Consider the following 225,101-nt stretch of genomic DNA (forward strand, 5'->3'; position numbering starts at 1 on the left):
CATAGCGGTGACGGTGACGCTCGACGATCACGTCCTTGCCGTAGCAGGCATGCGCCTTGGAACCCGGCTCCAGCGAGCACTCCTGAGCACCCAGGCGCATGGTGCCGCCCAGATCGGACGCTTCGGTGCGCAGCTCGGTTTCACCGGACGCGTCCTGCCATTCGGTGATCAGACCGACAACCGGGTGACCGGAAGTCTTGTCGAACTCGGTGGAGTTGGCATCGCTCCAGCCCAGCACATTGCGGGCGTATTCGATGACCGCCACCTGCATACCCAGACAGATGCCCAGGTAGGGAATCTTGTTCTCGCGGGCGTAACGCACCGCGGCAATCTTGCCTTCGACACCCCGGGAGCCGAAGCCGCCCGGCACCAGCACGGCGTCTACGCCATCCAGCAGCGAGAGGCCCTGCTGCTCGATGTCCTCGGAGTCGATATAACGCACGTTAACCTTGGTACGCGCCTGAATACCGGCGTGGCTGAGTGCTTCGATCAGCGACTTGTAGGCATCCAGCAGCTCCATGTACTTGCCGACCATGGCGATGGTGACTTCGTGCTCGGGGTTGAGCTTGGCGTCGACCACGCGCTCCCACTCGGCCAGATCGGCAGAACCGCACTCCAGGCCAAAGCGCTCGACGACGAAGTCGTCCAGGCCCTGGGCGTGCAGTACGGAGGGGATGCGATAGATAGTATCAACGTCTTCCAGACCGATGACCGCACGCTCTTCCACGTTGGTGAACAACGCGATCTTGCGGCGCGAGGACAGGTCGATCGGGTGGTCGGAGCGGCAGATCAGCACGTCGGGCTGCAGGCCGATGGAGCGCAGCTCCTTGACCGAGTGCTGGGTCGGCTTGGTCTTGGTCTCGCCAGCCGTGGCGATGTACGGCACCAGCGTCAGGTGCATGAGCATCGCACGCTTGGCACCGACTTCGACACGCAGTTGGCGAATCGCTTCCAGGAACGGCTGGGACTCGATGTCACCCACGGTACCGCCGATCTCGACCAGCGCCACGTCGGCATCGCCGGCACCCTTGATGATGCGGCTCTTGATCTCATCGGTAATATGCGGAATCACCTGGATGGTGGCACCCAGGTAGTCACCACGGCGCTCCTTGCGCAGCACATCGGCATACACACGGCCGGTGGTGAAGTTGTTGTTCTGGCTCATGGTGGCGTTGACGAAACGCTCATAATGGCCCAGATCAAGGTCAGTCTCGGCGCCATCGTGGGTTACGAAGACTTCGCCATGCTGGAAGGGACTCATGGTCCCCGGATCCACGTTGATATAAGGATCCAGCTTGAGCATGGTGACCTTCAGACCGCGCGCCTCAAGGATCGCCGCGAGGGACGCCGAGGCAATGCCCTTGCCCAAAGAAGAAACAACACCACCCGTGACGAAGATGTAGCGCGTCATGAAAAACCCATAGATTGAACAGTTAAGCGGCTTGCACCGCGAGGAATTCGAAGGGAGTCAGAGGCAGCCTGAACGGCCAGCCAAAGTCTCGACAAGATGGGAAGTCAGGATACCAGACAGCCCCCGCTTGCTCAATCCGAAACAGGCTTCCAACTGACCGTAAAACCGCTGTCTGTACCCTCAACCAAAGCCCGCTCCGCGTTCCAGCGTCCAGCCACCGACACCAGCTCGCCGCCAGAGTATAGCAACGGTACCGACGAGCGCAGCCAGGCAGGAATCTGAGCTTCTTGCAATAGCTGTTTGACCGACTGGGTCGGACGCGTCGCCAGCTTGATCTGCTCGCCGCCCTGGCGATAACGCACCTGCCAGCCGCCCGCACCTGGATCGCGCAACCCTCCCGCCATCGGCCGACAGTCCAGCGTGCCGTTACCCGCCAGTAGCAACTCCCCGTGCAGTGGCAGCAATGACTGCTCGCTGCGCGCTGGCAGCCACTGCGCCGGAACCAGCCACAGACGATCTGACGAACGGTACAGAGCGCAGCCGTCCAGCTGCAGCTGCGGCTGCGCATCCGGGCCGGCAGCCAATTGCTGCTGCAACTCAAGCAACCGACGCCGGTCCGGCATACGCACCGCCTGCTGACGCAGCCAGCAGCGCAGCAGATTACGTTGCCGGGCGGCCGACAAACCTAGCAGCGGAGCCAGCAACAGGCTCGGCCAGCGGGCCAGCCACGGATCAGCTCTGGGCTCTGCCACCCGCTGCAGATCATCCTGTGCCAGCTCATCCAGCAAGGCACTGGCCTCGCTGGCATGTTCAGCCAGGCGCAGCAGGCTGCGATCCAGCTGCGGCCACTCATGACGCAATCCCGGCAACACCCGGTGACGCAGGGCCGTGCGGGCAAAACGCTCATCGGCATTGGCCGGATCTTCAATCCAGTCCAGCCCCTGTTGCCGCGCCCAGCTCTCCAGCTCGCTGCGTCGCCAATCGAGCAGAGGACGCGACAGCCAGCCAGCCCCCAGCGCACGGCGCGCAGGCATGCCGATCAACCCGCGCACACCGGTACCGCGCATCAGTCGAAACATCAGGGTTTCCAACTGGTCATCGCGGTGATGCGCCAGCAACAGTTCTGCGCCGGGCGCCAGCACCTCGGCAAAGGCCGCGTAGCGGGCATCACGCGCCGCCTCCTCAATACTCGCGCCCTGCCCGACCTGCACACGCACGATCGTCAGCGGCACGCCGCGCGCGTCACAAGCACGCTGGCAGTGCGCCGCCCAGGCGTCAGCCTCGGCATGCAATCCGTGATGAACATGAATGGCGTGAAGCGGGGGGATATCTGAGAGTTGGCGGGCCTGACTCAACAGCTCAAGCAGAACCATTGAGTCCAGGCCTCCGGACAACCCCAGCCACCAGGCCGGGGCGTCCATGCAGCGGGTGAGCTGCGTCAGCAGCCCCTGCGGGCTCACTGAATACCGAAGGACATCAGGCGCTGGTAACGCGCTTCCAGCAGCTCGTCGCTGGAATGGGCACTCAGTTTATCCAGCTGGGTAATCAACTGCTGCTTGATACGCGCAGCGGTCTCCTGAGGTGAGCGTTGCGCGCCGCCCAGCGGCTCGGGGATCAGGGTGTCGACCAGGCCCAGCTCCTTCAAACGCTCGGCGGTAATACCCATGGCCGCCGCCGCGTCTGCGGCCTTTTCGGCGCTCTTCCACAAAATGGAGGCACAGCCTTCGGGCGAGATCACCGAATAGGTGGAGTACTGCAGCATCATCAGGTGATCGCAGACACCAATCGCCAGCGCGCCGCCGGAGCCACCCTCACCGATAACGGTGGCGATGATCGGGGTCTTCAGGCGCGACATGACCTGCAGGTTCCAGGCAATGGCTTCGCTCTGACCGCGCTCTTCAGCGTCGATACCGGGGTAGGCACCGGGGGTATCGATAAAGGTGACGACCGGCATTTTGAAGCGCTCGGCCATTTCCATCAGGCGGCAGGCCTTGCGGTAGCCTTCAGGCTTGGGCATGCCGAAGTTGCGGCGTACCTTTTCCTTTACATCACGGCCTTTCTGGTGACCGATGACCATGACTGCACGGCCGTCCAGCCGAGCGATACCGCCCACAATCGCAGCATCGTCAGCAAAGTGACGATCACCGTGCAGTTCCTCGAAATCCGTGAAGATGTGGCGAATGTAGTCCAGCGTATAGGGACGCTGCGGGTGGCGCGACATCTGCGCGACCTGCCAGCTGCTCAGGTTGCCGAAGATGCTCTCGGTCAGGGACTTGCTCTTCTCCTGCAACCGGGTGATCTCTTCGGTGATGTTCAGCGAGTTATCGCTGCCGACCAGACGCAATTCTTCGATTTTGGCCTGCAGGTCGGCGATCGGCTGTTCAAACTCCAAGTATTTCTGGCTGTTGCTCATAGGCATCCATCATCCGCTTGCGCCCAACGCGGGCATCCAAAAAAGTATCGCAAATAACCTTACGGGATTGCCGGGCGCCCGTCGAGCATCCGGCTTTGCGCTATCTATAGTGCAAGGAGACGCTGTCTTTGCCCAGCTGGTCACGCAGCCCCTGCAACAGATCGTCAGCCGGCTCCACCCGCCATTCGTCCCCCAGGCGCAGCAAGGCCGCCGCATCAGTGCGCTGGTACTCTACCGTCACCGGACAGCCGCCACGGTACTGCTTGAGCAGCCCGGCCATGCGGTTGAGGGCATCCTCACCGTGTCGAGCCCCGTCGATATTGATACGCACACTGTCCAGCAGGCCGGTACGCGCATCCTCCAGACTCATCACGCGCTTGGCACGCACCCGCATACCACCGGAGAAGTCGTCGACAGCCACCTCGCCCTCAACCACCAGCAAGGCGTCTTTCTGCAGCAACGCCTGCGCCGCCAGATAGGCTTCGGAGAACAACGACACCTCGATGCGCGCCGAGCGGTCATCAAGAGTGACAAAGCCCACCTTGTCGCCCCGCTTGTTCTTCATGACGCGCAGATCAAACACCAGACCGGCAATGGTCTGACTATCGCGTGAGGGCTTCAGATCGAGAATGCGCTGACGGGCAAAGCGGCGGATTTCACGCTCGTACTCGTCGATCGGGTGACCGGTCAGATACAGCCCCAGAGTGTCTTTCTCACCGCGCAGCCGCTCCTTGAAGCTCCACTCGCGCACCTTGCGGTAGGGTTCGTAGACATCCCGTTCGGCTGATGGCCCGAGCAGATCACCAAACAGGTCATCATGCCCGGAATCGGCGCTGCGTGCGGTCTGCTCGGCGGAGGCAATCGCCTCTTCCATCGCCGCCATCAGGGCTGCGCGGTTGCGGTCTACCTGCTTCTGGTAGGCCTGCAGTTCTTCGGCGAAGAAGGGACCAAGACGATCCAGGGCGCCACTGCGAATCAGCGCTTCCATCACGCGCTTGTTGATACGCTTGAGGTCGACCCGCGCGCAAAAGTCGAACAGGTCATTGAAGCGGCCACCGGCCTTGCGGGTTTCGACGATGGTTTCCACCGGGCCTTCACCCACGCCCTTGATCGCACCCAGGCCATACACCACGTCACCGGCATCATCCACGGTGAACTTGTATTCGGAGACGTTGACGTCCGGCACCTTGATCCGCAGTTTCATGCTGCGGCATTCCTCGATCAGCGTCACCACCTTGTCGGTGTTGTGCATATCCGCCGAGAGTACTGCCGCCATAAAGGGCGCTGGGTAATGGGCCTTCAGCCAGGCGGTCTGGTAGGAGACCAGACCATAGGCGGCCGAGTGCGACTTGTTGAAACCGTAACCGGCGAACTTTTCTACCAGGTCGAAAATGTTACCCGCCAGATCGGCATCAATACCGTTATTGGCGCAGCCTTCGATAAAGCCGCCACGCTGCTTGGCCATCTCTTCGGGCTTTTTCTTACCCATCGCCCGACGCAGCATGTCCGCGCCACCGAGCGTATAACCCGCCATCACCTGGGCGATCTGCATGACCTGTTCCTGATACAGGATGATGCCGTAGGTGGGTTTAAGCACCGGCTCCAGACCGGGGTACTGATAGTTGGGGTGCGGGTAGGAAACTTCTTCGCGACCGTGCTTACGGTTGATGAAGTCGTCCACCATGCCTGACTGCAGCGGGCCCGGGCGGAACAGGGCCACCAGTGCGATCATGTCTTCCAGGCAGTCGGGCTTGAGCTTCTTGATCAGCTCTTTCATACCACGCGATTCAAGCTGGAAAACGGCTGTGGTTTCCGCCTTCTGCAACATGCTGTAGGTCGGTGCATCGTCCAGCGGGATCAGGTCGATGTTGACCAGCTCCTCGTCTGTAGCCCCTTCTTCGCGCTGCTTGCGATGGATAGTCTCCATCGCCCACTTGATGATCGTCAGGGTCCGCAGACCGAGGAAGTCAAACTTCACCAGGCCTGCCGCTTCCACGTCGTCCTTGTCGAACTGGGTAACCAGACCGCCACCAGACTCATCGCAATACAGCGGCGCAAAGTCGGTCAGCTTGGTCGGGGCGATTACCACGCCCCCGGCGTGCTTACCGACGTTGCGGGTAATACCCTCCAATTTGAGGGCCATGTCCCAGATTTCCTGACCTTCCTCGTCGTTGGCGAGAAAGTCGCGCAGCATCTCTTCCTGCTCATAGGCCTTGGTCAACGTCATGCCGACCTCGAAGGGAATCATCTTCGAGAGCTTGTCAGCCAGACCGTATGACTTGCCCTGCACCCGCGCCACATCGCGCACCACCGCCTTGGCCGCCATGGTGCCGAAGGTGATGATCTGCGATACCGCGTTACGGCCGTAGGCGTCGGCGACGTAGTCGATCACGCGGTCGCGCCCTTCCATGCAGAAGTCGACGTCAAAGTCGGGCATGGAAACACGCTCAGGGTTAAGGAAGCGCTCAAACAGCAGATCGTAGGCCAGCGGATCAAGGTCGGTAATCAGCAGTGAATAAGCCACCAGCGAGCCCGCCCCGGAGCCCCGGCCAGGTCCGACCGGCACGCCATTGCCCTTGGCCCACTTGATAAAGTCCATCACGATCAGGAAGTAGCCGGGGAAGCCCATCTGATTGATGATGTCGAGTTCGAAGTTCAGGCGGTCGATATAAACCTGACGCTTGGCCTCGTAGTCCGGCGTGTCGGGCGGCAGAATGACCTTGAGGCGCTCTTCCAGCCCCTCGAAGGAGACCTTCTTGAAGAACTCCGCCTCGGTCATCCCCTCGGGTACCGGAAAGTCCGGCAGGAAGTACTTACCCAGCTGCACATCGATGTTGCAGCGCTTGGCAATCTCGACGCTGTTTTCCAGCGCTTCGGGGATGTCAGAGAACAGCTCTGCCATCTCGTCCGGGGTTTTCAGATACTGCTCTTCGCTGTACTGCCGGACCCGACGCGGATCATCCAGCGCGCGCCCTTCGCCGATACAGACGCGTGTCTCATGGGCCTCAAAATCGCTGCGCTTGAGAAAGCGCACGTCATTGGTCGCCACCACCGGACAACCGCTGCGAGCCGCCAGCGCGACCGCCGCGTGCACATGCTCTTCATCATTGACGCGGCTGGTGCGCTGCAGCTCCAGATAGAAACGCCCGGGGAACACGCCCATCCAGTAGGCCAGCAGATCATCAGCCCGTTCGGGGCTGGAGGACAGCAGCGCCAGACCGACTTCGCCCTCCTTCGCAGCCGACAGCGCAATCACGCCTTCACTGGCCTCGGCCACCCACTCACGGCGGACCGTCACCAGGCCATTGCGCTGCCCCTCGGTAAAGCCACGGGAGACCAGCTCGGTCAGGTTGCGGTAGCCCTTCGGGTCCATCGCCAGCAGGCTGATACGGGTCAGCACGCTGTCGTCTTCGGCGTCGGTCAGCCAAAGGTCAACACCCGAGATCGGTTTGATGCCGGCGCCGGTCGCCGTCTTGTAGAACTTGACCAGACTGCACATGTTGTTCTGGTCGGTGATCGCCACCGCCGGCATGCCCGCCTCGCCGACGGCCTTGATCAAGGGCTTGACCTTGACCAGTCCGTCGACCAGGGAATATTCACTGTGGACACGCAGGTGAATGAAGGAAGGTGACATGGAAATCCTGTTTCAGATGGCGGAACGTCAGGCAGCAAATTGTAGCGACGGGGAACTGCTGCGGCCAGTCGCAGCAGGCAGAACTGTGTGAGCGTTTTAGCGTATTACTGTTCCAGCGCCTTGCGCACCGGGCCGAATGAACGGCGATGAATAGGAGTAGCACCCAGCTCGCGCAGCGCGGCCAAGTGTACTGGTGTGGGGTAACCCTTGTGGCCGGCAATGCCATAGCCGGGGTATTGCTGGTCCAGTTCGAGCATTTCCCGGTCACGGGCAACCTTGGCAAGAATGGAGGCAGCGGCGATGGCCGGCACACGGCTGTCGCCCTTGACCACCGGCTCACTGCGCATCGGCAATAGCGGGCAGCGGTTACCGTCCACCAGCACCAGCGTCGGCTGCGTGCTCAAACCGGCCACTGCGCGCTGCATGGCCAACATGGTGGCGTGCAGAATATTCAAGCGGTCGATTTCCTCGACCTCGGCGCGGGCGATGCACCAGGCCAGCGCGCGCTCCTGAATCAACGGAAACAGCGCCTCGCGGCGTGCTTCGGTCAGTTTCTTGGAGTCATTCAGGCCTTCAATTGGGCGGGCCGGGTCGAGGATTACCGCGGCGGTAACCACGGCACCGCACAGCGGGCCACGCCCCACCTCGTCGACCCCGGCCACCAGCTCGTCGTCAGCGGGCGCGGCCCAGTCCATGAGCAGCTGGCTCACACCTTGCCCCGCGCGTCCAACAGCTCGGCAACGGCCTCGGCGGCACTCTGATCGGCGTCACGACGCAGCATCTGGTGCAGCTCCATAAAGGTCTGCTCGGTTTCCACCCGCTCCGCCGTTGGCAGCAAGCGTTCCAGCAGCGCGGGGCCCATGGCTTCAGGCGTCGCCGCATCCTGCAGGAACTCGGGCGCCACCTCACGGCCGGCCAGCAGGTTGGGCAGCGACACATGCCCGACCTTGACCAGGCGCTTGAGAATACGGAAGGTGAGCCCGGCCATGCGGTAGGCCACTACCATTGGGCGTTTGAACAGCATGGCCTCCAGGGTCGCGGTACCGGAGGCGATCAGCACGGCATCGCAGGCGGCCAGCACCTCATGGGCCTGGCCATCATAGAGTCTCAGCGGCAGCTCAAGGCCGGTCTCGGCCAGGATTGCTTCCATCTGCTGGCGGCGCTCCGGACTGGCGCACGGCATGATGAATTGCAGCTCAGGCTGGCGCTCCAGGCACCAGGCGGCGGTCTCAAGAAAGACGCGCCCCAGCTTGCGCAGCTCGCCGTTGCGGCTGCCGGGCAACAACGCCAGGATACGGGCATCCTGCTCGACGCCGAGCACCCGGCGCGCAGCGGCGCGGTCGGGTTCCAGCGCAATACGGTCAGCCAGCGTGTGCCCGACGCAGCGCACAGCCACACCATGACGGTGATACACCTCTTCCTCGAAGGGGAACAGGGTCAGCATCAGATCGGTAGATTGGGCGATCCCCAGCACGCGCTTCTCGCGCCAGGCCCAGACCGACGGACTGACGTAATGCACGGTAGGAATGCCGACATCGCGCAGACGTTGCTCCACCCCCAAGGTGAAATCCGGCGCATCGATGCCGATGAACACGTCCGGCTGCTCCTGCTTGAGGTAATCAACCAGTTCCCGACGAATCCGCAGCAGCTCGCGCAGGCGTCCGAGCACCTCAATCAGCCCCATGACCGACAGCCGCTCCATCGGTACGCGCGTCTGCATGCCTTCAGCCAGCATACGCGGGCCACCGATACCGATAAAACGGGCGTTGGGGAAGCGTTGTCTCAGCGCCGCGATGAGGCCGGCACCCAGGGTATCGCCCGACGCCTCGCCGGCAACCAGCGCAATGCATAGGGGTTTGTCCGAGCGAACCGCTGCAATGCCAGACATGTCAGCGGGTAATGCCGCGGGTCGACTCGCTGATTGACGTGCAATACAGCGCCACTTCAGGGAACTGCTCGGCTGTCTCGGCCAGCTCGGCCATTGCCTGGGCTGTGGTCAGACCCTGACGGTAGACCACCTTGTAGGCCCGACGCAGTGCACTGATCAGCTCCGCCGAGTAACCGCGCCGGCGCATGCCCTCGAAGTTCATGCCGTGGGCGCTGGCCGGGTTGCCGCCCACCATGACAAAGGCGGGGATATCCTTGAATACCGCGCTATTGGCGGCGCTCATGGCAAAGGAGCCGATGTGGCAGAACTGATGCACCGTGGTGTAGCCACCCAGGATGGCGCCATCACCGATATGCACATGGCCGGCAATCGTCGCGTTGTTGGCCATGATGATGTTGTCGCCGACGACACAGTCGTGCGCCACATGGACATAGGCCATTAGCAGGTTGTTGCTGCCGATACGAGTAACGCCTGCGTCCTGCACGGTGCCGCGATGCAGGGTGCAGCCTTCACGGATGACGTTGTTGTCGCCGATCACCAGCCGGGTAGGCTCGCCGGCATACTTTTTGTCCTGACACTCCTCACCCACCGAAGCAAACTGGAAAATCCGGTTATTGCGTCCGATGGTGGTCGGCCCCTTGATCACCACATGTGAAGCCACGCGGGTGCCGGCGCCGATCTCGACGTCCGGGCCAATCAAACTCCAGGGACCTACCTCGACGTCATCGGCCAACCGCGCAGCGGGGTCAACAATCGCCAGAGGGTGAATACGACTCATATCTTGCGTTCCGCACAAATGATCTCGGCCGAGCAGGCTTCCTTACCATCCACAGTAGCACGGCAGGCAAATTTCCAGATGCCACGTCTGTCGCTCAGGTAGGTCGCTTCCAGCTGCAGTTGATCACCCGGGACCACCGGTTGACGGAAGCGCAGCTTGTCGGAGCCGACGAAATAATAAAGGGTGCCATCCGCCGGTTTCACGCCCATCATCTTGAAGCCCAGCAGGCCTGCAGCCTGAGCCATCGCTTCGATGATCAGCACACCCGGCATGATCGGGTGCTGGGGAAAGTGACCGTTGAAGAAGGGTTCGTTGACCGAGACGTTCTTGTAGGCACGAATCTGCTTGTTCTCAAGATCCAGCTCCAGCACCCGGTCCACCAGCAGGAAGGGGTAACGGTGGGGCAGGTACTCTTTGATTTCGTTGATATCCATGGATTGCTGGCCTTGCTGAAAATAATAAAGGCGCCCCATGCCGGGGCGCCGGTCAGGCGTTTGATGAGTCAGAAGACGCCTGAGTCACCTGTTCGAGTTGTTTCTCCAACTGCTGGAGACGTTTGGCCATGCCATCGAGCTGGCGAATACGTGCCGCGCTCTTCTTCCAGTCTCCGGCGGGCTGCATGGCCGTACCGGACGAATAGGCACCCGGCTCGGTAATGGAGCGCGTCACCATGGTCATGCCGCTGACGAACACATTGTCGCAGACCTCGATATGCCCGACCATGCCGACACCGCCGGCGATCATGCAGTGACGACCGATACGAGTGCTGCCGGAAATACCAACGCACGCCGCCATGGCCGTGTGATCGCCGATCTGTACGTTGTGCGCGATCTGAATCTGGTTGTCCAGCTTGACCCCATTTCCGATCAGCGTGTCCGCGAGCGCGCCGCGGTCAATGGTGGTATTGGCACCGATCTCAACATCGTCCCCGATGCGCACGCCACCAATCTGCGCAATTTTCTGCCAGGTACCGCCCTGATTGGCAAAACCGAACCCTTCCGAGCCGATTACCGCGCCGGATTGAATCACTACGCGCTCGCCAATACTGACATCGTGATACAGGGTTACCCGCGGCGCCAGCCAGCCGCCCGCGCCGATCCGCGAGCGGGCGCCGACAAAACACTGTGCACCGACGCTCACCCCGGCTTCGATGACCGCGCCCTCCTCGACCACCACCCCAGGACCGATATTGGCACTGACGTCGACCTGCGCGCTCGCTGCGACAACGGCGCTGGGGTGAATACCAGCGGCGGCGCGCGGCTTGCGATCAAACCGATGCGACAGGCGTGCGTAGGTGAGGTAAGGGTCAGCAACAATCAGCGCGTTACCGGCAAAACCCTCGGCATCCTGCGCCGTGAGCAGCACGGCACTGGCCCGACTATCGGCCAGGTATTTGCGGTACTGGGCGTTGGCCAGAAACGCCAGCTCGCCTGGACCGGCATCCTGCAGGGTAGCCAGACCGGTAATCTCGGTTTGCGGGTCCCCAACGAGTTGCGCGCCGAGCTCTTCAGCCAGGCGCGCAAGGGACAGAAATTGATCAGCACTCATCAGCGGCTGCTGTTCAGACGCTCGATAACCTGGCGGGTGATATCGAACTGCGGCTTGACGTCAACAACACCGCCGCGATCCAGCACCAGATCGTAACCGCCTGCGCTCAGCACCGCTTCTACCGCCGAATCCAGCTTGGGCTTGAGGGCTTCAAGCATTTGACGATCAGACTGAGCCTTGGCTTCGTTCAGCTCGCGCGAGGCAACCTGGAACTCACGAGCCTTTTGGCGGAACTCGAGATCCAGCTTCTCCGCCTCACTTTGGCTCAGTTGCTCGCCATCGCGCTGCAGGCGCTCTTGCAGACGTTTGGCTTCGGCTTCCAGATTCTTCACACGTTGCAGCTGCGAGCCAAACTGCTGCTCGGCATCAACGGAGTACTTCTTGGCCGCGTCGGATTCCAGCAACGCCATTTGATAGTCGAGAACAGCGATCTTCATCTCGGCGGACACCTGGAAGCTGGCCATGGCCAGCAGTGACATCACTGCCACACGCGTAAACTTACCCACTCTGATACTCCTGATTACGATTGCTCGATAGTGTTTGGATTGCGTCAGAAACTCTGACCAAGGGTGAACTGGAACACCTGGGTGTCGTCAGCCGAGTCGCTGTTCAGCGGCATGGCCAGACTGAAGCCCAGCGGGCCCAGTGCGGTCAACCAGGACAGGCCCACGCCGACACTGTAGCGCAGCTCGCCAAGGTCGACTTCACCACAACCCGGGTTCTTGTCGCCCTCAACGGTCGTCTTCCGCGTGCACTGGGTATCGTATACGTTACCCACATCGAAGAACAGAGCGGTACGCAGCGAACGCTGATCCTTCACGAAGGGCGCAGGGAATACCACTTCAGCGCCACCGGTGATCTTGATGTTACCGCCGAAGGGCAGCGAATCCTGGTCCGGGTCGGCTGCATTGGGCGTACTCTTCGGCCCGAGGGTGCCGTCTTCGAAGCCACGTACTGAGCCGATACCGCCAGCGTAGTAATGCTCATAGAACGGCATCTGGTCGGTGCCGCCCAGCCCGCGACCAAAGCCCAGGTCGGTGTGCAGACGCAGGGTCAGATCTTCGCTCATCGGGAAGAAGCGCTGTGCCTTGTAGTCCAGGGTGTAGAACTCAAGATCGCTGCCCGGGACAGTCACATGCCAGGAGACGTTCTGCGAGTAACCACGGTCCGGGAAGACACCACGGTTGAGCGTGCTCTGCGACCAGGATGTGTCGAAGAACAGGTTGGTGAAGTTATCACCTTCGTTGTTCAGGAAGTCCAGGATCTCCTGCACGGTGTAGACACCGCTCTTGATCTTGTCGTGCTGCGCGCTCATACCGAAAGAGATGCGCGAGGTGTCACTGATCGGGTAGCCGAAATTGAAGCCTGCACCGTAGGAGTCTACGGCGTAACTGGTGACGTCAACGTCCAGCTCGTCGTAGTCGGTGGTGCGGTAGAAGGCGTTGTAGCCAAAGCTCAAACCGTCGACGGTGAAATAGGGGTCCATGAAGCCGAAGGACAGCGAGGTCTGGTAGTCGGAGCGGTTGGCGCCGATGCTTACACGGTTACCGGTCCCGAAGAAGTTGTTCTGGCTGATCGAGCCGCCGAGGATGATACCCGAGCTCTGGGAGAAACCAAGGCTGGCAGTCACGGAACCGGAAGGCTGCTCTTCTACCGCATAGTTGACGTCGATCAGGTCGTCCGCGCCAGGCACCGGCACGGTCTCGACGTTGACTTCCTTGAAGAAGCCCAGACGCTCAAGACGTGTCTTGGACTGGTCGATCAGATAGGTTGACGCCCAGCCCCCTTCCATCTGGCGCATCTCGCGACGCAGCACCTGGTCTTCGGTCTTGGTGTTGCCACGGAAGTTGATGCGGTTGACATAGGCGCGCTTGCCCGGATCAACGTAGAAGGTAACCGAGACGGTCTTGTCGTCTTCGTGAATTTCCGGAATGCCGTTGACGCTGGCGAAGGTGTAGCCCTCGTTACCCAGGCGGCGGCTGATCAGATCAGACGTGGAGGTCATCACCTGACGAGAAAAAATCTGGCCCGGCTCGACCAGCATCAGACGGCGTACTTCAGATTCATCGACGATCAGGTCACCCGACAGACTGACATCTCGAATGCTGTAACGCTCGCCTTCGTTGATGTTGACGGTCACATAGACGTGCTTCTTGTCGGGGGTAATGGCTACCTGAGTGGAGGCGACATCCATGTTGATGTAGCCACGGTCCAGGTAATAGGAGCGCAGACGCTCAAGGTCGCCAGACAGCTTCTCGCGCGAGTACTTGTCGTCATTGCGCAGGAAGGACAGCCAACCACTGGTTTTCAGCTCGAACAGGTCTACCAGGTCTTCGGTTGGGAAGACGGTGTTGCCCACAACGTTGATGTGGGAAATCGCGGCAACAGAGCCCTCATCAATGACAATTTTCAGCGCGACACGGTTGCGCGGTTCAGGAATCACCTGGGCTTCGATGTCGGCAGAGTAACGCCCCTGCGACACATACTGACGCAGCAGTTCGTTGCGCACCCCTTCCAGCGTGGCGCGCTGGAAGATCTCACCTTCGGCCAGGCCGGCAGCGCTCAGACCGGTCAACAGATCTTCGCTCTTGATCGCCTTGTTGCCTTCGAGCTCGATGGACGAAATAGACGGGCGCTCAACCACGTTGATAACCAGCACGTTACCGTCACGGCCCAGCTGGATGTCCTGGAAAAAGCCGGTGCGGAACAGCGAGCGCGTCGCCTCCACCAGCTCCTGGTCATCCACTTCATCACCAATATTCAGCGGCAGGGAGGTAAACACGCTACCGGCAGACACCCTCTGCAGGCCGTTGACGCGGATATCGGAAATCTGGAAGGCATCTGCAAAGGCGCCCTGCGCCATAAACATCGAGAACAGCGCAGGCAATAGGTAACGTTTCATGAAATCCGTTCTGATTCAGCTGATTGTAATCTTAATCTGCACGCTGGCAGCTCGTATTCAGGCAGTGCACGCGTCAGCCACCAAGGCGACTGATATCGTTATAAATGGCAAACAGCATGACGCCAACAATCAGGCTTAACCCGATCTGCAGCCCCCATGTCTGAATTCGCTCGGAAAGAGGCTTGCCCCTGATCCACTCGGCCACGTAGTAAACCAGGTGGCCGCCATCCAGAACCGGTATCGGCAAAAGGTTCAACACCCCGAGACTGATACTCAAGTACGCGATAAAACTGAGAAAACTTTCCAGCCCCGACTTGGCCGAGGCGCCCGCCACTTTAGCAATGGTTATCGGGCCACTCAAGTTTTTTGCCGAGACCAGCCCGGTCAGCATTTTCTTCAGCGAGTCCAGCGTCAACGCCGTCATTTCCCAGGTCTTGGTCACCGCTACCGGTATCGCCACCAAGGGGTTGTAGCTGATCTGACGCTGCATGTGTGCCGGCATTTCCACCCCTTCGACACCAGCACCCACATAACCGACGACAACGTCATTGGCCGGCTTGGGGCGCGGCGTCAACGCCAGCTCCACCTGTTCACCGTCGCGTTCGACCAGAATAGTGAGGGTTTGTTGCGCGCTCGCCTGAATCGTCGGTACCACCTCGGTCAGCCAGTCACTAACCGGCTCACCGTCGATCGCCAGAATCAGATCTCCCGGCTGCAGGCCAGCCTCGGCGGCAGCCCCGTCACTGGCGACTTGCCCAAGACGCGGCGGGATCTGCGGCTGCCAACTGGTCAAGCCCAGCGCCGCCATCGGGTCCGGTTCCTCAACGCCTTTGAGCCAGTCGTCCAGCCGCAGTTGGTAGCGGGTCTCGGCGCCGCTTTCAAAGGGCTTGGCTGTCACTTCCAGCGTGCCGCTTTCACCAAGCCGGCGAATCAACTGCAGGTTGACGTCCTGCCAGCTGCGGATCTGCGTGCCATCAACGCCGGTCAACTCCAGGCCGGAGCGCAAACCCGCCTCGGCGGCCGGGGTACCTGCAGGCACAGGGCCAAGCACAGGAGCAACGGTACTAAAACCCACCACAGCGACAATCCAGAAAGCCACGATAGCGAGCAGAAAATTGGCAATAGGACCGGCGGCTACTACCGCGATACGCTGCTTGACGGTCTTGCGATTGAAGGCCTGATCCAGCTCATGCTCGGCGACCGGGGCCTCGCGCTCATCCAGCATTTTGACGTAGCCGCCCAGTGGGATGGCGGCGATGGCATATTCAGTGCCCTTGCGGTCGTGCCAACGCAGCAGCGCCGGCCCAAACCCGATGGAGAAACGCAGCACCTTGATACCGCAGCGGCGGGCCACCCAAAAATGGCCGTATTCATGAATGGTCACCAGCAGCCCCAGGGCAACCACCGTGGCCAGCAACGTAGACAGCAGATCCATTCAGTACCTCACAAGGTGATCGACAGGCTCCGCGCGCGCACCCAGCGCTGCGCGTGAGCCCGAGCCAGCCGATCGGCTGACAGAATGTGCTCCAGATGACTTACCGACTCGCCTGGCAACTGCGTCAGAGCGTCCTCGATAATAACAGGGATATCGGTAAAGCCCACTCGACCCTCGAGAAACGCCTGCACCGCCACTTCATTGGCGGCATTGAGCACCGCACAACTGGTCCCCCCGGCCGCCGCGGCCTCGCGCGCCAGGCGCAGACACGGGAAGCGGACCGGGTCCGGCGCCTCAAAATCCAGACGAGCGGTCAACAACAGATCCAGCGCACTGACCCCCGAATCGATGCGTTCTGGCCAGGCCAGGGCATGGGCGATGGGAGTGCGCATATCCGGATTACCCAGCTGCGCCAGCACCGAGCCGTCGACGTAGTCGACCAGCGAGTGCACCACGCTCTGCGGATGAACAACCACCTCAACCTGATCCGGGCGCGCATCAAACAGCCAGCAGGCCTCAATCAGCTCCAGCCCCTTGTTCATCATGCTGGCCGAGTCGACTGAAATCTTCTGCCCCATCGACCAGTTCGGATGGGCACAGGCCTGAGCTGGCGTCACGTGAGCCAGCTCAGCCTGCGAAAAATTACGGAAAGGACCGCCGGAGGCAGTCAACAGAATACGGCGTACACCGACATGCGCGAGCCCGTCGGCATAGTTGCCCGGCATGCACTGGAAGATCGCGTTGTGTTCGCTGTCGATGGGCAGCAACTGGGCGCCGGAGGCGTGTACGGCCCGCATGAATAGGGCGCCAGACATGACCAGCGCCTCCTTGTTGGCGAGCAATACCCGCTTGCCCGCCTGGGCGGCTGCCAGCGTGGGCCGCAGACCCGCTGCTCCGACAATGGCAGCCATAACCACATCGACACCGTCGACGGAGGCCACATCGGCCAGCGCATCCTCGCCCCAGCTCACCTCAGTAGGCAGGCCTGCCTCGCGCAAGACCTGCTGCAGCGCCACTGCCTGCTCGCTCGTAGCGACAACGGCGCGGTCCGGGCGGTGCTGACGACATTGATCAGCCAGCTCCGCCATGCGGCTATGGCCAGTCAGTGCGTAAACCCGATAACGCTCGGGATGACGGGCAATCACATCCAGTGTGCTGACCCCAATAGAGCCGGTTGCCCCCAGCACGGTAACCGACAGGGTCACGCCAGACGACTCCCAAGCAGCAGCCAGACTGCCACATACATGGGAATAGCCGCCGCCAGACTGTCGATACGATCCAGCACGCCGCCATGCCCGGGCAGCAGATTACTACTGTCCTTCAAACCTTCTTCACGCTTGAACAGGCTTTCGGTCAGATCACCCACAACCGAGATCAACACCACTAGCGCAGCGCCGACCAGGCCCAGCAGGATCGACGGAAAACCCCAACCCAGATACAGCATGGCTGCCAGTGCCAATGACAAACTGACCACCAGCCCACCCAAAAGGCCCTCACGGGTCTTGCCCGGACTGACGTTGGGCAGCAACTTGTTACGACCAAAACGTTTGCCGCTGAAGTAGGCACCGATATCGGCACCGAACACCAGCACGGCCAGCCCCAGCAACATCCACAACCCCTGCTCCTGAGCGCGCAGCCAGACGATACCAGCCCAGGCCGGCAGCAGAATCAGCAGACCGAACAGCTGGCGCACAAAGCTGCCACGCCACAGGCCGCTGCCGTTGGGGTAGCGCAGAATCATCACCGTGGCCATGCACCACCAGACCAGTGCCGGACCAACAAAGAAAATGATCGGCCAGGCATCACGGTACAACCCCACCATGAACACCCCCAGGGTCGCCGCGTAGACAATGCGACCACCCTGCCGAGTCTCACCGCACAGCCGCGCCCACTCCCAGGCCGCGAGCGCCACGATGGCACCAACGAACAAGGCAAACCATGCACCTTGCAGAGATACAAACCCGGCGATTGCCACAATCGCCAGGATAACGCCGGTAATAACCCGTTGCTTGAGCATCAGGCCCCCGTTGCAATCTGTTCGCTGGTTTTGCCAAAGCGGCGTTGACGACCGGCAAAGTCGGCCATCGCCTCACGCAGGGCCGCCTGCTTGAAGTCGGGCCAGTAAAGGTCGGAGAAATACAGCTCGGCATAGGCCAGCTGCCATAACAGGAAGTTGCTGATGCGTTTCTCGCCGCCAGTGCGAATGCACAAATCTGGCAGCGGCAGGTTGGCGGTGCTGAGGCGGGCCTCCAGCGCCTCTTCCGTCAGTGACTCAACGGAGCGCTCACCGCGAACAGCCTCTGCTGCCAGCGAGCGGGCTGCCTGGGCAATATCCCACTGCCCACCGTAGTTGGCTGCAACCACCAGGGTCAGACGACTGTTCTGTGCAGTGGTCTGTTCAGCCTGCTCCATTGCGGCTTGCAACTCGGGGGCAAACCGACTGCGATCACCAATAATCTGAAGTCGCACGCCGTTTTCCCGGAGCTTGCGCACCTCACGACGCAACGCGCCGAGAAACAGCTCCATCAGCGCACCCACTTCGTCCTCGGGACGGCGCCAGTTTTCACTGGAGAAGGCAAACAAAGTCAGCACTTCTACACCGTCTTCCAGGCAGACCTCGATCATCGCCTTGACCGCGTCGACGCCAGCCTTGTGGCCGGCAACACCAGGCATCAACCGCTTGCGCGCCCAGCGGTTGTTACCATCCATGATGATCGCAACGTGACGGGGCGTATTGGTATCCTTGCCAGCGGGACTTGTGATGTTCATTCGGTACTCTTGCAGCTGATGGCCTTAGATGGCCATCAGGTCCTTTTCTTTTACTTCCAGTACTTTCTCAATCTCGGCAACAAACTTGTCGGTGAGCTTCTGGATGTCATCAGCTGCGCGGCGCTCTTCGTCCTCGCTGATTTCCTTTTCTTTCTGCAGATCCTTGAGCTGGCTCAGGGCATCGCGACGAATATTACGTACGGCGATACGACCATTCTCGGCCTCGGCGCGGGCCTGCTTGGTGTAGCCCTTGCGCGTTTCCTCGGTCAGCGCCGGCATGGGTACGCGGATCGTGGTGCCGGAGGTGGCCGGGTTCAGACCCAGATCGGACATCATGATGGCCTTCTCGACCGCCTGGATCATGCCCTTGTCAAACACGCTCAGGGCCAGGGTACGGGAGTCTTCAACGTTAACGTTGGCCACCTGACGCAGCGGAGTATCCGCGCCGTAGTAGGACACGATGATGCTGTCCAGCAGGGCCGGGTGTGCGCGACCGGTACGAATCTTGGCGAAGGCATGCTCCAGCGCTTCGACGGACTTCTTCATGCGCTCCTGCGCGTCTTGCTTGATTTCGTTGATCATTGACTCAACCCTCGATCAGTGTTCCTTCGGCGCTACCGACTACTGCATTGAGCAACGCACCTGGCTTGTTCATATTAAACACCCGCAGGGGCATATTGTGGTCACGGATCAGGCAGATCGCCGTCAGGTCCATGACTTCCAGCTTGAGGTCCAGCACCTGGTCGTAGGTCAGACTCTCAAAGCGCTCGGCATCGGGGTCCTTCATCGGATCGGCGTTGTAAACACCATCAACCTTGGTTGCCTTAAGCACCAGGTCGGCATCGACCTCGATGCCACGCAGGCAGGCTGCGGTATCCGTGGTGAAGAAGGGGTTGCCCGTACCGGCGGAGAATATTACCACGTCGCCACCGGCCAGGTAGCGCATTGCCTTGCGGCGATCATAATGCTCGGTCACGCCTTCCATGGTGATGGCCGACATGACACGTGTCTGAATATTGGAGCGTTCCAGCGAATCACGCATCGCCAGCGCGTTCATGACCGTTGCCAGCATCCCCATGTGATCACCGGTCACCCGATCCATACCCGCCGCGCTCAGCGCAGCGCCGCGGAACAGGTTACCGCCACCAATCACCAGCCCGACCTGCACCCCGATACCGATCAGCTGCCCGACTTCCAGCGCCATGCGATCAAGCACCTTGGGGTCGATACCGAAATCCTCGGTCCCCATCAGGGCTTCACCGCTAAGTTTGAGAAGGATGCGCTTGTACTTGGGTTGGCGGCTACTGGGCACCTGGGCCATGCTTGACTCTCCTGTTCGGGGATGGAGAAACACTCAACGAGTTGCACCAGACAACAACGGCGCGAACTTGTTCAGTGTTTCTTGAAAAAGAGGCTTCACGCCTGCGCGGGAAGCCTCTCATATCAACCTTGTCGCCCCCGCATAATTGCGAAAGCGGTGCACCGGTCAGCGTGCACTATAGCGTATTACTGCTTGGCAGCAGCCAGCTGAGCGGCAACTTCGGCAGCAAAGTCAGCTTCGGCACGCTCGATGCCCTCACCCACTTCAAAACGCACGAAAGAAACAACTTCAGCACCGGCTTTCTTGGCCAGCTCACCCACCTTCAGGTCGGGATCCTTGACGAAAGGCTGCTCGATCAGGCTGCCTTCGGAAACGAACTTGTTGATACGGCCCTTGACCATGTTTTCAACAATGTTTTCCGGCTTGCCAGCGATTTTGTCAGCGTTCAGCGCCAGGAAGATTTCCTTCTCTTTAGCGATCGCTTCTTCGGATACCTGAGAGGCATCCAGGAATTGCGGGTTGCTGGCAGCAACGTGCATGGCGATATCGCGAGCCAGCTCTTCGTTACCACCGTTCAGGGTAACAACAACACCGATACGGTGACCGTGCAGGTAGGCACCAACAACATCACCCTCAACGCGAGTCAGGCGACGGATGTTGACGTTCTCGCCCGTCTTGGCAACCAGCGCCTCACGGGCCGACTCCTGATCAGCGATCAGCGGGGCAGCTTCGGTGTAACCCGCTTCAAATGCCTTGTCCAGGCTGGCGGCAACGAACGCCTTGAAGTCTTCCTGCAGAGCCAGGAAGTCAGTCTGGGAGTTGACCTCAATAATCACGGCGGACTTGTTGTCGGCAGCAACCTTGACGGCGATGGAGCCTTCAGCGGCGATGTTGCCGGCTTTCTTGGCAGCCTTGATGGCGCCGGAAGCGCGCATGTCGTCAATGGCTTTCTCGATGTCGCCTTCGGCGGCAACCAGTGCCTTCTTGCATTCCATCATGCCCTGACCAGTGCGCTCACGCAGTTCTTTGACCAGTGCTGCAGTAATTTCTGCCATGGACTCTTCCTCACATAACTGGATTAGTTCCTGCTTCCGTTTGACAGCAGGAAGCAACGAATCATCTTGCGGTAAACATATTGCAAAAAGGGGGCAAGGCCCCCTTTTTGCTACGGCATTGCATCAGCCGTATGCACCTCAGCCTTCAGAAGCTTCCGGAGCAGCTTCTTCAACGAACTCGTCAGCGGCGCCAGAGTTGCTCTTGCCACGCAGAACAGCGTCAGCAACAGCAGCTGCGTACAGCTTGATGGCACGGATGGCGTCGTCGTTACCGGGGATGACGTAGTCAACGCCTTCCGGGCTGCTGTTGGTATCAACGATGCCGATAACCGGAATACCCAGTTTGTTGGCTTCGGTGATAGCGATACGCTCGTGCTCAACGTCGATGACGAACAGGGCATCAGGCAGACCGCCCATGTCCTTGATACCACCCAGGCTGCGATCCAGTTTTTCCAGATCACGGGAGCGCATCAGCGCTTCCTTCTTGGTCAGTTTGGCGAAGGTGCCGTCCTGGGACTGAACTTCCAGGTCGCGAAGACGCTTGATGGACTGACGGATGGTTTTGTAGTTGGTCAGCATGCCGCCGAGCCAGCGGTGATCAACATAGGGCTGACCAGCACGAGCCGCTTCATCAGCAATGATCTTGCTGGCAGCGCGCTTGGTGCCGACGAACAGGATCTTGTTCTTGCCGGCAGCCAGTTTTTCCACAAAGCTCAGCGCTTCGTGGAACATCGGCATGGTCTTTTCCAGGTTGATGATGTGAATCTTGTTGCGAGCGCCGAAAATGAACTTGCCCATTTTCGGGTTCCAGTAGCGGGTCTGGTGGCCGAAGTGCGCACCGGCCTTCAGCATGTCGCGCATAGAGACTTGGGTCATGATAACTCCAGTAAGTCGGGTTGGGCCTCCACGCATCCCAGCATCCAACCCCAAAGGGCACCCAGGATACCGTGTCGATACGTGTGCGGATTTAGTTTGATTTGCTGGCCGAGCCTACAGCTCTGCATTCAGCGGGGCGCTTTATACCATATCAACCCCGACGAAGAAAGCATCGACTGCGCGGCGCAGACAAGCGGCCAGTTCAACAGCAGGCCGCAGGTCTGATAGAATCCGGGGTTTTTCCACCAACGCCAGCCGGCGCCCAATCGAGAGAGTCCAGCCATGACCGTCACCATCAAGACCGCCGAAGACATTGCCGGCATGCGGGTCGCCGGCCGCCTGGCAGCCGAGGTTCTGGAAATGATCGGCGAGCACGTCAAGCCTGGCGTCACCACCGACGAGCTGGATCGCATCTGCCATGACTATATCGTCAACGTTCAGCAAGCGATCCCCGCCCCCCTCAACTACGGCGGCGCCCCCGGCCGCATGCCCTTTCCCAAGTCCATCTGCACCTCGCTCAACCATGTGGTCTGTCACGGCATTCCGAATGACAAACCGCTGAAGAGCGGCGACTCGCTGAATATCGACGTTACCGTCATCAAGGACGGCTATCACGGCGACACCAGCAAGATGTTCATGGTCGGCGAGGTGCCGGAGTGGGCCGAACGCCTGGCCCGCATCACGCAGGAATGCATGTACAAGGGTATTTCCGTCGTGCGCCCGGGCGCGCGTCTGGGTGACATCGGTGCCATCATTCAGGAACACGCCCACGCCAATCGCTACAGCGTGGTGCGCGAGTACTGCGGACACGGCATCGGCAAGGTATTCCACGAAGACCCGCAGATCCTGCACTACGGTCGCGCCGGTACCGGTATGGAGATGCAGGAAGGCATGATCTTCACCATCGAACCAATGATCAACCAGGGCCGCCCGGAAACCCGTCTGCTGGGAGATAATTGGACTGCGATCACCAAGGATCGCAAATTGTCCGCGCAGTGGGAGCACACCATTCTGGTCACCGCCGACGGCTACGAGGTACTGACCCTGCGCAGCGAAGAGACCTTCCGCTAACAGGCAACTGATTCGCTGTCCGGCCACACCGACCTGCCGAGGAACTGAAATGATGGATGACGCGCTTTTCGATCCCGGCCAGTTTCAGGCCGAACTGGCTCTCAAGAGCAGCCCGATCGCGGCCTTCAAAAAGGCCATACGTCAGGCTGACACCGTGCTGTCCCAGCGTTTTGCCGAGGGCCGCGACATTCATCAACTGATCCACGAACGTGCCTGGGTTACCGATCAGATTCTGCAACAGGCCTGGGCGCGTCTGCCCTGCGCTGGCGACGCCGGCATCTCTTTGCTGGCGGTCGGCGGCTACGGTCGCGGCGAGCTGCACCCGCACTCTGACATCGACCTGCTGATCCTGCTGCGGGGCGATGTCGAACCCTACCGCGACGCCATCGAAGCCTTTTTGCTGCTGCTTTGGGATATCGGCCTGGAAGTCGGACAGAGTGTGCGCAGCATTGAAGAGTGCCAGCAGGAGGCGGCGGCCGACATCACTGTCATCACCAACCTGATGGAATCGCGCACGCTGGCGGGCGACGAGGCACTGCGTCAGGACATGATGCAGGCGATCGACACCAGCCACATGTGGACCGACGCCGAGTTTTTCCGCGCCAAACGTGCCGAGCAGCAGGCACGCCATGCCAAGTTCAACGATACCGAATACAACCTCGAACCCAACGTCAAAAGCTCTCCGGGCGGCCTGCGTGACATCCAGACCATCGCCTGGGTCGCCTTGCGCCACTTTGGCACCAACGACCTGCGTGAGCTGGTGCAGCAAGGTTTTCTGAACGAGCCGGAATACACCATTCTCGCGGCCGGTCGCGCCTTCCTGTGGAAGGTTCGCTTCGCCCTGCACACCCTCGCCGGGCGCGCTGAAGACCGCCTGCTGTTCGATCACCAGCGGGCGCTGGCCAAGTTACTGGGCTACGAGGGCACCGACAGCAAACTGGCGGTCGAGCGTTTCATGCAGAAGTACTACCGGGTGGTAATGTCGCTATCGGAGTTGAACGACCTGCTGATGCAGCATTTTGAAGAGATCCTGCTGCGTGACGCCGAAGCCGCGGACATCCGCCCGCTCAACAGCCGCTTTCAGGTACGCAACCACTACATCGAAGTCACCAACCCGAACGTCTTCCAGCGCACGCCCTTTGCCATTCTGGAGATTTTCCTGCTGATGGCGCAAAACCCGGATATCCGCGGCGTGCGCGCCGACAGCATTCGCCTGCTGCGTGATCACCGTCACCTGATTGACGACGCTTTCCGCAGCGACATCCGCAACACCAGCCTGTTTATCGAGCTGTTCCGCTGCAAGGAAGGCATTCACCGCAACCTGCGCCGCATGAACCGCTACGGCATTCTCGGCCGCTACCTGCCCGAGTTCGGCAAGATCGTCGGCCAGATGCAGCACGACCTGTTCCATATCTATACGGTCGATGCGCACACGCTGAATCTGATCAAGCACCTGCGCAAGTTAAGCTGGCCCGAATACCAGGATCGCTACCCGCTGGCCTGGCGTATCTTCTGCCGCCTGCCCAAACCGGACCTGCTATATATGGCCGGGCTGTATCACGACATCGCCAAAGGGCGCGGCGGCGACCATTCGGAGCTGGGCGCGGTCGACGCCGAGCTGTTCTGCCAACGCCATCACCTGCCGGCCTGGGACACCCACCTGGTCAGCTGGCTGGTCGAAAACCATCTGCTGATGTCCACCACCGCCCAGCGCAAGGACATTTCCGACCCGCTGGAAATTCACGACTTTGCCACCAAGGTCGGCAATCAGGTCCGACTCGACTACCTCTATGTGCTAACCATCGCCGACATCAACGCCACCAACCCGACGCTGTGGAACTCCTGGCGCGCATCGCTGCTGCGCCAGCTCTACACCGAGACCAAGCGCGCCCTGCGTCGTGGCCTGGACAACCCGCCGGATCGCGAAGAGCACATTCGCCAGACGCAGCAGGCCGCACTCGACATCCTGGTTCGCAACGGCGTGGACGAAGACGACGCCGAAGCCCTCTGGGACGAGCTGGGTGACGACTATTTTCTGCGCCACACCGCCAGCGACGTAGCCTGGCACACCGAGGCCATTGCCCAGCACGGCCAGCGCCAAAGCCCACTGGTACTGATCAAGGAAACGGCCCAGCGCGAGTTTGAGGGCGCAACTCAGATCTTCATTTACACCCCGGAGCAGAACGACCTCTTCGCGGCCACCGTGTCGGCGATGGATCAGCTCAATCTGAGCATTCAGGACGCTCGCATCATCACCTCGACCAGCCAGTTCAGCCTGGACACCTACATCGTGCTCGACTCCGACGGCGGCTCCATCGGCGACAACCCGGAGCGCATCCGCCAGATCAAGCACGACCTGGTCGACGCCCTCTCCGATCCGGACGCCTTCCCGACCATCATCCAGCGCCGCGTACCGCGCCAGCTCAAGCACTTTGCCTTTGCCCCCGAGGTCACCATCTCCAACGACCCGAGCGGGCAGCACACCATCCTTGAGCTGAGCGCACCCGACCGTCCCGGCCTGCTGGCCCGCATGGGCCGCATTCTGCTGGACTTCGATATCAGCGTGCAGAACGCCAAGATTGTCACCCTGGGCGAGCGCGTCGACGACGTGTTCGTCATTACCGACGCCAACAATCAGGCGCTGTCAGACCCGCAACTGTGCGAGCGTCTGCAGCAAACCATTATCGACACACTCAGCAGTACCCAGCCGACCGCGCAGGAGTACAGCAGCCCCATTGCCATCGGCCCCTGAGGACACAGAATGAATCACGACCTGCAGCGCCTGCAGCCCTACCCCTTTGAAAAGCTGCGCGCGCTGATCGCCGACGTCACGCCCAACCCGGCGCTGCGCCCGATCTCGCTGTCAATCGGCGAGCCCAAGCACCCGTCACCGCCCTTCGTGCTGCAGGCGCTGGCCGACAACCTCAACCAGGCGGCGGTCTACCCGACCACCCAGGGCAAGCCCGAGCTGCGCCAAAGCATCGCCGACTGGCTGACCAAACGCTTTGCGCTAAGCGCCGGCAGCCTGGATATCAACGGCAATGTCATTCCGGTCAACGGCACCCGTGAAGCGCTGTTTTCCTTTACCCAGGCACTGATCGCCCGTGACCCGCAGGGCTTGGTGGTCAGCCCCAACCCCTTCTACCAAATCTACGAAGGGGCGGCATTTCTGGCTGGCGTTGAGCCGCACTACCTGGCCTGCGACGGCAGCAACGGTTTTATCCCGGATTTCAGCGCCGTTCCGGCTGACGTCTGGCAGCGCTGCCAGTTGCTATTTATCTGCACGCCCGGCAACCCGACCGGCGCGGTCATTCCACTGGACACCCTGCAACAGTTGATCAAGCTGGCCGACCAGTACGACTTCGTCATCGCCTCGGACGAGTGCTACAGCGAAATCTACGCCCCGGACGGCCCCGCGCCGGTCGGTCTGCTGCAGGCCTGCGCCGGCATGGACCGTGACGACTACGCCCGCTGCGTGGTGTTCCACAGCCTGTCCAAGCGCTCCAACCTGCCGGGGCTGCGCTCGGGCTTCGTCGCCGGCGACGCCAGTCTGCTCAAGCCGTATCTCACCTACCGCACCTACCACGGCTGCGCTATGCCGATCCACAGCCAGATCGCCAGCATCGCCGCCTGGAATGACGAGGCCCACGTAGCCGACAACCGCGCCCAGTATCAGGCCAAGTTCGACGCTGTTCTTGCCATTCTCCGCGACGTGATGGAAGTGGAACGGCCCGACGCCGGTTTCTACCTGTGGCCCAAGACACCCATCGACGACGAGACCTTCACTACCCGCCTGCTGGCCGAGCAGAATGTCGCCGTGGTGCCCGGACGTTACCTGTCACGGGAAATTGATGGTTATAATCCCGGCGCCGGACGGGTCCGCATGGCGCTGGTCGCCCCGCTGGACGAGTGTATTGAAGCGGCCGAACGCATCCGCGACTTCATCAGGAGCCTGTAAGCCATGATTACCCTGTACGGCATAAAGGCCTGAGACGCACAAGAGAACGCCAATTCCCCTTTTGAATCATCAGGTTAGGCGCAAATCGACTGTAAAAATAAACAGCGGTTTGCGCGCTAATCCACTCCTTTAAAATCAAAGACTTGCGTTCTGTTTTGGGGAAGATTTTCCCTGGAATTTAACGCCGTAGCGAGGGATTCGAACCCTCGGAGAATGAACCCAGCACCCGCGCAGACCCCGCTGCGCCTGAGTTCGCATTGACTCCTAGGGCGCTCGAGGGCGTGTAAAGGTGTGCGTAGTGCCCTAAATTTGTCCTAAGCCCTCATCCCATCTTCACAACCCATAGGCACGTCAATAAACTGTACGAATATACAGCTTATTGGTGTAGCCATGATTTTCTACGTGACGCGCATGCGGGTGAAGGGGCGCCCCCTCAAGCCCGAACAGATCAGCCGAGGCGAGCGGCTGCAGTGCAATATCCGAATTGAGCATGAAAGCTGCGTGCAAGGGCGCTCTTCTGTTGTTGCCAGAACTGCTGGCAGCGCTGGGCCGCAGGAGCCTGGGCCGTTACCCGACCTGATGGACTGCCAGCTGCATTCGATGCAAGCAAATGGCATGGTGCTGTCAGGGATCGAGGAAATTAACGGGGTGATGTATGCGCAGTCGTGGCTGTGCAGGCCTGCCCCTTAATCGGCGCCCTGCCGCTCCCGCTCCAGCTGCTGGAAATACCGCAGCTTCGCCTGGTCCTCAATCATTCCGGCTCGGATATCCCAAACAGCTGATCCAGCTTCTGGACTGAGTTCGAGGGCGGCGACATCGCCCAGGCCGCTGCCGCCTGTGGTTTCGGACACGACAGCGTCGGCGCGAGCAATTCTGACTTGGATACGCAGCTCGCGCCGCTCAGCGTCAGCACCAGCATACATACCCCGCAGCCTTTCATTATCAGCCTTTTCATCTTGCAACTCCCCGTAGTATTTCTGATCCAGCGCCTGCATTCGCTCGCGCTCGGCCACCAGCAGCTCCTGCTGTTTCTGCAGCTGTCGCTGCCCTGCCCTTGCAATCTCCCCCAGCGTGTTCGCGTGCGCAGTATTGGCCCGGTCCAGCGCCGCCTCACCGTTTGCGCCCTGCCAGCTCCACCCCACCCCAAACCCCAGCAACACCATGGCGGCCACTGCCGCCAGAGCGCCGCCGATCTGGGCGAGTAGCTTGTATTTACTCAGCATGCTGCACCTCTTCAATGGCCTGCGCGTACAGCGGCGCCCACGTTTTTGGGTGCGGCTTACCGGGGCGCCAATTGCGGATGTAGTAGTCCCACGCGGCCTGCACCTCGCCGATGGCAGGCAGCGGGCGGGGGTCTGTCCAGAGCAGCAGCCGAGCGAAGCCAGCGGCGAGTATGTCGTCGTGCTCGAGCGCGGCGAATGCAGCAGACGAGGACGGAGCTACGCCGCGGGCAACGCACAGCCCCTTGGCCAGATCGCGACTGGCCGGGTGCGTTAGCACGCCGCGCACACCGCCGCCCAGCTCGAACTGCCACCAGCCGTGCGCCGGCCCGCCGATCTGGTGCCGGTGCTCGAACCGGGATTCCTGTAGCCCGATAGCCAGTATCTGCACCTCAGCCGCCGGCGAGGTCATGCGATCGGGCAGCAGTGATAGCGCAGACGCAATCGGGCCGCGCCGGATTTGATCCAAGGTCATGTTTTCTCCAGGCACAAAAAAACCGCCACATGGCGGCATCGACAGACAGCTGCTAACTACGGGTTTATTTCTGATCTGAATACGGCAACAGGAATAACCCCTTCGATATTTCGTTTTGTCGTGCTCTTAACAATCAGGCGCAGCCCGTTTCGCGCAAACCTGGCCTCAAGTAGAGCACTGAAATACGGCGTTACTGATTCATTATCCGCAGTATTCCACGCTAATGGATGGAACGTAGTGTCCGGAACGTAAACATCGCCAGGCAGATCCGCCCCCGCTAAAATATCGTAAGTGCCGGAGGGCACGGCTGTTGTCGAGTTATCAACTGTGTTGTTGTACAGATATAGCCTGACATATAGCACATCCCCCACGCGCTTCATTGCGCTAATACGAAGTGGGCTTGTGAACGTATTGCGCATATCTCCCGGCAACTTCAGAGGCATCCACCAATCGTAGTAATCGAGCGCCTGCCGCTTACTATTCACAGACAGCCGCAACTTCTTCGCAACTGTTTCACCGATCAGCTTGTGACCGAGGATATTTGGGTGAGCGGAGTCATCGAACAACCGTATCGAATCCGTAAGCCACGAACTATCGACGAGACTGCCGTCTGTTTTCAGGTAGTCGCCGAATTTGATGTAGGAGCTGCCGGCGATTGAGTCGGCGCAGCGTTTCAGCTCTATCGGCAGAGCGCGGTCAATACCGCGCTGCCACAGGAAGTCGAGGACAAGGACGCGGACGCCGTAGGTATTGGCCTCCTCGATAATCCAGTCAATTCGCTGTTTTACGGCGGCTAGATATGCTGGATCAGACTCCGCTGTAGCATTGTCGTTATACCCAAGCGCCAGTATAAACGTAGTGCTCCCGCGCACCGTTTTCTGAATAACCTCTTGCGAGATGTAACGCAGTCGACGCCCGCTCTGCGAGAAGTTGCTGAGCTGGAAATCGTATTCTGCGTTCTCGTAACTAATGCCAATTAAGCGGACAGCACCCGACACAACCCGCAACGTGATTACGCACGAACCCTGCCCGTTATCCTCAACATCCAGCCTACCGCCGTTCAGGCCGCTGGTGCGAGTGGAACCGGCAGAGCCGTCGGTATCAACGGTCATTTTGACAGCGCCATTGACAAGAATCTCGAACGTGCCGCCACCGCTAAATTCGTGATACCACACTCCGAAATAATTCTGGAATGAAGGCACCGTAACAGTCAGCGTGTTCGCAGGGGTGGACGATTCAAGGGCGAAACCGCTGATACTCCACTCAGCATTCTCCGCTGTTAATTCTGTCCAAGTTCCTGAGCGTACAACAGAGTGAATCTCGTAAGATGCGGTAGAGCCACTGCCAAGAGTGGGTAATAGGGACACAAACCCATAACTGGACGCGTTGAACTCGGCATTCACGCAGCGCTTGAGAATGTTAGTCCAGTTGTTGCGGTACGCATCACGACTGAATGCCATCTGACTTATAGAATCTCCAAAAACTGCAACTCCACGCCCACCCCACGGATATATCCAATTACGGTTAAAGTTAATGCGGTCGAGCAGGATATCCTTGTTGTCCTGCACTGCGTCTGCCTTGCCTGCCAGTGCAGTGGCCTGCGCAGTGCTGACCGGTTTGTCCGCATCGGCGGTATTGTCCACCGCACTCAGGCCCACGTCAGCCTTGGTTATCGCCACGCCACCGGTGCGGCCCTGCACACTCTGCACAGGCGCTGCCGCCGCTGCCTGCGCTGCGGTCGTGTACTGCGGGTGCGGGTCAGGTGTCGCTTCGTGCGCGCCCACCGCGCCGCTGGCTGTGCCGGCCGCATCGTATCGCCCATCAGATTCAGTCTTGGTGTATCGGTCACCCAGCGCATTGTCGGTTGCGACCACAAATGCGCTGTATGTATCCTGATTGACCTTGAGCCCAAGCCGCTGCATCAGGTCCAGCTGCTGCGTGATGTCGCCTTGGATCGTGCCCCAGGGCCGGTCGATCACACCGGCGTCAATCTCGGTGCCGTCCTGCAGGGTGAGGATCAAGTGGCCATTCTCGGCCACGGTCGCCGCAGCAACTCCCTGGCCAGCCGGGCCAGCCGGGCCTCGATCGCCACCAACAACGGCAAAGCCGTGACACACCTGCCCCGCAGTCGCACCGGCCACTTCCACATTGATGGTGCCGGTGTAGGCTCGCAGCACGTCGCCGTTCGGCAGGGTCACGTCCAGCACGTACTCACGGCTACGCCAGGCCAGAGCTGCGGTTTCGGCTGCGGACAGCTCCAGATCGACCCAGCCGCCGGCGTTAACGGTGACCGGCAGCGTGCCGACCTCTGCCCCCTTCTCATACAGACGCAGCTCTGCGGTGGCGTCGGTCAGGTCCAGCGGTGGGCGGTACACCAGCTGGCCACCTTCTGGCCGGGTGCCGGTGGCGTTGATGCCGGGCAGGTCAAGCTCTGTGGCGGTGACCACCTGGGCCATGTGCGGCAGCTGCCGCAATGGGGCGCGGTTGGCCTCGGGCAGTTGGCGGACATGCTCAACCCACACAGGCCAGTCGCCGGGCAGGCCGTGCTCTACGGTGAGCCGCACCGGGCCGGTGGCGGCAATACCGGTGATGGGTTTGTAGACGGGGTTGGGTTGCATCAGGCGCAGCAGCGCACGAAAGGTCGCGCCCTGGTCGATGCGCAGGGCTAGGTTTGCGGGTGTCATGTGAGGAGTTCTCTGATGGCGAGTTTCAGGAAAGCTGCGCGTATGAGGCCAGGTCGACGATATCTACAGCCAGCTGAAGACGGATAACCCCGCCGGCGTACTCTCCAGCCCGCACGGCGATAGTGAGCCTGACACGGGCAGTGGCCGAGGCTGTGAGTTCGAGGTAGGCGTTGCTAGGCCCCAGAGAGGCCGATATGTCAGCGTGTGGCTGTATCAGCGCCTCAATGATGTCTCTGCCATTGCCGGCGATACGTACGCGCCCGCCAGCGGACAGCGTTGCCTCGACTGTGTTTTCTAGCCGCTTGCTACCCGGCATGTCTGCTGGTGCGCTAAAGGTCACCAGACCGGCGCCGGGCGCGGTAGCCCAATACGGCATTGCCGGGTCGAGCGTTACGTCACTACCGGTAGGCGCGGCATAGACCTGCTGCAACCCGGCGCCTTCCAGATTGGTAACACGGCTATCCAGCGCCTCCTGCCCCAAGAAAATCTGAGCCAGAATTGCGCTGTTCACGGAGCAGTAAATAACACTGCCGGCGCCCCACTCCTGGGCACTCTCGCGCAGCAGCATGGCTTGGCCTGATTCGACCATGGCGGCAAGGATCTCCCAGCGCGTGGCCGCTGTCTCGCTGTCCGCAACCGTCAGGATGTACTGGCCGTCAGGCAAATCCAGCTCGGCCTCAACCTGGGCTACCGTGAGCTGAAGCGGTCGCAGCCAGTTATCAACAAAGTTGAGCATTTCATGTCCTCAGGTAAATCTGACGGGGTGCCGTTGAGCCATCAGCACTTGCCCCGTGACCGGCTGGTAAGCGCCGTACTTGTTTGTTACCGGGTGAACACCCGCCGCGCCCTTCTCGCCGCTTGGGGTGAGCACCCGTGAAACGCCAATCTCGGTGGTGCTGACCCTGCACGCCACACCAAAGGCCATGTCGCACCACCTGATCAGCGTGGGGAAGCTGTCCAGGGTGCACTCATATGCAGCGGCTGCTGACTCGCCAGCAGTTTCGGGCAACCCGGCAGGCGCGCTGACGGAGCCCAGCTGCTGCGTAGTCGGCCCTTGCTGCGTCTGGCCTGCGGGGCTTTCTGCCACAACGGTGTAGGTCACAATCGCCGCGTCGGGCGCTGCTGGCGGCGGGAAGTACCCGCCCTGCGCCTGGTAGTGCCAGTCGTACCGGATCGTCCTTGTGTGTCGGCACTCTTCATTGAGTGTTTGCCCGTTCCAGGTCACAGCAATCTGATCAATGTTGGTCTCGGTGATAACCCTGCTGGCTTCGCCCTCGGCGCTACCCGCGTAGGTTGTTGCGCCCTCGCTGTCGATCACCATCACCAAGCTGTCATCCAGAATTTGCTCGGTGTAGGTGCTGGCCCGTTGGCGCGTGGCGATGCGATTGACGACCACCGGCGCCGGGGTGCCCTTGGCATCAAACCAATACCCCACCACTTTGCCGAGCAGCATCCGTGTCTCCTGGCCGACCTCCTCCGTGACCGAGAATGACCTAGAGACAAGCGGCAGCGGCGTGTTGGAGGGCTGCGGGTACGGCCCTGGGGGCGCATCGATCCTGAAGCCCTGCAGGTCATTGGGCGTATACACGTTGGTTGTGACCGAGCCAGTGGGCATCGGCGTGTGGCTGACGCTGCCAAGGCATTCGCTGCGGGTGGCGAGCTCGGTTGCCTGCACACTAAAGTTGACCCCTCCGGCAAAAGGGGTGCCGCTCACCTCGATCAGCCAGAACCCCAGCGCCGTGACATCGTTGACCGAGAATGATGCTGCGTTCTCTCGCAGCGAGTTGTTGCCGGCGTTGTACACCCCAACGATGATTTTGCTGCCGTCCGGTACCGCGCCAACAACGCAGTAGCGAAACCCGCCGTTCGACCACCCAGCCCGGGAGAACTCCGCCGTTTGCTGTACATTTAGCCGCGTTGTTTTCTGCAGGCCAGCCCAAGGCTTGAGCACAAATCCGGACGGGTCTGCGCTAACCGTCAAGTCAACAGCGTCAAAGTCCCAGGCGTTTGCAGGGCTGACTCGCTGCACCGACAAATTGAGTTTCCACGGCCAACCCATATCGGCATCCCAGTAGAACCAAGCCCTGGTGCCAAGATGCTTGCCATGTACCTCGCCCCGAAAACCACCAGCAACGAGCGCATAGTCACGCCATACCATCCCCTGCGCAGCTTGCTCTGCAGGGGTTTCCGGGAGCTTGGCGGCACCAGGCAGGCGCTGCATGAACACCGTGCCGTGGTGGGCGATGTTGGCCTGATCAATATCCGAACTCGGCGGCCACGGCATTTCCGCACCACCGGGCAGCGTCAGGGTTTGCTGAGCCGAGAGATACTGATCACCACCAACGCCCGGTGGTGGCGTGACAAACTCACGACGCACGACGCCGTGCCATGGGCAACCCCACAGCGGAGCATTTGTTTCTGTGCTCATGGTGTTGGCGCCGATGTGCCCGCAAGATAGATTTCAACCGGCGCGCCGTCCGCATCCTCAAGCAGCAGCCGGCTCAGCAGCGGATAAACAAACAGGCCGTCAGTGCTGGGTATGCCGTTCGTGTGGTACAGCCGGCTGCCGTAGTTCACCTCTTCCAGGGGGCTGGCGATGCCGCCGCCACTGCCGGGGTTGCGCTCTGGCTCGTAGTTGCGCTCTACCCGGCCCCGCCCTGCCGCAATCGCCCCGCGAGGCTCTTCACGCCGCAGCGTGGGAGGCGGCTTACGCTCGGTTAGGTTGTCGGCCAGGGTTTGCACCAGGCGGTCAGCCATGGATTGCTGACGGGCGGTCAAATTGTTTTGAATCCCAGACCTGCGACCCTCCAGGTTGCCCTGCAGTCGCCGGCGGCGATCATCTGTAGCGCTCATGGTTACAGCTCCAACTGGTCAATCGGCGGGGCAAGGCGATAGGTCACTGCCTGCTCTGCAGTGATTTCGTCTCGCCAGCTGGCAGGGATCTCTGGCGTATCGACGATAAAGCGGCGCGGGTAGCGCTCCAGCGTGTTCTCGTTGGCGTCCGGTACCGAGTAGTTGCCAGCAAAGCCGGGCAGCTCTTCGTCATACTCCGGCGCAGTGCTGCGAAACCCCAGCTGCGTGGGCAGCGCGCCCGGCGACGGCACCATCGGTTCATCTACAAACTCGGGCGGCACCGGTATAGCCAGGGCATCGCTGATCGCATCCGCAGCGCCGCGGCTGGTGCTGATCTCGATTGTGCGAATGGCCGCGCCCGTCTCCAGATTCAGCTCGTCAATCACTTGTTCAGCCGCACCGGTAACAACGGCATTGCGATTTATCAGCCGCAGGCCTTGGCCAGCGTCCACACCCAGCGCGTGCGCCAAAGGGATATCCCAGCTCACAAGGTTGCCGCGCTGGGCCTTGATTACCGAGGCAGCAGCGCGGGCAATGCCAACCTGCAGGGCGGCATCTAACCGCGCCTGATCTCGCACAGGCAGCGACTCAAGCGGGTCGCCGTTGTTCAGGATCGGGCTGGTTGGGCGCGAACCCTCCCAGTTCCTGTCATTGTCGGAGTCGGTGTCCAGCACAATGCGATCGCGCTCAACTACCGGCCCAACGCCGTCGACAGCCGCCTCAACCACAAAGGTTAGGCGATACTGCTCGACGGCCCGCTGTGTCCAGCGGATAGCCGCCGACCAGTCGGCGCCCAGCAGCAGATCCGTGTGGATGTTGTACCAGGGCGGGTTCAGCTCTGTGTTGGTGGGCGGCAACCGGGTGTAGTTGGCGCTGCGCACAAACCAGCCTGCAGCCTCGGTGGCCTGCACAATCATGTCCACGTCTGGCAGCTCGGTGGTGTCCGTTCTCCAGGCCGTGAACGGGGCGTCCGGATGCTCCCAGCTGTAGTTGCGGTTGCGCTGGCGGTACCGGGTATACCGGTAGTCCAGCTCCAGCTCATAGGTGTTGATGGTATCGGTCAGCACTGCCAGCGAGACCTCTACCGAGCCGTACATCACTGAGCCGTCAGCAAACTCATAGCTGATGCTCGCTGGCTGCCAAGGGGTGATGCGTGGCGTGCCGTGCCGGTCCACGCCAAGGCCGGCTTGCCGCGTGCTAATTCGCTCTTGGGCGTACTCCCAGCGCGAGCGGCCGGCAACCTCCTCAAACACATCCGGAGACCAGTAGCCACCAACCTGCAGGTCTATCTGGTCAAGCTCCATGCTCTCGAAAGTATCCGCCAGGCGTGTTGTAGCCTCGCAGGCGAGCTGGCGGGTGAAGACGTCAAACACGGGCTGCACAAGGTAGCCAGTGAACAGCCGCGCAGTGACAACCGGGTCACCCATGACGTGAAAATCCACGGTGACCGCCTGCCCAGCCAGAGCTCCAACATCGATAGGCGCGTCATCCATCCACAGGGTGAAGCTAGCAACGGTGTCGCCATCGCGCGGGCACGCCACGCGAATACTGGTCTGTAGCTTGTCGCTTACGTCCGCGCCACCCAGGGTGACGGTCACAGTCCAGGCGAAGCTGCTGCCAGGCTCGATGACAGTGGCCGCAGGCGCGCCGCTCGGCGCCAGGCCGTTGAGCGGCACAGCATTGAGGGGGTAGGCATTGAGCATGCATCAAATCTCGTTGGCAACGATCTGCCAGGCAACATCACCCGCCGACAGGTCCTCATCCGGCGGCACACACAGCACCTGCTGGAAGCGCGGAAACCAAACAACGCTGTACATTTGCGCACCGACAACCGGCGTGATGGTGGCGTCTCTACCAGCCATGGCCACAGGCGTTGGCACCCAGTCACGCCCGACCAGCGCGTGAGCCTCTACCGGCACATCAGGCCGCGCATCGGTTTGAATGCGCACCTCCGTGCTGGTAGTGGTGACGCGCTTTGGCTTTGGGCACCAGAGGTCCTGGTACTCATCCCAGTCGAGCACATCCAGGCCGGTGGCCATCCAGCCGGTGCCAGAGATAGTGACCTGCCACTTTTTCCAGTGCCGCATGCGCACAAGTTTGCCGCCAGACAGGCGCGCATCCTCTGCGCCACCCGCAGCGGAGTAGGCAACGCGCGGAGCTCCGGCATGCAGGGGGACTTCAATGCCCCCCAGTTTCAAGCGTGGTGCAGCCATGCCCTACCCCTTTTTGAGTCCGTAACGCTTGCCTGCTTTAAGCAGTGCTTCGATGGTGCCGCTGTCGCCCTGCAGCGCGTATTGCTGGCCGTCCAGCATGAGGTTGAGGGTTGCCGTTCCTAGGCTGCCAGCGCCAGCAGTGGCAGGCATCGGCGGGATATAGGGCACAGTTCGCGGCATGGACACCAGCCCGCCATCGGCGTAGCCGTTGCGCAGAATGGACATGCCGTGGCGGCGGAACGCTTCCATGAAAGCCAGAGCGCCGGGTTCGCGCATGCGGTATTTGGGTTGCACGTACTCGTCGGCGTGCACGACGCCGGCAACCTTGTACTTGCTGCCAGGGCCAGTCCAGCCGCCACCGGAGAAACCGCCCAAGTTCTCGCCCGCAGTGAATCGGTTGTAGAGGTCGGTGACATCCACCGAGCCATCTGAATAAACCGTGCGCACCGGAATGACCAGCTCGGTGCCGTTGACGCTCTTGGCGAACTCGGCAAGCTGGTTGCGCGCCTCTGCCAGGCTGGCGTCATCCAGCTTGACGCTGACATCCATGTCCTTCAGCTGCGCGGCTTGAGCTTTCAAGGCCTCAATCTCGCCTTGGATGCGCTGAAGCTCCTCGGCTGCCTTGTTCTCCTGCAGCTTGTTGGCCGCCAGGTCGATCTGCTCAAGGTCGCTTATGAATCCAGCAAAGCCGTAGGTGTTCTCCCCAGCCTCAGACAGCTCGACGAGCATGTCGCGCGCGGCACGGGCTTGGCGTTGCGCTTCTTCAAAGTCGCCCCGCTGCAATGCCTGCCTGGCATTGACCTTGAGCTGCTGCGCAGCGCCATAGGAAGGCTCGCCAGCGCCAGCACCGTTGACCTTGTCCAGCGCCTCGCTGTAGCTCTTCTCAATGTCGAGCCGAGCTTTGCGGACCTTCTCCAGCTCGCCGTTGGCCTTTTTCTCTTCATCGACCAGCGATTTGAGTGTTGCCTTGGCCTTCTCCAGCTCTTGGTCGCGAGCCTGACCGATGCCGTCAACGTAGGCCCGGTAGGCAGCAGCGGCCCTATTGTTTGCCAACTCCCGAGTTCCAGCTGCGACATCAGCGAGAAAAGCCTGCTCCTCGTTCATCCCTGTTATCTCCTCCAGGGCGGCAGCGCGGGCGGCCTGCAAGGTTTGCAGCTTATTGCGCAGATCTTCTTCCGAAAAGAACAGGTCCGTCAGAATGTCGCCAGGGCTCCAGCTGCCGTCAAGCGATTGCTCGATAGCGCGGATCTCGTTGTTGATCCTATCCAGCTCTGCGAGGTTTCCGGCAAGTGACGCAGGCAGCGCGGCGAGCAGGTCACCAAAATCGCCAAAGTCAGCGAGAGCACCGGTGGCAATACCCCCAAGGGTAACCATAGCCCCGGACAGCCTGGACAGTCCTTCCGCCGTTGCCGGATCGCCAACACGCTCTTTCAGCGAATCCAGCGAGCTAATCAGGGGGGTTGTGTCCGCCTTCGATACCGCCTCATTCCAGGCGTTTGACAGGCGAGTCATTGCGCCGCCAACCGTCTCGGGCAGCTGGGCCGCTTCCGCTTTGATGGCCTCTGACTGGCTCAGTAACGCCTCGGTAACCCGGCTGGCAGTCAGCTCGCCCTCGGCAGCCAGATCCCGCAGACGCCCGATTGGCACGCCTAAGCCGTCCGCTAGCGCCTGCATTAATCGCGGAGCTTGCTCAGCTACGGAGTTGAATTCGTCACCCCGGAGAGCACCAGCCCCCAGGGCCTGAGCAAACTGAATAACCCCATTAGTCGCCTCTTCAGCAGTGGCGCCCGATATCCGGAAAGTGGCGGAAACAACCTCCGTTACTCCGAGGATTTCGCGCTGGGATCTGCCCGCCTCCCGAAGAGCGGGCGCAATGCGAGCGTACAACGTGACAAGGGATGAAAACGGGGCTTGATTCTGGTCTGCAATGCGGCGCAGCTCTTCCTGCGCTTCATTGAATTCTTCCTGAGAGTCCGTCACCAGCCGCAGGCGAGCATCCATGTTGGCGTACTCGTCTGAGATCCTCGCAATACCGCGTATGGCGTTAAAGGAGCCGTAAGCTGCCGACGCACCACCGATCAGGCTGAGACTTCCCACCGCTAAGCCAGCGCCGCCTGATGCTAGTCGCCCCCTGGCCTGCTCCGCGTGCATGCCTCGCAGAGCCAGCTCCGTCTCGCGCACGCGCTGCGTCATGGTCCGCTGAGCCACAGCCAATTCGTTGGTGGTGAGCATGCCGCTTCTTCTCAGCAACTCATACTGCTCTCGAGTGGTTCTGAGTTCGGCTTTGAGGGCCCGATAACGCACCACGCCAAGATCGCCACGGGCAGCCTCAATTGCTGTCTGCCTCGCCGCCTGCGCTGTTTGCAGGTAGGCGGCACGGGCCTGGCGCTGCTCCAGCACCAAGGCTTCTGCTGCCTGCTCGGCAGTGAGCGCGGTGCTTCGGGTCGCATCGCGCAGCGTGCGAAGCTGCTGGAGCGTTTCGCGCACCTCGCGGCGATAGTTCGTTTCAGCCTCAGCACGCTCAGTGGCCGACAGGCTCCCATCACGTGACACCAACTGGTACTGGCGGCGCAGCTCAACAAGGCTGCGCTGGGCATCCTCAATGGCGCCAACCCCGAGCGCCTTGCGGGCGTTGACGTTAGCAAGGTCTGCATTGCCCTGCTGAACGGCAGAGGTAAGCGCGGTAGCCAGGCGCGTCTGCTCGTTGGCCAGATTGCGGGTATCAATACCAGCGGCCTGCAGCTCGGAGCGACGGCGACCAAGCTGGACCGTCAGCAGCCCCTCTGCCCGCTCCAGCTTGGACAGCTCGGAGACGGCTTCGCGGTACTCAGCCTGCATAGCCCGTGTCGGGTTGGCTGTGCCGGCCAGCGCTTGCGCCAGCTCACGAACGCGATCACGCGCCTGGCGCATCTGGCGCTGCGTTCCTTCAAGGTCGTTTTCCAGCGAGCGGAATGCGTTCACCTGCCGCAGCGGGCGCTCGACCTCGCGCACCAGGTCCACATACTCCTTGCGGAATTTGCCTACATCGCGGGTGGCCTTATCTACATCAGCAGAAAGCCGAAGCTCAACATCAGTGCTCACAGGTCACCCCTTTGCAGGCTTGAGGGTACGGAGAAATAACGACCACGGGTAGCTGAGCACGTCTCGGTGCCCAATCGGGATCAGTTGGCAGATGAGGCTGTCCAACTGCGCTACTGCTTCGGCAGGGGTTGTTTGACCCTGTACAGCATTGCGAAAAAAAGCGGGTTCGCCTCCTTGCAACCGCGCACCACCTCGGCGAGCTGGCTCTGGGTTAGCCCTTCAATGTCTTCAGCCTTCAAATTGGTGAACGTCGGCAGATCCGTCAGGCGGATATCCTCGCTAAGCGCGTTATCAATCAAGTCCCCAGATGGCTGAGACGCCATGAGCGCCCTGACCTCACCTACAGTCAATTCGCGGCACACAACTTCACTACCCTTCTCGCCAACAACGACGGTCATCGATGCATTACCCATGTTTCCTCCAGGCATAAAAAAACCCGCCGAAGCGGGTTTGTGGAATCAGTACCTTTATCGCAGGATCATCCCAATCACCGAGACGATTGAGGCGAAGCCGTATACAAGCAGCGTCACGATGATCGCCGCAGGGATCGTCGCGAAGACGAACTTCACCAAGAAGCGCACCAAGTCCCAAAATGGCACGTCAAAATTAACAACCGAGACATGCGTTGGCTTGGAGCGTGAGTCAGCAAGCTCCCTCTCTTGCTCTGCCCGCTTTGCGCGCGCCTGCCTCATGCCGGCCTTGGCGCCTGCCAAGCCTCCAGTGCGACCGCTTTCACTCAGAGCAGCCTCTTTGAGTGCCGCCTGTTTGGCCAGGAACTTCTCAAAGTAAATGCCGCACTTGGGGCAGCTGTCCGGATTGTCGACCTGCTCTTGCATGGTCAGTTCGTAACTGCACGACGGGCATTGCTGCATAACCATTCCTCCCTGATAGACATTGGGGAATGTAACAACCGCTGTCGAAATGTCCAGCCGTCACGCGAATGCCTTGGCAGGCTATACGCCGATTCAGCCATTAAACCCACCCTGAACCGTTCTGACGCAGCCGTTTTCGGTGTAGAAGTAAGACGACCCGCCGCGAGCCCAGTGATAAGCATGCTGAGATCCGTTGACGCGTGTTGGCGCGCCCCAAGCTCTCAAAGCATCAGCTTTCTCCATGCCAACAACCACCTGATGCTTTATGACCAGGCGTCGGAGCTGAGTACTCGAAAAAGTTCGGCACGGTGCTTGGTTTATGGCTTCTCTGGCGTTGCGGTACTGCTGCTGAATTTGCCGGCGATCACGCTCAGCGTCTCTCTGCCGCTGCAGCTGTCGGTATTCATCTGACGGTGCAAGGCTTCCGCCAATGCTTTGCGCTTCAACGTTCAGCTGCTGGCTTTGACCCGAGCTGCATTCTCGATCTGAGAATGCAACACTGCCGTCCGGCATGTCGCACCTGAAAACTGTTGCCGCGCCGAGCTGCATTGAAGCAGCGGCAAGCACAGCGAAGAAAAATGTTCTCAGCACAATGATCCTCCCTGATTCGCACAGGGAGGATCATAGACCAGTCAAGTCAGAGGGTCACGGCGCAGCCGGCACGTTCTTCTGCTTGTTGATCTTCATGTAGGCGCTGCGGCCAGCGCCGCGGCCAGTGTCTGCCAGCACTTCAGCAGTCACCGTTTGCCCCATGAAGTCATCAACGCTGATGAAGTCCATGCTCTCGGCCAGACCGAAACGCACGCGCCAGTAGTGGGCGTTGATCTTGCCCTTCTGGCCAACGGCGTTGGCGCCCTCGAACATCAGCTCCCACTCTTCGCCAGAGTTGGTGATGGCTTCGATCTCGTCGTAGTCGGCGCTGGTGTAGCTCACGTCGACGCTGAACGGGGTTTCACCGGCACCAGCGATGGCAGTGGCCAGGGCGCCACCCTCCAGCACTTCGAAACCGGCGCCAGTCAGCTGGTAATCCACGTCTTCAACGTAGGTGATGGCACCCGTGTCGGTGTCGACAATCTCGTCGATGGAGAGCGGCATCTTGGCCAGCATGCAGGTACCGCCAACCTGTACCACGTGAGACTCTTCGGTGACCGTAGTGCTGGGCACGTCGTAGACGGTGCCATACAACTGGATGCCAAGGTTACGCGCGAAGATCTCGCGCATGTTCAGCTGGATACCCATGCGGGTGATTTTTTCCAGCTTGTCGTAGGTGCCGCCCAAGGGGTTGGTGGCATCGTTCAGCGTGAGGTCGTTGGTTTCGTGGGTCTGTTGCACGGTAGAGCACAGGCCAACGGGGGTGAACGGCAGGCCGGAGCCAACCTTGCGCATTTTGACGAGGCCGCCAATGACGGCTGTTTCTTTCTTCCAGGCCATGGTTTAACCCTCCGGCTGTGCCGGGGCGTTGCCCTCGGCCTTGGTGGTGCCTGCCAGCTTGTCCTTGATGAACTCGGCTTGGCTGGCGGTGAGTTCCACCTCGGCACCCGGCTGCAGGTCTTCGCCGCGGTGGGTGTGAGGCTTGGCGAGCGTGTACTTCTTGCGCTCAACCTTCTTCGCTTCTTTGCTCATGCTGGTGTCCTCAGTCGCGGTGCGACTCGATGAATTGGTGCAGGTAGATCGGGATGACGATGGTGGCGGCTTTTAGCCCGTCGCCGGGCGGCACCGGCTCGCTGATGCCGAGGGTTACGTGGGGGATGCCTTCCGGCGTCCATTCACATGGCACGCCCTCGATAGGCATCAGGCACTGGAGCAGGTCCAGTTCAAGGTCATCGAGTGCGTCCTCGTAGTCATCAAGACCAGCCTCGACGCCAGCAACCACGGCGTAGCCATGCAGCTTGCGCATGCCGTGGCCGGCAAACCTCGGCGCCTGATCCTTGGCGCGCTGAACAACGACCATCGGGAATGACGCATCGGCAGCCGCCACCCGTTCGCTGAACCAGCCAGATCTGACGTTGTTACCAGCGTCAGTCCGATAGCCGTTTGCTTGGGTGATGGTTTCGAGCCGTGCGATCAGAGCCTTGCGCCCCAGCGTGATGAGGTTCGACACGGGCTATTCCTCCATGCACGCGGCGGTGACAAAACCGCCGTCATCGGAGAGCTTGCGCTCAACTGTGAGCCTCAGCCCCCCGATGACGAACACGCCACCGCGCTCGACCGAGGTCAGCGCTTCCTTGCGCCAGGTAACAAACCGGACGCCGGCGCCAAAGGCTTCGGCAGCGCCAACATCGCCCCACTCCCGGTCGACCTGCAAAGACAGGCCGGTGGCGAGCACCAAGCTGTCTTGCTCGTAACAGCCGATGGAGTCGGACAGGCGCGCCTCAGCCACGCGGTCTACGCGCGCCTGCAGCCTGCCGAACCGATCCGTCACGGTCAGTTACTGATGCGGCAGGGAGCTACGCCGTCCGCTTCAGCAGCGGTCAGCTTGCCGAAAGGCACGGAGCTCGCGGTGCCATCGGCAACCAGCTCGCCATCCAGGAGGCTGACAGCAGCGCCCTCGGTCAGGCCAGAGGCGCACGGCAGGTTGAAGACGCCAGTCGCCTTGGCGGTGAAGGGCTCGCCCGCTGCGGCGGTTACCAGGGCGACGCACGCAATGGCGCCGATGGTGTAAGGGTTGCCAGACACAACACCGCCGGCTGGCGCGGTCAAGGTGAGGGCGTCGCCGTCCTGAACATAGTTTTTAGCCATGGTGATTCTCCTGTGGCTTTGAAAGTCAGAAACAATCAGCCCCGCTCAAGGGGGGGCTGATTGATGTGGTGGCGATTACGCGCCGTTGGCTTTTTGCAGGCCGCGGAAGTCGAGCGGCGCCACACCTGCGTCAATACGGACCTTGGTAGCCACGCCGTCCACGGTGAAGCCTTGCTGCTGCTCCATGTAGGGGGTGTCTACGCCGTTGAGGTAGGCAACCTCGATGGTGTCGCTGCCCTGAGCGGCCGCCAGATACCAGGCAGTGGCCGATGCATCGTCGAGACGCGGCTCGGCAATGACCTTGGCCATACCCTGAATCGGGTTGGCAACGCCCTGGTTTACCTGGGCAGTGGGCACGGAGGTGGAGTTGATCAGCTGCAGCGCTTTGGACTCCAGCGCAACCGGGGTCAGCACGTAGGCCGGGCGGATGTTCAGAGGGCGTTCCTTGCCGGAGTCTGCACTGGTTTTCTGGGTGCGCATCTTAGTGCGAGAGGCATCCAGCGCCTCAACGCTCAGCGCGGAACCGGCCCCAGTGGACAGGTTTTTGTGGGTGTTGTGGAACAGCGCCACGCCGTCCGACAGGTTCGGGTTCCCGGTCAGGATGCCGTAGACCAGATCACCGATGGTGCCCTTGGCTGCCATGCCCATCTTGCGGGGAATGTCGGTCAGCATGTTCATGTCGTCGTTGATGATGCACTGACGAGTGATGCTGAAGATTTCGCCGTAGGTGGCCAGAGCAATCTGCTGGCTGTTCTCACCGATGGTGATGTACTTGTACTCGGCACCCTCACGCACCTGGCGCAGCGACGGGAACTCACCCAGACCAACGCGGTGAGAGACCTTGAAGTCGCTCAGCTGGCCTTTCTTGGTCCACAGCTGGAAGGTTTCCTCGGCCAGCTCCCAGCCTGCCAGCATGGACTTGTTAGCAACATCCATGAGGATGACGCCAAAGTCGCTGGTGGTGTGGGTGAAGGCCATACCCACCATCTGCATGGGGTTGAGCGCGGAAACTCCAATGCCGCGATCCGCCAGGGAGGCGCGGGCCAGCTCGCGCAGGCTCATGAAGTTGTAGCGGTTGTCCGCCTGGACTTCACCATGACCGGCGCGGGCCATGATCGAGGCGCGCACAGAGTCGCCCACCAGATTGCCGTTGCCCGCGTAAACGTGGGCATTGGCACCAGCATTGGCGCCGGGGCCGGCGCTGGGCTCGGTACCGGACGCCAGCGCGGCCAGCAGCTTGGCTTGCGCCTGCTCAACGGTCACCGTGCTATCCAGCAGCACCTCGTTGAGCATTTCGCCGTGGCTGGACGCGAACGGCTGGAACACGGCGCGGATGCCGGTGCGACGGGTGTTCTCTGCAGCCTGTGCGCGAGCGAGTACCGCAGCTTCGTCGGCGGCAGGTGCAGCAGGCGCGGCGGCAACCGGCGCGGCCGGTGCGGGTTCTTGGGTGGCAGCCGGTGCAGCTGGCTGGGCGGTGGCTGCGGCCTGCGGGCTGGTAGACGCGCGGGGCTGCAGCAGGGTTTTCAGTGCTTCAGGCATGCTGGCAAACTCCTTCATGCGGTTCGACGAGAGTTGAGCTGCTGCAGCGAGCGGCTCAGTGAGTTGGTCGGCAAAGCCGGCCTCGACGGCCTCACGGCCAGTCATCCAGGTCTCTTCTTTGAGAAGGGACTTAATTTCGGTTTCGGACTTCCCGGTCTTGCTGGCGTAAGCCATGACCATGGTGTCCTCGATCTTGTCCAGCAGCTCGACGTAGCGGCGCATGTCGTCCGCGTCGCCGCCGGTAATGCCCCACGGTTTGTGCACCATCATCAGCCCGTTCTCGGGGATGTGGACCACGTCGCAAGCCATGAGAATGACCGTCGCCATGGACGCGGCCAGACCATCGACGTAGCCCTCTACTCTGGCCGGGTGATGCTTGAGCAGGTTGTAAATGGCGGTGCCTTCGAACACGTCGCCGCCCGGTGAGTGGACCCGGAGGTCAATGCGCTGCAGGTCGCCAAGCGCTTTGAGGTCGCGGGCAAACTGCTGTGCAGTGATGCCCCAGGCGCCAATCTCGTCGTAAAGCAGCACCTCAGCAGTGCCACGGCTTAGCGCCTTGATGCTGTACCAAGAGCCTTTCGGCTTGTTCTCTTCGCTCAGCACCGGCTCAGCACCTGCAAGCGCGGCGGCCATCGCCACCGGCAGCAGCACGCTACTCAGTTTCTTCTGGCTGCCCATTGGCGCCTCCTTGTTGGTTGGTTGCTTCTGGTTTGTTTGCAGCAGGTACGCTGTGAGCAGCGTCTGAGCTGAAGATCAGGCCAAGCTCGCGGTTCAGCGCGATCTCAGCAGCGCGTGACTTCTTCAGCTCCTGCGGGTTGCGCCCGCGCGCGCGGGCCACTTCGGCTTCATCCGCAAAGCCGCCTTTAACCAGCGACTCCCACGCATTGGCCTCATGAACCGGGTTGATCCACGGCATCACAGGGCCTTGGTAGACCGCCGACATCAAGCTGCGCGGGTCGACCGTGGCAGGCACCTGAATAACGCCGGAGGCGATGGCCATGGTCAGCCAGGCGCGATACACCGGGCGGCACCAGTAGTCGATGAACTCATGCTGCAGCAGGTCGTAGCCCTCTTGAGCCTCGACCAACTCCTGGCGCTGAGCGGAGTAGGTGCCGTCGTATGATCGCGCGACGGTTGAATAAGCACTGCGGCCAGCGGCTGCGACAGCCCGCAACATGCCGTTGCGGTAGCCCTCCAGCATGGGGTTGGGGCGGTTGCTCTCAAACATGCCCATGTCTTCACCCGGCTGCAGGCCATCGAAGATCATGCCGGGTGCAATGGGGAAGGTTGAGCGGCCACCCTCTGGTTCGTTCTTCGGGTCGTACTCCTGCGGCTCGCCCTTCTTGATGTAGAAGGCCATGGCGGCGGAGATACGCGCGGCGATGCGCTCGCTCTCTTCGTAGTCCTTCAGGTCTGCCAGGCGAATCAGCGCGGCATGCAGCAGCGGCACGCCGCGGTTCTGGCCAATCCGCTTGCGGTTGGCAACATGGATAACCCGATCTGCCTCTACCCGCTTGGTTTGCTGGAAGATGCCGTGACCCAGGTCGCCCGGGTGAGCCTTGAGCAGGTGGTATGCCCGCACCCTGCGCCATGCATCGCGCTCGATGCCCTGCAGAATGCCTTTGGCAAGGTCGCTGTAGTCGAACGGCAGGTAATCCGGCTCCAGCAGCTCCAGCGCAAAGGGTACGGCGGTCAGGTGCTTGTAGTTCGGCACCGTGCCCATGACCTTCTGGGCAAGAGCCTCACCGTCGCGCAGCCAGGTGCGAGCGACCAGTCTTTCCATCTGCGGGCGTGATAGCTCGCCGGCTGTTTCTGGCCGCAGGGACCATTCAGCCCAAGCATTTTTGATGGTGGCGCAGAAGTCGGTATCTACCGTGCCGTCCAAACCCAGCACCAGCGGCTCAACGCCGATACCCGCACCGCCAACCACGCGCTCTTCAAGCCGATCAAACAGGCCGGTGACGATATCGTGGTTTTCATCCAGCCAGCGGCACTGCTCGCGCAGAGAGCGGCCGGCAACCTGAATGGCGGCGTTCGCTGATAGCGGCTCACCTCTTGCCTTGTGGGTGCGCGTGGGGCGCGCGGCCTCATAGGCCATGATCATGTGCTGGTTGCGCAAACGCTTGGCAACCACGCCCGGTGCGATTGGTGCGAGCAGTCGATCAATCAGGTTCATCAGTCAAAGCTCGCCAGTTTGTATGGGCGCCCGCCGCTGGCGGCGCGCTTCAGGGACGCGATCTTGCGCTCCCACTCTTTGCGGCCAGCGCGGATCTCGGACAGGTCGACCATGGTCAGCGTGCGCCCCCCGAAGGAGACAGTGCGACCTTCCAGCACTTCCTGCTCAGCCGTGATGTAGCGCTCCAGAATCTGCTGGGCCTGGTTGATCGTTACAGCCATGGGCTATCACCTGTTGTGCTCAGAAAGTCATTGGTTACTTGCTGGGCCGGTTTTTGGGGTGCCTCGCGCTGGAGCACTTCGGCTTCTACCTCTTTGGCCGCTGCCACTCGCGCCTCTTCCAGCGCGTCCAGGTCAAAGCCAAAGCGGGTCTGGCTGATCCGCAGCGCTGCCAGGGCATACACAAAGCAGTCCAGGGCCTCGTTGCGTCGCCCGCCTGCGTCCCAGCGCATTTCGCGCTTACCCTTCACCATCACGGGCTTCTTGCGCTCGGCGGTGATCTGCTTGAGCTCGTCTTCGTCGCACCAGTCCGCCAGCGGGAAGTGCACAGCACCCGGGGTTGGCTGCCATGGCTGCGTAACGCCTGCCTTCATGCGGGCGTAGATCAGCTCCTTGGCGTTGTCTGTGCCAACCTCGGTCTTGTAAATCTTGTTCTTGCGGCGCCGCGGGAAGTTGGCGATCGGCTTGCCGTAGGTGCTTGCCCCAAAGATCGGGACAACCCAGCGCACGCCGTGCTTGATACTTTCCTCGGCCACCTCGTCGGCGTAGTGGCCGCCTGCGTCCCAGCAGATGCGCTCAATACGCATGGGCGTGCCGTCCGGCCGCTTGAACTCCCGCTTGATTTCGAGCGATACCTTGCGGCGCAGCTCTACGCTGGCAGGGTCACCAGTCAGGATGAACCGCCGGACCAGCCAGGCCTCTTCACCAGAGCCGAACGCCCAAACCCTGCCCTCGTAACGGTCGTCCTGCGTATCAATACCGCAGAACAAGCCAAGGGCCTGCTCTGGTACGCAGTCAGTGCACGGGAACACTTCGCGGCGGCCGTACAGTGTCTCCCACTCCAGCCGCTCACCTTGGTCCTCCTCCCAGACCTCGCCGCGAGTGGTGTTGATGAAGGTGATCAGCTTCTCGCGGTCGCCCTTCACCTTCAGCCAGGTGTCGACCAGCGACAACCACGTAGCCCAGGTGCTGTAAATGGCCCAGCAGTAGAACGACACAGAGCGCGGCGTGGTGATGGGCTCGCCATCAGCGTCAAACCAGTCGTAGGCGTCGCGAGTCCATATCCCGGTTACTTCGCAGACCCAGCGGCCTTGCTCGGATGCGGCAACCATGTCCTGGTGAAAGAAAATCGAGCTGCAGTGCTCGCAGCAGTACCAGGCCTTTATCGCCTCGCCGAGTTCGTTCTTCTCCCACTTGAGGCCGTATGCGCAGTCCTTGCCGCCGAACTTCAGCACCTGCTCTTGATGGCAATGCGGACACGCGACCTGAAAGCGCAGCCGGTATGGCGACTCGGATGCGGCCTTGGTGATCTGGCACTGGCCTTCACGGCCCGGTGTTGAGCCCCTGATTGACTTGGGGTAGACCGCGCCATCCAGGCGCTTATCGCCGAGCGTTACCGGGTCACCCTCGCCCTCTACGTCCGCGTCGAACTTCGAGAGTTCGTCGTAGATGACCTCGTCTGCCGACTTCTCGCGGTAGTTGCGAGCCGCCTTGCCACCCCTGATCCAGAGGTTGCGACGGTTAGCAAAAACCTTGTTGTCCAGCGTGTTGTCGCTGTGCTTGCGACCAAACCACGGAGCCAGCGCAAGCAGCACCGGCACGTCACGAATCAGGCCGTTGACGTGGCTCTTGCTGATATCCTCGGCGTCAGGGTCGGTCGGCGACCACATCATCACGTTGCGGCGCTTGTGCTGCACCTTGTAGCCGATGTTTGCCATTAGCAGCTTGGTGTAGCCAATCCGCGCCGACTTAACGAAGTTCACGACCCTGATCAGGTCGTTGCCCATCGCATTCAGGATCGCCACCTGAAACGGCGCTGTCTTCCAACTGCCCTCGTTGTATGAGGACTCGGCCGACATGTAGAAATGCTTGTCCGCCCACTCTACCGCCGTCATCGGCGGCTCTTTGTACAGCCCCTGCAACCCTAGCCTGACCGCAACTCCAAGATCACGTGTCCAGGGTTGAGAGGTAGTCATCGAGGATTTCCGGTATCTGATCGCCAAAGTCCGTCGCGGTGTTTCGGGCCAGCGCGATCTCGCGCTCGAAGGACTCAAGCACCCGGGCATCAACCTCTGGATGACGGCGGCTTACTGTCTTGCACACCGTCTCCAGCCTAGAGCCGATCTTTGCGGAGATCTGGGCCAGCGCGAACGTGGCAAACGCGACCGGTACCAGCTGCTTGTCGGCGATCTGGTTCTTCTTCTCCTGGGCGTCAGCCTGGGCCTTGGTCAGCCTCAAACGCTCTTGCGTCAGCTTGGCTTCAGCCAGCGGATCAACGCCGTCAATGTCGGAGTAGTCAGGTTGGTGTTTCTTCAGCGTGTTATCGATGCGGTTCTGCACCACATCCTGCACCCTGAAAAATGACTCTCGCCCGATCTTGGCAATGGGCTCAACGCCCCATTTATCAAAGGCTTGCGAAGAAATGCCGAGGCTCTTCGCCATGTCTGATTTGTTTAACCAGCCCGGCTGCTTGGTTGTTTCGTTTTTGGCCATGACTAAACAACAACCAACCTCCGAAAAAAGCTCATACATAGTTTGAGCGCGGGGCCCGAATTACCCTCCATGCCACCCCCTCCCGGGAGGACCCGAAACGCACCATCGTGGTGCATCACCTCCGCCGGGTGGCGATGGCCTGGGCCAGCGCTTTCTCGAACTCGATTGGTAGCGCGTCGTTGGCCACGCTGTTGGCAACCTCGAAGAAGTCGAGGCGCTTGGTGTACTGAGGCGAGCGGCCAAAGACCAGCACCATCTGGACAGCATTGCGACTGCCCTGCCCGTAGCGCTTGCGCTCGGCCACGCCGATAGCCTCGCGGCCTCGACGCATAACGAAGTAGCGCTCGCCACGCTTGGCCCGACTGCGCTTGCTGTCTGTTCGGTTGGCCGTGAAGCCCTCTTCTCCCCAGAGCTTTGCCCCCGAGAGAATCCTGGTCAGTTGCCCTCGCTTGATGTTGCCGTACTGATCCAGCGGCGCACCCTCGCCAGGCATCACGAACTGGCCCGGACCAATGACGCCACGACGCTGCAGCACACGCTCAATGCCCTTGTGGTTACGGCCGCCACCGTAGATCTGCGGCTCAAGCCAGCGAATAGCTGCTCGCCCTTCGCCCCACTTGCTTACCACCCCACCCGTCAGACGTGCCTGCTGTTGGCGGTACTCGCTGACGCGACCGTCATTGATCCAGACCTTCGCCGTCAGCTTGTCCTTGGTGGCTGGCTCAATGAATGGGCTGTTAAGCGAGGCACGCGTTGGCCTGTCGAATGACACTGCGATCTCATCGCGCAGCGCGCCGGCTACTGCCTGCGCTGTGCGGGTTAGTGCCAGAGCTGCAGCAAATGGCAGCTGCTCGCGCTCCAACCGGTCAAGCGTCATCAGCCTGTCGCGCAGGCCGGTGAACTCAACCTTGATCACGACCTCAGCCCTCTGCCTTCCTCAGCACGGCGGCCACGTTACCCCGAGCCCGCCAGACCATGACCGCCAAGATCACGAACACGATCAGAAGGAAAGGACTTACCGGTGCCACTTGACCACCAGTCAGCGTGGCGAGGGCAACAGTCAGCGAGTAACCACCTGTGCCGACAGCTAACAGGTAGGCGCACAGGCTCATGCCAAGCCGGTAGCGCGCGCCCTTGCGACGAAAAGTAGCCACGCGCCAACAGATAGCACCACAGAGCATTGAAGCGATCAGGGTCGACAGGTCGATCATCATTTCTTACCGAAGCCGGGGATAATGGATAACCAGGCCGGCGCCTTCCCTGTCTGTACAAACTCCAAAATGCTGACGCACACGGCCACGATGAACAGCCCGCCAAGCATGGCAGGCAGCGCCGAAGTGGTGGACCACTCTCGGGCCACGGACTCAGCGGCAAAGAAGTAGCCGCCAACCCATGACAGCAGGAAGTTGCCGGCGCGCGCCCTCCAGCTCAGGTCCTTCGACATCACCATGAAGAACAGCGCCCCGGCGAAAGCACCGATCAGTGCCTCCAGATCGATGCCAGGGACAAGGCTTGCGGCTGACACTCCGACGAGTCCGGCCGCCGCGATGCTGCCGCTGCTGATGTCGGTCATACTGGGTCTCCATGAGGCGAGGCCACACGCATGAGGCCAAAACGAAAAAGCCCGCTCAGTGGCGGGCTGGAAATTCAGGCACAAAAAAACCCGGCGCGTGGCCGGGCTTCTGTGTTTGGAGCGATAAAACCGCAATATGGGCATAATGTAGTGAGTCTGTGTTAACACGTCAACAACATATAGGGAGATAAATCATGGCGAACCGCTACATAGTCGAAGAACACATACTGCCCGGCGTTGGTAGCTACAACGGAGACACGCACTACGTACCAGTCAACGAGAAGTGCTGGCGCGTCGTGGACGCTCGCACCGGCGACCGCCTTGACGGCATCCACGAAACGCAAAAGGAAGCAGACGATCGAGCAGCAGAGTTAAACGATCGCTTGGGATGAAACCTCAGGCCGCACGCTGGAGGTCTAAGCAGGCCTCCACGTATGCCCGCCCCGCAATCAACAGCTCCCGTACCTTGAGGCGAGACAACTTCAGCACCACGCCAACCCCGTGCATCGTCCTTCCCGTGCAATAGTAAATCCGCAGGCAATCCGCCATCTGCTCATCCCGGCGCCACATGCGAGCGATTATAGAGTCGATCAACATCGCCTCGTCATCGGTGATCACAGGGGCAGGGACTGAATCCTGCGCAACGTTATCCCGCATTAAAGCGAGCATCGGGCTGGTGTAGCGCGGCACACCAGCTTGGTGCCATACCCAGCGGCCCCAGTTGGTCAGCAGCTCTTCCGCGTCACGCTTCTGCATGATCAATCCCCCGTGTAGTGGCCGCGCACGCCATCGCGCCGGCTGTCTTGATAATCACGCTCTGCACCCTGCCCACTTGCCGCGGCAGCCCTCAGCACGTTTGCTGTCGCAATCTGTCGGGTCAGGTAGCGCCCGAGCTGCTGGGTCAGGTCCTGCCCTGCCATCGGCAGCCAGCCCACGCCATCACACGGCACGCAGTCCAGCTCATGAAACACGCCAAGCGTCGTACCCTTGCCGTTGCACGCCTTGCACACTTCCGGCTCTACGTTGTCACGCCGCCCTGTCACGCTTGCTCCTTACGGTGTATTTCCACGCACCGGTCCAACTGATCAGGGTCTGGGCTGGTGAACAGCAGCGCACCGCCTGGCCCACTGACCACAAACACCCGCTCGCCTCGCATTACCTCAACCGTGCGACGGTATCCGTCGCAGGTCTCCCATAGATCAAGCCCTGGCTCGACCCGCTCCCACTCGACGCGATCACTCAAGCCGTAACCTCCCCGCCAATCCACACCAACACCGCGCCACCCGGGCGTGGCTCGCCCATCCGGATGGTGGTCTCAAACCGGCTGTCATCAATACCAAGCGCATCCGCGATGCCGTCCCGGCCGCTCTTCATGCTTGCGAGGCAGTTGTCATCGTCTCGGCGGCGGCGATCTGGCGGGCAGAACGTCAGCACCAGTTGCACCTTGCCCTCCGGGGCAACAATGCGGGCCTGTTTGGTCATGATGTGGCAGGTGGTGCGATACGACTTGGCGGCCTTGGCCTTCTTGCGCCAGTGCGCCCTGGTGTTAGGGCTCAGGTCCTTTGGCGGCCACGGCAGCGTCAGCAGGTGTTCAGCGAATTGCATTGGCACCCACCTCCTTAAATCCGATTGCCGATGCAAGCGCGGTCAGGCGTGGCTTGGCGATATGGCAGCTCGCTTCGCCGCAGCGATTGAGGCTCCCCAGCAGGTCGATCCTGCCCACCAGACCGACCGCTACGAACGCAAAGCCCTCATCCATGACGAAGAGCTGGATGGGGCCCTGGAACACCCGTTTTTGCATATCTTCATCCTCTCCGTGTAGAAACGCAGGATTCGGCGCAATCGCCCGCCTGCTCTGGGGTTGCGCCATTTGGCAGAAATGCAGGAACAGCCACTTTTGCGCCGTGCGCCTCGGCAAATCCCAACTCATCAAGCCGGTTATGCCACCGCTCCAACGCCTCCCGCCGACGCTCCATGGCATCGCGGGTCAGGTAGGTTTCAGCAGTCACGCCAAGGGTGTGATTGATCAGCAGCTCGCCCACCATGTGGTCAACGCCAATGTCGGCCAGGCTGGAGCGCATCAGCTTGCGCAGATCGTGGCTTGTCCACCTCCGGCCGCTCACCTGACGCATCAGGGCATGGGCGCTGGTGTCTGCCATCCGCTCACCACCGCGCACCGGGAACAGCCATGCCGCCTTGAGGCGTGGGTCTGGCAGTGCCTCCCGGTACCGCTGCAGCAGCGCCAGCACCTGCGGGGTCAGTGGCAACACATGCTCGCGCCGGCTCTTGGTGTTCGATTCAGGAATCACCCACACCCGCTCATCCAGCGACACGTGCGACCACCGGGCCTGCAGCGTCTCGGATATCCGGGTGCCATGCGCCAGCATCATCAGCGGCAACATTCCCTTCGCCGGGTCAGCCCGAAACGCCGCCACCAGGTGCGGCACCAGCTCCTGCAGGTCAACGCGCGACAGCGCCGCAGGCTTCGGTCTCAGCTTGCCCTTGTAGAAGTCCCGGAACGTGACCCCGGCCAGCGGGTTTGAGGCGATGCGCCCCTGCCCCTCGGCCATGCGGAACGCCTGCCCCAGCGCCTGAAGGGCCTTCTGCACCGAGCGCGGCGCCAGCTCCTGGTGCATCGGGAACACCAGCTTGTCATCCAACAGCACCCGGTCGATCTTCCGCAGCGGCACCTTGCCCACGCGCGGCAGCACGTGTTTACGCATCAGGCTGCCCATGCTGCGGCGGTACTTCTCCGACCGCGCCTTGTCGCCCTCGATGCGCGATAACCACCAGCAAACAACATCCCCAACCGCCCTCATTCCCTTCGCTTCAGCCAAAGGTCACCTCCGCCAGCCGATGCGCACCGAAACGGTCGACGCAGTCTGATTGGACCTGCTCCAGGCTGACGGGCTCGGGATAGATCGTGCTGCCAGCAGTGCCATCTGCCAGCCGAAAGCGGAACAGGCGGCTCACGACAGCAGCTCCGAAGGCACGCTCACGGTATCGCCCAGCTTTGCAGCTACGAAGGCGCGGCACGCGGCAATCTGCGGGGTCTCGCCATCAGCGGTGACGAAACTACAATTCGCCTCAGCTTTATCAGTAATCATCAAGGCGCCCCAGCACCCACCGCCATCAGACTGCCATCCGTCGCCAGGCGATAGCTCAATGGCGCAGGCATGGATCATTGGCCCGCAAACCGCCCAATCAGTGGATGGCGACCAGTGGTTTCGCGACCCATAGGCGCCCTGATATGTCAGAGTTACTGAGCGCGGGAAAAGGATCGGAGTTGCTCCCTCCCTTGCCTGGTATTCCCGTGCGTCTTGGACGCAAATAGTGGGCTGAATTCCAGGGTATCGAGCGCAGAAAACCGCCCAGTCCAGAGCCACTCCATGAAGCTCAGACGTTTTGATATCTATCGTGCTCATGCCCGCACCCCGCCCAACGATGACCGCAACCCGGCCAGCGCGGCGCGACCAACCTCCGGGGTGCATACACTCACTGACGGCGGCAGCGCCTTTGGCACCTCGCGCAGCGGCTTGCAATCCAACACCATCTGCACCACAGCGCCATATACCCGCTCAAACAGCTTGTAGCTCTTCTGTTCAGGCAGATTTGCCAGTTCCCAGAAGCCGACCTCGGTGGCTGCGTGGTACACCGCAGCATGAACACCATCCGCCGACGCGGTCGGGTGAGCGATTCGACAGGCCTCACGATATGCATCGCGAGTCGCGGGCAAACCAAGCTGCTCCGGTGTGGGCGCGCACCACTCGATGAAGCGGCCAACGCTCGGGGCGAAGTCGCTACCGCTCAGGCGGCACTGCGCCAGCCCGAAGCGGATCTGCTCGATACGGTCGATGCGGGATGCAACAAAGGCCCTCACCCAACTGCGCTTTGCCGCCGCCAGGGACTTGTCGTCAGGCCAAGCGCGGCGCCAAGCCGGGAAGATCGCCTGCAGCTCGATGAACAGGTCGTTGACCACATCGACAGTCGCCGGGTCCAGCTTGCGCGCAGCCTTGGGGGCAGGCTGAGCTGGGGCGCTCATCGCACTGGTTATCAGATCTTTGGTCTCTCGCATCACAGGTCCCCCATGTCGTCTGCCCAAGTTTTATCGTCAAAGTCAGGTCCAGAGCCCGCGCCGGGAGCACTGCGCCCCCCTACCCTCTGCAGGCGATTAACTACCCAGTCGCACTTGAACCCGCGCCAGCCAGCCTCCTGCGCTTCGCCAAGCGCCTCGTCAGCAGTGATCCCAACAGCCGCGCACCGCTCCAGCTCAGCATTCACCCTGCCCCACACCGTGCTGGTCACAGGTGCCCGCATCCGCTGTCGGCAGGTCAGCCAGTCGGACAGCACCTGCTCCGAAGCACCGTGGGGGTTATCAGCCAACAGCTGCGTCAAGCCAAACCGAGAGGCTGTCGAACGTGAGTTTTTGTCGGGCTGCGCAGAGAGTGACGGTTCCTTTACGGTTCCCTTACGGTTCTGGGGGCACGTCGTGCCGGGGTGTCCGGCATCTGGCGCCGGGGTGGGGGGCACGTCGTGCCGGGGTGCATCTGGTGCAGGGGGGCATGAGGTGCCGGGGTTGAATCCTTCAGGAAGGACCGTGTACCAGGTCGATCTTCCAGACCGCTGATGGCTCGCCAGCAGCCGCATATCCTCCAGCTTGCGCAGAGACGCCCTAACGGCGCGCTCAGACAGGCAAGTACGCTCTGAAATGCTCGCAATAGACGGCCAGCAGACGCCCTCGTCGTTCGCATTGTCCGCCAAGCTGATCAGCACCGCCTTCTGGGTCGCGCTGAGCCCTTGGATAGGCCAGCACTGGCTCATGATCATCGTGCTCATCGGGGAGCACCGCCCAGCTTTTGCGCCAGCACCGTCAAACCCTTCGGCGTGACACGCACCTGTGACGCCAAGCGGTCCTGCTGCTCATCATCCAGGCCAATCACCGTTACCTTGTGTTCAAGCAGCCCGGAAGACAGCCGCGGCGCATACGCCAGCCAGCGCGCCGAACCTTCGCGTCGATAGATCCAGCGGTTATCGCGCATCCAGCCGAGCAGCCACTTTCTCTGCACATTGAGGTGCTTGGCGGCATCGGTCAGGCACAGCGTGCCGCTGCTCTCAGCGATGCGCCCCAGCGCCTCTATTTTCGGGCGCTGCTCCGCAACCACAGCCCGCAGCGCGCCATTCTGCTCTGCCAGGTCAGCAGCCAGTCGCAGTGCTTCCGGTAGTGATTGGGGGATTGCAGGGCGGGCGGCCTGCTGGTCTTCCAGTTCCTGCCAGCGGTCAACCAGGCGCGCCGTGAACTCCGGCGACATCTGCGCCACCACCACATAACTGTCACGCTTGCTCACGTGGTACAGCAACCCAGGGCGGCCGCCTGTGGCGGGCTTTTCCTCCGCTGGAGGTAAAGGGATAACCTTCTTCAGCGCCAGCCGCTGGATAGTCCGGCGCACATTGTCGTGGCGCGCGCCCAGTAGCTCGGCAATCTCGGCACTACTCATCGTCAGCGCCGCACCGGTATTGCTCAACATCACGTCTGTAGCCATAATGTCCTCTCTCTCGAAGCCCCGGCAGGGTCCCCACCCATCAATGCCGGGGTTTTTTATTGCCTGTATGAAAAACCAGCACTTTCAGTGCGCTTAACGCACCCGTCCGCATGCGGCACCATGTAGTCGTGGTCAGGTCGTCATCGCCGCACGGAAGATGTCAGGCCGAAGGTCTTGGGCGGAAACGGCTCCAGAGCAAGCCGCGACAATCGAATGAACGCGATGCGCAGGAACGCCCCGCCTCTTCCACTGCGTGATTGCCATCGAGGTAACGCCGATACGCTCGGCCAGCGCTCGCGCAGAACCAACGGCGTAAATAGCCTCTTCAAGCGGAGTCTTTTTCATAAAACTTCCGTTTACTGGTGATAAACATGGATCAACAATACGTTTATTTAACGGGCGCGGCAAGCCCCGTAAACTCCTTGTTTATGGACTTACACAAGCATTCCGGGGAGCGCCTCAGGGCGTACCTGCAAAAGAACGGCTGGAAATTCACCGACTTCGCATCGGTGATGGGTGTCGCCCCGCAGAACGTGAACAACTGGCTCGATCGCGGAGTGCCGGCGAACAGGCATAGGGAAGTCTGTAAAAAACTTGGCTTGAATATGGAATGGCTGCTGGACGGTCACGGGCCTGAGGAGATAGCTCAGCAGCGGCACGAATCCCATGCTCAAGCAGAGCTGGCTGGTGTGGTAGAAGAGTGGGACGACGAAACACCGCTAGATGCGGATACCGTCTCTCTGCCATTTCTCAAGGAGGTGGAATTGGCCGCAGGAACAGGTCGAACAGCAGTCGAGCCAAGCAGCGATAGAAAGCTAAGGTTTGGGAAAATGTCGCTGAAGAAGAAAGGTGTTCAGGCTGAACACGCCGTTGCCGTAACAATACGGGGCAACAGCATGGAGCCGGTGCTACTGGACGGAGCTACGGTCGCGGTTAACACCGTCGACAAGTCCGTGGTTGACGGCAAGATTTACGCGCTCAGCCATGCCGGACAGCTGAGAGTAAAGCTGCTCTACCGATTGCCGGGCGGAGGGCTCAGGGTGCGAAGCTATAATCGAGACGAGCACGCTGACGAAGAGTATTCCCTGGAGCAGTTGCAAGAGCACGAAATTCACATTATTGGCCGCGTCTTCTGGGGTGCTGCGTTCTTCTAGGCGCACACCTGATACATGCGCGTGGAGGCTAATGCGGCAATGGGCAATCAGCGAATCCTCAATCAACTCAGTCGGAACCGCCCCGCGATGACCGTCGCAGCAAACAGCAATGCGACCACATGCAGTGCCGTTATTCCGAAGCGCGAAGCCTTCTGATGTTTGGCTTCCGCTTCTGGCAGGCCCTGTTTGAGGGTAGACGCTGGGCACGGCGCCAGCTGCTAGAAGGCCTGTTGCTGGTGGTAGTGGTGCTGCTGTTGGCTTCGATCGTGAAATCGTATGCGTGACGAGTGAGAGTTGGAAGACATTGCGAGATGGCAGGCCATCAATCTATTAGAGGCCACCAATATTACATTAAATATCAAGGAGTTAGATATGAATACGTCGGGCGCGGCTGCCACCCCTAAACAGATAGCCCTAGATCTTGGCGTTGAGGTTCAGCGCGACGTTAACGGTATTGAAATGGGCGTTCTCGAGAACGGTATTCCTTTTCTTACCCAGCGCGGACTCGCTCTAGCGGCAGGAGCGCCACGTAGCGCCATTCAGGACTTAAGCCAGGAATGGATAGATCACTTTAATGATGGCGTTCTCACCAAGGATAGGATCTCTTTCATACGGAACTACCTTTTCGAGCGCGGTTACACCGAGCCTTCCCTCTACATAGAAACCGTTCGGGACGGAACCTCGCACTACGCTTATCCAGACGTTGTTTGCACTGCGATTATCGAATACTACGCTTTTGAAAGTCGATCCCCCAGCCAACAAGCCATTGAGACGTACCGCAGGTTTGCCAGCTACGGCTTGCAACGGTTTATCTATGACTCCCTCAATTACACCCCTGCGGATAAATGGCGGTACCACAACGATCGCGTATCCATGCTCAAAGACAGCGCACCGGACGGTTATTTCACTATTTTTCGTGAAATCACCGGCATGGTTGTAGACCTTATAAATGCCGACCTCACGGTTAATCACAAAACCGTACCGGACATCAGCGTTGGTCAGCACTGGGCGCGATTTTGGAAAGACAACGGACTGGCTGAACAATTCGGGGACCGCCGAGAATACGAGCACAACTACCCGGACTACTATCCCCAAGCGATGAGCAACCCGCAGCGCCCCTATGCGTATCCTGATGCAGCCCTACCGACTTTCCGGGCATGGTTCAAAAGCACTTACTTGCCGACCAAGTTCCCGGCCTACATTCTGAAAAAGAGCAACTTGCTGGCTGGCGGACGAAACGAAGCGCAGATGATCGCGGGCATGTTCAACCCTCCTCAGTTGCCCCGCAGCTAGCAATAGCTCGCCACCCCAAGCCCGCCCCGAGCGGGCTTTTTTGTGCCCTCCCCCAGCCCGCTTCGGCGGGTTTTCTTTTGCCTGAAAGAAACCACCCCCCAAAAAATAAACAAAATAAACATTTTGTGTTGACCGGAAAATAAACACGGTGTTTAATGACTCCCAAGCCAGCACCAACGGCCAGGGCCAGACCCGCCGCTCTTTAACAGATCAGGATCTGCGCAAGGTGATCCCCGCAAGGGTACAGAGCGCAATAGAAACTTCACCTTCCACGCCAGCTCTGGAACTGGCCTGTCTCCCACATGCGAGGCAGCGAAGTCATTCAAGCCAGCCGCGAAGAACCCAGCAGGTGACGCGGCCAGAGATACGAATCCGGCGACGCGAGTGATGGAGAGCAGATTTCCTCGATGGCCTTGGCAACAGGGCCATCCGGGAAACACCAACAGGAGAATGGCAATGCCCAACCACGTAACTACACGCATCAAGGCGCCAGAGCATGTCATTCAGGCTCTGGTTAGCGACAACCGTATCGACTTCGAAACGCTGATCCCGTATCCGGGCAAGTTCGATTGGAATGGGGTAAGCGGTTCGGCTGAAAACCTTGCCGAGAAGGTAGTTGGCGCCCCGGTCAGCGAGAACCCGCTCCTTGCATCACTACAGCTCGCCGCGCGCGATCGCGCTGACATCAAAGCCCTCAGCAACGACGAGTTTGAGCAGTTCGTTCAGATGCTGCGCAATCACCGCTCAACTGGCTTCTTCCACCAGATGGACTTTGCTCGCGAGAAGTGGGGCACCAAGTGGAACGCATACCAGAGCGTCGTTGACGCAGCTGCAGGGATAGCAAGTTTCGATACCGCCTGGTCGTTCCCGGAACCTGTAATCATGGCGCTCTCTGAGAGATTCCCTGACTACGACATCGCAGTCGAGTATGCAGACGAAGACATTGGGTCGAACTGCGGAAAGCTGCTTTTCCGAGCTGGTAAGGTTGTTGAGCGAGACATTGCTGGTAGCTGGAGCGAAAGCAGCGAAGACGAGCGCAAGCGCTGGTCTGACTTCGCCTACGCAGTGAAGGGCTGGGAACCAGATGACGATTGAGCACGACGACCCCAGCCGGCGGAGGGGCATATATCACCGGCAGTCAGGGCGCGGAGTCCTACGCTTGAACATCCTCCCGCGTGACCTGGTACCGGCCCCAGCAGCGGTATATCTGCTGGGCATCGGAGTGCGTGCTGAGTAGTTGCTGAGGCCGAGTGCACAAATTGCCGGGTGGCACCGGTAGCCGCAAACAGACACCTGCAGCAATAGCCAGTCCGCACCCCGATGCTACTCGCATCATGACGTTCCTACATGGCTATTAACCCCGCTCCGGCGGGGTTCTTTTTCCCCTTCTTCCAGTGCCCAGAAGCATGCCAGCGCATGCCTGTGGGCATTCATCGCACGGAGCGCACCACATGCACACACTCACCAGCGAACACTGGCAGGGCTGCACCGGCCTGCTCAGCAAGCGCGAACTGGAGTTCACCCTGCGCGTTGCCGAGGGCAAGACCGACAAAGAGATCGCCCGGGAGGCCGGCCTGGCACCGGACAGCGTGCGCAAGCGAATCATGAGCGCCATGTTCAAGCTGGGCGCCCACCGCCGCGCCCAGCTGGTGGCCGAGGCCATGCGCCGCGCCATCATCGCCCCGCTCGCCATCTTCCTGGCTATCTGCTGCGTGGTGGTCAACAGCTCCCCCGACAACCACCAGGAGCGCGCACCCCGCAACCCGCGCGGCGGCCTGGCGCGCATCAAAGGCGGCGCCCGCCGTGATGACCCGTTCTTCAACCCCTTCGACTACGTGTAAGGAGACACCCCATGATCACCAAGGACCAAGGCCTCAAGTTCATGAAGTTCCGGCTGATGATGATCCTGACCGCGCCAACGCTGGCAGCGCTCGACACGCTGCAGGGGCTGGCCTCCAAGGACACCGAGTACCTGCGCCAGCACCGCATCATGGCGCCCTTCGAGGTCCAGGGCGTAGAGCGCCAGGTGGCTGCTGCCGTGCGCACCCGCAAGCGTGAGCTCAAACGCGAACAGGCGGCCGCCATCGTGATGACCGCAGCCATGGCCAACATGATGCAGGGCAGCCACGCCAGCGCCAGCTGATGCGCAGCCGTGCCGCAGACGCGGCCCACTTCATCGCTTTCTGGGCGCTGGTGATAGCAGCACAGGCCCTTGTCTCTCACCCCCTTCCATAGGTACCAACATGTCACACCAGAAAATGCCGGTGGCCTACGTGGCCGGGCCGTACCGCGGCAGAACGCGCGCGGCCGTTGAGCTGAACATTCAGAGCGCCAGACAGGTTGGCCTGCAGGTCGCCCGCAAGGGCTGGTCACCGCTGGTACCGCACGCCAATACCGGTCACCTCGACCTGGCAGACCCGCAGCTTGGCGATCAATTCTGGCTGGGCGCCACCATGGAGCTGATGCGCCGCTGTGACGCCGTAGTGCTGGCCCCCGGCTGGGAGCACTCAGACGGTACCGCGGCAGAGATTCACGAAGCCCGCCGCCTTGGCCTGCCGGTGTTCGAAACCGTCCACGCCCTCCCCTGTGCCGACACCTGGCGCCAGCAGGAGGAAATCCAGCTGCAGCCGGCTGAGTGACTCATGGCCAAGTCAGCCACAGAGCGCAAGCGGGAGCAACGCGAGCGGGACAAGCTCAAGGCAGAAGAGCGCCGCGCCCGCCTGCTGGCCTACAGCCTCAAGGTCGACGTGTACCAGGGCACCGCCGACCACGTCGAGCGCATCAAGCAGGTGACCGGCATCGACGAGGTGCACGACCTGCTGACCCGCGCAATCCACAACATCAGCCGCCTCGATGACGACGCGCTGCTGGCCTTCCTGGCCGAGCCTTAGCGTCACGGCGGTATGTCACGGAGATTGAAAAATGGAATGCAAAACCCGTTATCAGTGCAGCCATTGCGACGAAATCCACAAAGACGAAGATGATGCCCGCGAATGCTGCCAGCCCGAGGTATGGGAGGTGTACGAGTGCGGCGAGTGTGGGAAGCTCCACGGCTCCAGTGAGGTGGCTGCCAAGTCCTGCTGCGAGCAGCTCGTCAAGTGCCCGGCCTGCTCCCGAGACTATGGGCAGTACAACATCGCCAGCCACTCGATTGAGGTGGCGGGTCACTGCCCGGCCTGCAACCCCCTGTTCACCGTTGATGAGCAGTTCAAGATCGAAGACCTGCACTACATCAATACCGGTACAAACGTCAGCATTCTGCAAGGGGGCTGGTGATGCACCGTCAAGCCATCAATAGCAGCCGCTCCGACGACCTTGCCGCCAAGGTGGCAGCCTTTACCGCCGCTGGAGGGAAAGTCACCCAGGGGCCAGCGTTCAAGCCGGTGCCGCGCCGCCAGCGCAGCGACCCGCAGGTTTCGCCGCTCATCAAACGGCTACGCGCTCTTGCCAATCAGGGCTGCTCAACGCGCTACGCAACCATGATCGTCAATGACGAGGGGCTGGCTGACCGAGTTCTGACTCCCGGCATGGTCGCGCACATGGCGCGCATGAGCGGGTTCCGCTTCCGCTCAATTGCAGGCCGGCCCGGAGGCTGACATGGCGAAACCACGCAAAAAGAACGACAGCCAGCGCCGGCTTCTGCGCGCAACCGAGGCACTGCTACGGCAGAACCACGTCGCCATCGTTGACCTACTGCCCCAGGACAAACAGGGCCTGATCAACTGGCGCAACTGCAGGTCTGTGCGATCAAGTCGGCAACTGATCGACGCCGTGTGCGACCTGCCCCACCGGTGGACCATCTACCTCGCCGTGTTCTGCCGCTCGCCGCTGGGTGAGCGGTACATCAAGGGCGAAGAGATCGTGCCTACTGGCCAATACCGGTCAGAGCAGATCAACCCGGCCATCACCCACTACCACGAAGAGCTGCTTGCCAGCTGCAACCAATCCCACGTCATCGGAACAGGCTGGATCGCCAGCCCGGTCGGCGAGTCGCTGACCGAGGACGAGGCCGCCAGAGTGTTCGAGGCGGTTGGATGTTGGGAGAGCAGCGAACCGGCTTGAGTGCCACGCCTGTTCCAGAGGTAACCAACCATGCCTGCACCCTGGCAGCAAGTTGCCCTACCCGTAACCCTGACGGACATGCTGAGCGGCAGGAACAAAGCCATTGAGCTGCACCAGCAGGCACGCAGAATTGGCGGCCTGGTAAATGAAACGCTCAAACCGTTCGGGGATTACATGATGCCGAACGGTATGCAGTTCGGTGAATGCGAAGAGCGCGCCATTTGGGAGCTGGATACCAAGCTATGGCGCCGCGCATTTGATCTGACCGGCTTCAAGCAGCTGATGGATGCCGAGGCGGTAGCGGAGTTTGAACGCAGCCTGTCGCCGCACCCGCCAGAGTTTACCGAGGCGAACATCCGCAGCACGTTCGTTGATCTGCAGCTGAAGGCCGGCCACATGTTCCGCCGCGGCATCGTCAACGTGTTCCGCAGGCTTGCGGACAAGTACAAAACCAACGCTGCCGATCCGTTCAAGGTCGGGCGCAAGGTGGTCATGAGCTACATGGTCGATTCTGGCTTTCAGAAGGGTCTACGGATCCGCATCAGCTACGGCTCCGAACACCTCAACGACATTGACCGCGTGATCAAGACGCTGGACGGCAAAGAGTTCAAGCCTCGATCCCTTGAGTCGGACATGAATGCCGCGTTCACCAACACGGATCCGTTCGAGGACGACTACTACAGGGCCCGCGCATTCAAGAACGGCAACCTGCATCTTGAGTTCAAGCGGCTGGACCTGCTCGAAAAACTGAATGAGCAGATCGCAGAGTTCTACAGCGAGGGCGCATTGGCCGGGAGGCGTACATGACCACCCTCGAAGAGATCAGCCGCTGCCCGGTTGCCAATCGGGAGTTCTGGTCAGTGCAGGCCAGATCAAGCCTAGCGTTTTACCGCTACGCCAAGCAGCACGGTACATGGCAGGACGCAGCGCTCGAACGCAAGGCCTTCCGCAAGAACATGCAGCACCGCCGGGCGCAGACCTGGCTGAACAAAACGACTGAGCACCAGCTGGTGTTCCCGTTCGCTACCGCTTAACCGCCCTTCCCCGAGGTAAACCACATGACCATCGACTACGGATCGGTGTGCAGCGGCATCGAGTCGGTGTCGGTTGCAGTGCATCCGCTCGGCTGGACGCCTGCATGGTTCTCTGAGATTGAGCCGTTCCCCTCTGCTGTGCTGGCACACCGGTTCCCCGAGGTGCCGAACCACGGCGACATGACTTTGCTGCCGGCCAAGGTACTGACCGGTGCAATCCAGGCCCCAAGCCTGCTTGTCGGCGGCACACCCTGCCAGGCGTTCTCCGTTGCCGGCATGCGCGCCGGCCTCGAAGACCCTCGCGGCAAACTCACTATCAAGTTCGTGGAGCTCGCAGATGCAATTGACCATGTTCGAACAGCCCGAGGCGACGACGAGTGCGTCGTCTGGTGGGAAAACGTCCCCGGCGTCCTCAGCGACAAAGGCAATGCGTTCGGCTGCTTTCTCGGTGCCCTGGTGGGCGAATCCTCAGCGCTACAGCCGTCAGGGGGAAGATGGACGGACGCTGGTTGTGTGTATGGACCCGAAAGAACAGCGGCATGGCGGGTGCTGGATGCCCAATATTTCGGCTTGGCCCAACGACGCCGCCGTGTGTTCGTTGTCGCAAGTGCTCGAAGAGGGTTCGATCCCGCAGCGGTACTTTTTGAGTCCGAAGGCCTGCGCCGGGATACTCCGCCGCGCCGAGGCGAGGGGCAAGACATTGCCGGATCAGTTACTGCGAGCCTTGGTCGCCGTGGCGGAACGCCAGACTGCGGAAGCACGCCCGGCCAGCTCCAGCCAGTCACCTGCATGGCACACGGACAGGGGGGCAGAGATAGCCGAGGGCAGAAGCCCGACGCTGACCTGCAACCATGAGGCTCCGATAGTTGTTCACGGCACCCAAGACCCAGACGTACGCAGAGATCAGGCGCATACGTTAGGAAGAAACAACGGCGCAGAGAATGCCGTCTTGGCGTTCGCGGAGAACAGCCGCAGCGAGGTGCGAATCGAGGCAGGTGACGGGCAGATTGTCGGAACCCTGTCTACCGGCGGTGGCAAGCCTGGGCAGGGCCGGCCATGCGTGGCCGTATGCGTCACCGGCGACATTACCCACACCCTGAAAGCAGATGGCTTCGATGGCAGCGAGGATGGGACTGGGCGCGGGCAGCCGATTGTCACGCACGCAATCCAAGCAGGCGCACTTCGGATCAACCCCGCAAGCGGCCCGGACGGGGTCGGCGTGCAAGCGGATCACGCCTACACCCTAGAGGCTCGCTCCGAAGTGCAGGCAGTCCAGAGCGCAAGCGCCGTGCGCCGCCTGACACCCAGGGAGTGCGAGCGCCTGCAGGGATTCCCTGACGACTGGACGCTAATCCCCTACCGCAAAAAGCCTGCAGAGCAATGCCCCGACGGCCCGCGCTACAAGGCGATCGGCAACAGCAAAGCCGTTTTCTGCGTTCGCTGGATCGCACGGCGTATCGACAACCACATTCAGAGGCTGAATCCATGACCACCCAACTCACAGCCCGGCACATAGCCGGGCGCAACGGCCAGCCTGTTGCCGTAGTAAACGGCCTGCCGGGGCTTGATGCCCAGATGACGCCAACTCAGCTGCGCCAACTGGCGCGGCAGGCAAATCAGATCGCTATCGACAGCGAGTCAGGCGTTCGCGGCATGCGGCGCTATCCAGAAGATGAGGAGCAGAGCTATGAAAACTGAGCAGCAGCATGATGAGGTCGTCCCGCAAACTGAGCAGCAGCGCATTGAAGGCGCCATTGATACCGCGCTGCTGAATGCCGATCTGCTGCGGGAGCAGGCAGCAGAGCTGGAAGCGGCACTGCTGGCAGAGACTCAGGCCAAGCATGAGGCGGTTGAGGTGTTGCGCGAGGTGCTGATGGGTAAGCCGTCGCAGCAGATCATTGAGCGCGGACTGGGGATCGTTGACAAGCATGAGGTGGCGGCATGACTGAGAACAGAGCCCCGCTGCCCCGCACTGGCGACGACATGGATCTGCCGCCCGGCAAGACCTGTGCCGACTGCGCGCACTGTAATCGCTGCACCGCCATGTTCGGACACATTCCAGAAGACGAGTCATGCGACTGGAGCCCTTCGCGCTTCACACCAAAGATGTACCAGGGGGAGATATGACCGAGCAAGTAGAAGAACTGACCAGGGGCGATGCGCTGGCCAAGGTGGCGGCGCTGGAGGCTGAGAACGCAGAGCTACGCAAGCGGGTATGTGTGCCGGATGGGTGGATGGTAGTGCCCTCGCAATGCACCTCCCAGATGGAGGATGCCTACGACCAGCAGTGTGCAGACGACAATGCATACGGGTGCTCCATGCACTTGCCAGCGTACGAGGCCATGCTCACCGCCGTACCTGCGCCTGTTGAGCGGCTTGCTACTGACGGCGGGCGCAATCAGCGCTTTGAGGGGCTATTTGAAGGCGAGACGCCGGATCAGCGTGACGCTCGCCTTGCGTCTGCTGCGTCTGTTGAGCGGGTGGAGCGGGTGGAGCGGGAGGCGCAGTCCAAGGTCGCCCGTTGCATCGGCATGCGCCCCGGAATGGGCGAGGTGACGGTAAAGGTCGAAGACGGGATTGTTTCCGGGTGGCTTGACCCAGGATGCACCGTTTATATCTACCCAACCACACAACCGGCAGCGCCTGCCCAGCACTCCGACGATGTTGCGGTAGATCGGTTTGCTGCAGCCATGAAAGCGAAGCTGGCAGCGGCTCGCGCAAAAGGCCGCAGCGGCTGGGACGATCCATCCGCGTGCAGCATTGAGTATCTGGCCCAGCTGCTGCACGCGCACCTCCGCAAGCGCAACGCCGGAACGTTCGAAGACGTCGCCAACTTCTGCATGATGCTGCATCAGCGCGGAGCTGACCCTGCTGCTCTATCCGAAGCGCCTGCCCCGGACGTGGCGGGGCTTGAGTTCACGCTCGCGCATCCGGATGGCGAGAAGCGCACCGTTATGATGACCAAGGATGAGGTGCAGCAGTACATGGTCGATGAAATCTACGAGAAGCTTGGCGCACTCGTATGCAGTTGCGAGCCGGTCGGTGAAACGAACGTATGCGACTGCAACTGCATTGACCGCATTGAGCAGTTCGAGATCGCCGCCCACCAGCAGCGGGGGGGGGAGACATGCTCGCACTGTTAATTTCATGGCTATTGATCGGCGCAGTGTTTTTCGCAGGTGCATGCGCTGAAATACTGCCGAAACATCGTCGCAGACGAAGCGACCTTTGGCAGATGCCAGCCGGAGCATTGTTTTTCATGGTGCTTGGCCCTGCCATCTGCGTCACTTGGCAGCTTGGTACTTGGAGAAACGAACGCCGCAATCAGGAGCAGCCCCATGAGTAAGCATTTATCAGAACTGGCCAGCAAATGCCAAGGTGTCGCCCGCTGTCTTACCTTCAACGATGACACGCCTCAATCGGATGCGAAAAAGACGCTGCTGGCGGCTTCACACGCGCTCGATGGAGAGTCTATCCGTGTCCACAAAAAGCGTGACGGGCTGCTGATCACCAACGCACGTGGCAAGTGCCGGTTCCTCACCTTACGCGAGCGGCTTGCCGTCTGGTTGCTGCGCGGCAAAACCGAGGTGCGGCCATGAGTAAGCCGGAGATTGTCGGGTATCTCAATTTCGGAGCGCTGACCGGCAAACCTGTCGTCAGCGCGGATTGCTGGAGTGAGCTTGCGTCAGAGCCGCTAATCCGCCTCGCCGACCACGAAGCCGCCATGCGCGAATTCCGACAGGCAATGCACGCGATGGCAAAAAGCGTTGGCGCCAAGCTGGCAGCAGATCACGAATCCTCCCGCGCAGCCGACAAGGCGCGGATTGCGGAGCTGGAGAAAGAGCGCGACGAGTGGCATCGGCTTTTCGACAGCGCTGGACAGCTCTCAAAGAATGCCTGTGACGACCTCAATTCAGCAAAATCGCGGATAGCGGAGCTGGTGCTATCGCTGCGCACGGTTGTCGGGATGCTGCACCACAGAGCAACAACGCCGCTTGAGCGCCAGGCGATACGCATCGCAGAGACAGCCCTAGCCCAGCAGGGCAAGGAGGGTGAGGCGTGAGCGAACGGACACCGCAGCAGCGTATAGACGAGGCGCTTGATCGAGTCCTTCGAGCGTCCGGCAGCAGGCTGGAAAACTACACGATGCCATCAACGCTCAAGGCAATGCGCGATGAAATGCGGGCGATCATGGGCGAGTCGTACATAGCCGGATCGAATGCATGTCATAGGGCGATTAAAGGCAAAAAGCCATGAAAGCCCTACCCCTCAACATAGCCCGCTGCGCCGGACGCTTTGATCTGATGCCAGACGGCCAGTGGTGCCCGGAGCGCAACACCTGCAAGCGCTACCTGGCATTCACGCAGTGGGATCGCGGCGTAGTGCAAGATTACCAGGGCATCCGCGTGAACATGGGCGTGCCGGACTGCCGGCACAAGATCGAAGCCGAGCAGCAATAACCCAACCCAACTTTGGCACCACCCTACACGCCGGGAGGCATAGATATGTCAGCAACCACAGCATTAAAATTGTTCGAAGACACTCAAAGCACCATGATCCTAATGATGCTCTACCCGCTCGCAACTACCACTGAAGAGTCGCATGACGAAGTGGCCCGCAAGGTGCGCGGCGAGAGAACGGCTATTAAGCGCTTCCCAGATCAAGGCACGCTGATAGGAGCAAAGCCTGTAAGCCCATCAAGCGCGTACACTTTCGACGCGACCGACAGGGATCGAATGTACGCAACAGGCCCTGAATACTTGCTGCGCCACCCAGCCGAAATTCTGGGTGATCGCGCAGAACTTATGATGATGTGCGAGGACGGCACGATTAAATGGACGTGCTTCATCAGGAAAGAAAAGCCGAAGAAAGTGATCTGCGCCGAGAAAATACATTCTTTCTATGAGTTCCACTGCATGACTGGCGGACCCAAGGGATGGTACGACTACGGCATTCGCGCAATAGCATTTAACAAGAACGGGCGTCCGCTAATGATGAAAATAGCCGGGATGCACGGGCATACCGGACAGGATGCCTTTAACGCATTTATCGCGGCAAGCGTTATAGAGGACGCGCATCGAGCAGGATCTGTGCTGTGCACTCTTGAGGCCGAGTCCAAAATTACATTCCCGGTTTCGATTGACGAGTATAAGCAATTCCTGGCGGATCGAGACGGGCACAGAAACACGCCGACCGGAAGGCGCAATACGATCCTTCATTTCTGCGGCGAACATGCGAGACGACGTGGCGGAAAGCTAACTGAAGTTCGGGCGCACGCAAGGGGTGCAAGAGTATTCGAGACAGGCGGAATGACGCTCACGATTACGCCGCCGCCAGAGTGGGAAGAACTGAGCCGGGAGGCATAGCAGATGAAACTCATCACGCTTGAGGCGTGGGCCGAACGGCTGGCCCCGCCGCCCACCATCAACACCCTGCGGGCATGGGCCCGTAGCGGCAAGTTCGACCCACCTGCCCAGAAGATGGGTCGCACCTACTACGTTGACGAGAATGCCGAGTATTGCGACTCTGACCCGCTACCCGACATTCCAGACGCCCCATTGATCAACCGAATCGAGCGCGCACGCCATGGCACCCAGACCCCGCACGGCAGGCTCCAAGGATCTGCCGCCTAACCTGTACCGCAAGACCGACAAGCGCAACGGCGTGACGTACTACACCTACCGCGACCCGATGACAGGGCGGTCGTTCGGCCTTGGTACGGACAAGGCGGCCGCCATCCGTGAGGCTCATGCGGCCAACGCACATTTCAGCCCGGCCAGTCTGGCCCAGCGCATGCAGGGCGGGCAGCCGTTCCGGGCGTGGTGCGACGAATACCGCCGCATCATCGACGAGCGAGACATCGCAGCATCAACCCGGCGCAACCTGGGCATGCGAATCAACCGGCTGACAGAGCTGTTCGGGGAGCGGGATATTCGGGACATCAGCACCAGGGAGGTGGCCGAGTATCTGGGCGGGCTGGCGAAGGAAGGCAAGGCGCAAATGAGCCGGGCAATGCGGTCGCTGCTGAGCGATATGTTTGCCGAGGCCATAGCGGCAGGCTGGACTGATGCCAACCCCGTGCAGGTAACCAAGGCCGCCCGGGTGAAGATTCAGCGAGCGCGCCTTTCGCTTGAGCTGTGGCAGGCCATCTACGACCGGGCGAAACAGCCGTGGCTGCAGCGCGCCATGGAGATCGCCCTGTTGACCGGGCAGCGCCGGGACGACATTGCAGGCATGCTGTTCAAGGATGTTGTTGATGACCACCTGCAGGTCATCCAGTCAAAGACCGGGCAGCGCCTGCGCATCAGCACAGCCGTGCGGCTGGACTGCATTGGACTTGATCTCGGCACGGTCGTTCAGCGGTGCCGCGACAACGTGCTGAGCAAGCACCTGGTTCACCACGCCCGCCGCGTTAGCCGGGCAATGCCTGGCCAGCCGATCATGCTGGACACGCTGAGCAAGGCGTTCGCTGATGCGCGTGACGCTGCAATGGCCGACCTTGGGCTGTCGTACCCGATGCCGCCGAGCTTCCACGAAATGCGCTCTCTGGCCGCCCGCCTGCACTCTGCCGAGGGGCGGGACGCGCAGGCTCTGCTGGGCCACAAGTCCAGCAAGATGACCGACCTCTATCGTGACTCCCGTGGTACAGAGTGGATCGAGGTGGCATAATTCCGCATCGAGTTTTGACGGTATTTTGGGGAGGATTGGGGAGACTGTTTCACCCCTTTATAAATCAATGACTTGCACTCTCTACGGCATCAAGGCCTGCGACACCATGAAAAAGGCCCGCACCTGGCTCGACGAGCACGGTGTCGACTACCAGTTTCACGATTACAAGACGCAAGGCATCGACGCCGAACGGCTGCATGCCTGGTGTGCCGAACACGGCTGGGAAGTCATCCTCAACCGCAAGGGCACTACCTTCCGCAAGCTTGACGACGCGGACAAGGAAAACATCGATACAGACAAGGCGGTTGCGCTGATGCAAGCCAACCCCTCAATGATAAAAAGACCGGTACTGGATATCGGCTCGCAGCGCCTGGTCGGCTTCAAGCCGGAGTGGTACACCAGCGCGTTTGAATCCAATGCATAGCACTAGCATCAAAGGAACCGCCCCATGAGTGAATGTTTCAGTCTGGCCTTTGGCATCGGCACCCAGAACAGCGCAGGTGAGTGGCTGGAGGTGTTCTATCCGCAGCCCCTGCTCAACCCCGGCAACGCCCTGATCGACGTGATCAAGGCCGAGCTTGGTTATGCCGAAGGCAACCAGGCAATCGGTTTCGCCGCCAGCCAATGCGGCGCACTGAGCCAGGCACTGAATGCGGCCGGTTTCAGCGAGCAGGCCGCCCTGGTCGCGCAGATGGCCGACAGCAGCCGTCCGCTGGTCGCGACCGTACTGGCCAGCGATGAGGCTCCCAGCTCGACCCCGGAAGCCTACCTCAAGCTGCACCTGCTCTCGCACCGTCTGGTCAAGCCGCACGGCGTGGTACTGGCCGGCATCTTCCCGCTGCTGCCGAACGTTGCCTGGACCACCCAGGGCGCGATCGATATCAGCGAACTGCCGCAGCGTCAGATGGCTGCCCGCATGAAGGGTGAGTCGCTGGTCGTGCACAGCATCGACAAGTTCCCGTCGATGACCGACTACGTGGTTCCGGCCGGCATCCGCATCGCCGACACCGCGCGCGTGCGCTTGGGCGCCTACGTGGGCGAAGGCACCACCGTGATGCACGAAGGCTTTATCAACTTCAACGCCGGTACCGCAGGCACCAGCATGGTTGAAGGCCGCATCTCCGCCGGCGTATTCGTTGGCAAGGGTTCCGACCTTGGCGGCGGCTGCTCCACCATGGGCACCCTGTCCGGTGGCGGCAACATCGTCATCTCTGTGGGCGAAGGCTGCCTGATCGGCGCCAACGCCGGTATCGGTATCCCGCTGGGCGATCGCTGCACCGTTGAAGCCGGCCTGTACATCACCGCCGGCATCAAGGTGGCGCTGCTGGACGATGCCGACAACCTGGTCGAAATCGTCAAGGCCCGCGACCTGGCCAACCAGTCCGACCTGCTGTTCCGCCGCAACTCGCAGACTGGCGCCATCGAGTGCAAGACCAACAAGAGCGCGATCCAGCTGAACGATATGCTGCACGCCCACAACTAATCGCGTTGTGGGAGCTGCAAGCGGCAAGCTATAAGCTGCAAGCAGTCCGCGAAGAGGCCCGTACCGGTTATCGGTTCGGGCCTTTTTTAGAGCTACAAGTCTCAAGCGGCAAGCTACAAGCAGTTCGAGTGACGGGAATTATCAGCGCGATAACCTCCAAGCGCGGCGAGGTAAGCCTGAAACCACAAAGGCTTTTTGCTTTTGCTTTCGGCTTGTAGCTTGCGGCTTGTAGCTTGCGGCTTGCTGCTCGCTTGCTGCTCGCTTGCTGCGCTAGCGTAGCAAGCGCCCAACAGCCTGCGCCGCGGCTACCATGCCGAAGGTGGCGGTAACCATGGTGACCGCGCCGAAACCGCCGGAGCAGTCCAGACGTACGCCTTCCCCAACAAAGGACTTCTGGGTGCAGACGCTGCCGTCGGGTTTGGGATAGCGCAGCTGTTCTTTGGAGTAAACGCAGGGTACGCCGAAACTGCGCTTGCTGTCGGCGCGGGGGAAGTTGTGGTCACGACGCAGCAACGAGCGGGCCTTGGCGGCCAGCGGGTCGTTGACGGTTTTGGACAAGTCCGCGACGGTAATCTGCGTCGGGTCGATCTGCCCGCCTGCGCCACCGGTGGTGATCACCGGGATCTTGCGGCGGCGGCACCAGGCAATCAGCGCCACCTTGGCGTTGACGCTGTCGATGCAATCCACCACACAGTCGATGTCGTCAGTGATCAGGTCGGCCAGATTGCTGGGCGTGACAAAATCCATCACCGCGCGCACCTCGCACTCCGGACTGATCGCCCGCAGACGCTCGGCCATCACCTCGACCTTGGGCTTACCCACCTGACCGTCCAGCGCATGCAACTGCCGGTTGACATTGCTGACACAGACCTCGTCCATATCGATCAGACTGATACGACCAATACCGCTACGCGCCAGCGCCTCGGCCACCCAGCTGCCGACCCCGCCGATCCCGACCACCACCACATGGCTGGTCGCCAGACGCGCAAGCGCCTCCATGCCATACAAACGGCCAATTCCAGCAAAACGGGGGTCTTCGGTGATCATGGGCATCCTCCTGCGGCGGCACAGTATACCAGCGCCCTCTTGCGCTGCATTGCGCAAAAAACAGCCAGTTTTGCGCAGCCACCAGCCCTACTGGCATTGGCATGGATATCCTGCAGTTATCCACAGCTTCATCCCCAACTTCTGTGAACAACGGATGACAAGGCGGCATCGGCGTGGGATGCTCCCCCTCCACCTCAGGAGTCAACATGTCGCGCCCCCCATCCAAGCCACCAGCACTGCATCCACGCAACCGTTATCAGGGCCGTTACGACTTTCCCCTGCTGGCCCGCAAGTGCCCGCCACTAAAGGCTTTTATCCGCCAGGGCAAGGATGGGCAGACGACCATCGACTTTGCTGATCCGGCTGCCCTGCGCTGCCTTAACGGTGCCCTGCTGACGCACTGGTACGACATCACTGGCTGGCAGATCCCGCCGGCCGCGCTGTGCCCACCCATCCCCGGGCGCGCTGACCTTATCCACCATCTGGCAGACCTGCTTGCCAGCAGCCACGACGGGGTTATCCCCAAGGGAGAGCGGCTGCGTGGCCTGGACGTCGGTACCGGCGCTAATCTGATTTACCCCCTGATCGGCAATGCCGAATACGGCTGGCAATTCGTCGGCAGCGACATTGATGCAGAGGCGCTGCGCAACGGCGAGCAGATCCTCGCGGCCAACCCGACCCTGCAGTCCCGGATCGAACTGCGTCGGCAGGCCGACCCTGCGTGCATTTTCGCTGGCATCATTGGCGCAGATGAGCAATTCGACTTCACGCTCTGCAATCCGCCGTTCTATGCCAGCGCTGGCGAGGCGCAGAAAGCCAATGAGCGCAAGTGGCACGGGCTGGGCAAAGCGGCCGCCGGGCGCAACTTCGGCGGCCGCCCCAATGAGCTGTATTGCGCCGATGGCGAAGCGGGCTTTCTGCAACGCATGGCCGAGCAGAGCAAGCGCTACGCACAGCAGGTGTTCTGGTTTTCCACTCTGGTCGCCAATGCCGCCAGTCTCAAAGTGCTGCCCGAGCAACTGCGCGCCCTCGGCGCTACCGACGTGCGGGTTGTCGACATGGGCCAGGGACATAAACGCAGTCGGCTGCTGGCCTGGACCTTCCTCGACAAGAAGCAGCGGCGAGCCTGGCGGCGGGCGCGCTGGCCCGGCACGCGAATCTGAACAACCGGCTCTGGTCTTGGTCACCGACCGGAGCCGAACGGTGGTCACTGAGGCATGCTGCGCCCCGATCCGGCGGGAAGCGCACCGCATGACTCTGGTATGATGGCGCCTTTCTCTGCCCAGACGAACCGGAACCATGACCGAGCTATCTCCTACCCTGCAGCTGGCCTGCGAGCTGATCTCCCGCAACTCCACCACGCCAGAGGACGCTGGCTGTCAGCAACTGATGGGCGAACGACTGGCAGCGGTCGGCTTTGCGCTGGAGCCGCTGCGTTTTGGCGAGGTCGAGAACCTGTGGGCAAAACGCGGCAGCGAAGGTCCTGTGCTGTGTTTTGCCGGTCACACCGATGTGGTGCCAACCGGCCCGGTCGAGCAGTGGCAGACCAACCCCTTTATCCCGCAGATCGTTGACGGCATGCTGCACGGGCGCGGCGCAGCCGATATGAAAGGCAGCCTGGCGGCGATGCTTGTCGCGGTTGAGCGCTTTGTTGCCGCCCATCCCGAACACAAGGGTTCCATCGCCTTTCTGATCACCAGTGATGAGGAAGGCCCGGCCACCGAGGGCACCGTCAAGGTGGTGGAGACGCTGGTTGAGCGCGGCGAAAAGGTCGACTGGTGCATCGTCGGCGAGCCCTCCAGCACCGAGCTGGTAGGCGATATCGTCAAGAACGGGCGCCGTGGCTCACTCAACGCCCGCCTGGTCATTCGCGGCAAACAGGGTCACGTGGCCTACCCGCATCTGGCGCGCAACCCGATCCATTTGGCTGCTCCGGCGCTGGCTGCACTGGCCAGTGAGGTCTGGGACGAAGGCAACGCCTTCTTCCCGCCGACCAGCTTCCAGATCTCCAACGTTCACTCCGGCACCGGTGCCACCAATGTCGTGCCGGGCGAGCTGGAAGCGCTGATCAACTTCCGCTTCTCGACCGAGTCCACCGTCGAGGGCCTGCAACAGCGTGTGCGTGATCTGCTGGACAGCCATGGATTGGAGTACGAGCTGCACTGGACGGTGTCCGGCCTGCCGTTTCTGACCGAACCAGGCGCTCTGCTCGACGGTGTCTCAGCCGCGATCAAGCAAGTCACCGGCCGTGACACCCAGCCTTCGACCTCCGGTGGCACCTCGGACGGTCGCTTTATTGCCACCATGGGCACGCAAGTAGTCGAGCTAGGCCCGGTCAACGCGACCATTCACCAAGTCAACGAGTGCATCAAGGCCGATGACCTCGACCTGCTGACCGATATCTATCAGGTCACGCTGGAACGGTTGCTGACCTGATGCTGCAGCTGATCTGCCCCCACTGTCACGCCCTGCTCAGCAACACTGAGCGCCAATGGCGCTGCGCGGCCGGGCACAGTTATGACCAGGCCCGTCAGGGCTACCTGAATCTCCTACTGGTGCAGCACAAGAACAGCAAGCAGCCGGGTGACACGCCGCAGATGCTGGCCTGCCGTCAGGCGTTTCTCGATGCGGGCCACTACCAGCCGGTCAGCGACGCGATCAACCAGCTGTTCGCCGCGCTGGCGCCAAAGACCCTGCTCGACATGGGCTGCGGTGAAGGCTACTACACCGAACGGCTGGCCCGCGCCCTGCCGGATACCGCCATCGGCGGATTCGACATCAGCAAAGACGCCATCCTCAAGGCCTGCCGACGCAGCCGCAGCATCCGCTGGATGGTTGCTTCCAGCGCAAGACTGCCAGTGGCCGACCAGAGTCTGGACGCCGCGCTTAGCGTGTTCAGCCCCTGGTCGGCGGACGAGTGCCTGCGCACCGTCAAACCCGGCGGCCGGGTGCTGATCGTTGGGCCCCACGGGGATCACCTGCTGGCACTGCGTGAACGCCTGTACGACCAGATTCACCCGACACCGGCGCTGATCAAGGCACTGCCGGACGGGCTGCGCATCGCCTCGGAGCAGACCCTGCGCTATCCTCTGCAACTGACGGGTGAAGATCTGGGTAACCTGATCGGCATGACACCGCACGGTGTGCGCAGCCGCCCCGAGCGCCAGCAGGCCATCGCAGAGCAAGGTATCGACGGGCTCGATGTGGCCATGCAAATGATCATGCTGGAACGTTGCTGAGACCACGAACACGCCAAGGAGTAGCCGTGCGCCAACCCGATATCGAGATCTACCTGCGCGATGACCACGTTAACGACCTGCTGGACTGGCTGCACAGGGTCATGGGGCCACTGACACTGGACGAGCCCAAGGGCCTGACCCAGCACGGCGCACTACACGCAGATCAAACCATCCCGCTGATGGTGGTACGTAAAGCGGCAGGCAAGTGGGCCAGCATCTGGTTTGACAGCGATGCCACCCCCTGGCAAAGCGACCGCGACTGCGCCCGCGCCGTGCATGCAGCGCTCGGCCACGAGGTGCGCTGCTCGGTGGGCGGCTGGGAAGAAGCCGATGGCGAGGCTGACGCCGACCGCTGGCTGAAGGTAAACGCCGAGGGCGAAGCCGAGTTCAACTGGGCGCACTGAAACGCATGCTGCCTGACATAGATAGCTTCCATTGGATTACCGTCGGCGTCAGCTGCCTGATCGTCGCCATCGCGGTGGTATTGCATTACGAGGTTCTGTCGCGCCTGCACCGCTTCCTCGATACCACGCACATGGGTGAGCGCCCACGTATTCTCACCCTGATTTTTGTGCTGCTGTTTACGCATATTGCAGAGATCTGGCTGTTCGGCCTGGGCGCCCTCTACCTGCTGCAGACACCGGAGCTGGGTGGCATAGCCAACCTGCAGCACGTCACCCTGTTCGATACCGTCTATCTGTCAGCGACCACCTACACCACCCTGGGCTACGGCGATCTGACGCCCACCGGCAATCTTCGCTTTTTGTACGGCATGGAATCGCTAACCGGCCTGGTGCTGGTGACCTGGTCAGCCTCGCTGACCTTTATCGAGCTGCAACGCCAGTGGCAAGGCATGCGGCGCAAGCCCTGAAACCTCTGACGAGATCCTGCTATGCTGATTTGCTGCCCACACTGCCTGCGCAAAAATCGACTGGAGGCCACCCGTCTGACGGCCAATCCGGTCTGCGGCGCCTGCAAGCAGCCGCTGTTCACCGGTCAGCCAAGCGCAGTCGATGCTGCCGGGTTTGACCGCCATGCCAGTGCAGATTTGCCACTGGTCATCGACTTCTGGGCCAGTTGGTGCGGCCCCTGCCAGCAGTTTGCGCCCACCTTCAGCCAGAGCTGCGCCGCTACCGAACCACGGGCGCGCTTTTTAAAAGTGGATACAGAAGCAGCCCCGGAGCTGGCTGCCCGCTTCGCCATCCGCAGCATCCCGACACTGATCATCATCCAGCAGGGCAAGGAACTGGCGCGCCTCAACGGTGCCCTGCCACCGGGCGAGTTCGCCCGCTGGCTGCAACAGCAGCTGCCGGGTTGATGGTCGGCTCGGAGCAAGCACAGCGCCAAGCCAACAGGCCCGACGTGAACAGTCGGCCAGCGTACTGAAAAAGAAACGCAAGCAAGCCACCGGCCAGCGCGCAGGCTAGCCGGGCAGGACACGGAGCTGACGCAGCAGTCGTGTCTAAAGCTTGGTCACGTCCTCAGCTTGCAGGCCCTTCTGGCCCTGGGTCACGGTAAATTCAACCTTTTGACCCTCTAACAACGTGCGGTGCCCGTCACCGCGAATGGCGCGAAAGTGCACAAACACATCCGGCCCGGATTCGCGCTGGATAAAACCAAAGCCCTTGGCATCATTGAACCACTTAACGGACCCCTGCTCACGCTCAGCCATTACTACATTCCTCACAACACCGATCTGATCCGTTGCCGTCGCGCGGCAACACGTACGTACCCCGCCTGCTGACAGGGTATTGTTGGAGTCTAGTAGAAGATACAGGTGCCGCAAGCGGCCACCGGATGGTGGCCGCGGCAACGGCGAGTTACTGCTGGGCGGGGGGCTCTGTGGCCTGCAGGTCTGCCTGACGCAACGCCATGCGGTCGTGCTGAGCGACGCCGAGCTGGAAGGCCCAGCGCGCGTCATCATAGACCTTAAGCGGCTGCTCCTCGCTCTGGGTCAGCGCATCAATGGTCAGCCAGTAGGCGCCATCGACTTCATACATCGACGCCTTGAGCTGGGCACCAGACCAGCTGACCAACTGCATCTGCAGCGTAGGCGCAGGCAACGCAAGACTGCTGCGCAGCGCCACGTTCTGCGCCCGCAGGTCAGCCAATGCGAGCACCATGGAGTTCAACTCCCGCTCGTGGCCGCCAGCGTCACCCTCAGTCAACTTGAAGTTATAGTCACCCTCACTGGTCTTATCCAGCTGCAGGGATTCGCCATCAGCGTACTGCCACTGGGCGCGAGCCACCTGTTCCAGCGGGATCTGACTGACCTGCAGATCCAGCCAGTCCTGCGCATTGACCGACATGTTCAGGGCGCGGTTGATCAACCAGACCTGATCCTCGCCGTCCATACGCACCAGCTGATCGCTGCCAACAGGGTTGCCAAACAGCACACCGTATCGGCTTTGATCGGACGCTACGCTCACACGCAGGGCGGCATCGCTGGCCAGCCCCAGACGGGCGTGATACTCGGGATTGCTGGTCTTGGCCTCCAATACGCGAGCCTCACGCAGCGCCAGCAGCAGCGCCGCCAGGCGCTCGCGCTGCAGCGGGTACTGATCACGGTTGGCAACGGTCCAGTCGCTGCCGTCGCGTTGCAGCACGACCTCCTGCTCGCCGCGTGCCAGGGTGAGCTGCTCTACGTCGGCCAGAGCGGCCTGCTGAGCCTCATCCAAAAGCGGGCGACTCTCAAGGTCCGCGACCCGGTCGCTGTCACGCACCTGCAGCGCCACCGCCACCAGGGCGATGGCGACCAGCAGCAGAGCGATAAAAATGATCTTGCGCATGACTATCTCCTCACCCCTTGCGACGCGCGCGGCCCAGCAACCACCAGAGCAGCACGGCCAGCGTCAGCAGCAGCGGCATGAGCATGGTGTTGAGCAGCTTGAGCTGGGTACTCAGGGCGTCGATGTCGGCATTCAGCTGGAAACGCACATCGCGTAGCTGCTTGCGAATCGCCACCTTCTCATCCAGGAACGACTGAATGGTCTCACGCTGCTCGGCGGTCAGCTCGCTCAGCTGGGTCGGGTCCTGCCCCTGCTGCAGCTGGGCGAGCTTCTGGTCGGTTTCGGCCAGACGTTCCTGCAGGCGCTGTTCACTGGCGCGGAAGCGGCTTTCCGCCTTGCGCTGCAGCTCTTCCACCACAGTAAAGGGACGGCTGAAATCACCGCGCGAACGCACGCTGATCAGGGCGTCGGAGCCGGACAGGTTGTCCAGCGCGTTCACCAGCAATCCACCGTTGTCTGCCCAGGGTTGGGAGATGCGCTGACCAAACAGATCCTGCACCTGCACCCACATGCGATCACTCAGCATGTCAGTGTCGGCCACCACCACCACGTTGATGTTGTCAGCCTCTTGCAAGCCCGCCTCACGCCCTTCCAGACCATCCGAGAAGGCAGTCGCAGCCGGACCACTCAGACGCGCGGCCAGGGTATAGGTCTCGGCGTCCGGGGCAAAGCCCTGCAGCAGCTCTTCCGGGTCCTGCAGCTTGGTAAAGCGTTCGCTGGGTACCAGTGCACTGTCAGCGGTGCTTTGCAGCAGCGGGGTGAACTCGGTCTGGCTACCCTCGACCGGCACCAGCGCGCCACCGGTGGCCACGGTCAGCAGCTGCAGCGGTGCGGTGATGGTGTCCTCACGATTGATCTGCGCGGGCTCAACCTCGAGCCAGCCGATATGGCGCGCCGGACGCTGGCCCTGACCACGGCCAACGGCCATGCCCTGACGCGCATCAACCACCACCCGCTCCGGGTTATAGGCAACGCCCCAGGCCTGCAGCAGCGGCCCCAGATCAGACGCCTTGCCATCAGCCATGCCCTCGATCATCGCCTCCATGCCCTGATCTGCCTCGGCGAACGGGTCAACAAAGGCCAGCAGCTTGCCACCGCGCAGCACAAACTGATCAACCGCGTAGAGCGCCGCCTCGCTGAGTGCCTTGGGATGGATCAGCAGCAAGACCTGGATGTCCTCGGGAATCGCATCCACATCCTCGGCCAGGGTTTTGACATCAAACACCTGACGCATCTGCTCGATAGCGACCCAAGGCGCCTGCGGCTGCTGCGAGTAGGGATTCATGCCGCCCTCGACGGGCAGGCCGCTGATCAAGCCAACCTGTGGCTTGTCGGGCTTGGCCAGGGTGCTGACCAGACGACTCAACTCGTACTCGAGCATGTTTTCCTGCTCAAGTGCGAAGAAGGGGATGATTTCGCGCTGGGCCAGCTCGTTGGTGCCGGCCAGACCGAAATAAAGCGAATCACCGCTCTCACTCAGCGGGATAGCCTGCAGACCAAATTCAGCAGCACGATCTTCCGCCTCGGAGAAGGGTTCCGGGTCAATAATGTGCAGACGGATCATGCCATCGGCACGGCGCTCATACTCCTTGAGCATTTCCGCCACACGGCGCTGATAGTTGCGCAGCACCACCAGGTCCTTGCTGGCGCCCTCGGAGAAGAAGAAATACAGATCAATCGGCTCTTCCAGCTCTTGCAGAATCTCCCGGGTGCCGTCCGACAGGGTGTACAGCTTCTGTTCGGTCAGATCCAGGCGAGCTCCCGGCAGCAAAACCCCGGTCGCCATGTTGAAGGCAAAGAAGGCCAGCAGCAGTACCAGCAAGCCGGCACCGGAATACATAATACGTTTCATCTCAAGCTCCTTTGCCTCAATCGGCCTTTTTCAGGTCGATGACGATCGCCGTGGCAAACAGCCAGACGGCCATCAGCGAGAAGAAATACAGCAAGTCACGCAGATCCAGCACGCCCTTGCTGATGGCATCGAAGCGAATCAGGAAACTGAATGAGGCAATGGTGTCCAGCACCCACTGGGGAGCCCAGCCGCTGAACAGGTTCTGCACCATGGACACGCCACTGACGATAAACACGAAGCAGGCAACCACGCTGACGATAAAGGCAATCACCTGGTTCTTGGTCAGTGCCGACATGCACGAGCCGATCGCCAGATAGCCGCCAGCCAGCAGCCAGCTACCGATGTAACCGGTGATGATGGCGCCGTTGTCCGGGTTACCGAGATAGTTGACCGTCAGCACCATCGGGAAGGTCAGCAGCAGAGCAATGCCGATAAACACCCACGCGGCGAGAAACTTGCCCAGCACCATGGCACCGCGCGACACCGGCAGAGTCATCAACAGCTCGATGGTGCCGGACTTGCGTTCCTCGGCCCACAACCGCATGGCGACGGCAGGGATCAGAAACAGGTACAGCCAGGGGTGAAAGTTGAAAAAGGCATTCAGGTCGGCCTGACCGGCCTCGTAGAACGCCCCCAGATAAAAGGTGAAGACCGAAGCCAGCACCAGAAAGATCACAATAAAGATATAGGCCAGCGGCGTGGCGAAGTAGCCACCCAGCTCGCGCTTGAAGATCACGCCCAGATTGTTCATGCCGCCTCCCCGGAGGTCAGGGTACGGAAAACCTCGTCCAGGCGACCGCGCTCCACCGACAACTCATTGACCTGCCATTGCTGCTCCCGAGCCAGCTGCCCCACCGCAGGGAAGATCACCTCACCCGGCTTGGCCAGCACGGTCAGCAGCTGTCCATCACGCTGCGACTCCACCGCCAGTACGCCCGGCAGGCTCTCCAGCGGAGCTGTGGATACCGCTTGTCCCAATGACAGCGTGACCGCCTGGTGATAACGCGAGCGCGCCTCCAGCTCATCCGGCGTGCCATCGGCCAGCAGACGCCCACGCCCGATGATCACGGCGCGTGAACACACGGCGCTGACTTCTTCGAGGATATGCGTGGAAATCACCACCATCTTGTTGCTGCCTTCAGCCAGCTGCTGAATCAGGCGGCGCACATGGTGCTTCTGGTTTGGATCCAGACCGTCGGTCGGCTCGTCCAGAATCAGCACCTGAGGGTCGTGAAGAATGGCCTGAGCCAGACCAACGCGGCGCTTGAAGCCCTTGGAGAGGGTTTCGATGCGCTGTTCGAGCACGCCCTGCAGCTCCACCTGCTCGACCGCCCTATCCACATGGCGCTGGCGCTCGGCGCCGCTCAAACCACGGACATCGGCGATAAACTGCAAAAAGCCCTTGACCCGCATATCGCCGTAGCAGGGCGCGCCCTCAGGCAGATAGCCCATTTTCTGCTGGGCCTGCAGGGTCTGACGCTGAATATCGAAGCCGCAGACCGAGGCAGAACCGCCATCGGGTGTCAGAAAGCCCGTCAGCATTTTCATGGTGGTGGATTTGCCGGCCCCGTTGGGCCCGAGAAAACCGAGCACTTCGCCCGGCTTGACGTCAAACGACAGATTGTCGACGGCGGTGTGATCGCCGAAGCGCTTGGTCAGGCTGTTTATGCTTATCATGCCTTTTATTGTTCCCCCAGAATGGTCATTCGTGCGGTCCGTACCGTCCAGCGGTTACCTCTCAAACATCCATGCCGGACTACGACAGCCCAGGCGTGAACTGGTTCACAGTCGGCAGATATCTGCCTGGCCAGTCGGCGGATGCGGTCGCGCACGAGCCAGAGACTATATGAATCCCCTCCCCGCATTTCAAGGGCCGCAAACAGCCGGCGACGCCCGTGCCCCGCAAACGCCGGAGCTGCTAGAATCCCCAGCATTCTCCGCGTCGCGCCACCGGCCGGCATCACTGCCCAGTTCGAGAGTCCCATGTCTGCTTCCTATGCTTCCCTGTTTGGTCGATTGCGCTTTGGTCTGGCTCGCCGACTGCTGTATCTCTGGGCACGCTCCAGCCGCATTGGCGACAGCAACGAGGAGCTGGCTATCGACCCGCAGCAACCGGTGATCTACGTGCTGCCCTACCGCTCGCTGACCGACCTGATCGTGGCCGATCGCGAATGCGTGCGAGCCGGCCTGCCGCGCCCGGTGCGCGCGCCGCTGCCGCCGCTGGACGAGCGCGATGCCTTTATTTTCCTTAGCCGCGAACGCTCATGGGTGGGCCGGCCCGACCCGCGCGGCCAGTCGCCGCGGCTGGGCAAGGTGCTGGAGCACCCGGAGAGTGTGCAGCTGATTCCGATCACCGTGTTCTGGGGCCAGTCGCCGGACAGCGAGTCCTCCGCCATCAAGCTGCTGTTTGCCTGGAACTGGGTTGGCGGACGGCTGCGCAAGCTGCTGGCCATCATGCTGCACGGTCGCAAAATCCGCGTGCACTTTGGCCCGCGCCTGGCACTGCCGGAGCTGATCACCCCGGAGATGGACCCGGAACGCCGCGTGCGCCGCATCAACCGCGTGCTGCGCGTGCACTTCCGCCAGCAGCGCGCCGCCGTGGTTGGCCCGGAACTGGTACACCGCCGTACCCTGCTCAAGGGCCTGCTGCACGCGCCGCTGGTGCGCGCCGCCATTGCCCGTGAAGCCAGCGAAAAAGGCATCAGCGAGAGCAAGGCCCAGGCCATCGCAGCGCGCTACGCCAACGAGGTGGCCTCCGACTTCACCTATACCATCATCCGCTTTCTGGAAGTGGTCCTGAGCTGGTTCTGGAACAAGCTGTATGACGGCATCCGCGTCAACAACCTCAAGCCCATTCAGGACATCGCCCGCGGCAACGAAATCATCTACGTGCCCTGCCATCGCAGCCATATCGACTACCTGCTGCTGTCCTACCTGCTGTTTCGCAACAGCATGACACCTCCCCACATTGCCGCCGGCATCAACCTCAACATGCCGGTGCTCGGCGGCATTCTGCGACGCGGCGGTGCCTTCTTCATGCGCCGCAGCTTCAAGGGTAACCAGCTGTACACCGCAGTTTTCAATGAATACCTGCATGCGCTGTTCAGTCGCGGCTTTCCAGTCGAATACTTCATCGAGGGCGGGCGCTCACGCACCGGCCGCATGCTCAGCCCCAAGACCGGCATGCTGGCGATCACCCTGCGCAGCTTCCTGCGTTCCTCGCGTCGCCCTATCGTGTTTGTGCCGGTGTATATCGGTTATGAGCGGGTGCTGGAAGGCCGCACCTACCTGGGCGAGCTGCGTGGGCAGGCGAAGAAGAAGGAGTCGGTGTTTGACCTGTTTCGGGTGCTTTCGGCGCTCAAGCTGCGTTTTGGCCAGGTCGCGGTGAACTTTGGCGAGCCGCTGGCCTTGGCGGACTTTCTTGATCGCGAGCAGCCAGGCTGGCGACAACAGGCGCTGGCCCCCGACTACCGTCCAAGTTGGCTGAACGCCACCACCAACACCCTGGCACGCGAGCTGACCAGCGGCATCAGCGCCGCAGCCGACGTCAACCCGGTCAACCTGGTCGCCCTGGTGATGCTGTCCACCGCCCGTCTGGCGCTGGACGAAACATCCCTGGCACGGGCACTGGACCGCTACAAGGCGCTGCTGCAAACAGTCCCCTACAGCCCTGGCGTGACCCTGACCGGACTGGACGGCCAGGCGATGATCGAACACGTAGAGGCCATGCAGATGATCGGCCGCCAATCCGATGCCCTTGGCGAAATCATGCGCCTGGACGAGCCCCAGGCGGTGCTGATGACCTACTACCGCAACAACGTGCTGCACCTGGTGGTCTTGCCGGCGCTGATCGCCTGCCTGTTCCAGAACAATCCGCGCATGAAACGCGAACAGATCGAACGTCTGGTCATGGGCATTTATCCGTACCTGCAGGGCGAGCTGTTCCTGCAGTGGCGCGAAGACGAACTGCCCGCCGTCATTCAGCAATGGATCGACAGCCTGGTCGAACAACAACTGCTGCGCGAGGCAGACGGGCAGATCCATCGCCCGGACCTGAGTTCGGTAGAGTTTGTCATGCTCAGCCTGCTGTCACGCAGCATCATCCAGATTCTGGAACGCTTCTACATGGCTTCGGCATTGCTGCTGAACTATCCCAACGGCAGCCAGACCGCCGAACAGCTGGAAGCACGCTGTACCATCATGGCGCAGCGCCTGTCGATTCTGCATGGCCTGAACGCACCCGAGTTCTTCGACAAAACCCTGTTCCGCCAGTTTATCCAGCGCCTGACTGATGAACAGGTGTTGCGGGCAGACGACGAGGGTCGGCTGCACTATGCAGCCGGACTGGAGGACATTGCCGAGAACACCGCCAAGCGGGTGCTCAGCGCCGAGGTGCGCCTGTCGATTCGGCAGGTGGCGCGGAGCGCAGAAGCGGCTGACAGTCAGGCTGCGGCCCAATAGTCCTGCACAAAACCGGAACGGCCGGCACTCAGTCCAGCTTTTTTTTGCCGTAGATATCGTAGCGGCTGGACTGGCCGGCCAGCTCAGCGCTGGGCCGCTGGCCGGCAATCGCCGGCGCCTTGCGCGGGCGCTTGACCGCCACCCGGTGGGAGGCCAACTGCAGCGCCGCCGCCAGCAGCTGGGGCGCATCATCGTCATCACCGGCCAGCGGCCGGAACAGGCGCATCTCTTTTTTCACCAACGCGGACTTGTCCCGGTGCGGGAACATCGGGTCCAGATGAATGACCTGGGGAGTCGGCAAAGACCAGTCGCCCATGGCCGCAATCGCATCGCACTGCAGCAGCTGCATCCGCGCAGCGATCTCGGCCACCTCACCACCGGCGGCTCTGGCTCTTTGCAAGCCGTCTTCCAGCAGCGCCGCAATCACCGGCTGACGCTCCAGCAGCGTCACTTCGCAGCCCAGCGCGGCAATCACAAAGGCGTCGCGCCCCAAACCTGCGGTGGCATCCAGCACACTGGGTCTGACACTGCCGCGAATACCCACCGCCCGCGCGACCATCTGCCCCGCCCCACCGCCAAACTGACGGCGATGCGCCAGCGCCCCGCCAACAAAGTCCACCCGCACCGCACCCGGCGCGCCGGCTTCGGTGCTGCGCAGGGCAAGCCCGCCCTCTGCCGGCTCCAGCAGCAGCGCCGCATCAGCTGCCGACTCGGCCAGCACCGGCAGTTGCAGGCGTTCGGCCAGCGCCTCGGCGCTGGCTTGCCATTGCGGGTCGGACCAGGTGACGGCCAGTGACAGGGGGGCATGTTCGCTCATGGATATTCCTGTGGCATCAGAACAGACCCGCCTGCTGCGGCGTCTGCGCAGCCTCGCGCTCGCCGGGCCAGGCCGGCATGGGCGCCAGCGCCGGCACCCGCTCACGCAGGGCATGGTAAAAGTCTCGGGCCAATTGGGGCGCCATCTGGTTATCCGGGGTGTGCATGAACAGCATCGGCTGATAGCCGGCCTGCAACCACTGGACGCACTTGTCGAGCCAGGGTGCCAGCGCCTGCCAATTGGCGTCCCTATCCATACCACCAATAAAGCGCACACTGGGCCGCTGCGACAGCGCAATGGCATGCACCGGCAGGCGCGGCTTGCGCTGCTTGGCTTCAAGCGTTGAGGGGTCGGTGGCGGTACTGGCGAACAACGCACGAGTGTCGAAGCTGATGCGCTCGACACCCCGCCCGTGCAGTAGGCGGTTAAGCTGCCGTTCGGCGTCGTCCTTGCGGAAAAACCCGGGATGGCGCACTTCGACCGCATATTGGTAGTCAGCAGGCAAGCCAGCCAGAAACTCAGCCAGTATCCCCAACGCATCCGGTGCAACACGCTCGGGCAACTGCAGCCAGATCGGCCCAAGGCGTTGCTCCAGCGGTGCCATGCGGCTGAAGAACGCCCTCAGTGCCGGATGATCAGCATCCAGACGCCCGCCATGACTGACCTCACGGGGCAACTTGGCGCAGAAGTGAAAGTCCTCACTCAGCAGTTCAGCCCAACGGGCAACGCGCGCGGCACTGGGCAGGGAGTAGAAGGTGGTATTGCCCTCAACCGCGCCAAACACGCGACTGTACTGCGCCAGCCGTTCGTCGGCGTCGCTGCCACGGGTATAGAGCTGACCACCCCAGGCGGGCTCAGACCACAGTGGGCAACCGGTGATAAAACGCGGGGGTAACGCAGTCACGACATCAGGCGTAGACGTCGATGCCGGCCAGGCTGTCGGCAGCGCTGTCGACCGGCATATTGGCCGTGTTCTGGTAGCTGGCCAACGCCTGATTGGCGCGACCATAGACTGGCTCGTAGGATTCGCGGCGTGCCGGAATGTATTCGGCGGTCGGTGCAGAAGTCGAGACTACCTGCGTTGCCGGTAGGCGGTTGGCGGCTGCAGCCGCGCCCGGCTCTGCTACCGGAACGGGCACCGCCGCGGTGCTGCCATTGGTATTGGCAACCGCTCGACTGCTGCGCTCGGGCAGCGATGAGTAGGGGTTAAATCCGTCCAGGCGCACCGAATTGACTCCTGCAGAGATGGGGCCAGCTTACGCCTGCCCCTTGGGCGTGGCAACTTTGTCGCGCAGATAAACCGGCTGCGCATCTGCAGCATCAACCACTTCGCCGGCCTGCCACCGAGGTAAGGCCAGGGTGATCAGATCACTGGCGTCCGGCAGCATCTGCGGCCAGCTCTGCGTGGCGGACACCGCCAGGCGCTCAGCATACTGCCAACCGGTACCGGCACCGGCCACGCTGCCAACACCCGCCGGCAAGCTGACCGCTTCAGGCGCACAAACCCGCTCATCATCCAGCAACTGCATGACGCCGTCCTGCAGGCCGTAGAGGCCCCAATAGACTTCATCCATACGCGCATCAATGGCGGCCGCTACGGTGTCGGTGCCGTGCTCGCGCCAGGCGCGCTGAGCCAGCGCCGCCAGATTGGATACGGCGATCACCGGTTTGTCAGCGGCAAACGCCAGCCCCTGCACCATGCCGGTCGCGATGCGCACGCCGGTAAAGGCGCCGGGGCCGCGACCAAACACCAGGGCGTCGACATCCTGCAGCCGCAGCTGACGTTCGCCAAGCAGCTCCTCGATCATCGGCAGCAGGCGCTGGGCATGCTGACGCGGAATCACTTCGCTGCGCGCGGTGACGGCGCCATCATGCAGCAAGGCGGCGGAACAGCACTCGGTGGCGGTATCCAGAGCAAGCAGTGTGGTCATGGTCGAACTCTGCATTCAGGGGGCGGGCATTGTACAAAAATGCAAAGACCCGTGCGACCGAAGTCAGCACGGGTCTTTTGCTCCAGCGAGCAGGGCTCAGTCCAGCGCGCTGATGACCTTGGCAGTGATCTGCTCTACGCTGCCGATACCTTCCACCTTGGCGCACTTGGGCGTGCCCTTGGCAGCAGACAGGCCCTGGTAGAACTCAACCAGCGGCTTGGTCTGGGTGTGATAAACCTGCAGGCGTTTGCGAACGGTTTCTTCCTTGTCGTCATCACGCTGAATCAGGTCATCGCCGGTCACGTCGTCCTTGCCGGCGACTTTGGGCGGGTTGTGATCAACGTGATAAACACGACCCGAACCCGGGTGCACACGACGACCGGACAGGCGAGCAACAATTTCCTCGTCGGCCACAGCGATTTCCAGCACGCGATCAATATCGATACCGGCTTCTACCAGCGCCTCGGCCTGCGGAATGGTGCGCGGGAAGCCATCAAACAGAAAGCCCTTGGCGCAATCATCCTGGGTGATACGCTCCTTGATCAGGCCGATGATCAGGTCATCGGAGACCAGGCCGCCCGTATCCATGACTTCCTTGACCTGCTTGCCAAGCTCGGTACCGGCCTTGACCGCTGCACGCAGCATGTCGCCGGTGGAGATTTGCGGAATGCCGAAGCGCTCGCAGATGAACTGGGCCTGTGTACCCTTGCCCGCCCCTGGGGCGCCCAACAGGATAACTCGCATGATGTACTCCTCGTCTAACTGAAACCGGGCATTGAGCGGTCCTCAACCAGCGACCTGCCAGGCACTCGCGGCCAGCGCGAATGCGGTAAATACGGTGCGTCCAGAGCGTGCTGGTTCGCAAAGGGCGTTCAACATACACGCCCACGCGGCCATGCACAAGACGGACCATTGTCGCAGGCAAACGCGCCCGCAGGATACTTGACGACCGACCGGTCAGCCGGTGTTGCGCATGCCTGCCGCGATACCGGCCATGGTCACCATCAGCGCCCGCTCCAGATCAGGATCGACACGCTCGCCCTGGGCACGGGTACGCTTCATAAGCTCGGCCTGCAGCACATGCAGCGGGTCGGTGTAGGGGTTGCGCACCGCCACCGACTCGCCCAGCGCCGGGTTGTGCGCCAGCAGTGCATCGCTGTCACGCAGCTGCAGCACCACGGCGGTGGCCTGCGCCAGCGCCGTGCGCAAACGTTCACCCAGCGGCCACAGGTCCGGACTGGCCAGGCGTTGCTCATAGAAGCGCGCGATATCCACATCGGCCTTGGACAGCACCATCTCCAGCATCTCCACACGCGCCAGGAAAAACGGCCAGGCCTCCATCATCTGCGTGAGCTGAGCCTGCTTGCCGGCGTCCAGCGCTTCACGTAGCGCCTGTCCGGCACCCAGCCAGGCCGGCAGCATCAGGCGCGTCTGAGTCCAGGCAAAGATCCAGGGGATAGCACGCAGACTCTCGATGCCGCCCTGACTGCGGCGCTTGGCCGGCCGGCTGCCCAACGGCAGGCGACCCAGCTCCTGCTCGGGTGTCGCCTGACGGAAGTACTCGACAAACTGCGGCTCGCCGCGCACCACGCCCCGGTACACTTCAACCGAGCGATCAGCCAACTGCTGCATCAGCTCACGCCAGGCCGGCTCGGGTGCCGGTGGCGGCAGCAGGCTGGCCTCCATGACGGCGCTGGTATAGAGCAGCATGCTCTGCACGGCGATCCCGGGCAGGCCAAACTTGAAGCGGATCATCTCGCCCTGTTCGGTGACCCGCAGTTGACCGCGTACCGAACCCGGTGGCTGCGAGAGAATGGCCATGTGAGCAGGTGCACCACCGCGACCCACGGTGCCGCCGCGACCGTGAAACAGCCGCAGATGCACTCCGTGGCGCCGACACACACCCACCAACGCTTCCTGGGCACGGTACTGCGCCCAGCCTGCCGCGAGCGTACCGGCGTCCTTGGCCGAGTCGGAATAGCCGATCATGACCTCCTGTTCATCCCCCGCCAGCGCGCGGTACTGCTCCAGCGACAGCAGGCGATCAATCGCGTCGGCAGCATGATCAAGGTCACTCAGGGTCTCGAACAACGGCGCCACCCGCATCGGCCAGCGGACGCCGGTTTCCTTGAGCAACAGCTTGACCGCCAGCACATCCGAGGGGTGCGAGGCCATGGAAATAACATAGGAGCCGAGCAGTTCCTGTGGTTGGCTGGCCACGACCCGACAGGTCGCCAGCACTTCTGCGACATCGGCCGATGGCTGCCATTCCGGCGGCAGCAGCGGGCGCCGGCTGTGCAACTCATCCAGCAGAAAGCGGCAACGGGCCTCTTCATCCCACTCGGCATAGTTGCCTAACTGCAGGTATTCGGTCAGCTCGCTGAGCACCTGCGCGTGACGCGCCGCATCCTGCCGGATATCCAGGCGTACCAGCCCCAGACCAAAGGCGTTAACCCGACGCAGGGTGTCGAGCAAGGGACCGTTGGCGATGCGCTTGAGGCCAAAGGCAAGCAGCGACTGATAACACAACTCCAACGGACCGCGCAGATCGCCGAGCTGGCGCAGCACCTCGGCGGGCATGGCCACATCAGCCGTCAGCGACTGCTCTGCCCAGTCGCGGGTCGCCTGCAGTCGGGTACGCAGTTGCTTGAGCACGGCCCGGTAGGGCTCATCGACGTTACCGGCTGCGGCCAGCAGCTCATCGCTGGCCGCATGCATGGACAGCTGGTTGCCCAGCGCCTCGATATCACGCAAGTACAGATCAGCCGCCATCCAGCGCCCCAGCAGCAGTACCTCGCGGGTGACGGGCGCGGTGACGTTGGGGTTGCCATCGCGGTCGCCGCCCATCCAGGAGGCAATGCGCACCGGCGCGGCGCGCACATCCAGGTGCTGGCCGGTGGCGCCGTGCACATCGGCATCCAAGCGACGCAGGAACTGCGGCAGTGCCTGCCACAGCGAGTGTTCGATGACCGCAAAGCCCCACTTGGCCTCATCGACCGGCGTGGGTCGGCTGCGCCGGATCTCATCGGTATGCCAGGCCTCGCTGATCAGACGCGCCAGATCCTGACGCACCTCTTCACGCTCGGTAGCCGTCAGGTCGTCATGGTCGCCACGCGCCAGCGCATCAGCGATGGCGTCGTACTTCTGGATCAGCGTACGGCGGGTGACTTCGGTCGGGTGGGCAGTCAGCACCAGCTCGATATCCAGCCCGTTGACCTGCTGGACGATGGCGTCGGTGCTGAAATTCTCCGCCTTCAGGCGCTGCAGCAGCTCGTTGACACAGCGCAATTCAAAGGCCTGCGGCTCATCGGCCCGGCGCCGGCGGATACGGTGATGCTGCTCGGCAATATTGGCCAGGTTGAGAAACTGGTTAAAGGCCCGACACACCGGCAACAACTGGCTGTCAGGCAAATCCTGCAGGGCGCCCAGCAGCGCGTCATTGGCTGCCTGGTCGGCCTTGCGGCCCTTTTTGGCACCCAGACGAATACGCTCGATGCGTTGCAGAAAGTCGTCCCCCAGGTGGGCCTGAATGGTCTGCCCCAGCAGCGTACCGAGGTTATGGACGTCTTCACGCAAACGGGCATCAATATCGGTCATGACTCTGTCTCCAGGCAAACGGGACGCCCAGCATGCGATGCAACCTTGCCGCTGACAAGGGGTCTCAAGACCTGTACACCCCCGCAAATGGTCTATGCTGGGGGTGTCGCCACAAGCGACAACACGCAATAAAGGGGGAACCATGAAGATCCGTGAACTCACCCAAGCCTGGGAAAAGAACGCCAAGGGCCGCGTGACCCGCAACAGCTATGCGGTGCATCTCACGCTGGAAGATGCGGCGCGCCTGGAAGCGCTGCACGAGATGTACCCCAAACGTCAGGTTGAAGACCTGATCACCGACCTGCTGGGCGCGGCGCTTGAAGAACTGGAAGCCAGTCTGCCCTACCGGGCGGGAAAGGAAGTGATAGCCATCGATGAGATGGGCGACCCTCAGTACAAGGACGAGGGGCCGACGCCACGCTATCTAGAACTGAGCCGCAAGCATCTGCAGGAGCTGATCGAGCGCCAGCAGGAAACCCAGCACTGAGTGAGTGCAACAGGGCGCGGTAGACCGCGCCCTAAAGACCTTGCTGCTTGGCCCTGTCCCACAGGGCGTCGAGCTCAGTCAGGTCGCGCCCGGCCACGGTCGCGCCCTGCCCTCTGAGCTGCTCTTCGATAAACCGAAAACGCCGCTCAAATTTGGCATTGCCCTGACGCAAGGCGTTCTCGGCATCCACACCAAGGTGCCGGGCAAGATTGACCACGCAGAACAGCAGGTCGCCCATCTCCTCGGCGACGGCGGCGTTGTCACCCGCCGCCAGTGCCTCGCGCACTTCATCCAATTCTTCGCTGATCTTGTCAACCACCGGCGCCGCCTCGGGCCAGTCGAAACCGGCCGATGCAGCGCGCTTTTGCAGCTTCTGCGCACGGCTCAGTGCCGGCAGTGCGGTGGGCACGTCGTCCAATAGCGACAGCTGTTCGGGACGCGCCGCTTTCTCTGCTCGCTCCTCCGCCTTGATCTGCTCCCAACGGCGCTTGACCTGCTCTGGCGCCAGGGTCTGGCTGCCCGGCGGCGTACGCAGATTGCCGTCGGGAAACACGTGCGGATGGCGACGTACCAGCTTGCGGGTGATGCCATCCACCACCTCGGCCCAGCCAAAACGGCTTTCCTCGCCCGCCAGCTGGGCGTAGTAGACGACCTGAAAGAGCAAATCGCCCAGCTCGCCACGCAGCTGCTCGAAGTCTCCCTGCTCGATGGCGTCTGCCACCTCATAGGCCTCTTCCAGCGTGTGCGGCACGATACTGGCGTAATTCTGTTGCAGATCTCAGGGACAGCCATGCTGCGGATCACGCAGACGCTGCATCAGATACAGCAGGTCGTCCAACTGGTAACTCATGCGCGGTTTTCCTGGCGATTGCGTCGCGCTTCGATGACGTTCGGCAGCTGGCTGATACGCGTCAGCAGGCGGCTGAGCATGCCGAGATTGGGAATTTCAATGGTCAGCAGCATCGCCGCGTAGTTATCGTCCTTGTTCGTCCGCGTACTGACCTCCAGTACGTTGATCTTCTCATTGGCCAGCAGCAGCGAGACGTCACGCAGCAGACCAGAGCGATCATAGGCCTTGATGTAGATTTCCACCGGATAGGTCTGCACCGGCGCACCGCCCCAGCTGACTTCGATCAGACGTTCCGAGTCGCGATCTTGCAGCTGCATGGCATTGGCGCAGTCGGCGCGATGCACGGTCACGCCACGGCCCAGCGTGATGTAGCCGATGATCGGATCGCCCGGCACTGGCTGACAACAACCAGCCAGTTGGGTCATCAGGTTGCCGACCCCCTGAATATAGACATCGCCGCGGCGGCCGACATTGCGGCTGGGCTTTTTGGGAATCAGCTCCAGCTGTTCGCTGTGGCGATCCGGCTCGACCAGCTGTTGCGCCACATTGACCACATGGGCCAGGCGCATGTCACCAGCCCCAACGGCAACAAAAAGATCCTCCTGGCTCTTGAGCCCGAGGCGATCAATCAGTTGCGCATAATCGGCGCCGTTCAGTGCCATGCGAGTCAGCTCACGTTCGACCATCAGCTTGCCCGCTTGCGCGTTCTGCTCGCGGGCCTGCTCCTTGAACCAATGCTGTACCTTGGCGCGCGCGCGCGAGGTGTTCAGATAGCCGAGATTGGGGTTGAGCCAATCGCGGCTTGGGCCGCTTTGCTTGCCGGTGATGATCTCCACCTGCTCGCCGGTCTGCAGCACGTAATTCAGCGGCACGATGCGCCCGTTGACCTTGGCGCCGCGGCAATTGTGGCCAATTTCGGTGTGCACCCGATAGGCGAAGTCCAGCGGCGTTGCCCCCTTGGCCATGTCCAGCACGTGGCCATCGGGCGTAAACAGGTAGATGCGGTCCGGTTCAAAGTCGACCCGCAGCTGCTCAGCCAAGCCGCCGATGTCGCCCATCTCCTCGTGCCATTCCAGCACCTGACGCAGCCAGGCGATCTTGTCTTCATAGGCGTTGGAGTTGCTGTCGAGATCGGTGCCCTTGTAGCGCCAGTGGGCGCAGACGCCCAGCTCAGCCTCCTCGTGCATGCCCTGGGTACGGATCTGCACCTCCAGCACCTTGCCCTCGGGACCGATCACCGCGGTATGCAGCGAGCGATAGCCGTTCTCCTTCGGATTGGCGACATAATCGTCAAACTCGTTAGGAATATGCCGCCACAGGCTGTGAACAACACCCAGCGCGGTGTAGCAGTCACGGACCTGAGGTACCAGAATACGCACCGCGCGCACGTCATAGACCTGACTGAAATCGATGCCCTTGCGCTGCATCTTGCGCCAGATGGAATAGATGTGTTTTGCCCGGCCGGTGATATCGGCATGAATCGACGCCTCTTCCAGCGACTCGCGCAGCTGGGCCATCACAGCATCGATGTACTGCTGGCGGTCGAGCCGACGCTCGTCCAGCAGCTTGGCAATCTGTTTGTATTGTGTGGGCTCGAGATAGCGGAACGAGAGGTCTTCCAGCTCCCACTTGATATGCCCGATACCCAGGCGGTGCGCCAGCGGCGCGTAGATGTCGAATACTTCGCGGGCGACGCGGTAGCGCTTTTCTTCCGGCGCATCCTTGACCGCCCGGATGGCGCAGGTGCGCTCGGCCAGCTTGATCAGTGCCACACGAACATCATCGACCAGCGTCACCAGCATCTTGCGCAGGTTCTCCACCTGCGCCTGCGGACTAAAGCTCGCCGTATTGCCCGGGTTCTGCGACACGCTGATGGCCGCCATGCGCTGCACACCATCCACCAAGTGGGCAACGGTCGGCCCAAAGCGGTGTTCCACTTCGGTCAGGTCGGTCTTGCGCTCGCGCACCGCGCGGTAGACCACGGCAGCGACCAGTGAGTCCTGGTCCAGTTTGAGGTCAGCCAGAATCTCGGCCATTTCCAGGCCAGTGCGGTAACTGCTCGCACCGTCCGCCCAGATGTTCTCCGCTTCGATGGCGGCCTGCTCCAGCTCCTGGGCCCACTCGCATGCTTCATGCAGCGTCTGGGGATCGACAAGCTGCGTGCGCTCCCCGATACGTTCGATCCAGGCGTCGATATTGACGCTGCCATCCTGATTGGTCGGGTGTGCTGCTCTGACCTGTACCATCTTCTTGTCCTCGCCCGGCGGCGATCTATTGCCTCCGGAACAGTGCCATGGCCTCGACATGGGCGGTCTGGGGGAACATGTCCATGATGCCCGCCCGAACCAGGGTGTAGCCCTTGCCTGCCAGAATGCCTGCATCGCGCGCCAGCGTGGCCGGATTGCAGGAAATGTAAAGTATACGCTCGACCGCCAGGGCGGCCAGATCAACTACCATCTGCTCGGCGCCGTCACGCGGCGGATCAAGCAACGCTGCAGTGTACTGCGGTGACCCCGGCGGCACTTCAAGGGGCTTCGACAAGTCGGCAGCGAAAAAGTGCACCTCATCAAGGCCGTTTTTCCGGGCATTGTCTGCCGCCCGGCCCACCATTTCCACACTACCTTCGATACCCGTCACCTTAGCCCCGGCACGCGCCAACGCCAGAGCAAAGTTGCCGACACCGCAAAACAGATCCAGCACCGCCTCACCAGGTTCCGGCGCCAACCAGTCCAGCGCCTGATTGACCATCGCCTGGTTGATCTGCGGATTGACCTGGGTAAAGTCCCCGGGCGCAAACCCCAGCATCAACTGCTGGTCGACCAGGCGATAGGCCGGTTCAAGCGCACCACTCACGGGCACAGCGCCCGACTCGTCACCCTGCAGCCACAAGCCCAGCCCATGCTCAACAGCAAAGGCCAGCAGGCATTCGCGATCTGCCTCGCCCAAGGGACGCAGGTGGCGCAGTACCAGCGCCGGGTGTTCGGCCCCAATCAATTCGACGTGCCCCAGCGCATCGGCGCCGTTCAAACTGCGCAACAGCGCCGGCAGACGGATCAGCACGCGCTCCAGCTCAGGCACCAGGACGGGGCATTGCTCGACATTGACCAGCTCACTGCTGGCACGTTGACGAAAGCCGACAGCCAGCTGCCGGCACCCGCGATCCCAGCGCAGCGCAACCCGCGTACGCTGGCGGTAGCCATAGGCAGGCCCTTCCAGCGCCGGCGCCCACTCCTGTGGTTCAACCTGAGCGAAGTGCTGCAATTGCTGCGCCAAGGCCTGCTGTTTGATCTCCAGCTGCTGTTCGCGCGCCATATGCTGCAGGCTGCAACCACCGCACAAATCGGCGTGTACACAGCGCAGCGGCTGGCGCCGTTCACTGGCTTGCTGCAGGCCTTCCAGCCGCGTCTCGATCAGCTTGCTGCGCGCCCGCAATACCCGCGCCTGTACCTGCTCGCAGGGCAGCCCGCCCTCGACAAACACCGTGCGCCCGCGCCAACGGCCAATGCCTCGGCCGTCGTGGGTCAGGCGCTCGAGTTGCAGTTCGATGCGCTGGCCGATCGCCGCCGGGGCATCCGCTGCCGGCGCCGCGCGCGGACGTCCACGCCCGCGCTTCATGCCGGGCCGTCGTAAACGCCGGTGGACAGATAACGGTCGCCGCGATCACAGATGATGGCAACAATGACCGCGTTTTCCACCTCGGCACTCAGACGCAGCGCCGCAGCCACCGCGCCACCGGAAGACACGCCGCAGAAGATGCCTTCTTCGCGGGCCAGCCGGCGCATGGTGACCTCGGCTTCCTGTTGCCCCATATCGATCACCAGATCAACCCGGGTTTCATCAAAGATGGTGGGCAGGTACTCCTTGGGCCAACGGCGGATACCGGGAATCGCCGCCCCTTCGATCGGTTGCAGACCGACAATCTGGATAGCCGGATTCTGTTCCTTGAGGTAACGGGAGGTGCCCATAATGGTGCCGGTGGTGCCCATCGAGCTGACGAAGTGCGTCACCGTCCCCTGGGTATCACGCCAGATCTCGGGGCCGGTGCCATGATAATGCGCCTCGGGATTGTCCTGATTGCCGAACTGGTCCAGCACCTTGCCCTGGCCCTCGGCCTGCATGCGCAAAGCCAGGTCTCGCGCGCCTTCCATACCCTGGGCCTGGGTCACTTCAATCAGCTGCGCGCCATAGGCGGTCATCGCCGCCTTGCGCTCGGCGCTCATGTTGTCCGGCATGATCAGCACCATGCGGTAGCCTTTGATAGCCGCCGCCATGGCCAGCGCGATACCGGTATTGCCGGAGGTCGCCTCGATCAGTGTATCGCCGGGCTGGATATCGCCACGGGCCTCGGCCCGCTCGATCATCGACAGCGCCGGGCGGTCCTTCACCGATCCGGCCGGGTTATTGCCTTCCAGCTTGACCAGAATGGTGTTGCTGGTCTGGCCCGGCAGGCGCTGCAGCCTGACTAGCGGGGTGTTGCCGATGCAATCGGCGATGGTGGGATAATGCTGCGTCATGGAGTCACCGTAGCGGCCTTGACCGTCGCCAGGAGGGTCGGCAAGGCTGTGCTTTTTGCTCAAGCCGCCTATGATACCGACAACAACCTAATTTGGCCCACCCAAGTGCGTATTTCGCGCCGCCCCTGAATGCGCGGCTGACGAGGAAACGGGAACACATCTCCATGAACGACATTGGCATCAAGGCCCGACTCCTGCTGATGACCCTGATCCCGGCCGGGATACTGGCCGCCGCAGTGGGCGTCTACTTCAGCTGGCAACACCTGGGTGATCTGCAAAAGCAATTGCTCGAGCGCGGGCAGCTCACCGCCGAGCACCTGCAACGCCCCGCTACCGAGGCCCTGCTGGCCGGGCAACCACAGCGCATGCGCACCACCCTGGCCAACACTCTCAATTACCAGGACGTGCGCGCGGTCACCTTGTATGACGCCGACAATCAACCCCTGGAGCACAGCGGCCCGCAGATGCTCGCTGCCAATCGCGCGCTGCCGGAAAGCCCGCTGGCCGCCGGCACCGGCCTGCAAGTGCGCACCGGCGAGCGCAGCACCCGCTTTATCCTGCCGCTGCAGGCGAGCCCCGAGCTACTCAGCGCGGCCGAGCGCAGTGACCTGGAAGCCGATGCCCTGATCGGCTGGCTGGAAGTGGAGCTTAGCCACGGCAACACCCAGCTGCGCAGCTACCAGACACTGCTGACCACGCTGGTCCTGATTCTGCTCGGCTTGCTGATCACCGGCCTGATGGTCAGTACCATGGGGCGCCATATCATCGACCCGATTGTCGAGATCAACCAGGCCATTGCCCGCATCAGCAAGGGCCAGCTGGACGTGCGCCTGCCCCGTCAGGGTGCCCGCGAGCTGGACGACCTGGCGGAGGGCGTCAACACCATGACCCAGGCGCTGCAAAGCGCCCAGGGCGAGCTGCAGCAAAACGTCGAGCAAGCTACTGAAGACCTGCGCCAGACGCTGGAGACCATTGAGGTACAGAACATCGAGCTGGACATGGCGCGCAAGGCAGCCCAGGAGGCCAGCCGCATCAAGTCCGAGTTTCTGGCCAACATGAGTCATGAGCTGCGCACGCCGCTCAACGGCATCCTCGGCTTCAGCAACCTGCTGCAGCGCACCGAAATGACCCCGCGCCAGATCGAATACCTGGACACCATCAGCAAGTCGGCCAAAAGCCTGCAAGACATCATCAACGAGATACTCGACTTTTCGAAGATCGAGGCCGGCAAGCTGGTATTGGACAATCTGCCGTTCAACCTGCGCGATCTGGTCGAGGAAACCCTGACCATGCTGGCACCGGCGGCGCATCAGAAACAGGTGGAACTGGTCAGCCTGATCTACCGCGACGTGCCACTCGGGCTGAGTGGCGATGCGCTGCGCCTCAAGCAGGTGTTATCCAACCTGCTGAGCAATGCCATCAAATTCACCCACGACGGCTCGGTGTGCCTGCGGGTCATGCTGGAGGAGGACAACGACAGCAGCGCGGTGCTGCGCATCAGCGTAACGGACACCGGCGTAGGCCTGACCGAGGCGCAGCAAAAGTCCCTGTTCCGAGCCTTCAGCCAGGTCGACAACTCTCCAACCCGCCAGGCCGGCGGCACTGGCCTTGGCCTGGTCATCACCAAACGCCTGGTCGAGCAGATGCATGGTGAGATTCACTTGCACAGCACCCCCGGCTCCGGCTCCGAGTTCTGGTTTACCGCCAGCCTGAACAAGTCCAGCCAAGCCGACGACGACCTGCCCAACCGCCCGTTCGAAGGCTTGTACGCCGGCGTATTTGAACCTAACCCGCTGAGCCGCCAGGCCTTGCTGCACGAGCTGGAAGACCTGGGCCTGCAAACCCGTATCTTCAGCACCCTGAGCAGCCTCGACGAAGCCGTGCTCGAGGGCGGACCCAGCGCGCCCCAACTCGCCCTGGTCAGCAGCGAAAGCCCAGAGCATCGCCTGACCGACAGCCTGCAGTACGTGCAGCGCTGGGCTGGGCATGGCTGCGCCAGCATCCTGCTGGTCAACGCGGTCGCGCAGCCGCCGCAGCTGGATCAGTTGCCCGAAGGCCGTTGCGCGGTGCTCTCGCGCCCACTGTGCATGCGCAAACTGTTCCGTGCCACCGGCCAACTGCTGCAACCCAGGCCCAGCGCCCTGCCCGACCTGCCAGCCGCCGACGCGGAACAGGAACGGCGCGCCAACCCGGACAGCGTCACCATTCTCTGTGTCGACGACAATCCCGCCAACCTCAAGCTGGTTGAAACCTTTCTACAGGAAATGGGCACCCGGGTTCGCGCGGTCGACAGCGGTGAAGCGGCCCTGGAGGTACTGGCCGAGCAACGCTTCGATCTGATTTTCATGGATGTCCAGATGCCCGGCATGGACGGGCGACAGACAACCGAAGAGATTCGTCTGCAGGAGGAGCTGAGCGAGCAGCCGGCCACCCCCATTGTTGCGCTCACCGCCCACGCCCTGGCCGAGGAGCGGCGCAAGTTGCTCAAGTGCGGCATGAACGACTACCTGAGCAAACCCATCAGTCCTGAACAGCTGCGCGAGAGTATCCGCAAGTGGACCGGACAGGATCTCGGTACAGAGCCTGTCGCGGCGCCGACCAGCACCCCGCCCAGCAACCCGGTGCTCGACCATGAAGAAGGCTTGCGTCTGGCCGCCGGTAAAGCCGACTTGGCCCAGGACATGCTGGATATGCTGCTGCAGAACCTGCCCAACGATCGGCAGGCGATTGAAGAAAGCCTGAAAGCGGGGGACCAGCAAAGACTGTTGGAAAGTGTGCACCGGCTGCATGGCGCCACGCGCTATTGCGGCGTACCTGAATTGCGGCGGCGCTGCCTGCAGGCAGAAACCCGGCTCAAACAGAATGCCCCGGCGGATACAGAGATTCAGCAGCTGTTTGCCGCCATGGAGCGGCTGCAGGAGAGCCTCTCAGTCCAGTGACCAGACGGCGAACGCGAGCGCCTGCTCGCGCTCGTCGCTCAATGACAACAACATGCGTCCACCACCACCTGCGGCCAGCTTGTCGGCGGCCACACCGCTGAGCACGACCTGCGGGGCGCCCAGCTCGTCACGATCAATCTGCATATGCTGCCATGACAGGCCGCCAGCCAACCCGGTGCCAAGCGCCTTGAGAATCGCCTCCTTGGCGGCAAAGCGCTTGGCCAGATAACGGGCAGGCTGGCCGTGGGCGGCAAAAAGCTCAAACTCGTCAGCGGTCAGAATCCGCCTGGCAAAGCGCTCACCCTGGCGCGTCAGCACCGCTTCAATCCGGCTGACCAGCACCAGGTCGGTGCCGATACCTCGAATCATTGGCGCGCCGATTCCAAAATCAGCTGGCGCATGTCACGCACCGCGCCAGCCAGACCGGAAAACAGGGCACGCGCAATGATCGCGTGGCCGATGTTCAGCTCGTTGATGCCGGGGATAGCGGCAATATCCTGCACGTTGTGGTAGTGCAGACCATGCCCGGCATTCACCACCAAACCCAGCTTGCGCGCATAATTGACCGACTCGCGGATGCGCGACAGCGCCTTCTGCTGCTCAGCGCCCTCGGTGTCGGCATAGTGCCCGGTGTGCAGCTCAATGACCGGCGCTCCAAGACGCTTGGCGGCCTCGATCTGGCGTGGATCCGGGTCGATAAACAGCGACACTTCGCACCCTGCGGCAGCCAGGCGCTCAATGGCCGAGTGCACCCGCGCCTCGTTACCGCAAACGTCCAGGCCGCCTTCGGTGGTCAGCTCCTCGCGGCGCTCCGGCACCAGGCACACATGCGCCGGGCGGATCTCTTCGGCAAAGGCGACCATCTCGTCGGTCACCGCCATTTCAAAGTTCATGCGAGTCTGCAGTACCTGAGACAGCAGACGCACATCGCGCTCCTGAATATGGCGGCGATCTTCGCGCAGGTGCACGGTAATGCCATCGGCACCGGCCTGCTCGGCTTCAATGGCGGACTGCACCGGATCGGGATAACGCGTGCCGCGCGCCTGGCGCAAGGTCGCCACGTGGTCGATATTGACACCCAACAGCACCCGGTCTGACTGACTCATGCACGATTCTCCCATTGGTAGCGACGGCGCCCTGGCGCCGTAAAAAGATTCAGGATTGGCCGGCGCTTCGCGCCGCCGCAAACAGCTGCCGACTGACCAGCGGCTTGCCCCCCAGATGCACCGCCAGGGCCTGACGCATCAGGCGTTTAGCAGTCGGCAGCGCGTCGGGCTGCTGCCAATCGGCGCTCGCCATAGCCAGCAGCCCCGCCCCAGGCAAGGCACCATTATTGCCCGCCGGTACAGAGTACAGCCCCTGCTCGGCACTCCAGGCGTAGCAGCCGTGAGCCAGCAACGGCTGCTGCCAAGCGTCCTCTGTCAAGCTGAAACCGTACCCCAGCAACTGCAGCAGCTGCCATTCAAAGCTGCGCAAGATCGGCTCGACGCTGTCGAGTGGCGCAGCCAATTGCTCCAGCGCGTGTTGGTAGGCGGCAAACAGCAACGTCTGCGCATCACCCGGCGACAGCAGACGCACCAGCAATTCGTTAAGGTAGAGACCACTGAACAGCGCATCGCCCTGCAACCGGGCGTGCCCCCCGGCCACCTCGGCCTGCTGCAGGGTCTTCAGCTCGCCCCGCCCGTACCAGCTTGCCAACAGCGGTACAAAGGGCTGCGGGCGCGTGCCTCGGCCCTTGCCGCGTGCACCGCGCCAGACCACCCGCTGCAGCCCGTCACGCAGGCTGAGCAGGTCTACCAGGGCACTGGTGTCACGGTAAGGCCGACTGTGCAACACATAGGCGGGCTGCAGCGGTTCAGACATCGGCGTCAGTCGTCGAAGCGATAGCCCAGCGAGCCCAGCGCGCGCTCATCATCAGACCAGCCGCGACGCACCTTGACCCACAGGTTGAGCATGATCTTGCTGCCGAACAGCTTCTGCATGTCCAGCCGGGCTTCCTGGCCGATCTTCTTCAGTCGCTCGCCACCATCGCCAATGATGATTTTTTTCTGACCATCGCGCTCAACCAGGATCAGCGCATGAATATGCAGAATGCGCCCTTCCTGCTTGAACTGCTCGATCTCGACCGCGACCTGATAGGGAATCTCGGCGCCCAGCTGACGCATGACCTTTTCGCGCACCAGCTCGGCAGCCAAAAAGCGCGAGCTTTTGTCGGTCAGCTGGTCTTCCGGATAAAAGTGCTCGCTTTCCGGCAGACGCTCGGCAATCAGCGACTCCAGGCGATCGATATTGCGCCCCTGCAGCGCGGACACCGGAACGACCTCGGCCTCAGGCAACTGCTTGGTCAGCCATTCCAGATGCGGCAACAGCTCGTTCTTGTCTTCCATCCGATCAAGCTTGTTAACCACGATCAGTACCGGGCAGGTCAGATACTGGATGCGCTCCAGTACCATCTGATCCTCGTCGGTCCAGCGCAGACGATCGACCACAAACAGCACAACGTCGACATCGCGCAGTGCCTGGCTGGCACTCTTGTTCATGAAGCGATTGAGCGCTTTCTCGTTTTCCTTGTGCAGGCCGGGTGTATCGACGTAGATCGCTTGCACCTCGCCCTCAGTCTTGATGCCGAGCAGCGTGTGACGAGTTGTCTGCGGCTTGCGCGAGGTAATAGCCAGCTTCTGGCCGAGAATATGGTTCAGCAAGGTCGACTTGCCGACATTCGGGCGGCCAACGATCGCAACGTAGCCGCAACGGGAAATAGCATCAGTCATCGGCTCGCTCCACGCCCAGGGCAACCAGCGCATGCTGCGCTGCCTGCTGTTCCGCCAGACGACGACTGCTGCCGACGCCGTAGGTCGGCTCGGCCAGCAGGGCAATCTGACAATTTACCTTGAAAGTACGACAATGTGCCTCGCCACTACTCTCGATCACTTCATAGCGCGGCAGGTCGGCCTGACGCGACTGCAGAAACTCCTGCAGCCGGGTTTTCGGGTCCTTGTTGTTGTCGACCAGCGTCAGGTCGGCAATGTGGCCGGTAAGCCAATGCAGGATGCGCTCGCGCACCACCTCCAGCCCGCTGTCCAGGTAGATGGCGCCGATGATCGCTTCCGTGGCGTCAGCCAGAATCGACTCACGGCGAAAGCCGCCACTCTTCAACTCGCCGGACCCCAGGCGCAGGTATTCACCCAGCTCAAACCCCTTGGCAAGCTCGGCCAATGTCACGCCCTTGACCAGGCGGGCACGCAGGCGCGACAGCTGCCCTTCGCGGGCTTGGGGAAAGTGTTGGAAAAGCATTTCGGCGGCGACGAAATTGAGAATCGAGTCACCCAGAAACTCCAGGCGCTCATTGTTGCGCCCACCCAGACTGCGGTGGGTCAAGGCCAGCAGCAACAGCTCCTGATCCTTGAAGGTATAGCCAATCTTACGTTCGAGTCGGTCTAGCTTATTGCTCACTTGAGAGGTCTGACAATAAAGGTTTCGTCAAAGTGCACCAGCAGGTCCACCGTGTTGAGGAGTGGCGCGCGCACTTCGTACTTGAGCACCACAGTGTAGGCATTCTGGCCACTCTGGGTCGTGGTGACGGCATCCTTGGCCTTGATGTCACGGATACCATTGAGTCGCATGCCCTTCTCAATGTACATGTTCAGGTCACGCAGTGAACCGACCTTCACGTTCGGGTCTTCATTGACCGTGGTGATGATGTTGCGCAGCGAGTAGTGGTCCATGTAGATGGGTACCAGTTTCATTGCAATGACCATGCCAAATACCAGCAGGGCGATAACCGCAAGCCAGCCGAAGAAGGAAGCCCCTTTTTGGGAGTGGCGCATAATAACCTCGTAGTCCGTTGTTGATGTTATGTACTGCCTGCCACCCTCAGTGAATCAGGGCGACGCTCGAGAAGCTTGGCAAATTGCTCAGCTTCGGCTCCGGCCAGTGCATCCACACTGCGAAGGCCTTGCCTACAATATAGTTGTCCGGAACCATTCCCCACAACTCTTGCGGCATCTCGGCTGAATGCCAGAAACGGCTGTCGTTCGAGTTATCGCGATTGTCTCCCATCATGAAGTAGTAGCCCTGCGGCACCACCCACTCTTTCGGCTTGGGTGTCTGCGACAATTGCTTCTGCCTGATCAGATGCGTCACCTCACCCAACTGCTCGCGATAGATTGCCGCGTTAGCCAGGGTTTGCAGGGGGTGACCGGCGGGCACTTCATCGTCGGGTACAATCTCGACCAGTTCATGCTCGACCTTCTGGCCGTTCACATACAGCTGCTTTCCAGCATAGCGGATGTGGTCGCCGGGCAAGCCGACAACGCGCTTGATGTAGTTGATCGAGGGGTTGTTCGGGTAGCGAAAGACCATGACGTCGCCGCGCTGCGGGTCACCGATCGGGATCACCTTGGTGTCGATCACCGGCAGGCGAATACCGTATGCAAACTTGTTGACCAGAATGAAATCACCCACCTCCAGGGTGGGCTTCATGGAACCGGACGGAATCTGAAAGGGCTCGACCAGAAAGGAGCGCAGCACCAGCACAACGGCCAATACCGGAAAGAACGACTTGCCGTACTCGACCAGCAAAGGCTCCTTCTCGAGCCGCTCGATGGTCTGCGGGTCCGCCACGTCAACCTGGGCTTCGTAGCTGGCAACAGCCTTGCGACGACGCGGCGCCAGCACCACGCGGTCCAGCAACGCCAGAAAACCGCTGACTGCAACAGCAATCACCAGCACCAGCGGAAAGTTGAGATGCATCATCGTCCGAGCTTACCGTCCCTAATTGTCGACCTTGAGCACCGCGAGGAATGCATCCTGCGGTATTTCTACGCTACCCACCTGCTTCATGCGCTTCTTACCAGCCTTCTGCTTCTCAAGCAGCTTTTTCTTCCGGCTGGCGTCGCCACCATAACACTTGGCCAGTACGTTCTTGCGCAGCGCCTTCACCGTAGAGCGCGCCACAATCTGCCCGCCAATGGCGGCCTGAATAGCGACATCGAACATCTGCCGGGGAATCAGGTCCTTCATCTTCTCGACCAGCTGACGTCCCTTGTACGCGGCATTGTCACGGTGCACGATCAGTGCCAGCGCGTCGACCTTCTCGCCGTTGATCAGGATATCCAGGCGCACCAGCTTGGCAGCCTGGAAGCGATCGAAACTGTAATCCAGCGAAGCATAACCGCGGCTGACCGACTTTAACCGGTCGAAGAAGTCGAGTACCACCTCGTTCATCGGCAGATCATAGGTAACCTGAACCTGAGTGCCGAGAAAAACCATGTCATGCTGAACGCCGCGCTTTTCGATGCAGAGCGTAATAACGCTACCCAGATGGTCCTGCGGCACCAGAATGTTGGCACGAACAATCGGCTCGCGCATCTCTTCAATGACCGAAGGGTCGGGCAGCAGCGAGGGGTTGTCGACGTAGATGGCGTCGCCGCCCTTCTTGACCACCTCAAACACGACCGTGGGCGCGGTGGTGATCAGATCCAGGTCGTATTCGCGCTCCAGTCGCTCCTGGATGATCTCCATGTGCAGCATACCGAGGAAGCCGATGCGGAAACCGAAGCCCAGTGCCTCTGAGCTCTCCGGCTCAAATTGCAGCGCCGCATCGTTGAGAGTCAGCTTCTGCAGTGCCTCGCGGAAATCCTCAAAGTCATCGGAGCTGACCGGAAACAGGCCGGCATACACCTGCGGCTTGACCTTCTGGAAGCCAGGCAGCGGCGCTACGTCCGGGGTAGCGGACAAGGTCAGGGTGTCGCCCACCGGCGCACCGTGAATATCCTTGATACCCGCAATGATAAAGCCCACCTCGCCCGCCTTCAGATCGGCGGTCTCGGTGTGCTTGGGGCTGAATACGCCCACGCTGTCGACTTGATGGAACTTGCCGGTCGATTTGACCAGCACCTTGTCGCCCTTCTTGATGCGGCCATGCTTGACGCGCACCAGCGATACCACACCGAGATAGTTGTCAAACCAGGAATCGATGATCAGAGCCTGCAGCGGCGCTTCGATTTCGCCTTCAGGCGCGGGAATGGTCTTGATCAGCGCCTCCAGCACGTCCTCAACACCAATACCGCTCTTGGCCGAACAGGCGACTGCGTCAGTTGCATCGATACCGATGACGCTCTCGATCTCGCCCTTGACCCGCTCGGGCTCAGCCTGCGGCAGATCGATCTTGTTGAGAACCGGCATGACCTCCAGGCCCTGTTCGATCGCTGTGTAGCAGTTGGCTACCGATTGCGCCTCGACACCCTGAGCGGCATCCACCACCAGCAGTGCGCCTTCGCAGGCGGCCAGCGAGCGGCTGACTTCGTAGTGAAAGTCGACGTGGCCGGGCGTGTCGATAAAGTTGAGCTGATAGGTTTTGCCATCTTTGGCGGTGTAATACAGCGTGACGCTGTGCGCCTTGATGGTAATACCGCGCTCACGCTCAAGATCCATCGAATCCAGCACCTGAGCTTCCATCTCACGTTCGCTCAGGGCACCACACAGCTGAATAAAGCGGTCAGCCAGTGTCGACTTGCCGTGGTCGATATGGGCGATGATGGAAAAGTTGCGAATCAGGCTCAGGTCACTCACGGCGCGGATCATCCAGACAGGGTTGCCAGACATGGCGATGACGGGGAAGAGTCCCCAAAACAGCCGGCGAGTTTACCTGATTAGCGGCGATGTCGCTATCGCCGCCGGGGCCGGTCATCGGGAGCGTGCTACCACCGATAACCGACCCACAGAGCGGATCACTCCGCCAGACGGAAGGTAATATAGCTGGCGCGACCCTGGCGAATCACGCGCATCGAGATGGAACGATTGTCCGGCAGCTCGCCAGCAATCTGGGTGAAAGTCTCAACCGAATCCACCGACTGGTTATCCAGGTTGGTGATGATGTCGCCCGGACGCAGACCCACCATGGCGCCCGGCCCGCGCATGACTTCGCGCACCACTACACCGGAGTGAATATCCAGGTTCTTCTTTTGCTCGTCACTGAGCTCGACGACCGTCACACCCAGGCGGTTAGAGGACGTCGCCTGGGCCGGGGCATCGCTGGCCAGCGCCGCCACGTTGTCGTCATCCGGCAGTGCACCCACTTCCATGCGCAAGGTCTTGCGCTCCTTGTCACGCATGACCACCAGCGATGCCTCCGCGCCCGGACGGACACGGCCAACCGCGTGAGGCAGATCGGAAGAGCGCACCACCTCGTGACCGTTGAACTCCAGAATCACATCACCCACCTTCAGGCCGCCCTTGTCTGCCGGGCCACCCGGCATGATCTGGGCAACCAGCGCCCCGGCGGGCTTGGGTAGATCAAAAGACTCAGCCAGATCCTTGTTGACCTCCTGAATCACCACACCCAGCCAGCCACGCTGTACGCTGCCGCTGTCCTTGATTTGCTCGACCACATCCATCGCCACATCCATAGGAATGGCAAACGACAGGCCCATAAACCCACCCGAGCGGGTAAAGATCTGCGAGTTGATACCAACAACCTCGCCATCCAGGTTGAACAGCGGACCACCGGAGTTACCCGGATTGATCGCCACGTCGGTCTGAATGAACGGCACGTAGTTCTCGTTTGGCAGGCTGCGCCCCTTGGCACTGACGATACCCGCTGTTACCGAATAGTCGAAACCGAAGGGCGAGCCAATCGCCAATACCCACTCCCCCGGCTTGAGATCAGCCGACTTGCCGATCTTCACTACCGGCAGGTCATCGCCGGCATCGATCTTCAGCAGCGCCAGATCAGAGCGCGGATCAGCCCCAACCAGCTCTGCCTGGAGTTCGCGTCGGTCAGACAGGCGGACAAAGATTTCGTCGGCATCGGCAACCACATGATTGTTGGTCAACACATAGCCGTCATGGGAGATAATAAAGCCGGAACCGAGGGATTGCGGCGCCTCGCGCTCACGCTGCGAAGGGCCTTGCGGAAAACTGCGCTCGAAAAACTCGCGAAACAGTGGCGGCATACTGTCGAGGTCAGGCATACCCTGCACTACATTCTGGCTGGCCGCCTTCTGGCGCGTACTGATGTTAACGATGGCCGGCGAGGCTTCCTCGACCAGCTCGGTGAAGTCCGGCAAGTCGGTCGCCAGTGCCAGCGACTGCCACCCCATCACCAGAATACTTGTGGCCACCAGGGCCCAACGTCTCAACGACATCATACGCCGCACTCTCCTCACTTTTTTCTAGCAACAACCCACATCACAGCTGTGTCAGCGGCACCCCGGCAAACCCGGCAGCACCCAGGACCTGGGGCGTCAGTAGCGGATCATGACTGGCCCGCACGGCGCGCCAGCGAAGCAGAACAAAACCAAACGCCAGCCCAGCAAGCGCCGCCAGAATGACCTGTGGCTCACCGGCACCCAGCGCCTGTGCCGACAGCGCGGCAACAAACAGGGCAAACAACGGCATCAGGTACACCCACAAGGCACCGCGCACCAGCGCGTCCTCGGGCACACCGATGATCACTTCGTCCCCAACCTGCCATTGACGGTCAGTCAGGGCCCGAACAAAACCGCGGGCAGCGCCGCTACCCAGCCGCTGCAGCAATCCCTGGCCGCAACCCGCCTTGGCAGCGCAATTGCCGCAGGTACTGCTACGCACGGTTTCTACCCAGACAGCACCGGGCTCGACACTCAGCACCCGCCCACGCTCTTCAATCACGGCGCGGCCTCAGCAGCCACGGCGGCGTGCGGAAAGGAGGCAGCAATGCGCTCGGCCGTCGCCGGCGGAATTTCGCCTACGATTGTCGCCAGATAGTCCTGCCCTTGGACCTGAAGACGACGACTGATCGCCACGGTCGGTCCAAGCTGCGCAGCCAGGTTGTCGGCCAGTCGCTCTTCGCTCAGGGGTTCGACAAACACGGTAAAGCGTGCCAGCCCATCACTGTAGACCTGGGTCATGACCGGGGGCTCACCAGCGGAAAGCGCGCGGACCATGGACTCGCCGGCACTGTAGCCTGGCGGCAACCAGCCGGGCAGCCAGCCAGAATCATCTACCAGCTTCTCGGGCTGTGCCGCTTCCAGCGACAGGCAACGTGAGCCAGCTTCCAGCGCCGCGTCACTCAGCTCGGAGAAATCCAAGTCAACAAACTGGAAGCGCTCCAGCAAGACATTGCGCTCGTTGATCAGCAGGGATTTAAGCAACAAGCCGGTATCCTCATCCAGATACAGCTCATAGGCATAGCGGAAAGGGTCTCTCGGCTTGAGCGCCACAACCGTTGCGGGACGATCTGCGACACGCGTGCCGCCAAGCACTTCGAAGGCGTACCACCGCTCCAGGCGGGCGGGATCGATTTCCTGGGGGGCGGTTGCCTGCCAGTCCGACACGGTTGCGAAGGAGGTTGCACACTGCAGCCGGCCATCACGCCGCACCCACTCCTGAGGATCGCCGTCAGCCCTGAGCAGTCGCTCGGAGACACCGTCCTCATCTGCGCGATGCCAGATGTGATGAGTGCTAAAACTGCCGGAGCGCTCGTAAACGAACGCTCCGCTGTAACTCTGTTGGTCCACTGCATCGGCCATGCCGCGCAGCCATTGTCCCGCATCCTTCGCCTGCGCCAGCGGTGCTGTCATCAGCACCGCGGCAGAGGCAAGGCAAAGCGACCTCTTCACCACTAGCGACCTTCCATGCTCGCCGCGCGGGCATAGGGCACCAGCTGGGGTGTGTTGGACTGGGCACCTGCCTCTGCATGCTCGCGCAGATAACGGCTGATACGCTGCTCATGCCAGGCCGACGGGGCTTGGGCCGGAGCCAATGGCTCGGCAGCTGTTTCTGCAGCACCGTTTTGCGAATAACCCGCCAGCACGGCGCCGGTACGAGCAGCCGGGTTCGCCTGCAGCATGGACGGTGCCGGACTGTTTGCGGCGGTCATCGGCTGCGTCGGCGCGTCCCCCTGATTGACCATGCGCACGCCTACCAGAACAGCCAGCGTGACCGATGCGGCCACAGCCATCCGGCCGAAGTTACGCCACAACACAGACCCTTGGGCAGTAGCGGGCGTCGCCTGCTCGGACTCCATCTGCAGTGCCGGCTCGTCCTGCAGCGCGGCGGCAATGCCGGCCGACAGGTCGATCGAGCCCTGCCAGGGCTCCTTATGCATCACCGAGCGTGCCATCTGGTAGCGCGCCCAGGTACTACGCAGTGCCGGATCCTGATCAGCTGCCTGGAGAACACGGCGCACTTCCAGTTCATCAGCCTCGTTGTCCATGAGAGCGGAAAGAGACTCCTGCAAGACTTCGTTTCTCATTGCTTTACCTCTGCTGTTGGCCCATGGGGCTCACTGCGTTGCACCCTGTTGTCGATCACGCTTCGAGCAGCGGTTTCAGGGCTTTATCTATTGCCTCACGAGCCCGGAAGATCCGGGAGCGGACCGTCCCGACCGGACAGTCCATCACGTTGGCAATGTCTTCGTAGCTCAACCCTTCAAACTCACGCAGGGTTAAAGCCGTTCTTAAATCATCAGGCAACTGTTCGAGGGTTTTGTTCACTACCTGCTCGATTTCGTCGCGCAACATCTCGCGTTCAGGGGAGTGAATATCCTTGAGGATGCTGTCACCCTCGTAATACTCAGCCTCATCAGCGGCGATGTCCGAGTCCGGCGGCCGGCGATTGCGGGCCACCAGATAATTTTTCGCGGTATTGATCGCGATGCGGTACAGCCATGTATAGAACGCACTGTCACCGCGGAAGTTAGCCAGCGCGCGGTACGCCTTGATGAAAGCCTCTTGGGCCACATCCTGCGCTTCGTGGCTGTCATGCACGAAGCGCGTCACCAGCGCGAGGATCTTGTGCTGGTACTTGAGTACCAACAGATCAAAGGCGCGCTTGTCCCCTTTTTGAACACGTTCAACCAGTTGCTGGTCGCTCTGCCCTGTCATGGCGATTTCACTCTGCAGGGTCCGCGACCGGACTTGTTATCGTAGACACAGGATGTAACCAAAAGTTCTCCCCTCACTCAGGTACAGCAATAGGAACGTCGCTGTCGGCAAAAAGTTCCCCCATGAGTGCACATTGCCAGCATCCTGCCAGCACGCGGGGCTCGGCGCACTCACCCATGGGTGGCAGTATTGTGCGGCAGCGCGCTTCTATATACTAGGGAAGCGCCGACGAATTCCATACGCCCCCTGCGCGCACTCCAGGGCGCCAAGACCGAGCGCAAGTGGCCGCCACCAGCAAAGCTGCCGGTGTCACCGACAACGCCAAAGATGCACGCGTGAGCGCTCCCCTGGGCATTCATACCACCCTGCAGTTGAATAAAGACATGACCCAACAACGCCAATACGACGTACTGGTCATCGGCAGCGGCGCTGCCGGCCTGACCCTCGCCCTGCACCTGGCCAGCGACCTGCGAGTAGCCGTCCTGAGCAAGGGCCAGCTCTCCGAAGGCTCTACTTTCTGGGCCCAGGGTGGCGTAGCGGCAGTGCTCGACGATGCCGACACCGTGGATGCCCATGTCCAGGACACGCTGATCGCCGGCGGCGGCCTGTGCCACGAGGACGCGGTCCGCCAGATTGTCGGTGACAGCCGGGATGCCATCGGCTGGCTGGTAGAGCAAGGTGTACCCTTCACCCGCGAGCGCCGGGAAGACGGCAGCGAGGCCGACGACTTTCACCTCACCCGCGAAGGGGGGCACAGCCACCGACGCATCATTCACGCCGCCGATGCGACTGGAGCGGCCATCTTCAATACCCTGCTGCAACGGGCCGAGGAACACAGCAACATCGAGCTGCTGGACAACCGCGTAGCCGTTGACCTGATCACCAGCAAAAAACTTGGCCGCGACGGCAATCAATGCCTGGGCGCCTATGTGCTCAATCGCTCAAGCGGCCACGTCGAAACCGTCGCGGCGCGTTTTACCGTACTGGCCACCGGCGGCGCGAGCAAAGTCTATCTGTACACCAGCAACCCGGACAGCGCCTCTGGTGACGGCATTGCCATGGCCTGGCGCGCGGGCTGCCGTGTCGCCAACATGGAGTTCAACCAGTTCCACCCGACCTGCCTGTACCACCCCAAGGCAAAGAGTTTCCTGATTACCGAGGCACTGCGCGGCGAAGGCGCTCTGCTGCGCCTGCCCAACGGCGATCGCTTCATGCCGCGCTTTGACGAGCGCGCCGAACTGGCCCCGCGCGACATCGTGGCCCGCGCCATCGACCATGAGATGAAGCGCCTGGGTCTGGACTGTGTTTATCTGGACATCACCCACAAACCCGCCGATTTCATTCGCAGCCACTTTCCGACCGTGCACGAGCGCTGCCTGGCCTTTGGTATCGACATCACCCGCGAGCCCATTCCCGTGGTACCGGCGGCTCACTACACCTGCGGCGGCGTGATGGTGGACAGCACCGGGCGCACTGATCTGGAGCAGCTCTACGCCATCGGCGAGACCAGCTTCACCGGCCTGCACGGCGCCAACCGCATGGCCAGCAACTCGCTGCTTGAGTGCATTGTCTACGGTCGCGCGGCGAGCCGCGACATCCTTGAACGCCTGGCCAGCACCGAGATGCCGACCGCGCTACCAAACTGGGATGAGAGCCAGGTGACCGACTCGGACGAGGACGTGATCATTTCTCACAACTGGGATGAGCTGCGGCGCTTCATGTGGGACTACGTGGGCATCGTGCGCACATCCAAACGCCTGCAGCGAGCCAAGCACCGGGTTGATCTGCTACTGGCAGAAATCCATGAGTTCTACAGCAACTACCGGGTCAGCCGAGACTTGCTGGAGCTGCGTAATCTGGCCGTGGTTGCCGACCTGATCATCCGCTCAGCCATGCAGCGCAACGAAAGCCGCGGCTTGCACTACACCCTGGACTACCCGGCGCAGCTGGAGGAGGCGGTGGACACTATTCTGCCGCCACCCAGCGCTGGCGACTGAAGCGCAGCCGCAAACGCAGCCGGCGCAGGCTCTCCTCGGAGGCGGCGTCGGCTGGCAGCACCACCGACACCGGGCACCAGCGACCCTGCTCGCGCAGACGCACTACCGTCAGCATGGCACTGACATAAGTATCGGCCAGCAGCCGCGCCGCCACCTCGGAACCATCACGGCGCAGGATGTGCCAGCCCTCGCTATCAAAGCGCAGCCCGGTCACCGAGTGCGGATGGCGCAAGCTGACCTGCCTGGGCCAGACCCAGCCACCGTACAGCAGCACCAGGCCGACACACAGCAGGCTGGGCCACAATGACAGGGCGCTATTGGCGACGCCCAGACAGGCCAGCAAGCTGCTCAACAGCAATACCAGCGCCATCCAGCGCGACGGCTGGCGTTGCAACAACAGATATTCAGTTTGGCTGTACACGGTCCAGAATCATCCTCACGATGCGGCGCAGATCCGGGTCATCCGGTTCACCCCGCTGCATAAACCAGCCGAACATGTCCTGATCTTCACACTCAAGCAGCTGGCGGTAACGGGCCTGGTCGGCTGCATCAAGCGTCGGGTATGCCTCCTGCAGAAAAGGCACCAGCAGCACATCCAGCTCCAGCATGCCGCGACGGCTGTGCCAGAACAAACGTTTCATTTCTATATCGGCCGACATCGGCAACTCCACAAGCTGAGAATTGAACTGCGCATTGCAATTCTCATTATAACGGCAAGATAGCAGCAAGCGGCGCCTGACAAGCACCCGCCCTGCACCCTATGATGTACCACCACACACCAAGGGAACAACGACGGTATGACCTTACACGCCGAGCTTGCCAGCCACTTTGCCGAGGCGAGCGACAGCAGCGACTTCGCCACAGGCCTCAGTCTGCTCGAGCACCAGGGCCTGATCAGTGTGACCGGCGGCGACGCCGATAAATTCCTCCAGGGTCAGATTACCTGTGACCTGCGTGAGCTGGACCAGACGCACAGCAGCCTGGGCGCGCGCTGCAACCCCAAGGGTCGCATGCAGTCGAGCTTTCGCATCTGGCGCACGACCGACGGCATGCTGCTGAGCCTGGCGCGCGAACTGGTCGCCCCGCAATTGGCCGATCTGGGTAAATACGCTGCACTCTACCGCCAGTGCCAACTGGCCGACCAAAGCGACGCCTGGACAGGCTTTGGCCTGTGGGGCGAGCAAGCCGAACAGGCACTGACGACGGCCGGCTTTCAACCGCCCGCCGAGGACAACAGCGTCAGCCGCGCGGGCGACAGCGTCGCCCTGCGCCTGCCGGGCGCAGCCTATGCCATCTGGACACCCATCGCCGAGGCTGCAGCCTTGCTGCAGACGCTATCCGCCCACGCCTCGCCGGTCAGCGCCAACCAATGGCAGCTACGACAGATCCAGAGCGGCATCGGCCAGGTAACCGGACCGACCTTGGAAGCCTTCATTCCCCAAATGCTCAATCTGCAGCATCTGGGTGGCGTCAGCTTTCGCAAGGGGTGCTACACCGGCCAGGAAATCATCGCTCGCATGCAGTACCTGGGCAAACTCAAGCGCCGCATGTATCGACTGCTCATGGCCGGCGATGCCCCCCCCAAGGCGGGCACTGAAGTATTTGACCGCGACAGCGGCAAGGCTGTGGGCGACGTGGTGATCGCCGCACGCGGCCACAAGGCCGTGGAATTGCTGGCTGTTTTGCAGAAGGATGCGGCACAATTGGCAACATTGAGTCTGGGCGCAACCGACGGCCCGCTGCTGACATTAAGCGAACTGCCCTACGAGCAGACCTTGGCCGCCGCCGAAGCCGAATAACAGAACGACAAGGGACAAGACATGACTGACCTCGCCCAACGTGTCCATGATGAGCTGCTGCAAGCCATCGAGAAGGATCAACTGGTTCTCCCCACGCTGCCGGAAGTAGCCCTGCGTGTGCGCGAAGCCGCCGAAGACCCGGATGTGAGCATTCCCAATCTGGTACGCGAAATCAGCAATGACGCGGCCCTGAGCGCGCGCCTGATCAAGGTCGTCAACAGCCCGCTACTGCGCAGCCGCCAGGAAATCACCGACCTGTCGATGGCGGTCAACCGCATGGGCATCGCCTACACCGCCAACCTGGCAACCGGCCTGGCAATGTCGCAGATGTTTCAGGCCACCTCTGATGTCATAGACCGCAAGATGCGCGAAGTCTGGACACGCAGCACCGAAGTCGCAGGCATCAGTCACGTGCTGTGTCGCCACTACACCAAGCTAAAGCCCGACCAGGCGACACTGGCAGGCCTGGTACACCAGATTGGGGTGCTGCCCATTCTCAGCTACGCCGAGGAAAACAGCCAACTGCTGCGTGACTCCATCAGCCTGAACCTGGTCATTGACCGCATTCACCCGCTGCTGGGCGATCGCATCCTGCAGGCCTGGGACTTCCCAGAACCACTGCGCCACGTGCCTTCCCAGCACCTTGACTTCAAACGCAATTCCGCCAGTGTCGACTACGCCGACATTGTTCAGGTCGCCGTCTTGCAGTCTCTGGCAGGCACCCAGCACCCGTATGCGCAGATGGACTGGAGCAACATCAGCGCCTTCGCCAAGCTGGGCCTTGACCCGGTCGCAGAGCAGGAAGACGAAGACCTGTCGGCCGAAATGGAAGCCGCAATGCAACTGCTTGCCTAAGCCAGCAGCCACTCACCGCCGCGTCCACTGCGGCGGTCGCTTCTCCAGAAAGGCGTTGACCCCCTCCAGGGTATCCTCCAGCTCGAACAGGTCGACGAAGCGCTCACGCTCACGCGGCAGCAGCGTATTGATCGGCTGACCGCGCCCGCCCTGAATCAACTCCTTGCAGTACTGCACGGCGACCGGGCTCTGGCGCGACACCTGAGCGGCCAAACGCAGCGCCGCAGCAACCGACTGCCCCTGCTCCACACACTCCTCAACCAATCCGATGCGCTCAGCCCGCACACCATCAATCCGTTCACCACAGAGAATCATGCGCTTGGCCCAGCCCTCACCGACCAGCCAGGACAACGCCTGCGTGCCTCCAGCGCAGGGCAACAGGCCGACGCCGGCCTCAGGCAAGCCCAGCTGCGCCTGTCGCTCAGCAATACGCAAGTCACAGGCTAATGCGCACTCCAACCCACCTCCCATGGCATAGCCGTTGATAGCCGCAATAGTCACGCCGGAAAAGTCTCGCAATGCCTCGAAAGCCGCCCCGAACAAACGGGCCAACTCGCGCGCCCTTGCTCTGTCGCCATCGGCAAACAGCCTCAGGTCAGCACCGGCGGAGAAGAAACGCTCGCCGCGCCCGGTCAGCACCAGCGCATAGATATCCGGATCGTTGTTAAGGTGGGACAGGAGGTCGGGCAGACCGTGCAGGCTGTCCGAGTCCCAGGTATTAGCGGGCGGGTTATCGATAGTGACCAGCGCCGTGTGCCCGGCCTTCTGAACTACCAGTTTGTCAGTGCGCGGAACCAGTGCAGTATAGGGTTGCAGTGCATGCTCCATGACGGCCTCCAGCTTGCTCGGTATCTGCTTCCGTTTTAGCACAAAGCCGGCAGGACGGTCAGCCAGGTAGCGCCGGTAAACGCCAGTCGATAGGCGAAAGGCCGTGCTCAACCAGGTACTTGTTGGCGGCAGAGAAATGGCCATTGCCGATAAACCCCCGGTGCGCTGACAGCGGGGAGGGATGCACGGAAGTCAGCACGCAGTGGCGCTGCCGATCAATCTGCTCGCCCTTGCGCTGGGCATAGCTGCCCCAAAGCAGGAACACGCAGTGCTCACGGCGCGCATTAATCACTTCAATCACCTTGGAGGTGAAACGCTCCCAGCCGCGCTTGGCGTGGGACCCGGCCTGTGCCTGCTCAACCGTCAGCACCGCATTGAGCAGCAGAACACCCTGCTCCGCCCAGGACTGCAGACAGCCATGGGGCGGAATGGGCAGGCCCAGATCGCGATTGATTTCCTTGAAGATGTTCTGCAGCGAGGGCGGCGTGCGTACACCGGGCGGCACCGAGAAACTCAGCCCGTGGGCCTGCCCCGGGCCGTGATAGGGGTCCTGACCAATGATCACCACCCGGACCTGGTCCAAGGGGGTGGAGTTCAGGGCATTGAAGACCAGCGGCCCTGGCGGAAAGATTGTCTTGCCGGCCGCCTTCTCCTGCTGCAAGAAGTGACGCAACTGCTGCATGTAAGGCTGTTCGAACTCGCCCTGCAGCTCGCTCAGCCAGCTTTCATCCAATTGAATTGGCCGCTCACCCGCCATTTATTCCTCCAGCGCCGGAACCACCTGATTGACGCAACGCACCACCCGGTCGCGGCTGTCACGCAGCACGCCGGACAGGCCATTCATATGACTGGCATGCAGCACCAGAATGCCGTCGACACACTCCGCCTCGTGCTTGGCCGGGTTGCTGCGCAGATTGCCCGCTTCTTCAGAGCCCACCGTGACAACGCGGTACTCAGCCAGTTCAAGGCCCTTCTCCGGATTGACGAAGTTGAGATAGCCATACAGATGCAGCACCGCAACGGTCAGCACCACAGTGACAATGGCGGTAAGGATAAGGGGCAGCTTGTTGATTTCTTGCGCTTGCGACATCAGTTACTCCGCTTACAGAATATTCGCGTAGTCGGCTTCGACCCGCTCCAGACTGAGATTGTTGAGAAAGCCCGAGAAGCACATCCAGGCACTCAGGGCGTTCAGATCAGCGAAGGGTGCCGGCAGATAGCGCGGCGGCACCACCAAGCCCTCTTCGACCAGCTGCCCCAAGGTGCGCATGTCTTCCAGCGTGGTCTTGCCACAAAACAGCAGGGGAATCTGCTGCAACTTGCCTTTGCGCACCGCCAGCTGAATGTAGTTATAGGTGAGGATAAAGCCCTTTAGATAGACCAGATCCTTGGTAAACGGCAAGCCCTCGCTGGACGAGCCGCGAAACACCCGACTGGCGTTGTTGTAGCTGTCATCGCGCGAATAGCCTTCATCCCGGTAGAACTGGAAGACATCCAGGAAGTTGCCCCCGGTCTCGGCAATCTGAATCGCCCGAGTGCGGTCGGTCAGCTTGCGCAGGCGGGCCGGATAGGAGTTGAAGGTCAGCACCTCCATGAGGATGGCCAGCCCTTCCTGCGTCACCGTCGACGACGGTGGTCCCTTGGCCAGGAAGGTACAGATCGGCTGATGCTGACCATTCAGACTGGTCGCCACATGCACCATGCCCTCATGCACGGCGAGGATATTCAGGTCACGCTGATTGAACAGTGCATCAGTGCGGATCTTGATGTAATCCGCGCCCGCGGCGGCGTCAGCGACAATCCCGTCGGACTCGAATACCCGGACCGCCTGATCATCCGGAAAGGCCTCGTTCATACGCGCCTGCAGGATCTGCACCGCTTCTGCTGCGGCAATGGTTTTCGGCTCACGGGCCAGATCGGTGCGGGCGATGTTCTTGAGTGACTCACTGAGCGCGATACCCAGATCGGTCAGGGTTGGATCGCCCGCGTGAAAAGCGTCAGAGGCCGCGCCGTAGAGCTCTTGCGAAATCAGCCCAAAGTCCTGGGTACCGCGCGCCTCCAGCATGCGGATGACCATGCGGTACTCGCGGCACATGCGGCGCATGATCTGCCCCACCGGGTTGAAGCTGCCCAGCTGCCGGGTGATGTCGCGTTCGATATCCTGAAAGATCTGCCGCCGCTCGGCCGGGTCAAAGCCCAGCGGGCGCTGGGCATAATAATCCGCCGTCACCTCGGGCAGCGCCTTGCAGCGCTTCTTGAGGAAGGTGTCGCGGATGCCGTCGTCCCACTTGATGGCATCCAGCACCCGAATCGGCGCCTGCGCCTCGACAATGCGGTCGGACAGACTGCGGATGACCAGCTGATACTGCTCACTCTGTTTCACGGGGGTGGCTCCCTTTGGTCGCAGCTGCAAGCTACAAGCCGCAAGCTATAAGCTGTCCGTGCATTCACGCAATCTCGCGGATTACACGGACAATCTGATGCTCATCATAGTCCTGGACAGCACGAACTACTTGCCGCTTGAAGCTTACAGCTTGCAGCTGGCGGCGAAGCCGCCTAGGCCGTTTCTGGCCGCATATGCGGAAACAGGATGACATCACGGATCGACGGCGAGTTGGTCAGCAGCATCACCAGACGGTCGATGCCGATGCCTTCACCGGCGGTCGGCGGCATGCCGTATTCCAGCGCGCGCACGAAGTCGGCGTCGTAGTGCATGGCTTCGTCGTCACCGGCATCCTTTTCGGCGACCTGCGCCAGGAAGCGCTCGGCCTGATCTTCGGCGTCGTTAAGCTCCGAGTAGGCGTTGGCGATCTCGCGGCCGCCAATGAACAGCTCGAAACGGTCGGTGACGTTCGGATTCTGGTCGTTGCGACGCGCCAGCGGCGAGACTTCGAACGGGTATTCGGTGATGAAGTGCGGCTGCTCCAGCTTGCTCTCGACCAGCTCTTCGAAAATCATCACCTGCAGCTTACCCAGGCCCTCGTGGCCGAGCACCTTGGCGCCGGCCTTCTTGGCAATCTCGCGCGCCTTCTCGACGTCATTGAGATCGTCGGCGGTAATGTCCGGGTTGTACTTGAGGATCGAGTCGTACACGGACAGGCGTACGAAGGGCTCGCCGAAGTGGAACACCTTGTCGCCGTACGGCACATCAGTGGTGCCCAGCACCGCCTGCGCCAGCTCACGGAACAGCTCTTCGGTCAGGTCCATGTTGTCGCGGTAGTCCGCATAGGCCTGATAGAACTCGAGCATGGTGAACTCGGGGTTGTGGCGGGTCGAGACGCCTTCGTTACGGAAGTTGCGGTTGATTTCGAACACCTTCTCGAAGCCGCCAACCACCAGCCGCTTGAGGTACAGTTCCGGCGCAATGCGCAGAAACATCGGCATATCCAGCGCATTGTGGTGGGTTTCAAATGGCTTGGCCGCCGCGCCACCCGGAATGGTCTGCAGCATCGGGGTTTCCACTTCCAGGAAGCCTCGATCGTTAAGGAAGCGACGGATGTGCGCGATCACCTGCGACCGCACGCGGAAGGTGTGGCGCGCTTCCTCGTTGACGATCAGGTCGACATAACGCTGACGGTAGCGCTGCTCGGTGTCGGTCAGGCCGTGATGCTTGTCCGGCAGCGGGCGCAGGGATTTGGTCAGCAACTGCACGTCTTTCATGTGCACATAGAGGTCACCCTTGCCCGAGCGGGCCAGCGTACCCTCTGCCGCGATGATGTCACCCAGGTCCCAGGTCTTGATCGCTTCCAGGGTTTCTGCCGGCAGGCCCTTGCGATCAACGTAGACCTGCAAACGGCCAGAGCTGTCCTGCAGCACCATGAAGGCGCCACGGTTAAGCATGATACGTCCGGCTATCTTGACCGGGATGGCCGCCGCCTCCAGCTCCTCCTTGCTCTTGCCCTCATACGCCTTCTGCAGGTCAGCGCACAGGCTGTCGCGACGGAAGTCGTTAGGGAAGGCAATACCCTGTTCGCGCACAGCGGCCAGTTTGGCCTTGCGCTGGGCGATCAGCTGGTTCTCTTCCTCGTGTTGGGCTTGCAGGTCTTGCGGCTGGTCGGTCATGTCGGTGAATCCCGGAAAAATACTGTTCGGTTGTGGGCCCGCAGCGCGCGGGCCATGACAAATTATGGTGCGGCGGCTGGCTTACAGGCCCATTTTCAGGCTGGCCTCAATGAACTCATCAAGGTCACCGTCGAGTACCGCGTTGCAGTTGCTGTTCTCGATACCGGTGCGCAGGTCCTTGATACGCGACTGATCCAGCACGTAGGAGCGGATCTGGTGGCCCCAGCCAATGTCAGACTTGGTGTCTTCCAGCGCCTGAGCAGCCTCGGAGCGCTTCATCATTTCCAGTTCGTACAACTTGGCACGCAACATCTTCATCGCGTGGTCCTTGTTGGCATGCTGCGAGCGCTGGTTCTGGCAGCTGACCACGGTATTGGTCGGAATGTGCGTAATCCGCACCGCCGAATCGGTGGTGTTAACGTGCTGACCACCGGCGCCGGAGGAACGGTAGGTATCGATGCGCAGATCCGCCGGGTTGATATCGATGTCGATATCGTCGTCGATCTCGGGGGAAGCAAACACCGCCGAGAATGACGTGTGGCGACGGTTGCCGGAGTCAAACGGGCTCTTGCGCACCAGGCGGTGCACGCCAATTTCGGTACGCAGCCAGCCGAAAGCGTATTCACCACGAATATGCACGGTGGCACTCTTGATACCGGCGACCTCCCCCTCGGACAGCTCGACAATCTCCGCATCAAAGCCGTGCTGGTCCGCCCAGCGCAGATACATGCGCAGCAGGATATTGGCCCAGTCCTGCGCTTCGGTACCACCGGAGCCGGCCTGAATATCCAGGTAGCAGTTGTTGGCGTCCATATCGCCACTGAACATGCGGCGGAATTCGAGCTTCTCCAGCGCTTCTTGCAGTCGCTGCAACTCAGCTACCACATCATCAACCGCGCCCTGGTCATCCTCTTCGGCTGCCATTTCGAGCAGCTCGCCGGCGTCAGCAAGGCCGCCACTCATCTCATCAAGGGTGCCGACAATCTCGGCCAGCTGGGCGCGCTCGCGCCCCAGGTTCTGGGCACGCTCGGGTTCATTCCAGACGCTCGGGTCTTCCAGCTCGCGCTCTACTTCGGTCAGACGATCACGTTTGTGATCGTAGTCAAAGATACCCCCTGATGGTTTCAGAGCGGCTGCGCAGATCTTTGATGGTGTTCAGAATCGGATTGATTTCCATGGTGACGGACCCCGGCAGGCAAAAGCCGCCATTGTAGCGGAAATCAGGCGTCGAGTGCAGCGCTGCGCCACCGGCTCAGGCGCGACTGGCGAAGGCGCGCAGAAACACCAGTGCGCCTACACCCCAGAGGGCGTTGAGCACAAAACCAATGACAAAACGCGGCACAAACTGCTGCCAGTCCAGCCCGTAGCCCTTGAGTGGAAAGACCACCAGCAAAGCCACCAGCGTCAGGGCCACGCCCCCAAACAAAGCCGCCTTGAGCCACAGCCATGGCTTACCCATGCGTGACAATGCGACCACCAGCACCAGGCCCCAGACGCCGCCCCAGAAAGCAGACGACAGCACCGCCGGCACACCCAGGGGTTCGGTAGGACTCAGGGAAAACGCAGGAAAGGGCACCACACCGGCCGAGTGCAGCAGTCCGAGGGCCGGCTGATGAAAACAGAACACCGCCAAGAAACCTGCCGCAAAGGCCTGCGCTGCATGCCGCATGACTGTCATCGCTCACTGCTCCCGGTGCATTTTTATTGCACTATAGCAGGCGCCGGAACCGCCTCCTGCCCGCCCTCTTCGACTTGCTCAATGGTCGAGAGGCGCTGCAATACCGGGTGAATGGCCAGTGCAGACTGGGGACGACTGAACCAGTAACCCTGCACAAACTGGCAACCCTCGTTGTGCAGAAAGTCCATCTGCTCCGGGGTTTCGATCCCCTCGGCAATCACGTCCATCTCCAGCCCCCGACCCAGGCCGATAATTGCTCGGCTGATGGCTTTCAGACGTTCGTCGTTGGGCGCCTTGGTGATAAAGCTCTTGTCGACCTTGATGATGTGCAGCGGATAGCGGTGCAGATAACCCAGAGAAGAGAAGCCCGTACCGAAATCATCCAGCGCAATACGCACGCCCATGCTCTCCAGCTCACGCAGCGTGGCCAGGGTTTCCGGGCCGTCGCGCATCAACAGGCTTTCCGTGATCTCCAGCACCAGGCTGGCCGCTGGCAGACAGGTTTCCTTGAGAATCAGAGCGACGCGCTCGGCAAACCCCGGCTCCTGAAGCTGCCGGCTGGACAGGTTGACCGAGCAACGCAGCCCCGCCAGTCCCTGCTGGTGCCACTGGCGAACCTGCGTGCAGGCCTGACGCAGCACCCACTCGCCAACGGCCACAATTTCCCCGGACTCTTCCAGCACCGGAATGAACTGATCCGGCGACACCAGCCGCTCGCCCTGCCACCAACGCAACAGCGCCTCGACGCCGACGACCTGCGCCCGGCCGGCGGAAACCTGAACAATCGGCTGGTAATAGAGCTCGAACTGATCGCGTGCGAGCGCCTCACTCAGCGCGTTCTCCAGGTTCAGGCGCTGAGTCGCCTCCTCCTGCAGGCTGTCGTTGTACAGCGCCAGCTGCCCCTTGCCGAAGGCCTTGGCCCGATACAGCGCCAGGTCGGCCTCGCGCAGGGCATCCTGCTCATTGCCACGCCCGGTCAGCGGCGCCACGCCGATGCTGACGCTGACAGCAAGGCGGCGTGAGCCCGCAATAATGGGATATTGCAAGGCGTGCATAATGCGTTTGCTGACCAGCTCGGCATCCAGCGGTTTGGCCATATCATCCAGCAGCACGACAAATTCATCGCCACCAAAGCGCCCCAGGTGGTCCCCGGGCCGCAGGCAGCGCTCGATCCGCTTGGCGACCTGAATCAGCACCTGATCCCCGGTCTGATGCCCAAGACTTTCGTTGATCAGCTTGAAGCGGTCCAGATCGATAAACAGCACGGCCGCATGCCGCGCCCCGGGTTTGGCCTGTCGCTGCAGCGCCTGACTCAGCAGCTCGCCAACCTGCTGACGGTTTGGCAAGCCGGTCAGCGCATCATGCAGCGCCTGGTGCGCCAGCGCCTCTTCGGTCTGCTTGCGCTGGCTGATATCGGTCAGCGAGCCGGCGAGCAGGTGCTCGCCATGCAGATCCGTCGCCATCACCGCGCGGATCATCACCCAGATCAGGCGCCCCCAACTGTCGCGCAGCTCGCACTCGTAATGCAGAAACGGCTGACGCCCCTCCCGATGAGCCTGCACCGCTGCCAGGAACCGGCCCCGCTGGCTCTCCGGGATCAAGGCAGCCCAGTCGTTCAGAGTGCGAGGCGCGCGAGCCGCATCCAGGCCAAGCATGGCCAGCCAGCGCTCGGACAGATGCAGGCGATCTTCCTCGACATGCCACTCCCACAAGCCATCGTTGGCGCCACGCACCGCGCGTGCATAGCGATCCTCGCTGGCCTGCAGCGCCTGCTTATCGGCGGCGACATAGGTATCGGCGGTCAGGGTAATGTCGAAGAAGGCCGCCTTGAGCAGGCAACCATAGAGCTGTTCGGCCAACTTGGGCTCGGCATGCCAGTGACGACCAATGGCCTTGTGCATGAAGTCCAGATAGAAGTGAAAGGCCGACAGATACCATTTCAGATCAATCCCAAGACGCTCGTGGGTCAATCCAACCAGCACCCGCAAACGCACGTACTGCATATCGTAGGGGCCGCGCAGTAGTTGTCGAAAATAGGCCTGCTGCTGACCTTTGAGCCGCTCTACCCGCCCGGGATCGGCAAGCAGCGCGGCGCTGCCCTCAAACCGTCCCAAGTGAACAAACAGCGCTTCAATACAATCGGCATGCAGTCGATCCAGCGCCGTAAGGTGAGCAGCCAGGCAAGCAAATTCGGGCTCGCCGATCAACAGCAATCGCAAGCGCTCACGCACTTCGTTCGGATTCAGCCCGAGTTGGCGCTGCATGTTAAGCAACTGCTGTTTCAAATCCGGCACTGCCAGGCCCCCAAACTGGCCCGAGCAACGCCGACCAGATGTGATTCAATCTACATTCTTGTATCAGGCATCAAAAACCAAAGTGCCATCAAGGTCAATCCCTGCCACCCGAATGGGCTAAGACCTGACTGTTTGTACACAATCCGCTTTGCAGTTTGATGGCGTCGGGTACGCGGGGGCCCAGTGCCCACAAGCGCACCCGCGACTGGTTGCGAGGGAGAGAGAAGCGTCGGAGGAGGCTCAGCCAGGCTCCAGGTGCCGCACCATGAGTTGCAGGGTTCGACGACCGCGAAACTCGTTGATGTCCAGCGTGTAGGCCAGCAGCACGTGGCGCGCGGCCGGGTTCGGCCAGAGCTGCGGGTCGATATTGAAGGCGATGGCGTCGAACACCTCGGCACTGCCGGCGGTGCGCAGCAGCATTTTCAGATGACGCTCACCCACCAGCCGCTGCTGCACCAGCTCAAACTCGCCATGGAACAACGGCTCCGGAAAGTGCTGCCCCCAGGGTCCGGCTTCGCGCAGCGATGCAGCCATATCCAGGGACAGTTCGGCCGCCTCAAGTTGTCCGTCCGACAACAGCCGCCCGGTCAGGTCCTCGGGCTGCAGCTGACGCCGCACCTCGGCATCAAAGGCCGCTGCAAAGGCCGGAAAATCGGCTTCGCGCAGGGACATGCCGGCCGCCATGGCATGCCCGCCAAACTTGCTGATCAACTCGGGATGCCGTGCGGCCACCGCGTCCAGCGCGTCGCGAATGTGCAAGCCGGGAATAGAGCGAGCCGACCCCTTGACCATGCCATCGCCCGCATCGGCAAAGGCAATCACCGGTCGGTGGAAGCGATCCTTCAGGCGTGAAGCGAGAATACCGATAACGCCCTGATGCCATTCGGCATCGAACAGACATAGCCCAAAGGGCAGGTCCTGCTCGTCGAGCTGCATGGCCTCCAGGGTCTTCAGCGCCTGTTGCTGCATGTCGCGCTCGATGGCCTTACGATCGCGGTTGAGACTGTCCAGCTCACGCGCCATATCCAGCGCCAGGCCCTCGTCCTCGGTCAACAGGCACTCGATACCCAGACTGATATCGTCCAGGCGCCCGGCCGCGTTCAGGCGCGGACCGACGATAAAGCCCAGATCGGTTGACACCAGGCGCTCGCGCGGCCGGCCGGCCACCTCCAGCAGCGCGCGAATGCCGGGACGGCAGCGGCCAGCCCGAATACGCGCCAGCCCCTGGTGCACCAGTATGCGATTGTTGGCGTCCAGCGGCACCACGTCGGCCACGGTACCCAGCGCCACCAGATCCAGCAGCTCGGCGAGGTTGGGCTCTGATCGCCCGGTTTCGGCAAACCAGCCGCTCTCACGCAGCGCCGCCCGCAGCGCCAGCATGACGTAAAAGATAACTCCGACACCCGCCATTGCCTTGCTCGGGAAGTCGCAGCCCGGCTGGCTGGGATTGACGATGGCGTTGGCCTCGGGGAGTTGCGCACCCGGCAAATGATGGTCGGTAACCACCACCTGCAGGCCGGCGGCCCTGGCTGCCGCTACGCCCTCAATACTGGAGATACCGTTATCCACGGTCACCAGCACGTCCGGGCGACGGGTCAGCGCCACCTCGACAATTTCCGGCGTCAGGCCATAGCCGTACTCAAAACGATTGGGCACCAGGTAATCCACCTGCGCCGCCCCCAGCTGCCGCAGGGCCAGCACGGCGACGCTGCTGGCGGTGGCCCCATCGGCATCAAAGTCACCCACAATCAGTATCGAGCGCCGCTCGCGCAGCGCTGATTCCAGCACTGCGACCGCCTCCGCTATGCCGCGCAGCCCGCTGTAGGGCAGCAACGCCTGCAAGCGGCGATCAAGCTCGGCCTCGCTGAGCACACCACGGGCAGCGTAAAGCCGACTGAGCAGTGGCGGCAGCTCCCCGAGCGCCGGCAACACCTCGGGCAACGGGCGGGTTTCGATGCGCATCAGCGCTGCCCCTGCAGCCACTCCAGGGTCAGCTCGTGCTGCTGGTCGCCATCGCTGACGTACAGCACGCCGTCGCTGATCATGACACCCCAGTCGATGCTGCGCGGCAGATCGGTCGCCAGCGCCGCCAGTGGCTCCACCGGCAGTACCGCAACATTCAGGTTACCGATTGTCGCGACCGCTGACAGCTGCTTGTTCTCCCAGACGCGGGTACTGCCGTAGACCAGCACGGATACTTTCTGGGCGCGGCGCGAGCACCAGGTCATGCGATCGGCGTCCGGCTGACCAACCTCGATCCAGTGCTCGACGCGGTCATCCAGGGTCTTGAGCCACAACGCGGGCTCGTCAACATCCGACAACCCACGGCCAAGCGCCAGACGCTCCTGATACCAGAGGGCGTAGGCCAGCAGCCGCACCGCCAGCCGCTCTTCGGTCTCGGACGGGTGCCGCGCCACAGTCATGCGCACGGCCTCATAGACGCCCAGATCGGTATCGGAAATGTTCAGCTGAACCTTGTAGGGAGTTGCCTGCAATGCCATGGAAAGTGTCCTGTGGGAAGCCGGGCGGCAGTGTACCGCATCCACTGCACCGACGCCGAACGGCTCACACGGCGAAGCGTTCCCAGAGGTCCTCGAATTCACGCACGTAATCGGCCACCAGCGGCGCGTGATCAATCACCAGCAGATTCTCCTGATTGTAGTCACTGGCACTGCGTGTCCAGTTGAAGCTGCCATTGAGCAGCAGCCGTTCATCAAACAGCGCGAACTTGTGGTGCATGTGATACGGGCCGGGGTCGACGCGCAGCGGAATGCCTTCATCGCGCAGCATGGCAATATCACTACCCATGTCGTGCTGCTTTTCATGATCGCTGATAATCCGCACCTTGACCCCGCGCTGATGGCAGGCCAGCACCGCGCGGCTCAGGCGGTCATCCGAAATGGTGAAGACGCAGATGCTGAGGCTGTCACGCACCTGGTTGCACAAATCCAGAATCCGCCGCCGGCAGCTCTCGCCCGGACTAAAATGCGCACTGGCCACCTGCACGTCGTTGACTTGTGCGCTATCCAGCGTCTTGACCACCTGCTCCAGCCATTTCAGCGCCGGCAGCACGTTTTCCGGCTCGGCGGCAAGCTCACGTACCAGTGCAAAGGCGCGATTGCGCAAAAAACGGATACGGTCAGGCTCAAGGCCGCCACCCAACTCGCGCAGCTCCACCCGCTCTTCATTGCTCAGACGCAAATCCGCCACGCTGTCACGTAGAACTTGGTCCAGTTGCTGAAAATCCATCATTGCTCGCCACCACCCTGCTCATCCACGGTCACCACTTTCAGTTGCCGAACAATGTCGAGCAACTGCGTCTGCGCCTCCCGCCCGGCCAGCACCTGGCGATCCATCACATCGGCCAGCGGCGTCACCGTGGCACGCATGCTGTCGGACAGACCGTCGAGCATCTGTTGAATCAACTGCTGGGGCGGCATCACCACACGTACCTTGGGGCTCAGCTTGTGCAGCGACTGCAACGCAGCGAGCAGCTCGTCCCAGGGCACCGCCACCTCGGACTGCCCAGAACCGGCCAGCGCCCGCACGCTCTGCACCAGATCGTTGAGCTGGCCAACAACGCGCTTGCCGACATCCGCGTCATCGCCCCCCATGGCGCGATTACGCAGGAAGTCTGCCTTTATCTGCTCCCAGCGCTCGGCACGCTCTGCATTCAGGGTGCCGCGCAACTCGGCCAGCTTGAGCAGGTTCTCCTCGGCGCCGGTGGTCAGCAGCTGCGACTCGCCCTGGTAGTGATCATCGACCAGGTGCTGCAGCTCCTGCTCGTTCATCACCGCGGAGACCTTCTCCGCCAGCTTGTTCATGTTGCGATAGCTACCCTGCAACTTGAACGGCGGCTCGGTGCGATAGCGATCATCCTGCGCGGCGCTGGCGATGTACTGCTGGTTGACCCGCAGCACCACGTCTCGCAGCTGCATCATGCGCTGCAGGGTGGCCACCATGTCATTGATCTCGGCCGCGCTGTAGTCGTAACTCAACTCATTGGCAGAGAACGGCTTGCCTTCGGCCTTGGCCACCAGCCGGTACAGATCATTCAGATCGCGGCCAGCCAGCGGCGCAAGCACCGAGTTTGAGGTCAGGCTGTTCTCGATATAGCTCAGCGCGAACACATCGTTCATGCCGGCCAGGGTGTCGCCGAGGTTATAGATGTCGGCACGGTTGGCCAGCATGTCCGGAATGCGGAACACCTCTCCGGACTCGGTGTAGGGGTTACCGGCCATGACCACGGCAAACTTGCGGCCGCGCATGTCGTAGGTGCGCGTGCGCCCCTTCCAGACGCCTTCAATACGGCGAGTGCCATCGCACAGCGAGATGAACTTCTGCAGAAACTCCGGATGGGTGTGCTGGATGTCATCGACATACAGCATCACGTTATTCCCCATCTCCAGCGCCAGATTGAGTTTGACCAACTCCTGCGCCGCTGTCGCATCCGGTGCCTGCGCCGGATCCAGCGAGCGCACCTCATGCCCAAGCGCCGGACCGTTGATCTTCATGAACACCAGGCCCAGTGCATGCGCCACGTACTCCATCAGCGTGGTCTTGCCGTAACCGGGCGGGGAAATCAGCATCAGCAGACCGTTCAGGTCTGAGCGCCGCCCCTCACCCACGGTCCCCATCTGCTTGGCCAGGTTGTCGCCAATCACGCCTAGATACACGTCATTGATCAGCCGGTTGCGCACAAAGGAGGTCAGCGGGCGCGGCTTGAACTCGGCCAGGCGCAGCGTCTTGCGCTGCTCATCCAGCAACTGCTGACGCAACTGTTGATAGCGCTCCAGACCCGGCTGAAAGTCCTGCCGGTGCTGACGCAGACGAGCAAAGAACTCATCCACCGCCAGCGTCAGGGCTCCGTCCTGCACGCGTGGGTGCTGCCCCAGCAGGCCAGACACCTCGAATCGCAGATCCACCTCAACAACGGTCACCGGGACCTGCGGTTGCAGCAAGCAAAAGGCCACCGCCTCGGGCACGTAGCGACGCAGCGGGGCAAAGGCCTCCTGCTCGCACAGACCAGAAAACCAGTGCTGCAAGAACTGCCACTGCTGTCCTGGCGCACCGGCCAGGCACTCTACCGACTGCATGCAGCTGTCCCACAGACCGAGTGGCGCCAGATGGTCCTGTAGGCCGTCATAAAGCTGCTGGGCATACCGGCTGACTTGCCAGACCGGCTGCGGCTCGGCCAGCCACTCGATCAACCAGGCGGCTGCGGCTTCCAGCGTTCTCATGTCAGCGTCGATCAAACGCTCTTGCAGCCACTCAGCAAGGCTGGACTGCATCTCGCCCTGCAGCGCCAGCAGCGCGTCATCACGTCCGAACAGCTGCCGGATCTGCAACACGGCCGCAGCGCGTTCGGCCCAGCCGGATACCGCCGGCGAATCGGCACTCTGCACCCAGAACAACATGGCCAGCGCCCGGGCCTGCGGGTCAAAACGCAGCAGGCCGGCACTGGCGAGCAGCGGCAACAGCTGCGCCAGAATCAGCGCAGCATCGTGATCGTGAATACCCTTCTCGTAACCCTCGCGATAGCGTGGCGTCGCGATCTCGCGCAGCGTGCGTACCAGCTGTTCAGGTTCAAGCAACTGCTGATGCAACAGCTCCATGCTCAAGCCCACCTCTGCCCGCTGGGCCAGCGCAATGACCTCACCGGCGAGGTACTCGGCGCGATAGAGCTGCGGGGACTCGGACAGCAGACCGCCATCCCAATAGTCACGCAGCCCATCCAGCTCGTCGTTGACCAGCGGCTCAAAATAGTCGGTGCCCGTCAAATGCAGGCTCAGCGAGTCGCCACGGGGCAGCAGGGTCAGGTCCAGTTCCTGGGCGTTGACGCTGAAACGGTGACGCGGCCCCAGCCGAATGACATTACCGCCACCTTCGAACAGTTCACGCTTGTCGCGCAGACCACGCACTGCCTGATCCCGCGCGCCCTTGAGCCGCGCCTCGATATCATCCGCCTTGACGTTGTCGTGCAGCGCGCGCAGCCGCTCGATCAGTTCACGCAGTTTGAGAATCAGCGGGTCGGTGGCAAAAAAGGCGTTCAGCAGATCCGGCTCGGTCAGCCGCCCGGTGCGCCGGGGCAAGCTGTCGATGATGCGCACGGCGGCGTCCTGCAGACCCTGGGCACGGCGCTGGCGCTCATCGAGCAGACGCTGGCGATGCGCCTCGAAGGTCTCGAGCAATTCTTCGCGCTTGTCGAGGATGTCACTCAGAAACGCTTCATGCCCCCCGAACTGGCTTTCCAGCTCTTCGAGCTGAACCAGCAGGCGCGACAGCTGCTCATCGCAGCTTTCCGGGTCCTGAGCCTGCGCCAAGGCATTGGTAATGGCCTGGCTGAACAGCTTGAACTGGGCACCAAATTGCGCGACCTGCTCCGCCGACCCCAATGACTTGCGCCGCAACTCGGCCCGCGCCTTGGACTGGTTGAGCTTGGCATACAGCTCGGAGATGGCCTCAACCACGCGGGTGCGCTGGGTAGCGTCGTCAATACGCAGCGACGCCATCAGCTCGGACAGCATGTCCAGCCCCGCCGCCATCGCGGTCAACTGCTCCAGCGGTTCAGCCAGTTGGGTAACAGTCTCGGCCTGCTCGGCGCTGGCATCCAGTTCCTGCAACTGCTGGTGATAAGGCGCCAGCGCCTGCTCGCCGGCGAGAAAACTGGACACCTCAGCAGCCAGCCGCTCGTGCTCGGCCAGCAGCTGCGCTTCCATCTCGTCGATCTGCTCAACATTGATGTAGCGGTACTCGCGAATGGTGAGCAGCTTGCCGCGCTGGGCATTGAGCGCCCCCAGCGCATCGACGTAGGCCTGAACATCGGTGAATTCCTGCACCGACAGGCCCGACATCAGCTCCTGCTGACGTGTCTGCGCCTCCGTCATGGCCCGCGCGGACTGCTGACGGATACTTTCGACCTTCTCGAACTCGTCCAGCACCATGGCCGCGCTGGAGGATATCTGCCGCAGCAGGGGGGCAACGCCGCCGCAGGCCTCATCACTGAGCCAGTAATAGGCGTCAAACAGGCGCTGGGTTTCCTGACACAGCAGTGCGTAGCGTTGCAGCGAGACCTCATTGCTGTCGATCTCACGCGCCAGGTTCAGCAGGTCAGACACACCGCGCACCAGCTCGGCGTTACCTATGCGCCCAAAGAAACCGCCACGTTGCGGCTGAGCGGCGGCGTGCTCGTCGGTATAAAAAGGCGTCTGCCAGACCTGCATCGGGTGAATGCGCGTCGGCTCATCGCCTTCGGCAGAAAAGATCACCATGCGCCCGTCAGCCAGCCGCGCATGCCCGTGGCCAAATTGCGGGCTCTGCAATTCACGACTGATCAGGTTGTAGGTAAACAGCGCCGAACGGCCCTGCTCGGGATGATAGAACACGTACTGCACATCCTCGCCGTTGGGCGAGCGGACAGAGCGCTTGAAACGCATGCCGGCCATGGGCTGATCAAAGGTGCGGTACTCGCCACTCTGCAGGTAGCAGCCACCCGGAAAAATGATGCCGTGATCTTCCGGCAACTGCACACAGGCCTGGCCGATCGCATCGATACGCTGAACCTTGCGGGTCAAGGTATTGAATACCAGGTACCGCCATTGCTCCTCGCGGTAAGGCAATACCTTGAGCAGGATCAAGGTACCCAGGTGGGCGTACTCGATCTGCACATCATTCAGCGATTGGGTCTTGTCGGCGACCGCCTCGCGGTAAATGCCCAGGCCGTCCTCGGTGTTGTTCTCCACCTTGATGGTCAGATCACCACCCAGAGTGTCGACAAACAGGGTATCGAGAATATTGAAATGCGAATGCCGCCCCTGCACCACGCTGTCGCGGCCAACAGGCGTCCACTCGAAGTCGAACGGGCGCGGCAACTCAATATCGCGTTCACCGCGGTTATCAATGTAACGGACCCGACCACCGTCGGCGGACACCGACCAGCGGAAGACCCGCACATCGCTGATCCGCTCTCCAATCTGGAACGCGGCCAGCAACTTGCCGTCGCGCACGCTCAGCTGCAACAGGCGGGTATGCTTGTAATAGCGATACAACTCGTCAAAGTCGTTGACGAAGCTGGCCTCGGCCAGAAAACTCCCGGCCAGATCGACAGGCTGGGCGTCGTACCCGTCGTCTTCCTGTACCAGTCGATACAGAGAGAAAACGTCCCGGACCCGGGTTTCCTGCTTGAGCCCGATAAACACGTTGTAGCCGAACAGCATCAGCCCGCCGACCTGGGCGATATCGCGTGCGATGCAGTTGTTCTCGGTGCGCACGCGCGTGCGACCAATCACCTCGATCGGCTGACTGCCAAATTCCTGCTGCCGCTGGGCATTCAGCGCCTCGGCCAGACCGGCAAGTTGCCGGCCTTGCTCCAGCAGCCGCTTATGCAGCACCTCATAGGCACCACCTTCAGCTACAGCCCGATCAACCAGGCCCTGTGCCTGATTTTCGCCTGCTGACTCTGACATCCTCGTCATTCCCGAATTGGCTTAGCAATGCAACGCCCCGGCCATGCCGGGGCGTCAAGCGGTAGGGTGTATCAGGCGTCGGCGTCGCCCTTGTTGGCCACGCTCGGCATATCACCGTTGCCACGGCCGGCCAGCAGCCGTTGCAGCACGTCCTGCACCACCGGGCTCTTGCCAACAACCCCTTCAATGGCCTTGCCCACCGACAGCGACTTGGCAAAGGAATTGAAGAAGTCACCCTCCCCGCCCACGATCTCGATATTGGCCTTGCCCAGCGCGGTAGACAGCACCTCAGCCTGGTCGCGGGCGATATCCTTGTTAGCGGCGATAGCGGCCATCGCTTCCTCAAAGCTCTTCTCAAGCTGCATGCGGAATTCTTCGTGCTGACGGGCATCGGCGCTGAGCGCATCGAGCGCAGAGAACTTCTTGCCCAGACCTTCGGCTTCGGCGTTGAGACGCTCCAGCAGGACTTCGGCCTCGACCAGCCCCTGATCCTTGGCGGCACGCGCCTTGGCTACGCCAATCTGCTCTTCGCCGCGCGCCTGCGCGGTCAGCTTCTCTTCCAGCACCTTGGCTTCTGCCAAGCCCTCTTTCTCTCGGGCAGCAGCCTGCGCTTCGATTACCCGTGCCTGCGCCAGCCCCTGCTCCTGCTCACCCTTGGCCTGGGCAATCAACTGCTCGGACTGGATGCGCGCTTCGGCCAGGCCTTCCTTCTCTTTGGCGGCCGCGGTCACTTCACGCACGCGAGCGGCAGCCAGGCCATTGGCGGCGGCTTCGGCCTGCGTCCCTTCGGCACGCTTCTTCGCGGCTTCGGACTGCTTGGCGGCCGCTTCCAGCTCGGCCTGAGCCAGGTTGTTCATCTCGACAGCCTTGTGCCGCGACTTGGTTTCATCGGCCTCGGCCTGCTTGACCTGACGCACCAGCTCCTGCTCGGCCTCAGCCTGGGCATTGAGCACCTGAACCTGCTTCTGGCGATCGGCCTCAGCGACTTCGCGTACTTCCTTGATGCGTTCTTCTTCCTGCGCCACGGTTTTTTCGACCGCAACACGCTCACGAATCACGCCAGCAATATTCTTGCGTTCTTCCTCCAGCGCCTTCTCTTTCTCAATGCGCTGCAGCTCAACTTCACGCTCACGGGCAACCACTTCCAGATCCCGCGCCCGGGTTACCTTCTCGACCTCAATCACCACAGCGCGCTGACGATTTTGCTGGGCCACCTCGACTTCGCGGTGGTGGTTCTCGCTACGAATGTCCAGATCCTGCTGGGTCTGGATGCGGGCCTGTTCAGCCTTGAGGCGCTCTTCTTCCTGCACCTTGACGGTTTCGGCCTGCTCACGCGCCCGGATGGTTTCGATTTCACGCTCCTGGCGCGCCTCGGCATCTGCCTGCTGGCGTTCCAGTGCCAGCGTCGCCTCGCGGGTTTCGACGTTCTTCTTCATGATCGCGAGCTCTTCGTTACGCTCCAGCTCGTTGGTGATCACGTTCTGGGTCGCGGTCAGCTCGGTAATCTTGCGAATACCCTGGGAATCAAGAATGTTGGTGGGGTCAAGCGAGGTGCGCGGCGTCTGCTCGAGGTAGTCGATCGCAACGTCTTCAAGCACATAGCCATTCAGGTCGTTACCGATGACCTCGATGATGCGGTCACGGAAGTTCTGACGCTCTTCAAACAGGCTGACAAATTCAAACTTCTTACCGACCGTCTTCAGCGCCTCGGAGAACTTGGCGTTGAACAGTTCGTTGACGGCGGTGCGGTCAGAGGCGCGGTCCACCCCAATCGCCTTGGCCACCTTGAGCACATCCTGCTGGGTCTCGTTTACCCGCAGGTAGAAGGCGACCGTAATGTCAGCACGCAGATTGTCCTGACAGATAAGCCCATCCTTGCCACGTCGATCCACTTCGAGCGTCAGCAGGGAGATTTTCATGAACTCTTTCTTGTAGATCACCGGATAAACCAGCGCCCCGGTGAAGTGCACCTTGGGAGTAGCACTCATATCGTTCACGATCAACGCCGTACCCTGGGGTACCTTGATGTAGAACGCATTGAACAGGACAAAAAAACCGACGATCAGCAAAAAGACGATGCCAACCCCGATCAGGAAGGGCATTACCATGGACATACTCATTACGCTCAAACTCCTTTGCAGGACGACACAGCACCTGAACAGTGCCGCCTCGCACTATTTCCCATTGAATTCTTCTTCGCTGATCACCCGATAGGCATGCTCTGCCTCCAGGTACTCAAGCAATACAAGACGATCACCGCGCTTGAACCCCCGCGTGGGGTCCGCCCGCACACGCAGGATCAGCCCTGCACCGCCGTCTTCCAGCAGCGCCTCGCCCAATCGATCGCTTACCAGAGGCGATCTCACCACCACGACCTGGCCGAGCAGCGAGCGCGTGGTTGAGCCCAGCGCCTTGCGAAACAGCGGCCGCAGCGGCGCCACCACCAGCCGGGTGACAGGCACGGCCACCACCAGCGCCAGCACGATGACCACCAAACCCACCGGGTAACGCAACAGCCCCAAGGGCAGCCAGCCAAGCAGCAGCAACTGCGCGAAGTAACTGGCCAGCCAGGCAAAAAACACCAGCACCGTCAGCACCAGGGTGACCGGGACGTCATGCAGTCCCAGCTTCATCAGCAGGCCGCCGAGGCCTTCGGCATTGGACGGGTCGTCCATGCCGCCGTCACCACCGGCGTCCAGCACGTCAACATCGACTGCGCCCAGCGCCACCGTCAGCCAGTACAGCATGGCTACGCACAGCATGAAGCTGAACAGCACTACCGGAAACGTCAGCGACGTCTGAAAGAAAAGCTCCATCCCGATCCCCCTCCCTGACCGCTCAAGACACCTAGCTGTCGGAGCGCTGCTTGAGACGCTCAAGCACACTGTCTGCGCTGCCGGAGGCCGGCGTAATGCCCGCCGCCCGCAGTTTTTCTTCAAGCGCCTGGTCGGGGCTACCCTCAACCGCCAGCTCGGCTGCGGCCTCCATGCGGGCGCCACGCTCGGCCTGCTTCTGCTTGATACGCTCCAGCGATTCCAGCGCGGTGTGCATCTTGGCCTGAGACCCGCCGTAACGCTGCGACACCGCAAGCTGCGCCTTCTGCACGCTTTCAGTCGCCTTGACCACATCAACCTGTTGCTTCAGTCGCTTGATATTGCCTTCGGCCTGCTGCACCGCCTGACGCAGATTGGCCACGCTGGTGGCGTAGGCCTCGGCCTGCTCGGACTCCAGCTTTGCCTCGTTTTCCAGGCCTGCGATCTTCTCGGCGACTTCACGCGCCAGCGTCTCGTTACCGGACTCCAGCGCCTTGAGTGCGTACTGTTCATACTCGGCGATGCGCGCCGAGACCTTGCTCAGCTTGTCGGCAGCCAGCTTCTGCTTGGCCATGATATTGGCCAGCGCTTCGCGAGAACGATGCAACTCGGCATCGGCATCGCGGATTTCCTGATCGAGGATACGCAGGGCCTGGCTATCGACCAGCGCCTCGCCTGCTTCCTGGGCACCACCGCGCATTGCAGTCAGCAATTTGCTCCACACGTTCATCAGCTTTCTCCTTGTCAGGCTGGCATCGCCAGATGATTCTCATAGGCTTCAGTGGCCTTGATCACGTTGTCCGCCAGCAACTCGATCTCGAACACCACATCAGACAGTGCCGAGCCAGAGCTCAAGGCACCAAACATGGTGTAGCAATCGGTGCCGTCGGCCAGACGCTCAAGACCGATACTCGACAGCGGGAACAGCTTGTGGGTGCGCAGCACCTCTTCGTTGAACTCGGCCAGATCACGCACATCACTCACCGGCCACAACAGGGCTTCAACGATGATCTGCTCGCCAAACACGGCAATAAACAGCGGCAAATCACCGTATTCATGCATGGTGACGTGCAAGCTGGCTTCGCTGCCGTCAATCAGCTCCACACTGGCGCGCTTGCCCTGAAACAACTCGGTGCCACTCAACGCCTTGTGCAACGCTGTGGCAGTCCAAACCTGCTGCATGCTCATGTCTATCTCCTTCTCCATTGAGTCCAGCTGGGCCATCGGCTGGCGCAGCTTGCGTTCTACTGCCATGAGCGCAGAGGCATGCTCGGGCAATATCCAGACTTCCTTCTTGACCAGCCCCTGCTCACGCAAGCGCTGGCGATAAAGTCGCTGATAGTAGGCAGATGATTTCTTTTCCATGAAGCGAGACTAGCCCATCACATGTAACAATTCAATGAATTACATGTGATGACTTTAAAGGCGCTGTTCAGGCTGCGGCGCAATGGGCAAGCAGGCCCGCGCAAACAGGCATTACAAGAGGGACGGATCAGTAAAAGGCGGGCGCTTTCCAGGCGGCATGAGAGAAGGCGCGATCCGTGCACCGGCTATTTAACTACAGCAGCCTTGCGCGCGTCTGACAAAGAAGAGTCTACTCGCGCACAGTTCGACGTTTTTCTCAGGAAGGCGATTGAGGAGAGCGAAACAGCATCGGCACCAGGTGCAGGATGATCAGCGCTAGAGCCGCACAGAGCAAACCGGTTGCCTGGTGCCCCAGGCCAATGGTGACGCCAATCGCCGCGGTCAGCCAGATACCGGCGGCAGTGGTCAGGCCCTTGACCTGATTGGCTGCATCGCCCTTGAGGATAGTGCCCGCCCCGAGAAAGCCAACGCCGGCAACCACACCCTGGATCACCCGACTCATGGCGTCGTCCAGCGCCCCGGCCACATCCGGCACCAGCACAAACAGCGCAGCACCAAGGCATACCAGCATATGCGTACGCACACCAGCCGCCTTACCCTGCCGCTCGCGCTCCAGACCCAGCACGCCGCCCAGCAGCGCCGCCAGCAGCAACCGCAGCGTCACACGAGTGCCCTGCTCTATGTCTGTCAGATCGGAAAATTCATCGGCCAGCGTACTGCTGACGATACGTACCACCTGCTCCATGTCAGCCATGGCGCTCTCCTGTTCCCGGGAAGCCTGCCTACACCCTAGCTGTGAGTGCTCCCAGCGCCGGTGGTTCAGTCCCCAGCATCAGATAGCCACCACTCATCATAGGCGCGCTATACTGCGGCAAAGCGTTCTCGTTCGATGATCCAATGACTCTCTTGCTGACCGCCATCACCCTGACTGCGCTACTGCTCGCATGTGGCGCTCTGTGGCGCAGCAGGCGACAGGCAGCCACCTTTAAAGCACTACTGAAACTCTCCCCCAACGGCCTGCTGCTGCTTGACCGTCAACAGCATATTATCTGGCACAACCCGGCAGCGGCCCGCCTGCTCGGCCAGCCTCGCCAGCGCCTGCCCGGCCACCTGCCACTCACTCACTGGCTACCCGCCCTGCGCAGCCTGCCCGTTCCCATGGAGCGTATCGGGGTCGTGCTGGCCGCCGACGACGGGGTGCGCCAGCAGGATCTCACGCGCCTGCCGGACATCAATGGTCGGACAGTCATCCTGCTGCACCCGGAAGCCGACCTGCAATCCAGTACCGAGGCCATGGAACGCTTCAAGCGCAGCCAATATTTTGCCCAGATCGGCACCTGGGACTGGCATATCGGCACCGACCAGCTGTATTGGTCCGAGGCTATTTACGGCATGTTCGGTTACAAGCCCGGCGAGATCACCCCCAGCTACAGCCTGTTCTGCGACAGCGTGCATCCCGATGATCGCGAGCACGTGCTCGAAGGCGAGCTGCGCTGTATTGAGACCGGTGAAAACCACGACGAGGAATATCGCGTTGTCTGGCCCGATGGCAGTGTGCACTGGGTGAGAGAGACCGGGAATGTGGTCAAGAACGAACAAGGCGAGCCGGTCAGAATGATGGGAATCGTCCGCGATATAACCAACGAGAAGCGCTCGGCCAATGAACTGCGCAAGCTCGCGCACCGCGACCCGCTGACCGGGCTGCCCAACCGCCTGATGCTGGAGCAGCAGCTTGCTGCGGCACTCATTCGCGCACGCACGCAAGACCAGCGCCTCGCGCTGGTCTTCATCGATCTCAACCACTTCAAATCCATCAACGACCAGCACGGCCACGCCACCGGCGACAGCGTGTTGGTAGAGGTCGCCAAGCGCCTGCGCAGTGCGGTGCGCAACAGCGACATGGTGGCGCGCCTGGGCGGCGACGAGTTTGTCGTACTGTTCGAGGGCCTGTCACGTAGCAGCGAAGTGGATACCGAAGCACAACGCATCAGCGAGCAGCTGTTCACCGCGCTTACGCCGCCGATGCAACTGCAAGAGGGCGATTTCCAGGTCGGCGCCAGCCTGGGCGTGGCCGTATTCCCCGACCACGCCGTCACTATGGACAAGCTCATTCACGCCGCCGACCTGGCGATGTACACCGCCAAGCGCAGCGGCAACAACCAGTATCGGCTGGGTGACGACCCGCACGCTCAGGCCCAGCTGCTGCAGTCCAGCAAACACTGAGCGCTGAACGACGCTCCGCTGTCAGGCGCGTGAGCGCAGACGACCGGCCAGCGTAATCACGCCCAGAATCACCGCGCCAGCCACCACCCCGAACAGCGCATTCAGCAAGGTAGGCGTCAGCCCGCCCAGTACCGTTCCGAGCCACGGCCAAGCGTCGACCTGGGCGGCGCTGGCCTCAATCCAGTGGTGCACCACAGCCACGCCATGGCTGAGAATACCGCCGCCCACCATGAACATGGCGGCCGTCCCCACCACAGAGAGGGTTTTCATCAGCAAGGGCGCGCCTGCCAGAATGGCACGCCCGACAGCCTGAGCAGCGGCGCTGGTGCGTCGAGTCAGCGCCAGTCCGCCGTCGTCCAGCTTGACGATACCGGCCACCAGCCCATAGACACCGAGGGTCATCACCAGCGCAATACCGCTGACCACCAACACCCGGGTGAGAAACTCTGCCTCGGCAACGGTGCCCAGAGTGATCGCAATAATTTCCGCCGAGAGCACCAGATCGGTACGAATGGCCCCGGCGATCTTCTGCTTCTCCCGCGCCACCATATCGACCTGATCATCGTTCAACGCCTTGACCGTCTCCTGATGCTCGCCTTTAACATCATGCAAGAACCGGTGAGCCAGCTTTTCCGCGCCCTCGTAGCAGAGAAAGGCACCGCCAAGCATCAACAAGGGCGTGATCAACCACGGCGCAACAGCGCTGATCAGCAACGCGGCCGGCACCAGAATCAATTTGTTGCGCAGCGAGCCCTTGGCAACGGCCCAGACCACCGGCAGCTCGCGCTCGGCGCGCACCCCGGTTACCTGCTGGGCGTTCAACGCCAAGTCATCTCCCAGCACCCCAGCAGTCTTTTTTGCCGCAATCTTGGTCATCACGGAGACGTCATCGAGCACCGAGGCAATATCATCAAGCAGAACAAGCAGACTGGTAGCCAAGCAACGCTCCCTATCGATTGGTTGGTTGAACGACACACGGCCACATCGGCAACCGCGCAATATAATGACCCAGCGGATAGCAGAAGGGTTAAAGTAGACGCCTGAGCTGCCGATGCATACCTACACCCCTGCATCGCCGATGCACCAACCAGCGCCAGCACGAGACTGCCATGTTCGGATCCGGTATCAAAGCAGAGCTTCGCCACAGCCAGCAACTTGCCGCGAGCCAATCTCGCATACTGGACGCCATCCGGCAAAACCTGGCCTGGATCGAGTTCACCCGAGACGGCGAGATCATCGACGCCAATCAGGCCTTTCTGGGCGTCGTTGGCTACAGCCTGGACGAGATACGTGGCCAGCACCACAGCCTGCTCTGCACCCAGGATGTCACCGCCAGCGCCGACTACCGCCGATTCTGGCAACGGCTCAGCAGTGGCGAATCGTTCACGGATCGGTTTGCGCGGATTGACAAGAACGGCCGCAAGATCTGGCTGGAAGCAAGCTATATCCCGGTGACCGATGCGACCGGCGCGGTGGCTCGCGTGCTCAAGCTGGCTTTCGACATCACCCGCGAGGTTGAAGCGGAACAACAGCACGAGAGCCTGCTCAATGCCATCAATCGCTCCATGGCAGTCATCGAATTCACCCTGGCAGGCGAGATTGTCACCGCCAACGACAACTTTCTGCACACCATGGGCTATCGCCTGGATGAGGTGAAAGGCAAGCACCACCGCATTTTCTGCCATGAGAGTACCGCCAACAGCCCGCGCTACCAGCAAGACTGGGAGCGCCTGAACCGGGGCGAGTACCTCTCTGACCGCTTCAAGCGGGTCACCCGCAGTGGCCAGACCATCTGGCTACGCGCCACTTACAACCCGCTCTACGACAGCCAGGGCAAGCTGTATGGCGTGGTCAAGTTTGCCAGCGACATCACCGCCCAGGTAGAACGCAGGCAAGCCGAGTCGGCTGCCGCCAAACTGGCCTTCGAGATTGCCGAAGAAACAGACGAGAGCGCTCGCACGGGTGCGACCACGGTCGAGCAAGCGGTTGAGGTTGTACGCTCCATCGCCGGGGAGCTAGACGCGGTATCCGAGCACATCAATGCACTGAACACCCAATCAGACCGCATCAACAGCATCGTCCAGGTGATCCGTGGCATTGCCGACCAGACCAACCTGCTGGCCCTCAATGCTGCCATTGAAGCAGCCCGCGCCGGGGACCAGGGCCGTGGCTTCGCCGTGGTGGCCGACGAAGTACGCAACCTGGCTGCCCGCACCAGCCAGGCGACAGTCGAGATTAACGAGGTTGTGCAACAGAACATGGAGCTGGCGCACCGCGCCGTCGACGGCATGGCGGGCAGTCGCAGCAAATCGGAGCAAGGTGTCCAGCTCGCCAACCGGGCGGGCGAGGTCATGCTGGAGATTCGCGACGAAGCGCAGCGCGTGGTGGATGCCATCGGGCAGTTCGCCGACGCCATCCAGGACTAGCCGTTCCGCCTGGCAGGCCTTTGACCTACACTGGCGAGCCTATCATCACCGCCGGAAGCGACATGGACACAACCAAACCCCTCGCCGGACTCAAGGTCATCGAACTCGGCACGCTGATCGCCGGCCCTTTCGCCGCTCGCATCTGCGCGGAGTTCGGCGCTGACGTCATCAAGGTCGAATCACCCAAGGGCGGCGATCCACTGCGCAAGTGGCGCAAGCTGTACGAGGGCACCTCACTGTGGTGGTTTGTGCAGGCGCGCAACAAGCAGTCGCTGACGCTCAATCTGAAGGACGCAGACGGTATCGCGATTCTCAAAAAGCTGATCAGCGAAGCCGATATTCTGATCGAGAACTTTCGCCCCGGCACACTGGAAAAACTCGGCCTGGACTGGGATACCCTGCACGCGCTCAACCCGGCTCTGGTCATGGTACGGCTGTCCGGCTTTGGCCAGACCGGTCCGCTGAAGGATCAACCAGGCTTCGGTGCCGTCGGCGAGTCCATGGGCGGCTTGCGCTATATCACCGGCTTTGACGATCGCCCGCCCGTGCGCACCGGCATCTCGATTGGCGACTCGATCGCCGCGCTCTGGGGCGTGATTGGTGCCCTTATGGCCCTGCGGCACCGCGAGATCAATCAGGGCAAGGGGCAGATTGTCGATGTGGCACTCTACGAAGCGGTGTTCGCGATGATGGAGAGCATGGTGCCGGAGTTCGACGTCATGGGCTTTGTGCGCGAGCGCACCGGCAACATCATGCCCGGCATTACGCCCTCCTCCATCCACACCTGCAGCGACGGCAAGGCAGTGCAGATCGGTGCCAACGGCGATGCCATTTTTCAGCGCTTCATGCGCGCCATTGGCCGTGACGACCTGGCTGATGACCCGACCCTGGCCGACAATGCCGGCCGAGACGCCAGACGCGACGAGCTGTACGCACTGATCGACCGCTGGGCCGCCAGCTTGCCGCAGGACGAGGTATTAAAGGTGCTGGAGCAGGCCGACGTCCCAGCCAGCAAGATCTACTCTGCTGCTGACATGGTCACCGACCCGCAGTACCTGGCCCGCGAGATGTTCCTCAACGCCACCCTGCCCGACGGCAAAGCCTTCAAGATCCCAGGCATTGTCCCCAAGCTCTCAGACACCCCCGGCAGCGCCGAATGGACCGGGCCGGCGCTGGGCGAACACACCGACAGCATTCTGCGCCAGCTTGGCTACGACGAGGCACAGATTGCCGAACTGCGTGGGCGCGGGGCGATTTAGCGGGACGTAAGGAGAGTATCGTCTGAGTGATCGGACGCAGAGCGTCCGGACAGGCGCTCCCACGCGGAGCGTGGGAGCGATCAACAACGGTGGAGTGTGCACGGAATCCAGTCCCGTTTACGCGGGCGAGTAGCGCAGATTTGTCGGGAAAAAGAAGCGTAGGATGTCTGAGGAGCGTAGCGACGAGTTTTACGCTTCCCCGATAAATCGAGCAACGCAGCGAACCCGAAGGGCCGCGTAGCCGGGTGCCCCGGGGGATTCAGGGAATCGCCAATCCATTTCATATACCCTCTGGCGATCAGGCCGGTCCGCAATCAAGGCGTGGTTTCGAAGGCATGTCGGGACCTGTCGAGAAATCACAACGCAGAGTTCGGACCGGCCTGATCGCCCCGCAGGGCGAGCGCTCAAGCAGCATCTGACTGCGTTGCGCTGCTTGCCAATAGACCCAACTATTGGCTACACATCGCGCCTTGCATCTGCACGCTTGAGCACTCGCAGAGGGCGTGTGAAATGGATTAGCGCTTCCCTTTGGGGGGCCGGGCAACCGGCCCCCTTTGGCTCGCCGTGAAGGCGAAAGGCTGATTCAGTAACAGCGCAGTAAACAATCAACAGTTACTGGCCCACGCCAAAAGAGGTCAGCACCCATGCGTCAGGAAACTGCCAGTTTTAAAGGCTCCCTCCCTAATCAAAATCCTGCTTCTCCATCCACGGAATAATCCGCTCAAACGCCTGCTCAATCCGCTCCAGCGAGGTCGAATAACTCAACCGCAAGGCATTACTGCAGCTGTTGCCGAAGGTCTCGCCAGGGATGGTACAAACCCCGGTTTCCTTCAGCAGCCGCAGCGCCACATTGGTGCCATTCACCCCCTCCGGCAGCGACGGAAACAGATAGAAGGCGCCCTCGGGTTTGTACCCGGTCAGGTGCGGCGTCTGCTCCACCAGCTCCACCAGCCGATCCCGCCGTCGGGTGTACTCGCTGAGCATTTGCTCGATAAAGGCACCGCCACTGCGCAGCGCAGCCACCCCGGCCCACTGAAACGGCGTATTGGCCACCGTGGTGGTAAACATGTGATAGCGCCGCAGCTTTTTGATTGCCGCCTGGCTGCCGATCAACCAGCCAATGCGCATGCCCGCCATGCTGTAGGTCTTGGAGAAACTGCTGACCACCATGACGTGATCCAGATCGCTGCAACACGACAGCACCGAGGGATACTCTCGACCGTCGTAGATCAGGTGATCGTAGACCTCGTCGCTGATCACATGAATGCCACGGTAGGCCGCCTCCTCCAGAATTGCCTCCAGCGTCTCGCGCGGATACAGCGTGCCGGTCGGGTTGCTGGGCGAGTTGAGCACAATCGCATGGGTGTGCGGCTCGATCGCGTCGATGACCTCCTGTGGATCAAGCTGGTGGTTGTTCTCTGCGCGGGTAGTGATCTCCGTGACTTCACCACCATTCATCCGGATCAGCGGCGCATAGAGCATGAACGCGGGGTCAGGCACGATAAAATGGCGGCCCGGCGCGGCCACGGCAGTCAGCGCCAGATAGAGCGCTTCGGTCGCCCCGGTGGTGATCATGATGTTGTCGGGGCTGAGCGGCCGCTGATAGCGCTCGCTGTAGTATTCGGCGAGCGATTCAAGCAGCTCGGGCAACCCGGCATCCATGGTGTAGCCAGTCTGCCCGGCACGCAGCGCCTCGACCGATGCCTCCACGACGGTATCCGGCGCAGGCAGGTCCGGCTGACCGATGGACAGGTGAATGACGTCGTCCATGGTGGACGCCAGATTGACCATCTTGCGGATACCCGGAATCGGAATAGTCAGCAGCGCCGGGTTCCAGATCGGATCTTCCGATTCGTACAGGTCGATGTCGGAGCTTCCCAGTGGCATGGCGTTACTCCTGTGCAGCGTTGAACAGGGCCGGACGGCGATCGGTCAGCGGCGCCGCCTGCTGGTAGGCATGACCGGCGCGCATCACTACCGCATCGTTGTAGCGTGCGCCCACCAGCTGCAGGCCAATCGGCAAGCCCTTGCTGTCAAAGCCGCAGGGCACGGACAGCCCGGGTTGCCCGGTCATGTTGAAGGGGTAGGTAAAGGGCGTCCAGGTCGGCCAGCGGGTGCTGGGCCAGTCCTCCGGCACTTCACGCCCGGTCTTGAAGGCGGTCAGCGGCAGGGTTGGTGTCAGCAGCAGATCGTACTTCTGATGGAACGCCGCCATGCGCTCGCGCAACGCCATGGACTCATTCATCGCGCCCATGTAATCGAGCATGCTCAGGCGTGCGGCCTTCTCCGATACCTTGATCAGTTCCGGGTCCATCAGCGCGCGCTTCTTGGGCCCGAGGTCGCGAATGGCATTGGCGGCGCCGCCGTAAAACAAATGGCCAAAGGCGGCCAGCGGATCACTGAAACCGGGGTCCACCCGCACCACCTCGGCACCCAGGTCGGCGAATACCTTGGCCGCCTCGGCTACCGCCGCTTCCACCTCGGGGTCTACATCCACGTAACCGAGATTCGGGCTGTAGGCGATCTTCAGCCCCTTCACTCCGCCCCGCAGTTCGGCCAGATAATCGATATTGCGCCGAGGCACCGCGTTGGTGTCGCGATGATCAGCCTCGGTCAGCACATTCATCATCAGCGCGCAGTCTTCCACGGTCCAGGTCATCGGGCCGGCATGGGCCAGCGTGCCGAACGGGCTGGAGGGCCAGTGCGGCACTTCACCAAAGGAGGGCTTGAGCCCAACGATGCCGCAGAAGGCAGCGGGAATGCGGATTGACCCACCGGCATCGGTGCCCAATGCCATGGGCGCCATGCCCAAAGCTACCGCCACACCGCTGCCGCCCGAGGAGCCGCCGGAGGTTTTATCCGGATTCCAGGGGTTGTTGGTTACGCCGTCGACCGGATTGTCGGTGACGCCCTTCCAGCCCAGCTCGGGCGTGGTGGTCTTGCCGATAGGCACGTAACCATGCCGCGCCAGCGCCGCAGTGCAGGCACCGGTCTTGCCCAGGGTGCTCGACGGATCGACCGTATGCGAGCCTTTGAGGGTTGGCCACATGGGCGTGAGAAAGACATCCTTGACCGCCACGGGCACGCCATCAAGCAGCCCCTGCGGCGTGCCAGCGCTATAGCGCTGCTCCGACTCGCGCGCCAGCGCCAGACTGGTCTCGCGATCCACCAGACAGAAGCCATTGGTATGGCTGTCCACTCGTTCGATCTGGTCCAGCATGGCGCTAGCCACATCGACTGGCGAGAGCTGACGGTCGGAAAAATGTGCCCGCAACTGCATTGCCGTCATTGCCAGAATTTCGTCGGACATAATCGTCTCCTCAGTGCCAGAGTGCCCGGGCTATTTCTCGTTTCCGGGCGCTATTTCCCCCTGTTCACGCGGTTATGCAGGGGCTCATCGGCCAGCCAGCGGTGCAGATTGGCCATGAACTGCTCACCCAGCGCGCGGCGCCAGCCGATGAAATCACCGGCCATATGCGCAGACAGCATCACGTTGGGCAGATCCCAGAGCGCATGCCCGGCGGGCAATGGCTCGGGGTCAACAACATCCAGTACCGCAGCGCCCAGCTGACGCTGCTGCAAGGCGTCGACCAGATCGTCGGTCACCACAATCGCGCCACGGCCTACATTCACCAGCAGGGCCTCGCGGCGCATCAGCGCCAGGCGATCACGATTGATCAGCCCGCGTGTGTCCTCGGTCAGGGGCGCGGTGATGATCACCACATCCGCCTCTGGTAAGACCGCATCCAGCTGGTCGCTGGCCAGCACGCGGGTAAAGTGCGGCGCCTCGCGCGCCGTGCGGGCGATGCCGGTCACCTCAATATCCAGCGCCGCCAGCAGTCTTGCCACTTCGCTGCCGATTGAACCGGCGCCAATGACCAGCGCATGCTGACGCGCGGCCAGCGCAGTTTCGCGGTGCTGCCACTGATGCTGACGCTGCAGCCGCAGGTTGCCGAGGCTGTCCTTGGCATGCATCAGCACCGCACCCAGCACATACTCGGCAATACCCAGATCAAACACCCCGCGCGCGTTGGTCAGCAGCACATCGCTGTCCCACAGCGCCGGGAACATCAAGGCATCGACCCCGGCACTGGTGGCGTGCACCCAGCGAATGCTGTGCTCGGCCGGCCAGCACCCTTCGAGCAGCCCGGTACGAAAGTCGGTGACCACCAGCACGTCGGTCTGCGGCAGGTGCTGGCGCAGATCCGCCTCATCGCTGACCGTGCGCAGCTCGACCGTGGTGGGCAGGTCCTCAAGCCCCGGCAAGGGTTCCTCGCCGGGGGCGACCAGTACCAAAATCCGCGTCACGCAGCCACCTGCTGAGCGGCACGGGCAAAGCGGGCAACCGCTTCGTCAATCTCGGCGCTACTGACCGTCAACGGCGGCAACCAGCGGACAATCTGGCCGTCGGTGCCGCAACGCAGCAGCAATAAGCCCTCGGCCTCGGCGGCGCTGGTCAGGCGCGCCGCCAGGTCGCCACGCGGCGAGCGATGATCGTCGGCGATTTCCATGCCCTGCATCAGCCCCTTGCCGCGCAGCGTGTCGATCATGGGAAAACGCTGACGCAGGCCCTGCAAACGCTCGGTCAGTAGCTCGCCCTGTTCTGCTGCGTTGGCGACCAGCTGCTCCTTGTCGATCACCTCCAGGGTTGCCAGGGCCGCAGCGCAGGCCACGGCGTTGGCGCCATAGGTGCCGCCCTGGGAGCCGGCCAGGCCCTTGCTCATCAATGCTTCGGAGGCGGCAATGGCCGACAGCGGAAAACCGCTGGCCAGCCCCTTGGCGGTAATCACGATGTCCGGGGTAACGTCAAAATGGTTGTGGCTCCAGAAGCGCCCGGTGCGGCCGTAACCGGCCTGAATCTCGTCGCAGATCAGCAAGATGCCATGCTGCCGACAGCGCTCGGCCAGGCCCTGCATAAAGGCTGTGTTGGCCGGGTAGTAGCCGAACTCGCCCTGCACCGGCTCGATCAGCATGGCGGCGGTGTCGCTGGGCGCAGTGCGGGTTTTCAGAATGTGGTCGAGCTCACGCAGGGCAAACTCGGTGGCCTGCTCCTCGCTCCAGCCGTAGCGGTAGGCATGCGGAAACGGAGAGACCTCCACCCCGGCCATCATCGGGTGAAAGCCCGTCCGCACCTTGGTGCCGGAGGTGGTGAGGGAGGCGGCCGCCATGGTGCGACCGTGAAAGCCACCATCAAAGACGATGATATTGGCGCGACCAGTGGCCTGTCGCGCTAGGCGCAGGGCCGCTTCGACCGACTCGGACCCGGAATTGGCAAAGGCCACCGAATCAATGCCCTCAGGCATGCGTTCGGCCAACGCATCCGTCAGTTCCAGCATGGGCCGGTGAGCGACCGTGGTGTACTGAGCATGAATGACACGGCCAACCTGCGCCTGAGCGGCGGCGACCACAGTGGGGTGACAATGGCCGGTGCTGGTCACACCGATACCGGAGGTGAAGTCCAGATAGCGCCGACCGTCGGTATCGATCAGCCAGCTGCCTTCGCCGTAGTCCACGCAAACCTGACTGGCCTGCTTGAGCAGCGGTGACAAATGGTGCATAGCCATCTCTCCTGTCCTTTCGGCGGGCCGAAGCCCGTGTCTGATCGGCCAGCAGCCCGCAGAGCGAGCTCTGACACGCGAGCGGGATCAGTGCAGCGCGGCAATCACGCCGGCAGTCACATCCCGACAGGTCCGCCGTTGGCCAGCGGCAGTCGCCAGATCCTTGGCAACCGCTTGGCGCAGGCGTTCGGCAGCCTGTGCGCAACCCACCCAGTCCAGCATCAGGGCTGTGGTGAGCAGCATGGCAGCAGGGTTTGCGAGCCCCTGGCCGGCGATATCCGGCGCGCTGCCATGTGTGGGTTCGAACAGCGCGGGCATGGCACGGCTGTCCGGATTGATATTGCACGACGGCGCCAGCCCCAGTCCGCCCGAGAGCACAGCGGCCAGATCCGTCAGAATGTCTCCATGCAAGTTGCTCGCCACCACCACATCGAAGGTCCAGGGGCACTGCACAAACTTCATGCAGGCCGCATCAACCAGCTCGTGGTGGACGCCTATCTCGGGGAATTCGGCGGCAATCTCGGCGAACACCTCGGTATACATGTCACCCCAATAGGGCTGGGCGTTGCGCTTGGTAATCAGGCACACCTGTGCACCAGCGCGGCCCTTGTCTGCGCAGTGAAAGTGCCGCGTCTCTGCCCCCCGCGCCTCCAGCCGCTCGCGGGCGCGAACAAAGGCATGGCGAATCAGCCGCTCGGTAGCGCGCCGGGTAAACACCTCCAGCTGGGTAGCCACTTCATCGGCCGAGCCCCGGTGCAGGCGTCCACCCTGATTGACATACTCGCCCTCGCTATTTTCGCGAATCACCAGCATGTCGACCTCAGCGGCGCGCGCATCGGCCAAATACTGCGGTGCACCGGGCAGCAACCGGGCTGGTCGCTCGCAGGCCCACAAGCCCAGGCCCTTGCGAACCTGCAGCAGCGGTGACAACGAGACGCTGTCGGGCAGGCAGTAGCGTTCGGCATCGGTCAGCGGCCCCGGATCGCCCAATGCGCCCATCAGCAGCGCGTCATAGGCTTGCACCCGGGTCAGGGCATCGGCGGGCATCATCTCGCCGTGCTGGCGATGCCAGTTGGTCGACGGCCAGTCCAGCCAGTCCCAGGTCAGACCGAGCGGGGTCTGGCGATCAAGCGCGGCAAGCACCTCGGCCGCGGCCGCCATCACCTCCGGGCCGATGCCATCGCCGGGCATCAGGGCGATGCGCCTTGGCTCGGTCATCTGTCAGGCCCCGCCCATGCACAGGTATTTGATCTCGGTGTACTCATCCAGCCCGTGCCGCGAGCCCTCACGGCCCAGCCCACTGGCCTTGACCCCGCCGAAGGGCGCTGCGGCATTGGACACCGCCCCCTCGTTGATACCGATGATGCCGGCTTCCAGCGCATCGGCAACACGCCAGACGCGGTGGATATTGGTGCTGTAGAAATAGGCCGCCAGCCCATAGGGCGTATCGTTGGCCAGCTCAACGGCCTGCTCCTCCGTATCGAAACGGATCACCGCCGCCAGCGGACCAAAGGTCTCATCAGCGCACACCTGCATGTCCGGGGTCACGCCGGTCACAAGTACGGGCTCAACGTAGTTGCCTTTGGCCTCACCGGGTGAGGCGCCGGCAACATGCTTAGCGCCCTTGGCCAGGGCATCGTCAAAGTGCTCCTGCACCTTTTGCACCGCTGCCCGGTTGATCAGCGCAGACTGGGTTACGCCTTCCTCGAAGCCGTCACCCAGCTTCAACTTACCCATGGCCTCGGCCAGTTTCTCGACAAACTGGTCATGAACGCCGCTCTGCACCAGAAAACGGTTGGCGCAAACGCAGGTCTGCCCGGTGTTGCGGAACTTGCTGACCATGGCGCCTTCCACTGCGCGGTCCAGATCAGCATCGTCAAAGACGATAAAGGGCGCGTTGCCACCCAGTTCCAGCGACACTTTCTGCACATGTTCGGCGCACTGGGCCATCAGCTGGCTGCCGACGCTGGTCGAGCCGGTGAAGCTCAGCTTGCGCACCGTCTCGCTGCTGGTCAGCACATCACTGATCATCGACGCCTTGCCGGTGACCACATTGAACACGCCCGACGGAATACCCGCTTCTTCGGCCAGCACACCCAGCGCCAGCGCGGTAAAGGGGGTGGCGCTGGCGGGTTTGACAATCATCGAGCAGCCGGCCGCCAGCGCAGCGCCAGCCTTGCGGGTAATCATCGCTGCCGGGAAATTCCAGGGCGTGATGGCGGCCGTCACACCAATCGGCTGACGGGTCACCACGATATGCTGCCCGGGCTTGGCACCGGGAATGGTCTCGCCGTAAACACGGCGTGCTTCCTCGGCAAACCAGCGGATAAAGGACGCGGCATAATCGACCTCACCGCGGGATTCCACCAAGGGCTTGCCCTGCTCCAGCGTCATCAGGCTGGCAATGTCTTCGCGGTGCTTGAGCATCAGGTCGTACCAGCGCATCAGCAGGTCAGCACGTTCCAGCGCCGTGGTCTTGCGCCAACTGGCAAAGGCCTTGTCGGCCTGGGCAATGCAATCGTTGAGCTGAGCTTCGCTCAGGCTGGGCACGCTGCCGATAATCTCGCCGCTGGCCGGGTTATCCACCTCGATGGTGGCGCCATTGCTGGCGTCGATCCAGTTACCTGCGACCAGACATTGCTGGCGAAACAGGCGGGGTTCGGCAAGACGGGACGGTGCAGACATAGCGGCCTCCTGGGGCAAGACGATGTAGGAGCAGGACGGCCCTGCTCAACTGAAAAACGATACGCAGTGCTCTGCGCAAAAGACGCCCCGCGAGCAGCGTGGCGAAGATATAACCGGCAGGGCACTGTTTCAGTCGACCGCGCTCCGGTCAGCGTGTTCCCCCACGGTCAGCACCCTCCTCCACAGGGTAGGCAGGATAAACAGCAGACGCAAACAGCCAGCGGGGTTTGAACCAGAGCCGGTTTGGCGGGTCGACGTAGAAGCAGTATCACCCTGCCAAACACGCAAATAAGGAGCACCCCATGCAACGGATCACCCACACGCTCGCCGGCCTGCTGCTGGCCAGCAGCGCCAGCCTGGCCTTCGCCCAGACCGCCGCCCCGGATAACGCCAAGGTGTTTTTCATCTCACCCAAAGACGGTGCTACCGTCAGCTCACCGGTCACCGTGCAGTTTGGCCTGGAAGGTATGGGCGTCGCACCGGCCGGCGTCGAGCGGGAAGCCACCGGCCACCACCATCTGCTGATCGACACCGACACCCTGCCGCCGGCCGGTCAGCCGATCCCGGCGGACGACCACCACGTGCACTTTGGTGGCGGCCAGACCCAGACCAGCCTCGAGTTGACGCCGGGCGAACACACCCTGCAGCTGATTGTCGGCGACCACCACCACATGCCGCTGTCGCCCTCGGTTACCTCCGAGCAAATCACCATCACCGTCGAGTAACCGCAGCACACCGTCGCTGATCAGGGCTGTCCCTGGTCAGCGCTGCTGCCCAGCAGCAGACCCAGCCCCGCCACGACCGACGTCGTGCCCGCCAGAGCAATGATCACCATCTGGCCACACCGATACAGCCGTTGGTACTTGTCCGACTCCCAATCAGAGCGCTGAATATTGTCCTCCAGCTCGCCCAGTGGATGGGCCTAGTGTCTGCATGCCGCCTCCCCGGCCTGATCCGGCCTTGTCTCGAGCACAGACACCTCCGCGGTGGGCGCCGCTGCAACGGGAACTGCGACGCGACTTTGCGGCCTAACCGCTCAGATACCCATCGCAAGGAATTCGCACCATGCTACGAGGGACTGTTCTGACCAGTGCCGCTTTATGCTTCTGTCTACCACTGGGCCTGCAGGCCGCCGACTTCAGCTTTGAGCAGGTCATCACCAAAGCGCGCGAACGTGCTGAAAGCGCCTACCAACCGCCCAAGGAAGTCCCGCGCTTTTTGCAGGAACTGAGCTTTGACGACTATCAGGGCATCCGCTTCAAGCCGGAAAACAGCCTGTGGCACGAGAGCGATTCAGCCTTTCAGGTCATGCCCGTGCCAAGCGGGTTGTTCTACCGTAACCCAGTGCAGGTGCATGTCATTGATGAGCAGGGCGTCGAGCCGCTGACCTTTGCCAAGAACCAGTTCACCTACCCCAATACCGAGGTCGAACGGCTGGTGCCTGCGGATCTCGGCTACGCCGGTTTCAAGCTGACCTTTCCTCTCAAGGACGGGGAACAGAACCAGTTTCTGGTATTTGCCGGCGCCAGCTACTATCGCGCCGTGGGCAGCGACAACAACTTCGGCATTTCCGGCCGCGGCCTGGCAATCGATACCGGCATGCCCGGCGGCGAGGAGTTTCCCGATTTCGTCGAGTTCTGGCTGGAACGTCCGGCGCCCGACGCCACCAGCATGACCTTCTACGGCCTGCTCGACAGCCCGAGCATGAGCGGCGCCTACCGGTTTGTTGCCACCCCCGGTGAGCAGACGGTGCTGGCGGTAGAGTCCGTACTGTTTCCGCGCCAGGATGTCGAATTGCTGGGCGTCGCGCCGCTCACGAGCATGTTCTACTACGGCGAAAACAGCATCCGTCCGCGCGGTGAGTGGCGACCGGAAGTACACGACTCCGACGGCCTGCTGGTGCACGACGGCGGCACAGGCGAATGGCTCTGGCGGCCGCTGCAGAACCCCGGCACCCTGCGCATGGACTACTTCAGCGTGCAAAATCTGCGCGGCTTCGGCCTGCTGCAGCGTGACACCGACTTTCGCAGCTATCAGGACCCCGAAGCCATCTACGACGGCCGCCCGAGCAGCTGGGTAGAAACCGACGGCAGTTGGGGGCCGGGCAAGGTGGTACTGGTACAGATCCCCACCCCGAATGAAACCAACGACAACATCGTCGCCTTCTGGCAGCCCAACGACCCGGTGCAACGTGGCAAGCCGCTGAAACAGCGCTACCGCGTCCTGTTCGGTGACCCTGGTATCGCCGCCAACCCGCTCGGCAGCGCACGGGAAACCTTCGTCGGTGACGGCATGCGTGTCGGCGGCGGCAGCGAGGAAGGGGCCCTGCGAATGATCGTCGACTTCGCGGGCGGCCCGCTCGATGCGTTGAGTGACGATGCGGCCGTGCTGGGCGAGGTCACCATGCAGAATGACGGCGAGCTGATTGAGCAGTTCGTTCAATACCTGCCCAGCCTGAAGCGCTGGCGCCTGTCGATGCTGGTGCGCCCGGCGGAAGGCGAGTCACTGGCGCTGCGTGCGCACCTGCGTGACGCTGAGCAAACCCTGAGCGAAACCTGGCAATACGACATTCCCGTCGGCAGCGACCTGCTGGCCACGCCGGAGTAAGGCATGAACCCGCCCGACAGTCATGTGATCCTGCAACGCATTCTTGCCTACTGGCAGTGGGCAGGGATGCCGCTAGACCGCGACACTGAGCTCAAGGCGCTGGCCATTACCCGCCAGGCCTTGCAGCAGCACCAACAGCTCGCACTAGAGGTTGCCCTGCAGGCCGCCCGCGCCGCGCTGCCGGCCAGCCCCGCAACGCCCCAGGCTGGCCCGCCGCTACGTCGGGGCAGTCTGCGTTATGGAGATTATTGATGACCAGCCTGCCACCGACCCTGCTACCCGAGAGCACCCACGCCCAGCACCACTGGCGAGGCAGTGCGCGCCGCCGCCGCATCCTGCTGCTGGTGCTGGTGCTGGGTCAGACCCTGGCGGCTACCTGGCTGCTGCTGGCGGTACTGCCCTACCATGGACGTACCGCCGTCGAGGTCGGCATTGCGGTGCTCTTCGGCCTGCTGTTTACCTGGCTATCACTGGGTTTCTGGATTGCCCTGACCGGTTTTGTCCTACGCCGCCGTGGCGGTGATCCGCGCAGCCTGATGCGGCGTCAGGATGCAGCCACCCTGGCCGCGACTCCGCTCGCACGCACTGCCATCGTGATGCCGATCTACCACGAACCGGTTGCGCGCAGCCTGCTGGGCCTGAAGGCCATCTACCAAAGCCTGGAAGCCAGCGGCGAACTGCAGCACTTTGACTTCTACATCCTCTCCGATAGTCGCGATGCGGACGTCTGGCTACAGGAACAGGCAGCCTGGCAGGCCCTGCGCCAGGAGCTGGGAGCTCAAGCGCGTCTGTTCTATCGCCGCCGTCGACTCAACCTGAACCACAAGAGCGGTAACATCGCCGACTTTCTGCGCCGCTGGGGTCGCGACTACCAGTACATGGTGGTGCTGGACGCCGACAGTCTGATGGGCGGCGATACCATCGTGCAGATGGTGCAACTGATGCAGCGCCACCCGCAGGTGGGCATCCTGCAAACCAGTCCACGCCTGCTCAACGCGCACTCCTTGTTCGCCCGTATCCAGCAATTCGCCAATCAACTGTATGGCCCGCTGTTCACCACCGGGTTGGCGGCAGTACAGTTGGGCGAAGCTGCTTTCTGGGGGCACAACGCCATTCTGCGTATTCGCCCCTTCATGCAGCACTGCGGCCTGCGCCGGCTGCCCGGCTGGGGGTTGTTCAAGGGCTCGGTGCTCAGTCACGACTTCGTCGAAGCCGCCTATATGGGGCGTGCGGGGCAGGAAGTCTGGCTGGAACCGGAGCTGCAGGCCAGCTACGAAGAATCACCACCGACTCTGAGCGACGAGCTGACCCGCGACCGTCGCTGGGCCAAGGGTAACCTGCAGCATCTGTGGCTCATGCTGTTCAGCCGCCGCCTGCGTGTGGCGCACCGCCTGGCCTTTCTCAACGGCATCATGGGGTATCTTGCCTCACCGCTGTGGTTCGGCTTTCTGGTGCTGACCACCGTCGAAGTGGCGCGGCTGGTACTGTGGCCGATCAACTATTTCCCGCAGCCCAACCAGCTGTTCCCGCTCTGGCCCGAGTGGCACCCCACCCGGGCACTGGCACTGGTGGGCATCACTCTGACATTGCTGTTCGTCCCCAAACTGCTGGCGTTGGTCGATGTGCTGATCAGCGGGCAACGCCGGCGCTACGGCGGTGCCCGACGTCTTTGCCTGAGCGTGCTCATCGAGTCGCTGGCATCGGCCCTGCTGGCGCCGATTCGCATGCTCGCGCACAGCCGCTATGTGGTAGAGGCGCTATTCAACGTCAACCTGCGCTGGGCCGGGCAAAACCGCAGTGGCGAGACCAGTTGGCTGGCAGCCGTACTCGACCAGGGTGTCGGCAGCCTGCTGGCACTGAGCTGGTCGGCCTTTGCCTACTGGCTGCAACCCATGTTCTTCCTCTGGTCACTGCCAGTGGCGGTGCCTTTGGTACTGGCTGCGCCGTTGTTTGTGCTATTCAGCCGCATTGGTATCGGCACCTGGCTGCGTGATCGCGGCCTGCTGTTGAGCCCGGACGAGCAGCGCGGCAATACGCTACTGGACGCACTGGAACAGCCATCCAGCCTGCCTGCTCTGTGCGAGCGCGATGCGTTTGTCGAGGCCGTCATCCATCCCGCCACCGCGCAGCTGCAGGCAGGCCTGGCCCATGCACCGCGCGCCCGGCGTCAGCAGCAGGAGTTGCAGCTGCTGCGACAGCGCTGCCTGGAGCAGGGGCCGGAGCAGTTGGAACCGGCGCACAAGCAGCTGCTGGCAGCCGACGCGGAGTCGCTGCGCTGGCTGCACCAGCAGGTGTGGTTGAGCGCTCCGCAAAGCCCCTGGGGCAAGCGCCTGGCCAACCGCATCGCAAACTGACGCAGGTGCCCTGGCCGCTCCCGCAGGCGGGTCCCCACCCCCGCCTGCGCAATACCCTGTTTTAGGTACTTGCCATCCTCGCATATGGCTATATGCTTCTAATCGGCCAGCTTCCAGCTGGCTGCCCATACGATCACCTTGCCCTGATCTGCCGCTCCTGCGGTGGAGCCAGCCGCGGCGTGGCCGTTAGCCATATGCGTTGTTCGGTCTGTCCGATCAGCTTTCGCGCCTACCAGACGGGCGCACCCAGGGAGAGAAAAATGATCAAGAAAGCCTTAGCGCTGTTTGCCGTCCTGTTTCTGTTCAGTGGCCCCGCCGCCGCCGGCTTCGACGGCTATGTCGAGGTGACCAACAACACCGGCTACGACATCTACTACCTGTACGTCAGCCACGCCAAGTCCAAGAGCTGGGAAGAAGACGTCCTGGATGACGATATTCTGCCCGACGGCCACACCGTGCGGGTCAACCTGAGTGGTGCCAAATCGTCTATCTTCGACATCCGCGCCAAGGATGAAGACGGCGACACCTATACCGTCTGGGAGATCGACGTCGCCCGTGACGACGTTGTCTTCACCCTGGATGACATGGACTGAGAGGCCACGAGGGGCGGCCAGCCGCCCCTCAGCCTTACCGCTCCCGCATCCCATCAAGACGCAGCACCACGCCGCAGCACCCAAACCTGATAGATCCCCGCCAGCAGCACCGCCATTGAGGCAGGCGCCAGCAGCGAATAGAACTGCCAGCGAGCAAAGCCCAGCGCCCCCAGCGTGCCCCCCAGAATAAAGCCGCCAATCAGCAGCAGAAACAGCACCGCCTTGCGCCGGTCCAGCGGCACACCACGCAGGCGCGCGCCCAGCATGACGCCCAGATCGGTGAAGATACCCGAGACGTGGGTGGTGCGAATAATCGCACCGCTGTAGGTGGTTACCATCGCGTTCTGCAGCCCGCAGGCCGCGGACGCAAGGTAGTGCCCACTCAGACTGGCAGCCTGCAATGCCAGCATGGCAAGCACCAGCAACAACGCCTCCAACACCAGCGCCACCCCATAGCGCCGGCCCGGCTGCAAGGCGCTGCTACCGATAAACAGACCGCTGAAGGCAGCCCCAGCGACAAAGCTCAGCAGCACCAGCAGCAGGTGCAGCAGCTCGGCTGCCGGCAACTGCGTCAGCCCGGCGCCCAGCAGGGTCGAGGTACCGGTCAGGTGTGAAACCGCCTGATGGCTAAAGCCCAACAGGCCCACCGCATTAACCACACCGGCCATCAGCGCAAGGCTGAATGCGCCGGCCTCAACCCAGGATGGCAGTCTGGAAATCACGCGCTGGCTCCCCCGGTAAAAAGCCTCATCATACGCCGACGGCAAGCCCCCTGTCCGGCGGCCGTACGTTCGTCAGCCTTACCGGCCTCAGGCGTGGATATCCGCCGCCAACTGCGAGTAGAATCGCTGTTTTTCGACATTTCGACAGGACACTCGCAGATGGGTCGCGCTTATCAGAACCGCAAGGAATCCATGGCCAAGACGGCCGACGCCAAAACCAAGCTTTACAGCAAGTACGCGCGGGAGATCTACGTCACCGCCAAGTCAGGCGGCGTGGACCCCGATGGTAACCTGGCCCTGCGCGGCCTGATTGACCGAGCCAAGAAAGACCAGGTCCCCGGCCACGTCATCGACAAGGCCATCGACAAGGCCAAGGGCGGCGGCGGTGAGGATTTTTCCAAGGCGCGTTATGAAGGCTTCGGCCCCGGCAACTGCATGGTCATCGTCGACTGCCTGACCGATAACCCGAACCGCACCTTTGCCGACGTGCGCAACTGCTTCACCAAGACCAAGAGCAAGATCGGCACCGAGGGCAGCGTCAGCCACATGTTCGATCACTGCGCCATTCTGGCCTTCAAGGGTGAAGACGAGGAAGCCACGCTGGAAGCGCTGATGATGGCCGACGTCGACGTGACCGACATCGAGAACGAAGATGGCGTAATCACCGTATTCGCCCCGCACACTGAATACTTCAAGGCCAAGCAGGCGTTGATTGATACCTTTGGCGAGCTGGATTTTGAAGCCGACCTGATCCAGTTTGTGCCGCAAACCACCACCGAGATCAGCGGTGATGATGTGGTCATGTTCGAGAAGTTTACCGACATGCTGAACGACCTCGACGACGTGCAGAACATCTTCCACAACGCCGAGTTCTGATCTGCGCGGGCGCTCCTCAGGAGCGCCCTGCCTGCCCTGCTCCAGCCGCTTCGCCACCCGACTCCGTCATCGCATCAAGCTCCCGCCGCTGTTCACGCATGTGTTCCAGCTGCGCCTTGATCGCCGCCTTGCGTTCGCCATCAGCACCTTTGGCCTCTTCTTCCAGCGCACGCGCCTGCTCGGACAGCTGCGCCTTGCGCTCGGCCAGCTGCTGCGCCAGTTCGGCCTTGTCGAACAATACCGCTTCAGCTTCAGCGGCCTGCGCTCGGCGCTGGCGATGCCCGCCACCCGCCGGGACAAACACCTGTTCAGCAGCAACCGGGCGTTGATTCATGATGGTAGGCGACATGATCTCGATGCCTGCGCCGTGCAGGCCGTCGAGAATCGCCTTGTAGAGGGTAGAACGGGCCGTAATCAGGCCACGCGCCTCGGGCAGCACGCCGGAGACCCGGTAGCTGATGGCAAAGTTGCCCAACGCCAGCAACTGCACAAAGGCATCCTGCAGGCCGCTGGTCTGGGCGGCAGCCAGCAGCAGGGGCTCTACGTCGGCGTGATGGGTGTCATACCCAAGCGACAGCTCGGCCGAGACCAGCGCGCCGTCACTACGCAACGTGGCAATCGGGTGGCTGGTCAGGTAGCTGTTGGGCAGCGCGATCAGCTCGCCACTTTCAGACTGGATCTCGGTATCAAACAGCCCCCGCTCCGCCACTCGCCCAAAGTGCTCGCCCACCGAAATGAAGTCGCCCAGCACAAAGGGCCGGGTCATACGCAACAGTACGCCCGCAGCCAGGTTGGCAAAGATATTGGAAGACGAGAAGGCAAAGACACCGGAGATCAGCAATCCCAACAGCGCGATGATCTGATTGCGCGCGCCCTCGCTGACCGGCAAGGCCAGAATGACCGCAACCATGCCAATCAACGTCAGCGCCAACATGACCAGCTGGCGCGAAAACAGCCGCTCGTTGCCCAGGTCGCGGTTGCGCCGAATCAACAAAAAGTGCGCCAGCACCAGCACCAGCGCTACCAGCCCAAGTGTCAGCAGCAGCGGTATGGACGCCAGGGCGACCGCCAGAATATCCGTCAGCAGGTTCATCCCGTCTCTCCCGTTCGTTTGTGTCCAGGGTAGTACTTGGCCGCTTCAGGCCGGCGCAACTGCTGAAAAGCTGCCACCTCCCAGGGCCGAATGGCCAGAATCATGCTGACCCCAAAGCGCTGCTCCAGTGGCAGTACCAGATCCTCCTGATGACTGTGGCGAAACGCCTGGGCCAGGCGCTGCAGCTTCTGATGCATCTGCTCCGTCGACTGCGGCGAGAGCATGCCGCTAAGGAACATCCGCAGCTCACCCGGCAAATTGAAATGACACTGGAAAAAGTCGGCCTGCACCTGCTGCTCGAAAAAGCGCTGAATCGGCCCATGCTGCTGCCAGCGAAAATCGTGACTGATCAGCGGCTTGATGCGGTTGCCCGGCAACAACTCGATCAACCCCATCCGATCCAGCCGCGCCAGCCGTCCCACCGCTTCTGGCTCACTGAGCTGATAGGTTTCCAGTATCTGCGCCAGACTCCAGCGATTCAGCGCGCAGATCGCCACCAGCAGCAGGCGATCATCGCCGACCAGCTCCTGTTCCTGTTCGGTCGTCAAAGCGTCGATGCGCTGAGCCTGATCCAGCCGCCGCACCAGGTCGCTGATTTCCAGCCCCAGCAGAGAACAGATCTGATCCAGCCGCTGCAGCGAAAACTGCCGCTCGGAGAACAACCGCTTGACGCTCGCCTCCGACAAGTCCAGCGCCTCGGCCACCTGCTGATAGGTAATTCCCTGCTCTTTTAGCGCGTTTTTGAGTGCCGAGACAATCGCTGCGGTCTGTGCCATATGACAATACCTTTACAGAGCATAAATGCCGTCAAGGCGGGGAAAGCCGCCATAAAGTATCGCCATGTAATACCTTAAGCCACCTCCCGCGCAACCTTTTCGGTAACGCTGGCACCGCCGACCAGGCCGGTGCACAGTCCGCTCCAGACGCAGCCACACCCTGTGCGACTGCCACTCACGCTGGAGGCAACACCATGGATAGCGAAATCAACAGCAACTCCTCAGGCTGGATTTTCTTCGTCAAGGCATCCTTCGCGATCGCCCTGCTGGCGACCGGCGCGGGGGTGATTTTTTCGCCCACCGACCTGCTGGTCAAAGGTTACATGTCGGTTTGTGCGCTGTTTCTGGTCAGCACCACCATCACCCTGTCAAAAACCATGCGGGACGAACACGAAGGCAAGCGCATCCACAACCGTCTGTCCGAAGCCCGCGCCCAGCAACTGCTGAAAGAATATACGGAGTAACCGCCATGACACTCTGGAGAAAGGTAGGCACCCTGTTCCGCGCCAGCGCGCACGAGCCGCTTGAGCAACTGGTCGACGCCAACGCCCTGCGCATCATGGAGCAGGAACTGCGCGACACCGAGAACGCCATGCTGCTGGCCAAGCGCGAGCTGGCCGGCCTGATGGCGACCATCAAGCAGCTGCAGCGCAGCAACCTGCAACTCAGCGAAGAACTGGCACAGCGTGAAGAGCAGGCCCGTCAGGCGCTGGAACGGGATGAGTCCGGACTGGCCTACGAACTGGCCGAATGGATCGCCGCGCAGGAGAACCAGTTGCAGCAGCAACGCCAGCACGCCGAGCAGCTGCAACGCCAGGAGGCGACGCTGCGTGAACAGCTGCGCCGCGCCGCGCAGTTGCATCAACAATATCGCCGCGAGCTGCAACTGGCCCGCGCCAACCGCAGCACCGAACGCCTGCTGGGCAATCTGGGTCACCAGACCCGCGGTCTGCAAGCGCACATGGGCGACCTGGCCAGCTCGCTGGAGCGCATTCGCCAGCGCCAGGACAACGCCAGCGACGTTGGCGCGGCCCTACAGCAGTTGCAGGATGAAGACGACGGCAGCGCCTTGGATCAGCGCCTGCAACGCGCCGGTATCGCCACCGGCAAGACCGACGCCAACAGCGTGCTGGCGCGCCTGCGTGGCAACAGCGGCGCTGAGGCGTAAGGCAGCGCACCCAGGGCGGCCACGGCCGCCCTTTCTATAATTTTTTTATTCCATAACCAACAATAAAGAATATTTAATCTATTCTTCAGCAGATGCCACAGTGGGTTCTCAGTCATCCGGAGCCATCCCATGAAGCCTCTTGCCCTGTTTGCCACCCCCTGGCTGCTCGCCTGCAGCAGCCTGTTGAGCGCCGCCCCGGCCGTCGACCACCTGCGCCTGTCGGTGATCCCTACCGCCAGCTCCAGCGGCGCCGCCGAAGCCATGGTGGTCAGCGGCGGCCGCTGGGGTACCCAACGTCATCTGCTGCACGCCGCCATACTGATAGAGCACCCGCAAGGGCGCTTTCTGTTCGACACCGGCCTGGGTCATGAGACCGCCGACGCCTTCGCCCGCAACAATTGGCTCAACCGCACACTGCTCGCCTACGAAAACCTGAACCCGGCGCGTGATCAGCTGGAGGCGGCAGGCTACCAGGCCAGCGATATCGACTTTATTCTGCCCAGCCACCTGCACTGGGATCACCTGGGCGGTCTGCCGGACTTTCCGGACTTGCCCGTGCTGATCCTGTCCGGCGCGCTGGAGGAGGCAAAGACCCATGGCGAGCCACCCGCCTTTCTCGCAGAGCAGTTCGAAGGCGAGCGCGAGTGGCGGCAAATTGCACTCGACAACGTACCCTATCTGGGCTTTGACCGCAGTCTCGACCTGTTCGGCGATGGTCAGTTGGTGCTGGTTGATCTGAGCGGCCATACCGCAGGTCAGGTCGGTCTGTTCGTCAACCTGCCCTCCGGCAAGCGCCTGTTCCTGATTGGCGATACCAGCTGGACCGAGCGCGGCGTAGAGCAGAACAAGCCGCGCCCGGTGTTCGTGCAGTGGATATCCCATGTCGATAGCGATCGCGAGCGCAACAGCGAACAGCTCAAACGCATTCACGAGCTGCACCAGCAGGACCCGGAGCTGCTGATCGTGCCCGCGCATGACGAGGTGGTGGCCGCAGGTCTGGCGCATTTCCCCGACTTTGAGGAGTAACCATGGACCTGCGCAGCCTGCGCTATTTCTGCGCCGCCGCTGAAGCCGGCAGCCTCACCGCTGCCGCCGAACGCTGCCACGTCGCCCAGCCGTCCATCTCCAACGCCGTTGCCCAACTGGAGCAGGAGTTTGCCCTGCGCCTGTTCAGTCGCAGCAAAAAAGGCGTCACCCTGACGCCCGAAGGCGACGCCTTCTATCAAGAGGCCACGCGCCTGCTCGGCAGCGCGGGGGAGATGGAACAACGCTTCAAGCGCGTGGAGCGGCCCCGGCTGTCGGTCGCTATCGACTCCAGCCTGGCCAGTCGCGACAGCGGTTACCTGCTGCAGCTGACCGCAGGCAGGCTACAGAACTATCGCCTGCAGGTACGCACCCAGCCCACACAACCGGCAGACCTGTGGCTGCTGAGTGAACGGCAGGTACCGGACGGCTATCACTTTATCGCGCTGCTGGAGCAGGAGTACCGTCTGCTGCTGCCGCGCGGCTGGTCCCTCAATCAGCCACTCGAGCTGGAGCAGGCTACCCGGTACCCTTGGATCGACCGGCTCGACTGCGAACTGCGCAGTGCCTTCCTTGAGCGCCTGCCCGACCTGGCCGACCACGCCAGCCTGCAGGTGGATACCGAAGACCTGGCCCTGAGCCTGGTGCAGCACCGCCAGGGAGCAACCGTGATGGCCGTCAGCGACGACCTCGACCTGCTGAGCCCGGCGGTTGATAGCCACTCCCTGCGCGGGCTGGTGCCGGAGCCGCTGCGTCATCGTCAGCTGGGCCTCGCCTGCCGGGCCGAACTCAAGGACAGCGTCATGGCCGCATTTGGCTGAGCACAGGCTCTTCCCGCGCTGCGGCAGCTGTCCTACACTCGGCTGATGACGCTCAAACCCGACGCTGATCCGCTGTATCAGGCCGCCCGCCAACGCGTGCGACGGGCGCTGCTGCCTGTCGTCACCGGTACCCCGCCGGATGCCGACACCATCCACCAGCTGCGCGTGTGCTGCAAGCGTCTGCGTGCCCTGCTGCAGCTCTATCGACCGTACAGTGGCCGCCAACGTCTGCGCCAGCTGGATCAGCAGGTTCGTCTGATCGCCAAGTCACTGGCCGGACGCCGCGACCTGCATGTGCAACAGCAACTCATCAGCCAACTGGCCGGAGAGCTGGAACGCCCGCTTAGCCCGGCGCTGAATAGTCAGTTGCTGCTCTCCTCTAGCAGTCACAGCGTCAACGCCACCGACAACGAGCGCATCATCGCCGCCTTTGCAGCGGTCCTGAGCGACTGGCCGCACTGCGATAGCGGCACGCGCGACAACTGGGCGGCAGGGTTGGCGCGCACCCGCAAGCAGGCACGCTCGCTAGCGCGCCGCGCGTGCAATAGCGATCAGGACGCGCTCTTTCACCGCTGCCGCAAGTGGACCAAGTATTACCTCTACCAGCTGGAGCAGTTGCATGACAGCCGGTTGCCGGCGAGCAGCGAGATGCAGGCACTGGCTCGGCTGGGCGAACAGCTCGGCCAATTGCAAGACCTCTGCAACCTGGAGGCGCAACTGCGAACACTGGCGCCAGACCAGGAGACCGAGGCACTTGCCGAACGACTGGATAAGCGCAAACGCCGCTGCAAACGGCGTATCATTCGCCTTTTCATCAAAGTCTACGGCAGGCGTCACCTGGACGTCTGACCGCGCTACAAGGAGGTGGAATGGACTGGCGAGGCAGACGACGCAGCAGCAATATCGAGGATCGTCGAGGGGACAATGTCGCCAGTGCCGGCGCCGGTGGCGCCCTGTTGCTGCGCCTGATCCACATGCTGCTGGGTACGCGCACCGGGCGCTGGATCCTGGGTATCGGCGTGCTCGTAGTGCTGGGCGGCAAGATGCTCGGGATAGATCTGTTGCCCTTGCTGCTGGGCGGCGGACAAACCGTGAGCCAGCAAAGTCAGCGCCCACTGTCACCGGCCGAGCAGGAGCTGAGCGAGTTTGTCAGTGTGGTGCTGGCCGACACCGAAACCACCTGGCAGCAACTATTCCAGAGCATCGGCCGGCAGTATCAGGAACCCACGCTGGTGCTGTTCTCCAACCGCGTACAATCTGCCTGCGGCACCGCCAGCTCGGCCGTCGGCCCGTTCTACTGCCCGGGCGACCGGCAGGTCTATCTGGACCTGTCCTTTTTCAACGACATGAAACAGCAGCTCGGCGCCCCCGGCGACTTCGCCCAGGCCTACGTCATCGCCCACGAGGTCGGCCACCACGTACAGACCCTGCTGGGCATCAGCCAGAAGGTACGTCAGGCCGGCGCCGGCCGCAGCCAGGCCGAGGTGAATGCACTGTCGGTACGCCAGGAGCTGCAGGCAGACTGCTTTGCCGGCCTCTGGGGCCACGCCGCCAATACCCAGCGGCAGATGCTCGACCCGGACGATCTGGACGAGGCCCTTACCGCCGCCAGCGCCATCGGTGATGACCGCCTGCAACGCCGGGCCGGGCAGGACGTCGTGCCGGACAGCTTTACGCACGGTACCTCGGCGCAGCGGGTGAAGTGGTTCAAGCGCGGCTTTGAGTCCGGCGATATCAGCGCCTGCGATACCTTCTCCGGGCCAATCTGAGCCCGGTTACCACGGCACCGGGTCACGCCCAGCCGGCACGCCGAAGCCCCAGCGGTGCAAACGACAGCGCGGCCCGCGCGTAGCCGGACAGGCAGCAATCGATCGAAATCACACAAAGACACAAGACCCGGCAGCATGACAGCGGTACAATCGGCGCCCCGCAGGAGAGAGGGCTCTGCCCCGCCGAAGGCGCAAACTCCCATAAACGCTCAGGCACAAGCACTGTGGACACGATTAACGCCGTCTGGAGAGAGGCTGCACCGCAGCCCACCGAAGGGGCAAGCAGGGTATGACCCTGTAAACTCTCAGGTAGCAAGGACAGGGGGAGAGGCTACGCAAACGCAGGAGAACTGTGTGTTGACCTCTGTCTATATCATCGCCATCACCGCCGAAGCCATGTCCGGGGCACTTGCCGCGGGCAGACGCAACATGGACTTTTTCGGTGTCGCCGTTATCGCCTTTTTAACCGCCCTGGGTGGCGGTACCGTGCGGGACATTCTGCTCGGTAACTTCCCGATCACCTGGACCCAGCATCCCCTCTACATCTACATCACCATCACCGGTGGTCTGGCAACCATCGTGCTGGCGCGCTTCATGCGTCACCTCCACCAGCTTTTTCTGGTGCTCGACGCCATCGGCCTTGTCGCCTTCACCGTCATTGGCTGCAATGTCGCGCTGAGACTGGGCTACGACACAGTAGTGGTGGTTATGGCCGGCATCATCACCGGTATCTTCGGCGGCATTATCCGCGACATCATGTGCAATAGAATGCCCCAGGTGTTGCGTCATGAACTCTACGCCAGCGTCTCGCTGGTCGTCGCTCTGCTCTATCTCGCCCTGCGACATCAGGGTGTCAACGAAAGCGTCAACCTGCTGGCTGCCTTCAGCGTGGGCCTGTTGCTGAGAATGTCAGCGATTCGCTGGAAACTGTCGCTGCCGGTGTTCAGCTACGCCAAATCCCAGTGGGACTGATGAGCGAAATTGCCAGCAAGGGCCTCACTGGCTGCGATGCCTGTCGGGCCGACCTGATCGTCGTCAGGGCCGTGCTGGTCGCGAACCGAACCAGCGCGTCCAGCGGGCGTTAACCCAGAGCGACAGCCCGATCACAGCGGAGCCCGCTGCAAGTCGCAGCAGGTCAGCATCGTGATTCCAGATCAGAAGATTGACCAGCAGCCCCGCCGGCACCAGCGCATTGTTCATGATGCCCAGGGTGCCGGCGTCCACCTGCGCCGCCCCACGATTCCAGAACAAAAAGCCCAGCCCAGAAGCGACCAGTCCCAGCCAGGCCAGCACCGACCACTGCAGCGTGGTGTGCGGCAGGCGCTCCGGGTTGCCCAGCAGCAGCCAGGCCGGCAGCATGACCATCAGCGCACCAATAAAGAACAGGCCAAAGCCACGCCACTGCTGGGTTGGGGTCAGCTCATAACGGCGCACCAGATGGGCATAACCCACCTGCCCGGCGGCGAAGGTAAAGTTGGCCAGCTGCAGAATCAGAAAGCCGCGGATAAAGCTGTCGCTGAGCCCGTCGTAGCGCATGATTCCGGCACCAAGCACCGCAATCGCGGCGGCGACCAGAGGCCCCAGACTGAAACGCCGGTTCAGCAGATCATCAATCAGCGCCACGTGCAGTGGCGTAAAAATGGTGAACAGCAGCACCTCGGGCACAGAGATGTACTCGAAGGACTGGTACAGGCAAATATAGGTGACACCGAACTGCAACGCACCAACCACCAGCAGCCCCGGCACCACCGGGCGCGGCAACAATCGAATACGCAGCAGCGGGAGAAACAGCAGCCCGGCCAGCATGGCCCGCGTCAGCACGGCAAAGTAGCTGTCCACCTGCCCGGCCAGATACTCGCCGATCAGACTAAATGACACCGCCCACAACAGGGTTACCGCAACCAGATAAGGCATCTCGACTCCAGGCACGTCAGATGGCCGGGGAGTATACCCGCTTCAGCCTGCCGTGCCCTCCGTCTGATGCCGGCTGCGCCGGCTCAGCACCCCATGCAGCATCACGGGCAGCAGCGTCAGGGTCACCAGGGTCGCCCCCAGAATACCCGCCATCACGATCACCCCGACACCGCGATACAGTTCGGTGCCGGCACCCGGCAGGAAGACCAGCGGAGCAATCCCGCATAGCGTGGTCAGGGTGGAAATGGCGATCGGCCGCAGGCGCGCCTCCACCGCCTCCCGAACCGCTTCTATCGGCGTCATGCCCTGATGATCCAGATTATCGATGGCGCGATCCACGATCAGGATCGGGTTATTCACCACCGTGCCCATCAGAATCAGAAAGCCCAGCATGGTGATCATGTCCAGCGGCTGACTGAAGCCACCCAGCCCTGCTGCTGCCAGCGCGGAACCGGCCAGATTCAGCAGCGCCAGACCGGCCAGCCCCCCGGCCATACCCAGCGGGATGCTGATCATGATCAGCAGCGGATAACCCCAATGGCGGAAGATTGCCACCAGCAGCAGGAAAACAATCAACAGCGCCGCCAGGTAGTTGCTGCTGAGCGACTCGCGGGTGGCATCCAGCTGATCGGCCGCGCCCGAGATCGACAGACCGACGCCCAGCGGCACCTGCCCTTCGGCACGCAGATACTCCACCAGTTCGGTACGCACCTGCTCGACACCGGCCTCCAGCGGCACCGAGCGCGGCGGAATGATGTTCAGCGTCAGCGTACGACGGCCGTCCACCCGGCGTACCATGCTGGTATCCACCGCTTCCTCGATGCGCGCCAGCGACGACAACGGCAGCACCTGACCACTGGGTGTATACAGGGTCAGGCCGCGCAGGGTCTGCAGGTCCGGTTGCAGGGCCATGGCGTTATAAAAGTAGATATCGACTTTGTCGTCGTCCTGGAAAAACTCACCCACGTAGCTACCGTCGGTCAGGGCCGATACGGCAAAACCGATGCGGTCGGCGTCCAGGCCCAGCTCGGCGGCACGCTCCCAGTCCGGGTACACCTGCAGTAGCGGCTGCGCCAGGCTGAGGCTGGAGGGCTGGGTCTGGATTGAGAGATTGTCGAAAATCTCGCCGGCCCGGTCGTATGCCAGGCGTGCGACATCAAACAGGCTGGCCAGATCGGGGCCTGAGATGTCCAGGTTGATGCTGCGCGTGCCGCCATCGTTGCTGCTGATGATCGAGCCACGGGTAGCGAACGCCCGCATCCCCGGATAGGTTCGAAAATGCTCGACCAGCGCGGCCATCAGCGCCTCGATATCGGCGGGGTCTCGCGGCACGACAACGGTCCACAACCCCTCGGTGGACACGTTCATCATCAGCGTTGCAATCGGCGGCACAGCACCGTCAGCCTCCTCCGGCGCGGTGCCGGCCGGGGTGTACGGAAGAAAGTGCGCCTGCACCTGCTCGGCAATCCTCTGCATGCTGGCCAGGTTGTAACCGAGCGGCGCATTCATCATGGCGAAGGTCTTGGCCTCCTCGCCCTCGGGCAGGTACTCCGCCGGCGGTGTGAGGGTCAGCACGATCAACAGGCTACCGCCTATCACCGTAGCAGCGCACAGCGCACGGCGCCGGGCGCTCGCCAGCAACCAACCGACCAGATCGGCGCAGCGCCCGGCCAAGCGGCCATTGCCGCTGGCCTGCGCCAGCTCATCGCCACGCAGCCGGGAACAGGCTGCTGGCACCGCTGTTATCGCCACCAGCATGGAAACCAGAATGGCCGAGGTGATGGCGATGGCGATGTCGGAATACAGCTGACCGGCCTCTTCCTGAATAAACATCACCGGCAAGAACACCATCACGGTGGTCAGCGTCGAGGCCAGAATGGCTGGCCAGACCTTGCTCACCCCGGCAACGGCTGCACGCAGCCGGTCCATGCCCCGTCGCCGCTCCAGCTCGATGCTCTCGAGCACCACGATGCTGTTGTCCAGGGTCATGCCGATGGCAAAGGCCACGCCGGCCAGCGAGATCACGTTGATGGTGCGGCCGGTCAGCATCAGGCCAAGAAAGGCAGCAATGGTACAAACCGGAATACCCAATACGCCGATCAGGGTGACCCGCCAGGAGCGAAGGAACAGATACATGATCAGCGAGGCGAGCAGAGCACCAAGAATCAGGTTCTTCCAGACGTTGAATACCGAATCGCGGACGTATACCACATCATCAGAGTTCAACTTGATCTGCATGCCCTGCGGGTTAAGCAGCTCCTGATTGAGCAGCGCCATTTCCGCCAGCATGGCATCCTTGATCGCGATCACGTTGGAGCCGCTTTCCCGGCGCACGGCCAGGCTGATGACCGGCGCACCGTTGACATAGCTGCGCTGGCTGATACGGGCATGATCCAGGGTGACGTCGGCCAGGTCCTGCAGGCGAATCAGGCTATCGCCCCGCCGCTCGACCACCAGCTGACGCACCTCGTCCAGGCTCTCAAAGCGGCCCACGGTGCGCAGCAGGAAGCGCCGCTTGCCGCTATCAATCTCACCGCCCGACACATCGCTGTTACGCGCCCGCAGCGCGTCGCGCACGGTGGCCGGAGTCAGGCCGTTCAGCGCCAGGCGTTCCGGGTACAGGCGCACCTGCACCTGCCGCGCAGCACCGCCGCGCACATCCACCTGAGCGACGCCATTGACCGCTGACAGACGCGGTCGCACGGTGTCTTCGATGTAGTCGCGCAACATGTCCATATCCAGGTTGCGCGGATTGCCGTCCAAGGGTGACACCGCCAGATGCATGAAGGCATTGGCCGAAAACGAGGTCGCGTTGACCGACGGCTGATCCACGTTCTCCGGATAACCCGAGACCTGGGTCAGTGCGTTGTTGACGCGAATCAGCGTTTCGTTGAGGTCGACCCCAAAGGGAAAGTCCAGCTCGATCTCGGCCCAACCGGTACCGGCCACCGAAGTAATGCGCTCCAGGTTGGGCAGGTTACGCAGAAACTCTTCCTGCTCGACCAGAATCTCCTTCTCGATATCCTGCGGCGTAGCGCCGGGCCACTGGGTTTCCACGGTGATGGTGCGGGTTTCCAGATCGGGAATCATCTGCACCGGAATACGCAGCGCAGCCATGGTGCCCAGCACACATAGAATCAGCAGCGCCACGGTGACCAGAATGCCGTGGCGGGTGATGGCGTGGAACATGTCAGTCGTCCTCGCGGTTCAGCACGTTGAGCAACTGACCTTCGCGCAGGCTTTCGTTACCCTCTACCACGACCTGCTCCCCCGCTTGCAGCCCCTCACGCAGCTCAATCAAGCCATCAAAGGCCAGCCCAGGCTCCACCTGCTGCTCTCGAGCGCGCCACTGGCCTTCCTCGTTCACCACCCGCCACACGGCAACGCGCCCATCAGCGTGACGCAACAGCGCGTCGCGCGAAACCGCCACGCCTTGGCGCTGCTGATCCAGCAACAGGTCGCCTCGCACCGACATGCCCGGAATCAGGCCGGGGATATCTTCCGGCAGTTCGATACGCAACAGAAAGGTCCGCGCCTGCTGACTGCTGAGCGGGATGCGTGCGGTCACCGGCAGCGTAAAGCGCTCCCCCGGATGCCCCTCGAACTGCAGCTCGACCTGGCTGCCCGGCTCTGCCCGGGCGTAGTAGCGCTGCGGCACCTGCAAGTCTGCGCGCAGTTGCTGCAGCGTGATCAATTCCAGCACCCCGGTGCCCGGCTGCACCCACTCGCCCAGCTCGGTCAGCCGACGGCTAATCACGCCGCTGAAGGGCGCTACCAAGCGATGCCGACGTACTTCTGCTTCGCGACGCTGCAGACTGGCACGGGCGCCGGCCAACGCGGCGTCTGCCTGCGCCACCTCAGCCTCCAGACTGCGCACCTCGCTGGCAGCAATGCTGCGGCGCTCGATCAAGGTACGCGCCTCGCCCAAGCGGCGTCGCGTGTCATCCAGCGTACTGCTCAGGCGCGCGACCTCGGCGCGCTCGCCATCCAGGTCACGCTGCGCCAATTCGTCATCCAGGGTCAGCAGCAGCGCGCCCTGCTCGACCTGCTGCCCTTCCTCGACCGGCAGGCTGGCAACCCGCCCCTGCACCTCTGCTGACAAGGTCGCCACCCGAGCCGTGGTCACACTGCCACTGACCGGCACCGCCTCTGTCAACGGCTGCAGACTGGAGGACGTCACCCGCACCGGCACCGCCGTTTCCGCCGATGCAAGGGGGGCCAGGGACAATAGCGACACGATAAGGACAGCACGCAACATGGAAGGAGCCTCCTGCAACTTCAAAGTCGGTCAGCATGCCAGAAAACGACGGCATTCAGGCAGAAAAACGAAATGAGAATGTTTCACGATATAGCAGGCCGGAATAAAGGAATCGCAAAATAATATTGCGCACAATTTAAATTGTGCTAACCTTCAGCAACTGGATTGCACGCAATCTATATTACTTCCCCATGACAGGAGACATCGCATGTCTATTGAACAGGTTGTATACCGCGCCTCGGCTGAAGCCACCGGTGGCCGTGACGGTCGCGCCATTTCCTCCGATGGTGTGCTGGATATCGAACTGACAACCCCCAAGGAGCTGGGCGGTGCCGGCGGCCAGGGCACCAACCCGGAACAGCTGTTTGCTGCGGGTTATTCCGCCTGCTTTATCGGCGCGATGAAGTTTGTCGCTGGTCGCGACAAGCTGCCCATGCCGGCTGACGCGTCCGTTGAGGGCGTGGTCGGTATCGGTCAGATTCCGCAGGGGTTCGGCATTGAAGTCGAACTGCGCGTCAGCCTGCCGGGCATGCCTGCAGAGCAAGCCGAGCAGCTGATCGAGCGCGCCCATCAGGTCTGCCCCTACTCCAACGCCACCCGCGGCAATATTGATGTGACCCTGAGCCGGGTCGAGTAACGCACAAACAACAACGGCGCCCAGGGGCGCCGTTGTTGCGTCAGCAGCTCAGCTTATTACAGCGGCTTGCCGCGGTTGCCGTGCGCGGCAACAAAGGCCTGCACGTCGGCCAGACTGTTCGGCAACACGGTCATGCGCTCTTCGCGCTCGAACAGATCGCTCAGGTGCGCCGGCAGATGCAATGCTTCGCCGACACCAGCCTGACGCACCGCATCCGGGAACTTGACCGGGTGAGCGGTACCCAGGGTGATCATCGGCACCGACAGCGAACGACGGCATTCCCGCGCGGCGCGCACGCCAATCGCGGTATGCGGGTCCAGTACTTCGCCACATTGCTCGAACACGGCGGCGATAGTCGCGCAGGTGCCTTCGTCGTCAACCGCCAGCGAATCAAACAGCTTGCGCGCTTCAGTCCAGCGATCGTCCTCGACCGACAGCTTGCCGCTGATCTTGAACGCGTCCAGCAGCTCGGCTACCAGCGCACCATTACGACCGTGCAGATCAAACAGCAGACGCTCGAAGTTGGACGACACCATGATGTCCATCGACGGCGACAGCGACGGATGCAGGGTGTCCTTGTCGTAATGGTTGCCGCTCATGAAGCGGTGCAGGATGTCATTGCGGTTGGTAGCAACGATCAGCTGACTGATCGGCAGGCCCATGTTGCGCGCCAGGTAACCGGCGAAGATGTCACCAAAGTTGCCGGTCGGTACCGAGAACGCCATCGAGCGCGCCGGACCACCCAGCTGCAGGGCAGCATGAAAGTAGTAGACGATCTGCGCCATGATGCGCGCCCAGTTGATCGAATTGACGGCGACCAGACGGGTGCCCTTGAGGAAGCCCTGGTCGGCGAAGCTGGCCTTGACCATCTCCTGACAGTCGTCGAAGTTGCCTTCGATAGCGATGTTGTGGATGTTGTCGCCGAGAATGCTGGTCATCTGGCGACGCTGCACCTCGGACACCCGGTTGTGCGGGTGCATGATGAAGATGTCGACGTTTTCGCAGGCCTTGCAGCCCTCGATCGCTGCCGATCCGGTGTCACCGGAGGTGGCGCCCATGATCACCACGCGCTCGCCACGCTTGACCAGGAAGTAGTCGAGCAGACGGCCCAGCAGCTGCAGGGCAAAGTCCTTGAACGCCAGGGTCGGACCGTGGAACAGCTCCATCACCCACTCATTGCTGTCCAGCTGACGCAGCGGTGCAACCGCCTTGTGCTCAAAGACGCCGTAGGTGTCCTGCAGAATCTGTTTGAAATCGGCATCCGGAATGCTGCCGCTAACGAACGGACGCATGACGTTGAACGCCAGCTCGTGGTACGGCAGACCGGCCCAGGAGGCAATCTGTTCCTGGGTGAAGCGCGGCAGGTTCTCGGGTACGTACAGACCGCCATCAGAAGCCAGACCAGCCAGCAGAACATCTTCAAAATTCAGGGCCGGCGCCTGGCCACGGGTACTGATATAACGCATATCGGCAAACCTTCGGTTTGAGCTGCAAGCCGCAAGCCCCAAGCCGCAAGCTCCACTGGGGTTGCTTGCCGCTTGTCGCTTGTCACTTGCCGCTGGATTAGTCCAGTTGTTCCACGCGGATCCGCATCAGCGGGCCGGCGATGTCGTCCAGTGCTTCCAGAGCCGCAATGGCGTCGTTCATGTCCTGTTCGCGCACGCGGTGGGTCAGCAGAATCATCGGCACCAGGCCGTCCTGCTCTTCCACATCCTTCTGCATGATCGATTCGATATTGATCCCGCGCTCGGACAGGATGCTCGCAACCTTGGCCAACACGCCCGGGCGATCCTGTGCGTGCAGACGCAGATAGTAGGCGGTGTTCACCTCGTCGACCGGCAGCACCGGCAGGTCGGACAGCGCATCGGCCTGGAAGGCCAGGTGCGGTACGCGGTTGGTCGGGTCGGTGGTCAGGGTGCGCACCACATCGATAACATCAGCCACCACCGCCGAGGCAGTCGGCTCGGAGCCGGCACCAGCGCCGTAATACAGGGTCGGACCAACAGCGTCGCCCTGCACCATCACCGCGTTCATCACGCCGTTAACGTTGGCAATCAGGCGGTCAGAGGGGATCAGCGTCGGGTGCACGCGCAGCTCTACGCCGTTCTCGGTGCGGCGCGCCACGCCCAGATGCTTGATGCGGTAACCGAGCGTTTCAGCGTAGTTCACGTCGGCGGTGGTCAGCCTGGTGATGCCTTCGGTGTAGGCCTTGTCGAACTGCAGCGGAATACCAAAGGCGATCGACGCCAGGATGGTCAGCTTGTGCGCCGCGTCGATACCTTCAACGTCAAAGGTCGGATCCGCTTCGGCGTAACCCAGCGCCTGGGCTTCAGCCAGCACATCCTCAAAGGTACGGCCCTTGTCGCGCATCTCGGTCAGAATGAAGTTGCCGGTGCCATTGATGATGCCGGCAACCCAGTCAATGCGGTTGGCGGCCAGACCTTCACGCAGCGCCTTGATGATCGGGATACCACCGGCGACCGAGGCCTCGAACGCGACCATCACGCCCTTGGCGCTGGCAGCGGAGAAAATCTCGTTACCGTGCACCGCGATCAGCGCCTTGTTGGCGGTGACCACGTGCTTGCCGTTCTCGATCGCCTTGAGGACCACATCCTTGGCCAGCGTGTAGCCACCGATCAGCTCGACGATGATGTCGATTTCCGGGTTGTTGACCAGTTCGAATACATCGTCGGTCACCGGGGTCATGCCCAGGTTGCAGGCCGGGTTGGGATGCCGGGTTGCAATCTGGGCTACCTCAATGCCACGCCCAGCACGCCGGGCAATCTCCGTCGCGTTGCGCTGCAGAACATTGAAGGTGCCACCACCGACGGTGCCCAAACCACAAATACCTACTTTGACCGGTTTCAAACTTTGGTCCCTACCTGGTTGTTAATCGATTACATGAAAACGATGGCGAGCGCGTCGCCACCGGGTTTACTGCTGATTATCCAGCGCGATGGCCGCCAGCTGGGCCGCGGGCTGATAACCCGGGATCATCACGCCGTTGGCCAGAAAAATGGCCGGCGTACCTTGCACGCCAACCTGCTGGCCCAGCGCGAACTGGCGGGCGACCGGATTGGAGCAACTAGCCTCTGCCACGTCGTCACCCTGCTTGGCCGCAGTGAGCGCGGCCTTCGGGTCTTCTGCGCACCAGACCGACTGCATCACACTGGCAGCGCGCGACTGCATACCACCACGCGGGAAGGCCGCATAACGCACCTCGATGCCCAGCTCGTTCAGCTCATCAATCTCGGCGTGCAGTTTGCGGCAATAGCCACAATCCACATCGGTGAATACGGTGATGTGCGTCTTCGGCTGCTCGGGCGCAAACACGATCAGCTCCTGCTGCGGCAGCTCGTTGATCACGGCGCCAATGTTGCGTGCTTCAGCGATAGAGGTCAGGTTGCGCGGCTGGCCGCCGTTCACCTCGATCAGTGCGCCCTGGACAAAGTACTTGCCGTCAGCGGTGGCATACAGAACCCGACCGCTCTCCAGCTCGACCATGTGCAGCCCCGCTATCGGCGAGCCGCTGACCGCCTTGACCGGCACATCGAAATTCAGTTGCGTGAGGGCATCCCGAATCGCCTGATCAGGGGTTGCCAAGACCGGTGTCGCTGCCAGCGCCAGCATGGCGGCAAGGCCGAGTTTCAGTCGCATAGTCCGCTCCTTTTGAAGACCGCCAAGCTTACCACGAATAAAGCAAGCACTGATCAATAGCGTCACCCACGGGGATGGTGCTGGGCGTGCAGGTCGTGCAGCCGCTGCCGGGCAATGTGGGTATAGATCTGCGTGGTCGACAGATCACTGTGCCCCAGCAGCATCTGGACCACCCGCAAATCGGCGCCATGGTTGAGCAAATGCGTGGCAAAGGCGTGACGCAAGGTGTGCGGCGACAGGTTGCTGCGAATCCCCGCTGTCAGGGCATGCTGCTTGATACGGTGCCAGAAGGTCTGGCGCGTCATCATCTGGCCCAGCCGACTGGGGAATAGCACATCGGCGGGCTTGCCGGCCAGCAACTGGACGCGGGCCGAATGCAGATACTGCTCCAGCCACCTCATCGCCTCCTCGCCAAGCGGCACCAACCGCTCCTTGCTACCCTTGCCGGTCACCCGCACCACGCCCTGACGCAGATTAAGCTGATCCAGCCGCAAGCCAACCAGTTCACTGACGCGCAGCCCGGTGGCGTACAGTACTTCCAGCATGCAGCGGTCACGCAGCCCCAGACTGTCCTCGGTATCCGGTGCGGCCAACAGGCGCTCGACGTCCGCCTCGCTGAGAGACTTGGGCAAGGGTCGTCCGAGCTTGGGCATGGCGACGTCGCGCGTCGGGTCTTCACTGATCAACTGTTGACGTAGGAGGTAGCGGTAGAAACTGCGCACACAGGACAGCATACGGGCACTGGAACGGGCCTGATAGCCAGCGGCCAGACGCCAGCCCATATAGGCCATCAAGTCTGCCCGCGAGGCGCGTTGCAAGGCTCCGCCACGCCCCTCCAGCCAGCCGGCAAGACTGCGCAGGTCGGTACGGTATGCGCTGCGAGTATGCTTTGACAGCCCCTTCTCCAGCCACAGGCTGTCGAGAAACTGATCAATCAGCTGCTGTTGCGCTGCGCTGGGCGCCGCCGGTGCAACATCAGACATGGGGGTAGCTCATCTGGCCGGAACATCCGCCCATTAAAAACAGTCGGGCACAAAAAAGCAGCCCTGAGGCTGCTTTTTTGCTGGTCAGCGGTCCGATCAGGACAGCTTTTCCTTGATGCGAGCTGCCTTGCCGGACAGCGCACGCAGGTAGTACAGCTTGGCTTTGCGAACGTCACCGCGGCGCTTGACAGAGATGCTGTCAATCAGCGGAGAGTAGGTCTGGAAAGTACGCTCAACGCCAACACCGCTGGAGATTTTACGAACGGTGAAAGCCGAGTTCAGACCACGGTTACGCTTACCGATAACCACGCCTTCGAAGGCCTGCAGACGGGAGCGATCGCCTTCCTTAACCTTGACCTGGACGATTACGGTATCACCCGGTGCGAACGCGGGGATTTCCTTGGACATCTGTTCAGCTTCAAGCTGGGCAATAATATTGGACATCTTGCTTCTCCTGCACAGGCCGTCGGACCTGTATCAATGGTTATCGGTTGCCTGCTCGCGGATAAATTCCGCCAGCAGCTGTTGCTGTTCTTTGCTCAATTCCAGGTCTTCGAGCAACTCTGGCCGACGTTGCCAGGTTCGACCCAAAGACTGCTTGAGACGCCAGCGCCGGATACGTTCATGGTTACCACTGAGCAGCACCTCCGGAACGCGCTGCCCATCAAATTCTTCCGGTCGGGTGTAATGTGGGCAATCGAGCCATCCCGCCGAAAAGGAATCTTCTACCGCAGAATCCGCATGCCCCAGTACACCGGGAATCAAACGGGTTACTGCGTCCAGGAGCACCATGGCTCCCAGCTCGCCACCGGACAATACATAGTCCCCGATGGAGATTTCCTCATCTACGCAGCGATCGATGATGCGCTCGTCGATGCCCTCGTAGCGCCCGCATAACAGTACAAGACTGTCGAGCTGCGCCAGCTGTTCGACGCGTTGCTGCGTCAGTGGCTGCCCCTGCGGAGACAGGTAAATCACCCGCGGGGTGGAGGGAGCCTGCTGGCGGATGGCGTCAATCGCCTCCAGCAGCGGCTCGACCTTCATCAGCATGCCGGGGCCACCGCCAAAGGGGCGGTCATCCACGGTGCGATGCCGGTCATGTGCATGTTCGCGCGGGTTACTGAAAGCGACTTCCAGCTGCCCTCGCTTGACCGCCCTGCCGGTAACACCGGACTCGGTCAGCGCCGCGAACATCTCGGGAAACAGGGTAACCACACCGGCCCACACCGGTCAGAACTCCGCATCCCAGTCTACCTGGATGACCTTGGTCTCCAGATCGACCTGTATTACAAACTGCCCCGGCAAATAGGGCAACAGACGTTCACGCTGGTCGACACTACCCGTGCAGGGCTTGACCACCATGACATCGTTGGAGCCGGTCTCGAGCAGGTGTGCCACCGTGCCGAGCAGCTGACCCTCCAGATTGACGACCTTGAGGCCTTCAAGCTGATGCCAGTAAAAATCACCTTCGTCCAGCTCAGGCAGCGCATCGGCTGCAACGCTGATCTCGAAGTTGATCAGCTCCTCGGCCTTGTTGCGGTCATCAATCCCTTTCAGGTTGACCACCAGCACGCGCCCTTGGACGCGACCACCGAGGACAGACAGCGTACGTTGCTCGGAACCCCGGTTCAGGGTCCACTCGGCGTAATCCAGCACGTTGTCCAGCGGGTCGGTATGGGAGTACACCTTAACCGCCCCACGTACTCCATGAACCGATACGATCTTGCCGAGGACGACCCGAGGGGCCTCGGCCGGCCCTGGAGCATTAGCCATATCAGGCAGCAGCCTGAGCAGCTTCCTTCAGCAGAGCAGCAACGCGCTCAGAGGGCTGGGCACCCTGGCTCAGCCAGTACTGCACGCGCTCTTCGTTGACCGACAGGCGTACTTCGGCGCCAGCGGCAATCGGGTTGAAGAAGCCAACGCGCTCTACAAAACGGCCATCACGAGCATTGCGGCTGTTGGCAACAGTCAGGTGATAGAAGGGGCGCTTCTTGGAGCCACCACGAGCAAGACGAATGGTTACCATGTCGACATCGTTTCCTGTGTTTGAGTATCGCTACTTGATCAGTTACGGGCATGCAGCGTACTGCACATATACCTAGGGCCCGAAAGGTCGCGTATTCTACGGAATATAACGACCGATGAAAACTCTTTTTTCAGTGGCGACCCGTGCCATTGGTCCGCCAGGTTGCGCGCCGCCGGATTCTGCCACCTGGCGACGCGCCTGCAAGGCAAAAAACGCTTAGCCTTGCGCCGACTCAGAAGCGCGGCATGCCGCCGCCCGGCGGCAACATACCGCCACCTCCGCCGCCGCCCATACCCCCCATACCGCGCATCAGCTTGGCCATGCCGCCCTTGCCGCTGACCTTCTTCATCATCTTCTGCATCTGCTTGTGCTGCTTGAGCAGACGACCGATATCCTGAATCTGGGTGCCGGAGCCGGCTGCAATGCGGCGCTTGCGTGAACCGCTGATAACGTCGGGGTTGCGGCGCTCGGCCGGCGTCATCGAGTTGATGATCGCCTCCATGCGCTTGAACTGCTTGGCCGCTTCAGTCTGCGCGGTTTCCATCTGGGCCGCGTTGATCTTGCCGCCCATCATCGGCAGTTTTTCCATCATCGAGCCCAGCCCGCCCATGGCGTTCATCTGCTGCAGCTGGTCACGGAAGTCTTCCAGGTCGAAGCCCTTGCCCTTCTTCAGCTTCTTGGCCAGCTTCTCGGCCTTGTCCTTGTCGATCTTCTGCTCGGCCTGCTCGATCAGGCTGAGCACATCGCCCATGCCCAGAATGCGCGAGGCAACCCGGTCAGGGTGGAAGACTTCCAGGGCGTCGATCTTCTCGCCCATGCCGAGGAACTTGATCGGCTTGCCGGTGATATGACGTACCGACAGCGCCGCACCGCCACGGGCATCACCGTCGACCTTGGTGAGGATCACCCCGGTCAGCGGCAGCGCTTCGTTGAAGGCCTGGGCGGTGTTGGCGGCGTCCTGACCGGTCATGGCATCGACCACGAACAGGGTTTCTGCCGGCTTGGCCGCCGCGTGCACCTGCTTGATTTCGGCCATCATCTCGTCGTCGACGTGCAGTCGACCGGCGGTATCGACGATCAGCACGTCCATGAAGCGATTCTTCGCCTCACGCATCGCCGCCTCGACAATAGCCACCGGCTTCTGCTCAACCGAAGACGGGAAGAACTCGACCTGCACATCCGCCGCCAGGGTTTCGAGCTGCTTGATCGCGGCCGGACGGTAAACGTCGGCACTGACCACCATGACCTTTTTCCTCTCGCGCTCACGCAGGGTCTTGGCCAGCTTGCCGACGCTGGTGGTCTTACCCGCGCCCTGCAGACCTGCCATGAGGATCACGGCCGGCGGACTGACCGCCAGGTTCAGCCCTTCGGACTGCCCCATGACCGCTTCCAGCTCGGATTTGACGATCTTGACGAAGACCTGGCCCGGCGACAGGCTGCGCGACACCTCGGTGCCCACAGCGCGCTCGCGCACTTGATCAACAAAGGTCTTGACTACCGGCAGCGCAACGTCCGCCTCCAGCAGCGCCATGCGCACTTCGCGCAGGGTGTCCTTGATGTTCTCTTCGGTCAGCTTGGCCTGTCCGGTCACGCCACGCAGGCTGTGTGACAGGCGTTCGGTAAGATTCTCGAACATGATGCTTTCTCCCAGGGCGGGCCTTTTTTTGGGCAGCCCGGCCGCATTTTCAGCCGCGCAGTATACCCCGCCCTCCCGACACAGGATAGGGAACGCAGGCAGACGCTTTCACCCGGACGCGGCTTATGCCACACTGCGGCTTTGTTGAAAATCGCTCGCAAGGACGTATGACAGCCCTCGCCCCCAGTCTGCTGGCCGCCGGTTTCTATATCAGCGGCATCCTCTATCAGCTGCATTGCCTCGGCAAACGCTTGGCGGTCAATGCCAGCCTGCTGCGTGCCATCGGCCTGGTCGCACTGATCGCCCATGCCGTCAGCCTGTACATTCAGCTGACCACCCCGCACGGCTTTGCGCTGGGCCTGTTCAATATCGCCTCACTGATTTCCTGGCTGGTGGTTGCCATGACGCTGGCCTCCAGCTTTCGTGCACCGGTCACCAGCCTGCTGCTGGGACTTTACCCGCTGGCGCTGATCACCGGCCTGCTGGCCGGCTTCTTCCCAGAGAACGCCACCACCCTGCCGGCTGGGCAGGAAGGGCTGCTCGGGCACATTCTGCTGTCGGTACTGGCTTACGGCATCCTGACCATCGCCGCCTTCCAGGCAACCCTGCTAGCCATTCAGGACTACCAGCTCAAGCACAAGCACCCGACCCGTTTTATCCGCACCTTCCCGCCGCTGCAGACCATGGAACAGCTGCTGTTCCAATTCCTGCTCTGCGGTGAAGTGCTGCTGACCCTGGCCCTGCTGTCGGGCTTCGTGTTCCTGGACAACATGTTTGCCCAGCATCTGGCGCATAAAACCCTGCTGTCCTGTCTGGCCTGGGTGGTGTTCGGCATTCTGCTGTGGGGCCGCCACTTCCGTGGCTGGCGCGGCAGCAACGCCATCCGCTGGACGCTGGCGGGCTTCCTGCTGCTGATGCTGGCCTACTTCGGCAGCAAGCTGGTGCGCGAACTCCTGCTCGCCGCCTGACCCTTCCACGACCCCCTGAGGCTCACCCTTGAACGAATCCCACACCAGCCTGCTGCTGATCCTGCTGCTGGTCCTGATCGTGCTGTCGGCGTTTTTCTCCAGCTCCGAGACCAGCATGATGAGCCTCAACCGCTACCGGTTGAAGCATCTCAGCAAGGAAGGTCACCGCGCCGCCCGCCGCGCCTCGCGCCTGCTTGAGCGCCCGGACCGACTGCTCGGCACCATTCTGGTCGGCAACAACATCGTCAACATTCTCGCCGCGTCCATTGCTACCGTGATTGCGGTGGACGTCTGGGGCGAAGCCGGGATTGCGATCGCGACGATGATCCTCACCGTCGTCGTACTGATCTTCGGCGAAATCACGCCCAAGACCCTCGCTGCCCTGCGCCCGGAGCTGATCGCCTTCCCCGCCAGCGTCATTCTGGCGGCGCTGCAACGCCTGCTCTACCCGGTCGTCTGGGTGTGCAGCGCCATCAGCAACCAGCTACTGCGCCTGCTGGGCGTCAACCCGAATGACACCAACGGCGATCAGCTGACCACCGAGGAGCTGCGCACGGTTGTTCGCGAGGCCGGCCTGGGTATCACCCGCAGCCGCCAGAACATGCTGCTGGGGATCCTTGATCTGGAAAAGATGACGGTCAACGACATCATGATTCCGCGCAATGAAGCTGTCGGCATCGACCTGGATGACGACATGACCGCCATCAATCACCAGCTGCGCAGCTGTCACTACACGCGTCTGCCGCTCTACCAGGGCGATATCAACAACGTGACGGGCATCGTGCACATGCGCTCCATCGCCCGCCTGCTGAGCCGCGGGGACTTGACCAAGGAGGCGCTGATCGGTGCCTGCAAGGAGCCCTATTTCATTCCCGAAAGCACGCCTCTGCACACCCAGCTGTTCAACTTCCAGAAGCAAAAACGGCGTATCGCCATTGTGGTCGATGAATACGGGGACGTGATTGGTCTGGTGACGCTGGAAGACATCCTTGAGGAAATTGTCGGCGACTTCACCACCGAAATGCTCAGCCTGAGCCAGGACATCCACCCGCAGAGCGACGGCACCTACGTGATTGACGGCAGCGCGGCCATCCGCGACATCAACCGCCACCTGAACTGGAAACTGCCCGCCGACGGCCCCAAAACGCTCAACGGGCTGATTACCGAGCAACTGGAGAGTATTCCCGAGACCGCCGTCTGCCTGACCACCGGTGGCTATCGAATGGAAATTTTGCAGACCAAGGACAATATGGTGAAAAGTGTGCGGGTCTGGGACCGCCACCTGAGTCAGCCGGCACCCAGCGCCGCCGGCTCAGATAACGCCAGCTGACGCACTATCCCCGCCGCCCACAGGCGATACCCTTCGGCAGAGGGGTGATAGCCATCGCGCGCCAGATAGGCGACCTCGAAGGGCATGTCCAACGACAGATAGCCTGCCCCCTGACCCGCAGCCACCCGCTGCACGTCCCGATTCATCAGCCCGGCCCGCAGCCCAAACCAGCCACGCAGCGGCTGCGGCAACGCGCGGAAGTGCCCTAACGGCGGGACCTCGGTCAACATGACCTGAGCCGAGCACGCCTGTAACCCGGTGACAAGCTGCTGCAGGTGACGGCGCCAGCGCGAGCGAGAGGTGAGATGAGTCGTGTCGTTGACGCCCAGCACAATGAGCGCCAGGTCCCATTGTCGATCAACCACCTGCGGCAACAGATCCTCAATACAGTCGGCGGCTAGCGCGCCATTGCGCCCAGCCGCCTGCCACTGCACTGCGCGCCCTAATTGCTGCGCCAGCTGGCACGCCAACTGGCCGCTGAGTGCCTCCCCCTGCTGCTCGACGCCGACACCCGCCACCGTGGACTCCCCCACCAACAGCAGGCGCAGCGGTGCAGCAATTGCACCATCAGGTGCCGGCACCAGGCCATGCCAAGGCGCTGCCGCCTCCGGCAAGCGCAGCGCCGTGCGCTTGACCCAGAGCGCCTGCGGCAACAACAGTGGCAAGGCCGGGGCGGCCAGATACCACCAGTGGCTCAGAGCTTGACCTCTACCGCGCTGGCGGCGCGTACGGCCTTGGCCACCGCCGTATCAATCGACTCGTCGCGCGCCAGTGCCACGCCCATCCGGCGCTGACCATCCACCTCCGGCTTGCCGAACAGACGCAGCTGGGTATCCGGCTCGGCCAGCGCCGCCCCCAGATTGCCGAAGCTGACGTTAGCCGACTGCCCCTGCACCAGAATCACCGCCGAGGCGGAGGGCCCCTGCTGGCGAATCAGCGGAATGGGCAGGCCCAGAATGGCTCGAGCGTGCAGCGCAAACTCGGACAGGTCCTGCGAAATCAGTGTCACCAGGCCGGTATCGTGCGGGCGCGGTGATACTTCGCTGAACCACACCTGGTCACCCTTGACGAACAGTTCAACGCCAAACACCCCACGGCCACCCAGCGCTTCGGTGATGGTGGAAGCAACGCGCTTGGCCTCGGCCAGCGCCCCCTCACTCATCGCCTGCGGCTGCCAGGATTCGCGGTAGTCGCCGGCTTCCTGACGGTGGCCGATGGGCTCGCAGAAGGCGGTACCATCAATGTGGCGCACGGTCAGCAGGGTAATTTCGTAATCAAAGTCGACAAAGCCTTCAACGATGACGCGTCCCTGACCCGCACGGCCACCGGACTGGGCGTATTCCCAGGCGGCGTCAATGTCCGCGCTCTCGCGCACCAGGCTCTGCCCCTTGCCGGAGGAACTCATCACCGGCTTGACCACGCAGGGCATACCGATCGCCGCAACCGCTGCCCGGTAGTCTTCCAGCGTGTCGGCAAAACGGTAGGGCGAGGTCGGCAACTGCAGGGTTTCGGCGGCCAGACGACGAATACCCTCACGGTCCATGGTCAAACGGGCCGCCTCGGCGGTAGGCACCACCTTATAGCCCTCGGACTCCAGCTCGACCAGCGTCGGCGTGGCAATCGCTTCGATCTCCGGCACGATATAATCGGGCTGCTCGGCCTCGATGACCTCGCGCAGGGCCTGACCATCGAGCATGCTGATTACATGGCTGCGGTGCGCGACCTGCATGGCCGGAGCATTGTCATAGCGATCTACCGCAATCACCTCGCAGCCGAGCCGCTGCAACTCAATGGCGACCTCCTTGCCCAGCTCACCCGAGCCCAGCAGCAGTACCCGGGTTGCGTCGTCTGCGTAGGGAGTGCCAATTACCGTCATGCCTGTTTACCTTGCAAAGTTGAATGGGAGGCCGTGTCAATCCACAGCCCTTGTCCGCGTGCGCGGGTCTGGCAGCGCGCCAGCACCTCACGCCGCTGGTCATCGCTCATGCGGCCCCAGGTAGCGATCTCCATGCCGCTGCGCTGACAACCGGTGCAGATATCGTTGTCATCCAGCGCGCAGATACTGACACACGGGGAGCGGACCGGCATATTCATCAGTCTTCCTGCACCTTGAGCTGGTCGCGGAAACGCTTGGCGTTCTGCACGTAGTGCGCCGCGCTCAGCTCCAGCATTTTCTTCTGCTGGTCGTTCAGGGTTTTCACCACCTTGCCCGGTGACCCCATGACCAGCGAGCCATCCGGGATTTCCTTGCCTTCCGGGATCAGACTGTTGGCGCCGATGATGCAATGCTTGCCGATCTTGGCACCGTTTAGCACCACCGCATTGATGCCGATCAGACTGTAATCGCCCACCGTGCAGCCGTGCAGCATCGCGTTGTGACCTACGGTAATGCCCTTGCCGAGCGTCAGCGGCACACCGATATCGGCGTGCATCACGGCACCATCCTGCACGTTGCTGTGCTCGCCCACGGTGATGCGCTCGACGTCACCACGGATCACCGCGCCAAACCAGACATTGGCACCGGCCTCCAGCGTCACCTTGCCGATCACCGCTGCGGTATCCGCGATCCAGGCGTCATCCGCCATCTGCACGCGATCCTCACCCAGGCTGTACTTCATGTGCTGCTCCTAGTTTTTGTCATGCCCGTCAAAGGGGGTATGCAACTGAATACCGGCCGAAAAACCGGTATTCATGAATTCAACCAGCATCAGGGCGGTCAGGCCCCAGATCTTGAAACCCTCAAAGCGATAGCTTGGCACATACCAGCTGCGCCCTTCGTAGTCGATACGATGGGTCATCTCACGGCGGTCTTCCATAAAAAAGTCCACCGGCACCCGGAAAACCTCGGCGATCTCGCTGTCGTTGGGGATGATCTCGAAATGCTCGGGCACCAGCCCGACGTAGGGGGTTACCTTGATGCCAAAACGCGAGACCAGCGAATCCATCGGCCCCACCACATCGACCATCTGCGGCTGCAGGCCAATTTCCTCATGCGCTTCACGCAGGGCGGTAAAGCACAGATCCACATCGCCCGGATCGCGGCGTCCGCCCGGGAAGGCCACTTCGCCGGAGTGGGTCGACAACCGCTGCGAGCGCAGGGTCAGGATGATTTCCGGCCGGTCGTTGACGCGCGTCACCGGGATCAACACGCCCGCTTCCGGCAAGCCCGGGGCTTCTACCTGTCGAGGGGTGTGTTGCTGCACCCGCATGCGCATTTCTTCTAGGGTCTGTTGACGTTTCATTCATCCGCCTGTTGCTGCCTGTAAAGCCGCCAATCAAGGAGCGAGAAGCGTAGGGTGTTCAACGCATCCCTGCGCTTCACCCCTTCGCGGCTGGCGCGCAAAAACGCTCCCGGCGTTTTTGTGGTCATTCCACGTAAGCGACGAGCGACGCCGAGTGGCGGCTATACAGGCGCAACCTCGGCGGCCCCACCCGCAGGGCCGGGGCCATTTTTTGCCATGCTGCGTTGTCGGTCGCTTATGTAGAGCGACTACGCCGCGCTTCCTCCGCCTTGCCTGGCCCAAAAATAGCCTCCGGCAAGCGGGTGAAGGAAACGTCAACAGACCCTGGCAAACGTCCTCGTTTATATTCTCAATGATGGCATGATCACCAGGGCAGAACCAGCCGCACCACGGCGTGAATACCTGTCGATAGCACAGGCAAAGCCGATTGCGTTCTGACCCTTGCCGTCAGCCCGCCGCATCAGCAAGATAGGGCCTGACCTTTTCTTCAGACTGCCGGATAACAACATGAAGTTCTGTAGCGAGTGCGGCCAGTCGGTTACCGCACGCGTCCCCGATGGAGACACCCGTTCGCGCTTCGTCTGTGACCACTGCGAGACCATCCATTACCAGAACCCGCGTATCGTCGCCGGCTGCCTCGCCGTACACGAGCAACAGGTGCTGCTGTGCCGCCGAGCCATCGAGCCGCGCCTGGGCTACTGGACACTGCCCGCCGGCTTTATGGAAAACGGAGAAACCACCGAGCAGGCCGCCCTGCGCGAAACCTGGGAAGAAGCCCGTGCGCGGCTGCAGTCGCAACAGCTGTACATGCTGTTCAACCTGCCCCACATCAATCAGGTGTACATGTTCTTCCGCGGCGAGCTGGCCGATCTGGACTTCAGCGCCGGCGAGGAAAGCCTCGAAGTACGGCTGTTCCACGAGGACGAGATCCCTTGGGATGAGCTCGCCTTCCCGACCATAGGCAAGACCCTGAAGCAGTACTTCATTGACCGGCAGCAACAGCACTACCCGGTACACATGCGCGACATCACCTACCGCCCCGGGCAGGTGCGCCGATGAGACTGGTCGGCCTGCTGCTCTGCTGCCTGTTCAGTGTGTCCGCGTTGGCGGCTCAACCGCCGATCGATCGCCTGCTGATCGACAAGTCGGAGCGCCGCTTGCAAATCATCAGTAACGGCGAGGTCTTGCACGAGTACCGCATATCACTGGGCCGGCAACCGGTTGGCCCCAAGCGCCAGCAGGGTGATCAGCGCACGCCCGAGGGCGTGTACAGCATTGATTGGCGGCACGAAAGCGCGCAGTACAATCTCAGCCTGCATTTGGACTACCCCAACTTGAAGGATCGCATGGCCGCCTTTGAGGCCGGCATCGAGGATCCGGGCGGCATGATCATGATCCACGGCACCCCCATCGACGAGGAATACCCTGAGTGGTACTTCAAGGGGCTGGACTGGACCAATGGCTGCATAGCCTTGGGCAACGCGGAAATGCGCGAGCTGTGGGAGCTGGTACCGGATGGCACCATCGTTGAGATCGTGCCTTGACCCATGGTCGACCAGGCTGAGTCACCTGGTCGCATTGCCCGCCCGCTCTCGAAACAAGTGTGATGTAACCTAACCAAGCTTGCTCTCACGCCAAGCGGGGCGCAGACCGACCACGCGCGGCCGCCAATGGAGGTGTCATGTTTTTCAGTAGAAAGCACGAAGAAAAAAATAGCTCAGCTGGAAAAGAAGTTGTTCCGCCTGGAGCAGGTAGCCGACAGCCTGAACAGGGAAATGCTGGTCATGACGCTCGATGAAGCCGGTGTGATTACCGGGTAGAACAGCAATTCAGCAAACGAGCTGGGTTATTCGCAGGACCGGGTAAGCGGCCGCAAGCTGCTCGACTTCGTGCCGGAAAATGCCCGCAGCACCCCGCACTTCAAAAGCCTGAAGGCGGCGCTGGAGAAGAAAGAGCACTGGGTAGGCGCGATTCAGTTTCAGCGCGCAGAGGGCAAACAGGCTTGGCTGCGCTCCATCCTGCAGCCGATCAGGGATGAACACCAGCAACTGCAACAGTTCACCCTGCACAGCACCGTGCTCACCCGCACCATCGAGACCTCGCGCGAGTATCAGGATCTGATTCAGGCCCTGAACCGCTCGATGGCGTTGATCGAGTTTGATCTCAAGGGCCATATACTGCACGCCAATGACCGCTTTTTGAGCGCCATGGGCTACCGCAAAGAGGATATCATCGGCAAGCATCACCGCATTTTCTGTGATCCCGACGAGGTCAATTCCAGTGCCTATACCGCGCTCTGGGACAGACTGGGCCGCGGCGAGTGCGTATCCGACCGTTTCAAACGATTCGACCACTACGGCAACGCGGTCTGGCTGGAAGCCTCTTACAACCCGATCTTCAGCCAGGACAACGAGCTGTACAAAGTGGTCAAATTTGCGACCGTGATCACCAAGGAGATCGAGCGCGAACAGGCGGTTGCCAACGCTGCCGGTGTCGCCTTTGAGACCTCGACCCAAACCGACACCATCGCCGACGAGGGCGCTCAGGTGATAGACAACACCCTGCAGGTCATACGCGAGCTGTCCGTGCAGATGGAGCGGGCCGGGGAGGAGTTGTCGGCGCTGGACAAGCAGTCGCAACTGATCGCCAGTATCGTCCAGAGCATCAGCAGCATCGCCGACCAGACCAATCTGCTGGCCCTCAATGCCGCCATTGAAGCGGCGCGCGCGGGGGAACAGGGTCGTGGTTTCGCGGTGGTCGCCGATGAGGTGCGACAGCTGGCCCAGCGCACCAGTAAAGCCACCGAGGAAATCGTCGAGGTGGTGCAAAAAAACCAGAGTCTGACCCAATCTACCGTCACGGCCATCAAGCAGAGTCAGCAGAAGGCGCAGCAAGGCCTGGAACTGTCCAGCGAATCCGGCCGGGTCATGCATGAGATCAAGAAAGGCGCGCAGCAGGTGGTCAACGTGGTCAGTCAGCTTGCCAACCAGCTGAAGTAAATGTTGGCCAGGCAGGCTGCGCCCGATGCAGCCTGCCCGTCAGGCGATATGGGTGCGGACGTAATCGAATGCCGGCTCCTCGTATGGGTGAGCCGCTTTCAACGCCTCAATGGCCCCGGTTAGGCAGCTCCCGGCGCACAGCATCTCCACCCGGTACTCCTCAACCTGCTCGACCTGGTCCTGCATGCCCAGATGCGGGTTGCTGCCGGCCAGCGGGCGAAACTGCCCCAGCCCCGCAACCTGCCAGCAGCAACTGTCGTAGTTACCCAGGCGTCCGGCGCCAGCTGCAAACACCGCTTGTTTCACCTGTTCCAGGTGACTGACCGGCACGTAAAAGCATAATTTATACATTCGCTATCCTCCGAATAACTCCATGCCAGCGCAGCCCACGGACCGACAGCCTGGACTAGACTGGCTGCATAGCAACCGCATGACCGGCAAGGAGACACCCATGACCATCGACAGCAACCGCCTGCTGCTGGAGCTCGAAAAGCTGCGCAGGGAAGTCAACCGCGAGGTGATCAATCCGGCCATTCCCGCGCTCAGCATTGAGGCCTTGAAACCCATGCTGAGCATGATCGCACAGTGCCGCAAAGACTATCTGTGCTGCCTGCTGGACATCGCCGAGCACAGCGCCGGCAAACCGCCGGGCGAAGAGCAGGTTGCCCGTTTGCGCGCCTATCGGGAAACCTACGATGAACTGGTCAACGCCGCCAACGCATTGGAGACCGCCGTTCAACGGGACTATCTGGACGTGCGCGTCAGTCGGCGCTGAGCGCTGCCGGGCTGGCCAGCAGGCGCAGGCAGCAGTCCACCTGCGCGCTGACGGCTGCCTGCAGTCGCGCCGCCGGTAGCTCCACCAGCAGCGCATAGCGCCGCGCCCCCCAGACCATCAGGTGCAAGGCCTCAAGCTGCGCATCAGATGGCATCGCCGGCAGATCATCGGCAGCCCCCAGCACCCGGCGCCAGGCCTGCAGCAACTCACTGTAGGCGCGCTGCTGATGCTTGGCCTCGGCCACCACCGGTTCCAGCTCCAGCATCTGCGGATGAAACCACGCCGACTCGCCAGCCACACCGCCCAGTAACCGCACCAGGCGCGCCACCCGCTCCTGCCAGCTCAGGTCAGGCGGGGCGATAGCCTGCTCCTGAATCGCCTCCAGCATGCGCTCGATGCAATGCCGCACATAGCCCGAGTGCAATGCCTCCTTACTCGGGAAGTAATCGTACAGCGTGCCCACCGCCACGCCCGCCTCCAGCGCCACCGCTCGGGTGGTGATGCGCTCCCAGCCCTCACGCTGCCAAATCCGAACATAGGTGTCGAAAATAGCCTGCACCGTGAACTTGGCACGCGCCTGAGTCGGACGTTTGAGCGGCTTGTTACGCGGCTGTGAGGGGGTGGCTTTACTGGTCATGGAATTCCGAACCCGGTAACGAGACAGACAGGCTACAGTCATTGCACAACGGATTCACCCCCAACCGGAGTCGACCATGACCGTTATCAGCCAGTTGCAGAACAACAAGAAAGACCTCCATCAGACCCGCATCGCCACCCAGCCGCTACCCGCCCTGCAACCGGGCGAAGCGCTGCTGCGCATTGATCGTCTGGCGCTGACCACCAACAACATCACCTACGCCGCCTTTGGCGAAACGCCCCACCTGCGCTATTGGGACTTCTTCCCCACCGGCGCCGCCGAGTGGTTTCACATGCCGGCCTGGGGCTTTGCCGAAATCGTCGAGACCACCGTCGAAGGCCTGCAGGTGGGTGAGCGCTTCTACGGTTACTGGCCGATTGCCTCGCATGTGGTGATGAACCCGGTACGGGTATCGGAGCGCGGCTTCTATGACGGCATCTCCCACCGCCTGGAGCTGACTTCTGCCTACAACCAGTATCAGCGCATCAGCACCGACGCCGCCTACCGTGCTGAAGATGAAAACTATCAAATGCTGCTGCGCCCGCTGTTCATTACTTCATTTATGCTGGCCGACTTTCTGGAAGACAACGCCTTCTTCGGCGCGCGCCGCATCGTTTTCTCCAGCGCTTCCAGCAAAACCGCCTACGGCACAGCCTTCTGCCTGGAAGACAACCCGAACGTCGAGCTGATCGGCCTGACCTCCAGCGGCAACACCGAGTTCGTCGAGAAGCTGGGCTGCTACGCCCAGGCGCTGGCCTACGACGATGTCGAGCAGCTGGATGCCAGCGTGCCGACCATTTACGTCGACTTCTCCGGCAACAACGACCTGCGTAACCGCGTGCACGAGCACTTCCGGGATAACCTGGTACACAGCTGCTTTGCAGGCTCGGCGCAGAACCACGAACACCTCAGCGCCGCCGACACCCCCGCCCACGGCCCGGCCCCGCAGCCCTATTTTGCGCCCTACCAGATCAAGAAGCGCAATGCCGATTGGGGCGCCGCCGAGGTCACGCGCAAGTTCAACAAGGCGCAATTGGCATTTACCCAGCGCATCAAGAACCCCGAGCAGCCCTGGATGCTGATCAACGAGCATCACGGCCTGGAACAGGCCAAGGTACTGGTAGAGGATCTGGTTGCCGGACGGATTGATCCCAAGGCTGGCCACGCCGTTCTACTCGGCTGATCCACGCAACACATCAGCCCCGGCTCTGCGCCGGGGCCGATCCACCGCTATGCCGGGTTCAGCCAACGACGCCACCGACCCAGCCGGATGCCCACCCGCCTTACTGAATCTCGAGTCGCACCGGCAACAACCCTTCACGCAAGCTGCCAATGCGCGTAAAGGCAGACTTGGACAGATCAATCACCCGCCCGCGCACGAAGGGACCGCGGTCGTTGATCCGCACCACCACGCTCTTGCCGTTATTCAGGTTGGTTACCTTGACCCGCGTACCAAAGGGCAGGGTCTTGTGCGCTGCCGTCAACCGGTCATGGCTGTAGCGCTCACCATTGGCGGTCAGCTGATTCTGGTGCCGGTCGGCATAATAGGAGGCCTGTCCGCTCTCCACACCCGCGCCCTTGGGCAGCGCGCTGCAACCGGCCATCAACAGCATCAGGGTCACTAGAACAATCCGCTTCACGGGCACATCACCTCACACAAGCCGGCCACGCCGACAACAGGCAGATAGACCGCCCGCGATCACAGAGGTTCGCCCGTAAAAAAGGGGCGCAACAGCAGGCCGCAGCATCCCCCGACGCTACCAGGCGGACCCTGCCTGAATGTAAAACGCACTGTCCTCCGGCCCTTCAGCCACATCCACCCCCATCCAGAACCCGTATTGCTGCAACACCTGATAGCGCACGCCTGCACCGCGGTTCACGCGGGAGGAGCTGGCGCCAATATCACCCAGGGTGTCACCCGTGCGGCCAACGCCGGTGAACAGGTTGAACTTCCAGTTGGGTCGCCACTTCCAGGTCAGCTCGGCCTCGGTGACCAGCACCGCTTCCCCCTGATAGCGGGTGGCGGAGATACCACGCAAGTCGATCGACGGCAGCACATAGGGCGGCAGGCTGCGATCGCCGGCCACCGCATCATACTGCGCGCGCAAGGCAACATCCCAGTGCGGAGATAACTCCCAGTAATTCAGGCCATGCAGATGTAGCGCGTTGTATTCCACGTCACTGCCAATCGCCTCGTCGAAACGGCTGAGATGGGCAACATAGTTGAATCCCGCCGTCGGCCCCAACGGGTTGTTGCGTGAGTCGTACTCCAGCACCAGCCCGAGCCCGGACGTGGTGATGTCTTTTTCCAGAAAGCGGGCCACCAGGTCCGCTGCGGCGGGCGGCACCTTGCCGGCCTCGCGCGAGGCGGTGTAGGCCGTATTTACCTCGCGATAAAGCTGACGCACGCCGGCAGACCAATTGCTGTCGTGGTAACGCATCTCAGCTGCTGAAAGACAAATGGCCCTACCAGATTCATTTCGACCGGACGCTGGAGGCTGGTCTTACCCAGCGAATAGAACTCCAGATTCAGGTCACCATAGAGCAGGAAGCCCTTGTAACGCAGGCGATCATCCATCCAGAATCCCAGATGGCCAATGCCGGCGCCCCTGGTACCGTTATCGGTGGCGCCTACCCCAGCAGGGAAATGTTGCTCGGCAACTGACTCGCCTGGCCGCGCTCGCGCGCCGCCGCTTCCTCGTCGGACTCATGAAACAGCAGGCCGGTTACCGCCAGACCATTGCCCACGGCGGGCTCGGTGATAATGGTCGGCACCGGCACGAAACCGCCGGGCAGTTTGGAGAGAAAACCGTTGGAATCGTAGACCCCGTCCTCGGGGTCAATGATGTAGTGGTTGTTGTTCGCCGCAGCCGCATTGAGGCTGCATGCCAATAGCATTGCGCTCCAGGATACCCGCTGCATCAGTCATCCTCGACAAGGTACTCCACCACCGTTTCGGGCCTGAGGTGCGCGGGCCAGGGGTTGCTGGATGGCACCGATACCGGCTGAGACTCTGCGGCGGGAAAGACAAACCACACGCGATAAAGCAGATCCAGCGCCCAGGCAGCCATCTCCTGTGCATCGTCATCCGGTGCACCGAAGACCTTTTGATAATAGTCGGCCAGCGCCTGTTCTGCCGGAGCGTAGTGTGCATCCAGCTTATCCAGCAGTAGCCGATGTTCCGGGGCCTGGTCAGCCCACTCTCGCAGCGCGGCATCGACCGTTGCCCGACGGTTGTAGGCAGCTGTCGCGTCCAGCGCCCAGGGCCGCTGCGCGAGGTTGCCAAGCAAGTGCGCCGCCGCCAGACGAATGCGCGCCGTCGGTTGCAGGGTCCCTTCATTGAGGCCGGGGCCAAGGGCCTGATCCAGCAAGGCTGTCAGCCGGTCAACCGCCGCCGGCAAGGCGCTGGCCGGTGGACGAAAGCCGAGTACACAGGCCGGCCGCGCACTGTTGGCAGAGAACACCCGCCAAGGGGCAAGAACCTGATACGGCTCCCCCAGGGTCACCAGCCACAGCCCCTGGTCACTGGTGAACACCAGCGGCGGTCGCCAGCTGTCTTGCAGCAGCAGTGCATCCGGTGCAGCGGGACTGCGCCAACGAGCCGAATAGACGTCACCCTGCCAGCCTCGGGGTTGCTGCTCGACAACCAACTGCCGGCCTTGGGAGTCCGCTTGCGTCACATAATGATCGCGCCCCTGTGCATCTGACTCACGTACAAAGACGCCGCCATGATGCAAGGGCGCGCCAGCGGAAATATCGGCCTGCAAAGCCCCCAGCTGCCAACGCCCGGCGAAAGGCTCAGGCAATACCTGCGGCGCATACAGACGTGGCGCGGTGGAGGCATACACCGCTTCCGCCAGCTGACGTGCCTGCTCACAGACCGGCTCAGCGCCCTGCGCGCCAGCGCTCCAAACGGCCAACGCCGCGCTGATCAGGACGGCACTGGGCCGCCCCCCGCTGCACCCTCTACTCCACCCCGTCATCCAGCCCTCCTGTCATCACTCATCACTTACCGGGCGTTCGCGGAGGTACCGGGCAAAGCGCGGCATCCCGCCTGCTGTCAGTCCGTTATAGCGATAGGTTACCCGGCTGCCCAGGGCCGGCGGTGTCACCCGGTCGGCGTCGCTGAGGCCCGACCCCAGGCGAAACCGCCGGCCCTGTTCATCCTCGACGATCAGCGCCCCCACCTGCCCGGCGTACTTGCCCTGCCCCGCGGTATAGCCCACCACAAACGCCTCGGCATCGTCGTGCAGCTTGTATTTCAGCAGCGCGTCGCTGCGACCTGCATGGTAACGCGCACTCTGGTGATGCAGCATCAACCCCTCACCGCCCAGCGCCACCACCCGCTCCAGCTCACGCGCCAGTGCGGCGCTGTTGGGCAGTCTAGACTGCTGGACTGGCAGCAGGTAGTCACTGCCGAGCGCTGTCAGCCCCGCCATGACCGCCACCCGCTCAGAGAAAGGCCCGCCGTGTTCCGGCAGGTCAAACACCATAAAGCGCACGTGCCGCCACGCCTGCTCGGGAACATCGCTGCTGCGCACCAGCGCGCTGATTTGCGCAAAGCGCCCACGCCCCAACCACAGCTCGCCGTCCATCGGATACGCTGGCCAGCCTTGGGTAAACCAGTCCGGTACTCGCACCGGATAGCCTCCGCGCGTCAACAACTGTTCGCCGTCCCAGCGCCCACGCACACCGTCCAGCTTTTCGCTGATCCAGTATTGCTCAACCGCCACCTCGTCCCGGTAGCTCTGTGCCAACTGCAGTCCCGCTTGCTGCGCCGGCGACGCCTGCACCACCAACAGCATCAACGCCAGTCCCGCCTGCTTCCAGCCTCGCATCGTGCCTCCCTGCTCCATGTTGTCTGCTTCGCAGGCAACACAAAGACACCACGCCCTTGGGGTCAAGGCGCGCGGTCACGGCATGCGAACCACTGCGCACCCGCCCAGACAACGGGTTCAGATAGCACAACACCGGCTCGGGGCCGGTGTTGGTAGAAGCACAATCGAACGGTGTCAGCTGCCGGCGTCGTCATCGCCGTAATACTGCACGCCAATGCGAATCAGATCCCGTCCCTGGGAGCGACGATGCAGGTTGCTGTCGCGCAGCGAGTAGATACAGCCGCAGTACTCCTGCTGATAAAACCGCTCGCGCTTGCTGATGTCGATCATGCGCGCGCTGCCGCCGCCCTTGCGCCAGTTGTAGTCCCAATAACGCATGGCCGGGTAGGGCTTGGCGGCGCGGTGCCCGCAATCGTTGATCTGCGCCATGTTCTTCCAGCGCGAGATACCCAGCGAACTACTGATCAGCGAGAACCCATGCTCATGGGCGTACAGGGCCGTGCGTTCAAAGCGCATGTCAAAGCACATGGTGCAGCGCACACCGCGCTCAGGTTCATGCTCCATGCCCTTGGCCCGGGCAAACCAGTTATCAGTGTCGTAATCGGCGTCAATAAAGGGCACGCCATGCTGCTCGGCAAAGCGAATATTCTCCTGCTTGCGGATTTCATATTCCTTGGCCGGATGAATATTGGGGTTGTAGAAGAAGATCGCGTAGTCGATACCGGTGGCATGGATCGCCTCCATGACCTCACCGGAACAGGGCGCGCAGCACGAGTGCAGCAGCAGCCGGTCGTTGTCCGGATCAAAGTCCCTCGGCAACGGCAAGGGAGTGCGTTCAAAGGTATCGCTGGTCATGAGCGCCCTCGGTAACAGGAAAATGGCCGACCATTTTCACAGAAGATGGCGCTGGCGGCCAACTTGCCGGCCCTGCACCCCGAGTACAGCGGCCGCGCTAGCCCTTGCTGAACGCCTGCAGCGCCTCACCCGCCAACTGATAGCCCACCCACTCGCTCTTGGCCTTGGCGCCGATCGACTCATAGAACCTGATGGCCGGCTCGTTCCAGTCCAGCACGCTCCATTCAAAGCGCCCGCAGCCACCGTCCACGGCAATACGCGCCAGATGCTTGAGTAACGCCTTGCCGGCACCCCCGCCGCGATACTCGGGCGATACGTAGAGGTCTTCCAGATAGAGGCCGCGACGCCCCTGCCAGGTGGAGTAATTGAAGAAATACACCGCAAAGCCGATTGGCTGCCCATCAGCCTCGCAGATCAGCGCACGCACGGTCGATTGCTCACCAAAGATGGACGCCTCGATATCCGACCGCGTGGCAATCACTTCCTGTTCGGCTTTTTCATAACGCGCCAGCTCGCGCACAAAATGCAGGATCAGCTCGCTGTCGGCAACGTGGGCATCTCTGATGTGTAAGGTGCTCATGGGCACTCCTGAATCGTTGGATCGAACGACGTGGCAGCGTCGCTATCAGGCGCCAGCCGGTCGCTGGCTGCGGGCCCGCCACGCCGCTCGCTCAAGCCGGTACAGGCGCACCGGGCGGTCGTGAAAGCGGTGCACAGTGTACTGCGCAAAGCCGACCTTTTCTGCCACACGGATGGACGCGATATGCGCCGGCTCAATAATCGCCACCAGCGACTCACAGCCTTTCTCGTCGAAGGCGTACTGAGCAACAGCGCGAGCCGCCTCCGTCGCCAGTCCCTGATGCCAGTAGCGCCGGGCCAGCCGATACCCCAGACTGGTCTCCTCCTCGCCATCCACCTGCTCAGCATTGATACCGCAGAAGCCCGCCAGCTCACCTGTGGCTCGCTCTTCCAGTGCCCAAGGACCAACCCCCGACTCGGCATAGCAGGCCTCGCACCACGCAATAAACTGCCGGGTAGCCGCCTCGTCGCAGACACCTCGAATGGAATACTCCATCACGGCAGGGTCGCTGAGCACGGCCGTCAAGGCCGGCAGGTCCTGCATTGAGAGCGGCCGCACCTTAAGCCGAGCGGTTTCAAATAAGTACATACCCGTTCCTATCAGGGCGGCCACTGCGGGCCGCGCGGCGGACCTCTACGCATGTGTACGGGGCGCCCTGCGATCAAGCAGATGGCGTGCTTGCGCCCACCTGGATAAACCACTTGGGCTGCATGGCCGCAAAGTCGGTGCGCACATTGGCCGGCAGGTAGCTGGCTGAATCCAGCACCCGCATGGCGCCTTCTACCCGCTCAAACACCACCCAGTGCCAGAAGGGGCGGTCGCCCTCCCAATGGTGTTTGATCGCCAGCAACGCCATATCCGGCAAGGCTTCCCAGGACACGAAGGGCTCCTCGGTGGCCGAGACCACAAGGTCGCCCGTCGCCAGCAGACGCCGCACATACTGCGTATCCGACCACAGTGCCGGGTCTTCGGCAAAGATGCCCATGGCGTTGGCCGTGGCCTTCATCTGCGCATAACTGAGCCCCAACAGCACCGCGGACGAGGCAATACCGCAGCCGGAGGTCTGTTCTTGAATCACAGGCTGCAGCATCTCAGGTGCTCCGGGCGTTGACGGGCATCGTTCCAGGCAGGCGGGTCAGCATCCACGCCAGCGTTCCCAGCCAGATAACCGACACGCCGTAGTTGATGCGCTGATAAAGCCCAAACGCCTCACCCGACTCCACCGCGGCAGCCATCAGCGGCATGACTGCCAGCGACACAATCAGGCAAACCAGCGAGAACCAGCTGAAACCGGTCGCCCCCACGCGTTTGCGTGCCAAATATACCCACAGCAGGTTGGCCAGCGTCAGCGAGGCGAACATCACCAGCCCGGAGAGATTATGCAGCACCTGATCCGGCGACGGCGCAACCGGGTTACAGCCTGGATCACAGGCAAACAGGCCGGCGCTGATGCTTGCCAGACCATGCAGCATCAACAGCAAGCCTGAGAACTGAGCCAGACGCGCGCCCGAGAACAGGCTGACCACCGCGCCGCCAAACAGCAGAAACAGAACGCCCAGCGGGAAGTTATTGATGATGGGAGACAGTTGATGCGTTGGCGCCTCCAACGCACCCAACTCACTCATGGCCTGGTCAACATGGCTATAGCCGGGATACAGAGAGCCTGCGATCAGCACACCGCAGAACAGCCAGACGGGGATCAGCATCCCGGAGAACAACGCGTACTTCTTCATCACATCACGTCCTGTGCAGACAAAGGGGCGAGGCCGCAGCGGACATCATGCGGCTTTCGGCGGCGGCCAACACTATACCAAGCAAGAACAGAACCGGCAGCTCTGGCACAAGCCTTCTGGCCAAGCCATCCGCTCAGCAAGCGCAGCCCGCGCCAACGCCCTGCGCTATACTGCGCCGAAATCACAGAATTGGGCTTTTTATGAAAGTGTGCGGTGTTGACCTCAACAGTAACGATGCAAATCTCTGCCTGCTGTCGCTGGAGGACGAGCTGTTTCAGCTGCCGGATTTTCGCTCGCGCCGTCTGACCTTGCCTGGCAGCCACAGCGCCAGCGACCTGCGCTATTTTCAGCAGACCTTTGCCAAGCTGATGCAGGATTACAAGGTGGACAAGGTCGTGATTCGCCAGCGGCCGATGAAGGGCAAGTTTGCCGGTGGCGCGGTGGGCTTCAAGCTGGAAGCGGCGATTGAACTGATTGCCGATCTGGATGTGATCATCCTGTCACCGACCGACATCAAGGAGTCCATCAAGCGCAATCCGATTGCCGTGCCCTTCACCGAAACCGGTCTCAAGGCTTATCAGGAAACCGCCTTCAACACCGCCTATGCCTACCTGATGCAGGCAAAATACGCAGACTGATCTCCGCTTGCTGGCGGCGGGTCAGGCCCAGCCCTGCCGCCAGCGCTCAGCGTCTTTCAGCTCACGCCAGTCCATCGTGTACTGACTTTTGGTCAGCACCGCCTCCAGCAGACACGACAGCACTACGCCCTCCTCGTCGCGCTCGACCTCCACCACCATAAAGTGCTTTTCCCGCTTTACTGGCGTAACAGCCGTCCACTTGCTGCGCAGCAGCTTTGTCGGGTTGATTTGGTTCATGGTCTCTCCACTCTCCGCCTGAGCGTTGCCGGTCATAACACCTGCCATCGGTGTTACAACTTTACCAGCGTATGTCGATCGGTGTGCCCTGCGTCACCAGTGACATAAACTCGTCCATCTCTGAATTGGTGATCGCGATACACCCATTGGTCCAGTCGAAGTACTGCAACACCGGAGCGAACCAGCCAAAGCCATTTCGCTGCCCATGAACCATGATAAAACCACCGGGACTGACGCCTCGCGCCTTCGCCTGTCGAGTGTCAGCCTCGTTCGGATAGCTGATATGCATGGAACGGTGATAGCCGGACGCTTCGTTCTTATAGTCCAGCACATACCGCCCCTCAGGCGTCTTCTGGTCACCCTCCTGCGTCTTGTGCCCCTGCGGCGAGCCGCCCAATGAAATGGAGTAGGTCGCCACGACCTCATCGCCGTCCAGCAGGCGCATCTGGCGGTCTGACTTATCGACCTGCACCAGATCTACGCCCGCCCACGCAGAGACAGGGAGGCAAAGGCAACAGAGAAACAGCAACATGCGGTAGGGAATCACACTCACCATACAGAAAGAAAACAGGGTAGATAAATCCAGGCTGTGACAAACCTGGCCTAAGCGAGCTTGAAGTGCTTATGGGCATTGCACTGCTCATCATGAAAACGCACCACCGCATCGCGGGAAAAGTCCTTGCCGATGGATTTCAGATAGTGCACAACCGAGACGTCCTGCGACGCCGCCGCGTACATCCGCTCCCAGTTCTGGTACTCGTCGGTCTCACACACCAGCGGACTGGATACCTTTATGGTCTTGATGCCCAGCCGGTAAGGCTTTGGGCTAAGACGCGCACGGTAACAGCGTTGCTTGCCGGACAAAATCATGTACAGCCAGTCAACGTTGACCTTTCGCATGAGTCGGTAGCTGCGCCGATCCGCAGGGTCCAGATACTGCTTGCCAATCACCCGTATCCCATTAGCCGTTTCGTAGATTCTGAAATCGCGCCCCAGCTCTGGTAGCTTGGCAACGGCCTGTTCGAACTTGAAGACAATCCGCTCCTTCTTGCCCATCGTCCGCACTGCACTGAACCTGTCCCAAAAGCGTTTGGGGTAATCGTCCAGATCAAGGATTGTGTACTCGTCCGTGTTGAGAATCTTGGCGCCATAGCGGCAAACCGTTACCACATTGGACCCATCCAGCACCCGCGCCACATGCTCCTTGATCCCGGCATCGTACTCATCTCGCGCACCTCGGCTTTCGATGCGTCTTTCAATCTCCCGCGCCAACACCGAGGCCTGTTCATGGGCGGCCTCCTTTGACTCGTTTGAGCCGACGAGAAGCTGGATGTCTTCCGGCTGGCCAGCAACACGAATGCGCTGGGTTGCTTTCACCCAATACCTGAAATATTTCACTACCACCCTCCTTGTGTTGTGGACGCTGTAGGGTTGTGACACGAGCCCTTACGGTTACGCCATGCAGGACAAACCGCAACATTACATTGTGTCAGAACACCGGTGTCGTCACCTTCTCGCCCTTGTACCAGACGATACTCAGCTGAGCTTCAATTGCATGTGCGACCTGCGTAAATACATTGCAGCAGGGCAACCAGCCCCAGCATCCTGCGCCCTACTCCAAGGATCCAGAGATCTCCCATGGCGGCGCACCCGCGCAGCATAACAGCGTCAGCCGACCAGCCACTGATAGATCAGCCGGCCCGGCGCTAATGCCCCCAGCCCTGCTGCCACAACGCCGATAAAGGCACCAACCGCAAAAGCGCGGTGCCGCCTGATATGCCCGGTTCGGGCCGAATACACCGAGACCGCCACACACACCAGCACCCAGACCGACAGCAGATGGATGGGGCTGTAGCCATGGAACACATCCATGAACCCGGTCAGCCAGAACGAAGACACCGCCACAATCACCATCGCCGTCATCCACGACCAGCCCACCACCTTATGCAACCGCGTACCCTTAGGGCTCAGCAACTGAACGCCCCCGGCCAGCAAGGCCCAGAGTGCAGCAACCAGATGAAGCATAACGGCCATAGAGCACCCTCGCGCTAAAGAGGATAAATTCACTAGCCGGTGTGGCCGGTGTTAGTTGAATACTTGATCTGCAAACTCAGGGCCATAACGGTCTGGACCGACACTTTTAAACCGCGATGGATCTTCCCCCGCAACGTATGCAGTTTTCAAAGTCATCGGTCGGTTGCATGGCTACCTCCGTTTTGACTCAGCAGCGCCTCGTATCAATAGCGAATGTCGTGTGCGGTTCCATCCTTCTCCACAACCCGCAGGACGCCCGGCGCCGCTTGCATCAACTGCGCTTCATTCAGGGTCTTGTATTCAGACCAGATCGACCGCACCACTTTCATTCCAAGAGGGCCATCACGCTCTGCCCTGACAACCAGGCCCCAACTACAGGTGGCCCCACAATCACTTAGATAGAGTCGGTAATCCACGTTATCCACCACCAGCGAGTCCAGCAGCATAAAGGACCCGTCCTCTCCCTGCGCCTGGACACTGGCCGCTTCGTAGTAGGCAAACAACGAGAAAATTGAGCAGGGAACGGCGCACAGGAACCAGGCAACACCAAAACCAATCCAGCGCTTCGCCGGCAGCAATGCAGCCAAAAGCGTGGCAACCGCAAAAGGCAGCGACACTGCCAGCGCCAATACCGCCCAATAGTTCAGCGCCGGGGTAGCAAAGCGCAGCTTCACGGGCAAGTAGATGTTGAGGGCGATCACAAGCAGCACCGCACCAGATAGCACCAATGCGACGCCGGAGATAAACCTTTTCATCAAATCCAGTCCATGGACGGGGAACAGTCAGGTGGCATTGAAATACGCCGCGCCCATTGCACCACCAATACACATACACACTAAAAACAACAGCGAATTGGCAACAGCCTTCGCGGCCAGAGCCCATTGTTGTCTCCAGGCCCAATACACGCCGCAGGCGACATTACCCAAAGCAAACAGCAAGCCGGCCAGCAACAGCGGCCCCTCCCGCAAGAGCATTGCACGGGCCTCAATTGCACCGCGCTGAAACTGAGCAAGGTCAACCATCACCACCGCAATCAGCAGCACCCCGATAAGAAACGGCAGCCAAACCAATAAGCGCGTGCGCATTATGAATTACCAACCCATTTCTATCCGGCGCACAACATAAATACTCACCAAGCGCCCAAGGACCGAGCGCCCTGCGCGGGCGAATACCTCTGGTTTAAATCAAGGAGGAAAATGTCCAAGGCGACGTCGCTCGTGCTCCAGCATGTCATGCAGATTGGATATCGGCGGTTGCAGGAGCTGAGTGCAACACGGTTATTGAATTGACGCAGGAGCATCATATTGCATAGCCAAGGCTTTCTGCATCACTTCGCTCATGACTTCGATAGGACATTTGAAATCGAAGCGCTTACGTGGACGCATGTTCAGTTGAAACGCAATGGCATCCAGTTCTTCTTGGCTATGTACCGACAAGTCAGTGCCCTTGGGCAGGTACTGGCGGATCAGGCCATTAATGTTTTCGTTGCTGCCGCGCTGCCAAGGGCTGTGCGGGTCACAGAAGTAGATCGCCACACCGGTTCTCTGGGTGATCTCGGCGTGCTGTGCCATTTCCCGGCCCTGGTCGTAGGTCATGCTCTTGCGCATCGCCAGCGGCATGTTATTGAGGGCGGCGCTGAAGCCCTCCATTGCCGAGGTCGCCGTCGCGTCGTTCATCTTCACCAGCATCAGGTAGCCACTAGTGCGCTCCACCAGCGTACCTACAGACGAGGCGTTAGCCTTACCCTTAATAAGGTCGCCTTCCCAATGCCCCGGCATCAGTCGGTCTTCAACTTCCGGCGGGCGCAAGTGAATGCTGACCATCTCTGGAATCTGCCCGCGCCGATCCACACCGCCAAGGCGTGGTCTACGTGTCGTCTTGCCTTGGCGCAAACAAAGGATCAACTCCTTGCGCAGCTCACCGACGGGCAGGGCATAGATCGCGTTGTAGATCGTCTCGCGACAGACGTAGGCATCTCTAAGACTGGGTATGTTCATACTGCGCAGCTTGCCGGCAATCTGCTCGGGAGACAAACGCTGGCGCAGCATATGGATCACCAGTTCAAAGCGCTCACTCCCTGGCAGCAGCTTTCGCATGGGCCGACAAGCCTGGCGGCGGACCTTCATCCGCTGCTGAGCCACGCGGGCCGAGTAGCTGCCAGCTGCATCTCGATTGCGGCGCATCTCCCGGCTGACCGTCGAAGGGGATCGGTTGATCAAGCAGGCAATCCTGCGCAAGCTGAGGCCTTGGGCATGACTAACTTGAATGGTGGCACGCTCTTCAACGCTGAGTTCGGAATAAGACATGGGGCAGCACCGTACCGGAAAGGTCAGGTGTTGCACTCAGTTTTTGCCGCCGCCTTCCGTATTCGCTTGACTTCGAGACTTCACGCCCTATTACTACTGTTCATCCATCCAGCTTTATGAGGACGCCATGGACAGCATCCCGATCAAGCCTCGGTTGCGCGAACAGTTCCGCGCGGTAATTCGCGTCAACCATTACAGCATTCGCACCGAGAAAAGCTATTGGTACTGGATTCGCTACTTTATACGCTTTCACCAGATGCGCCATCCTTTGGAACTTGGGCCTCAGGAGGTGAATGCGTTTTTAAGCTGGTTGGCGACGGATAGGCAGGTCGCTGCGGCGACACGTCTACGCATAAAGGATTTGGACTTTGATCGGCAGATCATCACCGTTCGAGACGGGAAAGGCGGGAAAGATCGCACTACGTTGCTGCCTAGCTCGTTGCTTGAGCCGCTACGTCAAAGAACACGGCGGATTGCCACTGCCTGGAAGGCCCAAGACGTTTTCTATGCTGCGCCAGTATCGCTGCCGTTTGCGCTAAGGCGTAAATACCCTGCAGCGCCTCGCGCATTGGAGTGGCAATGGTTATTTCCTTCACTGAGCATTTGCCTTGATGAGGACGGCAACAGCGTGCGCCATCACCTGCACGTGAGCAGCGTGCAACGCGCGGTAAAGGTCGCTGTACGCGCGGCCAGCATTGGCAAACCTGCCGGTTGCCATACCTTTCGTCATACCTTTGCTACTGAACTGCTGCGTCGCGGCAGTGATATCCGTACTGTGCAGACTCTGCTTGGCCACGCCGATGTCCGGACCACGCAAATCTATACACACGTTTTAGGTCAAGGTTTTGCGGGTGTATCTAGCCCATTAGGCTAGGAGAGGCAGCCTGACGCTCACCATAAACAACAACCCCGGCGCGTGGCCGGGGTTGTTGTGTGCTGCGCTGGCGATTAACCGATCCAGGCGCGGGCGTTGCGGAACATGCGCATCCAGCCGCCGTCTTCGCTCCAGTCATCCGGATGCCAGGAGTTCTGCACCGCGCGGAACACGCGCTCGGGGTGCGGCATCATGATGGTGACGCGACCGTCGCGGGTGGTCAGGCCGGTGATACCACGCGGCGAGCCGTTCGGGTTGGCCGGGTAGCGCTCGGTCATGCGGCCACGGTTGTCGACGTAGCGCAGGGCAACCGCGTTGGCGGCTTCACAGGCATCAACGGCGGCGCTGCTGGCGAACTCGGCGTGACCTTCACCGTGGGCGATGGCAATCGGCAGACGGCTGCCGACCATGCCGCTGAGGAAGATCGACGGCGAGGGCTGCACTTCGACCATGGCGACACGCGCTTCAAACTGCTCGGAGCGGTTGCGCACAAAGTGCGGCCAGTGGTCACTGCCGGGGATCAGCTCACGCAGGTTGGAGAGCATCTGGCAGCCGTTGCACACGCCGAGGGCGAAGGTGTCGGGGCGAGCAAAGAAGGCCGTAAAGGCTTCACGGGCAACCTGATTGAACAGGATGGACTTGGCCCAGCCTTCACCGGCACCCAGTACGTCGCCGTAGGAGAAGCCGCCACAGGCAACCAGACCGCGGAAGTCGTCCAGCTCAACGCGACCACTGAGAATGTCGCTCATGTGTACGTCGACCGCGCTAAAACCGGCGCGGTTGAAGGCGGCGGCCATCTCGACCTGACCATTGACGCCCTGCTCACGCAGAATGGCAACGCGCGGACGCGAGCCCTTGCTGACGGCGGCGGCCGCCACGTCTTCGTTGACGTCAAAGCTGAGCAGCGCGTGCAGACCCGGGTTGGCGTCGTCGGCAATACCTTCGAACTCCTGATCAGCACACTCGGCGTTGTCACGCAGGCGCTGAATCTGCCAGCTGGTTTCGCTCCAGGCCTGTTGCCAGATGGCACGGGTGCTTTCCAGTACCGGCTTGCCGTTGAACTCGAAGCGGATGTTCTGCTCGCTGCTCGGCTGGCCGATCACCGCACTGCAGTCACCCAGACCGGCGGCAGACAGCTGCGCCAGCACTTCTTCGGTGTCGCTCTGGGCAACCTGAATGACCGCACCCAGCTCCTCATTGAACAGCACCTCGGCCAGCGCAGCGGCGTCCTGCGCCAGCACGTAGAGGTTGATGTTCAGGCCACAGCGGGCGGCAAAGGCCATTTCGGTCAGGGTAGTGAACAGGCCGCCGTCGGAACGGTCGTGGTAGGCGAGCAGCAGCTCGTCCTGGTTCAAGCCCTGAATCACGGCGAAGAAGGCCTTGAGATCTTCTGCGTCGTCCAGATCCGGCACCTGCTGGCCGATCTTGTTGTAGACCTGCGCCAGCGCCGAACCGCCCAGACGGTTCTGACCACGGCCCAGATCGATCAGGATCAGGTCGGTTGCGCCGTGATCCAGACGCAGTTGCGGGGTCAGGGTGGCGCGCACATCCTGCACCGGCGCAAAACCGGTAACGATCAACGACAGCGGCGAGGTAACCGACTTCTCTTTGCCTGACTCGTCCCAGCGGGTCTTCATGGACATGGAGTCCTTGCCGACCGGAATGGTGATGCCCAGCTCGGGGCACAGCTCCATGCCGACTGCCTTGACGGTGTCGTAAAGGCGGGCGTCTTCACCGGGGTGACCGGCAGCAGACATCCAGTTAGCCGACAGCTTGATGTCCGACAGCTTGTCGATGCGAGCAGCAGCCAGGTTGGTCACAGTCTCGGCAACCGCCATGCGGCCGGAGGCCGGGGCGTTGAGCAGCGCCAGCGGCGTGCGCTCACCCATGGCCATGGCTTCACCGGTGTTGACGTCGAAGCTGGTGGAGGTGACGGCACAGTCAGCCACCGGCACCTGCCACGGGCCGACCATCTGGTCGCGGGTGACCATACCGGTGATGCTGCGATCGCCGATGGTGATCAGGAACTGCTTGCTGGCCACCGCCGGCAGGCGCAGCACGCGCTCGGCGGCATCGCTCAGGTTCAGCTCGTTGGCGCTGAAGTCGTCGCCCTGCTCGGCTTCGCGCTCGACGCTGCGGTGCATGCGCGGCGGCTTGCCGAGCAGAACCGAGAGCGGCATGTCGACCGGCTGGTTGTCGAAGTGGCTGTCGTTGAGCAGCAGCAGTTGTTCTTCAGTCGCTTCACCAACCACGGCGAAGGGGCAACGCTCGCGCTGACAGATGGCTTCAAAACGCTCGTAATCGGCGTTCGGCACGGCCATCACGTAGCGTTCTTGCGATTCGTTGGACCAGATTTCCAGCGGGCTCATGCCCGGCTCGTCATTCGGTACGTTACGCAGCTCGAAGCGACCGCCGCGGCCACCGTCGTTGACCAGTTCCGGGAAGGCGTTGGACAGACCGCCCGCGCCCACGTCGTGGATAAAGGCGATCGGGTTCTTGTCACCGAGCTGCCAGCAGCGGTCAATGACCTCCTGACAGCGGCGTTCCATTTCCGGGTTTTCACGCTGCACGGAGGCAAAGTCCAGATCCTCGGCGCTGGCACCGGTAGCCATGGAAGAGGCCGCGCCACCGCCCAGACCGATCAGCATCGCCGGGCCACCGAGCACGATCAGCTTGGCGCCAACCGGGATATCGGACTTCTCGACGTGGGTTGCACGAATGTTGCCCATGCCGCCGGCGATCATGATCGGCTTGTGGTAACCACGGGTTTCCGGGCCACGGGGCGAGTCGATGGTGGTCTCGAAGGTACGGAAGTAGCCGTTCAGGTTTGGGCGACCGAATTCATTGTTGAACGCGGCGCCGCCAAGCGGGCCCTCGATCATGATCTGCAGCGGAGTAACAATGCGCGAGGGCTTGCCGTTGTCTTCTTCCCACGGCTGAACGAAGCCCGGAATACGCAGGTTGGACACGGTAAAACCGGTCAGGCCGGCCTTCGGCTTGCCGCCGATACCGGTGGCGCCTTCGTCACGAATCTCGCCACCGGAACCGGTAGACGCGCCCGGGAACGGGGCAATCGCGGTCGGGTGGTTGTGGGTTTCCACCTTCATCAGGATGTGTACCGGCTCTTCGTGGGCGCGGTACTCGTTGCTGCCCGGTACCGGGAAGAAGCGGCCGGCGGTGAAGCCTTCGATCACCGCAGCGTTGTCTTTGTAGGCCGACAGCACGCCGTCGCTGTGCATCTGATAGGTGTTCTTGATCATGCCGAACAGGCTCTTGTCCTGCGCCTGACCGTCGATATCCCAGCTGGCATTGAAGATCTTGTGACGGCAATGCTCGGAGTTGGCCTGGGCGAACATCATCAGTTCAACGTCGCTCGGGTTGCGGCCAAGGCCGGTGAAGCTCTCGACCAGATAGTCGATCTCGTCTTCGGCCAGGGCCAGACCGAGGCTGCTGTTGGCCTCAACCAGGGCGTCACGGCCACCGGCCAGAATGTCGACGCGCTGGAACGGCTTTGGCTCGGTGTGGGCAAACAGCGCAGCGGCGGCCTGCAGATCGTCCAGCGCCAGCTCGGTCATACGGTCGTGCAGCTCGGCCTTCAGCGTCGCGCGGTCATCGGCAGACAGCTCACCACTGACGTAACAGGCGATACCACGCTCCAGGCGCAGCACCTGACTCAGACCACAGTTGCGGGCAATGTCGGTTGCCTTGCTGGACCAGGGGGAGATGGTGCCGAAGCGCGGCACTACCAGCACCAGCTCGCCTGCGGGCTCTTCCACCGGCACCGACGGGCCGTAGCGCAGCAGGCGTTCCAGCACCTGGCCAGACTGCTCGTCCAGATCGGCGCTCAGCTCGGCAAAATGCATAAACTCGGCGTATACCCCGGTCACTCCGGCAAGGCGGCTTTGCAGCTTGGCGAGCAACTTGGTACGACGAAAATCGGAAAGGGCTGGGGCTCCACGCAGGATATGCATGTCGGTATCGGCCTCGGGATGCGAACAGTGGGAAAAAGAAGGCGCATAGGATACCCCAAGCGGGGCGTTGGAGCCATGCCAAGCTGGCCAGCGGCAGAGGTGCGCGATTGCGTCGGCGGCTATTGCCGCAGCCCGCTTTTGCCTATACTGGCGCCATGCATCGACCAGCTCCTCGCCTTCCCCGTTTCAAGGCTCTGGCCACCGCCCTGTGCGCTGTGTTGCTGACCGCCTGTGAGCAAAGCACCCAACTGGAACAGATTCAGGAGGACGGCACTCTGCGCGTGATTACTCGCAATACGCCGACCACCTACTATCAGGATCGCAACGGCGACACCGGTCTGGAGTACGAGCTGGCCAAACGCTTCGCCGACAGCCTTGGCGTGGGCCTGGACATGCAGACCGCCGATACCGTCGACAGCCTGTACCAGCAGCTGGACAAGGCCGACGGTCCGCAGGTTGCCGCAGCCGGGCTGACGGTCAACCCGGCGCGCAACGAACAGGTGCGTTTTGCCGTGCCCTACCTCGACGTGATTCCACAGGTGGTCTACCGGCGCGGCAGCCGCAAGCCACGCAGCATCGAAGACCTTTACGGCCAGCGCCTTATGGTCCTCAAGGGCAGCACCCTGGCTGACGAACTGCACGCTTTGCAGCAAACCCACCCGGAGCTGACCTTCGAAGAATCCGACAGCGTGGAAGTGGTTGATCTGTTGCGACTGGTCAACGACGGCGAGATCGACAGCGCCGTGGTCTACTCCAACGAACTGGTAGTGAATCAGGCCTTCTATCCGGCGGTCAGCGTGGCCTTTGACCTGGGCGACAGCCAGCCGATGGCCTGGGCGCTGCGCCAATACGCCGACAGCACGCTGCTGGATGCGGTCAACGGGTTCTTCTCGCGCATCAAGGCCGACGGCACGCTGGATCAGCTGATCGAGCGCTTTTACGGCCATTCCGATGTGCTGGACTACGTCGGCGCGCGCGCCTTCGCCACCCATATGCAGAACCGCCTGCCACGCTTTGAGACCTTTCTGCGTCAGGCGGGCGACCAGAACGGGCTCGACTGGCGGTTGCTGGCGGCGATGAGCTATCAGGAGTCACTCTGGGACCCGAACGCCCGCTCCGCCACCGGCGTGCGCGGCCTGATGATGCTGACCCTGCCGACCGCCAAATTTGTCGGCGTCACCAACCGGGTTGATCCACAGCAGAGCATCAACGGCGGCGCGCGCTACCTGATCTGGGTGCGAGACCAGATCCCGACCGACATTCCCGAGCCGGACCGCACCTGGTTTGCCTTGGCCGCCTACAACGTCGGCCTCGGCCATCTGGACGACGCGCGCAAGCTCACAGCCGAAGGCGGTCGTGACCCGAACCGCTGGGTCGATGTGAAGGATTTTCTGCCGCTGCTGCAGAAGAAGGAGTGGTACAGCAAAACCCGCTACGGCTACGCCCGCGGCTCGGAACCGGTGCACTATGTACAGAACATCCGCCGCTACTACGACATCCTGCAATGGGTCACCCAACCGCAATCCGAGTCTCGCCAGCAACCCGCCGAGCAATATCACGCGCCAGGGATTCTCGAGCAGTTGCCGGATGGGGTGTAGCGCAGCGCTACACAGCGGCAAGCTATAAGCGGCAAGCCACAAGCTAAAAGCAAAACCACCTCAGCCGCGAAGTGGGTGGTCATAGCCTGGTGCAGTCCTGATGCCGCTTTCGCGGAGACGCCGTTGGCTTACTCCGCCCTACAACACAGCGCCAGCCCGTAGGGCGGACTAAGCGCAGCGTGTCCGCCGCGTTCCCGCAAGTGCCGAGGCTCAACGTATTTTGCCGGCTTGATGCCACCCTCGCGGACACGCCTTTGGCTTTGTCCGCCCTACAGGAAGGTCGCCGACGAACGGGGTGAAACACCTCGCGCGCATCGCCACGCCGCAAAGAACCATAAAAAAACCCGCACGATTCAACACCGCACGGGTTTCGCTTGCAGCTTGCGGCTTGAAGCTTAAGGCTGCGCCTTCCGCCTCTCCCTGAAAAACCCCGACAACAACGCCCCGCACTCCTCGGCCAACACCCCACCTTCCACTTGCATGCGGTGATTCATCCACGGCTGGTCGAGTACCTGGCTGCGGCTGGCGACGGCGCCGGCGCGGGGTTCGCTGGCACCGTAGACCAGACGTGCGATGCGGCTGTGGATCAGTAGGCCGGAGCACATGGTGCAGGGTTCGAGGGTAACGTACAGGGTAGAACCGGGCAGGCGGTAGTTCTGCAGGGCCGTTGCGGCCTGGCGGATGGCGACCATTTCGGCATGGGCGCTGGGGTCGTGACTGGTGATCGGCTGGTTAAAACCACGACCAATCACCTGCCCGTTCAGGACCAGCACAGCGCCGACCGGGACTTCGCCCCGCTCGGCGGCCAGCTTGGCCTCGGCCAGCGCCAGCCGCATAAAGTCGATATCAGCTGGCGTCATGCTTGAGCCTCTTCAACAGCCGATCAGATCAGCTTGCGTTCGCGCAGCAGGCCTACCACCTGCTCAACGCAGCCTTCCAGATCCAGCTCGGCGGTGTTGAGTACCAGGTCGGCATCGGTCGGCGCTTCATACGGGAAGGACACACCCGGAATGGTGCCCTCGACGTTGGCCGCGTAGATACCGGACGGGTCACGCTGCTGACAGACGTCCAGCGGAGTATCCAGATGCACCAGCAGGCAGCGATTGCCGAGGATATGACGTGCAGTCGCGCGGCTTTCTTCGGTCGGTGCAACAAAGGCGCCAATGGCAATCAGGCCCGCTTCGTTCATCTGACGCGCAATACGCGCGCCCTTGTGCAGGTTTTCGGCACGGCCGGCAGCGTCCATCGGCAGGCCTTTGCTCAGATCCTGACGCATGACCTTGCCGTCCAGCACATAACAGGCACGGCCGCCGTCGAACAGCTTGCGCTCCAACGCGTAAGCAATGCTGCTCTTGCCTGAGCCGGACAGACCGGTGAACAGCAGGGTCACCGGCTCCTGACCAAAGCGCTCGGCGCGCTCCTGCGGTGTGACGTGAGCAAAGCGGCCGTGTTGGCTGCCGCTGCTGTTCTGGTTGCCCTGGGCCTTGGCGACGATCATGCCCGCGCCCACGGTGCCATTGGTCATGCGGTCGATGACGATAAAGGCGCCAGAGGTATGGTTGCTCTGATAGTCGTCAAAGGCGATCGGGCGCTCAAGCGCGACCTGTACACGACCGATTTCGTTCAGCGCCAGCTCGGCCGCTGGCTGTTGCTCCAGCGTATTGACGTCAATGCGATGCTGAATGCGGGTAAAGGACGCCGGGCTATAGCTGGTAGCGCGCTTGATATCGTACTTGCGGCCGGGCTGCATCGGCTGCTCAGCCATCCACACCAGGGTCGCTTCAAACTGATCACCGATCAGCGGGCGGTTGTCCGCGTGGCACAGCATGTCGCCGCGGGAGATATCGATTTCGTCTTCCAGCGTCAGCGTCACTGCCTGACCGGGACCCGCCTCTTCCAGCTCACCATCAAAGGTGACGATGGATTTGACGCGGCTGCCCTTGCCCGATGGCAATACAGTCAGCTCATCGCCCTTGCGCACCACACCCGAGGCGATGGTGCCGGCAAAGCCGCGGAAGTTCAGGTTCGGGCGGGTTACCAGCTGGACAGGGAAACGCAGGTCGGTGGTGTTGCGATCGCTGGCGATCTCGACGGTTTCCAGAATCTCCATCAGCGAGGGACCGGTGTACCAGGGGCTACGCTCGCTGCGATTGACCACGTTGTCGCCCTTGAGCGCCGACATCGGTACAAACTGCACCTTGTCGCCGTCCAGCAGTTCCAGACCGCTGGCGAACTGCAGGTAGTCTTCGCGAATCTTGTCGTAAACGGTCTGATCGAAATCCATCAGGTCCATCTTGTTGACCGCAACCACGATGTGCTTGATGCCCAGCAGGGATGCGATAAAACTGTGGCGCTTGGTCTGGGTCTGCACGCCGTAGCGGGCGTCGATCAGGATGATTGCCAGATCACAGGTGGAGGCACCGGTCGCCATGTTGCGGGTGTACTGCTCATGGCCGGGGGTGTCGGCGATGATGAACTTGCGCTTGGCGGTGGAGAAGTAGCGGTAGGCCACGTCGATGGTGATGCCCTGCTCACGCTCGGCCTGCAGACCGTCAACCAGCAACGCCAGATCCACCTCTTCACCCGTGGTGCCGGACTTCTTGGAGTCACGGGTGATGGCTTCCATGTGATCTTCATAGATCATCTTGGAGTCGTGCAGCAGACGCCCAATCAGCGTGCTCTTGCCGTCGTCGACGTTACCGCAGGTCAGAAAGCGCAGCAGTTCCTTGCGTTCGTGCTGGCTCAGGTAGGCCAGGATGTCCTGGCTGATCAGATCGGATTGATGCGACATCTATCAAAGCTCCAAGCTGCAAGCTGCAAGCGACAAGCGGTCCCTGCAGCTATTCGGTAATTCGGTTAATCAAGCCTGTCAGCATGCGCGACAGCTCGCGGGTCTCACTGATCCAGTGTGTGGCCAGTGTCAATTCCAGAAACTCTATCTCCTGCCCCACCATCAACTGGGTTCGCACCTCAGCGCATGAGCCTTTGGCGACGCTGAGAAAATACCGCTTCTCGGCGTTGCCTCCACGCTCCATCCCCTCGGCAATATTGCTGGGAATAGACAGCGCGGCCCGCGTCAGCTGGTTGCGAAACCCGTAATCGGGGCAGTTTGCCAGCGCTCTGTACATGGCAACAGACAACGCCTTTCCACGCTGCCACACTTCAAGCCGTTCGAAATCCATCAGCAACCTCCTTGTTGCCTGCTCAAGCAGCCCTCCAAAGCGACTCAGACTGGCTTGTCGCTTACAGCTTGAGGCTTGCGGCTTTAGAAATAACCCTGCCTCTTCTTCTCTTCCATCGACCCAGCCGAGTCGTGATCGATGACGCGGCCCTGGCGTTCGGAGGTGCGGGTGAGCAGCATTTCCTGGATGATTTCCGGTAGCGTGGCGGCGCTGGATTCGACCGCGCCGGTCAGCGGGTAGCAACCCAGGGTACGGAAGCGGACCATTTTCATTTCCGGGGTCTTGCCGTCCAGCGGCATGCGGTCGTCGTCGACCATGATCAGCGAGCCGTTGTATTCGACAACCGGACGTTCAGCGGCGAAGTACAGCGGCACAATCGGGATGCTTTCCAGATAGATGTATTGCCAGATGTCCAGCTCGGTCCAGTTCGACAGCGGAAACACGCGGATGCTTTCACCCTTGTGTACCTTGCCGTTGTAGATATTCCACAGCTCGGGGCGCTGGTTTTTCGGGTCCCAGCGGTGATGCTTGTCGCGGAAGGAGTAGACGCGCTCCTTGGCGCGGGATTTTTCTTCATCACGACGCGCACCACCAAAGGCCGCGTCAAAGCCGTACTTGTCCAGCGCCTGTTTCAGGCCCTGGGTTTTCATCACGTCGGTGTGCACCGCGCTGCCGTGGGTGAAGGGGTTAACGCCCTGCGCCAGGCCTTCGGGGTTCTGGTGCACCAGCAGGTCAAGATCCATTTCCTTGACCATCTTCTCGCGGAACTCGTACATCGCCTGAAACTTCCAGCCGGTGTCCACGTGCAGCACGGGGAACGGCAGACGACCCGGATAGAAGGCCTTGCGCGCCAGGTGCAGCATGACTGCGGAGTCTTTACCGATCGAATAGAGCATGACCGGGTTCTGGAACTCGGCCGCCACTTCACGAATGATGTGAATGCTCTCGGCTTCCAGTTGTTTCAGGTGAGTCAGTTTTTCCAGCATGGTGTACTCGCGTTGAATGGGTAACGGCCCTGCGGCCCAATTCGACTGCCGCGCATTGTATCAAAGGCTATTTTTTATAATAAGCGGACTATCAAGAACCATCGGCTATAAGCATATGAAAAACTTAGCGGCAAGCGGCAAGCGGCAAGCGCAATCAGGGTGAGTGCCCCGGCAAGGCCGTCACGCGTTTTCTGCAGCTCTGTCTAACCTCGCCTCTCCTCAAGCCAAACACCGCGCCACTCAGCCGCACGAGTTTTGCTTGTGGCTTGTGGCTTGTGGCTTGTGGCTTGCGGCTTGCGGCTTGCGGCTTGCGGCTCAGCGCTCCGCGCTGAGCTACACCGGATTATCGATGTCAATAAACTGATGCTCGATGCCAAAGGTCGCCGCCAGATGGTCGCCGAGCGCCTTGGCGCCATAGCGCTCGGTGGCGTGGTGGCCGGCGGCGTAGAAGTGGATGCCGTTTTCACGGGCGGCGTGGACGGTCGGTTCGGAGACTTCGCCGGTGATGAAGGCGTCAACGCCGAGGGCGATGGCTTTATCGATGTAGCCCTGGGCGGCACCGGTGCACCAGGCGATGCGCTTGACCGGGCGCTCGTGGCCGGCAATAAACAGCGGCTCGCGCTGCAGGCGCTCGGCCAATTGCTGGGCCAGTGCGTCGCCGCTGCAGGGCTCTGGCAGCTCGCCGGTCAGCCCCACGGAGCGCGGGTTGTGCGGCTCCAGGCCGCCGCTGATCTGCCAGCCCATCAGCTGCGCCAGTTGCGCGTTGTTACCCAGCTCGGCATGCACATCCAGCGGCAGATGGTAGGCCATCAGGTTGATGTCATGCTGCAACAGCGCCTTGAGACGTCGATGCTTGATACCCACAACCTGCGCCGCTTCACCCCGCCAGAAGTAGCCGTGATGCACCAACAGCAGGTCAGCACCGGCCTCCACTGCGGCATCCACCAACGCCTGGCTGGCGGTGACGCCGCTGACAATCAGACGGATCTCGTTGCGGCCCTCTACCTGCAAACCGTTAGGGCAGTAATCCTGGAAGCTGCCGCTGTCGAGCAGTTCATTGCAGTAGCGCAGCAGCTTGTCGCGTTCGACCATAGGGCCTCCGATTGGGGTGTGTGCGGCGCATTATTGTCCGGTGTCCGACGAGCGGTTACAAGGCGGGGGTGATCGACCACGCCGGTGCGCACCACAACCCTGCATTATCTGTCCCGAGTCCGTATAATGCCGCAGGATTCGGCCCTCAGTGGCCAGCACAGACGACGGGCAGGATTTTCATGAAAGAACTGTTACGCAGCATGGGTTGGCCTGTGGTCTGCGGCGTACTGCTGGCGCTGCTGATCATTCAACAGTTCCCCGAATGGCTCGGCCTGCCGGCGCACGATATTGTCCTGCGCGAAGTGTCAGAACCCCGCTCGAACATGGGCCTGGTGTCTTACAGCCGCGGGGTTGAGCGCGCCTCCCCGGCCGTTGCCAACATCTATACCAGCAAAGCTGCCGACGGCACGATGCGAGACTACTCCGACAGCCTGAGCAGCCCCAATCCGACGCAATCCAGCCTGGGCTCTGCGGTCATCCTCAACCCTGAGGGCTACCTGCTGACCAACAACCACGTGATTGCCGGCGCGGATGAAATCCAGGTAGCGCTGAAAGACGGTCGGGAGGCTCTCGCCACGGTGATTGGCGCAGACCCGGAAACCGACCTGGCGGTGCTCAAGATCGACCTGCCCAACCTGCCCTCGATCACCATCGACTCACGCGACCAGCAACGCATTGGCGACGTGGTCATGGCCATCGGCAATCCCTTTGGTCTGGGGCAGACCGTGACCATGGGCATCATTAGCGCCACCGGCCGCAACCAGCTCGGGCTCAATACCTATGAAGACTTTATTCAGACCGATGCAGCGATTAACCAGGGCAACTCCGGCGGTGCGCTGATTGATGCCGAGGGCAACCTGATCGGTATCAACACCGCCATCTTTTCCCAGGCTGGCGCGGCGCAGGGCATTGGCTTTGCGATTCCGGTGCAGTTGGCCGTTGAGGTCATGCAGGCGATTATCCAGCACGGTCACGTCATTCGCGGCTGGCTGGGGGTGGCGGTACAACCGATGACGCCAGAGCTGGCCGAGTCTTTCGGGCTGGAGGTAAGCCAGGGCATTGTGGTGACCAGCCTGTACCGGAACGGCCCGGCCTGGAACGCCGGCCTGCTGCCGGGCGATGTGATTTTGCGCATCAATGACCAGCCCACCACCAGCGGCCGGCAAGCCATGAATCAGGTGGCGCGTGCCAAGCCGGGCGACAGGATCGAGCTGGAGGTGCTGCGCAGCGGCCAGCCCGTCAACCTGAGTGCCGAAGTGGCCGTGCGCCCCTCCTTCCAGAACTGACGCGCGCCGCAAGGCGCGCTTACAGCACCTCGTCCAGGGCCGCCAGCAAGGCCTTGTTCTGCGCCTCGGTGCCGATGGTGATACGCAAAAACTGATCGATGCGCGGCAGCCGAAAATGCCGCACGATCACCCGCCGCTCACGCAGCCCTTGGGCCAGTTCGGCTGCATCGCGTTGAGTGTGGCGGGCAAACACGAAGTTGGCCTGCGACGGCAACACCTCAAACCCACGCTCCGTGAGCGCCTCGGCCAGACTCTCGCGACTGCGTATGACCGCCTGACGCGTCTGGTTGAACCAGCTCTGGTCCTGGAAAGCGGCGACCGCACCCGCAATCGCCAGACGGTCGAGCGGGTAGGAGTTGAAGCTGTTCTTGATACGCTCCAGCGCCTCGATCAGGTCCGCATGACCAACCGCCAAGCCGACCCGCAGGCCCGCCAGCGAGCGCGACTTGGACAGGGTCTGGGTGACCAGCAGGTTCGGGTAACGATCCACCAGGGTGATGGCGGTTTCGGCACCAAAATCGACGTAGGCCTCATCCACCACCACCACCGAATCCGGGTTGGCGTCGAGAATCTGCTCGATCTGCTCCAGCGCCAGCGCGACGCCGGTCGGAGCGTTCGGGTTTGGGAAGATGATGCCGCCATTGGCCTGGCGGTAGTCCGCCGGGTCGATGCTGAAATCGTCACGCAGCGGCTGCGGAGCGGCCTCGATACCGTACAGGCCGCAATACACCGGGTAGAAGCTGTAGGTGATGTCCGGGTAGAGCACCGGACGGCCGTGCTGAAACAGGCCGTGGAAGATATGCGCCAACACCTCGTCCGAGCCGTTGCCGACGAACACCTGCGCGGTATCCACCCCGTAGTAGCCGGCGATCTCGTCTTTCAGCGCATCGGCGTTGGGCGCCGGATACAAACGCAGGCTGTCATTCAGCTCCGCCTGAATCGCATCCACCACCCGCGGCGACGGCCCGTAGGGATTCTCGTTGGTATTGAGCTTGACCAGGTTCTCGACCTTGGGCTGCTCACCCGGTACGTAAGGCACCAGGTCGTTGACAAAGGGACTCCAGAAACGACTCACGGGCAATCCTCGATTGAGCTACAAGCGGCAAGCCGCAAGCTTCAAGCCAACCCCGGCGAGCTGAGTCTGCACAACTCAGCTTGTCGCTTGCAGCTTGAAGCTTGCCGCTAGTTCTTAATGCGGTACTCCGCGCTGCGCGCGTGGGCGGTCAGGCTTTCGCCGCGGGCCAGTACCGACGCGGTTTTGCCCAGCTCCGAGGCCCCTTCCGGCGAGCAGAAGATGATCGAGGAGCGCTTCTGGAAGTCGTAGACGCCCAGCGGCGAGGAGAAACGCGCGGTACCGGACGTCGGCAAGACGTGGTTGGGGCCGGCGCAGTAATCGCCCAGTGCCTCGGGGGTGTAACGCCCCATGAAGATGGCACCAGCGTGGCGCACATGCGGCAACAGTGCTTCCGGATCGGCCACCGACAGCTCAAGGTGCTCCGGTGCAATACGGTTGGTCAACACACAGGCCTGCTGCAGATCATCCACCTTGATCAGCGCGCCGCGGGTCTCCAGCGAGACACGGACGATGGCGTCGCGCTCCAGCTCACCAATCAGCCGATTCAGGCTGGCTTCAACCGCATCCAGGAAGCCAGCATCCGGCGACAGCAGTATGGACTGAGCGTCTTCATCGTGCTCGGCCTGCGAGAACAGGTCCATGGCAATCCAGTCAGGGTCGGTCTGACCGTCGCAGACCACCAGAATCTCGGACGGGCCGGCGATCATGTCGATACCGACCTGACCGAACACCGCGCGCTTGGCGGTGGCGACATAGATGTTGCCGGGGCCGACGATCTTGTCGACCTGCGGTACGCTTTCCGTGCCGTAAGCCAACGCCGCAACGGCCTGTGCACCGCCGATGGTAAACACGTGGTCAACCCCGGCCAGACAGGCCGCCGCCAGCACCAGTTCGTTGATTTCACCACGCGGGGTCGGCACGACCATGACCACTTCCGGCACACCGGCGACCTTGGCAGGAATGGCGTTCATCAGTACTGACGACGGGTAGGATGCCTTGCCGCCCGGCACGTACAAACCGACGCGATCCAGCGGCGTGATCTGCTGACCCAGCACGGTGCCATCGGCCTCGGTGTAGCGCCAGGAGTCCTGGCGCTGATGTTCGTGGTAGCTGCGCACCCGCTCGGCAGCTACCGCCAGCGCTTCGCGCTGCTCGGGGGTAATCCGCTCGAGGGCCAGCTCCAGACGTTTACGATCGAGAATCAGATCAGCCATGCTGTCCACAGACAGGCCGTCAAACCGCTCGGTGTACTCGACCAAGGCGGCGTCACCATTAGCGCGCACGGCGGCAATGATTTCTTCGACGCGGTCGTTGACCGCCTTGTCAGAGACCCCTTCCCAGGCCAACAAAGCATCCAGATGCTCGGCAAAATCGCTCTGATTGGCGTTCAGACGGGCGATTTTCAACGGCGTACTCATAGGGATACCTTCATGGAAACAGGGAAACGGGTTCAGAGTCAGAATCAGGCACTGCGGCGTTCGACAGCCTCGGCCAGCAGGTCGATCAAGCTTTTGATGCGTGCATGCTTCATCTTCATCGAAGCCTTGTTGACGATCAAGCGCGAACTGATGTGGGCGATCAGCTCCTGCGGCTCCAGACCATTGGCCTTGAGCGTATTGCCGGTGTCGACGACATCGATGATTTTGTCCGCCAGGCCAACCAGCGGTGCCAGCTCCATCGACCCGTACAGTTTGATCACATCAACCTGACGGCCCTGTTCGGCATAATAGCGACGCGCAACGTTGACGAACTTGGTCGCGACCTTCAGGCGACCGGTCGGCTCCGGCGCATCCACCGGGCCCGCGGTCATCAGCTTGCAGTTGGCAATTTTCAGATCCAGCGGCTCGTACAGCCCCTGGCTGCCGTATTCCAGCAGCACGTCCTTGCCGGCCACCCCCAGGTCGGCGGCGCCGTGCTCCACGTAGGTCGGTACATCCGTGGCGCGCACAATCAGCAGGCGAACAGTCGGGTCAGTGGTCGGAAAAATCAGCTTGCGGCTCTTTTCCAGATCCTCGGTCAGCTCGATACCGGCCTCTTTGAGCAGTGGCAAGGTATCGTCAAGGATGCGCCCCTTGGACAGGGCAATGGTCAGGGTCTGGCTCATGAAAGTTCTCTGTCAGGCTGGGACCCGGCGGATGATACCGCCCAGGGCTTGCAGCTTCTCTTCAATACATTCGTAACCGCGATCAATGTGGTAGATGCGATCGACCATGGTGTCGCCCTCTGCTACCAGACCTGCAATCACCAGGCTGGCGGAGGCGCGCAGGTCCGTGGCCATCACCGGCGCCGCCTTCAACTGCTCTACACCGGTGACAACGGCGGTATTACCCTCGACCAGGATACGCGCGCCCATGCGGTTCATTTCCTGAACGTGCATGAAGCGGTTTTCGAAAATGGTTTCAATCACGGTGCCGGTACCTTCGGCAACCGCGTTCATGGCAACAAACTGGGCCTGCATGTCAGTCGGAAACGCCGGATAAGGGGCGGTCTTCAGGTTGACGGCACGCGGTCGATTGCCCTTCATGTCCAGCTCGATCCAGTTCTTGCCGGTCTCGATATGGGCGCCCGCCTCTTCCAGCTTGAGCAGCACAGAATCGAGAATGCCGGCGTCGGTGCCCTTGAGCTTGACCCGACCGCGCGTTGCCGCAGCGGCAACCAGAAAGGTGCCGGTTTCAATGCGGTCAGGCATCACCGAATAACGTGCGCCATGCAGGCGCTCGACGCCGTGCACGGTGATGGTATCGGTGCCGTGACCGGTAATTTGCGCGCCCATGGCGATCAGGCATTCAGCCAGGTCCACCACTTCAGGCTCGCGCGCCGCGTTTTCGATGACCGACTTGCCCTTGGCCAGCGTCGCCGCCATCAGGATGTTCTCGGTGCCGGTCACACTCACGGTATCAAATAGGAAGTGCGCGCCGCGCAGGCCACCCTCGGGCGCCTTGGCCTTGATGTAGCCGCCATCTACGGTAATGGTTGCCCCCATGGCCTCCAGGCCACGGATGTGCAGGTCAACCGGACGCGAGCCAATCGCGCAGCCGCCCGGCAGCGCCACTTCGGCCTCACCAAAATGCGCCACCATCGGCCCCAGCACCAGAATCGAGGCACGCATGGTCTTGACCAGCTCGTAGGGTGCCACCAGCGTACTGATACGGGTGGGGTCGACTTCGACACCCAGGCGCTCATCAATGACCGGGCAGACTCCCATGCGACCGAACAATTCGATCATGGTGGTGATGTCGTGCAGATGCGGCAGGTTGGAGATGGTGACAGGTTCATCCGCCAGCAGCGTGGCAGCGAGGATCGGCAGAGCCGAGTTCTTGGCTCCGGAAATCCAGATTTCCCCGTCCAGGCGATTGCCGCCGGTGATGATCAGTTTGTCCATTTGCGGTACGTACTCCAGACCTCAGGCGCGCGACGCCCAGGCCTCTTGGGTGTAGAACTTCATGGTAACGGCGTGGATACGACCGTCGGCAATGTAGGGGTTAAGCAGTGCGTACACCTGCTGCTGACGCTTGACCGGCGAGAGCGCGGCCAGCGAATCGCTGATCAGGTTGAGCTGGAAGTTGCAGCCTTCACCCTCCACTTCGACCCGGGTGTCAGACAGGCTGCTTTCGATCAGCGTTTTAACTTCGGTAGATTGCATCTTGCTGAATACTCCTTGCGGCGCACCGCGACTGCGATACACCCTGTTCGATTAGGTTGGCGCCTGAGTGTGCTGCTGCAGCCAGTCTTCCAGGTCGCACACCCGCGCCATGCTCTGCACGCCAGCGGGCAAAGCACGGACCTGCAGCTCACGGGCGCTGCGCGACGCCTGTTCGGCCACCCGCAGCAGCAGCGACAGCGCCACGCTATTGGCTTGGGTTACCTGGGCAAAATCCAGCACCAACGGCCCCTGGCCCGACTCGACGGCGGCCAGCAATTGCTCGCGTAGCAGCGGTGCGCTGACAAAGTCCAGCTCGCCGGCCAGCTGCAACACGCCGTCGGCATCGACCTGCAGGCGCGCCTGACTCACTGCTCGGTCTCTTTTTCAACGGTCTCGCGGGACTGGGCAACCACGCTGCCCCAGTTGTCGATGACCGCATCCAGGTCGTTGCGATGGGTTTTCATCGCCTGGGCGAACTGGTCACGAAACAGCAGGCCAATATTAATGCCTTCAACAATCACATTGCGCACCTTCCACTGGTCATCCACCAGCGACATGGTATAGGTGGCAGAGTAGACCTGACCATCACCAGCCTTGACCTGCATGTCGACGCTCGCGCGATCCGGACGTGGCTCGCGGCTGTTGGCCGGCAGCACGCTGATCTCACCACTCTGGAAGTCCAGCAGGGCGTTGCCATAGAACTGCACCATGCTGCGCTTGAAGGTATCGATAAAACGCTGCATCTGCTCATCGGTGGCACTGCGGCTGTAGCGCACGGTCATTACGCTGCGGGCGATACCATCAAAGTCGACGACCGGCTCCAGCACTTCGTTCAGACCTTCGGTAAAGGCCTCGACATCGTTACGGTAGGTTTCGCGGTTGGCGTCCAGCACCGCCATAACCTTGTTGGATGTATCCTCGACAATTTGCTGAGGGGTCGCGTTGGCGTGCGCCAGAGCCGGCAGCAGCAGACCCAGGGCGACGAAGGCATTGATGATCGAACGCATAACTTGTTTCTCCTGAAAGGCCGACCGGGATCAGTCGTCCTTGCTTACCGTATTGAGCAGGAACCGACCAATCAGTTCCTCCAGCACCAGTGCCGACTGCGTGTCGTACAGCTCGCTGCCATCCACCAGCAGCTCGTCGTCGCCACCGACCGAGATACCCACGTACTTCTCTCCCAGCAGGCCGGCGGTGAGGATCGAGGCAGTGCTGTCAGCCGGCAAGGTGTCGACCTTGCTGTCAATCGCCAAGTCTACCCGCGCGCTGTAACGGTTCTTGTCGAAGCTGATGGCTGTCACCTGACCAATGGTCACGCCGGACATGGTGACCTTGGCGCGCGGCGTCAGCCCCGCGACATTGTCGAAGTAGGCATGTACGCTGTAGGTGCTGCCGGTGCTGGTGGCCGTCAGGCCGCTGACGCGCACCGCCAATACCGCCAACGCAAGCAAGCCGGCAAGAATAAAGACGCCGACAATCAGTTCCAGGTTACGGGTACGCATGACAGGTTCCTTGGCTAATCAAAACATCAGTGCAGTCAGAATAAAGTCCAGCCCCAGCACAGCCAGCGAGGCGTAAACCACGGTACGCGTGGTCGCCCGGCTGATGCCTTCGGAGGTTGGCTCGCAGTCGTAGCCCTGGAACACGGCGATCCAGGTCACGACAAAGGCAAAGACCACGGCCTTGATCAGGCCGTTCAACACATCCTCGGTAAACTCGACCGAGTTCTGCATGTTCGACCAGTAGGACCCGGAATAGACGCCCAGCCAGTCAACCGCAACCATCGCACCGCCCCATATACCGACAACGCAGAACACCATCGCCAGCAGTGGCATCGAGATAAAGCCAGCCCACAGACGCGGGGCAATAACGTACTTGAGCGGGTCGACACCGATCATTTCCATGCTCGACAACTGCTCGGTGGCTTTCATCAGGCCGATCTCGGCAGTCAATGCCGAGCCTGCACGCCCGGCGAACAGCAAGGCGGTAACCACCGGTCCCAGTTCGCGCAGCAGCGTGAGGGCAACCATCTGGCCGACCGCCTGCTCCGAGCCGTAGCCGACCAGGATGTTGTACCCCTGCAGGGCCAGCACCATACCGATAAACAGCCCCGACACCACGATGATCGCCAGCGACATCACGCCCACGGCGTGCAGTTGCTTGACCAGCAGTGTCCAGCCATTGCCGAAGCGGGCACGACCAAACAGCACATTGACCAGAAACAGGCCCGAGCGACCCAGCGCGGCCAGCGTATCCAGACCTGCCCGTCCGAGCAGTACCACCCTGTCGACCAGGCTCACGCGTCTTTCTCCGTCTGCATCAAGTCCTGCACATAGTTCTGTGCCGGGTAGTGGAAAGGCACCGGACCGTCCGGCTCACCCTGCATAAACTGGCGAATGCGCGGGTTGTCAGAGTTCATCAGCTCCTCTGGCGTACCCTGCCCCAGCACCTGCCCGTCGCCGACCACATACAGGTAGTCGGCAATGCTGGCGGTTTCCGCCAGGTCGTGGGAGACCACAATACTGGTCAGCCCCATCGCATCGTTGAGCAGGCGAATCAGACGCACCAGCACCCCCATGGAAATCGGGTCCTGGCCGACAAACGGCTCGTCGTACATCATCAACGCCGGATCCAGCGCAATCGCACGCGCCAACGCCACCCGTCGCTTCATGCCGCCGGACAGTTCATCCGGCATCAAGGCGCGCGCACCGCGCAACCCCACGGCCTCGAGTTTCAGCAACACAATGTCACGAATCATGTCTTCGGGCAGGTCGGTGTGAACGCGCAGCGGGAAGGCGACGTTCTCGAAAACGTCCAGATCAGTAAACAATGCACCGCTTTGGAACAACATGCCCATGTGCTGACGGGCGGCAAATAGCTGCTCACGACCCAGCTCGGGAATATTCTGTCCATCCACCCAGATAGAACCGCTATCCGGGCGCAACTGAGCACCGATCAGACGCAGCAACGTGGTCTTGCCGCAGCCTGAAGGCCCCATGATACCGGTCACCTTGCCGCGCGGAATGCGAATATCCACGTTGTCGAAGATCACCCGGCTACCGCGCCGAAAGGTAATGTTCTTCAGCTCAACTATATAATCCGACGCGTCATTCATGGGGTGCCTGGGCCTTTAACGGTCATGCCCAGTCCTAGGGCAAAATCAAGCCGCGTAATATAGCAG

Annotated in this window: 234 protein-coding genes, 6 pseudogenes and 1 riboswitch (1 of these 241 running past the window's edge); of the genes and pseudogenes, 74 read left to right on the forward strand and 166 right to left on the reverse strand. The window is 61.7% G+C overall.

The window, feature by feature from the left end; all coding sequences use genetic code 11:
- The 19 genes from CNQ84_RS00395 to rpsB all read right to left on the reverse strand — a co-directional run.
- Positions 1–1,411 carry the 5' portion of a CTP synthase gene (locus tag CNQ84_RS00395; RefSeq protein WP_083724528.1) on the reverse strand. 212 nt of this gene lie to the left of the window's left edge, so only the first 1,411 of its 1,623 coding nucleotides appear in the window; its start codon is at positions 1,409–1,411; its stop codon lies beyond the left edge, outside the window.
- Positions 1,412–1,542: 131 nt separating this feature from the next.
- A complete protein-coding gene (gene tilS, locus CNQ84_RS00400; RefSeq protein WP_096003329.1) occupies positions 1,543–2,832 on the reverse strand; it encodes a tRNA lysidine(34) synthetase TilS in 1,290 nt (429 codons plus the stop codon).
- Between the two features lie 35 nt (positions 2,833–2,867).
- Entirely contained in the window at positions 2,868–3,824 is a 957-nt protein-coding gene (accA, locus tag CNQ84_RS00405) for an acetyl-CoA carboxylase carboxyl transferase subunit alpha (protein WP_096002956.1), read from the reverse strand.
- A 100-nt stretch (positions 3,825–3,924) separates the two neighbouring features.
- Entirely contained in the window at positions 3,925–7,458 is a 3,534-nt protein-coding gene (gene dnaE / locus CNQ84_RS00410) for a DNA polymerase III subunit alpha (protein ID WP_096002957.1), read from the reverse strand.
- A 104-nt stretch (positions 7,459–7,562) separates the two neighbouring features.
- A complete protein-coding gene (gene rnhB / locus CNQ84_RS00415; protein WP_096003330.1) occupies positions 7,563–8,153 on the reverse strand; it encodes a ribonuclease HII in 591 nt (196 codons plus the stop codon).
- An 11-nt stretch (positions 8,154–8,164) separates the two neighbouring features.
- Positions 8,165–9,346 (reverse strand): lipid-A-disaccharide synthase, encoded by a 1,182-nt coding sequence (gene lpxB / locus CNQ84_RS00420; RefSeq protein WP_096002958.1) that lies wholly within the window; start codon positions 9,344–9,346, stop codon positions 8,165–8,167.
- Position 9,347: 1 nt separating this feature from the next.
- Positions 9,348–10,124 (reverse strand): acyl-ACP--UDP-N-acetylglucosamine O-acyltransferase, encoded by a 777-nt coding sequence (gene lpxA / locus CNQ84_RS00425; RefSeq protein WP_096002959.1) that lies wholly within the window; start codon positions 10,122–10,124, stop codon positions 9,348–9,350.
- Positions 10,121–10,558, reverse strand: a complete 438-nt coding sequence (gene fabZ, locus CNQ84_RS00430; RefSeq protein WP_096003331.1) for a 3-hydroxyacyl-ACP dehydratase FabZ — start codon at positions 10,556–10,558, stop codon at positions 10,121–10,123. Before fabZ ends, lpxA begins: the two co-directional genes overlap by 4 nt.
- 52 nt (positions 10,559–10,610) lie before the next feature.
- The gene (gene lpxD / locus CNQ84_RS00435) at positions 10,611–11,672 is read right to left on the reverse strand and encodes a UDP-3-O-(3-hydroxymyristoyl)glucosamine N-acyltransferase (protein ID WP_096002960.1); all 1,062 of its coding nucleotides are present in this window, start codon (positions 11,670–11,672) and stop codon (positions 10,611–10,613) included.
- Positions 11,672–12,151 (reverse strand): OmpH/Skp family outer membrane protein, encoded by a 480-nt coding sequence (locus CNQ84_RS00440; protein ID WP_425439939.1) that lies wholly within the window; start codon positions 12,149–12,151, stop codon positions 11,672–11,674. The genes lpxD and CNQ84_RS00440 overlap by 1 nt, the downstream gene beginning before the upstream one ends.
- Before the next feature lie 71 nt (positions 12,152–12,222).
- On the reverse strand, positions 12,223–14,574 hold the full coding sequence (gene bamA, locus CNQ84_RS00445) for an outer membrane protein assembly factor BamA (RefSeq protein ID WP_096002962.1): 2,352 nt from the start codon (positions 14,572–14,574) through the stop codon (positions 12,223–12,225).
- Positions 14,575–14,647: 73 nt separating this feature from the next.
- Complete coding sequence (rseP, locus tag CNQ84_RS00450) at positions 14,648–16,009, reverse strand: RIP metalloprotease RseP (RefSeq protein ID WP_096002963.1); 1,362 nt, start codon at positions 16,007–16,009, stop codon at positions 14,648–14,650.
- Positions 16,010–16,017: 8 nt separating this feature from the next.
- Positions 16,018–17,214 (reverse strand): 1-deoxy-D-xylulose-5-phosphate reductoisomerase, encoded by a 1,197-nt coding sequence (gene ispC / locus CNQ84_RS00455; RefSeq protein WP_096002964.1) that lies wholly within the window; start codon positions 17,212–17,214, stop codon positions 16,018–16,020.
- The gene (locus CNQ84_RS00460) at positions 17,211–18,026 is read right to left on the reverse strand and encodes a phosphatidate cytidylyltransferase (protein WP_096002965.1); all 816 of its coding nucleotides are present in this window, start codon (positions 18,024–18,026) and stop codon (positions 17,211–17,213) included. Before CNQ84_RS00460 ends, ispC begins: the two co-directional genes overlap by 4 nt.
- Positions 18,026–18,778: a polyprenyl diphosphate synthase gene (uppS, locus tag CNQ84_RS00465; RefSeq protein ID WP_096002966.1), complete on the reverse strand. Its 753-nt coding sequence runs from the start codon at positions 18,776–18,778 to the stop codon at positions 18,026–18,028. Before uppS ends, CNQ84_RS00460 begins: the two co-directional genes overlap by 1 nt.
- A 24-nt stretch (positions 18,779–18,802) precedes the next feature.
- Positions 18,803–19,360: a ribosome recycling factor gene (gene frr, locus CNQ84_RS00470; RefSeq protein ID WP_083724557.1), complete on the reverse strand. Its 558-nt coding sequence runs from the start codon at positions 19,358–19,360 to the stop codon at positions 18,803–18,805.
- 4 nt (positions 19,361–19,364) lie between these two features.
- A complete protein-coding gene (pyrH, locus tag CNQ84_RS00475) occupies positions 19,365–20,099 on the reverse strand; it encodes a UMP kinase (protein ID WP_096002967.1) in 735 nt (244 codons plus the stop codon).
- Between the two features lie 185 nt (positions 20,100–20,284).
- Positions 20,285–21,154 carry a translation elongation factor Ts gene (gene tsf, locus CNQ84_RS00480; RefSeq protein ID WP_096002968.1) on the reverse strand — a complete coding sequence of 290 codons (870 nt, stop codon included), beginning with the start codon at positions 21,152–21,154 and terminating at the stop codon, positions 20,285–20,287.
- A 138-nt stretch (positions 21,155–21,292) separates the two neighbouring features.
- On the reverse strand, positions 21,293–22,030 hold the full coding sequence (rpsB, locus tag CNQ84_RS00485; RefSeq protein WP_096002969.1) for a 30S ribosomal protein S2: 738 nt from the start codon (positions 22,028–22,030) through the stop codon (positions 21,293–21,295).
- 282 nt (positions 22,031–22,312) lie between these two features.
- Between rpsB and map the strand changes: the two genes are divergently transcribed.
- From map to CNQ84_RS00505, 4 genes are all read left to right on the forward strand, one after another.
- Complete coding sequence (gene map / locus CNQ84_RS00490) at positions 22,313–23,101, forward strand: type I methionyl aminopeptidase (protein WP_096002970.1); 789 nt, start codon at positions 22,313–22,315, stop codon at positions 23,099–23,101.
- A 52-nt stretch (positions 23,102–23,153) separates the two neighbouring features.
- Positions 23,154–25,853 (forward strand): [protein-PII] uridylyltransferase, encoded by a 2,700-nt coding sequence (locus CNQ84_RS00495; protein ID WP_245841183.1) that lies wholly within the window; start codon positions 23,154–23,156, stop codon positions 25,851–25,853.
- A gap of 9 nt (positions 25,854–25,862) precedes the next feature.
- Positions 25,863–27,059, forward strand: coding sequence for a succinyldiaminopimelate transaminase (gene dapC / locus CNQ84_RS00500; protein WP_096002972.1), 1,197 nt, complete (start codon positions 25,863–25,865; stop codon positions 27,057–27,059).
- Between the two features lie 390 nt (positions 27,060–27,449).
- Positions 27,450–27,749, forward strand: a complete 300-nt coding sequence (locus tag CNQ84_RS00505) for a hypothetical protein (protein ID WP_096002973.1) — start codon at positions 27,450–27,452, stop codon at positions 27,747–27,749.
- On the opposite strand, the gene CNQ84_RS00510 is transcribed toward CNQ84_RS00505, so the two are convergent.
- The 25 genes from CNQ84_RS00510 to CNQ84_RS00625 all read right to left on the reverse strand — a co-directional run bounded on the left by CNQ84_RS00510 (position 27,746) and on the right by CNQ84_RS00625 (position 51,195).
- Positions 27,746–28,282 (reverse strand): lysis system i-spanin subunit Rz, encoded by a 537-nt coding sequence (locus tag CNQ84_RS00510; RefSeq protein WP_217350039.1) that lies wholly within the window; start codon positions 28,280–28,282, stop codon positions 27,746–27,748. The genes CNQ84_RS00505 and CNQ84_RS00510 overlap by 4 nt on opposite strands.
- Entirely contained in the window at positions 28,272–28,754 is a 483-nt protein-coding gene (locus tag CNQ84_RS00515) for a hypothetical protein (protein WP_096002974.1), read from the reverse strand. The genes CNQ84_RS00510 and CNQ84_RS00515 overlap by 11 nt, the downstream gene beginning before the upstream one ends.
- Positions 28,755–28,810: 56 nt before the next feature.
- Positions 28,811–31,438 carry an SGNH/GDSL hydrolase family protein gene (locus tag CNQ84_RS20575; protein ID WP_174704233.1) on the reverse strand — a complete coding sequence of 876 codons (2,628 nt, stop codon included), beginning with the start codon at positions 31,436–31,438 and terminating at the stop codon, positions 28,811–28,813.
- A gap of 25 nt (positions 31,439–31,463) precedes the next feature.
- A complete protein-coding gene (locus tag CNQ84_RS00525; RefSeq protein ID WP_096002975.1) occupies positions 31,464–32,174 on the reverse strand; it encodes a hypothetical protein in 711 nt (236 codons plus the stop codon).
- Positions 32,175–32,183: 9 nt separating this feature from the next.
- Complete coding sequence (locus CNQ84_RS00530; protein WP_133065852.1) at positions 32,184–33,866, reverse strand: hypothetical protein; 1,683 nt, start codon at positions 33,864–33,866, stop codon at positions 32,184–32,186.
- On the reverse strand, positions 33,863–34,291 hold the full coding sequence (locus CNQ84_RS00535) for a hypothetical protein (RefSeq protein ID WP_096002977.1): 429 nt from the start codon (positions 34,289–34,291) through the stop codon (positions 33,863–33,865). Before CNQ84_RS00535 ends, CNQ84_RS00530 begins: the two co-directional genes overlap by 4 nt.
- 2 nt (positions 34,292–34,293) lie before the next feature.
- Positions 34,294–35,994, reverse strand: a complete 1,701-nt coding sequence (locus CNQ84_RS00540) for a hypothetical protein (protein ID WP_096002978.1) — start codon at positions 35,992–35,994, stop codon at positions 34,294–34,296.
- Between the two features lie 3 nt (positions 35,995–35,997).
- Complete coding sequence (locus tag CNQ84_RS00545) at positions 35,998–36,504, reverse strand: hypothetical protein (RefSeq protein ID WP_096002979.1); 507 nt, start codon at positions 36,502–36,504, stop codon at positions 35,998–36,000.
- Positions 36,505–36,507: 3 nt separating this feature from the next.
- Entirely contained in the window at positions 36,508–39,585 is a 3,078-nt protein-coding gene (locus CNQ84_RS00550) for a tape measure protein (protein WP_133065853.1), read from the reverse strand.
- A gap of 110 nt (positions 39,586–39,695) precedes the next feature.
- A complete protein-coding gene (locus CNQ84_RS00555) occupies positions 39,696–39,998 on the reverse strand; it encodes a phage tail assembly protein (protein WP_096002981.1) in 303 nt (100 codons plus the stop codon).
- A 54-nt stretch (positions 39,999–40,052) separates the two neighbouring features.
- Entirely contained in the window at positions 40,053–40,457 is a 405-nt protein-coding gene (locus CNQ84_RS00560; RefSeq protein WP_096002982.1) for a hypothetical protein, read from the reverse strand.
- A 93-nt stretch (positions 40,458–40,550) separates the two neighbouring features.
- Positions 40,551–41,048 carry a hypothetical protein gene (locus CNQ84_RS20360; RefSeq protein WP_133065854.1) on the reverse strand — a complete coding sequence of 166 codons (498 nt, stop codon included), beginning with the start codon at positions 41,046–41,048 and terminating at the stop codon, positions 40,551–40,553.
- A gap of 54 nt (positions 41,049–41,102) precedes the next feature.
- Positions 41,103–41,888: a phage tail tube protein gene (locus CNQ84_RS00565; RefSeq protein WP_096002983.1), complete on the reverse strand. Its 786-nt coding sequence runs from the start codon at positions 41,886–41,888 to the stop codon at positions 41,103–41,105.
- A gap of 3 nt (positions 41,889–41,891) precedes the next feature.
- Positions 41,892–42,080: a DUF7210 family protein gene (locus CNQ84_RS00570; RefSeq protein WP_096002984.1), complete on the reverse strand. Its 189-nt coding sequence runs from the start codon at positions 42,078–42,080 to the stop codon at positions 41,892–41,894.
- A gap of 10 nt (positions 42,081–42,090) precedes the next feature.
- On the reverse strand, positions 42,091–42,558 hold the full coding sequence (locus CNQ84_RS00575; protein ID WP_096002985.1) for a hypothetical protein: 468 nt from the start codon (positions 42,556–42,558) through the stop codon (positions 42,091–42,093).
- Between the two features lie 3 nt (positions 42,559–42,561).
- On the reverse strand, positions 42,562–42,879 hold the full coding sequence (locus CNQ84_RS00580) for a hypothetical protein (RefSeq protein ID WP_096002986.1): 318 nt from the start codon (positions 42,877–42,879) through the stop codon (positions 42,562–42,564).
- 2 nt (positions 42,880–42,881) lie between these two features.
- Entirely contained in the window at positions 42,882–43,196 is a 315-nt protein-coding gene (locus tag CNQ84_RS00585; RefSeq protein ID WP_096002987.1) for a capsid cement protein, read from the reverse strand.
- A 75-nt stretch (positions 43,197–43,271) separates the two neighbouring features.
- Complete coding sequence (locus CNQ84_RS00590) at positions 43,272–45,413, reverse strand: ClpP-like prohead protease/major capsid protein fusion protein (protein WP_096002988.1); 2,142 nt, start codon at positions 45,411–45,413, stop codon at positions 43,272–43,274.
- Positions 45,388–46,911 (reverse strand): phage portal protein, encoded by a 1,524-nt coding sequence (locus tag CNQ84_RS00595; RefSeq protein WP_096002989.1) that lies wholly within the window; start codon positions 46,909–46,911, stop codon positions 45,388–45,390. Before CNQ84_RS00595 ends, CNQ84_RS00590 begins: the two co-directional genes overlap by 26 nt.
- A complete protein-coding gene (locus CNQ84_RS00600) occupies positions 46,911–47,132 on the reverse strand; it encodes a primosomal replication protein PriB/PriC domain protein (protein ID WP_096002990.1) in 222 nt (73 codons plus the stop codon). Before CNQ84_RS00600 ends, CNQ84_RS00595 begins: the two co-directional genes overlap by 1 nt.
- A complete protein-coding gene (locus CNQ84_RS00605; RefSeq protein WP_096002991.1) occupies positions 47,123–49,105 on the reverse strand; it encodes a phage terminase large subunit family protein in 1,983 nt (660 codons plus the stop codon). Before CNQ84_RS00605 ends, CNQ84_RS00600 begins: the two co-directional genes overlap by 10 nt.
- Positions 49,077–49,622: a terminase small subunit gene (locus CNQ84_RS00610; protein ID WP_096003333.1), complete on the reverse strand. Its 546-nt coding sequence runs from the start codon at positions 49,620–49,622 to the stop codon at positions 49,077–49,079. Before CNQ84_RS00610 ends, CNQ84_RS00605 begins: the two co-directional genes overlap by 29 nt.
- A gap of 115 nt (positions 49,623–49,737) precedes the next feature.
- Entirely contained in the window at positions 49,738–50,538 is an 801-nt protein-coding gene (locus tag CNQ84_RS00615) for a hypothetical protein (protein WP_096002992.1), read from the reverse strand.
- Between the two features lie 4 nt (positions 50,539–50,542).
- The gene (locus CNQ84_RS00620; RefSeq protein ID WP_342745736.1) at positions 50,543–50,836 is read right to left on the reverse strand and encodes a phage holin family protein; all 294 of its coding nucleotides are present in this window, start codon (positions 50,834–50,836) and stop codon (positions 50,543–50,545) included.
- Positions 50,833–51,195 (reverse strand): putative holin, encoded by a 363-nt coding sequence (locus CNQ84_RS00625; RefSeq protein WP_096002993.1) that lies wholly within the window; start codon positions 51,193–51,195, stop codon positions 50,833–50,835. The genes CNQ84_RS00620 and CNQ84_RS00625 overlap by 4 nt, the downstream gene beginning before the upstream one ends.
- Positions 51,196–51,389: 194 nt before the next feature.
- On the opposite strand from CNQ84_RS00625, the gene CNQ84_RS00630 reads away from it, so the two are divergent.
- The gene (locus CNQ84_RS00630; RefSeq protein WP_096002994.1) at positions 51,390–51,587 is read left to right on the forward strand and encodes a hypothetical protein; all 198 of its coding nucleotides are present in this window, start codon (positions 51,390–51,392) and stop codon (positions 51,585–51,587) included.
- A gap of 4 nt (positions 51,588–51,591) precedes the next feature.
- Here CNQ84_RS00630 and CNQ84_RS00635 read toward each other — a convergent pair whose 3' ends face one another.
- The 12 genes from CNQ84_RS00635 to CNQ84_RS21010 all read right to left on the reverse strand — a co-directional run bounded on the left by CNQ84_RS00635 (position 51,592) and on the right by CNQ84_RS21010 (position 57,080).
- Entirely contained in the window at positions 51,592–51,951 is a 360-nt protein-coding gene (locus tag CNQ84_RS00635; RefSeq protein ID WP_096002995.1) for an antiterminator Q family protein, read from the reverse strand.
- Between the two features lie 2 nt (positions 51,952–51,953).
- Positions 51,954–52,238 (reverse strand): hypothetical protein, encoded by a 285-nt coding sequence (locus CNQ84_RS00640; RefSeq protein ID WP_096002996.1) that lies wholly within the window; start codon positions 52,236–52,238, stop codon positions 51,954–51,956.
- Positions 52,235–52,438 carry a hypothetical protein gene (locus CNQ84_RS20365; RefSeq protein ID WP_133065855.1) on the reverse strand — a complete coding sequence of 68 codons (204 nt, stop codon included), beginning with the start codon at positions 52,436–52,438 and terminating at the stop codon, positions 52,235–52,237. The genes CNQ84_RS00640 and CNQ84_RS20365 overlap by 4 nt, the downstream gene beginning before the upstream one ends.
- Complete coding sequence (locus CNQ84_RS00645) at positions 52,435–52,800, reverse strand: endodeoxyribonuclease RusA (RefSeq protein ID WP_096002997.1); 366 nt, start codon at positions 52,798–52,800, stop codon at positions 52,435–52,437. Before CNQ84_RS00645 ends, CNQ84_RS20365 begins: the two co-directional genes overlap by 4 nt.
- Positions 52,787–52,996 carry a hypothetical protein gene (locus CNQ84_RS00650; RefSeq protein ID WP_096002998.1) on the reverse strand — a complete coding sequence of 70 codons (210 nt, stop codon included), beginning with the start codon at positions 52,994–52,996 and terminating at the stop codon, positions 52,787–52,789. Before CNQ84_RS00650 ends, CNQ84_RS00645 begins: the two co-directional genes overlap by 14 nt.
- Before the next feature lie 4 nt (positions 52,997–53,000).
- Complete coding sequence (locus tag CNQ84_RS00655) at positions 53,001–54,032, reverse strand: tyrosine-type recombinase/integrase (RefSeq protein WP_133065856.1); 1,032 nt, start codon at positions 54,030–54,032, stop codon at positions 53,001–53,003.
- Entirely contained in the window at positions 54,025–54,168 is a 144-nt protein-coding gene (locus tag CNQ84_RS20450) for a hypothetical protein (protein ID WP_165771197.1), read from the reverse strand. Before CNQ84_RS20450 ends, CNQ84_RS00655 begins: the two co-directional genes overlap by 8 nt.
- Positions 54,165–54,686: a phage protein NinX family protein gene (locus CNQ84_RS00660; RefSeq protein ID WP_133065857.1), complete on the reverse strand. Its 522-nt coding sequence runs from the start codon at positions 54,684–54,686 to the stop codon at positions 54,165–54,167. Before CNQ84_RS00660 ends, CNQ84_RS20450 begins: the two co-directional genes overlap by 4 nt.
- Complete coding sequence (locus CNQ84_RS00665; protein WP_096003001.1) at positions 54,617–55,270, reverse strand: replication protein P; 654 nt, start codon at positions 55,268–55,270, stop codon at positions 54,617–54,619. Before CNQ84_RS00665 ends, CNQ84_RS00660 begins: the two co-directional genes overlap by 70 nt.
- Positions 55,270–56,031, reverse strand: a complete 762-nt coding sequence (locus CNQ84_RS20710) for a helix-turn-helix domain-containing protein (RefSeq protein WP_342745737.1) — start codon at positions 56,029–56,031, stop codon at positions 55,270–55,272. The genes CNQ84_RS00665 and CNQ84_RS20710 overlap by 1 nt, the downstream gene beginning before the upstream one ends.
- Positions 56,028–56,735 (reverse strand): phage antirepressor KilAC domain-containing protein, encoded by a 708-nt coding sequence (locus CNQ84_RS00675; RefSeq protein WP_245841185.1) that lies wholly within the window; start codon positions 56,733–56,735, stop codon positions 56,028–56,030. The genes CNQ84_RS20710 and CNQ84_RS00675 overlap by 4 nt, the downstream gene beginning before the upstream one ends.
- Positions 56,736–56,867: 132 nt before the next feature.
- Positions 56,868–57,080, reverse strand: a complete 213-nt coding sequence (locus tag CNQ84_RS21010) for a transcriptional regulator (RefSeq protein ID WP_096003002.1) — start codon at positions 57,078–57,080, stop codon at positions 56,868–56,870.
- A gap of 26 nt (positions 57,081–57,106) precedes the next feature.
- Here CNQ84_RS21010 and CNQ84_RS00685 point away from each other — a divergent pair, with 26 nt between their 5' ends.
- From CNQ84_RS00685 to dapD, 26 genes and pseudogenes are all read left to right on the forward strand, one after another.
- A complete protein-coding gene (locus CNQ84_RS00685; protein WP_245841187.1) occupies positions 57,107–57,889 on the forward strand; it encodes an XRE family transcriptional regulator in 783 nt (260 codons plus the stop codon).
- A gap of 294 nt (positions 57,890–58,183) precedes the next feature.
- The gene (locus tag CNQ84_RS00690; RefSeq protein WP_245841189.1) at positions 58,184–59,182 is read left to right on the forward strand and encodes a BstA C-terminal domain-containing protein; all 999 of its coding nucleotides are present in this window, start codon (positions 58,184–58,186) and stop codon (positions 59,180–59,182) included.
- A 456-nt stretch (positions 59,183–59,638) separates the two neighbouring features.
- Positions 59,639–60,277 carry a DUF1281 family ferredoxin-like fold protein gene (locus CNQ84_RS00695; protein WP_096003004.1) on the forward strand — a complete coding sequence of 213 codons (639 nt, stop codon included), beginning with the start codon at positions 59,639–59,641 and terminating at the stop codon, positions 60,275–60,277.
- Between the two features lie 356 nt (positions 60,278–60,633).
- On the forward strand, positions 60,634–61,023 hold the full coding sequence (locus CNQ84_RS00700; protein WP_165771198.1) for a response regulator transcription factor: 390 nt from the start codon (positions 60,634–60,636) through the stop codon (positions 61,021–61,023).
- A gap of 11 nt (positions 61,024–61,034) precedes the next feature.
- Positions 61,035–61,325, forward strand: a complete 291-nt coding sequence (locus tag CNQ84_RS00705) for a hypothetical protein (RefSeq protein ID WP_096003006.1) — start codon at positions 61,035–61,037, stop codon at positions 61,323–61,325.
- Between the two features lie 100 nt (positions 61,326–61,425).
- Positions 61,426–61,821, forward strand: coding sequence for a DUF1937 family protein (locus tag CNQ84_RS00710; protein ID WP_096003007.1), 396 nt, complete (start codon positions 61,426–61,428; stop codon positions 61,819–61,821).
- A 3-nt stretch (positions 61,822–61,824) separates the two neighbouring features.
- Positions 61,825–62,073 carry a hypothetical protein gene (locus tag CNQ84_RS00715; protein WP_096003008.1) on the forward strand — a complete coding sequence of 83 codons (249 nt, stop codon included), beginning with the start codon at positions 61,825–61,827 and terminating at the stop codon, positions 62,071–62,073.
- 31 nt (positions 62,074–62,104) lie between these two features.
- Positions 62,105–62,458: a hypothetical protein gene (locus tag CNQ84_RS00720; protein WP_096003009.1), complete on the forward strand. Its 354-nt coding sequence runs from the start codon at positions 62,105–62,107 to the stop codon at positions 62,456–62,458.
- The gene (locus CNQ84_RS00725; protein ID WP_096003010.1) at positions 62,458–62,778 is read left to right on the forward strand and encodes a hypothetical protein; all 321 of its coding nucleotides are present in this window, start codon (positions 62,458–62,460) and stop codon (positions 62,776–62,778) included. The genes CNQ84_RS00720 and CNQ84_RS00725 overlap by 1 nt, the downstream gene beginning before the upstream one ends.
- 1 nt (position 62,779) lies before the next feature.
- Positions 62,780–63,244, forward strand: coding sequence for a hypothetical protein (locus tag CNQ84_RS00730; protein ID WP_096003011.1), 465 nt, complete (start codon positions 62,780–62,782; stop codon positions 63,242–63,244).
- 30 nt (positions 63,245–63,274) lie between these two features.
- The gene (locus CNQ84_RS00735) at positions 63,275–64,051 is read left to right on the forward strand and encodes a DUF4942 domain-containing protein (RefSeq protein ID WP_096003012.1); all 777 of its coding nucleotides are present in this window, start codon (positions 63,275–63,277) and stop codon (positions 64,049–64,051) included.
- Positions 64,048–64,278, forward strand: coding sequence for a hypothetical protein (locus tag CNQ84_RS00740; RefSeq protein WP_096003013.1), 231 nt, complete (start codon positions 64,048–64,050; stop codon positions 64,276–64,278). The genes CNQ84_RS00735 and CNQ84_RS00740 overlap by 4 nt, the downstream gene beginning before the upstream one ends.
- Positions 64,279–64,302: 24 nt before the next feature.
- Positions 64,303–65,767, forward strand: a pseudogene (locus CNQ84_RS20715) (DNA cytosine methyltransferase).
- Positions 65,764–65,976: a hypothetical protein gene (locus CNQ84_RS00755; protein WP_096003014.1), complete on the forward strand. Its 213-nt coding sequence runs from the start codon at positions 65,764–65,766 to the stop codon at positions 65,974–65,976. The pseudogene CNQ84_RS20715 and the gene CNQ84_RS00755 overlap by 4 nt, the downstream one beginning before the upstream one ends.
- The gene (locus CNQ84_RS00760; protein ID WP_096003015.1) at positions 65,966–66,223 is read left to right on the forward strand and encodes a hypothetical protein; all 258 of its coding nucleotides are present in this window, start codon (positions 65,966–65,968) and stop codon (positions 66,221–66,223) included. Before CNQ84_RS00755 ends, CNQ84_RS00760 begins: the two co-directional genes overlap by 11 nt.
- Positions 66,220–66,405 carry a hypothetical protein gene (locus CNQ84_RS00765; protein ID WP_096003016.1) on the forward strand — a complete coding sequence of 62 codons (186 nt, stop codon included), beginning with the start codon at positions 66,220–66,222 and terminating at the stop codon, positions 66,403–66,405. Before CNQ84_RS00760 ends, CNQ84_RS00765 begins: the two co-directional genes overlap by 4 nt.
- Positions 66,402–67,421 (forward strand): hypothetical protein, encoded by a 1,020-nt coding sequence (locus tag CNQ84_RS00770; protein WP_096003017.1) that lies wholly within the window; start codon positions 66,402–66,404, stop codon positions 67,419–67,421. Before CNQ84_RS00765 ends, CNQ84_RS00770 begins: the two co-directional genes overlap by 4 nt.
- Before the next feature lie 195 nt (positions 67,422–67,616).
- Entirely contained in the window at positions 67,617–67,877 is a 261-nt protein-coding gene (locus tag CNQ84_RS00775; RefSeq protein ID WP_096003018.1) for a hypothetical protein, read from the forward strand.
- The gene (locus CNQ84_RS00780) at positions 67,874–68,341 is read left to right on the forward strand and encodes a hypothetical protein (RefSeq protein WP_096003019.1); all 468 of its coding nucleotides are present in this window, start codon (positions 67,874–67,876) and stop codon (positions 68,339–68,341) included. Before CNQ84_RS00775 ends, CNQ84_RS00780 begins: the two co-directional genes overlap by 4 nt.
- Positions 68,338–68,535, forward strand: coding sequence for a hypothetical protein (locus CNQ84_RS00785; RefSeq protein ID WP_096003020.1), 198 nt, complete (start codon positions 68,338–68,340; stop codon positions 68,533–68,535). The genes CNQ84_RS00780 and CNQ84_RS00785 overlap by 4 nt, the downstream gene beginning before the upstream one ends.
- A complete protein-coding gene (locus CNQ84_RS00790; RefSeq protein ID WP_096003021.1) occupies positions 68,532–68,738 on the forward strand; it encodes a hypothetical protein in 207 nt (68 codons plus the stop codon). The genes CNQ84_RS00785 and CNQ84_RS00790 overlap by 4 nt, the downstream gene beginning before the upstream one ends.
- 45 nt (positions 68,739–68,783) lie before the next feature.
- Complete coding sequence (locus CNQ84_RS00795) at positions 68,784–69,644, forward strand: hypothetical protein (RefSeq protein ID WP_096003022.1); 861 nt, start codon at positions 68,784–68,786, stop codon at positions 69,642–69,644.
- A gap of 3 nt (positions 69,645–69,647) precedes the next feature.
- Entirely contained in the window at positions 69,648–69,911 is a 264-nt protein-coding gene (locus tag CNQ84_RS00800) for an excisionase (protein WP_096003023.1), read from the forward strand.
- A complete protein-coding gene (locus CNQ84_RS00805) occupies positions 69,865–70,947 on the forward strand; it encodes a phage integrase Arm DNA-binding domain-containing protein (protein ID WP_096003024.1) in 1,083 nt (360 codons plus the stop codon). Before CNQ84_RS00800 ends, CNQ84_RS00805 begins: the two co-directional genes overlap by 47 nt.
- Before the next feature lie 67 nt (positions 70,948–71,014).
- On the forward strand, positions 71,015–71,371 hold the full coding sequence (locus tag CNQ84_RS00810; RefSeq protein ID WP_096003025.1) for an ArsC family reductase: 357 nt from the start codon (positions 71,015–71,017) through the stop codon (positions 71,369–71,371).
- A gap of 24 nt (positions 71,372–71,395) precedes the next feature.
- Positions 71,396–72,430, forward strand: coding sequence for a 2,3,4,5-tetrahydropyridine-2,6-dicarboxylate N-succinyltransferase (gene dapD, locus CNQ84_RS00815; RefSeq protein ID WP_096003026.1), 1,035 nt, complete (start codon positions 71,396–71,398; stop codon positions 72,428–72,430).
- Between the two features lie 270 nt (positions 72,431–72,700).
- Here the strand turns inward: dapD and tcdA are convergent, their stop codons facing one another.
- Complete coding sequence (tcdA, locus tag CNQ84_RS00820; protein WP_096003027.1) at positions 72,701–73,483, reverse strand: tRNA cyclic N6-threonylcarbamoyladenosine(37) synthase TcdA; 783 nt, start codon at positions 73,481–73,483, stop codon at positions 72,701–72,703.
- A gap of 200 nt (positions 73,484–73,683) precedes the next feature.
- On the opposite strand from tcdA, the gene rlmF reads away from it, so the two are divergent.
- The 6 genes from rlmF to trxC all read left to right on the forward strand — a co-directional run bounded on the left by rlmF (position 73,684) and on the right by trxC (position 78,034).
- Positions 73,684–74,640, forward strand: a complete 957-nt coding sequence (gene rlmF / locus CNQ84_RS00825; protein WP_096003028.1) for a 23S rRNA (adenine(1618)-N(6))-methyltransferase RlmF — start codon at positions 73,684–73,686, stop codon at positions 74,638–74,640.
- A 136-nt stretch (positions 74,641–74,776) separates the two neighbouring features.
- The gene (dapE, locus tag CNQ84_RS00830; RefSeq protein ID WP_096003029.1) at positions 74,777–75,913 is read left to right on the forward strand and encodes a succinyl-diaminopimelate desuccinylase; all 1,137 of its coding nucleotides are present in this window, start codon (positions 74,777–74,779) and stop codon (positions 75,911–75,913) included.
- Positions 75,913–76,716, forward strand: coding sequence for a putative RNA methyltransferase (locus tag CNQ84_RS00835; protein WP_096003030.1), 804 nt, complete (start codon positions 75,913–75,915; stop codon positions 76,714–76,716). The genes dapE and CNQ84_RS00835 overlap by 1 nt, the downstream gene beginning before the upstream one ends.
- 26 nt (positions 76,717–76,742) lie before the next feature.
- A complete protein-coding gene (locus tag CNQ84_RS00840) occupies positions 76,743–77,120 on the forward strand; it encodes a hypothetical protein (protein WP_065335912.1) in 378 nt (125 codons plus the stop codon).
- A 5-nt stretch (positions 77,121–77,125) separates the two neighbouring features.
- Positions 77,126–77,587, forward strand: a complete 462-nt coding sequence (locus CNQ84_RS00845; protein ID WP_096003031.1) for a potassium channel family protein — start codon at positions 77,126–77,128, stop codon at positions 77,585–77,587.
- A 21-nt stretch (positions 77,588–77,608) separates the two neighbouring features.
- Positions 77,609–78,034 carry a thioredoxin TrxC gene (gene trxC, locus CNQ84_RS00850; RefSeq protein WP_096003032.1) on the forward strand — a complete coding sequence of 142 codons (426 nt, stop codon included), beginning with the start codon at positions 77,609–77,611 and terminating at the stop codon, positions 78,032–78,034.
- A 144-nt stretch (positions 78,035–78,178) separates the two neighbouring features.
- Here trxC and CNQ84_RS00855 read toward each other — a convergent pair whose 3' ends face one another.
- The 5 genes from CNQ84_RS00855 to CNQ84_RS00875 form a co-directional block, all read right to left on the reverse strand.
- Positions 78,179–78,388 carry a cold-shock protein gene (locus CNQ84_RS00855; protein WP_096003033.1) on the reverse strand — a complete coding sequence of 70 codons (210 nt, stop codon included), beginning with the start codon at positions 78,386–78,388 and terminating at the stop codon, positions 78,179–78,181.
- A 148-nt stretch (positions 78,389–78,536) separates the two neighbouring features.
- Positions 78,537–79,505, reverse strand: a complete 969-nt coding sequence (locus CNQ84_RS00860) for a DUF4340 domain-containing protein (RefSeq protein ID WP_096003034.1) — start codon at positions 79,503–79,505, stop codon at positions 78,537–78,539.
- 10 nt (positions 79,506–79,515) lie between these two features.
- Positions 79,516–81,357, reverse strand: a complete 1,842-nt coding sequence (locus CNQ84_RS00865) for a GldG family protein (protein WP_096003035.1) — start codon at positions 81,355–81,357, stop codon at positions 79,516–79,518.
- 16 nt (positions 81,358–81,373) lie between these two features.
- Positions 81,374–82,108, reverse strand: a complete 735-nt coding sequence (locus CNQ84_RS00870; protein WP_096003036.1) for an ABC transporter permease subunit — start codon at positions 82,106–82,108, stop codon at positions 81,374–81,376.
- Positions 82,105–83,034: an ABC transporter ATP-binding protein gene (locus CNQ84_RS00875; RefSeq protein ID WP_096003037.1), complete on the reverse strand. Its 930-nt coding sequence runs from the start codon at positions 83,032–83,034 to the stop codon at positions 82,105–82,107. The genes CNQ84_RS00870 and CNQ84_RS00875 overlap by 4 nt, the downstream gene beginning before the upstream one ends.
- A 306-nt stretch (positions 83,035–83,340) precedes the next feature.
- On the opposite strand from CNQ84_RS00875, the gene plsB reads away from it, so the two are divergent.
- Positions 83,341–85,818 carry a glycerol-3-phosphate 1-O-acyltransferase PlsB gene (gene plsB, locus CNQ84_RS00880; protein WP_096003038.1) on the forward strand — a complete coding sequence of 826 codons (2,478 nt, stop codon included), beginning with the start codon at positions 83,341–83,343 and terminating at the stop codon, positions 85,816–85,818.
- A gap of 28 nt (positions 85,819–85,846) precedes the next feature.
- Here plsB and CNQ84_RS00885 read toward each other — a convergent pair whose 3' ends face one another.
- The 6 genes from CNQ84_RS00885 to ppc form a co-directional block, all read right to left on the reverse strand.
- Positions 85,847–86,635 (reverse strand): class I SAM-dependent methyltransferase, encoded by a 789-nt coding sequence (locus CNQ84_RS00885; RefSeq protein ID WP_096003039.1) that lies wholly within the window; start codon positions 86,633–86,635, stop codon positions 85,847–85,849.
- A 16-nt stretch (positions 86,636–86,651) separates the two neighbouring features.
- The gene (locus CNQ84_RS00890; RefSeq protein WP_245841191.1) at positions 86,652–87,539 is read right to left on the reverse strand and encodes a DUF72 domain-containing protein; all 888 of its coding nucleotides are present in this window, start codon (positions 87,537–87,539) and stop codon (positions 86,652–86,654) included.
- A 4-nt stretch (positions 87,540–87,543) separates the two neighbouring features.
- Entirely contained in the window at positions 87,544–87,861 is a 318-nt protein-coding gene (locus tag CNQ84_RS20370) for a hypothetical protein (protein WP_133065858.1), read from the reverse strand.
- Positions 87,862–87,891: 30 nt separating this feature from the next.
- Positions 87,892–88,566, reverse strand: a complete 675-nt coding sequence (gene tsaB, locus CNQ84_RS00895) for a tRNA (adenosine(37)-N6)-threonylcarbamoyltransferase complex dimerization subunit type 1 TsaB (protein ID WP_096003041.1) — start codon at positions 88,564–88,566, stop codon at positions 87,892–87,894.
- Between the two features lie 96 nt (positions 88,567–88,662).
- Positions 88,663–89,310, reverse strand: coding sequence for an adenylate kinase (gene adk / locus CNQ84_RS00900; protein WP_096003042.1), 648 nt, complete (start codon positions 89,308–89,310; stop codon positions 88,663–88,665).
- A gap of 213 nt (positions 89,311–89,523) precedes the next feature.
- A complete protein-coding gene (ppc, locus tag CNQ84_RS00905; RefSeq protein WP_096003043.1) occupies positions 89,524–92,163 on the reverse strand; it encodes a phosphoenolpyruvate carboxylase in 2,640 nt (879 codons plus the stop codon).
- Positions 92,164–92,305: 142 nt separating this feature from the next.
- Here ppc and CNQ84_RS00910 point away from each other — a divergent pair, with 142 nt between their 5' ends.
- A complete protein-coding gene (locus CNQ84_RS00910) occupies positions 92,306–92,650 on the forward strand; it encodes a pilin assembly protein (RefSeq protein WP_096003044.1) in 345 nt (114 codons plus the stop codon).
- 31 nt (positions 92,651–92,681) lie between these two features.
- Here CNQ84_RS00910 and mazG read toward each other — a convergent pair.
- The 4 genes and pseudogenes from mazG to cysM form a co-directional block, all read right to left on the reverse strand.
- Positions 92,682–93,500, reverse strand: a pseudogene (gene mazG, locus CNQ84_RS00915) (nucleoside triphosphate pyrophosphohydrolase).
- Entirely contained in the window at positions 93,497–95,746 is a 2,250-nt protein-coding gene (gene relA, locus CNQ84_RS00920) for a GTP diphosphokinase (RefSeq protein ID WP_096003045.1), read from the reverse strand. Before relA ends, mazG begins: the two are co-directional and overlap by 4 nt.
- A 25-nt stretch (positions 95,747–95,771) precedes the next feature.
- On the reverse strand, positions 95,772–97,115 hold the full coding sequence (gene rlmD, locus CNQ84_RS00925; RefSeq protein ID WP_096003046.1) for a 23S rRNA (uracil(1939)-C(5))-methyltransferase RlmD: 1,344 nt from the start codon (positions 97,113–97,115) through the stop codon (positions 95,772–95,774).
- Positions 97,112–98,014, reverse strand: a complete 903-nt coding sequence (gene cysM / locus CNQ84_RS00930) for a cysteine synthase CysM (protein WP_096003047.1) — start codon at positions 98,012–98,014, stop codon at positions 97,112–97,114. The genes rlmD and cysM overlap by 4 nt, the downstream gene beginning before the upstream one ends.
- 164 nt (positions 98,015–98,178) lie before the next feature.
- On the opposite strand from cysM, the gene CNQ84_RS00935 reads away from it, so the two are divergent.
- Complete coding sequence (locus CNQ84_RS00935) at positions 98,179–100,953, forward strand: response regulator (protein WP_096003048.1); 2,775 nt, start codon at positions 98,179–98,181, stop codon at positions 100,951–100,953.
- On the opposite strand, the gene acpS is transcribed toward CNQ84_RS00935, so the two are convergent.
- The 13 genes from acpS to rpoE all read right to left on the reverse strand — a co-directional run bounded on the left by acpS (position 100,942) and on the right by rpoE (position 111,821).
- The gene (gene acpS, locus CNQ84_RS00940; protein WP_096003049.1) at positions 100,942–101,322 is read right to left on the reverse strand and encodes a holo-ACP synthase; all 381 of its coding nucleotides are present in this window, start codon (positions 101,320–101,322) and stop codon (positions 100,942–100,944) included. The two genes, CNQ84_RS00935 and acpS, sit on opposite strands and share 12 nt — an antisense overlap.
- Positions 101,319–102,059, reverse strand: coding sequence for a pyridoxine 5'-phosphate synthase (gene pdxJ, locus CNQ84_RS00945; protein WP_096003050.1), 741 nt, complete (start codon positions 102,057–102,059; stop codon positions 101,319–101,321). Before pdxJ ends, acpS begins: the two co-directional genes overlap by 4 nt.
- Before the next feature lie 49 nt (positions 102,060–102,108).
- The gene (gene recO, locus CNQ84_RS00950; RefSeq protein ID WP_096003051.1) at positions 102,109–102,816 is read right to left on the reverse strand and encodes a DNA repair protein RecO; all 708 of its coding nucleotides are present in this window, start codon (positions 102,814–102,816) and stop codon (positions 102,109–102,111) included.
- A gap of 5 nt (positions 102,817–102,821) precedes the next feature.
- The gene (gene era, locus CNQ84_RS00955) at positions 102,822–103,724 is read right to left on the reverse strand and encodes a GTPase Era (protein ID WP_096003052.1); all 903 of its coding nucleotides are present in this window, start codon (positions 103,722–103,724) and stop codon (positions 102,822–102,824) included.
- The gene (rnc, locus tag CNQ84_RS00960; RefSeq protein ID WP_096003053.1) at positions 103,717–104,406 is read right to left on the reverse strand and encodes a ribonuclease III; all 690 of its coding nucleotides are present in this window, start codon (positions 104,404–104,406) and stop codon (positions 103,717–103,719) included. Before rnc ends, era begins: the two co-directional genes overlap by 8 nt.
- Positions 104,403–104,780, reverse strand: coding sequence for a DUF4845 domain-containing protein (locus CNQ84_RS00965; RefSeq protein WP_096003054.1), 378 nt, complete (start codon positions 104,778–104,780; stop codon positions 104,403–104,405). Before CNQ84_RS00965 ends, rnc begins: the two co-directional genes overlap by 4 nt.
- Before the next feature lie 46 nt (positions 104,781–104,826).
- Positions 104,827–105,705: a signal peptidase I gene (lepB, locus tag CNQ84_RS00970; protein ID WP_096003339.1), complete on the reverse strand. Its 879-nt coding sequence runs from the start codon at positions 105,703–105,705 to the stop codon at positions 104,827–104,829.
- Between the two features lie 21 nt (positions 105,706–105,726).
- Positions 105,727–107,526 (reverse strand): translation elongation factor 4, encoded by a 1,800-nt coding sequence (gene lepA, locus CNQ84_RS00975; protein WP_096003340.1) that lies wholly within the window; start codon positions 107,524–107,526, stop codon positions 105,727–105,729.
- 158 nt (positions 107,527–107,684) lie between these two features.
- Positions 107,685–109,103 carry a DegQ family serine endoprotease gene (locus tag CNQ84_RS00980; RefSeq protein ID WP_096003055.1) on the reverse strand — a complete coding sequence of 473 codons (1,419 nt, stop codon included), beginning with the start codon at positions 109,101–109,103 and terminating at the stop codon, positions 107,685–107,687.
- Positions 109,104–109,143: 40 nt separating this feature from the next.
- Positions 109,144–109,605, reverse strand: a complete 462-nt coding sequence (locus CNQ84_RS00985) for a SoxR reducing system RseC family protein (RefSeq protein WP_096003056.1) — start codon at positions 109,603–109,605, stop codon at positions 109,144–109,146.
- Positions 109,602–110,516, reverse strand: coding sequence for a MucB/RseB C-terminal domain-containing protein (locus CNQ84_RS00990; protein WP_118130920.1), 915 nt, complete (start codon positions 110,514–110,516; stop codon positions 109,602–109,604). Before CNQ84_RS00990 ends, CNQ84_RS00985 begins: the two co-directional genes overlap by 4 nt.
- Before the next feature lie 41 nt (positions 110,517–110,557).
- Positions 110,558–111,190, reverse strand: a complete 633-nt coding sequence (locus CNQ84_RS00995; RefSeq protein ID WP_096003058.1) for a sigma-E factor negative regulatory protein — start codon at positions 111,188–111,190, stop codon at positions 110,558–110,560.
- Positions 111,191–111,245: 55 nt separating this feature from the next.
- A complete protein-coding gene (rpoE, locus tag CNQ84_RS01000) occupies positions 111,246–111,821 on the reverse strand; it encodes an RNA polymerase sigma factor RpoE (protein WP_083727312.1) in 576 nt (191 codons plus the stop codon).
- A 383-nt stretch (positions 111,822–112,204) separates the two neighbouring features.
- Between rpoE and nadB the strand changes: the two genes are divergently transcribed.
- On the forward strand, positions 112,205–113,818 hold the full coding sequence (nadB, locus tag CNQ84_RS01005; protein WP_096003341.1) for an L-aspartate oxidase: 1,614 nt from the start codon (positions 112,205–112,207) through the stop codon (positions 113,816–113,818).
- On the opposite strand, the gene CNQ84_RS01010 is transcribed toward nadB, so the two are convergent.
- Together CNQ84_RS01010 and CNQ84_RS01015 are read right to left on the reverse strand one after the other, a co-directional pair.
- Entirely contained in the window at positions 113,787–114,239 is a 453-nt protein-coding gene (locus tag CNQ84_RS01010) for a hypothetical protein (protein WP_096003059.1), read from the reverse strand. The genes nadB and CNQ84_RS01010 overlap by 32 nt on opposite strands.
- Positions 114,223–114,477: an FAD assembly factor SdhE gene (locus tag CNQ84_RS01015; RefSeq protein ID WP_083727316.1), complete on the reverse strand. Its 255-nt coding sequence runs from the start codon at positions 114,475–114,477 to the stop codon at positions 114,223–114,225. The genes CNQ84_RS01010 and CNQ84_RS01015 overlap by 17 nt, the downstream gene beginning before the upstream one ends.
- Before the next feature lie 138 nt (positions 114,478–114,615).
- Here CNQ84_RS01015 and ygfZ point away from each other — a divergent pair, with 138 nt between their 5' ends.
- Complete coding sequence (ygfZ, locus tag CNQ84_RS01020; RefSeq protein ID WP_096003060.1) at positions 114,616–115,617, forward strand: CAF17-like 4Fe-4S cluster assembly/insertion protein YgfZ; 1,002 nt, start codon at positions 114,616–114,618, stop codon at positions 115,615–115,617.
- A 21-nt stretch (positions 115,618–115,638) separates the two neighbouring features.
- Positions 115,639–116,472: an HDOD domain-containing protein gene (locus CNQ84_RS01025; protein WP_096003061.1), complete on the forward strand. Its 834-nt coding sequence runs from the start codon at positions 115,639–115,641 to the stop codon at positions 116,470–116,472.
- A gap of 12 nt (positions 116,473–116,484) precedes the next feature.
- Here the strand turns inward: CNQ84_RS01025 and CNQ84_RS01030 are convergent, their stop codons facing one another.
- The 17 genes from CNQ84_RS01030 to CNQ84_RS01110 form a co-directional block, all read right to left on the reverse strand.
- Entirely contained in the window at positions 116,485–117,300 is an 816-nt protein-coding gene (locus CNQ84_RS01030; protein ID WP_096003062.1) for an enoyl-CoA hydratase, read from the reverse strand.
- A gap of 58 nt (positions 117,301–117,358) precedes the next feature.
- Positions 117,359–118,057 (reverse strand): uracil-DNA glycosylase, encoded by a 699-nt coding sequence (gene ung / locus CNQ84_RS01035; protein ID WP_096003063.1) that lies wholly within the window; start codon positions 118,055–118,057, stop codon positions 117,359–117,361.
- The gene (locus CNQ84_RS01040; RefSeq protein ID WP_096003064.1) at positions 118,058–118,390 is read right to left on the reverse strand and encodes a PA3694 family proteiin; all 333 of its coding nucleotides are present in this window, start codon (positions 118,388–118,390) and stop codon (positions 118,058–118,060) included.
- Between the two features lie 12 nt (positions 118,391–118,402).
- Positions 118,403–119,683 (reverse strand): flavohemoglobin expression-modulating QEGLA motif protein, encoded by a 1,281-nt coding sequence (locus CNQ84_RS01045; RefSeq protein ID WP_096003065.1) that lies wholly within the window; start codon positions 119,681–119,683, stop codon positions 118,403–118,405.
- Between the two features lie 173 nt (positions 119,684–119,856).
- Positions 119,857–121,362 carry a lysine--tRNA ligase gene (lysS, locus tag CNQ84_RS01050; protein ID WP_096003066.1) on the reverse strand — a complete coding sequence of 502 codons (1,506 nt, stop codon included), beginning with the start codon at positions 121,360–121,362 and terminating at the stop codon, positions 119,857–119,859.
- 81 nt (positions 121,363–121,443) lie between these two features.
- A protein-coding gene (gene prfB / locus CNQ84_RS01055; RefSeq protein WP_096003067.1) for a peptide chain release factor 2 occupies positions 121,444–122,539 on the reverse strand; the annotation gives its coding sequence in 2 pieces (ribosomal slippage) (positions 121,444–122,466 and positions 122,468–122,539; 1,095 coding nt in all).
- Between the two features lie 75 nt (positions 122,540–122,614).
- Complete coding sequence (locus tag CNQ84_RS01060) at positions 122,615–123,040, reverse strand: hypothetical protein (RefSeq protein ID WP_235827285.1); 426 nt, start codon at positions 123,038–123,040, stop codon at positions 122,615–122,617.
- A gap of 23 nt (positions 123,041–123,063) precedes the next feature.
- Positions 123,064–125,304 (reverse strand): putative bifunctional diguanylate cyclase/phosphodiesterase, encoded by a 2,241-nt coding sequence (locus CNQ84_RS01065; RefSeq protein ID WP_096003068.1) that lies wholly within the window; start codon positions 125,302–125,304, stop codon positions 123,064–123,066.
- A gap of 270 nt (positions 125,305–125,574) precedes the next feature.
- The gene (recJ, locus tag CNQ84_RS01070) at positions 125,575–127,296 is read right to left on the reverse strand and encodes a single-stranded-DNA-specific exonuclease RecJ (RefSeq protein WP_096003069.1); all 1,722 of its coding nucleotides are present in this window, start codon (positions 127,294–127,296) and stop codon (positions 125,575–125,577) included.
- On the reverse strand, positions 127,296–127,835 hold the full coding sequence (locus tag CNQ84_RS01075; RefSeq protein ID WP_096003070.1) for a YaeQ family protein: 540 nt from the start codon (positions 127,833–127,835) through the stop codon (positions 127,296–127,298). The genes recJ and CNQ84_RS01075 overlap by 1 nt, the downstream gene beginning before the upstream one ends.
- Before the next feature lie 64 nt (positions 127,836–127,899).
- On the reverse strand, positions 127,900–128,583 hold the full coding sequence (locus CNQ84_RS01080) for a phospholipase D-like domain-containing protein (protein ID WP_096003071.1): 684 nt from the start codon (positions 128,581–128,583) through the stop codon (positions 127,900–127,902).
- Entirely contained in the window at positions 128,583–133,799 is a 5,217-nt protein-coding gene (locus CNQ84_RS01085; protein ID WP_096003072.1) for a DNA repair ATPase, read from the reverse strand. Before CNQ84_RS01085 ends, CNQ84_RS01080 begins: the two co-directional genes overlap by 1 nt.
- A gap of 71 nt (positions 133,800–133,870) precedes the next feature.
- Positions 133,871–135,919 carry a flotillin family protein gene (locus CNQ84_RS01090; RefSeq protein WP_096003073.1) on the reverse strand — a complete coding sequence of 683 codons (2,049 nt, stop codon included), beginning with the start codon at positions 135,917–135,919 and terminating at the stop codon, positions 133,871–133,873.
- 54 nt (positions 135,920–135,973) lie between these two features.
- On the reverse strand, positions 135,974–136,615 hold the full coding sequence (locus tag CNQ84_RS01095) for a hypothetical protein (RefSeq protein ID WP_096003074.1): 642 nt from the start codon (positions 136,613–136,615) through the stop codon (positions 135,974–135,976).
- Between the two features lie 31 nt (positions 136,616–136,646).
- Entirely contained in the window at positions 136,647–137,342 is a 696-nt protein-coding gene (locus tag CNQ84_RS01100) for a PspA/IM30 family protein (protein WP_096003075.1), read from the reverse strand.
- A 14-nt stretch (positions 137,343–137,356) separates the two neighbouring features.
- On the reverse strand, positions 137,357–137,977 hold the full coding sequence (gene bacA, locus CNQ84_RS01105) for a biofilm formation regulator BacA (protein ID WP_096003076.1): 621 nt from the start codon (positions 137,975–137,977) through the stop codon (positions 137,357–137,359).
- A 256-nt stretch (positions 137,978–138,233) separates the two neighbouring features.
- The gene (locus tag CNQ84_RS01110; RefSeq protein WP_425439940.1) at positions 138,234–138,722 is read right to left on the reverse strand and encodes an MgtC/SapB family protein; all 489 of its coding nucleotides are present in this window, start codon (positions 138,720–138,722) and stop codon (positions 138,234–138,236) included.
- Positions 138,723–138,874: 152 nt separating this feature from the next.
- Here CNQ84_RS01110 and CNQ84_RS01115 point away from each other — a divergent pair, with 152 nt between their 5' ends.
- Positions 138,875–140,200 (forward strand): diguanylate cyclase domain-containing protein, encoded by a 1,326-nt coding sequence (locus CNQ84_RS01115; RefSeq protein ID WP_096003078.1) that lies wholly within the window; start codon positions 138,875–138,877, stop codon positions 140,198–140,200.
- Positions 140,201–140,221: 21 nt separating this feature from the next.
- On the opposite strand, the gene CNQ84_RS01120 is transcribed toward CNQ84_RS01115, so the two are convergent.
- A complete protein-coding gene (locus CNQ84_RS01120; protein ID WP_096003079.1) occupies positions 140,222–141,139 on the reverse strand; it encodes a DUF808 domain-containing protein in 918 nt (305 codons plus the stop codon).
- Between the two features lie 170 nt (positions 141,140–141,309).
- Here CNQ84_RS01120 and CNQ84_RS21015 point away from each other — a divergent pair.
- The 3 genes and pseudogenes from CNQ84_RS21015 to CNQ84_RS01130 all read left to right on the forward strand — a co-directional run.
- A pseudogene (locus tag CNQ84_RS21015) lies at positions 141,310–142,086 on the forward strand (PAS domain-containing protein); the annotation flags it as partial.
- A 99-nt stretch (positions 142,087–142,185) separates the two neighbouring features.
- A pseudogene (locus tag CNQ84_RS21020) lies at positions 142,186–142,626 on the forward strand (methyl-accepting chemotaxis protein); the annotation flags it as partial.
- A gap of 62 nt (positions 142,627–142,688) precedes the next feature.
- Positions 142,689–143,885 (forward strand): CaiB/BaiF CoA transferase family protein, encoded by a 1,197-nt coding sequence (locus CNQ84_RS01130; RefSeq protein WP_096003081.1) that lies wholly within the window; start codon positions 142,689–142,691, stop codon positions 143,883–143,885.
- A 681-nt stretch (positions 143,886–144,566) separates the two neighbouring features.
- Here CNQ84_RS01130 and CNQ84_RS01135 read toward each other — a convergent pair.
- The 6 genes from CNQ84_RS01135 to CNQ84_RS01160 all read right to left on the reverse strand — a co-directional run bounded on the left by CNQ84_RS01135 (position 144,567) and on the right by CNQ84_RS01160 (position 152,128).
- Complete coding sequence (locus CNQ84_RS01135; protein WP_096003082.1) at positions 144,567–145,772, reverse strand: pyridoxal phosphate-dependent aminotransferase; 1,206 nt, start codon at positions 145,770–145,772, stop codon at positions 144,567–144,569.
- A gap of 4 nt (positions 145,773–145,776) precedes the next feature.
- A complete protein-coding gene (locus tag CNQ84_RS01140; RefSeq protein WP_096003083.1) occupies positions 145,777–147,195 on the reverse strand; it encodes an amidase in 1,419 nt (472 codons plus the stop codon).
- 50 nt (positions 147,196–147,245) lie between these two features.
- A complete protein-coding gene (locus CNQ84_RS01145) occupies positions 147,246–148,193 on the reverse strand; it encodes a D-2-hydroxyacid dehydrogenase (RefSeq protein ID WP_096003084.1) in 948 nt (315 codons plus the stop codon).
- Positions 148,190–149,443: an aspartate aminotransferase family protein gene (locus tag CNQ84_RS01150; RefSeq protein ID WP_096003085.1), complete on the reverse strand. Its 1,254-nt coding sequence runs from the start codon at positions 149,441–149,443 to the stop codon at positions 148,190–148,192. The genes CNQ84_RS01145 and CNQ84_RS01150 overlap by 4 nt, the downstream gene beginning before the upstream one ends.
- 87 nt (positions 149,444–149,530) lie before the next feature.
- Positions 149,531–150,661, reverse strand: a complete 1,131-nt coding sequence (locus CNQ84_RS01155; protein ID WP_096003086.1) for an isocitrate/isopropylmalate dehydrogenase family protein — start codon at positions 150,659–150,661, stop codon at positions 149,531–149,533.
- A gap of 3 nt (positions 150,662–150,664) precedes the next feature.
- Entirely contained in the window at positions 150,665–152,128 is a 1,464-nt protein-coding gene (locus CNQ84_RS01160; RefSeq protein ID WP_096003087.1) for an NAD-dependent succinate-semialdehyde dehydrogenase, read from the reverse strand.
- A 302-nt stretch (positions 152,129–152,430) separates the two neighbouring features.
- Between CNQ84_RS01160 and CNQ84_RS01165 the strand changes: the two genes are divergently transcribed.
- The 5 genes from CNQ84_RS01165 to CNQ84_RS01185 all read left to right on the forward strand — a co-directional run bounded on the left by CNQ84_RS01165 (position 152,431) and on the right by CNQ84_RS01185 (position 157,682).
- The gene (locus CNQ84_RS01165) at positions 152,431–152,853 is read left to right on the forward strand and encodes a DUF4399 domain-containing protein (RefSeq protein WP_096003088.1); all 423 of its coding nucleotides are present in this window, start codon (positions 152,431–152,433) and stop codon (positions 152,851–152,853) included.
- Positions 152,854–153,193: 340 nt separating this feature from the next.
- Entirely contained in the window at positions 153,194–154,735 is a 1,542-nt protein-coding gene (locus CNQ84_RS01170; protein WP_096003089.1) for an OpgD/OpgG family glucan biosynthesis protein, read from the forward strand.
- 3 nt (positions 154,736–154,738) lie between these two features.
- Positions 154,739–154,987 carry a hypothetical protein gene (locus tag CNQ84_RS01175; protein ID WP_096003090.1) on the forward strand — a complete coding sequence of 83 codons (249 nt, stop codon included), beginning with the start codon at positions 154,739–154,741 and terminating at the stop codon, positions 154,985–154,987.
- Positions 154,987–157,089, forward strand: coding sequence for a glucans biosynthesis glucosyltransferase MdoH (gene mdoH / locus CNQ84_RS01180; RefSeq protein WP_096003091.1), 2,103 nt, complete (start codon positions 154,987–154,989; stop codon positions 157,087–157,089). Before CNQ84_RS01175 ends, mdoH begins: the two co-directional genes overlap by 1 nt.
- A gap of 260 nt (positions 157,090–157,349) precedes the next feature.
- Entirely contained in the window at positions 157,350–157,682 is a 333-nt protein-coding gene (locus tag CNQ84_RS01185; RefSeq protein ID WP_202974627.1) for a hypothetical protein, read from the forward strand.
- Positions 157,683–157,735: 53 nt separating this feature from the next.
- Here CNQ84_RS01185 and CNQ84_RS01190 read toward each other — a convergent pair whose 3' ends face one another.
- A complete protein-coding gene (locus CNQ84_RS01190; RefSeq protein ID WP_096003092.1) occupies positions 157,736–158,404 on the reverse strand; it encodes a YoaK family protein in 669 nt (222 codons plus the stop codon).
- Between the two features lie 159 nt (positions 158,405–158,563).
- Between CNQ84_RS01190 and CNQ84_RS01195 the strand changes: the two genes are divergently transcribed.
- Complete coding sequence (locus CNQ84_RS01195; RefSeq protein WP_096003093.1) at positions 158,564–159,280, forward strand: YebC/PmpR family DNA-binding transcriptional regulator; 717 nt, start codon at positions 158,564–158,566, stop codon at positions 159,278–159,280.
- Between the two features lie 16 nt (positions 159,281–159,296).
- Here CNQ84_RS01195 and CNQ84_RS01200 read toward each other — a convergent pair whose 3' ends face one another.
- Together CNQ84_RS01200 and CNQ84_RS01205 are read right to left on the reverse strand one after the other, a co-directional pair.
- Positions 159,297–160,373: a mechanosensitive ion channel domain-containing protein gene (locus CNQ84_RS01200; RefSeq protein ID WP_096003094.1), complete on the reverse strand. Its 1,077-nt coding sequence runs from the start codon at positions 160,371–160,373 to the stop codon at positions 159,297–159,299.
- Positions 160,370–161,149 carry a helix-turn-helix domain-containing protein gene (locus CNQ84_RS01205; RefSeq protein ID WP_096003095.1) on the reverse strand — a complete coding sequence of 260 codons (780 nt, stop codon included), beginning with the start codon at positions 161,147–161,149 and terminating at the stop codon, positions 160,370–160,372. The genes CNQ84_RS01200 and CNQ84_RS01205 overlap by 4 nt, the downstream gene beginning before the upstream one ends.
- A gap of 194 nt (positions 161,150–161,343) precedes the next feature.
- On the opposite strand from CNQ84_RS01205, the gene CNQ84_RS01210 reads away from it, so the two are divergent.
- The 7 genes from CNQ84_RS01210 (at position 161,344) to CNQ84_RS01240 (ending at position 166,902) form a co-directional block, all read left to right on the forward strand.
- Positions 161,344–161,613 carry a YiaA/YiaB family inner membrane protein gene (locus CNQ84_RS01210; RefSeq protein ID WP_096003096.1) on the forward strand — a complete coding sequence of 90 codons (270 nt, stop codon included), beginning with the start codon at positions 161,344–161,346 and terminating at the stop codon, positions 161,611–161,613.
- A gap of 5 nt (positions 161,614–161,618) precedes the next feature.
- Positions 161,619–162,317: a PspA/IM30 family protein gene (locus CNQ84_RS01215; protein ID WP_096003097.1), complete on the forward strand. Its 699-nt coding sequence runs from the start codon at positions 161,619–161,621 to the stop codon at positions 162,315–162,317.
- Between the two features lie 129 nt (positions 162,318–162,446).
- On the forward strand, positions 162,447–163,343 hold the full coding sequence (locus CNQ84_RS01220) for an MBL fold metallo-hydrolase (protein WP_096003098.1): 897 nt from the start codon (positions 162,447–162,449) through the stop codon (positions 163,341–163,343).
- Between the two features lie 2 nt (positions 163,344–163,345).
- Positions 163,346–164,161: a LysR family transcriptional regulator gene (locus tag CNQ84_RS01225; protein WP_096003099.1), complete on the forward strand. Its 816-nt coding sequence runs from the start codon at positions 163,346–163,348 to the stop codon at positions 164,159–164,161.
- 45 nt (positions 164,162–164,206) lie between these two features.
- Positions 164,207–165,010: a CHAD domain-containing protein gene (locus CNQ84_RS01230; RefSeq protein WP_096003100.1), complete on the forward strand. Its 804-nt coding sequence runs from the start codon at positions 164,207–164,209 to the stop codon at positions 165,008–165,010.
- A 20-nt stretch (positions 165,011–165,030) separates the two neighbouring features.
- The gene (gene ypfJ / locus CNQ84_RS01235; RefSeq protein WP_096003101.1) at positions 165,031–165,930 is read left to right on the forward strand and encodes a KPN_02809 family neutral zinc metallopeptidase; all 900 of its coding nucleotides are present in this window, start codon (positions 165,031–165,033) and stop codon (positions 165,928–165,930) included.
- 234 nt (positions 165,931–166,164) lie between these two features.
- Positions 166,165–166,262: riboswitch (glycine riboswitch) on the forward strand.
- 22 nt (positions 166,263–166,284) lie between these two features.
- The gene (locus CNQ84_RS01240) at positions 166,285–166,902 is read left to right on the forward strand and encodes a trimeric intracellular cation channel family protein (protein WP_096003102.1); all 618 of its coding nucleotides are present in this window, start codon (positions 166,285–166,287) and stop codon (positions 166,900–166,902) included.
- A gap of 63 nt (positions 166,903–166,965) precedes the next feature.
- Here CNQ84_RS01240 and CNQ84_RS01245 read toward each other — a convergent pair whose 3' ends face one another.
- The 3 genes from CNQ84_RS01245 to CNQ84_RS01255 are packed head-to-tail and all read right to left on the reverse strand — an operon-like array spanning position 166,966 to position 172,102.
- Positions 166,966–167,844: a carboxylate/amino acid/amine transporter gene (locus tag CNQ84_RS01245; protein ID WP_096003103.1), complete on the reverse strand. Its 879-nt coding sequence runs from the start codon at positions 167,842–167,844 to the stop codon at positions 166,966–166,968.
- Between the two features lie 42 nt (positions 167,845–167,886).
- Positions 167,887–171,033, reverse strand: coding sequence for an efflux RND transporter permease subunit (locus tag CNQ84_RS01250; protein WP_096003104.1), 3,147 nt, complete (start codon positions 171,031–171,033; stop codon positions 167,887–167,889).
- Position 171,034: 1 nt separating this feature from the next.
- Positions 171,035–172,102, reverse strand: coding sequence for an efflux RND transporter periplasmic adaptor subunit (locus tag CNQ84_RS01255; RefSeq protein WP_096003105.1), 1,068 nt, complete (start codon positions 172,100–172,102; stop codon positions 171,035–171,037).
- A 208-nt stretch (positions 172,103–172,310) separates the two neighbouring features.
- Here CNQ84_RS01255 and CNQ84_RS01260 point away from each other — a divergent pair, with 208 nt between their 5' ends.
- A complete protein-coding gene (locus CNQ84_RS01260) occupies positions 172,311–172,739 on the forward strand; it encodes an organic hydroperoxide resistance protein (protein ID WP_096003106.1) in 429 nt (142 codons plus the stop codon).
- A 56-nt stretch (positions 172,740–172,795) separates the two neighbouring features.
- Here CNQ84_RS01260 and thrC read toward each other — a convergent pair whose 3' ends face one another.
- The 9 genes from thrC to ffh all read right to left on the reverse strand — a co-directional run bounded on the left by thrC (position 172,796) and on the right by ffh (position 181,041).
- A complete protein-coding gene (gene thrC / locus CNQ84_RS01265; protein WP_096003107.1) occupies positions 172,796–174,205 on the reverse strand; it encodes a threonine synthase in 1,410 nt (469 codons plus the stop codon).
- 97 nt (positions 174,206–174,302) lie between these two features.
- On the reverse strand, positions 174,303–175,607 hold the full coding sequence (locus CNQ84_RS01270; RefSeq protein WP_096003108.1) for a homoserine dehydrogenase: 1,305 nt from the start codon (positions 175,605–175,607) through the stop codon (positions 174,303–174,305).
- 66 nt (positions 175,608–175,673) lie between these two features.
- Complete coding sequence (dsbC, locus tag CNQ84_RS01275) at positions 175,674–176,396, reverse strand: bifunctional protein-disulfide isomerase/oxidoreductase DsbC (protein WP_096003109.1); 723 nt, start codon at positions 176,394–176,396, stop codon at positions 175,674–175,676.
- Positions 176,397–176,458: 62 nt separating this feature from the next.
- Positions 176,459–177,379 carry a site-specific tyrosine recombinase XerD gene (gene xerD, locus CNQ84_RS01280; protein ID WP_096003110.1) on the reverse strand — a complete coding sequence of 307 codons (921 nt, stop codon included), beginning with the start codon at positions 177,377–177,379 and terminating at the stop codon, positions 176,459–176,461.
- A 96-nt stretch (positions 177,380–177,475) separates the two neighbouring features.
- Positions 177,476–177,823 carry a 50S ribosomal protein L19 gene (gene rplS, locus CNQ84_RS01285; protein WP_088273285.1) on the reverse strand — a complete coding sequence of 116 codons (348 nt, stop codon included), beginning with the start codon at positions 177,821–177,823 and terminating at the stop codon, positions 177,476–177,478.
- Positions 177,824–177,856: 33 nt separating this feature from the next.
- Positions 177,857–178,606 (reverse strand): tRNA (guanosine(37)-N1)-methyltransferase TrmD, encoded by a 750-nt coding sequence (gene trmD, locus CNQ84_RS01290; RefSeq protein WP_096003111.1) that lies wholly within the window; start codon positions 178,604–178,606, stop codon positions 177,857–177,859.
- A 3-nt stretch (positions 178,607–178,609) separates the two neighbouring features.
- The gene (rimM, locus tag CNQ84_RS01295) at positions 178,610–179,152 is read right to left on the reverse strand and encodes a ribosome maturation factor RimM (protein WP_096003112.1); all 543 of its coding nucleotides are present in this window, start codon (positions 179,150–179,152) and stop codon (positions 178,610–178,612) included.
- Position 179,153: 1 nt separating this feature from the next.
- Entirely contained in the window at positions 179,154–179,405 is a 252-nt protein-coding gene (rpsP, locus tag CNQ84_RS01300) for a 30S ribosomal protein S16 (protein ID WP_083727971.1), read from the reverse strand.
- Positions 179,406–179,637: 232 nt separating this feature from the next.
- On the reverse strand, positions 179,638–181,041 hold the full coding sequence (gene ffh, locus CNQ84_RS01305; protein ID WP_096003113.1) for a signal recognition particle protein: 1,404 nt from the start codon (positions 181,039–181,041) through the stop codon (positions 179,638–179,640).
- A 167-nt stretch (positions 181,042–181,208) separates the two neighbouring features.
- Between ffh and CNQ84_RS01310 the strand changes: the two genes are divergently transcribed.
- Complete coding sequence (locus CNQ84_RS01310) at positions 181,209–182,009, forward strand: cytochrome C assembly family protein (protein ID WP_096003114.1); 801 nt, start codon at positions 181,209–181,211, stop codon at positions 182,007–182,009.
- Positions 182,010–182,037: 28 nt separating this feature from the next.
- Entirely contained in the window at positions 182,038–183,339 is a 1,302-nt protein-coding gene (locus CNQ84_RS01315) for an HlyC/CorC family transporter (protein WP_096003115.1), read from the forward strand.
- On the opposite strand, the gene CNQ84_RS01320 is transcribed toward CNQ84_RS01315, so the two are convergent.
- From CNQ84_RS01320 to CNQ84_RS01340, 5 genes are read right to left on the reverse strand one after another with little or no spacing between them, the layout of a single operon-like run.
- Complete coding sequence (locus CNQ84_RS01320) at positions 183,297–184,004, reverse strand: SGNH/GDSL hydrolase family protein (RefSeq protein WP_245841193.1); 708 nt, start codon at positions 184,002–184,004, stop codon at positions 183,297–183,299. The two genes, CNQ84_RS01315 and CNQ84_RS01320, sit on opposite strands and share 43 nt — an antisense overlap.
- Positions 184,005–184,033: 29 nt before the next feature.
- The gene (gene purT / locus CNQ84_RS01325) at positions 184,034–185,215 is read right to left on the reverse strand and encodes a formate-dependent phosphoribosylglycinamide formyltransferase (RefSeq protein WP_096003117.1); all 1,182 of its coding nucleotides are present in this window, start codon (positions 185,213–185,215) and stop codon (positions 184,034–184,036) included.
- Entirely contained in the window at positions 185,212–185,433 is a 222-nt protein-coding gene (locus CNQ84_RS01330; protein WP_096003118.1) for a DUF1289 domain-containing protein, read from the reverse strand. The genes purT and CNQ84_RS01330 overlap by 4 nt, the downstream gene beginning before the upstream one ends.
- Entirely contained in the window at positions 185,433–185,957 is a 525-nt protein-coding gene (locus CNQ84_RS01335; RefSeq protein WP_096003119.1) for a gamma carbonic anhydrase family protein, read from the reverse strand. The genes CNQ84_RS01330 and CNQ84_RS01335 overlap by 1 nt, the downstream gene beginning before the upstream one ends.
- 9 nt (positions 185,958–185,966) lie before the next feature.
- Entirely contained in the window at positions 185,967–186,581 is a 615-nt protein-coding gene (locus CNQ84_RS01340; protein WP_096003120.1) for an NUDIX hydrolase, read from the reverse strand.
- Positions 186,582–187,088: 507 nt separating this feature from the next.
- Between CNQ84_RS01340 and CNQ84_RS01345 the strand changes: the two genes are divergently transcribed.
- The 5 genes and pseudogenes from CNQ84_RS01345 to CNQ84_RS21035 all read left to right on the forward strand — a co-directional run.
- Positions 187,089–187,640, forward strand: coding sequence for an NUDIX hydrolase (locus CNQ84_RS01345; protein ID WP_096003121.1), 552 nt, complete (start codon positions 187,089–187,091; stop codon positions 187,638–187,640).
- Positions 187,637–188,125 carry a L,D-transpeptidase family protein gene (locus CNQ84_RS01350; protein WP_096003122.1) on the forward strand — a complete coding sequence of 163 codons (489 nt, stop codon included), beginning with the start codon at positions 187,637–187,639 and terminating at the stop codon, positions 188,123–188,125. Before CNQ84_RS01345 ends, CNQ84_RS01350 begins: the two co-directional genes overlap by 4 nt.
- 132 nt (positions 188,126–188,257) lie before the next feature.
- Positions 188,258–188,401: a hypothetical protein gene (locus CNQ84_RS21025; RefSeq protein ID WP_425439938.1), complete on the forward strand. Its 144-nt coding sequence runs from the start codon at positions 188,258–188,260 to the stop codon at positions 188,399–188,401.
- Positions 188,402–188,419: 18 nt separating this feature from the next.
- A pseudogene (locus CNQ84_RS21030) lies at positions 188,420–189,043 on the forward strand (PAS domain-containing protein); the annotation flags it as partial.
- A 102-nt stretch (positions 189,044–189,145) separates the two neighbouring features.
- A pseudogene (locus CNQ84_RS21035) lies at positions 189,146–189,580 on the forward strand (methyl-accepting chemotaxis protein); the annotation flags it as partial.
- Between the two features lie 39 nt (positions 189,581–189,619).
- Here the strand turns inward: CNQ84_RS21035 and CNQ84_RS01360 are convergent.
- Positions 189,620–189,931 carry a YqfO family protein gene (locus tag CNQ84_RS01360; protein WP_096003123.1) on the reverse strand — a complete coding sequence of 104 codons (312 nt, stop codon included), beginning with the start codon at positions 189,929–189,931 and terminating at the stop codon, positions 189,620–189,622.
- 100 nt (positions 189,932–190,031) lie between these two features.
- On the opposite strand from CNQ84_RS01360, the gene CNQ84_RS01365 reads away from it, so the two are divergent.
- Positions 190,032–190,355 (forward strand): hypothetical protein, encoded by a 324-nt coding sequence (locus tag CNQ84_RS01365; protein ID WP_096003124.1) that lies wholly within the window; start codon positions 190,032–190,034, stop codon positions 190,353–190,355.
- On the opposite strand, the gene CNQ84_RS01370 is transcribed toward CNQ84_RS01365, so the two are convergent.
- Positions 190,342–190,992: a TetR/AcrR family transcriptional regulator gene (locus tag CNQ84_RS01370; RefSeq protein WP_096003125.1), complete on the reverse strand. Its 651-nt coding sequence runs from the start codon at positions 190,990–190,992 to the stop codon at positions 190,342–190,344. The genes CNQ84_RS01365 and CNQ84_RS01370 overlap by 14 nt on opposite strands.
- Positions 190,993–191,068: 76 nt before the next feature.
- Here CNQ84_RS01370 and CNQ84_RS01375 point away from each other — a divergent pair, with 76 nt between their 5' ends.
- Positions 191,069–192,175, forward strand: a complete 1,107-nt coding sequence (locus CNQ84_RS01375) for a DUF2855 family protein (RefSeq protein WP_096003126.1) — start codon at positions 191,069–191,071, stop codon at positions 192,173–192,175.
- A gap of 100 nt (positions 192,176–192,275) precedes the next feature.
- On the opposite strand, the gene CNQ84_RS01380 is transcribed toward CNQ84_RS01375, so the two are convergent.
- The 10 genes from CNQ84_RS01380 to CNQ84_RS01420 form a co-directional block, all read right to left on the reverse strand.
- Positions 192,276–192,605 (reverse strand): septal ring lytic transglycosylase RlpA family protein, encoded by a 330-nt coding sequence (locus tag CNQ84_RS01380; RefSeq protein ID WP_096003343.1) that lies wholly within the window; start codon positions 192,603–192,605, stop codon positions 192,276–192,278.
- Positions 192,606–192,749: 144 nt separating this feature from the next.
- Positions 192,750–193,433, reverse strand: coding sequence for a BamA/TamA family outer membrane protein (locus CNQ84_RS20630; RefSeq protein WP_217350041.1), 684 nt, complete (start codon positions 193,431–193,433; stop codon positions 192,750–192,752).
- A 190-nt stretch (positions 193,434–193,623) separates the two neighbouring features.
- Entirely contained in the window at positions 193,624–193,914 is a 291-nt protein-coding gene (locus CNQ84_RS20635; protein WP_217350042.1) for a hypothetical protein, read from the reverse strand.
- Positions 193,914–194,975 (reverse strand): hypothetical protein, encoded by a 1,062-nt coding sequence (locus tag CNQ84_RS01390; RefSeq protein WP_133065859.1) that lies wholly within the window; start codon positions 194,973–194,975, stop codon positions 193,914–193,916. Before CNQ84_RS01390 ends, CNQ84_RS20635 begins: the two co-directional genes overlap by 1 nt.
- A gap of 15 nt (positions 194,976–194,990) precedes the next feature.
- Positions 194,991–195,830: a DNA ligase gene (locus CNQ84_RS01395; RefSeq protein ID WP_096003344.1), complete on the reverse strand. Its 840-nt coding sequence runs from the start codon at positions 195,828–195,830 to the stop codon at positions 194,991–194,993.
- A gap of 174 nt (positions 195,831–196,004) precedes the next feature.
- Positions 196,005–196,685: an epoxyqueuosine reductase QueH gene (locus CNQ84_RS01400; RefSeq protein WP_096003128.1), complete on the reverse strand. Its 681-nt coding sequence runs from the start codon at positions 196,683–196,685 to the stop codon at positions 196,005–196,007.
- 97 nt (positions 196,686–196,782) lie between these two features.
- Positions 196,783–197,265, reverse strand: coding sequence for a GNAT family N-acetyltransferase (locus tag CNQ84_RS01405; protein WP_096003129.1), 483 nt, complete (start codon positions 197,263–197,265; stop codon positions 196,783–196,785).
- A gap of 45 nt (positions 197,266–197,310) precedes the next feature.
- Entirely contained in the window at positions 197,311–197,853 is a 543-nt protein-coding gene (locus CNQ84_RS01410; RefSeq protein WP_096003130.1) for a GNAT family N-acetyltransferase, read from the reverse strand.
- Between the two features lie 73 nt (positions 197,854–197,926).
- Positions 197,927–198,355 carry a hypothetical protein gene (locus tag CNQ84_RS01415; RefSeq protein ID WP_096003131.1) on the reverse strand — a complete coding sequence of 143 codons (429 nt, stop codon included), beginning with the start codon at positions 198,353–198,355 and terminating at the stop codon, positions 197,927–197,929.
- A 1-nt stretch (position 198,356) separates the two neighbouring features.
- Complete coding sequence (locus CNQ84_RS01420; RefSeq protein WP_096003132.1) at positions 198,357–198,998, reverse strand: DUF998 domain-containing protein; 642 nt, start codon at positions 198,996–198,998, stop codon at positions 198,357–198,359.
- Positions 198,999–199,198: 200 nt separating this feature from the next.
- Between CNQ84_RS01420 and CNQ84_RS01425 the strand changes: the two genes are divergently transcribed.
- Complete coding sequence (locus CNQ84_RS01425) at positions 199,199–199,636, forward strand: DUF3010 family protein (RefSeq protein ID WP_096003133.1); 438 nt, start codon at positions 199,199–199,201, stop codon at positions 199,634–199,636.
- Between the two features lie 21 nt (positions 199,637–199,657).
- Here the strand turns inward: CNQ84_RS01425 and CNQ84_RS01430 are convergent, their stop codons facing one another.
- From CNQ84_RS01430 to CNQ84_RS01460, 7 genes are all read right to left on the reverse strand, one after another.
- Complete coding sequence (locus CNQ84_RS01430) at positions 199,658–199,873, reverse strand: TIGR02450 family Trp-rich protein (RefSeq protein WP_096003345.1); 216 nt, start codon at positions 199,871–199,873, stop codon at positions 199,658–199,660.
- Positions 199,874–199,934: 61 nt separating this feature from the next.
- Positions 199,935–200,345 carry a L,D-transpeptidase family protein gene (locus CNQ84_RS01435; protein ID WP_245841195.1) on the reverse strand — a complete coding sequence of 137 codons (411 nt, stop codon included), beginning with the start codon at positions 200,343–200,345 and terminating at the stop codon, positions 199,935–199,937.
- Between the two features lie 131 nt (positions 200,346–200,476).
- A complete protein-coding gene (locus CNQ84_RS01440; protein WP_096003134.1) occupies positions 200,477–201,271 on the reverse strand; it encodes a hypothetical protein in 795 nt (264 codons plus the stop codon).
- Between the two features lie 270 nt (positions 201,272–201,541).
- Entirely contained in the window at positions 201,542–201,907 is a 366-nt protein-coding gene (locus tag CNQ84_RS01445) for a DUF2306 domain-containing protein (protein WP_096003135.1), read from the reverse strand.
- A 203-nt stretch (positions 201,908–202,110) separates the two neighbouring features.
- The gene (locus tag CNQ84_RS01450) at positions 202,111–202,662 is read right to left on the reverse strand and encodes a hypothetical protein (RefSeq protein ID WP_096003136.1); all 552 of its coding nucleotides are present in this window, start codon (positions 202,660–202,662) and stop codon (positions 202,111–202,113) included.
- Positions 202,663–202,689: 27 nt separating this feature from the next.
- Entirely contained in the window at positions 202,690–202,992 is a 303-nt protein-coding gene (locus CNQ84_RS01455) for a hypothetical protein (RefSeq protein WP_096003137.1), read from the reverse strand.
- Positions 202,993–203,184: 192 nt separating this feature from the next.
- Positions 203,185–204,213, reverse strand: a complete 1,029-nt coding sequence (locus CNQ84_RS01460) for an IS30-like element ISPsp4 family transposase (protein ID WP_057392730.1) — start codon at positions 204,211–204,213, stop codon at positions 203,185–203,187.
- Between the two features lie 127 nt (positions 204,214–204,340).
- Here CNQ84_RS01460 and CNQ84_RS01465 point away from each other — a divergent pair, with 127 nt between their 5' ends.
- Positions 204,341–205,087, forward strand: a complete 747-nt coding sequence (locus tag CNQ84_RS01465) for a tyrosine-type recombinase/integrase (protein ID WP_096003138.1) — start codon at positions 204,341–204,343, stop codon at positions 205,085–205,087.
- Between the two features lie 74 nt (positions 205,088–205,161).
- On the opposite strand, the gene purL is transcribed toward CNQ84_RS01465, so the two are convergent.
- Positions 205,162–209,058 carry a phosphoribosylformylglycinamidine synthase gene (gene purL / locus CNQ84_RS01470; protein ID WP_096003139.1) on the reverse strand — a complete coding sequence of 1,299 codons (3,897 nt, stop codon included), beginning with the start codon at positions 209,056–209,058 and terminating at the stop codon, positions 205,162–205,164.
- A gap of 155 nt (positions 209,059–209,213) precedes the next feature.
- Between purL and mltF the strand changes: the two genes are divergently transcribed.
- Complete coding sequence (gene mltF, locus CNQ84_RS01475; protein WP_096003347.1) at positions 209,214–210,656, forward strand: membrane-bound lytic murein transglycosylase MltF; 1,443 nt, start codon at positions 209,214–209,216, stop codon at positions 210,654–210,656.
- A gap of 395 nt (positions 210,657–211,051) precedes the next feature.
- On the opposite strand, the gene tadA is transcribed toward mltF, so the two are convergent.
- The 5 genes from tadA to CNQ84_RS01500 all read right to left on the reverse strand — a co-directional run bounded on the left by tadA (position 211,052) and on the right by CNQ84_RS01500 (position 215,916).
- The gene (gene tadA / locus CNQ84_RS01480; RefSeq protein WP_245841197.1) at positions 211,052–211,516 is read right to left on the reverse strand and encodes a tRNA adenosine(34) deaminase TadA; all 465 of its coding nucleotides are present in this window, start codon (positions 211,514–211,516) and stop codon (positions 211,052–211,054) included.
- A gap of 23 nt (positions 211,517–211,539) precedes the next feature.
- On the reverse strand, positions 211,540–213,447 hold the full coding sequence (gene cysN, locus CNQ84_RS01485; protein WP_096003140.1) for a sulfate adenylyltransferase subunit CysN: 1,908 nt from the start codon (positions 213,445–213,447) through the stop codon (positions 211,540–211,542).
- A 49-nt stretch (positions 213,448–213,496) separates the two neighbouring features.
- Entirely contained in the window at positions 213,497–213,838 is a 342-nt protein-coding gene (locus CNQ84_RS01490; RefSeq protein ID WP_096003141.1) for a four helix bundle protein, read from the reverse strand.
- 83 nt (positions 213,839–213,921) lie between these two features.
- Positions 213,922–214,824 (reverse strand): sulfate adenylyltransferase subunit CysD, encoded by a 903-nt coding sequence (gene cysD, locus CNQ84_RS01495; protein ID WP_096003142.1) that lies wholly within the window; start codon positions 214,822–214,824, stop codon positions 213,922–213,924.
- Positions 214,825–215,157: 333 nt separating this feature from the next.
- Entirely contained in the window at positions 215,158–215,916 is a 759-nt protein-coding gene (locus tag CNQ84_RS01500) for a Nif3-like dinuclear metal center hexameric protein (RefSeq protein WP_096003143.1), read from the reverse strand.
- Between the two features lie 179 nt (positions 215,917–216,095).
- On the opposite strand from CNQ84_RS01500, the gene CNQ84_RS01505 reads away from it, so the two are divergent.
- On the forward strand, positions 216,096–217,202 hold the full coding sequence (locus CNQ84_RS01505) for a S1C family serine protease (protein WP_096003144.1): 1,107 nt from the start codon (positions 216,096–216,098) through the stop codon (positions 217,200–217,202).
- A 19-nt stretch (positions 217,203–217,221) separates the two neighbouring features.
- Here CNQ84_RS01505 and hisC read toward each other — a convergent pair whose 3' ends face one another.
- The 10 genes from hisC to CNQ84_RS01555 all read right to left on the reverse strand — a co-directional run bounded on the left by hisC (position 217,222) and on the right by CNQ84_RS01555 (position 225,035).
- Entirely contained in the window at positions 217,222–218,277 is a 1,056-nt protein-coding gene (gene hisC / locus CNQ84_RS01510; RefSeq protein ID WP_096003145.1) for a histidinol-phosphate transaminase, read from the reverse strand.
- Positions 218,278–218,384: 107 nt separating this feature from the next.
- Complete coding sequence (gene hisD, locus CNQ84_RS01515; protein ID WP_096003146.1) at positions 218,385–219,695, reverse strand: histidinol dehydrogenase; 1,311 nt, start codon at positions 219,693–219,695, stop codon at positions 218,385–218,387.
- Positions 219,696–219,739: 44 nt separating this feature from the next.
- On the reverse strand, positions 219,740–220,381 hold the full coding sequence (gene hisG, locus CNQ84_RS01520; protein WP_096003147.1) for an ATP phosphoribosyltransferase: 642 nt from the start codon (positions 220,379–220,381) through the stop codon (positions 219,740–219,742).
- A 12-nt stretch (positions 220,382–220,393) separates the two neighbouring features.
- Positions 220,394–221,659, reverse strand: a complete 1,266-nt coding sequence (murA, locus tag CNQ84_RS01525; protein WP_096003148.1) for a UDP-N-acetylglucosamine 1-carboxyvinyltransferase — start codon at positions 221,657–221,659, stop codon at positions 220,394–220,396.
- A gap of 21 nt (positions 221,660–221,680) precedes the next feature.
- Positions 221,681–221,920, reverse strand: a complete 240-nt coding sequence (locus CNQ84_RS01530; RefSeq protein WP_096003149.1) for a BolA family protein — start codon at positions 221,918–221,920, stop codon at positions 221,681–221,683.
- Between the two features lie 51 nt (positions 221,921–221,971).
- Entirely contained in the window at positions 221,972–222,289 is a 318-nt protein-coding gene (locus CNQ84_RS01535; RefSeq protein ID WP_096003150.1) for an STAS domain-containing protein, read from the reverse strand.
- Complete coding sequence (locus tag CNQ84_RS01540; RefSeq protein ID WP_096003151.1) at positions 222,286–222,927, reverse strand: MlaC/ttg2D family ABC transporter substrate-binding protein; 642 nt, start codon at positions 222,925–222,927, stop codon at positions 222,286–222,288. Before CNQ84_RS01540 ends, CNQ84_RS01535 begins: the two co-directional genes overlap by 4 nt.
- A 30-nt stretch (positions 222,928–222,957) precedes the next feature.
- Positions 222,958–223,422, reverse strand: a complete 465-nt coding sequence (gene mlaD, locus CNQ84_RS01545) for an outer membrane lipid asymmetry maintenance protein MlaD (protein WP_096003152.1) — start codon at positions 223,420–223,422, stop codon at positions 222,958–222,960.
- A gap of 18 nt (positions 223,423–223,440) precedes the next feature.
- Positions 223,441–224,220: a lipid asymmetry maintenance ABC transporter permease subunit MlaE gene (gene mlaE, locus CNQ84_RS01550; protein WP_096003153.1), complete on the reverse strand. Its 780-nt coding sequence runs from the start codon at positions 224,218–224,220 to the stop codon at positions 223,441–223,443.
- Positions 224,217–225,035 (reverse strand): ATP-binding cassette domain-containing protein, encoded by an 819-nt coding sequence (locus CNQ84_RS01555; RefSeq protein WP_096003154.1) that lies wholly within the window; start codon positions 225,033–225,035, stop codon positions 224,217–224,219. Before CNQ84_RS01555 ends, mlaE begins: the two co-directional genes overlap by 4 nt.
- Positions 225,036–225,101: the final 66 nt, after the last annotated feature.

This window comes from Pseudomonas abyssi, from assembly GCF_002307495.1.
In the GTDB taxonomy this organism is placed as follows: domain Bacteria; phylum Pseudomonadota; class Gammaproteobacteria; order Pseudomonadales; family Pseudomonadaceae; genus Halopseudomonas; species Halopseudomonas abyssi.

Coding starts and splice junctions, on each gene's coding strand:
- tilS (WP_096003329.1), bottom strand. CDS start 2,832: ATGGACGCCCCGGCCTGGTGGCTGGGGTTGTCCGGAGGCCTGGACTCA.
- accA (WP_096002956.1), bottom strand. CDS start 3,824: ATGAGCAACAGCCAGAAATACTTGGAGTTTGAACAGCCGATCGCCGAC.
- dnaE (WP_096002957.1), bottom strand. CDS start 7,458: ATGTCACCTTCCTTCATTCACCTGCGTGTCCACAGTGAATATTCCCTG.
- rnhB (WP_096003330.1), bottom strand. CDS start 8,153: ATGGACTGGGCCGCGCCCGCTGACGACGAGCTGGTGGCCGGGGTCGAC.
- lpxB (WP_096002958.1), bottom strand. CDS start 9,346: ATGTCTGGCATTGCAGCGGTTCGCTCGGACAAACCCCTATGCATTGCG.
- lpxA (WP_096002959.1), bottom strand. CDS start 10,124: ATGAGTCGTATTCACCCTCTGGCGATTGTTGACCCCGCTGCGCGGTTG.
- fabZ (WP_096003331.1), bottom strand. CDS start 10,558: ATGGATATCAACGAAATCAAAGAGTACCTGCCCCACCGTTACCCCTTC.
- lpxD (WP_096002960.1), bottom strand. CDS start 11,672: ATGAGTGCTGATCAATTTCTGTCCCTTGCGCGCCTGGCTGAAGAGCTC.
- CNQ84_RS00440 (WP_425439939.1), bottom strand. CDS start 12,151: ATGTCACTGCTGGCCATGGCCAGCTTCCAGGTGTCCGCCGAGATGAAG.
- bamA (WP_096002962.1), bottom strand. CDS start 14,574: ATGAAACGTTACCTATTGCCTGCGCTGTTCTCGATGTTTATGGCGCAG.
- rseP (WP_096002963.1), bottom strand. CDS start 16,009: ATGGATCTGCTGTCTACGTTGCTGGCCACGGTGGTTGCCCTGGGGCTG.
- CNQ84_RS00460 (WP_096002965.1), bottom strand. CDS start 18,026: ATGCTCAAGCAACGGGTTATTACCGGCGTTATCCTGGCGATTGTGGCA.
- uppS (WP_096002966.1), bottom strand. CDS start 18,778: ATGAACATCACAAGTCCCGCTGGCAAGGATACCAATACGCCCCGTCAC.
- frr (WP_083724557.1), bottom strand. CDS start 19,360: ATGATCAACGAAATCAAGCAAGACGCGCAGGAGCGCATGAAGAAGTCC.
- pyrH (WP_096002967.1), bottom strand. CDS start 20,099: ATGGCCCAGGTGCCCAGTAGCCGCCAACCCAAGTACAAGCGCATCCTT.
- tsf (WP_096002968.1), bottom strand. CDS start 21,154: ATGGCAGAAATTACTGCAGCACTGGTCAAAGAACTGCGTGAGCGCACT.
- rpsB (WP_096002969.1), bottom strand. CDS start 22,030: ATGACCCAAGTCTCTATGCGCGACATGCTGAAGGCCGGTGCGCACTTC.
- map (WP_096002970.1), top strand. CDS start 22,313: ATGACCGTCACCATCAAGACCGCCGAAGACATTGCCGGCATGCGGGTC.
- CNQ84_RS00495 (WP_245841183.1), top strand. CDS start 23,154: ATGGATGACGCGCTTTTCGATCCCGGCCAGTTTCAGGCCGAACTGGCT.
- dapC (WP_096002972.1), top strand. CDS start 25,863: ATGAATCACGACCTGCAGCGCCTGCAGCCCTACCCCTTTGAAAAGCTG.
- CNQ84_RS00505 (WP_096002973.1), top strand. CDS start 27,450: ATGATTTTCTACGTGACGCGCATGCGGGTGAAGGGGCGCCCCCTCAAG.
- CNQ84_RS00510 (WP_217350039.1), bottom strand. CDS start 28,282: ATGCTGAGTAAATACAAGCTACTCGCCCAGATCGGCGGCGCTCTGGCG.
- CNQ84_RS00515 (WP_096002974.1), bottom strand. CDS start 28,754: ATGACCTTGGATCAAATCCGGCGCGGCCCGATTGCGTCTGCGCTATCA.
- CNQ84_RS20575 (WP_174704233.1), bottom strand. CDS start 31,438: ATGACACCCGCAAACCTAGCCCTGCGCATCGACCAGGGCGCGACCTTT.
- CNQ84_RS00525 (WP_096002975.1), bottom strand. CDS start 32,174: ATGCTCAACTTTGTTGATAACTGGCTGCGACCGCTTCAGCTCACGGTA.
- CNQ84_RS00530 (WP_133065852.1), bottom strand. CDS start 33,866: ATGAGCACAGAAACAAATGCTCCGCTGTGGGGTTGCCCATGGCACGGC.
- CNQ84_RS00535 (WP_096002977.1), bottom strand. CDS start 34,291: ATGAGCGCTACAGATGATCGCCGCCGGCGACTGCAGGGCAACCTGGAG.
- CNQ84_RS00540 (WP_096002978.1), bottom strand. CDS start 35,994: ATGCTCAATGCCTACCCCCTCAATGCTGTGCCGCTCAACGGCCTGGCG.
- CNQ84_RS00545 (WP_096002979.1), bottom strand. CDS start 36,504: ATGGCTGCACCACGCTTGAAACTGGGGGGCATTGAAGTCCCCCTGCAT.
- CNQ84_RS00555 (WP_096002981.1), bottom strand. CDS start 39,998: ATGGGTAATGCATCGATGACCGTCGTTGTTGGCGAGAAGGGTAGTGAA.
- CNQ84_RS00560 (WP_096002982.1), bottom strand. CDS start 40,457: ATGCAGCAATGCCCGTCGTGCAGTTACGAACTGACCATGCAAGAGCAG.
- CNQ84_RS00565 (WP_096002983.1), bottom strand. CDS start 41,888: ATGGCCTGGAAGAAAGAAACAGCCGTCATTGGCGGCCTCGTCAAAATG.
- CNQ84_RS00570 (WP_096002984.1), bottom strand. CDS start 42,080: ATGAGCAAAGAAGCGAAGAAGGTTGAGCGCAAGAAGTACACGCTCGCC.
- CNQ84_RS00585 (WP_096002987.1), bottom strand. CDS start 43,196: ATGGCTAAAAACTATGTTCAGGACGGCGACGCCCTCACCTTGACCGCG.
- CNQ84_RS00590 (WP_096002988.1), bottom strand. CDS start 45,413: ATGGGCAGCCAGAAGAAACTGAGTAGCGTGCTGCTGCCGGTGGCGATG.
- CNQ84_RS00595 (WP_096002989.1), bottom strand. CDS start 46,911: ATGAACCTGATTGATCGACTGCTCGCACCAATCGCACCGGGCGTGGTT.
- CNQ84_RS00600 (WP_096002990.1), bottom strand. CDS start 47,132: ATGGCTGTAACGATCAACCAGGCCCAGCAGATTCTGGAGCGCTACATC.
- CNQ84_RS00605 (WP_096002991.1), bottom strand. CDS start 49,105: ATGACTACCTCTCAACCCTGGACACGTGATCTTGGAGTTGCGGTCAGG.
- CNQ84_RS00610 (WP_096003333.1), bottom strand. CDS start 49,622: ATGGCCAAAAACGAAACAACCAAGCAGCCGGGCTGGTTAAACAAATCA.
- CNQ84_RS00620 (WP_342745736.1), bottom strand. CDS start 50,836: ATGATGATCGACCTGTCGACCCTGATCGCTTCAATGCTCTGTGGTGCT.
- CNQ84_RS00625 (WP_096002993.1), bottom strand. CDS start 51,195: ATGACCGACATCAGCAGCGGCAGCATCGCGGCGGCCGGACTCGTCGGA.
- CNQ84_RS00630 (WP_096002994.1), top strand. CDS start 51,390: ATGGCGAACCGCTACATAGTCGAAGAACACATACTGCCCGGCGTTGGT.
- CNQ84_RS00635 (WP_096002995.1), bottom strand. CDS start 51,951: ATGCAGAAGCGTGACGCGGAAGAGCTGCTGACCAACTGGGGCCGCTGG.
- CNQ84_RS00645 (WP_096002997.1), bottom strand. CDS start 52,800: ATGCAATTCGCTGAACACCTGCTGACGCTGCCGTGGCCGCCAAAGGAC.
- CNQ84_RS00650 (WP_096002998.1), bottom strand. CDS start 52,996: ATGCAAAAACGGGTGTTCCAGGGCCCCATCCAGCTCTTCGTCATGGAT.
- CNQ84_RS00660 (WP_133065857.1), bottom strand. CDS start 54,686: ATGCACCCCGGAGGTTGGTCGCGCCGCGCTGGCCGGGTTGCGGTCATC.
- CNQ84_RS00665 (WP_096003001.1), bottom strand. CDS start 55,270: ATGCGAGAGACCAAAGATCTGATAACCAGTGCGATGAGCGCCCCAGCT.
- CNQ84_RS20710 (WP_342745737.1), bottom strand. CDS start 56,031: ATGAGCACGATGATCATGAGCCAGTGCTGGCCTATCCAAGGGCTCAGC.
- CNQ84_RS00675 (WP_245841185.1), bottom strand. CDS start 56,735: ATGGCTACAGACGTGATGTTGAGCAATACCGGTGCGGCGCTGACGATG.
- CNQ84_RS21010 (WP_096003002.1), bottom strand. CDS start 57,080: ATGAAAAAGACTCCGCTTGAAGAGGCTATTTACGCCGTTGGTTCTGCG.
- CNQ84_RS00685 (WP_245841187.1), top strand. CDS start 57,107: ATGGATCAACAATACGTTTATTTAACGGGCGCGGCAAGCCCCGTAAAC.
- CNQ84_RS00695 (WP_096003004.1), top strand. CDS start 59,639: ATGCCCAACCACGTAACTACACGCATCAAGGCGCCAGAGCATGTCATT.
- CNQ84_RS00700 (WP_165771198.1), top strand. CDS start 60,634: ATGCACACACTCACCAGCGAACACTGGCAGGGCTGCACCGGCCTGCTC.
- CNQ84_RS00705 (WP_096003006.1), top strand. CDS start 61,035: ATGATCACCAAGGACCAAGGCCTCAAGTTCATGAAGTTCCGGCTGATG.
- CNQ84_RS00710 (WP_096003007.1), top strand. CDS start 61,426: ATGTCACACCAGAAAATGCCGGTGGCCTACGTGGCCGGGCCGTACCGC.
- CNQ84_RS00715 (WP_096003008.1), top strand. CDS start 61,825: ATGGCCAAGTCAGCCACAGAGCGCAAGCGGGAGCAACGCGAGCGGGAC.
- CNQ84_RS00720 (WP_096003009.1), top strand. CDS start 62,105: ATGGAATGCAAAACCCGTTATCAGTGCAGCCATTGCGACGAAATCCAC.
- CNQ84_RS00725 (WP_096003010.1), top strand. CDS start 62,458: ATGCACCGTCAAGCCATCAATAGCAGCCGCTCCGACGACCTTGCCGCC.
- CNQ84_RS00730 (WP_096003011.1), top strand. CDS start 62,780: ATGGCGAAACCACGCAAAAAGAACGACAGCCAGCGCCGGCTTCTGCGC.
- CNQ84_RS00735 (WP_096003012.1), top strand. CDS start 63,275: ATGCCTGCACCCTGGCAGCAAGTTGCCCTACCCGTAACCCTGACGGAC.
- CNQ84_RS00740 (WP_096003013.1), top strand. CDS start 64,048: ATGACCACCCTCGAAGAGATCAGCCGCTGCCCGGTTGCCAATCGGGAG.
- CNQ84_RS00755 (WP_096003014.1), top strand. CDS start 65,764: ATGACCACCCAACTCACAGCCCGGCACATAGCCGGGCGCAACGGCCAG.
- CNQ84_RS00760 (WP_096003015.1), top strand. CDS start 65,966: ATGAAAACTGAGCAGCAGCATGATGAGGTCGTCCCGCAAACTGAGCAG.
- CNQ84_RS00765 (WP_096003016.1), top strand. CDS start 66,220: ATGACTGAGAACAGAGCCCCGCTGCCCCGCACTGGCGACGACATGGAT.
- CNQ84_RS00770 (WP_096003017.1), top strand. CDS start 66,402: ATGACCGAGCAAGTAGAAGAACTGACCAGGGGCGATGCGCTGGCCAAG.
- CNQ84_RS00775 (WP_096003018.1), top strand. CDS start 67,617: ATGAGTAAGCATTTATCAGAACTGGCCAGCAAATGCCAAGGTGTCGCC.
- CNQ84_RS00780 (WP_096003019.1), top strand. CDS start 67,874: ATGAGTAAGCCGGAGATTGTCGGGTATCTCAATTTCGGAGCGCTGACC.
- CNQ84_RS00790 (WP_096003021.1), top strand. CDS start 68,532: ATGAAAGCCCTACCCCTCAACATAGCCCGCTGCGCCGGACGCTTTGAT.
- CNQ84_RS00795 (WP_096003022.1), top strand. CDS start 68,784: ATGTCAGCAACCACAGCATTAAAATTGTTCGAAGACACTCAAAGCACC.
- CNQ84_RS00800 (WP_096003023.1), top strand. CDS start 69,648: ATGAAACTCATCACGCTTGAGGCGTGGGCCGAACGGCTGGCCCCGCCG.
- CNQ84_RS00805 (WP_096003024.1), top strand. CDS start 69,865: ATGGCACCCAGACCCCGCACGGCAGGCTCCAAGGATCTGCCGCCTAAC.
- CNQ84_RS00810 (WP_096003025.1), top strand. CDS start 71,015: ATGACTTGCACTCTCTACGGCATCAAGGCCTGCGACACCATGAAAAAG.
- dapD (WP_096003026.1), top strand. CDS start 71,396: ATGAGTGAATGTTTCAGTCTGGCCTTTGGCATCGGCACCCAGAACAGC.
- tcdA (WP_096003027.1), bottom strand. CDS start 73,483: ATGCCCATGATCACCGAAGACCCCCGTTTTGCTGGAATTGGCCGTTTG.
- rlmF (WP_096003028.1), top strand. CDS start 73,684: ATGTCGCGCCCCCCATCCAAGCCACCAGCACTGCATCCACGCAACCGT.
- dapE (WP_096003029.1), top strand. CDS start 74,777: ATGACCGAGCTATCTCCTACCCTGCAGCTGGCCTGCGAGCTGATCTCC.
- CNQ84_RS00835 (WP_096003030.1), top strand. CDS start 75,913: ATGCTGCAGCTGATCTGCCCCCACTGTCACGCCCTGCTCAGCAACACT.
- CNQ84_RS00845 (WP_096003031.1), top strand. CDS start 77,126: ATGCTGCCTGACATAGATAGCTTCCATTGGATTACCGTCGGCGTCAGC.
- trxC (WP_096003032.1), top strand. CDS start 77,609: ATGCTGATTTGCTGCCCACACTGCCTGCGCAAAAATCGACTGGAGGCC.
- CNQ84_RS00855 (WP_096003033.1), bottom strand. CDS start 78,388: ATGGCTGAGCGTGAGCAGGGGTCCGTTAAGTGGTTCAATGATGCCAAG.
- CNQ84_RS00860 (WP_096003034.1), bottom strand. CDS start 79,505: ATGCGCAAGATCATTTTTATCGCTCTGCTGCTGGTCGCCATCGCCCTG.
- CNQ84_RS00865 (WP_096003035.1), bottom strand. CDS start 81,357: ATGAAACGTATTATGTATTCCGGTGCCGGCTTGCTGGTACTGCTGCTG.
- CNQ84_RS00870 (WP_096003036.1), bottom strand. CDS start 82,108: ATGAACAATCTGGGCGTGATCTTCAAGCGCGAGCTGGGTGGCTACTTC.
- CNQ84_RS00875 (WP_096003037.1), bottom strand. CDS start 83,034: ATGATAAGCATAAACAGCCTGACCAAGCGCTTCGGCGATCACACCGCC.
- plsB (WP_096003038.1), top strand. CDS start 83,341: ATGTCTGCTTCCTATGCTTCCCTGTTTGGTCGATTGCGCTTTGGTCTG.
- CNQ84_RS00885 (WP_096003039.1), bottom strand. CDS start 86,635: ATGAGCGAACATGCCCCCCTGTCACTGGCCGTCACCTGGTCCGACCCG.
- tsaB (WP_096003041.1), bottom strand. CDS start 88,566: ATGACCACACTGCTTGCTCTGGATACCGCCACCGAGTGCTGTTCCGCC.
- adk (WP_096003042.1), bottom strand. CDS start 89,310: ATGCGAGTTATCCTGTTGGGCGCCCCAGGGGCGGGCAAGGGTACACAG.
- ppc (WP_096003043.1), bottom strand. CDS start 92,163: ATGACCGATATTGATGCCCGTTTGCGTGAAGACGTCCATAACCTCGGT.
- CNQ84_RS00910 (WP_096003044.1), top strand. CDS start 92,306: ATGAAGATCCGTGAACTCACCCAAGCCTGGGAAAAGAACGCCAAGGGC.
- relA (WP_096003045.1), bottom strand. CDS start 95,746: ATGGTACAGGTCAGAGCAGCACACCCGACCAATCAGGATGGCAGCGTC.
- rlmD (WP_096003046.1), bottom strand. CDS start 97,115: ATGAAGCGCGGGCGTGGACGTCCGCGCGCGGCGCCGGCAGCGGATGCC.
- cysM (WP_096003047.1), bottom strand. CDS start 98,014: ATGACGCAGCATTATCCCACCATCGCCGATTGCATCGGCAACACCCCG.
- CNQ84_RS00935 (WP_096003048.1), top strand. CDS start 98,179: ATGAACGACATTGGCATCAAGGCCCGACTCCTGCTGATGACCCTGATC.
- acpS (WP_096003049.1), bottom strand. CDS start 101,322: ATGATTCGAGGTATCGGCACCGACCTGGTGCTGGTCAGCCGGATTGAA.
- pdxJ (WP_096003050.1), bottom strand. CDS start 102,059: ATGAGTCAGTCAGACCGGGTGCTGTTGGGTGTCAATATCGACCACGTG.
- recO (WP_096003051.1), bottom strand. CDS start 102,816: ATGTCTGAACCGCTGCAGCCCGCCTATGTGTTGCACAGTCGGCCTTAC.
- era (WP_096003052.1), bottom strand. CDS start 103,724: ATGACTGATGCTATTTCCCGTTGCGGCTACGTTGCGATCGTTGGCCGC.
- CNQ84_RS00965 (WP_096003054.1), bottom strand. CDS start 104,780: ATGCGCCACTCCCAAAAAGGGGCTTCCTTCTTCGGCTGGCTTGCGGTT.
- lepB (WP_096003339.1), bottom strand. CDS start 105,705: ATGCATCTCAACTTTCCGCTGGTGCTGGTGATTGCTGTTGCAGTCAGC.
- CNQ84_RS00980 (WP_096003055.1), bottom strand. CDS start 109,103: ATGATGTCGTTGAGACGTTGGGCCCTGGTGGCCACAAGTATTCTGGTG.
- CNQ84_RS00990 (WP_118130920.1), bottom strand. CDS start 110,516: ATGACAGCACCGCTGGCGCAGGCGAAGGATGCGGGACAATGGCTGCGC.
- CNQ84_RS00995 (WP_096003058.1), bottom strand. CDS start 111,190: ATGAGAAACGAAGTCTTGCAGGAGTCTCTTTCCGCTCTCATGGACAAC.
- rpoE (WP_083727312.1), bottom strand. CDS start 111,821: ATGACAGGGCAGAGCGACCAGCAACTGGTTGAACGTGTTCAAAAAGGG.
- nadB (WP_096003341.1), top strand. CDS start 112,205: ATGACCCAACAACGCCAATACGACGTACTGGTCATCGGCAGCGGCGCT.
- CNQ84_RS01015 (WP_083727316.1), bottom strand. CDS start 114,477: ATGTCGGCCGATATAGAAATGAAACGTTTGTTCTGGCACAGCCGTCGC.
- ygfZ (WP_096003060.1), top strand. CDS start 114,616: ATGACCTTACACGCCGAGCTTGCCAGCCACTTTGCCGAGGCGAGCGAC.
- CNQ84_RS01025 (WP_096003061.1), top strand. CDS start 115,639: ATGACTGACCTCGCCCAACGTGTCCATGATGAGCTGCTGCAAGCCATC.
- CNQ84_RS01030 (WP_096003062.1), bottom strand. CDS start 117,300: ATGGAGCATGCACTGCAACCCTATACTGCACTGGTTCCGCGCACTGAC.
- ung (WP_096003063.1), bottom strand. CDS start 118,057: ATGGCGGGTGAGCGGCCAATTCAATTGGATGAAAGCTGGCTGAGCGAG.
- CNQ84_RS01040 (WP_096003064.1), bottom strand. CDS start 118,390: ATGTCGCAAGCGCAAGAAATCAACAAGCTGCCCCTTATCCTTACCGCC.
- lysS (WP_096003066.1), bottom strand. CDS start 121,362: ATGACCGACCAGCCGCAAGACCTGCAAGCCCAACACGAGGAAGAGAAC.
- CNQ84_RS01060 (WP_235827285.1), bottom strand. CDS start 123,040: ATGACAGTCATGCGGCATGCAGCGCAGGCCTTTGCGGCAGGTTTCTTG.
- CNQ84_RS01065 (WP_096003068.1), bottom strand. CDS start 125,304: ATGCAGCGCCAACTCGGGCTGAATCCGAACGAAGTGCGTGAGCGCTTG.
- recJ (WP_096003069.1), bottom strand. CDS start 127,296: ATGCGCATCGAAACCCGCCCGTTGCCCGAGGTGTTGCCGGCGCTCGGG.
- CNQ84_RS01075 (WP_096003070.1), bottom strand. CDS start 127,835: ATGGCATTGCAGGCAACTCCCTACAAGGTTCAGCTGAACATTTCCGAT.
- CNQ84_RS01080 (WP_096003071.1), bottom strand. CDS start 128,583: ATGGATTTTCAGCAACTGGACCAAGTTCTACGTGACAGCGTGGCGGAT.
- CNQ84_RS01085 (WP_096003072.1), bottom strand. CDS start 133,799: ATGTCAGAGTCAGCAGGCGAAAATCAGGCACAGGGCCTGGTTGATCGG.
- CNQ84_RS01090 (WP_096003073.1), bottom strand. CDS start 135,919: ATGAGTATGTCCATGGTAATGCCCTTCCTGATCGGGGTTGGCATCGTC.
- CNQ84_RS01095 (WP_096003074.1), bottom strand. CDS start 136,615: ATGGAGCTTTTCTTTCAGACGTCGCTGACGTTTCCGGTAGTGCTGTTC.
- CNQ84_RS01100 (WP_096003075.1), bottom strand. CDS start 137,342: ATGAACGTGTGGAGCAAATTGCTGACTGCAATGCGCGGTGGTGCCCAG.
- bacA (WP_096003076.1), bottom strand. CDS start 137,977: ATGGAAAAGAAATCATCTGCCTACTATCAGCGACTTTATCGCCAGCGC.
- CNQ84_RS01110 (WP_425439940.1), bottom strand. CDS start 138,722: ATGGAGCAGGTGGTACGTATCGTCAGCAGTACGCTGGCCGATGAATTT.
- CNQ84_RS01115 (WP_096003078.1), top strand. CDS start 138,875: ATGACTCTCTTGCTGACCGCCATCACCCTGACTGCGCTACTGCTCGCA.
- CNQ84_RS01130 (WP_096003081.1), top strand. CDS start 142,689: ATGGACACAACCAAACCCCTCGCCGGACTCAAGGTCATCGAACTCGGC.
- CNQ84_RS01135 (WP_096003082.1), bottom strand. CDS start 145,772: ATGCCACTGGGAAGCTCCGACATCGACCTGTACGAATCGGAAGATCCG.
- CNQ84_RS01140 (WP_096003083.1), bottom strand. CDS start 147,195: ATGTCCGACGAAATTCTGGCAATGACGGCAATGCAGTTGCGGGCACAT.
- CNQ84_RS01150 (WP_096003085.1), bottom strand. CDS start 149,443: ATGCACCATTTGTCACCGCTGCTCAAGCAGGCCAGTCAGGTTTGCGTG.
- CNQ84_RS01155 (WP_096003086.1), bottom strand. CDS start 150,661: ATGACCGAGCCAAGGCGCATCGCCCTGATGCCCGGCGATGGCATCGGC.
- CNQ84_RS01160 (WP_096003087.1), bottom strand. CDS start 152,128: ATGTCTGCACCGTCCCGTCTTGCCGAACCCCGCCTGTTTCGCCAGCAA.
- CNQ84_RS01165 (WP_096003088.1), top strand. CDS start 152,431: ATGCAACGGATCACCCACACGCTCGCCGGCCTGCTGCTGGCCAGCAGC.
- CNQ84_RS01170 (WP_096003089.1), top strand. CDS start 153,194: ATGCTACGAGGGACTGTTCTGACCAGTGCCGCTTTATGCTTCTGTCTA.
- CNQ84_RS01175 (WP_096003090.1), top strand. CDS start 154,739: ATGAACCCGCCCGACAGTCATGTGATCCTGCAACGCATTCTTGCCTAC.
- mdoH (WP_096003091.1), top strand. CDS start 154,987: ATGACCAGCCTGCCACCGACCCTGCTACCCGAGAGCACCCACGCCCAG.
- CNQ84_RS01185 (WP_202974627.1), top strand. CDS start 157,350: ATGATCAAGAAAGCCTTAGCGCTGTTTGCCGTCCTGTTTCTGTTCAGT.
- CNQ84_RS01195 (WP_096003093.1), top strand. CDS start 158,564: ATGGGTCGCGCTTATCAGAACCGCAAGGAATCCATGGCCAAGACGGCC.
- CNQ84_RS01200 (WP_096003094.1), bottom strand. CDS start 160,373: ATGAACCTGCTGACGGATATTCTGGCGGTCGCCCTGGCGTCCATACCG.
- CNQ84_RS01205 (WP_096003095.1), bottom strand. CDS start 161,149: ATGGCACAGACCGCAGCGATTGTCTCGGCACTCAAAAACGCGCTAAAA.
- CNQ84_RS01210 (WP_096003096.1), top strand. CDS start 161,344: ATGGATAGCGAAATCAACAGCAACTCCTCAGGCTGGATTTTCTTCGTC.
- CNQ84_RS01215 (WP_096003097.1), top strand. CDS start 161,619: ATGACACTCTGGAGAAAGGTAGGCACCCTGTTCCGCGCCAGCGCGCAC.
- CNQ84_RS01220 (WP_096003098.1), top strand. CDS start 162,447: ATGAAGCCTCTTGCCCTGTTTGCCACCCCCTGGCTGCTCGCCTGCAGC.
- CNQ84_RS01225 (WP_096003099.1), top strand. CDS start 163,346: ATGGACCTGCGCAGCCTGCGCTATTTCTGCGCCGCCGCTGAAGCCGGC.
- CNQ84_RS01230 (WP_096003100.1), top strand. CDS start 164,207: ATGACGCTCAAACCCGACGCTGATCCGCTGTATCAGGCCGCCCGCCAA.
- ypfJ (WP_096003101.1), top strand. CDS start 165,031: ATGGACTGGCGAGGCAGACGACGCAGCAGCAATATCGAGGATCGTCGA.
- CNQ84_RS01245 (WP_096003103.1), bottom strand. CDS start 167,844: ATGCCTTATCTGGTTGCGGTAACCCTGTTGTGGGCGGTGTCATTTAGT.
- CNQ84_RS01250 (WP_096003104.1), bottom strand. CDS start 171,033: ATGTTCCACGCCATCACCCGCCACGGCATTCTGGTCACCGTGGCGCTG.
- CNQ84_RS01255 (WP_096003105.1), bottom strand. CDS start 172,102: ATGTTGCGTGCTGTCCTTATCGTGTCGCTATTGTCCCTGGCCCCCCTT.
- CNQ84_RS01260 (WP_096003106.1), top strand. CDS start 172,311: ATGTCTATTGAACAGGTTGTATACCGCGCCTCGGCTGAAGCCACCGGT.
- thrC (WP_096003107.1), bottom strand. CDS start 174,205: ATGCGTTATATCAGTACCCGTGGCCAGGCGCCGGCCCTGAATTTTGAA.
- dsbC (WP_096003109.1), bottom strand. CDS start 176,396: ATGCGACTGAAACTCGGCCTTGCCGCCATGCTGGCGCTGGCAGCGACA.
- xerD (WP_096003110.1), bottom strand. CDS start 177,379: ATGTCTGATGTTGCACCGGCGGCGCCCAGCGCAGCGCAACAGCAGCTG.
- rplS (WP_088273285.1), bottom strand. CDS start 177,823: ATGTCCAATATTATTGCCCAGCTTGAAGCTGAACAGATGTCCAAGGAA.
- rimM (WP_096003112.1), bottom strand. CDS start 179,152: ATGGCTAATGCTCCAGGGCCGGCCGAGGCCCCTCGGGTCGTCCTCGGC.
- rpsP (WP_083727971.1), bottom strand. CDS start 179,405: ATGGTAACCATTCGTCTTGCTCGTGGTGGCTCCAAGAAGCGCCCCTTC.
- ffh (WP_096003113.1), bottom strand. CDS start 181,041: ATGTTCGAGAATCTTACCGAACGCCTGTCACACAGCCTGCGTGGCGTG.
- CNQ84_RS01310 (WP_096003114.1), top strand. CDS start 181,209: ATGACAGCCCTCGCCCCCAGTCTGCTGGCCGCCGGTTTCTATATCAGC.
- purT (WP_096003117.1), bottom strand. CDS start 185,215: ATGACGGTAATTGGCACTCCCTACGCAGACGACGCAACCCGGGTACTG.
- CNQ84_RS01330 (WP_096003118.1), bottom strand. CDS start 185,433: ATGAATATGCCGGTCCGCTCCCCGTGTGTCAGTATCTGCGCGCTGGAT.
- CNQ84_RS01335 (WP_096003119.1), bottom strand. CDS start 185,957: ATGAAGTACAGCCTGGGTGAGGATCGCGTGCAGATGGCGGATGACGCC.
- CNQ84_RS01340 (WP_096003120.1), bottom strand. CDS start 186,581: ATGAAACGTCAACAGACCCTAGAAGAAATGCGCATGCGGGTGCAGCAA.
- CNQ84_RS01345 (WP_096003121.1), top strand. CDS start 187,089: ATGAAGTTCTGTAGCGAGTGCGGCCAGTCGGTTACCGCACGCGTCCCC.
- CNQ84_RS01350 (WP_096003122.1), top strand. CDS start 187,637: ATGAGACTGGTCGGCCTGCTGCTCTGCTGCCTGTTCAGTGTGTCCGCG.
- CNQ84_RS01360 (WP_096003123.1), bottom strand. CDS start 189,931: ATGTATAAATTATGCTTTTACGTGCCGGTCAGTCACCTGGAACAGGTG.
- CNQ84_RS01365 (WP_096003124.1), top strand. CDS start 190,032: ATGACCATCGACAGCAACCGCCTGCTGCTGGAGCTCGAAAAGCTGCGC.
- CNQ84_RS01370 (WP_096003125.1), bottom strand. CDS start 190,992: ATGACCAGTAAAGCCACCCCCTCACAGCCGCGTAACAAGCCGCTCAAA.
- CNQ84_RS01375 (WP_096003126.1), top strand. CDS start 191,069: ATGACCGTTATCAGCCAGTTGCAGAACAACAAGAAAGACCTCCATCAG.
- CNQ84_RS01380 (WP_096003343.1), bottom strand. CDS start 192,605: ATGCTGTTGATGGCCGGTTGCAGCGCGCTGCCCAAGGGCGCGGGTGTG.
- CNQ84_RS20630 (WP_217350041.1), bottom strand. CDS start 193,433: ATGCGTTACCACGACAGCAATTGGTCTGCCGGCGTGCGTCAGCTTTAT.
- CNQ84_RS20635 (WP_217350042.1), bottom strand. CDS start 193,914: ATGCAGCGGGTATCCTGGAGCGCAATGCTATTGGCATGCAGCCTCAAT.
- CNQ84_RS01390 (WP_133065859.1), bottom strand. CDS start 194,975: ATGACGGGGTGGAGTAGAGGGTGCAGCGGGGGGCGGCCCAGTGCCGTC.
- CNQ84_RS01395 (WP_096003344.1), bottom strand. CDS start 195,830: ATGCGAGGCTGGAAGCAGGCGGGACTGGCGTTGATGCTGTTGGTGGTG.
- CNQ84_RS01400 (WP_096003128.1), bottom strand. CDS start 196,685: ATGACCAGCGATACCTTTGAACGCACTCCCTTGCCGTTGCCGAGGGAC.
- CNQ84_RS01405 (WP_096003129.1), bottom strand. CDS start 197,265: ATGAGCACCTTACACATCAGAGATGCCCACGTTGCCGACAGCGAGCTG.
- CNQ84_RS01410 (WP_096003130.1), bottom strand. CDS start 197,853: ATGTACTTATTTGAAACCGCTCGGCTTAAGGTGCGGCCGCTCTCAATG.
- CNQ84_RS01415 (WP_096003131.1), bottom strand. CDS start 198,355: ATGCTGCAGCCTGTGATTCAAGAACAGACCTCCGGCTGCGGTATTGCC.
- CNQ84_RS01420 (WP_096003132.1), bottom strand. CDS start 198,998: ATGAAGAAGTACGCGTTGTTCTCCGGGATGCTGATCCCCGTCTGGCTG.
- CNQ84_RS01425 (WP_096003133.1), top strand. CDS start 199,199: ATGAAAGTGTGCGGTGTTGACCTCAACAGTAACGATGCAAATCTCTGC.
- CNQ84_RS01430 (WP_096003345.1), bottom strand. CDS start 199,873: ATGAACCAAATCAACCCGACAAAGCTGCTGCGCAGCAAGTGGACGGCT.
- CNQ84_RS01445 (WP_096003135.1), bottom strand. CDS start 201,907: ATGGCCGTTATGCTTCATCTGGTTGCTGCACTCTGGGCCTTGCTGGCC.
- CNQ84_RS01450 (WP_096003136.1), bottom strand. CDS start 202,662: ATGAAAAGGTTTATCTCCGGCGTCGCATTGGTGCTATCTGGTGCGGTG.
- CNQ84_RS01455 (WP_096003137.1), bottom strand. CDS start 202,992: ATGCGCACGCGCTTATTGGTTTGGCTGCCGTTTCTTATCGGGGTGCTG.
- CNQ84_RS01460 (WP_057392730.1), bottom strand. CDS start 204,213: ATGTCTTATTCCGAACTCAGCGTTGAAGAGCGTGCCACCATTCAAGTT.
- CNQ84_RS01465 (WP_096003138.1), top strand. CDS start 204,341: ATGGACAGCATCCCGATCAAGCCTCGGTTGCGCGAACAGTTCCGCGCG.
- purL (WP_096003139.1), bottom strand. CDS start 209,058: ATGCATATCCTGCGTGGAGCCCCAGCCCTTTCCGATTTTCGTCGTACC.
- mltF (WP_096003347.1), top strand. CDS start 209,214: ATGCATCGACCAGCTCCTCGCCTTCCCCGTTTCAAGGCTCTGGCCACC.
- tadA (WP_245841197.1), bottom strand. CDS start 211,516: ATGACGCCAGCTGATATCGACTTTATGCGGCTGGCGCTGGCCGAGGCC.
- cysN (WP_096003140.1), bottom strand. CDS start 213,447: ATGTCGCATCAATCCGATCTGATCAGCCAGGACATCCTGGCCTACCTG.
- CNQ84_RS01490 (WP_096003141.1), bottom strand. CDS start 213,838: ATGGATTTCGAACGGCTTGAAGTGTGGCAGCGTGGAAAGGCGTTGTCT.
- cysD (WP_096003142.1), bottom strand. CDS start 214,824: ATGCTGGAAAAACTGACTCACCTGAAACAACTGGAAGCCGAGAGCATT.
- CNQ84_RS01500 (WP_096003143.1), bottom strand. CDS start 215,916: ATGGTCGAACGCGACAAGCTGCTGCGCTACTGCAATGAACTGCTCGAC.
- CNQ84_RS01505 (WP_096003144.1), top strand. CDS start 216,096: ATGAAAGAACTGTTACGCAGCATGGGTTGGCCTGTGGTCTGCGGCGTA.
- hisD (WP_096003146.1), bottom strand. CDS start 219,695: ATGAGTACGCCGTTGAAAATCGCCCGTCTGAACGCCAATCAGAGCGAT.
- hisG (WP_096003147.1), bottom strand. CDS start 220,381: ATGAGCCAGACCCTGACCATTGCCCTGTCCAAGGGGCGCATCCTTGAC.
- murA (WP_096003148.1), bottom strand. CDS start 221,659: ATGGACAAACTGATCATCACCGGCGGCAATCGCCTGGACGGGGAAATC.
- CNQ84_RS01530 (WP_096003149.1), bottom strand. CDS start 221,920: ATGCAATCTACCGAAGTTAAAACGCTGATCGAAAGCAGCCTGTCTGAC.
- CNQ84_RS01540 (WP_096003151.1), bottom strand. CDS start 222,927: ATGCGTTCGATCATCAATGCCTTCGTCGCCCTGGGTCTGCTGCTGCCG.
- mlaD (WP_096003152.1), bottom strand. CDS start 223,422: ATGCGTACCCGTAACCTGGAACTGATTGTCGGCGTCTTTATTCTTGCC.
- CNQ84_RS01555 (WP_096003154.1), bottom strand. CDS start 225,035: ATGAATGACGCGTCGGATTATATAGTTGAGCTGAAGAACATTACCTTT.